Below are 225,831 nucleotides of genomic sequence, written 5' to 3' on the forward strand. Positions count from 1 at the left end.
GGAACCGAAGGTTTCGATTGGCACCATTACGAGCGAGGACTGGACGCTCATCATCGAGCGGTAACCGCTGTCGACCTTTTCGACCTCGCGGGCGATCAGGCCGTAGGCGACGTAACCGAGACCGGCGCCGCCATAATCCGGCGAGATCGTCGGGCCGAGCAGGCCGAGTTCGCCCATTTCGCGGAAGATATCGGGATCGGTCTTTTCATGGCGGAAGGCGTCGAGAACGCGGGGCGCAAGCTTTTCCTGCGCATAGGCGTGGGCGGTGTCCTGCACCATGCGTTCTTCGCTGGTCAGCTGCTCCACCAGGCGGAACGGATCGGCCCAGTCGAAAACCTCGCGCGTATGCTGCATGGCGGCGTCTCCTCACCCTTAGTTCAGGCTTGCCTCACTCAAGTTGGCCATAGACCCGCCAGCCGACCGCGTCAACAGAGAGTCGCCAGCCGAAAAGACAGGCCGCGCCATCTTTTCAAAAGCGTCGGCATGATCCACTTTGCCCACGATCGATTCTGGAACGAGGAGGCGGAAATGTCGTCAAGCGATCTGTTCGTATCGGCCGAAGGCGCCGAATGGGTCAATCCCGAGCCCGGCGTCGTCAGGCGCATCATGACCTATCTGCCCGAGATGATGATGGTGGAAGTGGCCTTCGAAAGCGGCGCGGTGGGTGCGGCTCATTCGCATCCGCACATCCAGGCCAGTTACGTCGCCGAAGGCAGTTTCGAAGTGACGATCGATGGCCGGACCGAGGTGCTGAAACAGGGCGGCAGCTTCATCGTGCCCCCCAATCTGGTCCACGGCGTCAAGGCGCTGGAAAAGGGTCGGCTGATCGATACTTTCACTCCGCATCGGGCCGAATTCCTGAAGTAGTCAGGTTTCCACCTTTGCCCGGCGCGCCGGACCGGCGGCGGTGACATAGGGCGGCACGAAGCGCGCATCCTCGCCGTGCACCGCCTCGCGCAGGAAATCGATGACGGCGCGCACGCGCGGCGCCTGTTTCAGGTCGCGGTGGCAGGTGATCCAGTAATGGCGCTTGAGGTCGATCTCGTCGGGCAGCACGCGTACGAGTTCGGGGTAACGGCTGGCGAAGAAATAGGGCAGGATGCAGAGGCCGAGGCCGTTTCGGGTGGCAGTGAGCTGCGCGAAGATGCTGGAACTCTGGAATTGCGGCTTGATGCGCGGATGCACGTCGCCGAGATAATCCAGGCCCGGCGCGAAGATCATTTCTTCGATATAGCTGACGAAGGGATGCTCAAGGAGGTCGTCCCGGCAGGTGATCGGCGCGGCCTTCGCCAGATAGTCGCGCGAGCCGTAGACCTGCAGGTGGTAGTCGGTCAGCTTCTCGGCGAAATAAGCCCCGCCCTTCGGCTCGTCGAGAACGACGGAAAGATCGGCCTCCTTGCGCGACAGTGACATGATCTGCTGGATCGTCACCAGTTCGAGCGACAGATGCGGATGCTGGGCGGCAAACTGCGGCAGCACGGTTGCGAAGAAGAAATTGGCAAAACCCTCCGGTGCGCTGAGCCGCACCAGGCCGCGCTGCGCCATCGAGCCGGCGGCAAGATCGGCGCGCAGCCGCTCGGTCTCCTGCTCCATCTTCTCGGCCGTCTCGACAAAGCGCGTGCCCATGGCGGTCAAGACGTAGCCGCGCGGATTGCGCTCGAACAGCTTGACCTTGAGGGTGAACTCCAGTCGGTCGATGCGGCGTGAGACGGTGGCATGGCTGGAGCGCAGCTGGCGGGCCGCCGTCGACAGCTGTCCAGTGCGGGCGACGGCTAGAAAAAACTGCAGATCGTCCCAAGTAAACTGCGGTGGATTGTTCATCGCGATCCTCTCTGTTCAAAAACGAACAGATACTGTTTGGAATTAGTTGTAAATCACCCGTTGCCTCAGGGCGGAATTTCCGTGATCGTAAGGTGAGGGTCCGTCGTTCTGAGGAGGACGACTGGCCAAATTTGAACAGATCCGCAATCTGGCCAATCTCTGGGAGGAGAGAATATGCGTAAGAATCTCATTGCATCAGTTGCATTTCTGCTTGCGAGCAGCACTGCGGTGCTCGCGCAGAGCGCGACCGACGGCAAGGTCAAGATCGGTATCCTGAACGATCAGTCGGGCGTCTATGCCGATTTCGGCGGCAAGTCCTCCGTCGAAGCCGCCCAAATGGCAGTCGAGGATTTCGGCGGCAAGGTGCTTGATGTGCCGGTCGAGATCGTCAATGCCGACCATCAGAACAAGGCGGATATCGCCTCCAACATCGCCCGCCAGTGGTACGATACCGAGCAGGTGGATGCGATCATGGAGTTGACGACGTCGTCTGTGGCGCTCGCCGTGCAGGCGATCGGCAAGGAGAAGAAGAAGATCGACATTGTCACCGGTGCGGCGACGACGGATCTCACCGGCAAGGCCTGCTCGCCTTATGGCTTCCATTGGGCCTACGATACGCATGCACTGGCCGTCGGCACCGGCGGCGCGCTCGTCAAGCAGGGCGGCGACAGCTGGTTCTTCCTGACCGCCGACTATGCCTTCGGCTACTCGCTGGAGCAGCAGACCAGCGATTACGTCAAGTCGAGTGGCGGTACGGTCGTCGGCGCCGTCCGCCATCCGCTGTCGAGCCAGGACTTCTCGTCCTTCCTGCTGCAGGCGCAATCATCAGGCGCCAAGGTGATCGGTCTTGCCAATGCCGGCCTCGACACCTCGAACGCCATCAAGCAGGCGGCCGAATTCGGCATCACCCAGGGCGGCCAGCATCTGGCGGCGCTGCTCTTCACGCTCGCCGAAGTGCATGGCCTTGGCCTCGAGGCGGCGCAGGGGCTGACGCTGACGGAAGGCTATTACTGGAACCGCGACGACGAAAGCCGCGCCTTTGCCAAGAAGTTCTTCACCCGTACCGGCAAGATGCCGAACATGGTCCATACCGGCACCTATTCGGCGGTGACGCAATATCTGAAAGCGGTGCAGAAGGCCGGCACCGACGAAACGGAAGCCGTCGCCAAGCAGCTGCATGAAATGCCGGTCGATGACGTCTTCGGCCGCGGCGGCACGGTTGGCGCCAATGGCCGCATGATCCACGACATGTATCTGCTGCAGGTCAAGAAGCCTTCCGAGAGCAAGGAGCCGTGGGATTACTTCAACGTGCTCGCCACCATTCCCGGCAAGGAAGCCTATATCGATCCCGCCAAGAGCGGCTGCAATCTGGTGAAGTAAGCACGATGGCGGTTTCCGCAATTGAAACTCAGGAAAAGCCGCGGGTGGTATTGTCCGCCCGCGGCCTGCGCCGCGATTTCGGCGGCTTCACGGCCGTCAAGAACGTCGATCTTGATGTGCATGACGCAAGCGTGCATGCGCTGATCGGCCCGAACGGCGCCGGCAAGACGACGGTCTTCAACCTGCTAACCAAGTTCCTGCAGCCGACAGCAGGCACGATCACGCTGATGGGCGTAGACATCACGAAAACGCCGCCCGACAAGGTGGCCCGCATGGGGCTGGTCCGCTCCTTCCAGATCTCGGCGGTTTTCCCGCATCTGACCGTGCTCGACAATGTGCGTGTGGCGCTGCAACGGCCGAACAATCTTTCCACACAGTTCTGGCGGCCGCTTTCCGCACTCGACCGACTGAACGAGCGCGCCGAGCAATTGCTCGCCAGCGTCGGGCTGTCCAAGGAGCGCGATCACATCGCCGCCGATCTTTCCTATGGCCGCAAGCGCGTGCTGGAGATCGCCACCACACTGGCGCTCGATCCCAAGGTGCTGCTGCTCGACGAACCGATGGCCGGCATGGGGCAGGAGGATGTCGGCGTCGTCTCCTCGATCATCCGCGAGGTCGCCCGCGACCGCGCCGTATTGATGGTCGAGCACAATCTCTCCGTCGTCGCCAATATCTGCCAGCATGTCACCGTGCTGCAGCGCGGCGAGATCCTCGCTGAGGGCGACTATGCCACTGTCAGCCAGGACGAGCGCGTGCGTGTGGCCTATATGGGCACGGAGGAGCATTGATGGCCACTCTCCTCGAAGTCCAGGGGCTCAATGCCTGGTACGGCGAAAGCCATGTCCTGCACGGCGTCGACATGCGCGTGGCCGAAGGCGAGACGATCACCATTCTCGGCCGTAACGGCGTCGGCAAGACGACGACGCTGCGCACCATCACCGGCATCGTGCGGGCCCGGAAGGGCAAGATCAGTTTTGACGGCAGCGATATGATGCAGGTGCCGCTGCACAAGACGGCGCATCGGGGCATCGGCTTCGTGCCGGAGGAGCGCGGCATCTTCTCGACGCTGACCGTTTCGGAAAACCTGCTGCTGCCGCCTGTCGTGGCAGGGGGCGGCATGACCCTCGACGAGATCTACGAGCTCTTCCCGAACCTTTACGAGCGCCGCGGCAGCCCGGGCACCAAGCTATCCGGCGGCGAGCAGCAGATGCTGGCGATCGCCCGAATCCTGCGCACCGGCGTCAGGCTGCTTATTCTCGACGAACCGACGGAGGGGCTTGCCCCCGTTATCGTCCAGCGTATCGGCGAGGTGCTGCAGACGCTGAAAGGACGCGGCATGACGATCCTGCTCGTCGAGCAGAATTTCCGTTTCGCCAGCCGTATTGCCGATCGCTTCTATCTGATGGATCATGGGCAGATGGTGTCGGAATTCCCGGTCGGTGAACTGCCGCAGCGTATGGATACGCTGCACAAGGTCCTGGGAGTGTGACCAGATGACGATGATCTTCGGCATTCCCCTGCAGGCGCTGTTCGGCCAGCTGCTGATCGGCCTGATCAACGGCTCGTTCTATGCGCTGCTCAGCCTCGGCCTCGCCATCATCTTCGGCCTGCTCCGGGTAATCAACTTCGCCCATGGCGCGCAATATATGCTCGGCGCCTTTGTCGCCTATCTGCTGCTGACTTATGCCGGCATCGGCTACTGGCCGTCATTGATCCTGGCGCCCGTTATCGTCGGCCTTGCCGGTGCAATCATCGAGCGGCTGTTCCTGCGCCGGCTCTACGATCTCGATCCGCTCTACGGCCTGCTCTTCACCTTCGGGCTGGCGCTCTCGGTCGAGGGCACCTTCCGCTATCTCTATGGCTCTTCCGGCCAGCCCTATGCAACGCCGGCGGCCCTTGCCGGCGGGGCCAACCTCGGCTTCATGTTCCTGCCGATCTATCGCGGCTGGGTGGTGGTCGTCTCGCTCGTCGTCTGCCTCGGCACATGGCTACTGATCGAGAAGACCAAGCTCGGCGCCTATCTCAGGGCGGCCACTGAAAACGCCGTGCTGGTGCAGGTCTTCGGCGTCAACGTGCCGGTGCTGTTGACGTTCACCTACGCGCTCGGCGCCGGCCTTGCCGCCTTTGCCGGCGTGCTGGCGGCGCCGATCTACCAGGTCTCGCCGCTGATGGGCTCGAACATGATCATCGTCGTCTTCGCCGTGGTCGTCGTCGGCGGCATGGGATCGATCATGGGCGCTATAATCACCGGTTATGTGCTCGGCATTGCCGAGGGCCTGACCAAGGTCTTCTATCCCGAGGCGTCCAACATCGTGATCTTCGTCATCATGGCGATCGTGCTTCTCATCAGGCCCGCGGGCCTCTTCGGACGGGATGCTTGACATGGCTGACATCACCGAAACCATCCGAACGGACAAAAGCCGGACCGCCCTTTCGGTGCAGGCGGGTTTCCTGCTCGCCGGGCTGCTGCTCCTGCTGCTGGCGCCGTTCTTTTTCTATCCGATCTTCCTGATGAAGCTGCTCTGCTTCGCGCTCTTTGCTTGTGCCTTCAACCTGCTGCTCGGCTATACCGGCCTGCTGTCCTTCGGCCATGCCACCTTCTTCGGCGGAGCTGCCTATTTCACCGCCTATACGGTGAAGGAATGGGGCCTGCCGCCGGAACTCGGCATCCTGATCGGCGTGGCGGGTGCGGCGTTTCTCGGGCTCGTCATGGGCTTCTTCGCCATCCGCCGCCAAGGCATCTATTTCGCGATGATCACGCTGGCGCTGTCGCAGATGTTCTTCTTCTTCTGCCTGCAGGCGGAATTCACCGAAGGCGAGGACGGCATTCAGTCGGTGCCGCGCGGCCACCTCTTCGGCTTCATCGATCTGAACATCTCGATCAACATGTATTATTTCGTGCTGGCCGTCTTTCTCGTCGGCATCCTGATCATCTGGCGCTTTATCAATTCGCCCTTCGGCATGATCCTCAAATCGATCCGCGAGAACGAACAACGGGCGATCTCGCTCGGTTATTCCGTAGCGCGCTACAAGCTCGGCGCCTTCGTCATGTCGGCGGCGCTTGCAGGGCTCGCGGGCGCGGTGAAATCGATCGTTTTCCAGTTCGCGACGCTGACCGACGTTGGCTGGCAGATGTCGGGCGAGGTGATCCTGATGACGCTGCTCGGCGGCATCGGCACGCTGATCGGCCCGCTCTTCGGCGCCGGGCTGGTGGTGGTGCTGGAAAATTACCTCGCCACCTCGGAATTCCCGGTGACGATCATCACCGGCATCGTCTTCATGGTCTGCGTGCTGATCTTCCGCCGCGGCATCATCGGCGAATTCTACGCCTCGCGGCTAGGGCGGAAACTGGGCTTCGTCTATCGCCGCTGAACGGGCGGGCCTCTCTCTTCTCGGGAAAGAAACCCTCTATTCCGGGAAAAGAGACGGGCGGCGGCGCTGCGACTCTTCCTCTCCCCGTGCTGCGGGGAGGGGGAAGCGGCAAGCATCTGGAGTCTCGTGCGGGGCATGGATCGTTACGACTACATCATCATCGGGGCAGGCAGCGCCGGCTGCGTGCTCGCCAACCGGCTGTCTGCCGATGGCCGGAGCCGGGTGCTGCTGCTCGAAGCCGGCGGCAGCGACAACTATCACTGGATCCATATTCCGGTTGGTTATCTCTATTGCATCAACAATCCGCGCACCGACTGGTGCTTCACCACTGCGCCGGAAGCAGGGTTGAACGGCCGGGCGCTGAGCTATCCGCGCGGTAAGGTTCTCGGCGGCTGTTCATCGATCAACGGCATGATCTACATGCGTGGCCAGGCGCGCGATTACGACCTCTGGCGGCAGATGGGCTGCAGCGGCTGGGGCTGGGATGATGTTCTGCCCTTCTTCCGTAAGTCCGAGGACTTTTATCGCGGCGAAGACGAGATGCATGGTGCCGGCGGCGAATGGCGCATCGAGAAGGCGCGCGTGCGCTGGGCGGTGCTCGATGCCTTCCAGCAAGCGGCCCGGGAAGCCGGCATTCCGGAAACCGCGGATTTCAACCGCGGCAGCAACGAGGGCTCCGGCTATTTCGACGTCAACCAGCGCTCCGGCATTCGCTGGAACACGTCGAAGGCCTTCCTGCGGCCGGCGATGAGGCGCTCCAACCTCACCGTGCTCACCAAGGCGCAGGTCCGGCGGCTGCTGGTGGAGGGAGGCGCCGTTGCCGGCGTCGAGTTCCAACATCGTGGCGTGGCAAAACGCGCCTATGCCGCCAAAGAAACCGTCCTATCAGCCGGTTCTATCGGCTCGCCGCATGTCCTGGAACTGTCGGGGATCGGCAAGGGGGAGGTTCTCAGACATGCGGGCGTCGAGGTCGTCACCGAGGTCAAGGGTGTCGGGGAGAACCTGCAAGACCATCTGCAACTGCGTCTGGCCTATAAGGTGACGGGGGTTCCGACGTTGAACGAGAAGGCGACGAAGCTGATCGGCAAGGCGGCGATCGGGCTCGAATATCTCGTCCGCCGCTCCGGACCGATGGCGATGGCGCCGAGCCAACTCGGCATCTTCACCCGATCGGGTCCGGACCGGGAAACGCCCGACCTGCAATATCATGTGCAGCCGGTCTCGCTGGAAAAGTTCGGCGATCCCGTTCATCCTTTTCCGGCGATCACCGCTAGCGTCTGCAATCTCAGGCCGGAAAGCCGCGGTTCGGTGCATCTGTCGAGCCCCGATTTTGCCGCCCAGCCGACGATCAGCCCGAAATACCTCTCGACGCAGCGCGATCGTGACATAGCTGTTCGTTCAATACGGTTGACGCGCAGGATCGTCGCGCAGCCTTCGTTTGCTCGTTACAGGCCGGAGGAATTCAAGCCGGGGCCTGCCTATCAGACGGAGGCCGATCTGGAGCGGGCGGCGGGCGAGATCGGCACGACGATCTTTCATCCCGTCGGCACCTGCCGCATGGGCGCCGACAGGGACAGCGTTGTCGATCCCAGGCTGAGGCTTCGGGCGCTCGGCAAGCTCAGGATCGCTGACGCCTCCGTGATGCCGTCGATCACCTCGGGCAACACCAATTCGCCGACCATCATGATCGCCGAAAAGGCGGCTGCGATGATCCTCGAAGACAATCGATAGGAGAAGATCATGGCAAGGATCGCATTCATCGGCCTCGGCAACATGGGTGGACCGATGGCCGCCAATCTGGTCAAATCAGGTCACGAGATTTTCGGTTTCGACCTCGCGGCTTCGGTGCTGAAGGCTGCCGAGGAGAGCGGCGTCAAGCCGGCAAGCCATGCCAGCCAGGCGGTCAAGGACGCGGAGATCATCATCACCATGCTGCCGCAGGGCAGACACGTGCTGACGGCCTGGACCGATATCCTGCAGTCCGCCGCGCAAGGCACGCTGGTCATCGATTGCTCGACCATCGATGTCGAAAGCAGTCGCAAGGCGCATGAGATGGCCAAGGCCGCCAGCTGCCTGTCGCTCGACGCCCCGGTCTCCGGCGGCACGGGCGGGGCGACCGCGGGCACGCTGACCTTCATGGCCGGCGGCTCGGAAGACGCCTTCGCCAAGGCAAAACCAATCCTCGAGGCTATGGGAAAGAAGATCGTCCATTGCGGCGAGGCCGGCGCCGGCCAGGCAGCGAAGATCTGCAACAACATGATATTAGGCATCTCGATGGTCGGCGTCTGTGAAGCCTTCGTGCTCGCCGAAAAGCTCGGCCTCTCGCATCAGGCGCTGTTCGACGTCGCATCGACCTCGTCGGGCCAGTGCTGGTCGATCAACACCTATTGTCCGGTGCCCGGACCGGTGCCGACCTCGCCGGCGAACAATGACTACAAGCCAGGCTTTGCCGCGGCTCTGATGCTGAAGGATTTGAGGCTTTCACAGGAAGCGGCGCTGGCGAGCGGCGCCTCCACGCCACTCGGCGCGGAAGCAGCGCAGCTTTATGCGCTCTTCGAGAAGCTAGGACATGGGGGGAGGGACTTTTCCGCGATCATCGAGATGTTCCGCGAGAAGGCGTAAGCAGCACGCCGTGAACCGCTCAGCCATCATTGCTGAACCTCCTTTCGCGAAAGCAGCCAGATGAGATAGGGGCCGCCGATCAGCGCCGCGAAGAGGCCGACCGGCACCTGGTAGGGGTAGATGACGACGCGCGACAGCCAGTCCGCCGCCATCAGCACGCCGGCGCCGAAGAGAAGGCTCGCCGCCAGCTGGTGGCCTGGGGCGCGGAAGCCGGCAAGGCGGGCAAGATGCGGCGCAATCAGGCCGGTGAGGCTGAGCGGCCCGACGAGGAAGGAGGCGATCGCCGTCATCAGCGCGGCGAGGATGGCAAGCGCCAGTCGGCTTGCCCCGACATGAAGGCCGGCAGCGCGGCTGGGGCCGGCGCCAAGCGGAAGGATCGTCAGCCAGCGGCTGAGGAAGGGCAGAGGTGCTGTCAGCACGGCGAGCGAGATGATGGCCGTCCAGGCTTCGAAGGCGCCGGCGCGGTTGGTCGAACCGGAAAGCCAGGTGAGCAGGATATAGCCGCGCATATCGCCCTGGGCGAGCACCATCGTCACGATCGCCATGGCAAAGGCGCCGATGCCGACGCCGGCTAGCAGCATGCGTTCCGGCGAGAATTGGGCGCTGGCTGATATGGCGATCATCGCAAGGAAGGCGGCCAGCGCGCCGAGCGCCATGGCAAGCAGCATGATGATGGGCGAGGGGAAGCCGAAGAGGAAGAGCGCCACGGTCAGACCCGCACCGGCACCGCTGCTGACACCCAGGACTTCGGGGCTGGCGATCGGATTGCCGGTGACGCGCTGCATGATGAAGCCGGCTGCCGCCAGCATGGCGCCGGCCCCGGCCGCCACGATCGTTCGCGGCAGTCGGAAGGGCAGGAGATCGGCCAAGAGCGAGCCGGTCGCGGCATGCCAGCCGTCCTCGGCCGGGCCGAGGGTGACGACGACGGCAAAGATCAGGGCGAGGGCAATAAAGAGTGCGCCAACGGCCGGAAGCGGCTTGGCGAGCCTGTTCAGCGCTGCGGTCGACTGAGCGGCAACGGCGGAAACGGAATGCACTCGCGGCAGCAGGAAGAGCAGCAGCGGGCCGCCGAGCAGCGCGGTTGCGGCGCCGGTCGGCGCGAGATCGGTGAAACCGGGGCCGAGGATCTGGGTGAGGCAATCGGTCAGGAAGAGCAGGCCGGCCCCAGTCAGCGGCGCTGTCAGCATCAGCTTGCCGGTGCTGCGCGCGCCGGCAAGCCTTGCGATCGCGGGCGCCGCAAGGCCGAGGAAGCCGATCACGCCGACCTCTGCCGTCACTGAGGCGGCAAGCCAGACGGCGAGCGCGACGATCGCCAGGCGGGTCGAATGCAGGGCAAGGCCGAGGCTCCTGGCACCGCTGTCGTCGAGGGCAAGGATGCGGAGCGGTCGCACCAGGAGAAGAGCGGCGGCAAAACCGAGGATAAGCCGGGGCCCGAGCGAGAGCACGCCGTTCCAATCCTGCTGACTGAGCGAACCGGCGCCCCAGATATGGATCGACATGGCATATTCGCCGCGCGACAGGATCAGCGTGACGCTGAGGGCCGAGGCGATCAGGCTGACGATCAGGCCGGAGAGTGCCACGGTTACCGGATCGAGCCCGCGCCGCCAGCTCAAAGCCAGCACAATGGCGACAGCCGCGAGTCCGCCGCCGAAAGCGGCCATCTCGCGCGAAAATCCGATGAGCAGGGGCGAGAAGCCCATGGCCGCCGTCATTGCCAGTTCCGCCCCGGAGGCAATGCCGAGCGTGGAAGCATCGGCGATCGGATTGCGCAGGACACGCTGCAGCAATGTGCCGGAAAGGCCGAGTGCCGCGCCGGCGATCAATGCCAGCATGGCGCGGGGCATGATGCTGTTCCAGAGCAGCACCCCGTTCAGCATGGCTGCGTCGGCATCGCCGTGCGGAACCTCAGGACGCGTTACGATGAGGAGTGCGAAGGCCGCAATGCAGAGTAGGGGCAGTAATATCGCGAAGACGGGCGCGCCGGCGCTTCCTACGGGCTTGGCGCGGCTAACCATTCCATGCATGTTGAAGCCCCTCCGCCAGAAGATCGGCAAAGCGGCCGGCCGCCGGCAGTGCGCCGTAGGGATTGATCGAACCGAGCATCAGCACGCGTTTTTCGCGCACAGCCGGCAACGCATTCCAGAAGCTGCTGGTCGCGAGCGCGGCGAGTGCATCGGCCGGCTGTGGCGGGATCATCACGATCCAGGCGTCAGGCATCGATGCCAATATCTCGATGCCGACGGGGGCTGCGGCCGAGTAGCTGGTCTGAGCCCGCCAGGCATTGGTGAGGCCGACGCGTTTCAGCACCTCGCCGAACATGCTGTCGGAGCCGAAGACGCGGAAATGCCTGGCATCGCCAAGATTGATCGGGATCACCGGCCGCCCGTCGCCGGCGGCAAGGAGAGCTCGGTAGCGGTCGAGCCTGGCTGCAAGCTCTTCGGTCAACTGTCTGGCAGCGGCAAGCTGCAGACGCTCGCCGATTGCAAGTGTGGCCTGTTCGGCCAGCGCGAAGGGGCTTTCACCGGGTTTGTAGATCGAATGGCTCTCGACCGGTGCGACCCCGCGCATGCGTTCGTCTGCCCAGGCATAGAAGTTCGAATTGAAGATCAGGTCCGGCCGTGCAAACCGCAGCACCTCGAAATTCGGCGTGCCGCGCAGGCCGAGATCGGCGGTCGTAGCGGGCACGTCAGGCGTGACCGCTACCTCGCGGAATTGCCGCAACTCTGTTGCCGCAACGACGTTCGCCCCGATTGCCAGCAGGGTTTCGAGCAGCGCCCAGTCGAGCGTCGCGACGCGCGAGCTCTCCGCCGCCCGCACGCGCGCGCGGTTGGAGAGCGAAGCCGCCGCACTGGCCAGAAACTGCCTGCGGGAGAAGAACGCCAAAAAAGCCATGGCCTACAACAAATAGCTGACCGGCTCGTTTCGAACCGGATGGGGGAAGACGCCCATGCCGACGCCGAAGATCGACTGCAGCGTGTCGGCCTGCATGATCTCGGAGGGCGTGCCCTCGGCAGTGATCCGGCCGCGGTTGAGCGCGATGATCGCGTCGCAATAGCGCGCGGCGAGGTTGATATCGTGCAACACGATGATGACGGTCAGCCCGCGTTCATGGCTGAGTTCCTTGACCAGCGAGAGAACGCTGGCCTGATGGGCGAGGTCGAGAGCCGACGTCGGCTCGTCGAGCAGCAGGCAGCGGGCGTCCTGGGCGAGCATCATGGCGATCCAGGCGCGCTGGCGTTCGCCGCCGGACATGCTGGCGACGAGACGATCGGCAAATTCCTCGAGCTCGGTGCGGACGATCGCCTCCTCGACCATGTTGCGATCCGTTGAGGTGAAGCGGCCAAGCGTGCCGTGCCAGGGAAAACGGCCGAGCGCCACAAGTTCCCGCACGGTCATCCCGTCGGTCGCCGGCGTGAATTGCGGCATGTAGGCGACGTGCCGGGCAAAGGCCCGGCTGCCCCAGTCACCCGCCGGCTTGCCGTCGAAGGAGATGGCGCCGGATTTCGGCGCGACCTGGCGGGCGACGATCTTCAAAAGCGTGCTCTTGCCGGAACCGTTCGGCCCCACCAGTCCGTAAATGCGGCCGCGTTCAAGCGTCAGGTCGATGCCGGACAGGATAGATTTCGGCCCGATGGCATAATCTATCGCCGACAGGGCAAGGAAAGGCGAGGGCATGGTCTGCTCCAGGTTCGGCGCTGCAAACGGGTTCGGGAGGGCAAGCCCTCCCTTTCCCCACAGGTTCCTGCAAAACTAAACTAAGATTGTCAACTTACCACTTCCTGCTGAGCTTGAAGGTGACGGTACGGGCATCGCCGTAACCGCAGACGGTCAGCCCGCCGCAACCCTTGACGTATGCCTTGTCGAAGAGGTTCGCGACATTGAGCGAGGCCCCCCAGTTTTCCTTCTCGTAACGGATCGCAGCGTCGACGAACGTGGCGGCGGGCACCTTCTCGGTATTGGCCTCATCGGCCCAGGACCAGCCCTGATGGCGGACGCCGGCGCCAAGGCTCATGCCCTCGAAAGCCCCTGTCGTCAGCGTGTAGTCGACCCAGAGAGAGGCGGTCATCTTCGGGACGATATAGGGTGAATTGCCGACCAGCGCCGGATTGGCGTCGTTCTCCATCACCTCCATGTCGGTATAGGCGAGCGATGCGAGAACCTTCCAGTTCTCGTTGATATTGACCTTGCCTTCGAGTTCAGCGCCGCGCGAAACCACCTCGCCGAGCTGGCTCTGGGCGAAGGTCAGCGGATTGGTCACCGTGTTGTTGCGCTTGGTGATGTGGAAGACCGAGGCGGTCAGCGAGCCGTCGATGAAGGCCGGCTCATACTTGATGCCGCCTTCGAACTGCTCGCCCTCTTCCGGCTTTAACGCGCCGGAAACACCGGTGCCGACGAGCGGGTTGAAGAAAGTCGCGGCACTGACATAGGGCGTCATGCCGTTGTCGAACTCATAGGCAAGGCCGATGCGGCCGCTGAGCGCGCTGTCGTTGGTACTGTAGGTCGTGCCGATTACGGCGTCCTGGTCGATATCGACATAGTCGTAGCGGCCGTTGAGCGTCAGCAGCCAGCCATCGCCGAAATGGATCCGATCCTGGGCGTAGACACCGATCTGGTTCTTGGTGACGACGCCGTCCGCATAGACGAAATTGGCGCCCTGTGTCGTGCCATAGATGGGATCGGTTGCGCTGATCGAATTGGAGCCGCAGCAGGCCTGCCAATTTTCCAGGCGGTAATAGGTGTAGTCGAGCCCGACGAGAAGATTATGCGTGGCGCCGCCGATTTCGGCCTCGCCTTCGAGCCGGTTGTCGACCGAGAAGCTGTCGACCCCGGAGCGGCCTTCGAAGCCGATGCGCGCCAGCTGGTAGTCCGGACCCGTCGGCACGCCGCCGACCCAGCCGTTCAGGTAGGGGCCGATCTCATGCTTGTCGAGATGGCCGTAGCGCGCATTCTGCGAGAACTTGATGCCATTGTCGAATTCATGCTCGAATTCGTAGCCGATCATCTTCTGCACATAGCTGCCGTCGTCGATGTCGGGCTCACCATAGAAGGCGTCGCGATCGATCTTGCCGAAAGGTGCATCCTCGACAGTGCCGACATAGGGGAAGAAGCCGTTACCGGTATGCACCTGGTCGAGCCCGGCGAGGTAACCCCAGACCGTGAGGCTCGTGCTGTCATCCGGCGAAATGGTGAGCTGCGGCATGATGAAGCCGCGCAGATCCTCGGAAAAGTCCGAATAATTGTCGCCGCCGGCAACCTTGCCGGTGATGCGATAGCTCATCGCTCCGCTGGAGCCGACCTTGTCGGAGACATCGAAGCCGGTGAAGGCGTTGCCGTTGCTGTTGATGCCGATCTCGGTATAGAAGAGCGGCTCGTCGAGCGGGCGCTTGCGGACGAGATTGACGATGCCGCCGGGGTTTGCTCCGCCGTAAAGCACGGAGGCCGGACCCTTCAGCACCTCTACGCGCTCGAGCATGAAGGGATCGAGCTGGAAGCCGCCGAAGCCGTAGCTGAAAAGCGTTAGATTGTCGAAGAAGACGCCGGTCTGGCCGGCGTCGAAGCCGCGAATGTAGAACCAATCCGTATCGCCGTCGCCGCCAAAGGGCTGCGCGGTGACACCAGGCGTATAAAGCAGCGCCTCGTCGATCTTGTTGGTGATGCCCCGATCGTCCATTTCCTGAGTGCCGACGACGGAGACGGATTGCGGGATTTCGTTGAGCGGGGTGTCGCTCTTCGAGCCGGCGGAGGAGCTCTTGGCGACATAGCCTTTGACCGGACTGGTGGCGGTGTCGCCGCCGCCCTGGATGACGATCGGCGCGAGCTCAGTCGAATTCGCTTCCTGTGCCGCGGCCGAGCCCGCGATCAGGCCGGCGATCGCCACTCCTGCCAATAGGATTACCTTGAAATTGAGACCCCTGGTCTGCCCGCGCATATGTCCTATACCCCACTCGTGCCGCGCGATGCTAACGTGCAGCGAAGCCCTGAATAAGATGAGGGATTAACTCAGTTTTACCGGGGTGGATTGTCACGATCGGGGAAAATTGAACGTTTTTGGGCAATTCTCCGCGTTGCAAACAATTGCCCGCCAAGCGTTGCAATCAGGCAACTTGTGCCTTCTTCCAGCTCGCCGGCGTGATGCCGACATGTTTGCGGAAGACGCGGGTAAAATGCGCCTGATCGGCAAAGCCGGTTTCGGCGGCGATTGCGGTCAACGCATTTTCGCTTTCGACAAGCAGGCGCTTCGCCCTGTCGAGCCGGGCATTGGTCTGCCATTGATGCGGAGCAATGCCGGTCGAGGCCTTGAAGGCATGGCTGAAATGCGATTGCGACAGGCCGGTGAGGCCGGCGAGTTCCTCGAGGCGGATATTGCGCAGGCAGTTTTCCTCGATGAATTCGGTGGCGCGGCGAAGCTGCCAGGAGGCCAACCTGCTGCGTTTGCGCGGCATCGCCTTGGCAATCTTCAGGACATCGATGATCAGCGCCAATGCCAAGCCGTCGCCATAGAGATCGTGTAACGGCTCCGGATTGAGGCATTCGGCGGCGACCAGCTGTGCCAGCGACAGCACCCGCTCATCGGAAAACAGAAGTTGCGGACTTTCCAGACGGCGCGGATCGATATCCTCCATCAGCCGGCGGCTGACGGTCTCCGTGTCGAAATGGATGTCGAGGTGGCGCACCGAATGCACGTCGGTCAGATCGGCCCAGACTTCCATGCCGGCCGGCACATAGGAGATCGGCCGTATCTCCGTGTCCTGGACGGTGCCCTGCGCCTTTGGTGTGAGCTTGATACGCGAATTGCCCGGTCCCCGCTTGTCGAGCATGATGAACAGCCGCGGATCGCGCGAGACGTAATAGCCGCCGGCATAGGAGGCGCACTCCACGTCCCAGACGTCGGCGACGATGCCGTTCCACAAGCGGCGATGCACGCCGCCGATGACGGAGAAGCCCTGGATCTTGTTCTGCATCCGCGGTTGAAACGTCATTTCCACTTCCGCCTCCGGCCATGCGCCGAAGTAAACCTTCAATTTGTACTCAAGTTTATTACCGCAGGCGGAACCGGATGGCAATTACCAAATCCGGCACCAAACCGGGGAAAACCAGGGTCAAATCAAGCCTTCGACACCGAGAAGCTGAGCCTGATGTCGCCGAACACGATGTCGATCTCGCCGGGTTCGGTCAGTTCGATCGCGCCGCTCAGCGTGCCCGTCGTGATCAGCGCACCGGCCTTTAGCGATGTCTCGGGGCGCACGCCGTCATTGGCATAATCGACGAGCCAGGTCAGAACGTCGCCTTTCGGATGCTGCGCCGGACTATCATAGATCGTGCGGCCGGCATGGGTGACCTTGAGCGGCGTGCCGGCGGCGGTATCGACGACGGTTTTTTCGACCTCCGGGCCGAGCACATAGCCGCTATTGCCGAGCCGGTCGGCGACGAACAGCAGAAACGAAACGCTGCCGCTTTCCTTAACGGCGCTGACCAGCAGCTCGGCGCCGAGATAGACGGCGGAAATCGCCTCGACCACCTCGGCGCGGCTGTAGGGAATCCCCGCGCGGACCGGCAGGTCGCCGCCGAGACAGACGGCGATCTCGGTCTCGAATTTCAGGCCCGGATACCAGGGAATGTCAGCGCCCGAGACGGCTTTGGCATAAGGATACAACGGAGCGGTGACCGCCTGGCCCTGCGGAGAGACCGTGACTTTCCAGGCATTGCTCGAAATATGGTCTGCAGCAGTGAGCAAATTCTGCGCCTCCATCGCCTGATGGAGATCGGCTGGCAGCGCGAAAGTGTCCGTTGTCTCCTGCCGGCCGGCCTGTCGCAGGCTGTGAAGCCTGGCTGCAAGGGTGCGCGGATCGAATGTCTCTGTCATGCTATCTCCTCGACCTGATTTGCGAGGTGCCACACTAACGAGAAGGCAGGGACGAACAAGGCCGCTTTTGGAAAGACTCCTATTCCATCGCCGCGTGCCAGCGGGTGCGATAGGCGGTCAGTCCGGGGATAGCGGTCGGCGGGACATGCGTTTCGGCACCCGATACCGGCCGGATGCCGGTGAGAAGGGCGGCACCCTGGCTGGTGCCGGTCGAGCCGGGAAGGGCCATGACCTCGCGGCCGGTCAAGGCGGCGAGCAGCTTGAGATAGGTCCCATTCAGCGCAAAAGGCCCTTCGACGATAATAGGACCCTTGGCGCCGACCAGTCCGAGGCAGGCATCGGTCATCAAGGCGAGATAGAGACAGGCAGCGGCGGAGCGCTCCTCGCGGCTTGCCTCTTCGGCGCCGATCCAGCGGCTTGTCTTTCCCGGAAAAGGCCCGGAACCCGGCGCGATATTCGGCAGGAGCATCGTGCCCTTGTCGATGACGAGACCGATTGCCGCCTGAGCGGCTTTTTCGTCGACAGGGCCGATCTCGGCCGACAGGATCTCGAATTCCCGTCCCCCCATGAAACGCGAGGAGGGGACGGCACGGCCATAGGCATCGACATTGGCGAGCGCATCGCGTTTCGGATCGAGATGATCGAGATCGCCGCCGACGCCGAAATTGATGACCCATGTGCCTGTGGAGACGACGGCGAAGGGTGCCTGCCGATGCACCAGATGCGGCAGCAGCGAGGCATTGGAATCGTGAATGCCGCAATAGACCGGCACGGCTGCGGCGAGGCAGAGCTCAGCGGCGATATCAGGAAGAACCGGGCCGAGCGCATCGAAGGCGGAGCGGATCGGCGCCATGAGGTCGCGGATGGCGAGCCTGTCGACGAGCGAGGAATAGCGGCCGGCCCTCGGGTTCCAGAGGTCTGTATGGCAACCGAGCGATGTCAGCTCATTGGCGGCGACACCGGTCAGCCGCGCCGTCCAATATTGCGCATAGGTGAGGATGGTCGCCACCTCGGCGAATTCCTCGGGAAAGGCGATCTTCTGGTAGTGCAGCTGCGCGCCGACGTTGAGGCCCATCGCGAGGCGCGGCGAGAAGGTTTCGTCGAAGGAGGGGCGCAGCCGCGTATAGGCATCGCGAATGTCCTGCGGATATTCGTGTTCATAGTCGATGACAGGCATGGCAAGTGTGCCGTCCCGGGCAAGGAGTGCTGCGGAGGCGCCATGGGTGGTGATCGAAATGGCGTCGAAGCCGGGCTCGCGCGCAAGGCTCTTCAGCGCATCGAGCGCAAAGGACCAGAGAGCCTCCACGTCGTAATGCGGATAGAGGCCGGTTTTGATCGCGATATTCGGCCGTTTCAACATAGCGATCTCGGCGCCCGTCTCGCTGTCGAGCACGACGACCTTGGCATTGGTCTTGCCGATGTCGAGGACGGCGATGCGGCGATAGGAGGTGGCGTTCATGGCATATGGAAGACGGTGACCAGGTCGCTCTGGACCGGTGAATTATCGGGATTGGTCGCCATGATATCGGCCATGTGCGCCCACCACTTTTTCACGACCGGATGGTCCGGCAGGCTCGCCATCGTGTGGTCGGCCGGCCGCGTCAACACACCGAACAGCGTGTTGGTCTCGCGGTCGAGATGGATGGAATAGTCGCTGGCGCCTGACTTGTGCAGGAGATCGACCAATTCCGGCCAGATCTCGTCATGCCGCCGGCGGTATTCGGCTTCCATGCCGGGATTGAGCTGCATTTTGAAGGCGTGTTTTTCTAAAGTCATCGGGAGCTCATGACCTTGATGCGGCGGGCGATGATCGGGATGGCGATGGTGATGATGAGAAGCAGGCCGATGAAGATCGACATGACGATGCCGGGCACGTTCAACAGGCCGAGGCCGAAGGTGACGAGGCCCATGACGAAGGCGGCGATGACGACGCCGACGACCGTGCCGGAACCGCCGAGGATCGAGATGCCGCCGAGCACGACCATGGTGACGACCTCGAGTTCCCAGCCCTGGGCGATCGACGGCCGGGTCGAGCCGAGGCGTGAGGTCAGGCAGACGGCGGCAACGCCGCTCATGACGCCGGTCAACAGGAAGAGGATGAATTTGACGCGTTCGACCGGAATGCCGGAGAAGCGGGCGGCGAAGTCGTTGTTGCCGATCGCATAGACCTGCCGGCCGAAATTCGTCGCATGCAGCAGGATGGCAAAAAGGATCGCCAGCACGATGAAGAGCACGAATTCGAAGGAGAACACCCAGACGACGTAGCCCTGGCCGAAATAGGCGAAATCCGCCGGGTATTTGCCATAGGCCTGGTCGCCGAGCACGATATAGGAAATGCCGCGGAAAAGGCTCATCGTGCCGATGGTGACGACGATCGACGGCAATTTCAGCACCGAGACCAGCACGCCGTTGAAGATGCCGCAGGCAAGGCCGGTGCCGATGCCGATCGCGACCAGGCCCGGTGTGCCGATGCCGACCTGCGCTGCCGCGCCCATCGCCGTCGAGGCGAGCGCGATGATCGCAGCGACAGAGAGGTCGATCTCGCCTGATATGACGAGCAGCGCCATGGCGAAGGCAATCATCGCCTTTTCGGTGAAGTTGAAGGTGGCGTCCGAAAGGTTCCAGGCATCGAGGAAATAGGGCGAGGCCAGCGAATTGAAGATGAAGATCAGGACGGCGACGGCAAAGAGCAGCACTTCCCAGCTCGCGACAACGCGGCGGAAAGGTGTGCCGAGGCGATCGGGGATGACCCGCTTTTCGTGTGTGGACACGGTGCTCATGCTGCGGCCTCCGTTCTGATCTCGGCTGCGGCGCGGTCGCGCAGGATGATGCGGCCGCGGTTGCGCTCACGCCTGGCGTTGAAGGCGACAGCGAGGATGATGACGGTTCCTGAGATCGCCATCTGGGTGAAGGGTGAAATTCCGATCACCGGCAGCGCATTCTTGATGACGCCGAGGAAGAGCGCGCCGAGCACGGTGCCGGCGACCGAGCCGACGCCGCCGGCAATCGAAATGCCGCCGATGACGCAGGCCGCAACGCTGTCGAGCTCGAAGCCGTTGGCGATATCGACATAGGCGACGGCATAACGCGACACCCAGAGATAGCTCGCAAGGCCGGCAAGGGCGCCCGACAGAACGAAGGCCAAAAATTTCGTCCAACCCGTATCGATGCCGGCATAGACGGCCGCCGTCGGATTGCCGCCGGTGGCATAGGCTGAGCGGCCGAACTGGGTATATCTGAGCAGGACATACATCAGAAGGACGATGACGATGCCCACCCAGCCGAGAACCGGCAGGCCGAGGATCGGCGTGCGCGGCACCGACAGGAAGACCGGCGTCATCTGGTGGGCGTTGACCCACGCCCCGCCCGAGAGCACGAAGGCCATGCCCCGATAGATGGTGAGCGTGCCGAGTGTCACGACGATCGGCGGGATTTCGAGCGCCCAGACGAGAAAGCCGTTGATGGCGCCGAGGCAGGCGCCGATGACGATCGCGGCAAGGATCAGCACGACGAGCGGCAGGTCGGGATAGGCGGCATTCATCATCGCGATCGCCATGCCGGTGAAGGCGAGGTTGGCGGCGACCGACAGGTCGATCGATTTCGTCAGGATGACCGTCATCTGCGCGAGCGCCAGGATGATCAGGATGGAGGTATCGTTGAAAATGCCGGCGAGATTCTCCGGCGTTGCGAAATCGGCAGCGCGCGTCGAAAAGATCGCGATCATCACCACAATGATGAGGAACAGCAGGGTTTCGCGTTTTCTGATCAGTCTTGCCATGCTCTTACCTTGCATTGCGGGCCTCATGCATTGCCGGTGGCGGCGCGCACCAGCGCTTCCGGCGACAGCTCGGCGCGTTCGAAAATTCCGGCGGCGAGACCCTCCTTCATCACCAGGACGCGGTCCGACATGCCGATGATCTCGGGCAATTCGGACGAGACCATGATGATCGACAGGCCCTCAGCGGCGAGTTCGCTGATGAAGCCGTGCACGGCCGCCTTCGAGCCGATGTCGATGCCCTTTGTGGGTTCATCGAGGATGATGACCTTCGGCGCCGTCGCCAGCCACTTGCCGATGACGACCTTCTGCTGGTTGCCGCCTGACAGCGTGCCGACCGGGACGGAAAGGGCGGCCGCGCGCAGGTCCAGCCGCTCGGCGTATTTGCGGGCGAGGGCGAATTCTTCTGCCGCCCTGAGGAAGCCCCGGCGCGAGGTGCGGGTAAGCGAAGGCAGCGTCATGTTCTGGAAGATCGGCATCGGCAGCGCCAGCCCGTGGCGGCCGCGCTCTTCCGGTACATAGACGATGCCGGCGCGGATCGCGTCCTGCGGCGAATGGATGGTGATCTCGCGGCCTTCCAGCATCATCTTGCCGGAGAGCGGCCTGGTGATGCCGAAGAGCGATTGTGACAGCTCCGAACGCCCGGCGCCGATCAGGCCGTAGATGCCGAGAATCTCGCCCTGGCGAAGGGTGAAGGAGATGTCGCGGAATTCGGTGCGATGGCTGTAGTTGCGGATCTCGAGAACCGGGCCGCCGATGGCGACGTCGACCTTCGGAAAAGCGTTCTCGACGTCGCGGCCAACCATCATGCGGACGATCTCGTCCTGCGGCGTTTCCTTGAGCCGGCCCTGGCCGACGGCGCGGCCGTCGCGGAAGACGACGAAATCGTCGGCGATCTCGTACACCTCGTCGAACTTGTGGCTGATGAAGAGGATCGCCTTGCCCTTTTCCCTCAGGCCGCGGACGATGCGGAAGAGATCATCGATCTCCTTGCGGGAAAGGGCTGCCGTCGGTTCGTCCATGATGACGATGCGGGCCTCGATCGACAGCGCACGCGCAATCGCCACCAGGTGGCGCTGCGCGATCGAGAGGTCCTTCAGCCGGATCGTCGGATCGATATTGCTTTCGAGCGCAGTCAGCAGCGCCTTGGCGCGGCTGTTCATCGCCTGCCAGTCGATGGTGCGCAGACGCGTGCGCGGCGCGTGGCCGAGGAAGATATTCTCGGCAACCGTCAGCTCGTCGAACAGCACGGTTTCCTGATGGATGGCGGTGACGCCGGCATCGATCGCGGCCTGGGCGCTGGCAAAGGTCACCGGCTGGCCATCGACGAGGATCTGGCCTTCGTTCGGCCTGTAGATGCCGGTCAGGATCTTGACGAGGGTCGATTTGCCGGCGCCGTTTTCGCCGATCAGCGCGGTCACCGTGCCGGGGTGGAGCGCGATGCTGACATTGTCGAGCGCCTTCACGCCCGGAAAGATCTGGGAGATGCCGCGCATTTCCAGAATGGCGGGCGCATCACCGGTTTTGCTGTCCGTGGCGGTTTGTTGAAAGGCGGCGTTCATCGAGCTTCTACCAGTGTCGAATGAGAATCCCGGCGGCCACCAGGCCGCCGGGCTTTTATGCGGTGGCTCCGGATCAGAAGACCTTAGAGAACTGGTCGATATTCGAAGCATTGTAGACGAAGGGATCGGCCATGGCGGCTTCACCGTTGTCGCCGACCTTGATCTTGCCCATGCGGCCGGCCTCGATCTCGCTGCCTGGCTTGCCGTCGGTCTCGCCCTTGACGAGGCGATAGGCGATCTGCGTCGCGGAGTAGCCGAGATCGATCGGGTTCCAGATGGCGAATTCCTTCGTGGCGCCCGACTTGATCGCGCCGGCCATTTCGGACGGCAGGCCGAGACCGGTGACGTAGACCTTGCCGACCAGACCCTTGTCTTCGACGACCTTGGAAGCGGCGAGAACGCCGACCGTCGTCGGAGCGACGATGACCTTGATGTTCGGGTTCGCCTTCAAAAGGCCTTCGGCTTCACGATAGGACTTGTCCGAGAGGTCGTCGCCATAGACTGTGGTGACGAGGTTGAGGCCCGGGAAATCCTTGAGCTGCTTCTTCATCTGGTCGATCCAGATGTTCTGGTTGGTCGAGGTGGTCGTTGCCGACAGGATGGCGAAGTCACCCTTGCCGCCGTCGAGATGGTCCTTGACGAGCGTCAGGCACATCTTGCCGATCAGCTCGTTGGACGACGGGTTGAGCTGGAGGATACGGCCTTCAGGCGCGACGCCCGAATCCCAGGAGATGACCTTGATGCCGCGCTGCGCAGCCTTCTTCAGCGCCGGAACAAGCGCGTCGGGATCGTTGGCCGAAACGGCGATGGCGCTGACGCCCTGGGCGATCAGCGAATTGATGACTTCGATCTGGCCTTCGGCCGTCGTCGTCGTCGGACCGGTATAGATGACCTCGACGCCGCCGAGCTCCTTGGCAGCTTCCTGCGCGCCCTTGTTGGCAGCATCGAAGAAGCCGTTGCCGAGCGACTTGACGACGAGACCGATCTTGATGTCGGCAGCACTTGCCGTGCCGGCCATCATGGCGACGGCAAATGCCACGCCGATTGCGAGTTTCTTTGCGAGTTTCATGCTTTCATCCTCCCACTTGATTGACACTCTTCACACCTCCCCGGCGCCTTATGCGACCGACGAGGAATCCTCCTTGATTGCCTGGGCGGCCGGGCTCGCAACGATGAGCCTGATGCCGGCATTCTCGATCATCCTGACGGCTTCCTCTGGAATGCCGTCATCGGTGATGATCGTAGACACACGCTCGAGCGGGCACAGAATGAGGCTCGACCGGCGATGGAACTTGCTGGAATCGGCCATGACGACCAATTCGTCGGCCTGATGCATCAGCTTCTGTTCGCTTTGAATAATCAGCGCGTCGGCTTCCATGATGCCGAGCGGGCCGATGCCCTGCGCGCCGATGAAGAAGCGGCGGGCGTAGAAGTTGCGGATCGCGTCATTGTCGAAGGGCGAAAGGATCAGGCTCTGCTCGCGATAGATCGCGCCGCCCGGCACCGTCACCGTGTTCTTCGAATGCTTGACCAGATGTTCGGCGATCGCGAAGGAATTGGTCATCACCTGCAGGCGGTGCGCCGCCATGAAATGCACCATCTGGAAGGTGGTCGTGCCGCCATTGATGATGATCGCGTCGCCCGGATCGCAAAGCTCGACCGCCTGGCGTGCGATTGCGCGTTTCTTGTCGATATTGACCGATTCCGAAACGCGGAAAGGGCGCCCGGCGAGATTGCCGAGCTGCGGCGGATGCACCGCCTCGGCGCCGCCGCGCACACGGCGGATCTTGCCCTGGACATGAAGAGCCGCGATGTCGCGCCGGATCGTCGCCTCGGAAGCCTCGGTCAGTTCGGAAATATCCTGAACCGTCACGACGGACTTTTCCTGAACGGCGCTCAGAATGATGCGATGGCGTTCGCGTTCGTGCATGGGCTCCTCCTTCAATCGTTTATTTCCCACATGTGACAATGTGTCAATCAAAAACGATCATAAATCTTCATATTGCGCTGCACAATAATCGAATTTGATCGTTTTCGATTGACAACATCGGTTTTGATGAGCGATACCGTCAGCGAAAAGGGGCGCGAACCGTCGCGGCCCGATGAAGACTTCATATGGGAGGATGACATGGCGGCGAACGTCCGGCTTCTGGAAAACCGGTGGGATGATGCTTACGCGGCAGGCCTCGATGAGCCTGGCAAGCTGCTCTATCGTTCCAACCTGCTCGGCGCCGACAAGCGCATCACCAATTATGGCGGCGGCAACACTTCGGCGAAGGTGCTGGAAACCGATCCGCTGACCGGCGGCAAGGTGAAGGTACTCTGGGTCAAGGGATCGGGCGGCGACGTCGGCACGATCAAGCTCGACGGTTTCGCGACACTCTACCAGGACAAGCTGGAATCGCTGAAGGGCATCTACAAGGGTGTCGAGGACGAGGACCGCATGGTCGGCTTCCTGCCGCACTGCACCTTCAACCTGAACGCCCGCGCCGCCTCGATCGACACGCCGCTGCACGGCTTCGTGCCTTTCACCCATGTCGACCACATGCATCCCGACGCGATCATCGCGATCGCCGCATCGAAGAATTCGAAGGAATTGACGCAGCAGATCTTCGGCGACGAGATCGGCTGGCTGCCCTGGCGCCGTCCGGGCTTTCAGCTCGGCCTCGACCTCGGCGCATTCGTTGCCGCAAACCCAAATGCCAAGGGCGTCGTGCTCGAGAGCCACGGCCTCTTCACCTGGGCTGATGACGCCAAGGCCTGCTACGAACTGACGCTCGATATCATCAACAAGGCGATCGTCTGGTTTGCCGAAAAGACCGAGGGAAAGACAATTTTCGGCGGCGCGGTCACGCAGAGCTTGGCCGTTGCCGAACGCCGCGCCATCGCCGCCCGGCTGATGCCGGAGATCCGCGGCCGCATCGGCAAGCAGGAGCGCAAGCTTGGTCATTTCGACGATCAGGACGCCGTGCTCGAATTCGTCAATTCCAGCGATCTGCGCCCGCTCGGCGCGCTCGGCACCAGCTGCCCCGATCATTTCCTGCGCACCAAGATCCGCCCGCTGATCGTCGATTTCGACCCGGCCAAGCCGGATGTCGAGGCGATCGTCGCCGGTCTCGACAAGGCGCTGGAAGTCTATCGCGCCGACTACGCCCGCTATTACAACGACTGCAAGCATGACAATTCGCCCGCCATGCGCGACGCCAATCCCGTCATCTTCCTGGTGCCCGGCGTCGGCATGCTGTCCTTTGCCCGCGACAAGGCGACGGCCCGCATCGCCAGCGAATTCTACGTCAACGCCATCAACGTCATGCGCGGTGCCTCGACGGTCTCGCAATATCAGGGCCTGCCCGAGCAGGAAGCCTTCGATATCGAATATTGGCTGCTCGAAGAGGCCAAGCTGCAGCGCATGCCGAAGCCGAAGAGCCTTGCCGGCCGCGTCGCCTTCGTCACCGGCGGCGCCGGCGGCATCGGCCGCGCGACGGCCGCACGCCTCGTCGGCGAAGGTGCCTGCGTGGTGCTTGCCGATATCGACCAGGCAGCGCTCGAAGGCGCCGAAGCCGATTTCGTCAAGAAGTTCGGCGCTGACGCCGTGCGCAGCGTCCGGCTCGACGTCACCAAGGAAGATGCGGTGATCGCCTCCTTCGCGGACGCCTGCGTCGAATTTGGCGGCATCGATATCCTCGTCTCGAATGCCGGCATTGCCTCCTCCGCGCCGATCGAACTGACCGAGCTGTCGACGTGGAACCGCAATATCGATATTCTCGCGACCGGTTATTTCCTCGTCTCGCGTGAAGCCTTCCGCCTGTTCCGCCGTCAGGCGCTCGGCGGCAACGTCATCTTCGTCGCTTCGAAAAATGGTCTTGCCGCCTCGCCGAATGCGTCTGCCTATTGCACGGCAAAGGCCGCCGAAATCCATCTTGCCCGCTGCCTGGCGCTGGAGGGCGCGGATGCCAGCATCCGCGTCAACACCGTCAATCCGGATGCGGTCCTGCGCGGTTCGAAGATCTGGAGCGGCGAATGGCGCGAGCAGCGCGCCGCCTCGTCGAAGATCGAGGTGGACGATCTCGAGGAACATTACCGCAAGCGTTCGATGCTGAAACTCAACGTGTTTCCGGAAGATATCGCCGAGGCGATCTATTTCCTCGCATCGGACCTTTCGGCAAAATCGACCGGCAACATCATCAACGTCGATGCCGGCAACGTGCAGAGTTTTACGCGCTAGAGCAATTCCAGCAGCAATGTGCAGCGGTTTTGCGTCCGGGCCTGCGTAAAGCGAACGGATAGAGCTATTTCCGGAGGATCACCCATATTGCGTGGATGATCCCCGGCAGATAGCCGCAGAGTGTCAGCAATATATTGAGCCAGAAATGCAGGCCGATCCCGACCTGCAAAAATACGCCAAGGGGCGGCAGGATGATCGCAAGAAGAATGCGGACAACGTCCATCGTAGCTCCTTCGTTTGAAGACATGTAAGCGTTTGAACGCGAACCGTGCCCTATGGTTCGCGACCAGGGAGGAATAGATGACAGATTCCAGGATTGCGCCAGATCTGGTCGCGACTGAAAACGACAAGCGGGCAACCGCTCTGAAAGCCGATTACGAGGCACTGGGCGCGACGCTCGATCGTCGCGGCGTCGATATCGAGGCGGTCACCCGGAAGGTTGCGGAATTCTTCGTTGCTGTGCCCTCCTGGGGCGTCGGCACCGGCGGCACGCGTTTTGCCCGTTTCCCCGGTACCGGCGAGCCGCGCGGCATCTTCGACAAGCTCGACGATTGCGCCGTCATCAACCAGCTGACGCAGGCGACCCCGAACGTCTCGCTGCATATTCCCTGGGACAAGGCGGATGCCAGCGAATTGAAGGCCAAGGGTAACGCGCTCGGCCTCGGCTTCGATGCGATGAATTCGAACACCTTTTCCGATGCGCCCGGCCAGGCCCATTCCTACAAATACGGCTCGCTCAGCCACACCGACGCGGCGACGCGGGCGCAGGCGGTCGAGCACAATCTCGAATGCATCGAGATCGGCAAGGCGCTCGGCTCCAAGGCGCTGACGGTCTGGATCGGCGACGGCTCGAACTTCCCCGGCCAGAGCCATTTCACCAAGGCTTTCGAGCGTTACCTTGCCTCGATGGCGGATATTTACAAGGCGCTGCCCGACGATTGGAAGCTGTTCTCCGAGCACAAGATGTACGAGCCGGCCTTCTATTCGACCATCGTGCAGGATTGGGGCACCAACTACCTGATCGCCCAGACGCTCGGCCCCAAGGCCTATTGCCTCGTCGATCTCGGCCACCATGCGCCGAACACCAATATCGAGATGATCGTCGCCCGGCTGATCCAGTTCGGCAAGCTTGGCGGTTTCCACTTCAACGATTCGAAATATGGCGATGACGATCTCGACGCCGGCGCGATCGATCCCTACCGGCTGTTCCTCGTCTTCAACGAACTGGTTGACGCCGAGCAGCGCGGCGTCAACGATTTCAACCCGGCCCATATGATCGACCAGTCGCACAATGTCACCGACCCGATCGAAAGCCTGATCAACAGCGCCAACGAAATCCGCCGCGCCTATGCGCAGGCATTGCTCGTCGACCGCAAGGCGCTCTCCGGCTACCAGGACGACAACGACGCGCTGATGGCGTCGGAAACGCTGAAGCGCGCCTATCGCGCCGATGTCGAGCCTATCCTGGCGGAAGCCCGCCGCCGGGCTGGCGGCGCGATCGACCCGATCGCCGTCTACCGCGCCAGCGGTTATCGCAGACAAGTGGCGGCCGAGCGCCCGGCATCCGCTGCCGGCGGCGGCGGCATCATCTGAACGACTGATTGTTTCGCATGGCCTGAAGCCATGTGGACTAGGGATGGTGGTTGCCGGCGGCGCAGGGGGTGACGCGCTGCCGGCAACCTCGCCGTTTACGGCTTCCAGGCGCCGGCGATCTGCCGGGTGGCGATGTTCAGCCGGTTCCAGACATTGATATTGGCGATGGCGATGACCAGTGCTGCAAGGCTCCTGCCGTCATAATGCCGGGTCGCTTCATCCCAGATATCATCAGGCACCGGATCTGCCCGATCGCAAAGGCGGGTGAGGGCCTCCGTGAGCGCAAGGGCGGCGCGTTCGGCATCGCTATAATAGGGAGCGTCACGCCAGCCAGCGACGGCAAATAGCCGCTCATCGGTTTCGCCGTGTTTACGGGCAATGCGCCAATGGCCATCGATGCAGACGCTGCAGCCGTTGATCTGGCTGGAGCGCAGATTGACGAGTTCGAGCAGCTTTGGCGAAAGGCCGGTTTCGGCCGGCACCTTGCTGAGAGCCGCCAGCGCCTGCATGGCCGCGGGAAGGACGAGGGCGGGATTTCCCATTCTCTCCTGCATGATATGTCTCCTTATACGTTTCGTGTTCGACGATCCGCCGGCGCTGTCACATCGGCCGGGTTTCATGCGTCATTGCCTTGACGGAACGCAGCGGAGGAATGTGACACATGGACGAGAAAAAATGGCTGACTGAAGAATTCGAGGCGAACAGAGCGCATCTGAGGGCCGCAGCCTATCGCATGCTCGGCTCGCGCAGCGAGGCGGAAGATGCCGTTCAGGAGGCCTGGCTGCGGCTTGGCCGCACCGATACGACAGGGGTCGGCAATCTCGGCGGTTGGCTGACGACGGTGGTGGCGCGCATCTGCCTCGACATGCTGCGCGCCCGCAAGACCCGGCGCGAGGAGCCGCTGGAGGCGCCTGTTCATGCCCGGATCGCCGATCCGGCGAACGATCCCGAGCGCGAAGCCGCTTTTGCCGATTCGGTCGGTCTGGCATTGCTCGTCGTGCTGCAGACGCTGGCGCCCGCCGAACGCGTCGCCTTCGTGCTGCACGATATGTTCGACCTGCCCTTCGACGAGATCGCGCCGATCATCGGCCGTTCGTCCGGTGCCACCCGCCAGCTCGCAAGCCGCGCCCGCCGTCGGGTGCAGGGGGTGGACGAAGCGCCGGATGTCGATTTCGCGCGTAAGAGGACGATCGCCGAGACCTTTCTTGCCGCCTCCCGCAACGGCGATCTGGAGGCGCTGCTTGCGGTGCTTTCCCCCGATGTCGTCTTCCGCCCGGATGCGACGGCGGCACGATACGGCATTGGCGAAATGCGCGGCTCGACCGATGTGGCTGAAGCCTTCAAGGGTCGGGCGCAGGCGGCGGAGCCCGCTGTTGTCGACGGTGAGCTTGGGTTCGTCGTGCACATCGGAGGCCAGATTCGCATCGCAGTGACGCTGGCGATCGGCGATGGCAAGATCGTCGCGATCGATGCCGTCGCGGATCCGGACCGCCTGCGTCAGATCAACTATTCGATCCTTCAGGACTGAAATCAAACGCGAATTTGTAGATCTCTTGGAGACAGGCGCGCTTCGGGAGGAGCGCGCCTTTACGTTTTCAGAGCGTCGGCGGACATGTCATTTTCCTTGACAGTCGCGTCCTCGGCCTTATTCTACTATAAAATCCTATATAGCATAACTATGGAATTGCGGCGATGCCATGCGCCTGAAGCGCCCTCTCTAACTTCCCCATACCATGATGACCCGCAGACGGATGATCGAGGAGTGATCCCGGTCCGAGACTCGAAAGGAATGCAGATCATGCCCGGCGACCACGTGAAGAAGCCGCTTCTCCTCACCAATGTCAAACCGATTGCCTTCGGTGCCGGCGCAGGCGAGGGTGTTATCGACATTCTCGTCAATGCCGGCGGCAGGATCGCCGAGATCGGTCCGTCGCTTGCGATCTCTGAGGATGTAACGCGCATCGACGGCAAGGGCGCCTTCATTTCGCCGGGCTGGGTCGACCTGCACGTGCATATCTGGCACGGCGGCACCGATATTTCCATCCGCCCGTCCGAATGCGGCGTCGAGCGCGGCGTCACCACGCTGGTCGATGCCGGCTCAGCCGGTGAGGCGAATTTCCATGGCTTTCGGGAATATATCATCGAGCCCTCGCGCGAACGTATCAAGGCCTTCCTCAATCTCGGCTCGATCGGCCTCGTCGCCTGCAACCGGGTGGCGGAATTGCGGGATATCCGCGATATCGATCTCGACCGCATTCTCGAAGTCTATGCCGAAAACAGCGAGCACATCGTCGGCATCAAAGTGCGCGCCAGCCATGTCATCACCGGCTCCTGGGGCGTCACTCCCGTCAAGCTCGGCAAGAAGATCGCCAAGATCTTGAAAGTGCCGATGATGGTGCATGTTGGCGAGCCGCCGGCGCTCTATGACGAGGTGTTGGAGATTCTCGGCCCTGGCGACGTCGTCACCCATTGCTTCAACGGCAAGGCCGGGTCGAGCATAATGGAGGACGAGGACCTCTTCAATCTCGCCGAGCGCTGCGCCTCCGAGGGCATCCGCCTCGACATCGGCCATGGCGGCGCCTCCTTCTCCTTCAAGGTCGCCGAGGCGGCGATCGCGCGCGGGCTTCTGCCGTTCTCGATCTCGACCGATCTGCACGGCCATTCGATGAACTTCCCGGTCTGGGATCTGGCGACGACGATGTCGAAACTGCTCAGCGTCGGCATGCCTTTCGACAAGGTGGTGGAAGCCGTCACCCATGCGCCGGCATCCGTCATCAAGCTGTCGATGGAGAACCGGCTTTCGGTCGGCTCGCAAGCGGAATTCACCATTTTCGATCTGGTCGATTCCGACCTCGAGGCGACGGATTCCAACGGAGACGTTTCGGTCCTCAATAAGCTGTTCGAGCCGCGCTATGCGGTAATGGGCGCCGATGCTTTCGCCGCCAGCCGCTATGTGCCGCGGGCGCGCAAGCTGGTGCGCCACAGCCACGGCTATTCCTACAGGTAGGATCTGCGGGCCGGGCGCAATGCTCAGCGGTTGCGCCAGCCCATCAGCTTTTCGATCCGTTCCGCTGAACTGCGCACATGCGCCGTATAATGGTTCTCGTCGGAAAACGCCTTCTGTTCCGGCAGCACGATGGAAATGGTAGCGACGCACTGGCCGTCGCGATCGCAGATCGGCGAGGCGATGCAGGCAACCGCATAATCCGATTCCCCTGCCTGGATCGACAGCCGCGATTCGAAGGCCTTGCCGGCGGCTTCCGACAGCGTGCCCGGATCGATCTCTGCGCGGCCGGTCGGTGAAGAGCGGGCGCAGCGCTTGAACAGTTCGATGCGCTCCTCCTCGGCCAGGTGGCCGACGAGCAGGCGGCCAGAGGCTGTCCAGTTCAGCGGCACCCTTGTGCCGACGCGGGACGCCACCTGAAAATGGCTCGGGCCGTCGGCCATGGCGAGCACCAGCATATAGTCGCCGTCGCGGCCGCAGACCTGGACGGTTTCGCCGGCTTGGCGGCAGAGATCGTGCATTTCGTGGGTAGCGATGCTCATGAAATCCAGCGACCGGGCATAGGCAAGGCCGTAATGGTAGAGCCGCGCGCCGAGCCAGATCGAGCCGTCGGCCTGGCGTGTCAGCATGTTCTTCTCGACGAGATCGTCGACGATCACGTAAACGGTCGACAGCGGCGCCTTTACCGCCTTGGCGATGGCATAGACGCCGGCGGGTGATCCGGTCTCGTAAAGATGGTCGATCACTTGAAGTGCCCGGTCTATGCCGCTGACGCGTGCGCGCCTCGCCCCCTTGCCAGCAGCCTCGCCGCCAACGCCCTCATCTTCGGAGTAAACCGCAGGGGATGTCTTTCCGTCCAATTCCTCGCACCTCATGAAAAACGCCATTATGTTACATTACTATGGCATAGCCGTCGCTGTGGCAAATGGCAACATTTCGCGGGTTGCTAGTCGGATTGGGCCGACTAGATGAGGCTCTGTTTTCAATAACACCGGAAATTTAGGATGCGGCGGCGGGCGTGAGCGTGCTCAGCGCGAGCGGTTGCTGGAGGAGTCATTCCGCCGCGAGACTTGGAACAACAAGCATCAGGCCGAGTTTGATCTCTGAAACTCAGGAGGTCACGATGCCAAATTATCCCACACCGCCTTTCCCATCCCAGAAGCAGCCGATGCCGGGTTTTACGGCACAGATGGACCCGGTTCCCGACCATGGCGAAAAGAGCTATCGCGGTTCCGAGCGGCTCAAGGGCAAAAGGGCGATCATCACCGGCGGCGATAGCGGCATCGGCCGCGCGGTGGCAATCGCCTATGCCAGGGAGGGTGCCGATCTGCTGCTTTCCTATCTCGACGAGGATGAGGATGCCGATGAGACGAAACGTCTCGTCGAGCAGGCCGGACGCAAGGCTATCCTCGTCAGCGGCGACATCCAGGATCCCGCCCATTGCAGACAGATCGTCGAGACAGCGGTCAAGGAGCTTGGTGGTATCGACATTCTCGTCAACAACGCCGCGCATCAGGCAAGCTTCAAGAGCATTGACGAGATCAGCGACGAGGAGTGGGAACTGACCTTCAAGGTCAACATCCATTCGATGTTCTACCTGACCAAGGCAGCCGTCGCCCATATGAAACCCGGCAGCGCCATCATCAACACGGCCTCGATCAATTCGGACAGTCCGAACCCGACGCTGCTTGCCTATGCGACGACCAAGGGGGCGATTCAGAATTTCACCGCCGGCCTTGCCCAGCTTCTGGCCGAGAAGGGCATTCGCGCCAATGCCGTGGCGCCCGGGCCAATCTGGACGCCGCTCATCCCTTCGACACTGCCTGAAGAAAGCGTCAGCAATTTCGGCAAGCAGGTGCCGATGAAACGGCCGGGACAGCCGGCCGAGCTTGCGACAGCCTACGTGATGCTGGCCGATCCCTTGTCGAGTTATGTCTCCGGCACGACAATCGCGGTTACCGGCGGCAAGCCGATCCTTTAAAGCGGCAAGGGCCGCCGTCTGGTTGTGACGGCAGCCCTTGACGGGGGCAGGGAGAGATCCCCAAGCTGTTTAGGCGGCTTCAGCCGAAGCAGGGCACTGCCGGCAGATTGGCGCGGCTTGCGAGTGCTCCGATCATATTGCCCACCGATGTCGAGCGCGGTTCGCGTTTGCGGGCGGCCGTCTCCAGGAGTTGCTTGAAGTCTTCAAGCTTTACGCCGTCGGCGCGCATCACCATGGCGATCAGGGGGTCGCGAAGGGCTTCGGATATCGTCAGGTCATCTCTGGTCTTCGTCATGGTTGTCCTCCTTTCGTGGGCGGTAGCCCGTGTTCCACTTTCCGCTGCCATGCCCTCGGCATTGACTTTCGCATTTCGTGGTGTTACCGGTAAGTAACAATGCATTTGTTACCGATCGGTCACATTGATGTCAAGGACTATGTCCGCAAAAAAATCAGAAACTTCGAATGAAATCCCCGCAGCCGTTAAAGAAGATCGCATCCCGCCGCGGGAGCGTATCGTCTCGACCGCCTCGGAGCTTTTCCGCGAGCGCGGCATTCGCGGCATCGGCGTCGATGCCATTGCCGACGCGGCTCTGACCAACAAGATGACGCTCTACCGGCATTTCGGCTCAAAGGACGAGCTCGTCTGCGAGACGCTTCGCCGGGCCTCCGAAAAGGCGGGTGCCATCTGGCGCGATCTGGAATCGGCCTATCCCGACAATCCGCGCGCCCAGCTGGACGCCTGGGTGGAGATGCGGGCGCAATGTCTGAACGGCGAGCCCGCCGGCTGCGATCTCGCCAATGCCGCCATCGAGCTGAAGGGTGAGGGCCATCCCGCCCACGAAATGATCGAGCGGCACAAGGCCGAACAGCGTGATCGCCTGGCCGCGCTTTGTTCGGCGGCCGGCGCGCGCGAACCCCAGCTTCTTGCCGATACGTTGACGCTGCTGCTCGAAGGCGCACGCGTCAGCCGCCAGGCCATGGGCGCTGCCGGCTGCTGCGGTCATTTCGCCAAGGCCTGCCACGCGGCGATCGCTTCATTCGCCTGACCACCGCAAGTGTGTGGGAGGGGAACCTTACCGCTTCCATGCCGTTTTCACACTAACCCGAGGGCGATGTGGAGGCAGGGAGATGAACTACGTCTATCTCAAACGCCTGTATGCCAAACGCGCCGAGCTCGAAGCCAAGCTGGAGCTCCATGATGCGCGCTATTGTTTTGGCGAGGAAGAGGTCGATGACGGCACCGACAGCGATCTGCGTCAGCGGTTGAGCGAGATCTCCGAGGAAATTGCTACGCTGGAGAGCAGGCCGGGCCGATAACTGTTTCATTTGGGAACGGGTCCAGATTTCAGGCCGGCCTGGCCTAAAATCAGTCTGTGCTGGCGCTGAGGATTTCCATCGTCCGTTCGTCGAATTTTCCCTGATAGAAATGCTTGATCACCTGGTGGAAGGGCGAACCGTGATCGCTGATCGCGGCAAACAAGGTCATCGATGAGCACAGCTTGAAGTCGTCGGGTGAGCCCAGGATTTCGTGCGCCGATCGGCCGTTCACGGACAGGATCGCCTCGACGCAACGCAGCAGCCGGCTTGAGAGAATGGGATCGGCGAGATAGGCGGTGGCTTCCTCCGCCGAGCGGATCGCATATTTTTCGGCCATCGCCGACGTGCCGAGACCTGATATCTGCGGGAAGATGAACCACATCCAGTGGGAGGTCTTGCGCCCGGCTTTCAGCTCCAGGAGCGCTTGTTCGTAGACGCCGTTCTGGGCGTCGATGAAGCGGTGAAGCTTGTAGTCGATGTCGCCGGCCATGGTCCTTTCCCTTTTCCTGCTGTATGCAGCCTGGGCCAAGGTTTCCACGCCCGGCGATCTACAGCGCCGCGCGTCTTTCAGACGCGCAAAGGACGCTGTAGCACTTTGAATGACTGCATAATTTCATCCTTAAATCGGTTTACGAATTAAGGAATTATGCAGTGGTTTTGCTATCAGCAGACCCTCTCAGCGTAGGGGCTGCTGTCGCGGCAATGGCCGTAGGCCGGATGAGCCGGCATGGTATCGCCGGCCGGGGCGGCAATGGCCGATGTCGTCATCGGGTCCGTATTGCCGGAAGAATATGCGGCAAAACCCGCAAAGCTCAAGAGAACCAGCGCTCCGACCACGACAATGCGCTCGAACGCCGAAAGTTTCTGGGCGCTGACATGATCTACATAATCGCGCTCGCCTAAACCGGCGGTTTCGTCCTCTTTTACATGGAGGGTCACCATATCCTGGCGACGGCTTAAAGTTTCACAATCTGTCATTTTAATTACTCCTGCAACACATGCGGAGCCGGGGTCTCAGAGCAAACTCTCACCCTCGTGCCGAACCGGCTTCGCATGCGAGCAGCATGTGTGTCTTCGATCGTGGCAATTGAAGGGGCGATATTCAAACTCAGTGTTCAAAAAATCGTACCAATAAAAGCAAAATATCGTGAAGCTCTGGTTCACCGGAATGATCCGGGGTAGTCCAGATAGGAACATCTCTCTTCTGGATAGTCCCATGAGCAAATCCTTCGGCGCGATGTCGGTCGCGCAGCTTTCGGTCCTCATTCAAGGTGGCGCGGCCGATCCGGTCGAGGTGGCCGAGACGGTCTTCGATTCCATCGCGAATTATGCCGACAAGGCGGTCTTCACCACATTGCTCGAAAGCCGGGCGATGGAGGAGGCGCGAGCCTCTTCGCGACGTCTGCGGGAAGGGCGCTCGCTTGGATTGCTGGACGGCATTCCGATTGCCTGGAAGGATCTTTTCGACATTGAAGGCCTGCCGACGACGGCAGGTTCCGTCGTTCTGGCAAAGGATATGCCGGCCAAGCGCGATGCGGCTGTCGTCGCTTTGCTGAGACAGGCGGGCATGGTCGCCGTCGGACGCACCAATATGAGCGAGTTCGCCTTTTCCGGCCTCGGCATCAATCCGCATTACGGCACGCCGGTAAATCCGCGCGGCACTGATCTGCCGCGCATTCCGGGCGGCTCATCCTCCGGCGCTGGTGTCGTCGTCGCGGCCGGGCTGGTGCCGGTCGCCATGGGCACCGATACTGGCGGCTCGGTACGTATTCCCGCCGCTTTCAACGGTATCGTCGGCTACAAAGCAACACGCGGCCGCCACGCGATGGCAGGGGTCTATCCGCTGGCAAAGAGCCTGGATTCGCTGGGACCGCTCTGCCGCAGCGTCAGGGACGCGGTCTGGATCGACGCGGCGATGCGCGGCCTGACGGCGCCCGACGTCGTTGAGCGTCCTCTGCAAGGGCTGGAACTCATCGTGCCTGAAAATATCGTCTTCGATGGCGCTGAAGCCGGCGTCGTCGCCGCGTTCGAGGCAGCTCTGGGACGTCTTCAAAAGGCCGGCGCCAAGGTTGCCCGCACCGTCATCCCAGCGTTCGACGAAATATTCCAGCTAATGATGAGATATGGTCCACTGGTCACAGCGGAGGCTTTCGCGCTTCATCAGGAACGCTTGGCGGGAGCGGACGCGGACAGGATGGATCATCGCGTCGTCATGCGCACGCGTCTCGGAAGCAAGACGACGCTGCCGGATTACCTGGCGATCCTCGAGGCGCGCAGTCGCCTGATCGCCGATGTCGAGCGCCTCGTCGGCGACCGGCTGCTCGCCTTTCCGACCGTCGCCCATGTCGCGCCGCCGATCGGGCCGTTGGAGCAGGATGACGAGCTGTTCTTCGCGACGAACAACAAGACGTTGCGCAACACCGCGCTCGGCAATTTCCTCGACTGGTGCGGCGTTTCCATTCCCTGCGGTACGGGCGAGGCTGGCATGCCTGTTGGACTGCTGCTTTCGGCCACCCCCCATCGCGATGAGGCGCTGCTGGGGATTGCCCTTCCGGCCGAGGCGGTCATCCGCGACGATTTTGCCTGAATTGGCAATTGAACCGCCGGGATTTAATTGCCATTGATGGCATGAGGAGATCCCGGAGGAAAGCAAGTGCAGGTTTTGCAAAACGGACGTTTCGCGGTTTCGACCTGGTCGCTGCATCGGCTGCTTGGCGCCGTTCATGCCTATAGTCCCGATCCTGACAAAAGTGCTGCTGCGAAAGAGCCCTATGGCCCCGGCGCCGCGGCGCTGATCGACGTGCCGGCGGCGCTCTCGGCACGCGGCATCAACAGGTTGGAGGTCTGTTCCTTCCATCTGCCGAGCCTCGACGCCGCCTATATAGGCGAATTGCGCGATGCGATGGCGGCCTCGAACGTGCTGTTCCAGACGCTGCTCGTCGAGGATGGTGATCCGAGCCATCCCGAGACGGCTGAACGCGACGTCAAATGGATGGCGCAGTGGATCGACATCGCCGCAGCCCTCGGGGCTGAGAGGATGCGGGTCATTGCCGGCAAGCAGAAACCGACGGAGGAAAACCTTACCCGCGCCGCCCGTCATCTGAACTGGCTGGCCGGGAAGGCTGAAGGCAGCGGCGTGCGCGTCGTCGTCGAGAACTGGTTCGACCTTTTACCGTCGCCGGTCGAAATGAACTGGCTGCTCGACCGGCTGGATGGCAAGGTCGGGCTCAACGGCGATCTCGGCAACTGGTCAGCCCCCGCGAAATATGCGGGTCTGGCCGATATCATGCGGCGGGCGGAAATCTGCCACGCCAAGGCCGATTACAATGCCGGTGGCCTCGATGCGGAGGATTACCGCAAGTGCCTGGAGATGTGCGCAAGGGCCGGTTACGCCGGTCCCTTCACGCTGATCTATGATTCGCCCTTCTTCGCCGACGAATGGGACGGCATCCTGCTGCAAAAGACCTTCATCGAGGATTTCCTGCGCGCGGCGCCGGCCAGCAGGACGGCCTAGAACCGTCTGCTATTCCTGGCGCGGGAACCGCTGGCTTTCCTCCAGCACGTTCAGATCCATGTGGTTGCGCATATAGCGCTCCGATGCTTTCTGCAGCGGCTGATAGTCCCAGGGATAATAGGCGCCGTTGCGTAGCGCCGCGTAGACCACCCAGCGGCGGGCCTGGCTTTCGCGCACGGCCACGTCGAAAGCGGAAAGGTTCCAGCGCCGGCCGGCTTGTTCGACGAGCCGCGCCAGCGTCTCGGCATGCGCCGGATTTCCGGCGAGATCGTCGAGCTCTTGCGGATCGGCCTCGAGATCGAACAGCATCGGCGGGTCCTTCTCGCAGAGCGAGAGCTTGTAGCGCCCGTCCCTGAGGCAGACGAGCGGCGCTTCCGAGCCTTCCGCGGCATATTCCATCGGTACCGGGCCACGGCTGCCGGTGCCCGTCGCGAGGGCTGCAAGATCTTGGCCTTCGGTCCACGGTTTCAATGACGCGATATCGATCCCGGCGAGACCGGCAAGCGTCGGCGTTACGTCAAGGGTAGAGACGGGGTGATCGATGCGCTTCGGCGTCCAGCCGGGGGCTGCGATCATCAGCGGAACCCGCGCCGAACCTTCGAAGAAGTTCATCTTGAACCAGAGGCCGCGATCGCCAAGCATGTCGCCGTGGTCGGACACGAAGAGGATGATGGTGTTCTCCGCCATGCGGCTGCGTTCCAGCACACCGAGAATCTCGCCAATCTTGTCGTCGACATAGGAGATATTGGCGAAATAGCCGCGCCTTGCCCGCCTGATCTGCTCTTGGCTGATGTCGAACGCATCGTGGTCGCAGGCTTTCATCAGGCGCTGAGAATGAGGATCCTGCCGCTCGAAGGGGATCGCAGCGACCGCCGGGTCGAGGGCTAGGCAGTCCTCATAGACATCCCAGAATTTGCGGCGCGCGACATAGGGGTCGTGCGGATGGGTGAAGCTGACGGTCAGGCACCAGGGGCGTTCGTCATGCCCACGCGAGAGGTCGAAGAGCTTGCGGGTGGCGTGATAGGCGACCTCGTCGTCATATTCCATCTGATTGGTGATCTCGGCAATGCCGGCGCCGGTCACTGAACCGAGATTGTGATACCACCAGTCGATGCGCTCGCCGGGCTTGGTGTAATCCGGCGTCCAGCCGAAATCGGCCGGATAGATATCCGTCGTCAGCCGTTCTTCGAAGCCGTGAAGCTGGTCGGGGCCGACGAAATGCATCTTGCCCGACAGCGCCGTCTGGTACCCGGCCGCGCGCAGATGATGCGCGTAGGTCGGAATGTCGGAGGCAAATTCAGCCGCGTTGTCATAGACGCGGGTGCGGCTCGGCAACTGTCCCGACATGAAGGACGCCCGCGCCGGCGCGCAGAGCGGGCTTGCCGTATAGCTATTGGCAAAACGCACGGAGCGGCCTGCCAGTGATTTCAGATGCGGCGCGTGAAGAAAATCGGCGGGGCCATCGGGAAAGAAGGTTCCGTTCAACTGGTCCACCATCAGGATGAGAATGTTCGGGCGCGCCATGTGAATACCTTTTGCTATTTGAAGATTTTATTGAAACGCCTATTATCGCGCCTGTAAAGACAGCTTTTTTCGATGTCTGGCCAAAGGATTTTTTATGTCAGAACGCCCTCCCGAGCTTGGATGGATGCGCCTCTTCGTCGAGGTCGCGCGGCTCGGGAGCTTTTCGGCGGCTGCAACGCTTCTCGGCCTGACCCAGCCGGCCGTCAGCTACCAGATCCGCCGGCTGGAACAGCAGTTCGGCGTCAGCCTGCTGCGCCGCCAGCATCGTGGCGTCGAATTGACCGCGGAAGGCGAGCGGCTTCTGGACATCGCCGCCAAGGCCGTCGGCGATATCGATGCGCTCGTCCGAAGTTTTCGCCTCGAAGCCCAGAGGCCGGTCGTCAGGCTCAGGACCGACTATGCTTTCTCGGCGCTTTGGCTGATCCCGCGCATGGATGGCTTTCGCCTGCTGCACCCGGAGACGGACATACAGATCGTCGCGGCGCAGAGGCTTGCGGTCGGGTTTCGCGACGAGGCCGACGTCGCGGTCGTGTTCGGGACGCGGGCGGAATTCGGTTCCGTGGGCACGCTTCTGCTGCCGGAAAGGGTCGTGCCCGTCTGCACGCGGGGATTCCTCGATCGCAACGGACCCTTCGACGATCCAGGACAATTGGCGGGAGCGAGGCTGATCCATCTCGACGCGCCGCTGCCATCGCCCTGGTTCGACTGGCGCACATATTTTGGCGAATTCTCCGTCCTGCGCGGCGCCCACGCCGACCGCGGTGATATCAGCTTCAACACCTATTCATTGGTCGTTCAGGCGGCGCTGAGCGAGCAGGGCGTGGCGCTCGGCTGGATGGGGCTCGTCGACACGCTCCTTTCAGCGGGCATGCTGCAGGAAGCCGGCCCGTCGCTGGAGGCGCGAGACCGCGGTTACTGGCTGGTGCCTCCGCGAACTCCAAACGTCCACAGCGAGAGGCTCAGCGCTTGGCTGTCGGATGAGGTGGAGAAGAATGATTAGCGGCGGTTGCATTTCTCCTCGGAAGAAGCCTTGTCATCGGCGATGACGATCGACATTGTGGGCCGAATCCATGGCGGAGGTGACTTAAGCATGCGAACCATCGGATATGTCGTCGGCCTGCTTATGGTCGTGTTCGGCCTGATCTGGATCGGGCAGGGAAGTGGCTATTTTCCCTATCCGGCATCGAGTTTCATGATTGCCCAAAAGATCTGGATGGTCTGGGGCGCCATTCTGGCGGCGGCGGGCATCGTCGTGATGGTCAGCATCTCGCGGCTTCGCCGCAGAGGATGAATTGCTGCTGCCGTTTGGCGGCAACCCGGCCGCTGACGGCCTGTCGAATTGAGGAGAATGGCATGAGCGCAGCTGAAATCGACGGCTTTGCGGACCGGATCAGACAGCACCGAGGCGGCATGATCTCCGCCTGGATAGGTATTCCCGACGCCACGCTCGCCAACCACCTGGCACAGGAGGCTTTCGACACCATCGTGCTGGATATGCAGCACGGCATGTGGGATATGCCCTCGGCAGCGAACGCCGTCGCCCAGGTGCGGCTTGCCGGCAAGCCGGCGCTGGCGCGCATACCGGTCGGCGATTTCGCTTCCGGCTCGCGCCTGCTCGATGCCGGAGCCTCCGGCATCATCGCGCCGATGATCAATTCGGCCGAGGACGCGCAAGCCCTCGTCAAGACCACCAAATACCCGCCTCTCGGCGAACGCAGCTGGGGACCGTCGCTGGCGCTGAACCACACAGGCCTGTCGGCCGATGATTATCTGAAGAACGCCAACGCGCTCACCGTCGCCATCGCCATGATCGAAACCCGGGCGGCACTCGAGGCGATCGACGACATTCTCGGCGTTGCCGGCATCGATGGCATCTTCATCGGCCCTTCCGACCTTTCGATCGCGCTGTCGAACGGCGATCAGGTGGCGCCGAACGCCGCCGAGATCGACAGCGCCATGCAGCATGCGGTTTCGCGCTGCCGCGCCCACGGCAAATTCGCCTGCGCCTTCGCCGGCGACGGCGAGCGGGCCGGTGAACTGCTGAAGTTCGGCTTCGATCTGGTCATTGCCGGTGCCGAGACAGCGCAGCTGCGCTCCGGAGCCCGCCGCGCCATCAATGCCGCCCGCAGGATCGCTTCTGCTTGAACGTCATTTCACTGGCTTGACGGCCAGCCAGATGACGTGGCGGGCGCCACCGCGTTTGCCGTTGGCGCGCGTGTTGACCGCGTCGACGGCAAAACCGCAGCCCTTGAGACGTCGCGTGAAATCGGGGTCCGGACCGGACGACCAGACGGCGAGCACGCCGCCGGGGCGCAACGCGTCGCCGGCGGCGCGAAGGCCGGCAAAATCGTAGAGCCGGTCGTTGGATTTGCGGGTCAGGCCATCAGGGCCATTATCGACATCGAGCAGGATGGCGTCATAGGCGCCTTTACCGGAACGGATCGCCTCGCCGACATCGCCCTGGTGGATACCGACGCGCGGGTCGTCGAGACAGCCCTTGAAGACCTCGGCCATCGGCCCGCGTGCCCAGGCGACCACGGCCGGCACCAGCTCCGCGACGGTGACGCCGGCATCTTCCGGGAGGACGGCGAGAGCGGCGCGGAGGGTAAAGCCCATGCCGAGCCCGCCGATCAAGATCCTTGGCTTCGGATGCGTTTTGATCCGATCCCAGGAAAGGGTCGCCAGCGCCTCCTCCGAGCCGCTGAGGCGGCTGTTCATCAGCTCGTTGGCGCCGAGCATGATCGAAAACTCGCTGCCGCGCCGCTTCAGCCGCAATTCGCCGTTTTCACCGGGAATGGTCGCGGAATCGAGCTGGATCCAGGGCAGCATGACGGTATCGCCTCATCTGAAAGAGACCGTCCCCTAGCATGGGGCGCCAGATGAGGCCAGCAAGCCGGCCTCAGATCATCCGCATGAAATGATCCTGCTCGAATTCGACGATGTCGTCCTGCGGCACGGCCGAACGGCGGCGGATGTCCTCCACCTCGTCGGGCCTCAGCCGGGCCTTCGGGTCGTCGAACCGGACTTCGGGATCGGGCACGGCCGAGAGCAGCAGCCTTGTATAGGGATGTAGAGGATTGTCGATCACCTTGACGACGCTGCCCCATTCGACGATCTGGCCGGCATACATCACGGCGATGTCCTCGGCGACATAACGGGCGGTGGCGATGTCATGGGTGATATAGAGCAGGCCGAGATTCATCTCCTGCTTCATCTCGTTCAACAGGTTCAGCACGCCGAGGCGCACGGAGACGTCGAGCATCGAGGTCGGTTCGTCGGCGACGATCACTTCCGGCTTGACGGCCAAGGCGCGCGCGATGTTGATGCGCTGGCGCTGGCCGCCGGAAAGCTCGTGCGGATATTTCGGCGCGACGAGATCGGGATCGAGCCTGACGCGCCGCAGAAGTTCACGGATCGCGGCGTCGATCTCGGCCCCCTTGATCTCCGGGCGGTGCAGTTTGAGTGGCCGCCGGAGATGATGGGCGATGGTGTGGGCCGGGTTCAGCGAGGCGAAGGGATCCTGGAAGATCATCTGCACCGAGCGGCGGTAGCGGGCGATCTCAGCGGATTTCGCCGCCTCGACAGGCCGGCCCTTGTAGAGAATCCGGCCGGATGTCGGCAGATATTCGCGCATCGCCATGCGGGCGCAGGTGGTCTTGCCGCTGCCGGATTCGCCAACCAGCGCCAGCGCCCGGCCGGCATGCAGCGAAAACGAGATGGCGCGCGCCGCATGCACGGCCCCGGAACCATGGCCGAAAGTCTTGGTCACCTGGTCGAGCGCGAGAATAGCGTCTGTCATAGCAGCACTCCTCCATGCAGCGAGGGGAAGGAGGCCCAGAGCTTTTTCGTGTAGTCATGCTTGGGCGTCCTGTAGATCGCCTCGGCGGTGTTCTGCTCCACCAATTGGCCTGATAGCATGATGCCGATGCGGTCGCAGAATTGCACCATCAGCCCGAGATCATGGGTGATGAACAGCACGGAAAAGCCGAAGCTGCGGCGCAATTCGTTGATGCGCTGCAGGATCTCGCGCTGGACGACGACGTCGAGCGCCGTCGTCGGCTCGTCCATGACGACGAGCTTCGGATCGAGCGCCATGCAGATGGCGATGACGATGCGCTGGCGCATGCCGCCGGAGAACTGGTGCGGATAGTCGCGCATGCGATCCGGCGCGATATCGACGAGCGTCAGCATCTCGGCGGTGCGCTCGCGGGCTGCGGCACGGCTCATGTTCTTGTGAGTGCGCAGCATGTCGTAGAATTGCGTTTCGATGCGCAGCACCGGGTTCAGCGAGTTCATGGCGCTCTGGAACACCATGGCGACATCGCGCCAGCGGAATGCGTTGAGCGCCTGCCGGTCGAGGCCGAGCACGTCGCGGCCGTCGAGCAGTATGCGGCTCTCCTTGCGGATCAGCGCCGGCGGCTTGTGCAGGCGGCTGATGGCAAAAGCGATTGTGCTCTTGCCGCAGCCGGATTCGCCGGCAAGGCCGAAGACCTCGCCGGGCGCGACATCGAAGCTGACATCGCTGACGGCGCGGAAATCCTTCTCCTCGCCGATATAGTCGATGGTAAGGTTCCTCACCGAGAGCAGCGGCTGCGTCACAGGCGGCCCTCCCCAGAGCGGACGAGTAGTGACCAGCGCTTCAGATGATTGCCGGTGCGCAGCCGCGGATTGGCGATCTCGTCGACGGCGAAGTTCAAGAGCGACATGCCGATGCCGAGGAAGGCGAGTGCGAAGCAGGGGGTGAGGATATCCCACCAGGCGCCGACCGAAAGGGCCGAGGCCTTCTGAGCATTATAGAGCATGGTGCCCCAGGAAATCGCTCGGGGATCACCGAGGCCGAGGAATTCCAGCGTTGCCTCGGTGATGATCGCGAAGATGACGCTGCCGATGAAATTGATGCCGACGATTGAAATCACGTTGGGAAAGATCTCGAATGTCATGATGCGCCATTGCGGCTCGCCCATCATCTCGGCCGATTTGACGAAATCCTTCTGTTTGACGGAGAGCGTTTCGGCGCGGGTGACGCGTGCGCCCCAGGCCCAGGAGGTGGCGCCGAGGATGAGGGCGATGACGAGGGGGCTTGCCTGGCCGATGAAGGCTGCAAGCACAAGCAGCAGCGGCAGGTTGGGAACGACCAGCACCATATTGGTGAAGAAGCTGATGATCTCGTCGGTCTTGCCGCCGCGATAGCCGGAGATGATGCCGAGTGCGGTGCCGACAAGGGTGATCAGCAGGCCGGCGCCGAAGCCGACGGCAAGCGAAGTACGGGCGCCGTAGATCAGCCGGGCAAAGACATCCTGGCCGATGCGGGTGGTGCCGAGGATATGGTCGAGCGATGGCGGCTGGTGCGGCCGCCCGGTGCGGGCGGCGGGATCGTACTGCGTCAGCAGGGGCGCTGCGATCGCGACGAGGACGATGAAGGCGATGATGACGAGACCGACGAGCGCCTTGCGGTTTCGAAGCAGGGTCCTCATCTCACGCTTCCTTCAGCCGCGGGTCGAGCAGCACATAGCTGACGTCGACGATAAAATTGGCGATCAACATGGTTGCGGTCATGATGAGCAACTGGCCCTGGATGACGGGGTAATCGCGGGCGAGGATCGCCTGGTAGAGAATGTTGCCGAGGCCGGGGTAATTATAGACGACCTCCGTCACCAGCGAGCCGCCGAGGATCGTGCCGATGGCGATGGCAAGGCTGGAGACAGTTGGCAATAGGGCGTTGCGGGCTGCGTACCAGAGCATCACATGCCGGTCGGAAAGGCCCTTGGCGCGGGCCATGACGATATAGTCCTCGCCAAGCAGGTTGATCATGTTGTTGCGCATGGTGACGGTGAAGCCGCCGATCAGCACGGTGCAGAGCGTCACCATCGGCAGGATGCCGTGATAGGCGAGGCTACCTATATATTGCAGGCTGAAGGCCGGATCGAGCGATGGGTCGGCGGCATAACCATTCGGAAACCAGCCGAGCGTGAAGCCGAAGACGAAGAGCACGATCAGCGAGGTGACGACGGCCGGCACCGAGGTCGCGAAGATCGCCCCGACGGAGACGATGACATCGAACTTGCTGCCGCGGCGCCAGGCGGCGACGACGCCGAGGAAGGTGCCGAGCGCGAAGCTCACGATCGTCGCCGTGCCCATCAGGCCGACGGTCCAGACAAGGGCATGGCCGAGCACCGAGGTGACCGGCAGCGGAAAATATTTGATCGAGCGGCCGAGATCGCCGGTGAAGATGCTGCCGAGATAGGTGAGGTACTGCTGCCAGAGCGGACCGTCGACGAAGCCGAAGGTGAGCTTCAGCGCCTGCAGGCTTTCCGGTGGCAATTCGGTGCCGGCACTCGAAAACATGATCTGCACGGGATCGCCCGGCATCAGACGAGGCAGGAAGAAATTGATTGTCGCTGCCGCGATGAAGGCTGCCATGTAGAAGACGAGGCGGCGAAGCAGGAAAGCCATGAGGACTCCGTCGTGACGGAGCGGCGCTTTACGCCGCTCCCGAGGATTGCGATGCTTACTTGACCGGCTCGAGGGCCAGCAGGTTCAGCAGGCGTGCCGGGTTGGTCCGGGAGATCGACGGATTGACGAAGGGGTTTTCCTTGGTCGACCAGCCGGTGAAGCGCTTGGTGTTGTACTGATACCAGTTCGGATTGTTGAACACGGGAATCATCGGCAGGTTTTCAGCGACGATGCGCTGCGCCTTGCTCATCGCGTCCTTCTGCTTGGCAAGATCGGCGGTATGAGTGAACTCGGTGACGAGTTTTTCGACCTCCGGATTGAACCAGCGCTGCGCGGTGAAGCGGGTCTTGCCCTTGTCCGAGGCGCTGAAGGCGCGCTTATAGGGGTAATAGGGCGAAGCCGATGCCGGCAGGCTGTTGATCGCCGCATCGAAGGTGCCGTTGATGAGGTTGCCGGTCCAGACGGCTTCCTCCGGCGTTTCGATCTTGGCGTCGATGCCGACGGCCTGCATGCCTTCCACGGCGATGTTGACTGTGTCGACCCAATCCGTCCAGGAATTCGGGACAATGATGGAGAAGGAGATCTTGCTGCCGTCGGGAGTGTCGCGGAAGCCGTCGCCGTCCTTGTCCTTGTAGCCTGCCTCGTCGAGCAGCGCCTTGGCCGCATCGGCGTCATAGGTTGCGAACTTGCCAAAGTCGGCCTTGACGGACGGGTCCGCCCAGCTCTTGTAGAGCTCGCCCATCAGGCCGGGGTCTTCGTTCAGCGTCGGATAGCCGTAGCCGGCGACGTCGATCATCGTCTTGCGGTCGAGCGCCATGCCGACGGCACGGCGGAATTTCAGGTCGTTGAAGGCCTTCTTGTTGTTCTCGTTCGCCGTTTCCAAGTTGAACAGAAAGGCGACCATGCTGCTTGGCGAATACCAGTAATGGAAGTGCGCCGGATCCTTGGAAACATAGACGTTGTCGATATCGGGAATGAAGGAGACGCCCCAGTCGAGCGTGCCGTCGGCCGTTGCCGTCAGGATCTGGTTGTTGTCGGCAAGCTGCGGGAAGCGCATGCAATCGACCTTCAGATGGGCATTGTCCCAATAGTGCGGGTTGCGGCACTGGTCGTAGGTCTGGCCGGTGAAGCGCGGCACCTCGGTCAGCGGGCCGCTGCCGACCGGATTCTCATTGGCGAAGGTGACGGGATCGGCGACATCCTTCCAGACATGTTCGGGAACGATCGGCAGCTGCGAGATCTGCTCGGCGGCAAGCGAGCTCGGATTGGCGAGGGTGAAGCGCACCGTCTGAGCATCGACGGCTTGTACGTCCGTGACGAAGGTCCAGATGCTGACGAAGTCGAGCGCCGGGAATTTCTTCAGGTAATCATAGGTGAACTTGACGTCGGCCGCCGTCAGCGGCTTACCATCAGACCATTTCAGGTTCGGGCGCAGCTTGAAATCGATGCTCTTCAGATCGTCGGAGAGCTTGAAGCTTTCGGCCAGGCGATAGACCGGCTTGTTGCTGTCGAAGCGGTTGAAGACGACCAGCGGCTCGTAGATGAAATCGAGTGTCGACTGGCGCGCCGAGGTCTGGTTGAACGGGTTGAAGTTGCGAACCCAGGTCGTCGCCGGTTCGATATTCACGGTGAGGACCGTCTGCGCCATGGCGGAACCCGAAAGCAGTGTTAGTGCGGCGGCGGCAAGAAGATATTTTTTCATGTTCTATTCCCCTTTTCTTCTGTGGTGAGAGATGAGGTGCCGGTCAGGAGACCAGCGCGCTTGCAAACATGTCTTCGACTTCTGCGTGGGCGGCGCGGACATCGATCTTGAGATTGCCGAGGCGGGCCTTGCCGGCAGCGATCCGCTGCAGGGCAGCTTCCGTCAGCGGGCGGGCGGCCTTGGCGGCGGCTTCGCTTTCCGGGATGTCGCCATGGCTGTGGAGCGCGATGTCGAAGCCTGCGTCGAGCACCTGTTTGACGCGTTCCGGCAGGGTGCCGGAGAGCGACTCCATGAAGATGCAGTCGGAAATCAGCACGCCGTCATAGCCCATGTCGTTGCGGATCACGTCGTGCATAACAGGCGAGACCGACGCCGGCAGCTCCGCGTCATAGGCCGAATAGACGACATGGGCGACCATCGCCCAGGGCGTATCCTTCAGCTCCACGAAGGGCTTGAAATCGGTGGCGGCGAGCATCTCGCGACTGGCATTGACCACCGGGCGCTCCTTGTGGGAGTCGAGCGTCGCACGGCCATGACCGGGTATGTGCTTTATAACAGGCATGTTTCCGGTCTCGAGCAGGCCATCGACCACCTCGCGGCCGAGGGCAGCGATGAAATCGGGATCAGGGCCGAAGGAGCGAGCGCCGATGACCGCGCTCGTCGTCTCGAAGACGAGGTCGAGAACGGGCGAGCATCCGCTGGAAAGGCCGAGTTCCGTCATCATCGCGCCCATGGCCTGGGAGGAAAGGCGCAGTGCTTTTTTACCGAGATCGAAATCGCGGCGCGCAAGTTCGGCAAACTGGCCGAAACTGCGGAAGAGCGGCCAGGGGCCGGCATCGAGATGCTGAACGCGGCCGCCTTCCTGATCGGTGAAGACAGGCGCGTCGTCGCGGCCGACGGCCTCGCGGAAGCGGTCGATCAGCCGCTTCGTCTGTTCCGGCTCGCGCTGATTGCGCCGGCCGACGAAAAGGCCGAGCGGATTGGTTTCGCGAAAGAGGGCGAATTCATCATCCGAAATAGTGGGATTCGGAAGGCCGACGAAAAGGGCGAGCGGGGTCGAGGACAATTCTGTAGCTCCGGTATCAGATGGTCATTTCGGCGTGCTTCTCAGCATGCCTTCGTAGATGCCCTTGCCGCGGGCATCGGGATCGACGCCGGTCGGGCCGAAGAAGCCGCGCGCGGTCGTGTCATAGCAGGCAAAGCCGAGCAGCTTGCCGCCTTCGACGGCGATCAGGCAGGCAACGGGCTGGCGGGAAAAGGCGACGGCGACTTCGCTCGCCCAGTTCTCGCTGAACCTTTCGCGAACCCAGCTGACGATAAGATGCAGTTCCGGGGGGAGGGCCGGACGGATGGAGACGCCGACATCTTCGGCCTTGCGTTTCAGGTCGGCGAGCTCTGTGGAACATAGGCTCACAAGCAGGTCTGGCACCTGTCACTCCTCCAGTTATTCCTTTATTGCGGAATATACCCCCTTTTAGTGTCATAGACTTGGTCATCTGGCCGGGCTTGTCAACAAGGTTTTTCAAACGGCCAAAGGGACGACCCGCCGCTGTCCCGAGGGTTTCAACACAAAGTACGTGCCGAACGCAAAAACGGCCCGGGAAGGGCCGGGCCGTTTCGATTGGCGGAATATTGGTTGAGCGAGCGTCTATTCGCCGTCTTTCCAGAGCGCATGAAAATGCTGCACCGGGCCGTGGCCGGAACCGACGGTGAGGCGTCCGGCAGCCGCGACCGCGCCGGCGAGGTAATCCTTGGCGATGGCGACGGCCTCCCGCGCCGAGGCGCCCTTGGCGAGCTCGGCCGCCAGCGCGCTGGAGAGCGTGCAGCCGGTGCCGTGGGTATTCTTGGTCGGCACGCGCCGGGCTTCGAACCAGTGCAGGCCGGCGGCAGTGGCAAGCACGTCAGGGCTCTCGTCGCTGTCGAGATGTCCGCCCTTGACCAGCACCGCGGCCGGACCAAGCGCCAGCAGGCGCTCGGCCTGTTCCGCCATCTCAGCACGGTTTGTCGCCACCGGCTGGTGCAGCAGGGCGGCGGCTTCGGGCAGGTTCGGGGTCAGCAGTGTGGCAAGCGGAAGCAGCCGGCGGGTCAGCACGTCGACCGCTTCAGGCGCGAGCAGGGCGGCTCCACCCTTGGCGATCATGACAGGGTCGATGACGATCGGAATGTCGCGGTGCTCAGTCAGCGCACCGGCAACGGCGTCGGCGATGCCCGCATTGGCGATCATGCCGATCTTGACCGCATCGACCCGCACATCGGCAAAGACGGCATTGATCTGGTCGGCGACGAATTGCGGCGGCACCAGATGCACGCCGCTGACACCTTGCGTGTTCTGCGCCGTCAGCGCGGTCAGCACCGCCATGCCGTAGACGCCGCGGGCGGAAAAGGCCTTGAGATCGGCCTGGATGCCTGCGCCGCCCGAGGGATCGGAGCCGGCGATGGAGAGTACATTGCGGATCATGCGCGGGCCTTTCGAATTTCTGCAGCGATGCGGCGCGTGGCCGCTTCGGGGTCGGGCGTGCCGCAGATGGCGGAGACGACGGCAAGCCCCTGGGCGCCGGCGGCGAACACCTGGGCGACATGATCGGCCTTCAGCCCGCCGATCGCGACCGATGGCACCGGCGAGGCCTTTACCAGCATTGCAAGTCCGTCAAAGCCGATCGGCTGCTTGTGATCGGCCTTGGTCGGTGTCGCAAATACCGGGCCGACGCCGGTGTAATCGACGAGATCAGGATCGACGGCGCCGGCAAGCGCCTCGCTCTCGACCGACAGGCCAAGGATCATCTCAGGGCCGATCATCGCCCTCGCTCTCATCGCATCCATGTCCTCCTGGCCGATATGCAGGCCGTCGGCGCCGATGGCGATTGCCGCCTCGACGTCATCGTTGACAATGAGGAGGGCGCCGGTCCCATCCAGCGCCTGTTTCAAGGCGCGGCCGGTCTCGATCATCCTGATGGTGCCGGCATGTTTGTCGCGCAGCTGCACCATGGTCGCGCCGCCGGCAATGGCAAGGCGCGCGGTCTCGACCATGCCGATCTCCGCGCAGAGATCGGCGTCGAGGACGAGATAGAGCGAAAGGTCGAAAGCCTTCATACCACCGATATCCTTGCCCTGGCGTCAAGCGTTTCGGCGTCGAGCGCGGCCAGCGCATCGAGGAAGCGCCAGGAGAAGGAGCCGGGGCCGGCCGCTCCAAGGGCGGCTTCCTCACCGGCGATGGCGAAGGTTGCAAGTGCAGCGACCGTCGCACCAAAGATGTCCTCAGGCGCTGTCGCGGCAAAGGCGCCGACGAGGCAGGTGAGCGAGCAGCCGAGTGCTGTGACCTGAGGCATCAAGGCCGATCCGCCTTCGATGCGCACGGCCTGCTCGCCGTCGGTGACGAAATCGACGGCGCCGGTGACGGCCACGACCGCCCGCTGTCGCTCAGCCAGCCATCGCGCCGAACCTTCCGCCTGCTCGACCGGATCACGGCTGTCGACGCCCTGGCCGCGGCTCTCTCCGCCAGCAAGCGCGATGATCTCGGAAGCGTTGCCGCGGATGATGGTCGGGCGCAGGGCGAGCAGTTCGGCAACCGCATTGCGGCGGAAGGTCGTGGCATAATGGGCGACCGGATCGAGCACCCAGGGTTTGCCGGCGGATGTCGCCGCCTTCGCCGCCGCCTGCATGCCGTCAATCCATTGCGTCGACAGCGTGCCGATATTGATTGTCAGCGCGCTGGCGATCCCGGCGAATTCGCCGGCTTCTTCGGCGGCATGCACCATGGCGGGCGAGGCGCCCGCGGCAAGCAGGACATTCGCGGCGATATTCATGGCGACGTAATTGGTGATGCACTGAACGAGCGGCGGCTTCTCGCGCATCGCCTTCAGCATCGCTCCTGGTGTGGTCCTGGTCTGCATGTGGCCCCTTTCAGGCGGGGGCGGGCACGGGGCGGTTGGTGCGGGCGGTGCCGCGGCCCCGAGCGACTCCCTCCGCCGGCATTATCCGGTTCAGGTTCGAAGGGTGCTTCTCAGCCCGTCTGTCGACGAACGCCCCTGTCTCTCATCGCGCTCTTTTTCGCAGAGAACGGGACTGATGTCATCCTGAAAATGACAATTCCACGACTGACAGCGCCGTGCGTTTTTTTACGAAAGGCGATCAGCCGACGATCTTTGCCAGCAGCCGTCCGACATCCTCGTTGGCGACATTGTTATGGGCATCCGACGCCGCTGTCTTGATGATGTACTTGTCCGCCAGGAAGGTGTTGACCTTGCCGGCCTGCGGCGTGAACACGGCATCCGTATCGTCCTCGACAGCCTGTCCCGCCTTCAGGTGCTGCGGACCGTTCGCCCCCATCGCCCCGAACTCGTCGTTGGCATCGCCGATGCTCTTGGCGATATCGCGCGACAGGCGCGACGCCAGCGCATAGGCAAGCGTGCAGGCGAGATCGTTGTGGGTGTGGGTGATGCAGATCGGGCCTGTCGGTTTGCCAACGACATCGGGAAAGGCGCCGGCAAGGCCCGGCTTGATCTCCTTGGCGAAGCCATTGTGCGAGAAGGCCCCCTGCAGCAGGGTGAGCGAGAAGAATTCCAGCTTCGGGACCGGGGTGAGCCCGTTGGCTGATGCCGCGACCAGCCGGGCGCCGAAGCTGTGGCCGACGAGATGCAGGCGGATCGGCTGTTGCAGCACGAGCTTCGACAGCACGCTTTTCGTCAACGCCTCGCCGACGATGCCGGCGCGCTTCTTCATTTCGTAATAGGTCAGCTGGTTCAAAAACCGCGCCACCGCCGCTCTCGGGCCGGAGATCAGGCCCGAGACGACGTCGCCGAGCCCTTGAGCCTTGCCGACGGAGCTTTCGAGGTTAAATGTCGGCGCCGCGATGAGAGCTTCCATCAGCATTTTGGCGCTGGTGGCATCGTCCGTGGCGAGCGCAATCGGCGCTGAATCCGCTTTGAGTTCGGAATCCGTTCCCGGAGAACCGAGTGCTTCGTTGCCGTTCTTGACGAGGAAAAACGACGTCGTTTCATCGAGCGTCTTCGCTGCCGCCCGCGCCTTTTCGGCCGTTGCGGCGCCATCCGGCCCGAAGAGATCTTCGAAATCCTTCAGCACGTTTTTGAAGGCCGCATCGTCAAGATCCTCAGGGCCTGCCACCGTTCCATCTGCCGCCAGGGTCCCACCGCCGCCTGGCGTCACCAGCGTCTGTTCGTCGAAATCGGTGCGATAGGCCTTGGCGGGCCAGACGACGCCGGCGACGACGGTGTGGCTCGCCTTGTCGGGCGCAAGCTTCTTGCGGGCGTTCGCCCACAGCGTTCCGTAGAGCTTGCGGGCATCGTCCTTGGTATTCTTCCAGCCATGCGACATGACCACCAGATCGGTCGTTCCGGGCTGGTTGAGCAACGCCGCGAGACTTGTCGTCGTCGCGGGATCGATCGCGCCAGTCTTGTCGAATTCGAGCCATAGGAATGGCGAGGGTCCAAGCGAGTCCATATGTCCTCCTTACACAGCCTGTAGCGTTCGCATCAGATCGAGCAGGCCGGCGCCCTGAAACTCCGGCCGCCGCTTGAGATCGGTCGCAGCACTGACGAAGATCTCTTTGACGCGTTCCGGCTGGCCGAGAAATTCACGCCGAACCGAGAGGAACGCGGCGATCGCGCCGGAGACATGCGGCGTCGCCATGCTCGTTCCGGTATCCTCCCGGAACGGCGCTTCGCCTGACTTGGCACCGTTGTAGAGCGCGCATGAGATGATGCGCTCGCCGGGTGCGACGAGATCTGGCTTCATGCGCCCATCCGCGGTCGGTCCCTTGGAGGAAAAATAGGAGACGCCGTAGGTATGCGGCATGTCGCGATGCGTCGAGCCGACAGTGATGGCGAGCGCTGCGTTGCCGGGATCCATGATCGTGCCGCTATGGGCCGCGCGCTCCGGCGCTCCGGAAAGCTGCGTCACCGTGCCATAGCCGGCGTTGCCGGCCGCGACCACGACGCAGACGCCCGAGCGCACCAGCCTGTTGACTTCGACGCAGAGCGGGCTTTGTCCCGCGGCGAACCACACCGGGTTGAACGGATATCCAAGGCTCAGGTTGATGCCGTGAATCTTGATATTGCGTCCATAATCATTCGAGCGCTGGACGTAATTGATCGCAGCCAACAGATTGCTGAGTTTTCCCTGCTTCTCGTTGATCATCACTTTCAGGCTCATCAGCTTACAATACGGCGCCATGCCCGAAATCACGCCCTTATGCTCATCTGTAACCTGCGACTTCGTATCGTCGGCTTTGCGTATTTCGGATGTGACGCAGATCTTCGTTATTCCATCCGTCTTGGGTTCTTCCGATGTGGAAGTGCGGCCTGCGATGACGCCGGCGACATGGGTCCCATGGCCGGCAAGATCGATCAGCGCCGTTTCTGATGCCGACGCCGGATCGGGATTGTCGACGGTAAAGTCCCAGTGACGGAGACCATCTGGCAGTTCGAGCGTTTTCAACGTCAGGAAATGAGGATGGGTCTGGTCGATGCCGGTATCGGCGACGGCCCACACGATGCCTTTTCCACTGGCCGCGAAAGAGGCCTGCGCCGCATCGCATTTGATTGTCCTCACGGATTCATAGACGCAGCGATCAATGTCATGGTCGCGCCAGATCTTGTAAACGAGCGGAATATTCTTCCGCTTGCCGCTGCTCTTTTTGGCCTCGTCCTTAGACTTCACGCCATCGCCTTTTCCGGGCATCGTCCAGGTCGCAAGCCGGCCAATGGTTTTCCGGGTCAGGGTCGCAAAGACGTAGCTATCGGTCCACAGCGATTTGGCGGCGATCCTGTTGCCGCTGGAAAATATCCGCGAGAGGTTACGCTTGCTGACCTCAGAGACATTGGGCATGCCGAGCGGTGGTGACATGCCGAAACGCCGCAGGCTGTTGCTCTGGTCTGTCGCCCCGATCCTGTCGAGGTACAACAGGAATGCTTCGAACAAGAGCTGCCTCGCCGCTGACACGCCGCCGGGAAAGTCGCGGTTGAATTCGATGACGACGTCGAAGTCGGGATTTTCCGGGGTTTTGCTGATATTGCCGGAGTCGTCGGTGTCGCCTTTCAGTAGCCACGAGAGATCCCCTCCGATCCTCGTCTTGACCAGGTTTTCGCGGATATCATCCGCAGACTCTTTCTCTGGCTGTGCTGGCTGCGGCCCTCTCGCCATGCGGTTCTCCTCCCCTTTTCGGAAAGAATAGCAGTGGCAACCATAGGTGCAATATATTTCTGAAATGCAGCTCTATATTTACTGAATATCCGAATGACTTTAAGATTGCCGATCTAAACTCGCTCCGGCAATGCGCTCATCCATGAATCCCTTTCACCCGATAGACCTCCGGATCGGGGATCGGAACCGCGGCGATCAGTGCGCGGGTGTAGTCATCCCTTGGGTTCTCGAAGATATCCCGCCGCGTGCCGGTTTCGATGATGCGGCCGGTGCGCATGACGGCGACGTTGTGCGACATGCGCTCGACCACCGCCATGTCGTGGGAGATGAAGAGATAGGCGAGCCCCATCGTTTCCTGCAGTTCGAGCAGCAGGTCGAGTACCCGGGCGCGGACGGAGACGTCAAGCGCTGCGACGCTTTCGTCGGCGACGATCAGCTTGGGCTCCAGCGCCAGCGCCCGGGCGATGCAGATGCGCTGGCGCTGGCCGCCTGAAAATTCGTGCGGGTAGCGCGTCGCGGCATCGGGTGTCAGGCCGACCCGGCGCAACAGTTCGGCGACGCGATCCTGCCGCTCGGCACTGTTGCCGATACCGTGGATGACCATCGGTTCGGCGATCGCCTTGCCGACGGCCATGCGCGGGTCGAGCGAGGCATAGGGATCCTGGAAGATCATCTGCGCCGAACGGCGCACGGGCCGCATCTCGCGCTGGCTGAGGCCGGCAATGTTGCGGCCGTCGATCAGGACGTTGCCCTTGAAGGGGATGAGGCCGAGAACGGCCTTGCCTGTCGTCGATTTGCCCGAGCCGCTTTCGCCGACGAGACCGAGCGTTTCACCCGGCAGGATATCGAAGGAGACGCCATCGACGGCTGCGACTGGCGGCTTGCCCCGGAAAATCCGGCTTGCGGCATTGCCGTACGTGACGGTGAGGTCGCGCACATTCAGGACCGGCGTGCGGTCCGGATGCAGCGTCTCGACGGCGCGCTGGGTGATGCGCGGCGGACGGTCGGTGCCTGCAAGCGCGCCGAGCCGCGGGACGGCGGCGAGCAATTGCTGCGTATAGGCCTCCTTCGGCCGCTGGAAGATGGCGAGCGCCGTTCCCTGCTCGACGATCCTGCCATTCTGCATGATGACGACGCGGTCGGCCATTTCGGCGACAACGCCCATGTCGTGAGTGATCAGGATGATCGAGGCGCCGAATTCGCGCTTCAACTCGCGCATCAGCCTGAGGATCTGCGCCTGCACGGTGACGTCGAGGGCGGTCGTCGGCTCGTCGGCGATCAGCACCTTCGGCCGGCAGGAGAGCGCCATGGCGATCATCACCCGCTGGCGCATGCCGCCGGACAGCTCATGCGGATATTGCTTCAGCCGCCGGGCCGGCTCGGTGATCTGCACGGCATCGAGCATCTTCAGCCCCACCGCCTCGGCATTGTCGCTGCCCTGGTGCGCGCGGATTGCCTCAGTCAGCTGGTTGCCGACCGACATGACCGGGTTGAGCGAGGTCATCGGCTCCTGGAACACCATGGCGATATCACCGCCGCGCACGCTGCGCATCGCCCGGTCGGAAAGTTTGAGCAGGTCGCGCTCGCCGAGCATGATGCTGCCGGAGGCGACCTTCAGCGAGGCCTTCGGCAAGAGTCCCATGATCGACAGCGAGGTGACCGATTTGCCGGAGCCGGATTCGCCGGCGATGCAGAGCGTTTCGCCGCTTGCAAGCTCGAAGCTGACATCCTGGAGCACCGGCTTGCGGCCTTCGGGCGTGCGGGCATCGACGCTCAGATTGCGAAGGCTGAGCACCGGTGCTGCGACGGGCATGGCTTCGTTCACGCGAACACGATCCTCGGGAAGTAGAAGGAAACCACCCAGTTAGGCTGGTCGACGATCTCGCTGATGCGCAGATCGCCGCAGACCGAGCAGAGCAAATAGGCATCGATGGCGCTCATGCCGTGTTCGGCGCCGAGAAGATCGATCATGCGCATGACGCTTTCACGCGCCCCGGTCATCAGATCAGGGCCGATGCCTGTCGTGACCTCGTAGCCGGCGCCGTCGAGATGGCGGGTCACCGGTTCGGTGGTGGTGAAGCGCGGCGTTTGCAGCCTGGCGTCCTTGACGAGCTCGATCGTCGCTTCGACGTTCATCTGGCTTTCGATCGCCGTGCCGCAGACTTCGCCATCGCCCTGGGCGGCATGGGTATCTCCGATCGAAAACAGCGCGCCGTCGACCTCGACGGGCAGATAGAGCGTCACCCCCGCCGTCAGGTCGCGGATATCCATGTTGCCGCCGACGCGACGCGGGGGAACGACGGAGTGGGTGCCGGGCTCGGCGGGTGCGACGCCGATCGTGCCGGCGAAGGGCTTCAGTGGCACGCGACCGCCCGGACCGTAAAGGGCGGGCACCATGCTGTTGGCGTCATAGGACCAGACGTGCAGTGCCGGATCCTTGAACTGGTCGGCAAGCAGGCCGAAGCCTGGAATATTGGCCGTCCAGCCGACACCCGAGGGAATGAACTTGCGCAGAGTCACCTTCAGCGCATCGCCGGGCTTGGCGCCTTCGATATAGACTGGGCCGGAGACCGGGTTGATCTTGCCGAAATCGAGCGCGTTCAGCGTTTCCAGGGTGGCGTCGCTTCCGAGCTGGCCACCGGATGAATCCATGCATTCGAAGTGGATCGTCTCGCCGGGCTTGGCGACGACCGCGGGGGTGAAATCCTTGTTCCAGCCGAAATTATGCTGGGCGCGGTGGATGGTGTGGGTGCAGGCGATGCACATGTCATGTGTCTCCCTCGATTTTATAACGCCTTCCCGGGCGGGACCGGGAAGGCTTTGTTTCTTCAGGGCTTATTGCTTGACGTAGATCGCGTCGTAATTGATGACGCGGGTCGGATCGATGTAGATGTTGTCAGCACCGCCCATGCGCAGCGACTTGGCGACGACGCGGCGTTCGTTGATGACAGGGATCCACGGCGCATCGGCCATGATATCGGTGAAGATCTTGCCCCAGGCGACGGTGCGCTCGGCGGCCTTTGCCGGATCGGACATCGAGTCGGCGGCAACGGCGCGCTTGTCGAGATCGGCATTGCAATACCACGACCAGTTCCAGCCGCCCGGAACCGCGCCGGCGCAACCGAGGATCGGGCCGTAGAAGTTGGACGGATCCGGGAAGTCGGCGATCCAGGCCATGCCGCCCGACCAGATCATCGGCGCTTCGCCTTCCGTGCCGCCGGCCGCGATGACGTTTGCCTGGGCGAGTGCCCGGACTTCGGCTTTGACGCCGACAGCGGCCAGGTCTTGCTGTATCGCCTGGGCGATACGCGGCTGCGGGTCGGTGTTGGTCGAGTAGAGCACGGTCTCGAAACCATCGGGATAGCCGGCTTCGGCAAGCAGCGCCTTGGCTTTCGCTACGTCATAGGCGTAGCCGGTGAAGGCCTTGTCGTAGCCCGGCATCAGCGGCGGCAGCGGCTGGTTGGCGGGCGTTGCGCGGCCGTTGAGGATGCGGGTGATGCGGTCCTTGTTGATCGCCATGTTCAGCGCCTGGCGAACCTTGACGTTATCGAAGGGCTTCACCTTGGTGTTCAGCGTGATGTAGCCGGTGTGCAGCTGTTCGCCGTCGACGATCAACTGCGCGCCGTCGGCCGAATTCTTGATTTCGAGGAATTTTGCCGGCGGAATGCCGTCGCCGGCTATATCGACCTCGCCCTTCTGCAGGCGCAAGAGCGCCACCAGCGGCTCCTGGCCGACCTCGACCTTGAAGCTGTCGATGTAGGGAACACCCTTAACGAAATAATCTTTGTTGCGCTCGAAAACGAGCTGCTGGCCGATCGTCCAATCCTTGAGGATGAAGGTGCCGGAGCCGACCGGCTTCTTGCCGAAGTCGCCGGCGGCCGCCTCGACGGCTTCCTTCGGCACGACCGAGGCGAAGTTGATGGCGAGCACGTGCAGGAAGGTGGCGTCAGGACGCGAGAGATTGAAGATGACGGTGCTATCGTCCGGCGTCTCGATGCCGGAGAGCGTCGTCGTCTTGCCTCCGGTTTCATCCTCGAAGCCCTTGATGGCGCCGAAGAAACCCGCGCCAGGCCCTTGAGTCTTCGGGTCGACGGCGCGTTCGATCGAATATTTCACGTCGGAGGCGACGACCTCGCGGCCGTTCGAGAACTTTACGCCCTTGTGCAGCTTGAAGGTATAGGTCAAGCCGTCGGGCGAAACGGTGAAGCTTTCGGCAAGCGAGGGAACGGGGTTCGGCGTGCCGGGCGCATAGTCCATCAGGCGGGAATACAGGCTCTTGATCATCGACCAGTTGACCCAGTCGTAGCCGATTGCCGGGTCGAGCGTGGTGATGTCGTCCTTGTAGGTGACGACGATATCGCCACCCTGCTTGGGCGTTTCCTGAGCCATGACGGACAATGGGGCGAGCGCCACCATCGTTGCCATGGTCGTCTGTTGCAGCCAGCGTTTGAACATCTTGGTTCCCCTTCTTTGGTTGCTGTCAGCGTGTGCGGATGCGCGGATCGATGACCGGCGCGACGAGGTCGGCAAGCAGGTTGCCGATGATGATGGCAAGTGCCGAGGTCAGGGTGACGCCCATGATGATCGGGATGTCGACCTGCTGGATCGCCTGCCAGGCGAGCTGGCCGATGCCGGGCCAGCCATAGACCGCCTCGACCACGACCACGCCGCCCATGAACTGGCCGATATCGATGCCGATCATGGCAATGATCGGCAGCACCGCGTTTGGCAGTGCATGGCGCAGGATGACTCGCTTCGAGGAAAGACCCTTGGCGCGCGCCGTGCGGACGTAATCCTGGTTCAGCACGTCGATCATCGACGAGCGCACCATCCGGGCATACCAGCCGGCGCCGCAGATGCCGAGCGTTACGGCAGGCAGGACGAGATGCGAGAAGCTGCCGTAGCCACTCATCGGAAACCAGCCGAGCGTTGCCGCCAGCAGGTAGAGCAGCAGCAGGGCGACGAGGAACTGCGGCGCCGAGGTGCCGACGAAGGAGGCCATCATCACCATACGGTCGACGAAGCCGCCGCGGCGCATGGCGGCGATGGTGCCGAGCGTCAGGCCGAGCACCACCTCGACGAAGATGCCGGCAAGCATCAGCGTCAGCGTCGCCGGCAGGCGGGCGGCGATCAGCGTCCAGACATCGGTTTTCTGTGCATAGGAGCGGCCGAGATTACCGTGCAGCAGATTGCCGAGATAGGTGCCGAACTGGACCAGCAGCGGCTGGTCGAGGCCGAGTTCGTGGCGGATGTTGGCGACCGTCTGGGCCGTTGCACTGCGGCCGGCGATCATGCGGGCCGGATCGGCCGGAAGAGCGTAGAGCAGCACGAAGGTGATTGCCGCGACACCGAGCAGGATGAGAGCCGCCTGCGCCAGCCTGCGGAGCATGAGTGATGCCATCAGCCCCTCCCGCGCTGGGTCGGGTCGAGAATGTCGCGCAGCGCGTCGCCCACCAGATTGAAGGAAAGCGCCGTCAGAAGGATGATCGCGCCCGGGATGAAGACCAGCCAGGGGGCGGCCTGGAAATAGCTTTGGCTCTCGAAGATGATGTTGCCCCAGGAGGGCTGCGGCGGCTGGACGCCGACGCCGAGGAAGGAGAGTGTGGCCTCGAGCAGCACGGTGGTGGCAATGCCGAGCGTTCCCCAGACGATTGCCGTCGGCATAAGGTGCGGCAGGATATGCATGAAGAGCACGCGCATATGGCCAGCGCCGAGCGAGCGCTCCGCCATGATGAAATCGCGCTCCACCAGGCCGCGAGTCTCGGTATAGACGATGCGGGCGACCTGCACCCAGTTGACGAGCGCGATCACCATGGCGACGATCCAGAGGCTCGGCTTCAGCAATGCGGCAAGTACGATGGCGAGCAGCAGCGCCGGAAAGGCCATCATCAGATCGGTGAAGCGCATCAGGATGTTGCCCGGCAGTCCGCGGAGATAACCGGCGACGATGCCGACGAAGAGACCGATCGTCACCGCGATGCCATTGGCGACAAGGCCGATGATCAGCGAGGTGCGGGCGCCGAAGAGCAGGCGCGAGAAGAGGTCGCGGCCGAGCGTGTCGGTGCCTAGCAGATAAGGACCGCCCGGCGGCAGCGGCGCGCCTTCGAGCGAAAGGCCGTCAAACATCTGCTCGTCTGGACTGAACGGCGCGATCCACGGCGCTGCGATGGCGAGTCCGATGACGAGCGTGACGACGATCAGGCCGAAGAGCGCCGTCGGCTGGCGGATCATCTGTTTCAGCACATGCATCAGCCCGCCTCCGGCAGAGGCTCGGCACCCGCCAGAATGAAAGCCGATATCTGCTCCATCGGCAGGCGGCGGCGCATGGCGCAGTTGCGCAAGATTGCGTAAGCGCTCTCCTCGTCGATGCCGTGTGCGGCCCGAAGCTTTTCGACGGCGGCGTGAACGAGCGGCCGCAGCCGGACGCGCTCTTCGAGATATTGCAGCTTTTCAGCGGTCGCCTTGCGCTCCCGATGAATGGAGACGGCCATGACAAGCGCCGGATAGACGGCCGAGGTGGCGATCGGCTTGGCGATGATCGCGCCGGCGCCCTGTCCGAGCGCCCAGGCGATGCGGCCGGGCGCTTCCGAACCAAGCAAGGCGACAACGGGGCAGGCAGGCGTTTCGCCGTTCCAGGGCAGCAGATCGTCCCAGCCCTGATCGGCATCGACGATGACGAGATCAGGCAGTGCCACGGCCGGAAGCGGCGCCCATTGCAGCGTTGCGTAGATGCCGAGCAGGCGAAGCTGGCGGATCAGCCTTTCGGTGTTGCCGTCCTCGCGATGCAGGACCATCGCCTGCCAGCCGGTGAAATTGGGTGTCTCCCTCATGACACCACCCTCAGCCGCGGAAAGGCCTGCCGGTTGCGGCCGGTCAGATAGGGGTCGGCGGCGAGCGGCGGCCGCGAGGCGACGACATCGAAGCCGTTGTCGGCGTTGATCCGGCCGAGATGGAAGGGTAGGGCGGCATGATTGGTCTCGCGGTCGATCGCCAACGCGCCGAACAGGGTCGGCCAGGATCGATTGTGGAGCTCGCGCCGGACGGCGTCGGGCTCGTCACCGCCGGCAGCGACGATCGCGTCGACGCAGAGCCGGACGGCCGTATAGGCGCTGGCAAAGACGCTGGAGACACGTCGCTCTGCGCCGTGACGCTCAGTGACGCTGGCCTTGAAGGCGGCATTCTCGGGGGTCGCGATACTGTCGAAATAGGAAGCGGCGCAAAGCTGGCCGGCAGCAGCTCCGGCGGCGATATCGTCGAGCTCGCATTCCATCAGGTCGCAGCTGACCACCGGGCAGTTTTCCGCGCGAAAGGCCGGGTCGCGATCAGCGAGGGCCTTGATCGCCTCCAGGAAGGCGTAGCTCGAGGGGCCGATCAGATTGTTGAGGATGAAGCTCGGGCGGCGTTGCGCGATCTCGGCGACGATGCGTTCGACGGCGGTCTCCTCGAGCGGAAGATAGCGTTCGCCAAGTACTTCGCCGCCGGCATTGGTAATGAGTTCGCGGGCGAGCCGGTTCATCTCCCAGCCCCAGACATAGTTGGCGCCGACGAGATAGGGCCTTGCGCCGTAACGCGGGATCAGGTGCTCGAACAACGGCAGCAGATGCTGGTTGGGGCAGCCGCCGACATAGATGACGTTCTCGTTGGCCTCGAAGCCTTCATAGGGGCACATATACCAGAGCAGGCCGTCATGTTTTTCGACGAGCGGGATGACTTCCTTGCGTGCCGCAGATGTGATCGTGCCGACGATATGGCGGCAGCCGGCGCGCAGAAGATGGCGCGCACCGTCCAGATAGGCGGCAAGATCGGCATGTGGATCGAAGAAGATGGGCTCGATCGCCAGCCCTTCGACGCCGGCATATTCGGCCATCGCGAAATCGGCGCCGTCGCGCGCGTCGCGGCCCATCGAGCCGTAAGGCCCGGTGGTCGAAAAAAGGATGCCGATTTTCAGCGCGTCATTCATGAAGTGACCACATCAAAAACCCCACGACGCTGGTCCCATCGAGCGATGAGGCGTCATGGGGCGAAACTGCCCGGAGACTATCGGAGTCATGTCAATGCGGCTGGCCTTCTGCCTAATCCGCAGGCCTGAGTAAAATACAGGCAGCTTGTCTTTGTCAAGGGTGCGGCGCTGCACTCGCAGTCATTTGATCTTGTTCTTTCGGTAGAGCAGCCAAAGGTCGCTCTTCTAGCTCAAGTCATGCAGATCGGTGGTAATCGCCGGGCCGATCGAGAATTCGGAAAAGCGGACCGTCAGTCCGCTGCGCTCGGGCGTGCAGGCCGTGGGTCCGACCTCGTAGTGATCGGCAGCCGGGAAGGGGGCGAGCCGCAGCAGCGGCCAGAAGCTGCCGTCGCGCGAAGCCTGGATGCGCATCGCGCCGTTGGCGACGGTGACGCGGATGCGGAAATCTTCCAATTCCTTGAAGGGTTGCGCCACGGACCAGTCGGACTTGCCGTCGGTGACGACGGTGCTGAGGAAGGCTTCGCCGTCTGTGAATTCGACGCCTGTTTTCACCCAGCGTCTCTCGTCGATGCGCACCATCAGGCCGGCCTGGTCGTAGAGCGTGCGGAATTCGCCGCGGACGCGGATCTGTGCGGTGAAGCTGTCGGTGGTGGGAAAGGCGAGGAAGTGGCCGCTGTCACGGGTGAAGCCGTAATGGGTCTCCCGCCAGAAATCGGTCTTCTCATCGGTGGTCAGGGTGAGGCCGGTTTCGGTCGCCTGCCAGTGTGCCGGCTCGTTCAGCCATTTGCCGTCGTTGAAATCGATGCTCATCCTGTTCTCCCGTTCCGTTGAAGCCTCACTGGAGGGCGATTGACACACCTTGGTATAATGCGCGGTCTTGTTGCAGGCGGGCGCAGCCAAAGATTGTGTGTTTTTCGGCGTCTCGGTATCCGCCGAGCGCATAATCCGTCGCTCCTGCTTGACAGGATCGATCCATCTCCTATTCTGTTACAAAAAGATGAATTACATAATTGTGGAACTAAACGGGAGTCCTCACATGAAAACACTGGTCGCATTCCTTCTCGGCACCGCGCTCGTCGCCCTGCCTTCGACGCTCCTTGCCCAGGAAAAGGGCGGCGTCATCAATGTCGCGACGATCGGCGAGCCGCCGACGCTCGATCCGATGTCGTCGACGGCCGATCTGGTCGGCATCGTCACCCAGCACATTTTTGAAACGCTCTACACCTTCGACAAAGGCTGGAACGTCACGCCGCTTCTGGCCGAAAGCCTGCCTGAGATCAGTGCCGATGGCAAAACCTATACGATCAAGCTCAGGACCGGCATCAAGTTTCACGACAATAGCGACATGACCTCGGAAGATGTCGTCGCCTCGCTTGGCCGCTGGATGAAGATCGCCTCGCGCGGCAAGCAGGTGGCCGGCTTCATCGATAAGGTCACCGCCGCCGATCCGGCGACCGTGACGATCACGCTGAAGCAGCCCTATGCGCCGCTGACCTCGCTGCTCGCCTTCAACAATTCGGCCGCGATCATCATTCCGTCCGAAAAGCAGGACGAGCCGATGAAGGACTTCATCGGCACCGGTCCCTATATGCTGAAGGAGCGCAAGGCCGACCAGTATATTCAGCTCGTCCGCTTCGACGGCTACAAGTCACGTGAAGGCGACAGCAATGGTTATGGCGGCGCCCGCCACCAGTATCTCGATGAGATCCGCTTCGTGCCGGTGCCGGATCCGAACACCCGCGTCGAGGCAGCCGTTTCCGGCCAGTACGACTACGTCGACTCAATCCCGGTCGAATCCTACGACAAGCTGAAGGCCTCTACCGCCTCGCAGCCGATCATCCTGAAGCCCTTCGGTTATCCCGTCTTCGTCTTCAATACGAAGGAAGGTATTGCTGGGAATGTCGAGGTCCGCAAGGCGATCCGTCAAGCGCTCAGCATGGAGGATATGCTGGCTGCGGCCTTCGGCAGCACGGATTTCTACGCGCTCGACGGCGCCATCTATCCAAAGACCTTTGCCTGGTCGACGGATGCCGGCGTCGAGGGCGCCTATAACGTCGCCGATCCGGAAGGGGCGGCCGCCGCCGCCAAGAAGGCCGGCTACAATGGTGCGCCGATCCGGATCCTGACCAGCCGCCAGTATGAGTTCCACTACAAGATGGCGCAGGTCGCCGCCGAATATCTGAAGCTTGCCGGCTTCACCGTCGATATGCAGGTTGTCGACTGGGCGACGCTGACGCAGCGCCGTACCGATCCGAAGCTTTGGGATATCTACATCACCCATAGCCCCTTCCTGCCGGAGCCTGCTCTCATCGGCTCGCTCTCGACCAGCTCGCCGGGCTGGTGGGATACGCCGGCCCGCAAGGCCGCCGTCGATTCCTTCACCTCGGAAGTCGATCCGAAGAAGCGCGTGGCGCTCTGGGCCGACGTCCAGAAGGCGATCTATGCCGACGCCCCCTTCATGAAGATCGGCGACTTCAACGCCGTTTCGGCAGAATCGACCAAGCTTGAAGGCGTCGATCCGGCTCCGTGGCCGTATTTCTGGAATGCTTCGATCAAGAAGTAAGCATCGCCACCGATACCGGCCATTCCTGGTCGGTATCGGTCTTCTTTTTTGCAGCATCTGCAAAGGTTTGCCAGGGATTCATGATACGCTACATCCTCCAGCGCCTGTTCGGCATGATCGTCGTGATGTTTCTCGTCGTCACGATCGTCTTCGTCATCGTGCGCGTGACCCCGGGCGATCCGGCCGCCGTCATGCTCGGGCCGGATGCGACACCGCAGGATATTGCCGACCTCAGGTCCCGGCTCGGCCTCGATCAGTCGCTCGGCCTGCAATATGTCTATTATATCGGCCAGATGCTGAGAGGTGATCTCGGCCAGTCTATCTTCCTCAACATGCCTGTCACCTCGGCCTTGCTCGACCGGGCCGAACCGACCTTCTTCCTGACTTTGTTTTCGCTCGCAATCGCCACCATCATCGCCCTGCCGATCGGCATCTATGCCGCTTATCGGCGCGGCTCCTTCGTCGACCAGGCGGCAACGACGCTTGCGATGTTCGCCGCCAGCATTCCGAGCTTCTGGCTCGGCCTGATCCTGATGCAGGTCTTCGCCGTCAGGCTCAACCTCTTCCCGGTCTCGGGTTATGGCGGCCCGGGCTCGACCTTTCTCGATCGGATGTATCATCTGACGCTGCCTGCCTTTGCGCTTGGCATCGTCTCCTCGGCGCTGATCCTGCGTTTCACCCGCGCGTCGATGCTCGACGTGCTCGGCGACGATTATATCCGCACGGCGCGCGCCAAGGGGCTGATCGAGCGCCGGGTCATTCTCAAACACGCGCTGAAGAATGCGCTGATCCCGATCCTGACGGTAATCGGGCTAACGGCAGCGGTGCTGATTTCAGGCGCCGTCGTCACCGAGACGGTCTTCGGCCTGCCGGGTGTCGGCAATCTCGTCGTCTCCGCGGTGCTGCGCCGCGACTATCCCGTCATCCAGGGCGCGCTGCTCGTTATCGCCGCTCTCTACGTGCTGATCAATTTTGCGATCGACATGCTCTATCTGCTGATCGATCCGAGGGTGCGCTACTGATGGCCGACATCGCAATCAAATCAGTCGAAGGCGAGGGCAGCAAATTCGTCAAGCGCCTGCTGAAGCGCAAGACGGTCGCCTTGGGTCTGCTGATCCTGACGATCTTCGTGCTTCTGGCAGTCTTCGCGCCTGTTGTCGCGCCCTATTCGCCGTCGAAGCTTTCCATCGTCAATCGGCTGAAGCCGCCGAGCGGCACCTTTTTCTTTGGCACAGATGAGTTCGGCCGCGACGTCTTCTCGCGAACCATCTTCGCCGGCCGCCTGTCGCTGCTCGTCGGTGTTGCGGTCGTGACCTTGTCGGCCATAATCGGCGTGACGCTCGGCCTGCTTGCCGGCTTCTTCCAGAAGCTCGATACGCCAATCGCCCGGCTGATCGACGCGATGATGGCGTTTCCGGATATTCTGTTGGCGATCGCGCTCGTTGCCGCCCTCGGCCCGTCGTTGACGACGGTCATCATCGCATTGTCGATCGTCTATGCGCCGCGCCTTGCCCGCATCGTCCGCGCTTCGACGCTGGTCATTCGCGAGCTGCCCTATGTCGAGGCGGCGAGGGCGCTCGGCATCTCGACCTTCCATATCATGACGCGGCATGTGCTGCGCAATCTGCTGTCGCCGATCCTCGTGCAGGCCACGTTTCTCTTCGCCAGCGCAATGCTTGCGGAAGCCGGCCTGTCTTTCCTCGGTCTTGGGGTCAGCCCCGAAATCCCGACCTGGGGAACGATGATCGCCGCCGGCCGGCAGTATATCGGCCAGGCCGACTGGATGACGCTATTTCCGGGTGTCGCCATCATCCTCTCCGTGCTGTCGCTGCAGATGGTCGGCGATGGCCTCAGGGACATGCTCGATCCCAGACTGCGTAAGGATCTTTAATCCGCCGACCAAGCGTCGGCCCAATTGAAATTCGCCAAATCGAAAATTGCATGACAGGAGTTTGCGTGAATCAGTTTCCCACCGCGGCCGGCAAGGTCGAGAACTCGCCTTACGAACGGCTTGCCGCCCTCGGCATTGCGCTTCCGCCCCCGCCGCCGCCGATCGCCAATTTCGTCACGCATGTGATCGAAGGCAACATGCTCTATCTCTCCGGCCAGGGGCCGCGCGAGGCTGACGGCTTCATGCATGCCGGCAAGGTCGGCGGTGGGGTCAGTGTCGAGCAGGCCTACGGCCACGCGCGGCTGACCGGCATAAACCTGCTTGCCGTCATGCAGGATGCGCTCGGTGATCTCTCCCGCGTCAGGCGAGTGGTCAAGCTGCTCGGCATGGTCAATGCCGTGCCTGATTTCGAGGATCATCCAAGCGTCATCAACGGCTGTTCGGATCTGCTGATTGAAGTCTTCGGGCCGGCCGGCGAACATGCCCGCTCTGCCGTCGGCTTCGGCTCGCTGCCCGGCAACATCACCGTCGAGATCGAGGCGATCGTCGCCTTGCACGGCTGACGGGAGCTCGACACAGTTGATCGACCGCACCATGTTTCGTTTTTCGACCCAGAATCCTGGAGATCTCCATGTCCACTGATATCCGCCCGTCGCTTGGCCTTCGCCCTGTCATCAATGTATCGGGCACGATGACCAGCCTCGGCGCCTCGATCGTCGTTCCCGAAGCGATCAGCGCGATGGCATCGATCCTGCCGCACTTCGTCGAGATCAACGATCTGCAGCGCAAGGCAAGCGCCGTCATCGCTAGGCTGACCGGCGGCGAGGCGGGCTTCGTCACCGCCTCCTGCTCGGCCGGCATATCGCTTGCCGTCGCCGGCACGATCACCGGCAACAACCTGCTGGCGATCGAGAAGCTGCCGGATGTGGTGCCGGAGAAGAACGAGGTGCTGGTGCAGATGGGCCATGTTGTCAGTTACGGCGCCCCGGTTGACCAGGCAATCCGGCTTGCCGGCGGCAAGGTCGTGCTTGTGGGGCAGGCGACCTCGACGCACCGCTTCCATATGGAAAACGCCATCACCGACAAGACTGCCGCCGCCGTCTATGTCGTCTCCCACCATGTTGTCGACTACGGCCTGCTGAACCTGAAGGAATTCGTCGAGATCGCCCATACCAGGGGCGTGCCCGTCATCGTCGACGCGGCTTCGGAATACGACCTGCGCATCTTCCTGGAGCAGGGAGCCGATATCGCCCTCTACTCCGGCCACAAATTCCTCGGCGGCCCGACCTCGGGCATCGTTGCCGGCAGGAAGGAGCTGGTGCGCCATGCCTTCCTGCAGAATATGGGCATCGGCCGCGGCATGAAGGTCGGCAAGGAGAGCATCTTCGGCGTGATGGCGGCACTCGAAGCCTGGGAAAACCGCGACCATGCCGGCATCCTGGAGCGCGAGACCGGCTATCTCAACCTGTGGAAGCGCACCCTCGACGACCGCCCTGGCGTCACCGCGCTGATCGAGCCCGATCCGACCAACAATCCCCTCGATCGGCTGCGCCTGATCGTCGATCCCGGGCAAGCCCATATCACCGCATGGGATCTGGCCGATGCGCTTGCCAAGGGCAGCCCGCCGATCATCGTGCGCGATCACGAGGTGGAGCACCGCTATTTCTACCTCGACCCTTGCAACCTGCACCCGGGCGAGGAGACGATCGTCGCGGAGCGCCTGGCGCAGGAACTCGACAAGGCGCGCGCCTCCAACGAGATCATCGCAACGCCGATCGAAAACCGCAGCAGGCACCGCTTCGATGGTGCACTGCGCTGGCCGGATTGATCCGCCGCCGCTCATCTGCCGCAAGAGGAACCGCCATGGCCAGCGCCCAAACCCAACCGATCCAGACGACGACCGACGTTCTTGCCGTCGAAAGGCTGACGACATCCTTCCTGGTGGACGGCGTCTGGAAACCGGTCGTGCGCGACGTCTCCTTCACCGTCGCTCCGGCGGAAACGGTGGCGATCGTCGGCGAATCCGGATCAGGCAAGAGCGTCACCTCGCTCTCGATCATGCGGCTGCTGCAGGCCGATACGAGCCGTGTCGAGGGCCGCGTCATGCTCGGCGGACGCGATCTCCTGGCCTTGCCGGAAAATGCCATGCGGCAGGTGCGCGGCAACGAGGTGGCCATGATCTTCCAGGAGCCGATGACATCGCTCAATCCGCTCTTCACCATCGGCGACCAGATTTCCGAGGCGCTGCTCTGCCATTCCGATATGAGCAGGGCCGATGCCAAAGCCGAGACGATCCGGCTGTTGGAAAAGGTCCGCATCCCGTCTGCCGCCTCGCGCTTCGGCGAATATCCGCATCGTTTTTCCGGCGGCATGCGCCAGCGGGTGATGATCGCCATGGCGCTCGCCAGCCGGCCGAAACTGCTGATCGCCGACGAGCCGACGACGGCGCTCGACGTCACCATCCAGGGCCAGATCCTCGATCTCATCAAGATGCTGCAGGACGAGGAGGGGACCTCCGTTCTGTTCATCACCCATGATATGGGTGTCGTCGCCGAGATCGCCGACAGGACGGTAGTGATGTATCGCGGCGAACAGGTGGAAAGCGGCGCCACCGCCGATATTTTTCACCGCGGCAAACATCCCTATACGAGAGCGCTGCTTTCAGCCGTGCCGGTGCTCGGCTCGATGCAGGGCAGGCAAAGGCCGCTGCGCTTTCCCGTGGTCAATACCGCAACGGGTGAATCAGACATTCCCGCCGAGGTCGCCGATACGGTGGCGGCGACACCGGTCCTGCAGGTGAAGAACCTTACCAAGCGCTTCGACATTCATTCCGGCCTGTTCGGCCGGCTGACCAGCCGGGTGCACGCAGTCGAAAATGTCTCCTTCGATCTTCATGCCGGCGAGACGCTGTCGCTCGTCGGCGAATCCGGCTGCGGCAAATCGACGACCGGCCGCGCCATCATGCGGCTGATCGAACCGCAGGCAGGGTCCGTTCTCGTCGAGGGAAGGGAGGTGCTCGGCCTCGACAGGAAGGATCTGCGCGAGATGCGCAAATCCGTGCAGATGATCTTCCAGGATCCTTTTGCCAGCCTCAATCCGCGCATGACGGTTGGTGCTGCGATCGCCGAACCCTATCTCGAACACAAGATGGGCAATTCAAAGCAGGCAAAAGACGTCGTCGCCGATCTTTTGGCGAAGGTCGGCCTATTGCCGGAGATGGCCGCGCGCTATCCGCATGAATTTTCCGGCGGCCAGCGCCAGCGCATCTGCATCGCCCGCGCGCTCGCCCTGCAGCCGAAGGTCATCGTTGCCGATGAAAGCGTCTCGGCGCTCGACGTCTCGATCAAGGCGCAGGTCATCAACCTGATGCTCGACCTGCAGCAGAGCCTCAATCTTGCCTTCCTGTTCATCTCGCACGACATGGCGGTGGTCGAACGCGTCAGCCATCGCGTCGCCGTGATGTATCTCGGCGAGATCGTCGAGATCGGCCCGCGGGCCGCGGTCTTTGAAAATCCGCAGCATCCCTATACGAAGAAACTCATCGCGGCAGTGCCCGTGCCCGATCCGGACCGTCGCCACGAAAAGCGGATGGTGGCGAATGACGAGATCAAGAGCCCGATGCGCCCGGTCGACTATCAGCCTGCAAGCACGTCTTATCGCGAAGTCGGGCCGGGCCACCTGGTCATGGCCGATCGGTAGACTTGCCATCGCGTTTCGGATCTGACGGGCGCTATTCCATCGCCAGAATCATGTTGCGCACGACGGGGTAGATTTCCCCCTCCCAGCGGCGGCCGCTGAAGACGCCGTAATGCCCGACATTGGCCTGAAGATGATGGCGCTTCAGATGCGGGCGCAGTGCACGACAGAGATCGTGCGCGGCCGACGTCTGGCCGAGCGCGCAGATGTCATCGCGGCCGCCCTCAACGGTCAAAAGTGCCGTGTTGCGGATCTGGCCCGGGTCGACCTTGCGGCCATGGTGGGTGAGGTCGCCGGTCGCGAGTTCCGCCTTCTGGAAGACGCGTTCGATGGTTTCGATGTAGAATTCTTCGGTGAGGTCGAGCACGGCGAAATATTCGTCGTAGAACTTCTTGATCTTGCCGGCTTCGGCCGTCTCGCCCTTCGCCAAATGGTCGTAGAGCCTGCGATGGGCGTCCTGGTGGCGCTGCATGTTCATCGACATGAAGGCGACGAGCTGGAGGAAGCCGGGATAGACCCGCCGCCCGGCGCCCCGATAACGCCAGGGAACGCCGGTGATCAGCGAGCTCTCGAACCAGGCGAGCGACTTCGATACGGCAAGTTCGTTGACCTTCGTCGGGCTCTCGCGCGGATCGATCGGCCCGGCCATCAGCGTCATGGTCCGCGGGGTGGCGGGATGCCGCTCTTCCGACATCACGGCAACGGCGGCCAGCGCCTGTACGCAGGGCTGGCAGACGGCGAGGATATGAGCGCCGGGGCCGATTTCCTCCAGGAAATGCATGATATAATCGACATAGTCGTCCATGCCGAAGCGTCCGGCCGACAGCGGCACGTCGCGGGCGTTCGCCCAGTCGGTAATATAGACGTCGTGATCGCGCAGCAGGGTCTGCACTGTGCCGCGCAGGAGCGTCGCGAAATGGCCGGACAGCGGGGCGACGACCAGCACCCGCGGCCGCTTTGCATCGGTGTCCGTTGCAAAGCGCAGCAACGTGCCGAAGGGCATGTCGAGTACGGTCTCGACGGTGACCGGCACCACGCGATTGCCGATCATGACCGAGTCTATGGCGAAATCCGGACGTTGGTGGGTGATCTCGAAGCGTGAGATCATCTCCAGTGCGGCGGCGAAGTGCCGTCCCATTTCGCTGCCGGATCCCCAGAGCGCTGTCGCGGAGAAGATCTGCAGGCGCCGCGCCAGATCGCGGAGCGGCGCGATGAGATCATCCTGGAACTGATAGGCCTGGTAGAGCATGGCCGAAATCTCCCGCACTGCCGCATCGATGCGGCGGTGCAAAAAATGCTAGTGGAATATGTCCTGCCATGCGAGAAGATTATCGAGGAAGAAGCAACATTGTCCGACAAGGATACGAGCCCGATGTCGCAAGCTGCACTGACGATTTCCTCGAAGAACTACTCCTCTTGGTCTCTGCGCGGCTGGTTGCTGTGCCGGATGGCGGGACTGGACTTCGCCGAAGTGCTTGTGGAGATGGATGACGAGGCGCGCCAGGAACTGCTGCTGCTTTCACCATCGGTTCTGGTGCCGAGGCTGACCCATGACGACGTGACGGTCTGGGACACGCTGGCGATCGCCGAATATCTCCACGAAGTGACGCCCGCTGCCGGGCTCTGGCCCGCCGAGCGGGCGGCGCGCGCGCGCTGCCGGTCGGTCTCGGGCGAGATGCATTCGGGTTTCCATAACCTGCGTTCGGCATTGCCGATGAACCTCAAGGCGCGGCATGCGAGCTTCAAGATATTCTCGGGCGCGCGGCCCGATGTCGAGCGCGTCAAGGCGATCTGGACCGAATGCCTCGAGGCAAGCGGCGGGCCGTGGCTTTTCGGGACCGCGCCGACCGTGGCCGATGCGATGTATGCGCCGGTCTGCACCCGCTTCCGCACCTATGCGGTGGAGCTCGAACCGCAGCTCGAAGCCTATGTCGAAACGGTGCTGTCCTGGCCGCTGATGGGCGAGTGGACCGAAGGCGCGATGGTCGAGCCGGACGAGATCGTCGAACTGGAAGTCGAGTTCTGACGGAAACCCGGCCGGGCGGCTCCCCATCGATTTTCACGGGCCGAATTAAGAGTTGCCTGGAAGGTGAGCGGCGCATAAAGCAGATGCAGTGCCACATGCCGCGAAGCCTGGACCGATGAACAGAGATTATTATTCCAAACTCGGCGGATTGCCGCCGCAAACCGAGCTGCTTTCCAGCAAGGCCGTCTTCACCACAGCCTATGCGGTCATCCCGCGCAGCGTCATGACCGACATCGTCACCAGCGTCCTTCCGCATTGGACGGGGACACGGGCATGGGTTCTCTCCCGGCCGCTCTCCGGTTTCTCCGAGACCTTCTCGCAATATGTGATGGAGGTTCAGCCCGGCGGCGGAAGCGATCGGCCGGAGCCCGACAAGCGGGCCGAAGCGGTCCTGTTCGCCGTCGAAGGCGAGATGACGGTGGAGCTCGATGGCGTCAGTCATGCGCTGCGCTCCGGTTCGTTCGCCTATATTCCGGCGGGTTCGGTCTGGCGCCTGAAAAACAGCGGTTCGACGGCGGCAAAATTCCACTGGATTCGAAAGGCCTTTCAGGAGGTCGAGGGGCTGGAGCCGCCGCCGGCGATCCTCACGCATGAGGACCAGCACCCCATCTCGGCAATGCCGGACACAGACGGACGCTGGGGGACCACCCGGTTCATCGATCCGGCCGATGTCCGCTACGACATGCACGTGAATATCGTGACTTTGGAGCCGGGTGCCGTGATCCCCTTCATGGAAACCCATGTCATGGAGCATGGTCTCTATGTGCTGGAGGGCAAGGCCGTCTATCGGCTGAACCAGGATTGGGTCGAGGTCGAGGCCGGAGACTTCATGTGGCTGCGCTCCTTCTGCCCGCAGGCATGTTACGCCGGCGGCCCCGGCCGGTTCCGCTACCTGCTCTACAAGGACGTCAACCGTCATATGACGCTCTGGTAGGATCTATCGCAGAGGGACGATGAGGCTCGAAAGCGAACGTCTGATTTTGAGACCCTGGCGACCGCAAGATCGCAAGCCCTTCGCTGCGATCAATGCCGAGCCCGACGTTGTCAGATATCTCAATCCTCTGACCGACGAACAGTCGGATGCGATGCTCGACCGTATCGACCGGCACTTCGAGGATCATGGCTGGGGGTTTTGGGCGCTGGAGGAGAAGGCAAGCCGCCAGTTGATCGGCATGTGCGGCCTCGCCAAGATTTCACCTGCTTTGTCATTTGCCCCGGCAGTCGAAATCGGTTGGCGGCTTTCAGCCTCTCGGCACGGCGCCGGATATGCGCGCGAGGCCGCGGAACGGTCTCTCGACTTTGCGTTCAACGAGCTGAAGCTTGACCGCGTCGTCAGCTTCACAGTGCCCGCAAACAGCAATTCCTGGGGTTTGATGACGCGACTGGGGATGAGCCGGATCGGGGAGTTCAATCATCCCAATTTCGCCGAGGGGCATCCATTGCGTCATCACGTGCTTTACGAGCTGCGATCACCAAACAGTATTTGAAGCCAGGCGCCTTTCGACATCAACTGCTACGAGCGGCTCACATATTAAAAACTTATAGTTGCAAAAGTGGCGTAATCTATCTTATGGAACTGAGTAGTTGTACAGGCGTACGCGCGATCGGCGAACTGCATTTCTTATACTATGCTTTTCATCGCGATCACGCGACCGTCTGTTCACCGTTGATGACCAGTCACCATCAACCGTAGCGCGGCCTTCTTTGGCTGGTCGGCTGTTATCTGGTTCGAAGCGAGTGTGAATGTCCTGTTCCAGATATTGGCACTGGCAGCGCTCGCTTACGGCGTTCTCACGGCCGCAGCCGTTCTTCAGCGTCGAATGTTCTTCCAGGAACGAGAACCTACCGGTCACGCCACTCGATAAATAGATCGGCGTCCAGATCTGCGGACTTCAATCCTTCGCCGTTTCAGTCACCATTCATGCCAGCGCGCCGCAGTAGAGCCCAGTCGATCAATGCTTCCATCGCCGGACCGAGCGCGACGCCAAGGCTGCTTAAGCTGTACTCTACCCGTGGGGGCACCTCCGGATAGACGGTTCGTACGATTATTCCGTCTTTCTCCAGCTCTTTCAGTTGTTGGATGAGCATTTTCTGGTTCACGCCATTGACCCGCCGTTCCAGCTCAGAAAAGCGGAGGGGACCATGCGCTGCAAAGAGCTGGCAGATGATGACAGTCTTCCACTTGCCCTCGAGAACCCGCAGCGCCTCACTGGTCGCCGCAGCCCATACCTTTCGCTGCTCGGGATCCTGGCAGTTCCAGTCGTGCTCAGTGCGCATACATACCTCAATCGGCAGTAACACACCAAAAGGTGGGTTCTTGCCTGTTTAGCTATCTGCTCCTATTTCCATTAGTACAGAAATACGGAAGGAATAACATATGAAAATCGGCATCTTTGGCACCGGCAATATCGGCGGTACCCTCGCACGCAAGCTCGCCGCCGCAGGGCATGATGTCAGGATCACCAATTCAAAACCCTCCGAAAAGCTCAACGCATTCGCTGCTGACATCGGCGCCACCCCGGTTGATGCACAGGGCGTGGTGGATGGCGCTGATATGATCATCTTGTCGATCCCATTCCCGGCCGTTGCAGAGCTTCCGCAGGATCTATTCGCAAATCTTCCCGCCAACGTCCTGGTCGTAGATACGGGCAACTACTATCCTGGCATGCGCGATCCGCACATTGCCGCGATCGACGACGGATTGCCGGAAAGCGTCTGGGTTTCGAACCAGATTGGCCGCCGCGTTATCAAAGCCTTCAACAATATTCTGGCTGCGACCCTTGCCGATGGCGGGCGTCCGGTCGGTGCACCCGATCGCATTGCAGCTGCCGTTGCGGGCGACGACGAGGCTCAGAAAAGAATCGTAATGGGCATCGTGGACGAGGTCGGTTTCGATCCCGTCGATTCAGGGTCTCTCGATGAGTCCTGGCGCCAGCAGCCGTCGACGCCCGTCTATTGCTGCGACTGGAACGTCGAGAAGACGCGCAAGGCCCTTGCTCAGGCCGTCAAGGGAAAGGCCGCTGCAACGCGGGATAAATTGCCCGAACAATTCGCGGCACTCGGCCCCAATCCAAAGCACGCCGATGTCATCGCCTCCAATCGGGAGAACAATGCCCCGGCGTAAAGGCAATGAACCAACGACACCGCTCATCAGATACCCAGCGTCTCTAATTTAGCGAGCCTACGCGTTAAAGCGCTCACTTTCTTGAGATATTTGTTTGAACGATGTGGTTCTCCGCCTGCAGGATTTTGCCCGAATCCGTTTTGGTCTATCCTATTGCTTGATCAATCAGGCCGAATCTCTCACCACAAGCTTGCCTTTGAAGTTAACCGTCTCCCTCGGCGCTCTTTCCAGAATCATATCTATTGCCGCTTTGACCATCTGGTCGGTGGGTTGCTCGTAGGTTGTAAGGCCGTATGCCGGTGACGCTGCTGGGGCAGCGTTGTCGAAGCCCACAATGGCGAGATCGTTGGGGACACGTAACCCGAACTCGCTCCGGGCAACATCCATCGCTCCGAACGCGAGGGCATCGTTTTCGCACATGAGAACATCGATCCGGTCTTCCGGCGCGACTTTGGACAGATAGTCCCGGGCGGCCTGCGCGCCGGCTTCTGCGCTGTAGCGCTCGGCAGACATCTCGACGAGCTCGACGCGGCGAGCGGTTCGCCAGAACTCCTTAAAGTTTCTCCGTCTGCCAAGCGCTGTAGACAATGTACGCGCCCCGGCCATAAATCCCGGTCTCCGATACCCCCTTTCCAATAGGTGCTTGCCGATCTCGGCAATCGCCACGACCGCATCGCAGGAGATCGCGGGAACACCTTCGATCTGGCTATCTCGAGCGAGAACAAACATCGGAGGCCCAGCGCGTCCCAGCTTATGATCTGTCAACATCTCGTCCCGAAACGCCGTACCAAAGAGCACGATCGCATCAACCTGCCGCTGGTCGGCATTCAATATGGCGTGCACGTGGTTGTAGTGTTGATTGATATTGATCAACATGGTCACGAGCCCCTCCGCCTGCAGGCTGGCGGTCAGTTTTTCAAGAAACGGAAGCTTGTGCGGGTTTGCGAAGTCATCAACTAGAACCGCGACCTGATGTGTGGAATTGGTGGCAAGGCTCCTGGCCAAGAGGTTCGGCCGATAATTGAGCCGCTCTGCCGCCTCCAGCACTTTGGCTTTGCTTGCTTCCGTGATCGATGCACCCGGCGTAAATGCGCGGATGACCGTCCACTTTGAAACGCCGGCCTCCATCGCCACGTTTTGCGCCGTCGCTCGCTTCATAGTCGAACCTCTCCGTTTCGAAACGTTTATTCCATTTCTGCTGGAATGCGAAATGAATGGTTGATTTCTCTTAGCAAGAATCTTATAGCTATGCACGTTTGCTACCGGTAGCAAAAAATATGCACCCGGTAGCAACTTTGGAGGACGCGCCGTCTGAGGCGTTTTTGGTGGTTCTCGCGCTGGGAGGTGCGGGACACCCTTTGGGAGGAGTTTTTATGAAATCGTTTCTTCGTAAAATCGTGCTGGGCGCTGCCATGGTTGGCGCGCTTGGCGCTGCATCTGGCATTGCCATCGCACAGGATATCAACATCATCGCCGTAACGCACGGCCAGGCCAACGACCCCTTCTGGTCTGTTGTCAAGAACGGGGTGAGCGCCGGTGCCAAGGATGCCGGTGTCAGCATCGATTATCGCGCACCGGAAACCTTCGACATGGTGGCCATGAGCCAGCTGATCGACGCAGCCGTCAACCAGAAGCCAGCCGGTCTGATCGTCTCGATCCCGGATTCGTCCGCCTTGGGCCCGTCGATACAAAAGGCTGTCGCCGCCGGCATTCCGGTCATTTCCATCAATTCGGGCTCCGATGTCTCGAAGTCACTCGGAGCGCTTCTCCATGTCGGCCAGGACGAATTCAGCGCCGGCAAGGCAGCGGGTGAAAAGCTCAAGGAAATGGGCGGCAAGGTTGCCATCTGCGTCAACCAGGAAGTCGGCAACGTCTCCCTCGATCAGCGTTGCCAGGGCTTTTCCGATGGTTTTGCGGGTACCGTTACGGTCCTACCCGTCTCCAACGATCCGGCCGACGTTCGGGCCAAGGTGAAGGCGGCGCTCAGCTCGAATCCCGACATCGACACCGTTATGGCGCTTGGCGCAAGCACGGCCGGTGAACCATCGCTGGCAGCCGTTGCCGATGCCGGCATGACCGGCAAGATCAAGGTTGCGACCTTCGACCTTTCGGCGGACTTCTTGAAGGCGGTCGCATCCGGTGAAGCCGCTTTCGCCATCGATCAGCAGCAGTTCCTCCAAGGTTATCTGCCTGTCGTCTTTCTCGCAAACTATGCGAAATACGGCCTGATCCCCGGCGGCAATGTGCCTTCCGGTCCGAACCTGATCACCAAGGAAAAGGCAGCCCAGGTCGTCGAACTATCGGCAAAGGGCATCCGCTAATCCACGACTGCCGAAAGGCTTGATTGTCGAACACCCTCCGCTTTCGAAGGGGGTGTTCGACAGGCGACGTGCGTCGTGAGGAATGCCCTCGGCGCTTCGGCGAATTGCATCTATTGGGAGGTAAGTATCATGGCTCCGATCGAGCAAAAAATAGGAGATGCGTCAAACTCAGACGAGCGCATCAAACAGGTGGGCTTTCTCACACATATGATGCGTCGGCCCGAGCTCGGTGCGGTTGCTGGCCTCATCCTGGTGGTGACGTTCTTCTTTCTTACCGCAGACCGTTCGATGTTTTCGCTTTCAGGTGTGATGACGATCCTGGCCCCGGCCTCACAGCTGGGAATTCTCGCCATTGCGGCAGCTCTGCTGATGATTGGTGGCGAGTTCGATCTCTCGATCGGCTCCATGGTGGCCTTCGCCGGATTGATCTTCGGTGCTGCCCTGACCAATTTCGGCCAACCGCTCTGGATTTCCATTATCATCACGATGCTGCTTGCAGCCGCCGTGGGCGCGGTGAACGGACAGATCGTGATCAGGACACGGCTGCCGTCGTTCATCGTCACGCTTGCCTTCCTCTTTATTCTGCGGGGTTTAACCCTTGTTGGCCTGAAATGGGCGACAGGCGGCTCAACGCAGCTTCGCGGCATCGGTGCGGTCGTCGGCGACGGTCTCTTGAAGCGCTTGTTCTCAGGCGTCGCCTTCCAGGATCTTTTCAGCTGGCTTGCAGCCCAGGGCCTGATCGAGAAGTTCGACAACGGCGTTCCGAAAGTCACGGGCGTGCCGGTGTCCGTGGTCTGGTTCATCGCCATTGCCGGGCTCGCCACCTGGGTTCTTCTGCGCACCCGGATCGGAAACTGGGTCTTTGCCGCCGGCGGCGATCCGAACGCAGCTAGAAACTCCGGCGTACCGGTCGATCGCGTGAAGACAGGGCTCTTCGCGCTCACGGCCTGCGCCGCCGCGCTTGTGGCCATCATCACAGTGTTGGACGCCGGCTCGACGGACGCGCGTCGTGGCTTTCAGAAGGAATTCGAGGCGATCATCGCTGCCGTGATTGGCGGATGTCTGCTGACCGGTGGTTATGGTTCGGCGATCGGCGCCTTCTTTGGCGCCATCATCTTCGGTCTCGTCTCGATCGGCCTGACCTACACGAAGTTCGACTCGGACTGGTTCCAGGTGTTCCTTGGCTCCATGCTGCTGCTGGCCGTTCTCTTCAACAATTTCATTCGCCGCAAAGTGACAGGGGAGCGCTGATCATGACTGGTAACCAATCGGAAACCGCTCCGCCCGTCATTGAAGTCAAGAATATCGTCAAGCACTACGGCTCCGTCATTGCGCTCTCGGGCGTTTCGATGAAGGTGTCGCGGGGCGAGGTGCTCTGCCTGCTTGGCGACAACGGGGCCGGGAAATCCACACTCATCAAGACGCTCTCGGGTGTGGTCCGTCCCTCGGGCGGCGATTTCCTGGTCGAGGGCAAACCTGTCGCATTCACCAGTCCGCGCGATGCACTCGATGCTGGCATCGCGACCGTCTATCAGGATCTGGCGATGATCCCGCTGATGTCGATCACGCGAAACTTCTTCATGGGACGCGAACCCGTAAAGGGCATTCCTCCGTTTCGCCATGTCGATTTCAAGTATTGCAGCGAGGTGACTCGCGAGGAGATGCACAAGATCGGCATCGATATCCGCGACCCGAACCAGGCGGTCGGCACCCTTTCCGGCGGTGAGCGGCAATGTGTGGCGATCGCGCGGGCCGTTTATTTCGGAGCCAAGGTGCTCATCCTCGATGAGCCGACGTCCGCATTGGGTGTCGCCCAGACCTCCATGGTGCTGAAGTACATCCATCAGGTCCAGCAGAAGGGCCTTGGTGTGATCTTCATTACACACAATGTCCGCCACGCCTTTGCTGTCGGTAACCGCTTCACGGTTCTCAATCGTGGAAAGACGCTCGGCACCTTCGACAAGAGCGAGATTTCTCTCGAGGAACTGCAGAACCTCATGGCCGGCGGCAAGGAACTGCAAGTGATTTCTCATGAGCTCGGCGGGACGATCTGAACAATACAAGCATTGGGAAGCAGAAATGACCATGATCCTAAAAACATCGCCTTTCACGCTCGCAATTTGCGCTGAAATGGTGTTTCGCGCCCTGCCCGTCCTTGATCGGCTGAAACGCATCACCGAACTCGGCTTCCAGGCGGAAATCTGGGACTGGACGAAACACGATATCAAGGCGATCGCAAAGTCCGGTGCCACTTTCTCGTCGATGACCGGATACGTGACCGGCACTTTGGCAGACGAGGAAGGTGCGAATGAGCTTCTGCGCACAGCGCGCCTGTCGATCCCCGTCGCCAAGGAATTGAATTGCCCACGCCTCAATCTGCACGGCACGGGGCTCGATGGACAGGGCCTGCCCGTGGTCAAGTCCGAGGTCGTCACCGGCGCCATGTGGCTGAAGGCGGCCGATACGCTAAACCGTATCGCTGATCTCGGCGAGGAGGAAGGCGTCACCTTCGTGCTCGAAAACCTGAACGAGGCCGTCGATCACCCGAAGACGCCATTTGCCAAGGCTGCCGACACGATTGCACTGGTCGCAGCCGTCAACCGACCGTCGCTGAAGCTCAATCTCGACCTCTACCACGCACAGATCGGTGAGGGGAACTTGATCGAGCTTTGCCGCACCGCTCTTCCACATATCGGTGAAATCCAGGTCGCCGACGTTCCCGGCCGCAAGGAGCCGGGCACCGGCGAAATCAACTATCCGGGAATTGCACGCGCACTGAACGAGATGGGCTACCGCGGGACGATCGGCATGGAAGCCTGGCCATCCGGCGATGACGAGCTGGCGCTTTCCCGTTTCCGCGACGCGTTTTCCCTCTGATCCGACAACAGCATTTTCAGGAGCTTTCCATGCCCGCCCACCGTCCCGTCAATCTCGCTCTCATCGGTGCCGGCCGCATCGGTTCGTTCCACGCCGAAAGCGTCGCCCGGCGCCTGGTTGATGCCAATTTGCTCGCCGTCGCCGATCCGGCGCCGGGCGCTGCCGAAAAACTGGCGGCAGCGCTCGATGCACCCAAAGCTTATACCAGCGTGTCGGAGCTCCTCGTCAATCCGGAGATCGATGGCGTCATCATCGCCACGCCGGCGCGTTTCCACACGAGCGTCGTCGTGGAAGCCGCGCGGGCCGGAAAAGCGGTCTTCTGCGAAAAGCCGATGGCGCTGACGCTCGAGGAAGCAGACGAGGCTATCGCTGTCACAAAGTCTGCGAAGGTGCCGCTCCAGGTTGGCTTCAATCGACGTTGGGACCAGGCTTTTTACGAGGGCCGCGCAGCGATCGACGCTGGCAAAGTTGGTTCCGTCCAACTTCTTCGCTCGTTGACGCGAGACCCGGGTCCCTACGACGGCAATCCGGAAAAGACGCCGCTGTGGACGATCTTCTATGAGACGCTGATCCACGACTTCGACACGCTGCTGTGGCTGAACCCGAAAGCAACCCCGATCGAGGTGACGGCGATTGCCGATGCGCTCGTGGTGCCGGACTTTGCCAAAAAGGGTTTTCACGACACCGCCGTCGTCACCATCCGCTTCGACAACGGTTCGATCGCTGTGGCGGAGGCGAATTTCTGCGCCATGTACGGCTACGACATCCGCGGCGAGGTCTTTGGCTCCGGGGGCATGGTGACGATGGGTGACGTGCGCCGTTCCTCGATGACGCTCTACGACAAGAACGGAGTTTCGAACGATACCTGGCGGCGTGACACGGATCACTTTGTCCACGGTTACACCGCCCAGCTCGCCTCCTTCGTCGAGGCCATAAGGACGGGCACCGTCACTGGCCCGACCGGTGAAGATGCCCGCAATGCGCTTGCCATCGCGCTCGCCTGCATCACGTCGGTTACCGAGCGCAGGACGATCCAGCTTTCCGGTCTCTAGGCCGGATCGCAAAAGACGGAGTGTGCCAAGAAATGCCGCAGCATATCCGCAGTCTGAACAGCCCGCCGGCAAGTTTCGAAGAGCTGAAGTCGGCCATCGCTTCCCGCCACGTCACCTTCCCTCTTCGCGTCGAGAATGTGGCGAAGAGGGTCCTGGCCAAACCGGAACTCATGGCCTTTGGTAGCACGACCTCAATCGCGGACGACTGCGGCGTGTCCGTCTCTACGGTCATGCGCTTTGTTGCGCATATCGGCTTCCACGAAATCGCGCAGGCACGCGCAATTTTCAGAAATGAGTTGCGCCGCCGCCTGTCTGTGTTGCCCGGGTCGGGTACGAAAAACGGCAGCGATGGGTAGATGCCTGTCGCCGCTGGCGCATTCATTAGTGCGTTATCTGCCAGCGCAACCCGATCTGTCGGAGTTGCCAGAGATATCGATTATTCTCGGAAGGTTGTCGGTCAGGTCGTTCGTCCAAGGGTGGAAAGTGCGTCCTGCAGTCTGAGCGTCGCCAGCGCCTCGGTTGCCTCATCCGAAGACCATCCCGCTTCCAGCGCCGCAGACAGGACCAGCGATTCCGTTTGCAGCTCAAGCTTCTCATAAAGCGGCTCGATGGCTTCGCGGGCTGTTACAACGTGCTGGTCTGGTGGGGTGATGGGTGTGGCGGCAACCGTAGGCATGAAATGCTCCTCCTATTGAACGCTAAGGTTCGAAACCCGTTAGGGGCATCCTTGTTCCATTCATATCGCCTTTTCGGTCTTTGAGCGGCGATGCGAAAGATGACGACGCCACATATGGCGAAATTTCCTCCATCGCAGGAACGCGCGAATGATGATTGCCGGCGGGATCTTCTTGTGGTCGCCGACAGTCCCCTGCATGGTGATAGATGCGTTCGGGTCGAGCAGAAACGCGACCAACGTGCTTGCACTCTGCGCCTCTACTTCGAGCTTGTCATCCGATAAATGCAGCCCCTGCTCGCCTTCGGCGAACGTCTGCCTATCGACGACAACGGAACCGCTGAAGACGTAGAAATAGAGGTCTCGGCCTTGTTTCTGCGGGAATTCCACCCGTAGGCCTGCGTCCAGCCGCATGTCGAAGAAGTCGATCGCGCTGCGGACATAGAAGGGCGCGCCCTCCCCTTCCGGCCCGACCAGGTGCCGCCAGACGTTTGCCGCGGCAGCCGGCATCGGCCCGTGCTGGATCTTCGGCTCGAGATCGACCGCATAAGGGCGAACGAGGATCTGCAGCATTCGCAGAGGCGGATCGGATGCCAGCGTCTCTTCGGAATGCCAGAAGCCGACCCCGGCATTCATCACCATCAGATGATCGCGGTCGATCACCAGTCGGCCCGCGACCTTGTCGTCGTGACGCATGACGCCTTCGGGCACCCAGGAAATGATCTCATCGTTTCTGTGCTCGTGCATGGCGATCAGGCGGCCAGGATCGAGGATGGATTCAACGACCATGGCGAGAGGGCCGTGGCCGTGATCAGTCGGCTTGCGCCTCAACCAGCCCGGCATGTTGACATGTGCGACGAAGCCTCCCGCATCCCGCACCACGAATGTTCGTGCGCTCTTGAGCAGCATTGCATCCTCCATGCTTGCAAGGCAGTGACGACACCCGGCCATTAGCCATCTGCCGGAAGGGCTCGTCAATGGAAAGGATGTTTGTCGGACCACGATTGACGCCAGGCGGGAAATCCGCTGAGACGTACCGTCCTAATCAGGAACTATGGTCGACGCATTCGTCCAGTCGAGTGCTGCAGCGTCCTTTGCGCGTCCAAAAAGACGCGGCGCTGTAGTGGCAATTTGAAAAATATCGGGCGCAATCGATTCTTTGACAGAGATCTGCAATGACCACCGAAGCACGTAATTCGCATCCCATCTACTTCATCGGAGCCTTTGCCACGGGCGGGCTCCTGACTTTCATGGTGCACCTCAACGGCGAGTTGGCCCGTTATGGCAATCCCCTGTTCTCATCTTGGACCGCGCACGGCACAGGCATCATCGCAGCCGTCATTCTTCTCCTGGTGGTCCACCGCCGGCGCACGCCGTTGGTAGAAAAAGCCCCCAACGCGCCTTTATGGGCTTATCTCGGTGGGATATCCGGTGCGGCAACGGTCATTCTGACCTCGACCGCGGTCAACTCACCGCTCGGGCTCTCCGGCACCTTGGCTTTGGGTTTGGCAGGCCAGGTCGCCTTCAGCGTCGCGGCCGACAGTTGGGGACTGTTCGGTCTGCCAAAGCGGCGCCCAGATAGACGAGACATCGTAGCACTCGGCTTGGTCGTCACGGGGGCTGCGCTCATTATACTGTTTGGGCGAGGTGCGGCGTGACGGTGTTCATTCTCCTCGCCTGCCTGGGCGGTGTGCTCGTCGGCCTCAGTCGTCAGCTCAATGGGCGGTTGAGCATATCGACGACGCCGCTGATCGCATCCTTCTGGAACCATGCCATAGGCTTTGCTGCCCTCACCTGCCTTGGTCTCGTTGTCGGAGGTCTGCTTCCCGCGGGTGCTGCCGAGGCGCCTTGGTATGCCTATCTGGGTGGTCCCATCGGCGTCATCTTCGTGGCGGCGGGCAGTTGGGCGATTGCTCGAATAGGCGCGGTGAATTCGGCTCTGCTGATCATCGGTGGCCAGATGGTAACAGGGGTAGCGTTTGATTATATCAGCGCCGTCCCAGCGTCGTTTTGGGCGAACGCGGCCGGAATTGTTCTCATCGTCGGCGGAATGATGGTCAGCCGGCGACGACGCAAAGCCGGCGGTCCGCAATAACCAAGCGCGCCGTGCTGCGATTCAGGTGCCGCCGACGACCGACAATTTCATCGGCCGGTCGCAAGCCGCGGGGACGGACGGCGGAAACTCACCGCATCTGATCTTTCACTCAGCCGTTAATTGCCGGGCCACATTCATAAGCATCCTGTCGGCGCTCCTTGCGCCGAACAAGGAAAGCGAAACATTTCCCGCGCAATTGACAATGGGGAAAGCCAGTTGTGGGCAACCGCCAAGGCCCGAGAGACACAAAAGCTTGATGCAGGCGGAACGAAATGCGGCAAAGCGTTCCGGTTCTGCATCGCGCCTTGGCGGGTTCATGGCCAAGGTCGGAAGAGCGACAACCATATTTTCGCGGAGTAGCCCGTCGATCTCCGCGGAAAAAAGTTCGCGGATACTGCCTGCCTCGCGCACCTCCTCGTCGTCCAGGCGAGATCCTGACAGAAGACGCGCCGCAATATCGGGCGCAATGGCTTCAGGACTCCGCTCGAAGAGTGTTCTGTTGCTTTCCCAGGCTTCCCTTTGCAGGATGGTGATGAACGCCAGAGCAAGATCGGCGAGGCTGACCGAGGCGATAGCATTGGTCCTGCGAACAGGCATGCCCGCTGATCGAAGGCTGGCGATCATCTCGTCAGCGACCGCGCCGTCAATGGTTGCAAAAATATCCTCAGGAACGAGAATAGATGGTGGTGGGTCATTTGCCGCAGGCATGCCGACGGCGCTCATCAGCGCGGCCATTGGTTCCAGGCTTCTCGTCACGAAGCCCGGCACATCGAAGCTTGGCGCCAGCGGACGCAGCGCCCTGTTGTCGAGGCTTCCATGTGTCGGCCGCCAGCCGATGAGGCCGTTGACGGCGGCGGGCAGCCGGATGGACCCGGACGTATCTGTTCCAAGGCCGATATCCGCGAGGCCAGCGGCAACCGCAACGGCCGAGCCCGACGACGATCCGCCGGGAATGAGGTGGGGATCGCGCGGATTGATCGGCATGCCGAAATGGATGTTGCCGCCGATCAGGGAATAGGCGAGCTCATCCGTATTGGTTTTGCCGACGAAACAGGCGCCGGCATCGAGCAGCGTCTGGACCAGAGGCGCCGTCGATGTCTTGATGCCGGAGGTGGCGAGTAGCGCGGCATTGCCGGCCGCGGTCGGATAGCCAGCAATGTCGAAAAGGTCCTTGACCGCCAGGCGAAAGCCGGAAAGCGGACCGATGGCCGCATGCCCGACATCCGCACCCGGATAGGGCATGAACGCGTTCCATGGGTCTCGCATTTGCTCCCGCTCCCTAGATCTTCAGATGTTGCAGCACCCGGGTGCTGCTATCTGGACCATTGGGGCTTTCGTCTTCGATCGCCCCGAGTTTGAGAATGGCCCAGCGGTCCGCCACCGAAAGGGCAAAATCGAGGTTCTGTTCGACGAGCAGGATGGTCGTGCCGCGCTTTTCGCGATCGTCCCTCAATGCCTTGGCGATGTTCTGGACGACGGAGGGCTGCAGGCCTTCGGAGATTTCGTCGATCAGCAGTAGTTTTGGACGCAGCATCAGCGCCCGCGCCAGGATCAGCATTTTCTGCTCCCCGCCCGATAGCGTGCCGGCCTTCTGCGCCAGCCGGTCCTTCAGGAACGGGAAATAGCCGTAGACCCGTTCCAGGGCGGATGCCAGATCCCGATCACCCTTGAGCGCCAGGCGCAGATTGTCGCGGATGGAGAGATCCTGAAACAACGGCAATTCCTGAGGAGCGTAGCCGATGCCGGAAGCGATCAGCTCCGCAGGTTTCCTGTCGGTGATGACAGCACCGTCCACCTCGATCTTGCCTTTGCCGACACGCAGGAAGCCAAGGATCGTCTTCAGCAGCGTCGTCTTGCCCATGCCATTCTTGCCCATGAGTGCGAAGATCTCGCCCGGCCGGATGGCGAGCGACACGCCATTGACGACATCGACCGCGCCATATCCGCTCGATACGCCGCTGAGCTTGAGTTTGAACGTATCAGCCATGGGCGCCTCCTGCGTAGATGGTGCGAACCGTTTCGGAATTGACCACGTCATTCACCGTCCCGTCGAGAACGAGCTTGCCCTGGTGGAGAACCACGATGCGGCTCGATATGTCACGCACGAAATCCAGATCGTGTTCGACCAAGATGGCGGCGAAACCCATTTCGTCCGTCAGTTTCTTGAGGATGGTTCCGATGGTCATGCGCTCGGTCTTGGTAAGACCCGCAGTCGGCTCGTCGAGAAGAATGATGCGTGGTTCCAGAGCGACGACCATTGCCAGTTCGAGAGCCTGCCTTTGACCGTGCGACAGCAGCGAGACCGGCTTGTCCAGCATGTCGGCCATGCCGGTGAGCGTCAGGATCTCGGCTGCCGCGGCCGGCAGCATGATCTCGCCAAGCGATCGCATCGGGTTGGGTCTCTCGCGGCTGAAACGCGCCATCTTGAGGCATTCGCCGATGGTCATGCTGTCGAAGATGCTGGCAACCTGGAATTTGCGGCCGACACCGAGGGCGACGATCCGTTCGGGTGCACGACCGGCAATATTCGTGCCGATGATATCCACTTGACCTTCGATCTGCTGGGTACCGTCCGACAGACAACGCATCAGCGTGGTCTTGCCGGCGCCGTTGGGGCCGACCAGGCTGACGAGTTCTCCCGCGCCGATTTCAAGGTCGATGCCCTTGAGGACGGAGAAGCTGCCATAGGACTTGCCGAGACCGCGGATCGACAGAAGGCTTTTGCCTGCCAACGCACCATCCTTGGCGACGATGCGCGTCGGCAGGGAATTCAGAGTGCTGCTGGAGTTCGCCGACTGCAGGAAACGCGTCACCAGGGAAGCGAGGCCGCCCGGCAAAAGGATGATCATGGCGACGAAAAGCGCACCGATGATCAGTTGCCACAGGAAGGGCAGATCGCCCGAAAGGCTGGCGCTCAGATAATCGATGCCGATTGCGCCGAACAAGGGTCCGATGATCGTTCCCCGGCCGCCGAGCGCCGTCCAGACGACGAGTTCGGTTCCGAATACGAAGCCGGTATTCTCAGGCGCGACGACCCCCGATGCGTTGGCATAAAGGAAGCCAGCCAGGCCGCATACGCCAGCCAGAACGCCCGTCAGGACGATCTTCAGCCGGGCGGGGTTCATGCCCAGATAGGCAACGCGGGCTTCATTGTCGCGGATTGCGACGAGCAGACGGCCGGCGTCCGACCGGACGAAGACTATTGCAAGAACGGCCAAGGCCAACAGGCACGCGCCCGACAGGCGGAAATAACCGGGAAGCCCGAGCGGGAGGGTTTCGTAACCGACGAGGCCGCTCGAGGAACCAGTCCAGGTGCCGCCCGAAAAGACGAGCTGTGTGACGACGATCGGCACGACGAGCGAGATCACGGTGGCATAGAGCGGTGTCGAGCCGTGATAAAATGACAGCCAGCCGACGGCGAGGCCAAGCACGAGCGGAACGAGCACGGCGGCGACAAGGGCGACGACGAAAAGCGCCGGGCTTGCGCCGATATGGGTGAGAACCATAGCGGTGGCATAGGCGCCGACGCCAAAGAACGCCGCCTGCCCGAAGGTGAGAACACCCGTATAGCCCCACAGCAAGTCGACGGTGATCGCCAGCATGGCGTAGATCATCGAACGCGTCAGTACGTTGAGGCTGAAGCGGCCGAGAAACATCGGTCCGAAGACGATCAGCAGGAGAGCTGTGAGCGCCAGCGCCAGAAGAAGGACAAGCCGGAGTTTTTGTCTGTCACGCACGGGCAAATCCCTTCGGACGTATGCGCAGTGTGATTGCGCAGAGGACGGCCACGGTGATGCCGCCGAGGATTGGGCTGAAATAGGTGCTGACGAGCACCTGAGCGGCCCCGAAGATGAGGCAGGCGGCAGCAAGCGCAGTGAAAGAAGAGCCTGCGACCATCACCAGCATGAAGGCGCCTGTCAGCCAGGCGACGCCCATATTGGGATCGACGCTGGTCAGCGGCGCGAGGAGCACGCCGGCAAGGGCCGCGAGGCCGGTGCCAATCATGAAGGTCGCGAGCCGTACCTTTTCGGTATCGATACCGAGCCCGCGCGCCAGCGTTTCGTTCATGATGACTGCCCGGGCGGAAAGACCAAGTCTTGTCCCATCGAGCAGCAAGGTGAAGCCGAGACCGAGACCGATCGCCGCGACAATGGCGAAAAGACGGTAGGCCGAGTAGCCGGCGCCAAAGAGATCGAAGGTGCCGGGCAGCAGCGCCGGCGTGAACTGCACGTCGCGGCCAAACCAGAGCGTGATCAGCTGCCCGATGACGATGCCAAGGCCCCAGGTTGCAAGAATGGCGTCGAGCGGGCGGCGATAGAGAGGTCGCACGATGAACCGTTCGGCAACGCCGCCCAGGATCGCGCCGACCAGAAACGCGAAGGGAATGGCAAGCCACGGATTGAGGCCGAACCCGCTGACGACGACAGCGCAGTAAGCCCCGATGGTCAGCCATGCGCCATGCGCGAAATTGATGATCTTCAGCACGCCGAAGATCGCAAGTAGCCCGGCGGCAACGATGAAGAGAATGGCCGCAGTGCTGACAATATCGAGGAAGAGCGTCATTTCTAGAACTCCGATGCTGGTGGCGGGGCGCCCTGCCCCGCCACGCTGGTTTCAGAGATTCGGGCACTGATCGCCAGGATCGACGTCCTTGAAGCTATCGACGACTGCAACGCTGCCGTCGTCCTTGACCTGGCCAAGATACATCGTCAGCGGCGCGTGGTGCTGCTTGTTCATGGAGATCTTGCCGCGCGGACCGGTGAAGGATACGTCAGGAAGGGCTTTGAGCACGTCCGCCGTATCCGTGCTGCCGGCCTTTTCGACGGCTGCCTTGTAAAGGTAGATCGCTTCATATTGTGGCACGGAAAGATCGTTCGGCGTGCGCAGTTCCTTGCCGAACTTCTTGTCCATGGCCGAGAGAAAAGCCTTGTTTTCCGGGCTGTCGATGCCGGTGACATAGGATGCGGAGAGGAAGATGTCCTTGGCATCCGCGCCCATGCTCTTGGCGGTGCCTTCGTCGACCGCGAGATTGCCGTAAGGCAGGGTGACGCCAGACGAGCGCAACTGCTTGGTCAAGGTCACGTTCGGTGCGCCGCCGGCCGTCGAGGTGATGATGGCATCGGCGCCGGAGGAGCGGAGCTTGGAGATGATCGCCGTCCAGTCGCTGCCATCCATCGGCAGATATTCCTCGCCGACGATCTGAGCGCCGGCTTTTTCGATATAGCCCTTGGCGAAGGTCAGCATGCCGCGTCCGAAGGCATAATCCGAACCGATCAGGAAGAACTTCTTTGCGCCCTGTTTGCTGATGAAATTGTCGACGACAGGCGGTACCTGCTGTTCTGGAACCCAGGCATCGACGAAAAGATTGGCGTTGCAGGATTTGCCTTCGTAGAAGGACGTGTAGATGTATGGCACATCACCCTTGGAAATGATCGGCAGGCCGGCATTGCGTGCAGCACTCGTCTCCATGGAGATGACCACGTTCACCTCCTTCTGGAAAACCAGGGAATCGAAGGCCTTTTGCGCGCCGGCCGCCCCCGATGCGTCGTCGGCGATCTCAAGCTGCAGAGGCCGCCCGAGCACGCCGCCTTTGGCATTGATCTCTTCGACGGCGAGCTCGGCAGCTTGGACGACGGATGGCGCGACCACGCTGTTTGCGCCTGACAGCCCGACCGGCACGCCGATCTTGATCGGTTCCTCGGCGAAAGCTGCGGTGGCGAATGCCGCAGATGCCAGCGTCAGGATTATGGTTTTCATTTGCATTTTGTTCCCCTTTCTTGAGTGGGTCGTTGTTACCCGTAGACATCGGCTCGGCGGTCGCCGAGCAGATGATTGAAGCTGTTGAGCGTGCGGGTTTCCGTCACGCTCGACAGATCGATTTGCGCAAGGAGGATTTCCTCGCGATCGGCACTGGCCGGACCAGATATCGGCCAGCCTTGCGGGCCGACGATAAGGCTGCGGCCGATGAAGGACTGGCCGCGCTCGATGCCGATCCGGTCGGCGCAGGCAATGTAGAGACCATTGGTGTGGGCGGCCGCCTTGTGGAGGATATTGGCCATCGGTTCGGGAACGCTTTCCGCACCGGCCATCGGGACCCAGTTGGTGGGGACGCAGACCAGTTCGGCGCCGGCCAGCGCCAACTGACGAAACGTTTCCGGAAACCAGCCGTCGTAGCAGATAGCGATGCCGATACGGCCGAAGGACAGATCGAATACCGGCAGGCCGAGATCGCCCTTTCTGAAAAGACGGTTTTCGTTGTTCCACAAATGAAGCTTGCGGTATTTCCCGATATATCCCTCGGGACCGCAGAGAAGAGCGCTGTTATAAAACCGGCCGCCATCCTGCTCGGCAACGCCGCTGACGATGTAAAGGCCAAGCTCCTCGGCGAGGCGACAGAGCGTCTCGGCACTCGGGCCGCCGGGTACCGGGCCGGCCAATGTGGCAACCTCGTCGCCGTCACGGAAGTTATAGCCGCTATCGGCGAGTTCCGGCAGAACGACGATCTCCGCGCCCCTGGTCTTTGCCGACCTCACCAGCCGATCGATAGCCGCAAGATTACCGGCGCGATTACCGACGATCGGTTCGAATTGGACGGTTGCGACGGTTACCGTCCGTGCGGCTGAGGTCTTGACGGTCAATCTTGTCTCCAAACGCAAAAAACCTCTGGCACGGAATTCAATCCGTGAACCAGAGGCTACATAGCCATGATGTGAATGCGGCAGCCCTGCCGCCGAGCAAACCTGCTCGTTGTCTTTAGGCTTGCACGAAAGAATGTGACCGTCAAGCGGCTTTAGCGGGCATTTTCAGCGACGCAAGGGTTGGCGCTTAAGGTTGAGTTTTTGTGCCGATGGAAAGTCCGAGGCTTTTCATGGTGTCTTGCGCGGCAATGATGGATTCGGCGATCGTCGCCATCGGAACGCGCTTTGACGTCGCCTGATCGCGCAAGAGCTTATAGGCCGCCTCCTCGTCGAGACCATTCATCACCCGCAACGCCGAAACGGCTTTTTCGACCAGTCGGCGACTTTTCAAGGTTTCCTCGAGTTTCTGCACCTTGCCGGCGAGCCGTTTTTCGTAGCCATGCCGATAACGTGCAAGCGCAAATTGCGTCAGGATGCCGAGCGGCCGCAACGGTTTGCTGATCACGCCGTGGGCATTGAGATCGATGATCGCCTGGAGAGCGGTCGGGCTCTCATATGTCACGATGGCGATGATCGCCGTCTGCTGGAGGTCGATAATCTGCAGCGCGTGCTCGACGTGCACATCCTCGACATGCAGGAAGACGGTGTCTACGTCAGGAGGCAAGGCTGGCGGAAGCGGCCAGGTCGCCCGGACCTCGCAGCCAAGGCGCTTGAGGTGAGCGATCAGTACGTCGCCGTCCTCGTCGCGTGGATGGACGACCAGAACGCGTGCGCGCCGTAGATCCTGAACGATCCTGCTCGGTCCCGCCATCTCAGGCCTCCAACCAAACGTCTTCGAACCGCGAAGCCGTCAGGTAGGGATCCGGCCGGATCGGGCCAGGCGCCTGCCAGGCAATATCAAACAGTCCATCGGCGCGCGCCACGCCAATGCGGGGATGCAGCCAGAGGTGGCGGGTATCGGCATCGAAATTGATCCGGCCTTCCGGAGCAAGAAAATCTTCCAGGAGAATTTCTTCGGAAATGCGATGGGTCTCGAGCGAGCCGGCCCGGGCAAGCGCGCGGGCAAAAAGGTGAACCTGCGCATAGGCCGGCTGCGACCAGACGCTGGTGGTGAAGTCCTGGCCGAAACGGGCTTTGAATGCCCCTACGAAGCGCTCATTCGCCTCGTTCTCAACCGTCTGGAAATAAGTCGCCGAGAGAATATGGCCGGTGCAGGCGTCGGCTCCGATTTCGCGAATCTCGCTCTCGGCCATGGTCAGACTGGCAATCGGAACCCGCCTGCGATCGATGCCGGTCTCGGCATACATGCGGTAAAAACGCTGCGCCGGCCGGCCGATGATCGTCGAGAAAATGGCATCGGGCTTGAGACGGACAATATCGGAAATAACCGAACGCAAGGTTTGTTCGTCGGCATGAAGAGGAAGGTATCGCTCGCTGACGACTTCACCGCCCTTTGCCTCTACCACGTCCCGCATCACCCGATTGGATTCGCGCGGATAAATATAATCCGCACCGACAAAGAGGATCCGGCGTCCATGGTGGCGGAGAAGGTATTCCGCGAGCGCGAAAGTATTCTGATTGAGGGTGGCGCCGGTATAGACCACATTCTCCGAATATTCGAAACCTTCATACATCGACGGATAAAACAGCAGTCCGTTGTGCCGCTCGACGATCGGCAGCACCGCCTTTCGGCTTGCCGACATCGACGCACCGAAGATGATGTTGACGTCGTCATCGGCCAGAAGGCGCCGTGCCAGATTGCGATAGGCGGTCTGATCTCCACCCGGATCATAGGCGATCGGAACGATGGGCTTGCCAAGCACGCCGCCCGCCGCATTGACTTCCTCAATCGCAAGCGCGGTGCCAAGAAAGTGCTCGGTTTCCGTAATTTCGCTAATTCCGCTTCTGGAAAACAGCACTCCCACCCGCCATTCGGAGCTTGTCATCTTTGCCTTTTCCGAGGTGTTTGAGGTTCGAAAGCGGTGAAATGCCTCAGTTCCGCGCTTTCGACTTCCATACCCTTAGTGCTTTTTCATGGGATCCTGCAAGCGGGTGCGATGCAGGTCGCTGTCACAATAGACGGAGACGGGAACTACCGGCTGTGAACCGATGCAGGCATCACATCGTCGGGTATCGGGCACACATAGGCCTTGCCGCTGGTCTTTTCCCGCCACTCGGCCTTCGCGGCTGCCAGGAGGTCGGATGACCGCATCAGGGCGAAGCCCGTCGCGGCAAGCGTTTTGGCCGCATGCGCCATGGCCTTGTGCGCGGCCGAACTTTTTCCCTGCGCGACGACCTGCCAGGTATGGGGATTGGTGCCGATCGCCCAGGCTGGCGCCCAGCATTGCGCGGTCGGCGTCACCCAGCTGACATCGCCGACATCGGTCGATCCGGCCCGGAAATGCGATTGTCCTTCGAAATCGCGCAGACCGGTGTGCAACGGCGTCGAGCCATCGACCTTGGCGTTGGAGAACACATCGCCCTTGATCTGATAGAGACGGATGCTGCTCCTGATCGCTTCCTGCGTGAAGGTATCCTGGATTTTCCTGGCAAAGGCGATGTCGGCCTCGTCGAAGGCTATCGGCCCGAGTGCGACCATGTTCTCGTGCATTGCCGTTTCCAGCGTGATATTGGGAAGAAGGTTCGTCGAAGCCGTGTCGAACACGATCTCGACCTCGGTTTCGGTCATCATCGCCGCACCTCGTGCAACTTTCTCGACGCGCCCGGCAAGCTCAAGTGCCTGCGGCATGTCAGGCGCCCTGATCAGATAGAGAACCTCGGCGCTGGCCTGCACGACATTGGCGGCTCTGCCGCCGGTGTCGGTGATCGCGTAGTGAACGCGGCAATCCTGCGGCATGTGTTCGCGCAGGAAATTGACGCCGACATTCATGAGTTCGACCGCGTCGAGCGCCGAGCGGCCGAGATGAGCGCTGTTGGCAGCATGTGCCGCGACACCCCTGAAACGATAGTAATATTCGAGAACGGCAAGATTGTTCGTCGAGCGAACACCGTTGAACGGAGCCGGATGCCAGGTCAGGGCGGCATCGACGTCATCGAATGCGCCGGCGCGAACCATGAAGGTCTTGCCGGAACCGCCCTCCTCTCCCGGGCAGCCGTAATAGCGCACCGTCCCGGGCAGGTTGTTCTCCTTGAGGTGGCGGGCAAGCGCAACCGCCGCCATCAGCGATCCGACGCCAAGCAGATTGTGCCCGCAGCCGTGGCCGGTTGCTCCCGCCGCCTCGGGAAGAGGCTCGGCCAGGTCGGCGGTCTGGCTCATTCCGGCCAGGGCATCGAATTCGCCGAGGAAAGCAATCACTGGCTTGCCGCTGCCGGATTGGCCGATGAAGGCCGTTTCCATGTTTGCCACGCCGCGGCGCACGGCAAAGCCGTTTTCCTCGAGCGTCCTTGCCAGCAATTGCGACGAGCGCCGCTCCTCGAATTTCAACTCCGCGAAGTCCCAGATACTGTCGCTGAGAGCGATATAATCCGGCTTCATCTTTTCGACCGTCGCGGCAATGGAGCTGATCGCGTCAAGATTCATGGTATTCCTCGCTGTCTGCCCTGCCGCCACAGGGACGTGTTGCACCGGACCCGGCAGGACTGCCTGCCGGATCTCCTGTTGACTGTCGAAACGGGATGGCGGCGCCCGACCTCATCGGGCGCGGCAGTTCAGGCTCAATTGTCGAGCGAAACTTCCCAAAGACGGGCATTCGATTGCCAGACGGGCTGGCCCTTCAGCTTCTTGGTGGCACCCCAGACATCCACCATGTCATAGAGGAAGATGCCCGGCATTTGCTTGAGCATCAGCGTGTGAAACTCGTCGAAGATCGCCTGACGCTTCGTCTGGTCGGGTTCCGCATAGGCGGCCTTCATCAACTCGACGGCCTTCGGATCATCCCACATCAATGACGCATTCTTGTCCTTGTTGCCGACATAAAAGCCGTACATCAGCGCCGGGTCGAGCCGCGGCGCGACCGATTGCGAGATAATCTGGTAGTTGCCGGACCGGCGGCGATCGACCTGCGTCGCATAGTCGAGCACCTCGATCTGCACATTGAGACCTGCCTGCTGCATCATGGCCTGCGCCATCACCGCGGCCGGGAAGCTTGGCACGTTGCTGCGCTTGTTGGCGATGATGGTAATCGGCTCGCCCTTATAGCCGGCCGTCGCAAGCTCTTTCTTCGCGGCCTCGATGTCGTAAGGCAGACGATCCTTCTGGACATCGTCGAAATAGAGCGAGTCTTGCGAGACCATCGAACCGTTGGCTGCGCCGGTGCCATTGGAGGCGGCCTCGACGAGCTGATCGAGATCGAGTGCCATCGCCATGGCGCGGCGCACGCCGGGATTGCTCAGAACCTTGTCGCGCGTCTGGATGTAGAAGAGGTTTTTGCCGTTGTTGCGAGCCACGATCAGCTGCATCGTGTCGCTCGTCTTGAATTCGGGAATGAGATCCGGCGAAATCTCCGCGGTATCGAGCACGCCGGACTGAAGGCCGGCCTTTACGGTCGAAGCGTCGGGAATGACCATGAACTTGATGCCATCGACGAGAGGGCGCTTGGAGCCGACCATGCCGTCGGGCTTGCCGTCGTTCTCCGGCGAGACATAATCGTCGAACTTGGCGAGATGGATATACTCGCCCTTCTTCCATTCATCCCATTTGAAGGGACCGGTGCCGATCGGCTTGACGAAGCTTCCGTCCGCGCCGACCGATTCCGGGGAGATCATCCCGGTGTAGCCGCATTCGGGGCGCGACATCAGGCCAAGGAAAACCGCGGATGGCTTTTCCAGCGTGATGGTGACGGTCGAAGCATCGACTGCCTTGATCCCGGTAACATGGACGCTGCCGCTGCCGTCGAAATCAGGAAGGCAGGTCCATTTCGTTTCGGGCTTGAGATAACGGTTCCAGTTCCACACGACGTCATCGGCGGTTAATGTCTTGCCGTTGTGGAATTTGACGTCGTCACGCAGTTTGAAGCTGTAGGTCAGCCCATCCGCCGAGACTTCGAAGCTCTTTGCCAGCAGCGGCTTGACCTCGCCGTTGTTGGCATAGCCGACGAGCCCTTCGACGATATGCAGGATGACGCCATCGGTATTGCCGTCGCGATTGACGCCCGGATTGTTGCTGCGCAGATCGGAACTTTGAGCCACGACGATGTCGCGGGCGTCGACCACGCCGGTCATCGCCATCAACATGGTGCCTGCAAGAAGAAGCTTGTGCATTGTTCTACCCTCTTTTTATGATCGTTAGGATTGGAATTCATCCCAGCAGGCGCGTGAAAGCCTGCCGATGGTTTCAAGCGCGACCGTGTAGCCGGGGGTGCCGTCCGGCACCTCCTGCGGCACGTCGTCGGTATAGGCGGCGATGATGTAGAAGGGGGAACCGTCGCGATAGACGATACCGGCATTCATGCGGCCGCGCTTTCCCGTGCCGCCCTTGTGGGCGACGAGCACCCCGAAGGGCAGCCGGGAGGGAATGGCATAACGCAGGATCTGGTTCTTCAGGGTTTGAAGCGCGTAGGCGCTGAGCGCCTGCGAGCAGCCGAGCCGGTCCGCGGCTTCCTGCGAATCCTGCGCATCCAGGATGGTCTGCAGCAGATAGACCTGATCCCGCGCCGTCGTCGTGGTGACGGCTTTCAAAGAATGATCGGGCGACAGCGCCAAGGGAGGGATGAGGAAGCGATGGTTGGTGCCTGACATGCCGATCGACTTGCAATAGCTGTCGACCTCTTCGAGCGTCAGCCTTTCGAAGACCATCTTGGTGCAGACATTGTCGCTCAGCACCATCATGCCGGTGATGGCATCGCGCAGCGATATGACGATACCCGGCGTCAGATAGCGGAACATCCCGCTCGCCACTTCCTCGGCGAAACGTTTTTCGTAGATGATCGGTTCGTCCAGATCCAGGCGGCCTTCATGGGCGGCCTTCAGGGCGGCCATCATGATCGAGGTCTTTCGGGTGCTGGCGGAAGGGGTTTCCTCGTCCGCGCCTCTGCCGATCGTTTCGCCGCTGCCAAGCGCACGCACCATGAAGCGCGTCACGAACGGCTGGGCATCGCAGATCGCGTTCAATCGCTCGACGAGCTTTCCGGATTCAATCATCGTCGTCATATCAGTTCTCCAGGCGCCATTTGAGGATCACGCCGCCCTGAGCATTGTGGTCCAGAGCGGGGATGGCCGAGAGAAGCCGTTGCGTATAGGCCTCCTTCGGGCTGTCGAAGACCGTATCGCGGTCGCCTTCCTCGATGATCCGGCCGTCTTGCATGACGACGACGCGATCGGCCACCTGTTCGACCACGCCGAGATCGTGGCTGATGAACAGGCAGGAAAAGCCGTAGCGTTTTTGCAGATCGGACAGGAGTTCGAGCACCTGCGCCCGGACCGTCACGTCAAGCGCCGATACCGGTTCATCGGCGATCAGGAATTTCGGCCGGCGCGCAATGGCGCGGGCAATCGCCACGCGCTGCCGCTGGCCGCCCGAAAGTTCATGCGGGTAGCGCCCGGCATAGTCGGACCCAAGGCCGACTTCCTCCAGCGTCTCCAGGGCGCGCTTGCGCTTGGCCATGGCGTCGAGATCGGGAACGAGCCGCAGCGCTTCTTCCACAAGCGCGAGGATGGTCATGCGCGGATCGAGCGAGGAATAAGGATCCTGAAACACCATCTGGCAATTCAGCCGATAATCCATCCAATCGTCGTCGCGGCTGCGTCCCTTGAACCGGATATCGCCTTCGCTCTCCCGGACCAGTCCGGCAATGGTGCGCCCGAGCGTGGTCTTGCCGGAACCCGAACCGCCGACCAGCGCCACGACTTCACCCTCGTGGATATCGATGCTGACGCCATGCAGCGCCCGCTTCGGCGTTGCCTTCTTCATCAGCGACCGCCGGCCCGGATAGTCGACGACGATATCCCGCGCCGAGACCATCGGCGCCCTGGTCTTGTCGATCGTGCGCGTCTCTCCGCGGAACGGCAGGGAGGAAAGCAGTTTCTTCGTATAGGCGCGCTGCGGTGCATGGAGCAGATCGGCGGTGCGTCCTTCTTCGACGATCACGCCCTTTTCCATGACGACGATGCGGTTCGTGTAGCGCGCAACCATCGGCAGATCGTGACTGATCAGCAGCACGGCGGTGCCTTCCGCCTGTGTCAGTTCCACCATCAATTCCATGACATCGCGCTGGATCACGGCATCGAGCGCCGTCGTCGGCTCGTCGGCGATCAAGAGTGCCGGCTTCAGCAGCATCACCGATGCCAGCATGATGCGCTGGCGCATGCCGCCTGAGAATTCATGCGGATAGGACGTGAGCGCCCCGGCGGGATCGCGGATCCCGACCCGGTTCAGCATGTCGAGGATCCGGCTGCGCCGTTCTTCCTTCGAAAGTTTCGTATGCAGCTGCAAGCCTTCTTCGAGTTGGCGGCCGACGGTCATCGAGGGATTGAGCGAGGTCATCGGCTCCTGGAAGACGACACCGATTTCCGCACCACGCAATTGGCGTAATTGCGCGCCGTTCATGGAAAGCACGTCGCGTCCCTTGTAGGCAACGGAGCCGCCGATCACCTTGATGGGTGCCGGCAGCAGCGAGATCAGGGCGCGTGTTGCCAGCGTCTTGCCCGATCCGCTTTCCCCGACGATGCCGAAGATCTCGCCTGGAGCGATGTCGAAGCTGACCTCCTTGACGACCTCCACACCGGTCCCGGTGACCTGAAGGGACAGGTTGCGGACATTCAAAAGCGTTCTATTGGTCATTTCAGCCCCCTCATCCGCGGATCAAGCTTGTCCCGAAGAGCGTCGCCCAGAAGATTGATGCCGAGAAGCGTCAGGGCGATCGCCAGGCCCGGGAAGAGACCCAGCCAGACCGCCTGCTCGATGAATGGTCGGCCGGCAGCCAGCATGTTGCCCCAGGTCGGCGCCGGTGGCGGAACGCCGAGGCCGAGAAAGCTGAGCGCGCTTTCCGAAAGGATCGCCCAGCCGAACATCGAGGTCGCAAGCACGGTGATCGGCGCGATGCAATTGGGCAGGATATGGCGGAACATGGTGTAGAGCTCGCCATTGCCCATCACCTTGGAGGCCTCGATGAATTCCCGCTCGCGCAGCGACAGGACGGCGCCCCGGACAACGCGGGCCATGGATGGAGAATAGGCAATGCCCAGCGCGAAGATGATGCCATATTGATTGGCGCCGAAGACGGCGAGCAATCCCAGCGCCAGAAGGATGCCTGGAAAGGCGAGAAGCGCATTGTTGACGGCCATGATGACGGCATCGATCCAGCCGCGGGCGTAACCGCTGACGAGACCGATCAGCGTGCCGCAGACCGTTGCGAATGTGACCGTCAAGGTGCCGATCCAGACGCTCGCCCGGGCGCCGACGATCAGGCGGCTGAGCACATCGCGGCCGAATTCGTCGGTTCCGAGCCAGTGAGCGCTGCTTGGCGCCGCCAGCCGCGCCGTGAAGCCGAGCTTCATCGGATCATAGGGGGTCCAGAAAAGCCCGATCGCAGCGGAGATCAGCAATGCGGCGATCAGAATGCTGCCGATGAAGCCGTTGAACGTGACGTTTTTCATTCGGCGACTACCCGCGGATCGAACAAGGGATAGAGCAGGTCGACGACCAAATTGACCAGCACATAGGAAAGCGAGACGAACAGCAGGCAACCCTGGATCACGGGGTAATCGCGAGCAAAAATGCTGTCGACCATCAGTCGCCCGAGCCCCGGAATGGTGAAGACCGTCTCGATGACGGCAATGCCGCCGAGCAGATTGCCGAGGATCAGACCGATGACTGTCCAGGTCGGGCCGAAGGAATTCTTGAAGGCGTGCCGCCAGAGGACGGCGCTCTCGGAAAGCCCCTTGGCCCGGGCATGGGTGATATAGTCGAGACGCAGCACCTCAAGCGTCGAGGCGCGTGCCATGCGGATCAACACACCCATCTCGTGAATAACCAGGGTCATGATCGGCAGCACGAGGTAGAGCAGGCCGCCGGTGAGGTTGCTGCCGATCGAGACATAGCCGAGGACCGGTAGCCAGCTGAGTTTCAAGCCGAAGAAAAGCAGAAGCAGGAGGCCGAGCCAGAATGTCGGGATCGACAGCAGGATCGTGGCCGTGCCGACCAGCGCCAGGTCCGTCAGACTGTTCTGCCGCCACGCGGCGATGACACCCGCCGGCACGGCGATGAGGCTCGCCAGAAGCACGGCGACGACGACGATTTCGGCACTGACCAGAAATCGTGATGCGACGAGCGGCAGAACCGCCTCGTCATTGACGATCGAGCGGCCGAAATCACCCTGGACAACATTGGCGGTCCAGATCAGGAACTGTTCCGGCAGCGATTTGTCGAGGCCGAGTTCCGAGCGCATCGCCGCGATCTGCTCCGGCTCGGCCATATCACCCAGCATCAGCGCCGCCGGATCGCCGGGTATGAAGCGGATCAGCGTGAAGACGGTCACCGAAACGAGGACGATCGTCGGCAATGCCATCAACAGGCGGTTCAGAACGAATTTCAGCATTTTTGTTCCCCGCGATGGGCGACGGACAGTGCCCGGCGCCATCGGTTTCATTGCCACGGACTATGATCGAATGAAGAAATATCCGCAATATTATGCGATTCTGTCATAAGTCTATGCGGAATGCGACCGCAACCAAAGCGACTGCGTTGGCGTAAAGGCTCAGGCTAAAAATTTGATTTCAAATATCTTTTTGCGAAAGCTGGATCTGTCGCTTCAAGGCATCGCTCAGAGCGTGGGCGGCAATCGAGAGTGGTGTCCCAACCGCCCTCGCCAATCCGAATTCCTGGGTCGCGCGTGGCACGAAAGGACGGTGAACCACCGGCAGGTGGCGATAGAGATTCGCATAGAAGCTGCTGATGATCGTGACCCCAAGGCCATGCGCGACGTAGGAGCAGGCCGAACTGTTGGTATGCGTCTCGATCTTGACGATCTGCTTGACGCCGGCCCGCCGGAAGCTCTGGTCGAGTGCCATGCGGTTCGGCCGTTGACGGCCAATCAGAATGAGGGGCACGTCCCGCAAATTCCTGACCGTGATTTCCTCCAGTTTCGCAAGAGGATGATCCTTCGGAACGACGCAGACGCTTTCGCCGGTGGCGACGCGCTCGACCTCGATGCCCGGTCCGCTCTCGCCCTCCATGCGCAGAAAGCCGAAATCGATCACCCTCTGCTCGACGAGCTTGTTGATCGCGGTCGTCGTCTCGAAGAAGGTTTCGATCCGCACACCGGGGAAATCGCTGATGTAATCGGCCAGCATGGCCGGCGCGAAGTGCTCCCACATGCTGCTCGGCAGGCCGATGCGGACGATCTCCGGGCCGGCGGCGCCGCTTCTTAAGTCCTCCGCGTGGCCCGACATCCGATCGACCGCCAGCAAGATGTTCTCGGCATCGCGGGCAAGAAGCAGGGCCTCGGGGGTGGGGATGAGACGGCCTTTATCGCGCACGAAAAGCGACATCGAAAGGTCCGCCTCGAGCTGCTGGAGAAGGCGGCTGACGCCGGACTGACTGAGCCCCATCGTCTTTGCCGTGGCAATCGTCGACCCCGTCGCCAGAAGCGTGCGCAGGACTTCCAGTTGCTTGATATTCATGCGTTTGCGATCCCCCGGGACGGTTCAGGCACCGTCATCATGACCAGTCCGAAATGCTATGAAGGAAGAGGCTGGCGGCCTTGGGCATCGGAAATTTCTCTCCGCTGATCAGCGCGTAGGCAACCGGCAGTTCCGGTTCGAGCGGAATGAACTGCAGCGGCAGCGTCGCATATTCGCGGGCGATGATCTCGCCGACCAGCGCAATGCCGAGCCCCTGCGCGGCGAGCGCGCAGGCGCTCGCCACCGAATGCGCTTCGAGCAGGGGGCGTTGGCGGATTCCTGATTTGTAGAACAACGCCTCAAGCTCATGGCGAACGGGTCGCTCCCTGTTCAGCACGATCAGATCCTGCCCCTTCAGGTCGGCGACCGACAATTGGCGGCTGCCGGCTTTCGGATGATCGTTGTGCAGGGCGCAAATGACCCGCGACGACAGGATCTTCTCCTGTTTCAACCCCGGGCTCATCAGCGGCAGACGCGCGAAGCCGAGATCGGCCTCGCCGTCGGCCACCATCCGCTCAATTGCAAGATAGCTGCCGGATGCGACTTCGACGCGCATTGGACCATTCGCGGCGAGAAAGTTCTTCAGCAGCTTCGGAATGCGCGTCGAGGAAAGACTGGAGGGAAAGGCGAGCCGCAGCATGATCTCGCGCGATCGGCCGCTCTCGAGCTCCATCGCAGCCGTTTTCAAGGCGCGCAGCCGGTCGGAAATGGCACGGATTTCCGGGCCGAGCTGCAGCCCCTCGCGGGTCGGTTGCAGCCGGTTCTTTTCCCGGTCGAAAAGCCGGACGCCGAGATAGTCTTCCAATTGCTGCAACAAGCGACTGGCGTTCGATTGCGAGATCCCAAGCTCGACGGAAGCGGCGATCGTCGAGCCCGTCGCGGCGATCGCGTCATAGGCCTCGATATGCTTCAGGCTGATCGCCGCACTCGTGTCTCGCGCCATTCTGTCTCCAATGTCGATAGCCCTACCCGCAAACCGCATAAGATTGCGGAGCTGCGGAAAGTTGAACATTTTCCGCTGAGAACCAAACTCACGGAAAGACTTTCGTCAATGGCCACCATTCTCCGGAAGATCGCAGAACAGGTCCTATCGCGAACGACGTTCTCAGACCTCGCCATGGACCGGGCAAGAGATGCTGCGGTGGACACCATCGGCTGTATGATTGCAGGCAGCGGCGATGAAAGCGTCGCCGCGCTCACCCGCGCCTTCGACGGGGAAATCGCCGGAGGCGGCGCAGCGCGGCTCGTCACCGGCGGCTCCGCTTCGCCCTCTTTCGCCGCGCTCATCAACGCAACGGCGGCTCATGCGCTCGATTTCGATGACAATTTCCATCCGGCAAGGGCGCATGCTTCCGCGGTACTGCTGCCGGCGCTGCTGGCGGTTCTGACGCGCGGCAAGGTGACAAGCGGAAGACGGTTTCTCGAAGCCTATCTGGCTGGGCTGGAAGCGCAGGCGGCGATCGGCTTCGGCGTCAATCCCTCTCACTACAACAGGGGCTGGCACGCAACGGCGACGGTCGGCAGCATCGGGGCTGCGGCTGGCGTGGCTCGGCTTCTCGGCGCCGACGAAGAAAGCCTGGTCGCGGCGATGAGCCTCGCGACGAGCTTCGCCTGCGGCCCGAAAGGGCAATTCGGCACGACCGCCAAACCGCTTCATGCCGGCATTGCCGCGCGCAATGCCGTGGACGCGGCGCGCATGGCGCTGGCGGGCATGAGCGGGCGGCCGGATATCCTCGAACGGCCGCAAGGCTTCCTCGATCTTTTCGGGGGCGATGATGCCAAGGGCTGGGAAGACCTGACATTCGACGAGGACCATATCATCGAAAGCCGGGGCGTGGTGACCAAGCGCCATCCCTGCTGCGCCTCGACCCATCGCGCGATCGATGCGCTTCTGGATCTGAGGCAGGAGCATGGGCTTTTGGCGGACGACATTGTCACGATCGAGACGAAAGTCGGCATATCCGCTGCCCGCAACCTCGCTTATCCCGAGCCTACCGACGAGATGCAGGCCCGCTTCTCAATGCAATATTGCCTGGCGACAGCTTTGCTCAAAGGCTCCCTTAGCCTTTCGGACTTTACACGGCAGGAGATTGGGCGAGCGGAAATCCGGGAATTCATGCCGCGCATCGAAATGCAGTCCTATTCGGCTGATGAGGAAAAAGGCGTGGAGCGCCTCCCGCATGTCGTCACGGTCACGATGCGCGACGGGCGCATTTTGAACAAGTCTCGCTTGCATGCGAAGGGATCGCTTGAAGCGCCGATGAGCGTTCATGAACGTGAAGTCAAATTCATGGACTGCTTGCGCTGGGGAAATCGGAATGTGTCCGGCGCCTCTTTCCTGCAGCTTCGCGGGCTTGCCGATTCTGAAAACCTGTCCGGCGACGATCCCTTCTGGAGCCTGATCGCGGACCGTCAGTCGCCTTGACAAGCCGCGGGACGGAAAAGCGGCGGAAATGGCTCCCCGCCGCAGCTCGTTCAAGTCCGGCCTTCTCAGGCGAGGTATTTCGTAAACCAGTCGACCGTCCGCTGCCAGGCGAGCTTGGCTGCCGCTTCGTCGTAGCGGGGCGTGGAATCATTGTGAAAGCCGTGATTGACGTCGGGATAGATGTAGGCCTCGAATGTTTTTCCGGCGGACTTCAGGGCAGCTTCATAGGCCGGCCAGCCTTCGTTGATCCCCTTGTCCAGACCGGCATAGTGGAGAAGCAATGGCGCCTTGATCTTCGGCACGTCTTCGGCGCGCGGCTGCCGGCCGTAGAACGGCACGGCTGCGGCAAGCTCCGGATAGGCCACCGCCGCAGCGTTGGCGACGCCGCCGCCATAGCAGAAGCCGGTGATGCCGACCTTGCCTGTGGTGAGATCGTTGTTCATCAAAAATTCGACCGCCGCGAAGAAGTCGTTCATCAGCTTTTCCGGGTCGACTTTCTGCTGGAGTTCGCGTCCCTTTTCGTCGTTGCCGGGATAGCCTCCGACCGAAGTGAGGCCATCCGGCGCAAGAGCGATGAACCCCGCCTTTGCCACGCGCCGCGCCACATCTTCGATATAGGGGTTCAGACCTCTGTTCTCGTGCACGACCACCACAGCCGCAACTTTGCCGGTCGCGTTTTTGGGACGGACGAGATAGCCGCGGACATCGCCATTTCCCTTTGGCGAGGGATAGGTGATGTATTCGGCCGATATATCGGGATCGGTGAACTCGACTTGGGTCGCCAGCGCATAGTCGGGGCTCAGCGATGAAAGAATGGCGGCTGCCGTAACGCCGCCGACGGCGAATTTGCCGGCCCGGTCGAGAAACTCGCGTTTGGTAATTTTCCCGTGCGCGTAGTAATCGTAGAGTTCGAGAAGTTCCTGAGGGAAATCCTTGGCTGTCATACGGGTCATGATGGCTCCTCCGTGCCTTCGGGTCTCGCATCATCCTACACACGTAAACTCACGAGTCTTTTCAACATTTCGCGAGTCCCGCGTGTGCTTGCCGGACCGATCGTCGGCTGCGCCAACAGTCGCTGAATTCGCTGCCTCGGCGTCAAGAGATGCGCCCTCTTCCCTTTGGCAATCGGCATCCGGTCGGTTGCAGGCAGCAATCGGCCGCCGGCTATCGATCTATGAAAATTAATTTCATGCTCGCGCTTCCATGCCCGTTTTCTATTGACGCCTCCCGATTTTTGTCCCAACTTAAAGAAAATAAATTACTAAATGGGAACCTGATCGGCATGAAAGTGGGAATCATCGGGCTAGGATTCCGGCTCGGCTATCTCGGCTATGTTTTCAAGGCAATCGATAGCAGCTTCGACATTGTCGGCTATGTGGATCCGGAACCCGCCGGACTTCCCGGATTGACGGAAAAGGGTATTTCAGTCGGCAAGGCCTATGGTTCGCCGGAAGAGCTCCTCGCCTCCGAAAAGCTCGATCTGTTGATGATCGGCTCTCCCAATCACCTGCATCTCGATCATATCAGGCTCGGGCTTCAAGCCGGTCTCAAGGTCTTCTGCGAAAAGCCGATCGTCACGACGATCGCCGAAAGCATCGAACTTGCGCATCTGATGGCAAAATTCGGCCATGAGCGACTGATGGTCGGTCTCGTGCTGCGCTATTCTCCTCTTTACAAGGATCTCCGCGCCATCCAGGCCGAGGGCAAGCTTGGTCAGATCGTGTCGATCGAGGCTTCCGAACATATCGAGCCTTATCACGGCGCCTTCTTCATGCGCGACTGGCGCCGCTATGAGCGCTATTCCGGCAGCTTCATGCTGGAGAAATGCTGCCACGACCTCGATCTTTACAATGGCGTCGCAGGCGCACGGCCGGAACGCGTCGCAAGTTTCGGCGGCCGCAAGAGCTTCATTCCGGCCAACGACCCGGCACGTGAGGGCATCAACGACCTCGAGCTTTTCCACCGCAAGCCGAGCGGATGGATGGGATCGGACAAGGTCTTCGACAGCGATGCCGATATCATCGACTATCAGGTGGCGATCGTCGAATATGCCAATGGCGTCGGCATGAACTTTCACACCAATCTGAACGTGCCCGACCAGTTCCGCCGTTTCGCCATCATGGGTTCGCGCGGCATGGCCGAAGGCGATTTCGTCCGCGGCTATCTCGACGTTCACGAACAGCTGACCGGCAACAAGGTGGTCGAAAACAAATATGCCGCCACCGAGCTCTCCCAGCACTACGGCGCCGATGAACAGATGGCGAGCGACCTGCTTGAAAGCGTACGCACCGGGCTCGAACTTCCTGTTTCCACGCTGAACGCGCTCGAAGCCGGCATCCTCGCCTTGGCGATGGACGAAGCGAGGATGAAGAAAACAGTCGTCGACCTCAGACCCGTCTGGGACCGCTTCGACGAAGCCCTTCACGCGAGAGCGGCTTGAGGAGGGCGGCAAGATGAGTGTTCAAAGAAGCACCTTCATCTTCGCTTGCATCCTTCTTCTTCCGGCTGTGCTCTATGTTCTAGCGATCGTCGCCTATCCGCTGGTCGATACGTTCATTCTCTCTTTCACCGACGCGTCGCTCAGGAAGACCACCAACTGGGTCGGCTGGGCCAATTACGAGAAGATCTTCAACGAGCGGTTTGCGGAAGTGATCATCCGCACCTTCGTCTGGACCTTCTTCTCCGTTGCCCTGAAAATGGTTATCGGCACATTCGGCGCATGCATGCTGAATGCCGCGGTCCCCGGCCGCTCGCTGTTCCGGCTTTTGACCATGCCGCCGTGGATCGTGCCGATGGCGATCGGCATCTTCATGTGGGGCTGGATGTATAATGGCCAGTTCGGGATGATATCGGGCCTGTTGCAGCGCTTCGGTCTCGTCGACGGACCGGTCGCCTTCCTTGCCTACGGAAGTACCGCCTTCTGGGCAACGATCATCACCGACGTTTGGATCGGCGTGCCACTGGTGACGATCTACTTCCTGGCAGCGATCCAATCCATTCCGAAGGATCTCTACGAGGCCGCCTGGACCGACGGCGCCGGCCGCTGGTACCGCTTCCGCCGCATCACGCTGCCGCTGATGGTTCCGGCGATCATCACCATGTCGATGCTCTCGCTGATCGCCACCTTCAACTCGTTCGACATCATCTGGATCCTGACGCAGGGCGGACCGAGCGGCGAGACGACGACGATGATCATCGATACCTATCAGACCGCGATCGGCTCGAAGAAATACGGTGAAGGTGCAGCGCGCGCCGTTTTGATCTGCATCTTCCTGTCGCTCTTCTGCTTCGCCTATTTCCGCGTCACCCGCCGCCTCAATCCGGAGAAGCGCGCATGAGCAACGCAGCCATGATCGACCGTTACCGCTGGTGGGAAATCATCCTGATCTATTGCGGCATCGCGCTGTTTCTTTTCTTCGTGCTGTCGCCCTTCGTCGAAGGTTTCCTGGTTTCGCTGAAGCCGCTCAGCCAACTCTTCTCCTCGCCCTATCGCTTCTGGCCGGAGAACGGCTCGTTTGAAGCCTACCGGACGATGTGGATCAGCGTGCCGGGCTTCGGGCGCTATATCTTCAACTCGTTCTTCATCTCGATCATCGTCACGCTGATCGTGCTCTGCCTCGTCATTCCAGCGGCTTATGCCTTTGCGAAGTTCGAATTCAGGGGCATGGGCATCCTGCTCGGTGCCTTCCTGACGGTGAACATGTTTTCCGGTGCCGTGCTGTTGATCCCGCTCTTCCGGCTGATGCGCAGCATCGGCGTGCTCAACACCTATCTCGCCATGATCGTGCCGGGCGTCGCCTTCCTGATCCCCTCGGCGATCTGGCTGCTGCGTACCTACATGATCCGTATCCCGCAGGAACTCAACGAAGCGGCCTACATGGATGGCGCCAGCCATTTCTACACGCTGCGCCGGGTCATCCTGCCCATTGCGATGCCGGGGATTATCGTCGTCGCCATCACCACCTTCATCGGCGCTTACGCCCAGCAATTCATCTTCGCGCTGACGTTCAACTCGAAGACCGAATACATGCCCTTGCCGGTGGGGCTCTTTGCTTACTTCGGCAAGCAGGAGGTCATCTGGAACGAACTGATGGCGGCTTCCTTCGTCGGTATCGCGCCGGCGATGGTCGTCATCTTCTTCCTTCAGCGCTACCTTGTCGGCGGGCTGACCGCCGGTGCGGTGAAACAATAAGACCAAAAAACGAGTGAACAGCTAACACAAGAATGGGAGTCACGACGTGAGCATATCAATCAAGACAGGCCTTATGGCGCTCGCCCTGCTCGGTTCGACGGCACTGACCGCCGTCACTGCCCAGGCCGCCGACAAGGAAATCAGCTGGATCTATTGCGGCGACACGATCGACCCGGTCCACACCAAATACATCAAGCAATGGGAAGAAAAGAACGCGGGCTGGAAGGTCGCCCCCGAGGTCGTCGGATGGGCGCAGTGCCAGGACAAGGCAACGACGCTTGCTGCCGCCGGCACGCCGGTGGCGATGGCCTATGTCGGCTCGCGCACGCTGAAGGAATTTGCGCAGAACGACCTGATCGTTCCGGTGCCGATGACGGACGACGAGAAGAAGACCTACTATCCGAACATCGTCAACACTGTGACCTTCGAGGGCACGCAGTGGGGCGTTCCGATCGCTTTCTCCACCAAGGCGCTTTACTGGAACAAAGATCTTTTCAAGCAGGCCGGCCTCGATCCCGAGACGCCGCCGAAGACTTGGGCTGAAGAAATCGAGATGGCGAAGACCATCAAGGAAAAGACCGGCATTCCGGGCTTCGGTCTCTCCGCCAAGACCTTCGACAACACGATGCACCAGTTCATGCATTGGGTTTACACCAACAACGGCACGGTGATCGATGCGGACGGTAAAGTTACGCTCGACAGCCCGCAGATTCTCGCCGCGCTGAAGGCCTACAAGGATATCGTCCCCTACTCCGAAGAAGGCCCGACGGCCTACGAGCAGAACGAAGTCCGCGCCATCTTCCTCGACGGCAAGGTGGCGATGATCCAGGCCGGCTCGGGTGCAGCCGACCGCCTGAAGGCGACGAAGATCAGCTGGGGCATTACCACGCTGCCGCTCGGCCCCGACGCCAAGGGTCCCGGCACGCTGCTGATCACCGACAGCTTGGCGATCTTCAAGGGCTCGGGTGTAGAGGACAAGGCGACGGAATTTGCCAAGTTCATCACGTCGCCGGATGTGCAGTCCGAATATGAACTGCAGGGCGGCGCCGGCCTCACACCGCTGCGTCCGTCGCCCAAGGTCGATGAATTCGTCGCCAAGGATCCGCACTGGAAGCCTTTGATCGAAGGCATCAGCTACGGCGGCCCGGAGCCGCTCTTCACCGACTATAAAGGCTTCCAGAACTCGATGATCGAGATGATCCAATCCGTCGTGACGGGCAAGGCCGAACCGGAAGCCGCGCTCAAGAAGGCGGCGGGCGAAATCGAAGCCTTCAAATAAACCCCTCGAGCTCTCTGGGATCGCGGGATGTGACATCCGCGATCCCTTCCCTGACGATGAACGCGCGACCAAGGCTGCCGGTGGAGATAGATTTTTGGGACAACTCCTTCTCAACAAAGTTCAGAAATTCTATGGCGATTACGAAGTTCTGAAGGGCGTGCAGCTCGAGGTGCGGAACGGCGAGTTCGTCGTTTTCGTCGGACCGTCGGGCTGCGGCAAGTCCACGCTCTTGCGCATGATCGCAGGTCTCGACGCGACGACCGCCGGCGACATCGTCATTAATGGCGTCAGGGTCAACGATCTGCCGCCGGTCAAGCGCGGCATCGCCATGGTGTTCCAGTCCTACGCGCTTTATCCACACATGACTGTTTTCGAGAACATCGCCTTCCCGCTTCGGGTCGAAAGGATGGAAGAGGAAAAGCTCAAGGCCAAGGTGGAGAACGCGGCGCGCATCCTTCACCTCGAACAGCGGCTGCAGCAGAAACCCGGCATGCTGTCCGGCGGCCAGCGCCAGCGCGTCGCGATCGGCCGCGCCATCGTGCGCGAGCCAAAGATATTCCTGTTCGATGAGCCGCTGTCCAACCTCGACGCTGCGCTGCGCGCCGACATGCGTATCGAGCTTGCCAAGCTGCACAGGCAGTTGAAGGCGACGATGATCTATGTGACGCACGACCAGGTCGAGGCGATGACCATGGCCGACCGTATCGTCGTGCTGGATTCCGGCGACATCTCCCAGACGGGCGCGCCGCTGGAGCTTTATCACAAGCCCGCAAACCAGTTTGTCGCCGGCTTCATCGGCAATCCGAAAATGAATTTCCTGCCCGTAATCTGCAAGGGCGTCAGCGCCAATGGCGTCGAGGTGGATTATCAAGGCCAGACAGCCGTTCTGCCGGTGACGCCGCGCGACGGCATGGCCGGCAAGGCTTTAACGCTCGGCATCCGGCCGGAGCATATCCAGCTTGGCGGCGGCGATATCGTCTTTACCGTGACCCCGACAGTCATCGAGCGCCTCGGGGCAAATACGGTCGCTTACGCCTCGCTCAACGGAGAGTCCGAGAATTTCTGCGCCATGCTGCCGGGCAGCGTTGGCATCCGTGCGGACGCGCCGGTCGCGACCGGCATCAATGCCGCAGATTGCCACCTCTTCGACGAGGCGGGCATAGCTTTCGAGCGCCGCGTTGAGCTGACCGAAATCGATATGAACGTGATCAACCCGACGGCGGCTTGAACCGACTGGCTCCGTTTCAGCGGTTCGGGCGTCGGCGGTATGGCGGCGTTGCGCCTCTCGTTCAGCGATTTCTGGGGCGACATGTTACGAACTTAGGAAAGGCCAGCCGCGCCCCGAAGCATTCGGACCGTTTCGCGTGACTGTCATCAACCGAGCCGCGCCCGGCGACGAGCGCTTTAGTCCGCAACCCGCGCGCGTAGGCGGGGCAAGATCCAATCGAGGAAGCAGCGCACCTTCAGCGACAGCGGATCGGCTGGTCCATGCATCACGTTCACAGGTAGCGGTTCCGGCGCGAACTCCGTCAGCAATTCCTGCAGAGCGCCGGAGCGCAGCTGATCGGAAATCTGGTAAGACAGTACGCGGATAATGCCGATACCGGCCATTGCAGCCTGAATGGCCGCCTCCGTCGTGTTGACCGCGAGTTTGGGGTGCGGCTCGATGGCGAAGGCCGGACCGTCGCGGCGGTAGCGCCATTCCGGCGCGGTCGCAAAGCCCTGGAAGCTTATACCGTCATGTCGTGCGAGGTCTTCCGGCTGACGCGGCACGCCTCGCCGGGCCAGATATTCGGGGCTGGCGCAGATCACCCGGCGGACACTGCCGACGCGTGTTGTGATCAGGGCACTGTCCGTCAGGTGGCCAATTCTAAGAGCCACGTCAACCTGCTCGTCCGCCAGATTGATCTGCCGATCGACCAGCGTCAGGCGCAGGTTGATATTGGGTTGCTCCTTCAAGAATTGCAGCGAGATTGGCAGCAGATGACGCTCGCCGAAGGCAACAGGTGCGGTCACATGGAGCCCGCCACGCAGCGCCCCATGGTCGCCGCTCGCCTGCCGCTCCGCCGCGTCCAGCTCCTCAAGGATACGGCGTGAGGCGGCGACAAAGGTGCGCCCCTCTTCGGTCAGCGACAGGCCCCGGCGAGTGCGCAGCACCAAGGGCACGCCGAGGTGCTTTTCAAGATCGGCGACCTTGCGGCTGACCGTGGCAAGGGGGGCACGCAGTTGCCGCGCCCCGGCAGAAAGGCTGCCGGCATCGACCACCGCCAGCAGTACCGACATCGCGTCAAAACGATCCATGCAATCCTTCCGCTATCTGAGAGGAATGTTCTCAAAATGGCAGGATACCCTACTGTTTGTGGATATCATAGCTTCACGTCGTTCACCGGCGCTGTTCGGTTTCCCGTATTGCCAATGATCAGGAAGGACGTCATGCCCACACTTTCGCGCCGTGCCTTTGCAAGCGCTCTCCCAATCGGCTTGCTTGGGGGAAGCCTTTTCGGCGGAGGAATGATTGAAGGCGCGTCCGCGCTTGCCGCGACACCGGCTACGGCCAAAGCGCCGGTCAGCGTTACGCCGCTCGCGCAGATCCGCATCGGTCGTTTCACGGTAACGGCGTTGACGGACGGCTATGCGGATATGCCCTATGATTATTTTCCGGGGCGAACCGCGGCGGAGGTCGAACAGGCGGCAGTCGCGCAGTTCACCGCCCGCGCGGGCGGGGTGCGGTTCCTGTTCAACCAGTATCTCGTCGAGGATGGCGAACGCCGCATCCTGATCGATGCCGGTGCGGCAGGCTCGATCGGCCAGACCGGCCAACTGCCGCAGGCGCTCGCCGCGCTCGGCCTGCAGCCCGACCAGATCGACGCGGTGATCGTGACGCATATGCATCAGGACCACATGGGCGGTCTGATCCTCGGAGGCAAGAACAACTATCCCAAGGCGGAACTCTATATAGATCGCCGCGACGTCGCGCATTGGACTGATCCGGCCAAGCGCAGCGGCGCACCCGATTATCTGCAGACCAGCTTCAAGATGGCCGACGAGGTCGTGCGCCTCTATCCGAGACTTCAGGCGATCGACGGAGAGCGAGAAATCGTGCCGGGCGTCTCAATTGTCGACCTGACCGGCCATACACCCGGCCATATCGGCGTGCGGGTCCAAGATGGCGGACAGAGCCTCATCATGGTCTCGGATATGATCTTTCCCGTCGTTCATCCTGGGGCGACCGACGTGTTCTTCCTGTTCGAGCAGGATCCTGCCGCGGCCAAAGCCATGCGCGACCGGTTCTTTCCTCGCGCCGCTTCCGAAGGCGCCCTCATCGCCGCCACGCACATGCCCTTTCCAGGGCTCGGCCGTGTCGTTGCCGACCATGGGCAGATGCGTTGGCAGGTAGCGGATTGGGCCCTGCAGAACTGAGGTCTGCTTGGCGGTCGCAAGAGTAGTGATCGCCATGACCCCTTCCGCGGGGCTGCACCGCGATGAAGCCATCCCCGCGGGGCCGCGACATCCTCGACGCAGCACTTCGCGCCGACATGCGTATCGAGCTTGCCAAGCTGCACAGGCAGTTGAAGGCGACGATGATCTATGTGACGCACGACCAGGTCGAGGCGATGACCATGGCCGACCGTATCGTCGTGCTGGATTCCGGCGACATCTCCCAGACGGGCGCGCCGCTGGAGCTTTAATCACAAGCCCGCAAACCAGTTTGTCGCCGGCTTCATCGGCAATCCGAAAATGAATTTTCTGCCCGTAACCTGCAAGGGCGTCAGCGCCAGTGGCGTCGAAGTGGATTATCAAGGCCAGACAGCCGTTCTGCCCGTGACGCCGCGCGACGGTATGGCCGGCAAGGCTTTGACGCTCGGCATCCGGCCGGAGCATATCCAGCTTGGCGGCGGCGATATCGTCTTTACCGTGACCCCGACAGTCGTCGAGCGCCTCGGGGCAAATACGGTCGCCTACGCCTCGCTGAATGGAGAGTCCGAGAATTTCTGCGCCATGCTGCCGGGCAGCGTTGGCATCCGTGCGGACGCGCCGGTCGCGACCGGCATCAATGCCGCAGATTGCCACCTCTTCGACGAGGCGGGCATAGCCTTCGAGCGGCGCGTTGAGCTGACCGAAATCGATATGAACGTGATCAACCCGACGGCGGCTTGAACCGACTGGCTCCGTTTCAGCGGTTCGTCCTGCCAGGTCGGTTCCGGGCAGGAAGTGACACGCGAGGTGATTGCAAACAACGGTTTGAGGGAACAATGACCAAAAGCTGCCGTTAGGGGCACAAAGCTAGCGGAGGTAGTTGTGATCCACCATGTCTCGGTTGGGACGAATGATGTTGCGCGTTCGAAGCGCTTCTACGACGCCGTTTTGCCCATCGTCGGCATTGTGCCGATGGCCGAGGACGAGGGTGGACTTGGCTACGGCACTGGTACGTTTCATTTCAGCGTCCAGGTTCCGATTGATGGAAAACCAGCGACCGTGGGCAATGGCACTCATATCGCCTTTGCTGTCGAGGACCGTTCGATGGTCAATCGATTTTACGCAGCAGCACTGAAATATGGCGGCAGTGACGATGGCGCTCCCGGGCTGCGGCCGAACTATGATGCGCACTATTATGGAGCGTTCGTCCGCGATCCGGACGGTCACAAGATCGAGGCCGTGACCTACTCCGCAAAATGACTCGCTAACGGAGGCGCGCATGCCGACCCTTCCCTATGCAATTCTCGAAGCCCCCTCCACGCTGGGCTTGGCGACCGACGGTGTGGAGCGCTTGCCCGACCGACTACTGGATCTCGGCCTTGCAGAGCGCATCCATGCGCACCGAGCCGAGCGGCTGGCGGTGCCTCCGAAGGACCCTATGCCCGATCCCGAGACCGGTATCCTCAATGCCAGGGCAATCGCGGCGTGGTCGCCCCGGCTTGCCGACGCGGTGGAAGCGGTGCTTGACGCGGGCGAATTTCCGGTTGTACTCGGCGGCGATTGCACGATCCTGATGGGCTCGATGCTCGCGTTTCGACGGCGCGGCCGCTACGGCCTGTTCTTCATCGACGGCAACGCCGATTTCTTTCAGCCCGAGGCGGAACCCAATGGTGAGGGCGCCTCGATGGATCTTGCCTTGGTCACCGGCCACGGCCCGTCGCTCCTGACCGACATTGAAGGTCGCGGTCCTTTGGTCCGTCCCGAAGACGCCGTCGCCTTCGCATATCGCGATCATAAGGATCAGGAGGAGTACGGAAGCCACCCGCTTCCCAAAGAGCTCAAGGCGATTGACCTTCCCGCCGTGCGCGCGATGGGCATCGAGGCCGCCGCGCGCGAAGCGGTCGACCACCTGACGCGGGAGGAATTGGACGGCTTCTTCATCCATCTCGACGCCGATTGCCTCGACGACGGCATCATGCCGGCTGTCGATTTCCGCGTGCCGGGCGGGTTATCATGGGACGAGCTAGAAACCGCGCTTCGGGTTTCCTTGGCGAGCGGCAAGGCAGTCGGTATCGAGATCACCATCTACAATCCGCGCCTTGATGAGGACGGCAGCGCCGGGCGCGGCCTGGCCGACGTACTAGCCGCAGCGCTCGGAACAGCAGCGCAGTGAACACGGCGAGCACGTCTGTTTTCCGCCGCGGAGACACTCCGAACGAGTTATGCTGGAAAGCACTTCATCGAGCTGTTCCAGTTTCTCCGGCAACGCGGCCGCCCCGACGGCGTCCACAAACAACCGCATGCGTGGTGATCCAGCAACGCGTTAGTGCGCCCGGCAGTCGTAGTGCAAGGCTGCTATATCCGAGCCTGAGAGCTTGCGCTGGCCCAGCAGCTTGAACGGTGCACTCAAGCCAGGCTCGAATGTACGCACGCCCTCACCCAACACGACGTTGCCCACCAGAAGGTGAAACTCGTCGACAAAGCCATGCGCAAGCAAGTTATTGAAGAGAGTGCGGCTGCCAAAGATCAGCAGGTCGTCACCGGCCTGAGCCTTGAGTTCAGCGATCCGCGCATGTACGCGTGTCCTGCTCACCACCTCGGCGCCGGCCCAAGGGGACGTTTTTGCCAGAGCCAGCGTGTCGCTGGCGACGAGCTTGCGTGCAGCGTCGACACGCTCGGCGATCTCGCTTTGCACCGGGTCGTTGGTCGGACTGCGATCGACATTCGGCCAATAGGCCTCGAACATGGGGAACGTGACTGCACCGAAGAGCAGCGTGCCCGCGTTGCGCAAGAGTTCAAGATTGTGGGCGTCGAACGTCTCCCCCATTGGCAGCATGTCAAGCCGGCCATCCGGGCCGGCGCAGTAGTTGTCGAGGGAACTCAGAATGCTGACGACGAGCTTGGCCATCGCGAATGTCCTTCTGCTGAACGAGTGTTGCAGTCCCGAACCTTTCGGGCCTGTCGTTCCCTTAGAGACATAGCGATGCGGAAACTCATCGCTCCGTGGCGAAAAAATCCTAGTGAAACTCGTCGCGCATTCCGAACCGGCTGCAGACTGCAGGGTCAAGAAAGCTGTCGATGGCGGCAATGTGGCCGTCGTACACGCTCAGCAGCACGACGCCACCCGGCCGGAAGCGGTCGTCACCAGCTTGCTTCAGATAGCAGGCGAATCCGGGCTGGCCGTTGCCGCGTAAAGAGTGGAGCCGCCAGGGAGTCTCGAACACGCGTTCTGCGAAGAATTTTCCGACAAACTCGCGACCACTGAACCATGCCGGCAGCGGCGGCATTGTGAAGCGGACATCATCGGCTAGTAGGTTCACCATTGCTGTAACGTCGCGACTTTCCCAAGCGGATACGAAGGCATGCAGCAGGAGTTCGAGCCCCTGCGCATCAACTTGCAGCATCTCGCTAGACTGCACGGTTGCGGGTTTCTTCGCCCTCACCGTTTGTCGAGAGCGCTGCAGCGCACTGTTGACCGAGGCCACGGTGGTTCCAAGGATGTCGGCGGTCTCGTTGGCCGAGTACCCAAGCACCTCGCGTAGCAGGAGTACGGCGCGCTGCGTGCCGGGCAAGTGCTGTAACATGGCAACGAATGCAAGTCCTATGTATTCGCGACGCAGCAGTATCGCTGCTGGATCTTCGTTGGGCGCACCCCCGTACAGCAGTTCGCTATCCGGCATTGGTTCCAGCCACACAGGCCCCTGCACCGGCTCGCCCAGTTCGGCTGTGGACCGAAGCGGCGGGGCGAGATCCCCTGACGCTAGACGCCGAGGGCGTCTCGAAATCATGCGAAGGCAAATGCGGGTGGCGATGCTGTTGAGCCACGTGCCGAGCGAACTGCGTGCCTCGAAAGACCCTAGGCCACGCCATGCACCGAGTAGTGTCTCCTGTAGAGCATCGTCGGCATCAAAGGGCGAGCCGAGCATGCGATAGCAATGCGTGTGTAGCAGCTTGCGGTAGGGCTTCATGAGCTGGTCGAATGCCGATGTGTCACCAGCTCTTGCTTGCTGCAGCCACTCGCTTTCAGCTGGATCGACCGCTTTCTTTACCACCACCTGTCGCACCGTGTGCTGTGACATGTCGAAAACCATGGGTTGGGCGCGCTATGGCCAGAGTGTTCGCTCGCCGAGGGGCACCTTAGTCTGGGCGTTCGCTTTCGAGAAGGTACGTATCTTACCGCTGCGAGCTTCCCCGACTGGCACATGACGTCACGCTTGTCGCTATTTGGACGCCAGGAGCCGCCTGATCGCGAGCGATCCACCGGCAACTGCGGCCTTCGGTGATCAAGGCCATTTCGCCCCCAACCGCAACCGCCTCCTACCAGACGAGACCGCGGGCCGCGACATCCTCGACGCGGGTGACGATGCCGCCCCGATGGAAGACCATCGTATCGAACAGGTTGGACACCACGCAGGTGTGGTTCGGGATGATGAAGAGCTTCTGGCCGATCTGCGGCCGGGGGCCGGTGCAATTCGACAGGTCGATCACGCCGTGTTCTTCCGAGAGGCTGCTGATCCGCGCCTCGGGATAACCGACAATCAACCCGTAATCGCTAAAACCCTGAAGATCCGATGTCAGCGCCTTCGACCCGGCATCGATGACGACGCGGTCGGCGTTTGGCCGCGACACGACGGTCGCCAGCACGTGCATCGCGCAATCGTCCTCGGTGCAATGGCCCATGCGCACCATCTGGCGATCATTATAAATATAGGTGCCGGCGCGGTGTTCCGTGGCTGAGGTGACGAGATGCGCCTCGAAGAGGCTTGGCGTTCCGCCATTGCTGACGATCGGGCAGGTTATGCCTTCCGTTTTCAGCTGTTTCAGCGTTTCGGCGATGAAGGCTTCCACGGCGGCGGCCGATTGCGGCTTCGGATAGGTCACGATGCCGCCGAAGGTGAGGCCGTCGGCAGCGGCGATGCGCCTGGCGAGCGAGGCCGCCTCACCCGGTGTCTGCACGCCGCAGCGGCCGCCGCCGGTATCGCATTCGACCAGCACGTTCAGCGGCTTGTGGCCGGAGAAATGCGCCGCGAGTCCGTCGACCGTCACTTCGCTGTCGGCGACGACCTTGAGGGCCGAAATTCTCTCGTTCAACTTGGCCAGCCGCTCGAGCTTCTGCGGTCCGAGGATATTGAAGGTGATGAGGATGTCCTCGAAGCCGGCTTCGGCAAAGACTTCGGCTTCCGTCACCTTCTGGCAATTGATGCCCTTGGCGCCTGCGGCAACCTGCGCGACGGCGAGGGCCGGGATCTTGTGCGTCTTGATATGCGGGCGGAAGTTCAGCGCGTGCTGATCCATATAGGATTGAACGCGGGCGATATTGGCGGCCAGTCGGTCTTCGTCGATCACGGGGCGCGGCGTCGAGAGATCGGCGATCCGGTCTCCTGCCCTGGCGACGACGGCAAAGCTGCGATCAGGCATTCAGGCGGCTCCGCGTTTTAACCCATGTGGATCGGCCACGATCGGCCAAATCGTCTTCGGCGCCCACCGATACGGCGTCGTCGCCGGATTATTGGGATAGGGCGTTCCGGCGGAGCAGTAAAGGATTTCCGCGGCGATCTTCGAAAAGGAGGCGAAGAAATGATTGGTGGATTTGATGACCAGGATCTTCTGCTTCGTCGGATCGATGCCCATCACCGAAAACAGGCTCGGATCGAAGCTCTGGGCGCGCGTCGAATTGAGGATGATGTCTATGCCATCGAGCACGATATGGGCGGCGTCGCCGAAGGGGGCCAGGCTCTCGCCGAACTGCATCTCGGCATTCCTGACCAGCCTGACGACTTTCACCATGCCGTCGATCGGATTGCCGGTGCCGGGCGCCGACTTGGCGCCGAAGCGCAGCGGAATTTCCGCCCCCTCGCCCGCCGCAAAACAGATCTGGACGGCCACAGGATCCCAGATGGTGCCGATCGCAGCACTCGTGACGCCGCGGGCGATCAGCTCTCCGAGGATAACAGTCGCATCTCCTGCGGTGCCGCCGCCGGGATTATCCCAGACATCGGCAATGACAACAGGGCATGTGGTGGCGGCCATCGCGCGCGCGACGGCTTCCTTCTCGTCGATCTGCGGGACCATGAAGGTGCCGCGCTTCGAAAACAGTTCGAGGCCGAGTTCGCGCGCCCAAGCCGCGCCCTTCTCCGGCTTATTATCAGTCACGACAAGCAGCTTCGTTCCCATTTCGGGAACGTCGCCCACCATGAAGCCGTGGATCACCGAGATCGACAGGATCTCGGGGTCGTCCTTTTCGATCCGCATGATCTTGTCGACGAAGGAACGCATGGGCTCGCGCGATGTCGGGAAGACGTCGATCATCTTGCAGTCGAACACCGACATATCAGGCTTGATCCGCCCTTCGAGCGTTTCGACCGCAATGCGCCAGAGATCCTCGGCGCGGTCGACGAAGTCCGTGTGCGGAAACTCCTTGAAATAGACGGCGAAATCGAGAGCGGCGACACGTTGTGCCGTGAGATGGCTGTGCGGATCGAGTTCGGCGCAGATGAGGACATCAGGCCCGACGATCTCGCGGATGCGCGACAGAAGATCGCCTTCGGTATCCTCGTATCCGGCGGCCACCATGGCGCCGTGCAGGCCCATGACAACGGCGTCGACCGGCATTGCCGCGCGGAGCTGCCCGAGGATTTCGTCACGCAATTCCTCGTAGGTCGTCCGGTTGACGAGGCCTGCGGGATCGGCCCAGGTGGCGGTTCCCTCAATCAGTTCCCAACCCTTTTCCCGGGTGACGCGCCTTCCCACGGTGATCGGCGCAGTGCACAGCGTCGGCGTTTCTGGATGTTGACCGGGGGGCGCATAAAGCGAGGCTTCGAATGCGCGGCGATCCACGCAGATCGGGGAAAAGGTGTTGGTCTCGGTCGCCAGTGCCGCCGTGAAAATGCGCAAGTAAGTCGCCTTCGTGTTGTCGGCTCTGCTTTACCCCATCGGGTTCGGCAGGTAGCCGGTGAAACCTGAGATTTTCCAGCGCCCTTGGTGAAGCCTGCAGTAATAGAGCGTCTGCCATTGCAGGACGTCCCGGGTATCGTCGCTCTTGGTAATGCCGCCGTCGAATTTCTTGCGGACGAGGGCCATTTCGCCCTCGATTTCGATATCCTCAAGCGTCGTCGTGGTGAAGATCGCCGTGCGCGCGTCTTCTGCGAAACTCTGCTCGGCGAAATCCTTTGCCTGCCTCAGCCATTCCTGGCGATAGGCCGACAGCGTCGGAAATGCCAGACGCCACCTGTCGGGGCTGACCTGCTTCTGGGCATCGATACCGATGAAGCCCTCTTCGACGAAGTCATGCTCCACCATCGACCAATCGGCCGCCAGAAACGCATCGATATCGCGCAGAACGAGCATTTCCCAGATTGCATGCCGGGCGCTGTCTGACGGGAAAGGATTCTGGAAAGGATCGCGCATATCAGCCCCGGATTGAAATTCTTTTCATAAACGGTGTTTTTCACTGGCCAAATTCTGCTTTCTATGGTCACTTGTCAACTTATCAAGAAAATAATTTGCAAGGACCTCAGCATGCCGATCAAGCGCTATGGCACTGTTCAAACGGGCGCCGGCGGCAAAGCGCTGCCTTTCGCACGTGCGGTCGAAGCCGACGGATGGCTGTATGTTTCCGGACAGGTTGCGATGGAAAATGGCGAAATCATCGACGGCAATATCATCGCCCAGACCCACAAGACGATCGCCAATGTCCTTTCGATCCTCGATGAGGCCGGATATGGCGTCGAGGATGTGGTCCGCGTCGGCGTCTGGCTCGACGATCCACGCGACTTCTGGACCTTCAACAAAATCTATGAGGGGTATTTCGGCGAACATCCGCCGGCACGCGCCTGTGTGCAATCGTCGATGATGGTTGATTGTAAGGTTGAGATCGACTGCGTGGCCTATAAGAAGAAGGATAGATAGAAAACTATCGGGGGGGACGGGCTTGGATATCTTTTCAACGCTGCAGGAAGACAAGAGCAGGCTCTCTCCCTCCGAGAGCCGCATCGCGGAGATTATCGTCAACGACTTCGAGTTTGCCGTGAATGCCTCGATCATCGAGCTGGCGGAACGGGCCGAGGTATCGCCGCCGACCGTCACGCGCTTTTGCCGGCGGCTCGGTTGCGAGAGTTTCTCCGACTTCAAGGTGCAGCTTGCCCGCACCGCCCATATCGGCGTTCGTTACCTGAAACCGGAATCGAAAAGCACCGATCCGGCCGATGTCGCCCAGGATATCATCACCAAGGCCCAGAACGCGCTCTTTCTCCTGCATCGGTCGCTCGATCTTGCTGCGATCGAAGCCGCCGTTTCGCATATCGCCAAGGCCGATATGATCTATGCGTTCGGGTCGGGCGGCAATTCGTCGATGATCGCCGACGAGCTTCAGAACCGGCTCTTCCGTCTCGGGCTTCGCATCACGGCAAGTTCCGACCACAGCATGCAGCTGATGATGGCTGCCGCGGCAAGGCCCGGCGACGTGTTGATCGGCTCGTCCTTCTCAGGGCGCAATACGGAGCTGGTGCGCGCCTTCGAGCTTGCCCGCCAGACCAAGGTGAAGACGATCGCGCTGACCCAGACGGCCAGCCCCGTTGCCAAGGCCGCCGAAATCGTCGTGGCTATCGACCTTCCCGAGGGCCACAATATCTATCGCCCGACCTCGACGCGCATCGCCTACATCGCGACGATCGATATCCTGTCGAGCCTGGTCGCCTATGCCGTTCAGCCGAAGGCGACGACCACGCTTCGGCGTATCAAGCAGCAGCTTGTCATTCACCGTGACGGCGACGACCGGCAATTGCTTGGAGATTGAGGTTCATGAACGGGAGCTACGGAAAATGACGCAGTCGATAGCCATCGTTACCGGCGCTGCAGGCGATATCGGCGCGGCGATCGCCGCACGGCTCGCCGATGACCACGACGTCGTGTTGCTCGCCGATATCGATGCGGAGGCCGCGGCTGCCGTGGCATTGAAGCTCGGGCCGGACAATCGCTTCGTCGCCATCCAAAGCGATGTCACCAGTGAGACGAGCATTGCCGAATTGGCAAGACGCGCCGCCGACGTCGGTGTGGTTCGAACCCTGGTCAACAATGCCGGTGCCGCCCGCGCGACCAGCCTGCATGAGACGACGCCTGAGATCTGGCGGGCGGACAATGCGCTTAATCTCGAAGCGGCATTCTTATGTTTCCGCGCGTTCGAGCCCATGCTGAAGGCCTCGAGGGGTTCGGTCGTCAACATCGCCTCGGTCAACGGCATGCATGTCTTCGGACACCCGGCCTATAGCGTCGCCAAGGCAGGCCTTCTGCATTTTACCCGACTGGTCGCCGTGGAATACGGCAAGTTCGGCATCCGGTCCAACGCCGTCGCACCCGGCACTGTGAAGACGCAGGCCTGGGAAGTACGCGCGGCAGCCAATCCGAATGTTTTCGAGGAAGCACGCCGCTGGTATCCGCTGCAGCGCGTCGTCGATCCAAAAGATGTCGCCAATGCCGTGGCCTTCCTCGCCGGTCCCCTGGCCGCAGCGATATCAGGCGTCTGCCTGCCTGTCGATTGCGGCCTCACGGCCGGCCAGGCCGAACTCGCGCGGACCTTCTCACAATCGGAACATTACTGAAACCCTGAGGAAGACAAGAGGGGCAGGTTGTGAAGCCGGCTTACGTCTGATCGATGATCGCATGAGCCGACTTTTTCCCGACGTCTTCCGCAATCCGGCGATCCGCGCCTGCATGATTGCCATTTTCACCTTCGGGATGGCGGGAGCGATGACCGCACCTTACCGCTCGATCATCGGCATCCGCGAATTGGGCTTGAGCGACGGCCTCTATTCTTTCCTGAGTTTCATCTCGGCGGCGGTGAACGTCGTCATCAGCATTCTGCTCGGCAATCTCACCGACCGGCTGGGTGAGTACCGATCGACGATGATCGGCGCCTGCCTGTTCGGCATCGTCGGCTACGGCATGGTCTACGCCTTTCCGACTGCAGCCATCTTCGTTATCAGCGGGTTGCTGCCCCTGCCGATCTACGGCGCGCTGAACTCGCTGCTGTTTGCCAATGCGCGTGCGGCGATGCACGGCATGAGCCGAAGCGACATGGTGACGGCCAACTCCGGCGTGCGCGCCATGATCTCGCTGTCCTGGGTGCTGATCCCCGGCATCACCGGCCTGCTGCTGTCTGGCGCATCGAGCATGCTGCCGGCCTACCTCTTTGCCGCCATCTCATGTCTGCTCTGCCAGGGCATCATCCTGTTCGCCTTGCCGAAGCGGGCGGCGACGGAGATGGCAGCAGTTCATCATCTCACCTATCTCGGTGCGCTTCGCCAGGTGGTTTCTCCGCGAATATCCGCGCATATTTGGGGGGTGGCGCTGATCACCAGCACGCTGCATCTCAATGACGCCCTGCTGCCATTGATTGTCACCGGTGCCGCGCATGGCAGGCTCAGCGATGTCGGCATTCTGGTCGGCATCGTCGCATTGCTGGAGGTCGTCTTCATCATCATCTGGTCGCGGATCGCCCGGAAAACCGGCCAAATGACGGCGCTTGCGGCCGGCACCATCATCTACGCCGTCTTCCTCAGCCTTCTCGGTCTTGCCTCTGAGCCGTGGCATCTCTATGCGCTCACCTTGCTCGCCGGCATCGGAGCGGCGGCGATCATCAGCTTTCCGATCACCTATCTGCAGGATCTGATTGCCGACCGACCGGGGCTCGGCAGTGCGCTGATCTCCGTCAACATCTTCGCCAGCGCCGGGATCGGCGCGCTGGTTTTTGCCGCCGGCACCTATGTGACCGGCTATTCTGGAACCGCCATCCTCAGCGCCGTCACCGGATTGTCCGGGATAGCGATCATTGGCCTCTTGCACAGACGCGGTGCCCGTTGAGCAAATAGACGTTCCGAAGAATGGAGCTTTCATCGGTGTTCGTCTTGTGACAAGGGTGACGCACCATTTTGTTGAAGGCGACATGAAGGCGATATCCGGCACGAATCTCGAACAGGCCAAGTCTCACAACCGGCGTGTGGTGATCGAGGCTGTCCGCACGAACGGCCCCTTGTCGCGCGCTGCGATCGCCCGGATGACGGCGCTGACTGCTCAGACTGTTTCGAATATCGTCGAGGAATTGGAGAGATCGCACCTTCTCGTTCCGTCCGAGGCGCAGAAGCTGGCGCGCGGCCAACCGATCATCCCTTACACCATCAATCCGCGCGGCGCCTATTCGATAGGCCTCGAACTTGGCCGCCAGCGCGCAAGCGGGGTCCTGACGGATCTCTCCGGCGCCGTTTGCGCGCGCATCGAACGCCACGTCGAACATCCCGATCCGCAAAGGGCGATGCCGGCTCTCCAGTCCATCGTCGAGGATCTTCAGCAGGCCTTCACATTCGACCGGAACAGGCTGCTCGGCGTCGGGATGGCCCTGCCCGGCCGCTATGCCGATGGCGGCACCACATCGCTCAGCCCGCTGAACCTGCCCGGCTGGCAGGGTTTTCCCGTCGGGCATGAATTGGAACAACGGGTAAAGGTGCCGGTGCTGGTCGAAAACGATGCGACGGCAGCAGCGATCGGCGAGCGTCTTCATGGCGTCGCCCGCGGTTTGGGCAGCTTCGTCTATCTGTTTCTCGCAGGCGGCGGTGGCATCGGCGCCGGAATGTTCCTTGACGGCCACCTCTACAAGGGCAGCCGCAACAATGCCGGCGAGATCGGGCATGTCATCGTCGAGCCGCATGGCAAGCTCTGCAGCTGCGGCAAGCGCGGCTGTCTTGATCGCTACGTGTCTCCGACCGTCGCCTATGAATTCATGGGCATTGCCAATGCCGAGGAGATGTCGCCCGACGATCTCGATGCGCTGATCGCCAAGGGCGGCGAAGGTCTCGACGCCTGGCTGGATCAGGCCGTCCAGCCGCTGCGGCAGACCGTCGATTTTCTGGAACTGGCCTTTGATCCTCAGACCATCGTGCTCGGCGGCAGCATATCGACATCGCTGATGCTTCGGCTTGCAGAGCGGCTGGAGCCGCTGCACACGCCGATCGACCCCAATCAAAAGCGGACCATTCCCCGCGTAATGATCGGCATGACCGGCAAGGATACGGCAATCCTCGGCGCCGCTGCCCTGCCGATCTTTTCCGAAACCAATCCGCGCTTCGACGTCCTGCAAAAGCCGCTCGGCTAGCCATCTCGGTCCGGGAGATTGCCGACGCCGGCCTCTCATCCGCCTGCCGGCAGTCTCGCATCTGACGGCAGCGGCCGACGGGCCAGAGGTCGCGCAAAAATGACCACGTTGCCGAGAAGCGTCAGCGCCAGGCCGATCAGGCCCAGACCGCTCCAGTGGTAGCCCTCGAAGACCGTCGACAACGACAGGGCGACGATCGGGAACAGGACGGTGGCATAGGCAGCGCGTGAGGAGCCGATGCGGGACACCAGCATGAGGTAGGTGGTGAAGCCGATCACCGATCCGATTGCCGCGAGATAGAGCATGGCGGCAAGATAGGTGATGTCAGGCGGCGCGACGATCGGCGTTTGCGTCACGGTAATCAGGAAGAGGAGGACGATCGCGCCATAGGTCATGCCCCAGGCATTGGCGGTCAGCGGTGAGATTCCGACCGCGCTGTTTCGACGCGATGCCATATTGCCCAGCGAGAAGAACAGCGTGCCAAGCGCAGCGAGCCCGATCCCTTTCAACGTGCCCATATCGAAATCGACGACAACGTCCTGTCCGAAAAGGAGGAGAAGGCCGGTTGCTCCGAGCGCCGCTGCGAGAAGTGTGCGGCCGGTAATGCGGTCGCCGAAGAAGAGGCGCGCATTGACGGCATTGTAGATCGTTGCGAGCGAGAAGATCACGGAGATTAGGCCGGACGGGATAGAGGCGGCGGCGTTGTAGAAACAGATGAAATTGAGGCTGAACAGGCAGAGCGCTTGCGCAAGGATGAAAGGTTGATCGCGCAATGCAGGGAGCTTGAGCCGCCGCATGGCAGCCAGGATGGCGACGAGGATCACTGCTGCGACCGCAAATCTGTAAAAGACCGAGACCAAGACCGGCACGGGACCGACCTGCATCGCAATGGCGATCCAAGTCGTCCCCCATATGAGGACGGTCGCGATGAAGAGAGCGGCATTTGCCATGGAGTGATCCTCGTTTCCCCGACCAATATGCGAGCCGTGAGCAGGTCTCTTGCAGATTCTTGCTATGAAATCGATTTGCCCGGACTTCCGGCTCGCCATGCGGGTCGTCCGCCGGTAATGTTCGCGCGGCATGGTCATGTGTGGGGAAGAATTGGTGAAATATAGTCACCCCTCGGTTTTCAGGTTTTTGTCCGCATCTCCCACTGCACGGATGTCACAGTCCATCGATTTGGGTTTCGGGCGATCAGCCGCTATCTGGAGCAATGCACAAGACAGGATGAGCTATCAGCGGCCGAACGGTCATACGTTCAGTCTTTATCTGAGAGGCGGCGCCGGAACGCGTCGTCTGGATGGCAGCCCAGGCGCGCGCGGCCGTCCGGGGGTCCTGTGCATCATGCCACAGGAGCACTCGTCCGAATGGGAAATCACCGACTTCTCCGAATTCGTCCATCTGTATGTTCCCGACGATCAGATGCGCCGGATGTTTGCCGAGACGTTTGACCGCGATGCGCGGCTCATGGCTCTTCCCGAATTAACATTCGCGGATGCACCCGCCTTGGCGCGCACACTTCGGCAGATGACGAAAGCGATGTTGGCGGGCGGTCATCTGCTGGCTGAAGAAGCGATGACGCAGGCGATCAACGATTTCTTCGTTGATCCGCGTTATGGAGGGATGCGCCCCTGCGCGATCAGCGGCGGGCTCGCTCCTCATGTCCGGCGCCGGAGTCTGGAGTATATCGAGGCCCATCTCGGTGAGACAATCCGCTTGCAGGATCTGGCGGCGATCGGGCAGCTCAGCGCTTTTCATTTTCAGCGGATGTTCCGGGCAAGCTATGGTGTGTCCCCGCATGGCTGGGTGGCTCACCGGCGTGTCGAGCGCGCCAAATCGATGTTATCAGCCATGGACCCAATCGCACAGATCGCTTCGGCCTGCGGCTTCAGCAGCCAGAGCCACATGACACGGGCATTTAAGTTGGGCACAGGCGTCACGCCCTCTGCCTACCGGCAACGACAGTGAAGCCCCTTCGCTCGAGCGCACTTCTCTTTCGAAACCAATCCGCGCTTCGGCATTCTGCAAAAGCCGCTCGGCTAAGCCGAGGACTCATCGGATTTCCAGACCTCACTTCACCGCGATCACGACCTTGCCCTTGACGCGTCCCGTTTCGACATAGTCCAGCGCCTCGTTGGTCTTCTCGAACGGGAAGGCCCGGTCAATGACGGGACGGATGGCGCCCGCCTCGATCAGCGCGGTGATCTTGCCGAGCTGCGCGCCGTTTGCCTGCATGAAGAGAAAGGAATAGCCGATCCCCCGGCGTTTCGATTTCCACCTGATGCCGAAACTCAAGAAGCGCATGACCTGCTGCAGCAGCCAGCCGAAGCCGTTTTCCCTGGCGAAATCGGGATCGGGCGGACCTGATATCGAGATCAGCTTGCCGCCCGGCTTCAAGACGCTGAGCGATTTCTCCAGCGTCTCCTTGCCGAGGCTGTTCAGTACGACGTCATAGCCCTTCAGCACCGTCTCGAAATCGTCCTTCTTGTAATCGACCACCACGTCGGCGCCGAGGCTTTTCACCAGAGCTGTGTTCGCGGTGCTGGCGGTCGTCGCCACATGGGCGCCGAGATGCTTGGCAAGCTGGATGGCGATGGTGCCGACGCCGCCGGAGCCCGCATGGATCAATACCTTTTGGCCTTTCTGCAGCTTGGCGCGCTCGACCAGCGCCTGCCATGCAGTCAGCGCCACAAGCGGAATGGATGCGGCCTCTTCCATGCTGAGATTGGCAGGCTTCAGCGCAACATCGGCAGCGTCGATGGCGATGTACTCGGCGAAGGTGCCTATGCGATCCTGGTCAGGACGCGCATAGACCTCGTCACCGGGTTTGAACTGCCTGACATTGGCCCCAACCCGGACCACGACACCGGCGACATCGTTGCCAAGCACCAGCGGAAGCCGGTAAGGCAGGACGAGCTTGAACTCTCCGTCCCGGATCTTGGCATCCAGCGGATTCACGCTGACGGCATGGATTTCGACCATGACGTCGTTCTTGCGGAGCTGCGGTTCAGGGCTCTGGCCGAGCCTGAGGGCGCCGCCTTTCTTGTAGCGGTCGATCAGGAATGCTTTCATGGGGGCGAACTTTCATTTTCTGCGAGAGCCGACAATGCGGCAAGCCAGGATCAACCGGGAAGTTTGTTGAATTTCCGGAGGCTCTTGTCGACGAAGGACTCCGGCAGGAAGCGGCGGATGAAACGGATCTGCCCTGCGGCCCTTCCGGCCGTGTACCGCCTCTTGGGCGATGGCGCATTGGCGGCCTTGACGACGGTTGCGGCGACCACTTCGGGCGCATCGCCCTTCGAAACGATTTCGCGCATCAGCTTCTCGGCATCGGTGCGCACTGTATCATAAACGGCGAGCGGCCGGTCCGGCCGTGTGATGTTCTCTTCGAATGAGGTGCGCGTGACGCCCGGTTCGACGAGCACGACGCGGATGCCCTGCGTGCGCACTTCATGGTCGAGGGATTCCGAATAACCTTCGATCGCGTGTTTGGTCGCTGCGTAAAGCGCGTTGAAGGGCGCCGGGATCAGCCCGAGGATCGAGCTCAGGTTGATGATCCGGCCGCTGCGCTGCCGCCGCATCACCGGCAGCACCGCATTGGTCATGCGCATCGTGCCGAAGACGTTGACGTCGAAAACGGCTTTGGCCTGTGCCGTCGTCGATTCCTCGGCGCCGCCGAGCAGGCCGATCCCGGCATTGTTGACGAGAAGATCGATCCGTCCCGTGCGTTTCAGAACCTCGTCGACGACGCCCTGCACGGATTGATCGTCGATGACGTCGCAGACCAGCATTGTGATACCGTCGACGATGTCGGCCATCGGCTTTCGGCTGGTGCCGAACACCTGGTAACCGTCGCGCAGCAAGGCCTGCGCCGTCACCAGCCCGATGCCGGAAGAAGCCCCTGTGACCAGGGCAATGCCGCGTTCTCTTTTGCTCATCGACGTCTGCCTTCATTTTGTCGTGGAATGTTCATGGGCATTCTGTTACTATCAATTTGATAGCAAGTCACTACTAAAAAGATATCGACATGAAGAATCTTTCGAACCAGCCCTGCCTGATCGCCCGCAGCCTGGCGCTCGTCGGCGATGCGTGGAGCATGTTGATCATGCGCGACGCCCATGCGGGGCTGACCCGCTTCGATGAATTTCGCAAAAGCCTCGGCATCGTCCCGACAATGCTGACGGGGCGGCTGTCATCGCTGACCGAGGAAGGATTGCTGGAAAAGCGTCGCTATTCCGAGCGTCCGCCGCGCGATGAATATGTGCTGACGGAAGCCGGCCGCGACTTTTTGCCGGTGCTGTTTGCGATCGGCGCCTGGGGCCGCAAGCATCGCAGCGGCGGCGCAGTCACCCGTTTCTTCGACGCTGAGGCCGGAACGGAGATCGATCCCCTCACCATCGACCGCGCGACAGGCGCGGAGATTGGAACCCGTCCTATTCGTATCGCCGCACCCGAATGCGAGCTGCCCGCGGCGCCTGACAAATCCCCTTGAAAGCGATGTCGGTATCCTTGCCATCACCGCCTCCGGCAATGGCAAGGCTGATCCTCAAATCAAAACCCGCGGCCAATCGGAGCGCTACGACTGTTGCAGCCCGTAGAGCAGCGGCATCAGTCCTGCGAGCGCCCTGAAACGCTCCCACGACTTGGATGACGGCTTCGTCCAGCCCGTTTCGGCAAGCGCGGAAAGGCGCGGAAAGACGAGGCGGTCGAAAACGGCGCGATCGGTCATCGGCTCGGACCAGATGCAGGCCTGAATGCCGAGGAGTTTCTGTTTCTGGCTCGCCGTCCAGCCGCCGATGGGATCGAAATTGTAGAGCTTCTCCGCGTCCGAAGTCCCCGCCCAACTGGCGCCGGGCTCATCCCAGTCGGGCCTCAGCGCCATGTCGAGGTAATAGACCTGTCCGGGGCAGACGACCATTTCATAGCCGCGCTCGGCGAGTTCGGCCGAGACCTCGACATTGCGCCAGCTGCAGAGATAGCTCTTCGATTTGTCGATGACATCGCCGTGGGCTGCCTCTTCCCAGCCGCCGGTGATGCAGCCCTTGCTCGCAAGGAAGCGCTGGACGCGGCTCAGGAACTCCGCCTGCAGGATGGCGGCGCCCGAGCCGTGGATGTCGTCGGCACCGTGGGTATTGGTCACCACGTTCAGCCGCTTGGTATGCGCATCGGCAACCTCGTCGCCCGCCACGCTACGCAGGCGTTCGAGCGCTTCCGGCGAACCGGACCACGCGCCAAGAGGAACTTCGTCGGCGCCGAGATGGATGGTCTTGAACGGGAAAAGCTCGATGAGTTCCGAAAGGATCGTCTCGACGATCTCATAGGTCCTTTCGCGGGCCGGATTGATGCAATTATTGGGAAAGCCCTGAACTGAATAGTAGCTGCCGACCTCGGCCGGATCGCGCAATTCCGGTATTGCCTGCAACATGGCGTAGCAATGGCCGGGGACATCGATCTCCGGCACGATCTCCACGCCGAAACTCTTGGCATGGGCGACGATCTCGCGGATCGCAGCCTTGGTGTAGTAACCGCCCGTGCGGGCCGGGCTCGAACCGAGCAGCGGCGGAACGGCGAGACCGTGGCCGCGCCAGGCGCCGACCGCGGTCAAATCAGGATAGGCGTCGATCTCAACGCGCCAGGCCTCGTCGTCGGAAAGGTGCCAGTGGAAACGGTTGAGCTTGTTCCAGGCAAGAACCGCCAGCAGCTTTTTGACCTCGGCTGCGCCATAGAACTGGCGGGCGACGTCGAGATGCAGGCCGCGCCAGCCCATCGACGGCTCATCGACGATCTCGCCTGATGCCGGAAACTGGAAGACCTCGGGATGCAGCCTTGCACCGCGCCAGATCTGGCCGAGCGTGACGAGGCCGTAGAGGAAGCCGGTCTGGCTGCTGGCCTCGATCGTGATCGTCTCACCCTCGAAGCTCAGCCGGTAGGCCTCTGGCCCGAGCCCGGCGGCATCCTTCAAGGCAACCGGATCCGCGCCTTCCGCCTCGCTTCGCACGATGCCTTCGACGGCGAAGAGATGCTCGACCAGCGCTGCGAAACTTCTTGCTGCTGCCTCCCCTTCAGTGCTCTGCGCCTGCGGCGCAAAACCGGCCGGCAGCGGCCGGCGGGAAGTGACTGAAATATGGTTCGGCCAGGGGATGATCGACACCTGAACAGGCGCATTGACGGGCACCGGATAGATCTCGGCGCCACGCTTCAATGGGGCGTTGCTGACCGAAGATCGCGTCGGCTCTATCGTGAGCACGATCGTGCTGCCATCGGAAAGCGCGAGATAGCCGCTCGTCGCGCCGTCCGTCCAGTGACGGAACTGCCAGCTTAGCGCGTAGACCGAGATCGTCCACGTCTCGCCGGCGCCGAGAACGAAATTGGCTGGCGGCTGGAATTCGGTGAAATTCGAGAGCCGCTGCGAAACCGTGGCGCCTTCGACACGACCGGCCGGATCGACACGGCCTGGGCCGCTGACGCAGAGGGAGAAATTCGAAAGCGGCTCGGTGCCGAGGTTCTTGAGACGCAGGACGTAGGAGAACTCCTTACCGTCAGCAGGCGGGTTCCAAAGGGTTTCAAGCCGCAGGGCTTTCGGTCGCGATGTGGACATGGTCACTCTTTCTTCTTGGAGATCGGATCATAAGCATTCCGGCGCACTACCGAGAGCGGAACGATTGCTGCCGCAAAGCCGGCTCCGATGGAAGGAGCGGGGGCATAGTTGATCAAAGTAACCTCACCCACGCGATCCCGTCGTTCTTGAAGTCAATCAAATTGATTTAAGATTGATAGTCAGTTTCCAGCCAGCACGTCAATTGCCGATTTGAAATTTCTGCGGCGCTCCGGAGCAGCTCTCAGCGACGCGCACCGAACTGCAGGAAGACCTCTTCGGGCGTGGGACGGCTGGTCGCGTTGGTGACGTATTTGTGTTGGCAGATCCCTATCGCTTCCGTCCTCATCCGAACTATGGTGTCGGCATCGGCGGAATTGCGCTCCACGTCTTTGATTGCGGCATACCGTCGACCGTCTCGATCTTAAACAGGATCAGCCTTAGTCTTCGCACCTTGGGCGGAGAATGCAGCGCGCGGGATCATCGCATGTCGGAACGACTTGAATCTGCCCGCCCTGATGAAACACCCGCCATCGTCTGGCTCGGCTTCATGGCGATGTGCGTCGGCATGTTCATGGCGATCCTCGACGTCCAGGTGGTGGCGACATCGCTGCCGACCATCCAGTCGGCGCTGGATATCGATCCGGATCAGATGAGCTGGATACAGACGGCCTATCTCATCGCCGAAGTGGTGGCGATCCCGCTCACCGGCTTCTTCACGCGGCTTCTGACGATGCGATGGCTGTTCGTTACCGCCATCAGCCTGTTCGTCGCAGCCTCCGCCGGCTGTGCAATGAGCGGCAGCTTCGGTGAGCTGGTCGCCTGGCGGGTGCTTCAGGGTTTTTCCGGCGGAACCCTGATCCCCTCGGTGTTTTCGGCCGTGTTCATTCTCTTTCGGAACGAGCGCCAGGCGCTTGCGACGACGATCGCCGGCGTTCTCGCGGTTTTGGCCCCGACCGTCGGACCGATCGTCGGCGGATGGCTGACAGAGACCTATTCCTGGCACTGGCTGTTCCTGATCAACATCCTTCCAGGCATTGCCTCGGCAATCCTGGCGGCACGGTCCCTGCCGAGGCAGGCGACCGATCCGTCCGAACTCAGGCATCTCGACGGCCTGTCGCTTCTGCTGATGGCAACCGCGCTGACGAGCCTGGAACTCAGCCTGAAAGAGGCGCCGACGAGCGGCTGGATCTCGGCCTATGTCCTAAGTCTGCTGGCGGTCTGCCTTGCGTCGGGAGGTGTCTTCATCTGGCGAACGCTGCGCAGAGACCGGCCGATCGTCGATCTCGGAAATTTCGGCGATCGAAACTTTCTCGTCGGTTCGGTTCTGAGCTTCGTGCTCGGCATCGGCCTCTTCGGCTCGGTCTATCTCATGCCGGTCTTCCTCGCTTTCGTCAGAGGACACGACGCCCTCCAAATCGGCATGACGATGCTGGTCACCGGCGTCGCGCAATTGATCACGGCGCCGATCGCGGTCGCGCTGGAGAAGCGGATGGACGCGCGCGTGCTGTCGGCCGCCGGTTTCGCGCTCTTTGCGATCGGTGTCGGGATGAGCGCTTTTCAGGACCCTCGTTCGGATTATGACGCGATGTTCTGGCCGCAGGTCGTGCGCGGCGTCGCCATCATGTTTTGCCTGCTGCCACCGACGCGACTGGCGCTCGGCACTCTGCCGCCAGACCGCATTCCCGACGCGAGCGGACTTTTCAACCTGATGCGCAATCTCGGCGGGGCCATCGGCATCGCGCTGATCGACACCATCATCTACACGCGCTCGGAGCCGCTGGGACAGGGTCTCTGGACCCGCCTTCACGCCGGCGACGTCGAGGCCGCGACATTCGTCGGCGCGCCTCTTCAGACGATATCCGGGCATAGCGGCAGCTTCGACGCGGATACCACGGCGCTGCTTGATCCGCTGATCCAGACCGCGGCAAGCGTCCAGGCGATCAACGAAGCCTGGATGGTGATTGCCGTCCTGACCGGCTGCGCCCTGCTCTCAGTGCCCTTTGCCAGGCGGCCAACGTCAACGTGAAAACCAGGTTGACGAAACCGCTTTAAGGGAATCAATTAAGCTGTTGAAAAACGTGGAGACGAGACTGCAATGGCGCCGCCAGCTGTCAGTCTTCGCCACAAAAATTTATTCTGCGACAAGGTCGGAACCCTACCCTCCGCCATCCTGAGATGGAGGCCACCGCATCGGTCAACCGCTTCTAGGCCAGCGTAGCACTGCGTGTCTCTGCATCGATGAAATAGGCTGCGGCACCTGCCAACAGCAGCAGGGCAGCGAAAATCCCGATGACCAGGCCGAAATCTTTAGTCACAAAAAGACCGATCAACGATGGCGCAAGCAGCCCTCCAAGCCGAGCCATAGCACCGGCGGCACCCATCCCGGTTGCCCTGGACGCAGTAGGATAAAGCTCTGGCGTATAGGCGTAGAGTGCACCCCACGTACCAAGTAGCGCGAAACTCATGATTAGCAGTGACGACGCTACCAAGAGTGCGGATGAGCCGACGACGAACAAAATGGATCCCATCGCGGAAAGGATGCAAAATGCCACAAGCGTTGGACGCCGCCCCCACTTTTCGACTCCGTAGGCAGCGAGCGCATACCCGGGGATCTGGGCAAGCGCGATCAGCACAAGAAAACCGTAGCCTCGAACGAAGCCAAAGCCGTCCCCGGCAAGTTTCGGAGGCATCCAGGTGAAGACACCATAGTAAGAAATGGATACCAGAAACCAAACCGCGAGGATCAGAATGGTTCGACGCCGCAGAGCGTGGGAGAATATTCCGACACTACGCGTCGGTGTCGCAGGCGCTATGTCAACCTCTTCTCCCAGGGCACGGCGGCCATTCACCAGGATCATCCGGTCGATGATCGCCTTTGCTTCTCCACCCCTTCCCTTGCGCAGAAGATAGAGCGGCGATTCCGGCACGAAAAACCGCAGACCGAAACCGATAATCGCCGGGACCGCTGTAACGGCAAAGATAAACCGCCAGGCTTCGGCCACGTTCCATAGACTGAGCAGCCAGGCTGCAATTGCGACGACCAGGGTTCCGACGGCCCAGAAACCCTCCAGCAGCACCAGCCACCTGCCTCGGTTCTTCGCCGGCAGGAATTCGGCCATCATCGCATAGTCCACCGGCAACGTCCCGCCGACCGCTGCTCCGGTCAGGAAGCGCATGAACAGGAGGAAGGTGAAGTCTGGCGCGAATATCGACAGCGTGCCAAAGACGGCATCACAGGAGACAGTCGCGATCAGAACGCCGCGGCGGCCGATCCGGTCGGCAAGCCTGCCAAACCCCATTGCGCCCAAAAACATGCCTAGGAAAAACACCGTGCCCGTCTGAAGCGCCTGCGGCACCGTTAGTTCGAAGCTCGTGGCGATCGAAGCCGCTGTGAAGCCCACCGCGATGACCTGCATGGCGTCAGCTGCCCAGACCAAGCCGAAGATGGCCATCAGCCGTCGCTGATATCGTCCTGCTCCCGCGTGGTTGAGTGCATCGTCGATGGTGATTGTGGTCATTTGTTTTCCATACCCGGCTGCCGTGGTCCGCTCATAGCGCATTCAGCCCGAAAGATCACAGCCGCAAGCCGCGATGGCCGTTTTCCAGTTTTACCTGGGCGTTTCATGACATTCTGCAAGGTGATCCGTTCGTACATCTGATCTGAAGCTTAGGGCCGGAGCCTGAGAGGCCGCTGCTAAGGTTGGGCGGAGCTCCTCGTTGTTTAAGCTCCCGAAGATGAACGGTTAACTTGGCGAGTGGTTGAATTCATCAGCTGTGCCGCTCCATGGTCCTATCGCGTAATGGCAGCAAATCTAACCTACGATTTCGGCTTAAAGAACCTATCGGCTTCCTTCATCGCATTCTGCGCCGCGCCATATAGCGTGCTTACGGCATCGCGCATTTCGGCAAACGCCTGCATGGTTCGTGGCGAAATGTAATCGCCTCTTGCTTCAGCATTGAGCCGCAAAGCTCTCTCGCAGTCGGCGGCAATTCTATCCAGCTCCGGGGAAACCCGATAGAGCCGTTCCAAGATAGCGTCGATGTCACCCTTGGCGCGTTCAGACATTCGTTCTGCCATCAAACCCTCACCGCTGTGTCGCTTTCTCTGCAGGAGCCGAACTCCTAAAGCAGTGTCCCCTGCTTGGCTTCGTCGGCCACTTTTACGTCCGCGTCGCCACGGCGTGGCTCGCATATCGCTCCGGTCTCAAAAAACTCTATTGATGACTGAATTACGGTTATAGGACCAAAGCCAGCGCCTGGGAATTGGATGCCGGTCGATCAACCCCGGCGGCAACGCGTGATTTTCGCAGACAAAAAAAGTGGGCCGACGGAAAACCGTGGCCCATTAGTTGTGAAGGTATAAACCTCCAGAGGGGAACAGCTGAAACGACGGAACTGGGAGGAAAGCCGTCGTGTTGCATCAGCTACATTCACCATGCTCCTTTTTTGACCAGTTGGAAAACATTTTTTGTGCAATGCAGCTATGCAGCGGCGGATCATCCAGCCGAAGGAGCCGTGGAGGATGGCATCTTGAAGGCTGCTGCCGCGCCCTGGATCTAGAACTTTTTAGATGGCGTCGATCCGGCGCCGAACTAGGCCGCGATGAAACGAGCCATCCTATGGAGAAGAGGCCATGCGTGAGGACGCAATGCCTTTGATCGGGTTCGACGATTTCGCTTGATTTTACTCGGCGTCGTCGTTCGCCTTTGGGAACAGTTGCAGCACATTCGACCCACTCGGGTGCGCGAGAGCGCGCGCCTTTGGGTGCCGCGAGTTGTTTTCTCCAGCCTTTTGGATAGCTGAAACGAGACCTTCCCGCTGGCGATAATAATCTGGCTTGGCAGGCAGGGTGAGGTCAAACTCTTCGAGCATACGCTCAATAATGTCCATCGCTTCAGCCGCCAGCCCAGCATAACCTTCTTGGCGTCGCTCGAAGAAGCCATCGTATCCGGGCTTGGAAAGGTCGAGACTATCCAACGCATAAGAAAGGGTCTTCACTCGGTTCGACAACCACAAAATTTCTTCTGAAAGCTCGGTACTAAAAAGTCCCCAGTTTGCGTCGTGCGGAAGTGCAAGGGTTGGATCGCGAACATGAAACGCGAATTCGCCTTCATCCATGGGATTGAACTCGGGCATGTCGTGAACGGCCGCGTAGCTGGCTCCGACAAAATCATCTAGGGCCAGCACCGTCAGCATCGCTAGGTTTCTAACCTCGGCTTTCGGGCGCCGGTTGATCCCAGACTTCGCAAGTCGAATGACGATGGGAAGCAGGGAGCCAGCGGCTAAACCGCCAGCGCCAATGAATGCTCCCATTACCATGATCCCTTGAGTGGTTTCGAAGAACTGCGTCAATAGTCACCTCGTTGAATGGGAGCCGCGAGTTGCGTCAAGTAGCACGCACAGACGGAATCAGCGCTTTCCGTCCCAGTTTGCCTTGAACTTAAACGATAGGGAACTCCGTTCCCGCCGTGTGGCGCCATTGAGCAACCGCACGGCATCATCATCACCGGCGACCTCAGTTCCTTTGACGCTTGGCAATGACCTCTCGGTGCAACTTTTCGAATTGAACATCAAGTGATATCGGCTGGCCTGTCTTTCAAGGACCTAATCGAGAACCGGCGATAGTAGTAAGATTTCTCTCAACCATTTTGCGTCATCCTCAAGTTCCCTTCTGAAGCCAATCGACGAGATCTCAATGGCCACGGACCTTGACCGCAGTTTTCAAATGCCCCGACGCGATGAGCTTGGTCTCTTCACGATCAGCAACGGTTCCGGCCTGTCGATATCGGCCTTGCCGAACGGCACCCTGTTTGCCATCGAATACGCCGACGACAAGGGATCAGTGCAGATCAACCAGATCCAGGGCTCGCCGCTTACCGGCGGCGTCAGTCGCCTTTATCTGCGCGTCGGCGGGGCTGCGCCTGATGTCGTCGAGCTTGTTGGGTCTCGCGCCGACGGCAGCTTCGGGCACGATGCGACGAGCCTCTCCTGGAGCGGCAAGAGAGGCGATATCGGCTACACCGTCCGCCTCGAACTTCATCCCGCCGAAACGGCCTGGTTCTGGCGTGTCTCCATCCGGCATCTGAAGGACGGAACGCTGCCGGTCGATCTGGTGCTGATCCAGGACGTCGGTCTCGGCGATCGCGGCTTCCTGATGAATAGCGAAGCCTATGCCTCTCAATATGTCGATCATCATATCGCCGGTCACGAGACCTTCGGCCCTGTCGTGATGAACCGGCAAAATCTCAAGCAGTCGGGCGCCCGCAACCCCTGGCTCGCGCAGGGCTGCCTCGATGGCGCGGCTGCCTATGCCACCGATGCGATCCAGCTGGTGCAGGCGAGCGACCGCCTCGACGACCTGCTGGTCGGCCCCTTCGGCACCAACCTGCCGAGCAAACGGCGGCAGCAGGAGACGGCGTGCCCCGCCATTCAGTCGAAATCGCTCTCCGTGTCGGCAAGTGGCGCGACCGCGACCTTCTTTGCTGTGTTCGCCGCCGATCATCCTGAGGCGTCGAGCGATGCCGACCTTTCACGGCTTGACGAGCTCGCGGCGACAGACAGTGCGGCCGCCGATATCGAGGAGGGAGCACCGGTCCGCAGCCTGCTCCAGGATGCTGCCCTGCTGAAGGCCGAGGCACTGGACAAAAAGGCGATCGGCAAGCTCTATCCGGAGCGGAGCCTGGAAGAGCGCGTCGATGGAAAGCTTCTCTCGTTTTTCGTGCCGGACGGCGTTTTGAACCGCCATGTGGTCCTGCGCGACAAGGAGCTCATGGTGGCGCGCCGTCACGGCGCGATCGTCAGAAGCGGTGAAAACATGCTGCTCGACGATGCGACGCTTGCCGCGACCTGCTGGATGCAGGGCATTTTCGCCGCCCAGCTGACGATCGGCAATACGTCCTTTCACAAGCTCTTTTCCGTCTCCCGCGACCCCTACAATCTGACCCGCGCCAGCGGGCTACGCATCATGGCGGATGTCGGCGCCGGCTGGCAGCTTCTGGCGGTGCCGTCGGCTTTCGAAATGGGGCTCAGCGATTGCCGCTGGATCTATCGCCTCCCCGAACGCACGATCATCGTGTCGGCGGTCGCCTCCGGCGAGGATGCGGCGATGCAGTGGACTGTCTCCGTCGAGGGCAAGCCGTGTCGCTTCCTGGTGTTTGGTCATGTCGTGCTCGGCGAGCGCGAATATGACGCGGGCGGGCAGATCGAATTCGATCCGTCGGGCAAACGCATCCTTTTCCGGCCGGACCCGGCCTGGCTCTGGGGCGAGCGCTATCCCGATGCCGGCTATTGGCTGGTGAGTTCGACGCCCGATGCCATCGAAGAAATCGGCGGCGACGAACTGCTCTACAGTGATGGGGTAACGCGCAACGGCGCTTTCGTCGCACTCAGATCCCGGCCGACGCAGGCGCTCTCTTTCGCTGTCGTCGGCTCGATGACCGATGCGGCGGAAGCCGAGCGGCTGGCGCAACGTTATGAGGCCGGCGTTACCGATGAAGCCATGCTTGCACCGGCATCAAAATTCTGGCGGAACACCGTGCGCGGCCTGACGATCGGCAGCACGGCGCCCGACCTTGCCGCGCAGACGACCCTCCTGCCCTGGCTCGCGCATGATGCGATCGTGCATCTGAGCGTACCACACGGCCTCGAGCAATATACCGGTGCGGCCTGGGGCACACGCGACGCATGCCAGGGCCCGATCGAATTCCTGCTTGCCTATGAGCATGACCGCGAAGCCAAGGAGGTGCTGAAAACCGTCTTTAGCGAACAATACTTGGAAAAAGGCGACTGGCCGCAATGGTTCATGCTGGAGCCCTATGCCAACATCCGGGCGGGCGATAGTCACGGCGACATCGTCGTCTGGCCGCTAAAGGCGCTCTGCGACTATATCGAAGCGACGGGCGATCTCGCCATCCTCGACGAGAAAGTCTCCTGGCGCGACGAAAAGACGATGGCCCGGGCGCCGGAGCTCGACAGCATCGCGATCCATGTCGAGAAGCTGCTCGAGACCGTTCGCGAAGCTTTCATTCCCGGAACGCATCTGATCCGCTATGGCGAGGGAGACTGGAACGATTCACTGCAGCCGGCCGATCCGCATCTGCGCGACTGGATGGTCAGCAGCTGGACCGTTGCCCTGCTCTACGAGCAGATCGTCCGTTATTCGGCGATCCTGCGCCGCCTCGGCCATGGCAACAAGGCCAAGGGCTTGAGGAAGATCGCAACGGCGATGCGCCGGGATTTCAACCGCCATCTCGTGCGTGGCGGCGTCGTTGCCGGCTATGGCATCTTCGATCCCAGCCATGACGGCGTTGAATTGCTGCTGCATCCAAGCGACCGGCGCACCGGCCTGTATTTTTCGCTGATCTCGATGACGCAGGCGATGCTCGGCGGCCTCTTCACGCCGGTTCAAAGACGCAATCATATGAAGCTGATCGAAGAGCATCTGCTCTTCCCCGACGGGGTGCGGCTGATGGAAAAGCCCGCGACCTATGCCGGCGGGGCCGAGACGCTGTTTCGCCGGGCCGAATCCTCCTCCTTCTTCGGCCGCGAGATCGGGCTGATGTATGTGCATGCGCATCTGCGCTACTGCGAGACGTTGGCGCTCGATGCCGAGACGGAGGACCTCTGGAAGGCGATCGCCGTCGTCAATCCGATTTCTGTCACATCAGCGCTGCCGCATGCATCGCTGCGCCAGCGCAACACCTATTTCAGCAGCAGCGACGCGGCTTTCCATGACCGTTATCAGGCAGCGGCCGAATGGGAACGCGTCAAGGCGGGAGAGATCGCCGTCGACGGCGGATGGCGGATCTATTCAAGCGGCCCCGGGCTCTACACCAGGAGCTTCGTCGAAAATATCCTCGGCTTCAAACGGCGCTTCGGCCGGCGCAAACGCAAACCGCTTCTGCCCGCGATCCACGCTTCTGCTGATCTGCAAACCGACCACGCCGCCTGGCGGCGGCTGATGAAGTTGAAGCCTGAGGTGTGAAGCGGGGGCGCCATGCACTGCGGTATTATGCGGTAGCGTCGCGCAACTCTTCGAAGCGCGCGGCACTTTTCGACAGGTGGCTTCGGATGGCGCGGCGCGCGGCGGATTCGTCGCAGTCGCGGATCGCCGCGAATATGGCGTGGTGTTCCCTGCGCATGCGCGCCGCATGACGCTTGCGCTCGGCTGATGTCATCTTGTCCAAGCGCGCCCATTGCCGCGGCACCATGATGTTGCCGAACGTGTCGAAGAGGCGGCCGTAATAGGAGTTGTGCGTCGCGACCAGAATGGATCTGTGGAAGGCGTAGTCCTCCTGCGCGCCGTATCCACCCTCCTCGAGCGCCTTGTCGAGGGCGTCGAGACGATCCTGCATACGCTCGATATCCTCCTGCGTGCGCCGCAACGCGGCAAGACCCGCGGCTTCGTATTCGACCCCCATGCGCAGCTCCAGCACGCGCAGAACCTCGTCGATCGACTGCAGGTCGTTGGGAATGATGGAGAAAGATCGGGGCGTCGGATCGTTCGAGACAAAAGCCCCAAGGCCTTGCCGCGTGGTGATCAGCCCCTTCGCGCGCAGCGCGGCGAGCGCTTCGCGAACGATCGTCCGGCTGACGCCGGTCGCCGTCATGATCGCCTGTTCGGTCGGCAGGCGCTGGCCGGGCTTCAGGTCACCGGACTCGATCTGCGCCGTCAACATGTCGGCAAGATTGCTGCGCAGGTTCGGCGCCTGCTGAATGGTATTGAAGACCGCGTTGTCCTTGTCTGCCATCCTGTTTCGAAATCCTGGTGTCGAGGCGGCTGTGCCGACCCCGTTTCCTGTTCGCATTCCGCATCCACGCCAATGCGGTGGGCAGCGGTGCTAAAGCGCGTCGCGATCTTTCAGATTAGCTCCCCGCGCTTTAGGTCTTTGTTTTTACACATGTCGTTACCGCAAAACCGCATCACACTTTTGCGCGACATGCTTCAGGCCTGATCGGTTGGTGAGACCGATCAGCGCGCCAGCCAACCGCCATCGACGGGTAGCACCGTTCCATGCACGTAGTCGGATGCCGACGATGCCAGGAATACGGCCGCACCACCGAGTTCGGACGGCGTTCCCCAGCGCCCGGCCGGGATCCGGGCAAGGATGGCGGCATTGCGGTCGGCATCTTCGCGCAGCGCCGTGGTGTTGTTGGTCACGAAGTAGCCGGGGGCGATGGCGTTGACGTTGACGCCCTTGCCGGCCCATTCGCAGGCAAGCAACTTGGTCAGTCCGGCGAGGCCGCTTTTCGAGGCGGTATAAGATGGGATGCGGATGCCGCCCTGGAAGGAGAGCAGCGAGGCGATGTTGATGATCTTGCCCCTGCCCTTGGCGACCATATGGCGGCCGGCCGCCTGAGACAGGAAGAAGGCAGTCTTCAGATTGACGTCGATCACCGCGTCCCAGTCTTCCTCGGTGAAGTCAAGTGCATCGGCGCGGCGGATAATGCCGGCATTGTTGACGAGGATGTCGAGGCCGCCGAAGGTCTGGATGGTCTCAGTGACAATCCCCTTGACCGGTTCGATGCTGGCAAGATCGGCCTTGATGACATGGAAGCGGCTTCCCGCTTCCTGCACTAGCGCCTCGGTTTCGTCCATCGAGGAGCGCCCGACCGCGACGATCGATGCACCGGCCTGCGCCAACGCTGCCGCGATGGCCTGGCCGAGCCCTGTATTGGCGCCGGTGACGACGGCAACCCGGCCGGAAAGGTCGAAGGGATTTGCCACGATGCTCACCTCAGATCTGCAATGGCGATATGGTCCATGTCGGTGAAGCTCTTATTGTCGCCGGCCATCGCCCAGATGAAGCTGTAGTTCTTGGTGCCGGCACCCGAATGGATCGACCAGGGCGGCGAGATGACTGCCTGTTCGTTGGCGACAAGCATATGCCGGGTCTGCTGCGGCTCGCCCATGAAGTGGAAGACACGCTGCTCCGCTTCGAGATCGAAATAGAGATAGGCTTCCATGCGGCGGTCATGCGTATGGGCCGGCATGGTGTTCCAGACGCTGCCCGGCTCGATCATGGTGAAGCCCAGGGTGAGTTGGCAGGACTGGCAGACCTCCGGATGGATGAACTGGTAGATCGACCGCTTATTGGCCGTCGCGGCTTCGCCCGGCGTCAGGTGACGGGCCCTTTCGCGGGTGAGCAACACGGTCGGGTGCGTTTGATGCGCTGGCGTCGAGACCAGATAGAATTTCGCCGGATTGGCAGCATCCGCGCTCTCGAAGCTGATGTCCTTGGCACCCTTGCCGACATAGAGGCAATCATATTTGGCAAGATCGTAGTTCGTGCCGTCGACGATGATGCGGCCGGCACCGCCGATGTTCAGGGCGCCGAGTTCACGTTCGGCAAGGAAGGTTTCCTGTCCGATCGCCGTCGGTGCCGTCAGCGTCAGCCCGGGGCCGAGCGGCGTCGCGCCGCCGATGACCATCCGGTCGTAATGCGAATAGGTGAGGCGGATCTCGCCGCTCGCGAAGACGGTTTCCACCAGAAAATGACGCCGCAGCGTCTCCGTGTCGAAATTGCGCACGGCCTCGGGATGGGAGGCGTGCCTCACGTCGATCTGCATGTCAATTTTCCTTCCGCTTCATTGTCGCCACGGGTCGTCGCTGTCGCGGGAGCCGGTCTTGTCCGGCCGGTTCCGCCGCGGCGGTATCCATCCGGTTACATAGTTGTACGACAAGTTTGGAGTCAACAGGTTTGTCCGTGCGCGCTTGAGGAGACGTAAGGCCCGCAAGAGCACGAAACGAATTTGGAGATGATGACGCCATCATCCAAGCAATGGATCGCAAGCGGTCGTTCTTGGCGCGATCCGGCAGTGCTATCGGCCAAAACGAAAAAAGCCTGCCGCGGGAGGAGGTGCGGCAGGCTTTCGTAAAAAACCGAACGACAGCTGGGAGGAGGAGTGCTGTCATTCCACAGACGACCCTGGGAGGAGGATGGGGCGCCTGTACATCGAAGGGACGCGGGAGGAGGTGCATCGCTTCGATAGAAATAATCATACTTATTTCTTGCTCAGTTGATAGGCATTTCTTTGCAGGGCAGCTATGCGTTATGCGAAAAGCGGGAGGCTCGATTACCCTTGTCCATTCGCTGGAAGCACAAAAGCAAAGCGCCCGCTCGGGAGGAAGCAGGCGCTGGCATAGTCTTTGAAGATGCTTGGTCTAAGCTGCCATTAGCGGGCGATGGCTGCGCGGGCGACGTTGCGGATGTCGCCGCGGCCGATGCCGAGGTCGTCCAGTTCGCGTGCGGACATACGACCCAGTTCAGCGACCGTCTGACGGTACTTGCGCCAGTTATTGAAAGAGCGTGCTACGTTCATGATGATCCCCTTTCGTGGGCTTTCGAAGCTTAGCTGCCAGTCCTTGGCGCTTCGTTCGCTTCGATGAGTTGTATATAGTATGAGACTGCTGATTATTGCAGCGCCAATGCATCACTGCACCTATGCGGCGCTTGCATGGGTCGCCATATCTAGTAGTCAATCAGGATCCGAACCGCTTCGCGGTCAGAGTTTGAAGCGATCGAAGGCCGTCAGCCGCACGATCGGCGGCTCCGCCTCGGCCCAGCGGTAAATATCCGAGCGCAGATAGGAGAGCTCATCGCCGAGATCCTCTTCGCCGACTTCGATCCACCAGGACTTCAAGCGACCGTCGCTGCCGTCCGACCAGCGGTAACCCCTCGCCTTCAGATGATCCTTCATCTCGAACGGGCTGTGTTCGGCAAAGATACGGATGCGCGAGCGCTGGCTGGCGCGGTAAAGCTCGGTGAACGGGCTTTCACCGTCGCGCTGCTCCCGATCTAGGATTTCCAGGAGGGCGTGGCAGTCGTCCACGGCGCGATGGCCTTCGTGAAAATAACCGGCTTGGCCGACGAGATAACCGAGCTTCGTGCCCTCGAAGCCGCGGGCGCTCCAATCGATCTCTGAAACCGAGCATGCCCAGGCCTTGCCGGTGAAAATCTTCGAGAAGGCCTCGCAGAACGGCCGGTCGAAACCGGCATTGTGGGCAATGATCAGATCCGCCGGCTCGATCAGAGTTCTCAGCGATTGGATATCGATGAGCTGTCCTTCGACCATCGCATCGGTGATACCAGTCAGCCGGGTGATCTCGGGCGGGATCGGCCGGGACGGCTGTTGCAGGCCGCCGTAAATGCCGACGATATCGCCGATCGCGCCGTCATCGTCGAAGGTGAAGGCGACGGCGCCGATTTCGATGATCTCGTCGCTGCGATGGTTGAGACCTGTGGTCTCCGTATCGAGAATGACGCCGAGGCGCGAAAACCCCGGCTGTCTGACTGACGCAATCGGCCGGGCGGCCAGTTTTCTCAAGATGCGATAGTTGCCGCTCTCTTCGAGCGCCCGCACCATGTCTTCATTGGAGTGGACGACCGGCTGCGATGGCCGCCGGTGCGATGGACCGCGTGCCTTGGCCGTCGCGGGCGATGCCTTGGCAAACATGTCGAGTTGCGAATCTCTGTGCACGCTCATCGAATCTATATGTCACGGAGACGCGATTTAATCCATCGCATGACAACGCCGCGCGTCTTTTCGCGAGGCGCAAGGAACGCTGTAGCACCTTGAATTATGCAGTCGCCAGGCGCGGTGGCATGTCAGCGTCTGCCGTTTTGTCCGGCGGGAAGCTCAGCCGGCAGACCGCGCCGGGACTGCGATTGTCGATCGTCACCTCGCCGCCGTGCATGCGCAGGATGTCGCGAACGAGATTGAGGCCGAGGCCGGCGCCGCGTCCGTCGTGATGGCGCTTGAAGAACGGCTCGAATATGCGATCCCGCATATCGGCGGGGATGCCCGGTCCCTCGTCCCTGACTTCGATCCAGTTGCAGCCTGAAGTCAGCGAGATGGTGCCTTTCCTGCCGCCGTGGTTGATCGCGTTCTGCAGGATGTTCATCAGGGCGCGCTGCAGCGCCAGAGGATCGCCCTCGATCTCGCCGGCGCCGTCGACATCGAACTGCACCATATAGCCCGCGGCAAAGGCCAGCGGCGCCATCTCGATGATGACCTTCCTCGCCAGCTGGCCGAGATCGACCTTGCAGAACTGGGCCTTGCCCTGTTTCAGTCGCTGAAGATCGAGCATCTGCTCGGTGAGAACGGCGAGCCTTGCGGCATCTTCCAAGAGATCGGTCTTGATCGAACTGTGCGGCAGGGATCCAATTCTCGTATTCAGAATGGCGATCGGCGTGCGCAGCTCATGGGCGGCGTCGGTCAGAAACCGCTCTTGGCGCTCATAACCCTCGTCGAGACGGCCGAGCGCGCGATTGACGGCGTGCACCAGCGGCGCGATCTCTTCGGGAATATCGTTTTCCGACAGCCGGCCGCCACGCTGGTCGATATCGATCGTATCGGCCTGGAGCGCGGCCTGGTCGATCCCGACCAACGACCTTCGCACGACGAGCGGCGTCGCGATCAACGCACCCAACGCCATCACTGCGACGATGGGAATAACAATTTTCGCAAGGACTAGCGAAAGCTTGAGCAGGATGAAGGTGGACGAGTTGGGGCCGTCGGTGCCCGTCAGAAACTGCACCTGTCCCCAATCCGTCGCTACCCACTTCATCAGCGCAGCCGGACGATCGTGGTCGCCGAGATTCAAGCCGAACTTGGCTTGGCCGACATGATCGAGTGTGTTGCCGATTGTGGCATATTCTTCCGGGATCCGGCCTTCGGTCAAAACATGTCCCTGCATGTCGCGAACAGTGTACCAGAGATCGGGCGCGTCGTTGCGCAGCTGTCGCAGATCCTCGGTCTCCCTCAGGCTCAGCTCTCCGGTGGGCTGGCGGAAGACGGCCTGGCGCAGGATCTCGATCGTGCCCTCCGTCGACCTGAATTCGGATATCTTGCCAACCGAAATCAGCACGATCATCACCAGGAGGAGCACGACCGATTGCACGACAAGAAGCCGCCAGAACAGGCGCTTGCGCAGCGAATAGGAGCATCGTTTGCTCATGATCCTTCACGCAGGAGATAACCCACGCCCCGGATAACGTTGATGACCACGCCTGCCTGCGATGCTGCCAGCTTGCGCCGCAGCCGCGATATATGGGAATCGAGCGCGTTCGACTGGATCTCGTCGTCGAAGCCGAAGACCGCTTCCATCAAGGCCGGTCGCGGCACCATACGACCGGCACGGCGCATGAGGCATTCGAGCACCAGCGCCTCCCGGCGCGGCATTTCCAGACGCAGGCCGGAGACGTTGATGTCGCAATAGGTCGGATCGAACGAAAGACGGCCGATCGAGATCAGCGCCGGGCGCAAGGTTTCGGAGCGGCGCATCACGGCACGCAGCCGCGCCAGAAGTTCGTCGAAGACGAAGGGCTTGGCAAGGTAATCGTCGGCGCCGGTCTCAAGGCCGGTGATCCTGTCTGGAACCTCTCCCTTGGCGGTGATGACGATGATTGGCAGCGTCAGCCCCCTTTTGCGGATCTTCGGAATGAGTTCGAGGCCGTCGCCGTCGGGCAGTTGCCGATCCAGGAGGACGGCGTCGTAAGCGCCGTCGCCGATCACCAGTTCGGCGTCGCGGAGGGTCGAAACATGATCCATCACCATGTCGTGCCTGGTCAGGGCGCCCCGGAGCGCCACGGCCATTTGAGGTTCATCCTCGATCAGTAATATGCGCATCTCACATTCCTAACGGGGCCGTCGATCCACAGGAAGAGACCATATCACCTCAGCCACGCCTGCAGCAGCAGTAGCGCATCGAACGCCGGATTGCCCCTCGAACAAGGATACTATCTCTCATTATGCACGGCGCTGCTCGATCAGGGCCATTGGCTGGTACCGGCGACTGATGCGGTAGACTGCGGCTGGCGGGATATTGCGCAACGTCCAGCCGATCCTCTTTGAGACAAGACCGAGGGTGTCGAGGACTTCGACGGGCACCGGGCATTTCGGCCCGTAGGTGAATTGATAGAAGGCACCATGCGGTCTGAGGTTGGAAAAGCAGCCCTCGAGCAGCGCCTTCGCATCGTCCGGCCGCATGGCAAGAAGCGGAAGCCCGCTGACGACACCACCGAAAAAGCTTCTGGAAAGCGCCGTCTTCCACATCTCCCGCACGTCCAGATGCAGCACCCTGGCATCGGGAAAGCGATCTTGAAGCAGCGTGGCGAAATCCCGTTCGTATTCGATCAGAGTCAGATCGCGCTCTGCAATGCCGCGTTCCAAAAGGGCGGCGGTGAAAACGCCGGTGCCTGGGCCGAGTTCGAGAACCGGCCCGGTTAACGTAGAAATTTCTTTGGTCATCAGGCCCGCAAGGCGGGGGCCTGATGGTGTGATCGAGGCGATGCGCAGCGGCGCACGAAGCCAGGCAAGAAGAAAGCGTCGTCGATCGAAACGTGGCATGGGACCTTCACGGTGGCTGATTGATCCCCCTATGAACCGGCTCAACATTGCAACAGTCTGTCGTGTCGCAGCCACGGTGACGCAGACGCAGATTTTTATGCCTGAGACGCGACCTTCCGCTGAGCTGCTCTCAGCCCCCTCCTGTCGATCCAGCTTTTGATTTCGGCGGCAATCGCCTCGGGCTGGTCCTCGGGGGCAATATGGCGTGCCGGCCCACAACCCTTGATCTCCAGGCCGGCGACGTTGTCGCGGCACCACGAAATCATCTCGCTGCCGATCAACAGCGTTTCGGAGGGACCGTCGAAGGTCAGCAGCAGCTTGGGAACCTCGGGACTGGCGGAAAGCCAGCGGTCATAGGCCTCGATCCTGCCGACTACATCGGCTGGCTCGCCGTTGATCGGCATGGCGCGCGGCCATTCCAGCAGCGGGCGCCGGCTGTTACGGTCCGGATAGGGTGCGCGGTAGACATCCCAGTCGGCATCGCTGAGCCCTTTCAGCACGGTCGCGCGCAAGGCCTGTTCGATGAAGAAATTTTCGTCGAGGACCTCGGCCTCGCCGGTTCCCGCACCGCGTAACAGTTCATAACGCGCCTTTCCGCCGCCTGGCAGATCCTCCCACCTCATCGGCCGCAGGATGGTTTCCATGAAGGCGATGCCGCGCACTCGCTCGGCGTGGCGCGAGGCCCAGTCGAATGCCAGCGCGCCGCCCCAGTCGTGGCCGACGAGCACGACGCCGTCGAGGTCAAGCGCATCGAACCAGGCGTCGAGATAGGCGATGTGATCGCCATAGCGATAGCCGATGTCGGGTTTGTCGGAGCGCCCCATGCCGATGAGATCGGGCGCCAGGCAGCGGCCAGGCCCGATACCGGGCATGATGTTCCGCCAGAGATGCGATGAGGTGGGATTGCCGTGAAGGAAGACGATCGGGTCGCCCTCCCCCAGTTCCTCGTAGGAGATGAACGAGGTGAGGATATCGATGGTCGGCATATGGAGCTCCACGCTTTCGTGCTGTATAGGCAGGTGACTGTCCATTTATCATATAGACAGTTACCTGTCTATATCGCTGCGCGGGGTTTCATGTCGTCCTCTTCCCTTGGCCTGTTGTTGCGTCTGGTCCATCAGCATTGGACACAGGCAGTCGAAGCGGCACTCGATGAGGCCGGCTACGGCGATATCCGCCCGCCGCATGCCAACGTCTTCACCTTCGCGCGGCCGGAGGGCATCCAGGTCAGCGAGCTGACCAAGCTCGCCCGTGTTCGCAAGCAGACGATGACGCAGGCCGTGGAAGAGCTCGAGCGCCTGGGTTATGTCGAGCGCCGGCCCGATCCGAACGATCGGCGTGGCCGGCTGGTGTTTCTAACGGAAAAAGGCCAGGGGGTCAGGCCGATAGCGATGGCGGCGGGCCGGCGCGTCGATGAAAGCTGGGCGGCCTTGACCAGCCTGCAGCAGATGGACGATCTGCGGACAGCACTCCGGCGGCTGCTGGAACAGCTGCAATAGCGAAGCGGGGCTTGCTTGAGACGACCCTTTCCACTTTAACCGTCGGACGACCGAAGGAAAATACATGCCGGGTGACAACAGCAAGGGCGCCGAAGAGGATGTCGTCATCATCGGCGCCGGTGCCGCCGGCATCGCCGCCGCCCGCCGCCTGCAGGCAATTCGCCCGGATCTTTCCATCCTCCTGCTTGAAGCCGGCGATCGTCTCGGCGGTCGCGCCTGGACGGTCGCACTACTTGAGGCCGCTGATATCGGGCTCGATCTCGGCTGCGGCTGGCTGCATGGCGCGCGGACCAATGCCTGGACTGCGATCGCCGGCGAGGTCGGACTGACGGTCGACCGCACGCCTGCGCCCTGGAACGATGGCGGACGGCGGCTTCAGCGCGATGACGCGGAGGCGCGTGCCGCAAGGCAGGCGATCGGCGCCTACTTCGAGCGCCTCGAGAGCCACGCGGGGAATGACGCAGCCATGGCCGATATGCTCGAGCCCGGCAATCCCTGGAACGGCCAGATCCGGGCGGTCGGCACCTATATCACCGGCGCCGAACTGGAGCGGTCGTCGGTCGTCGATTACAACAGATACGATCCGGCCCTGGTCCTGACTGGCGGGTGCGCGAGGGCTATGGAACGTTGGTCTCGCTTTACGGCAAGCCGGTTCGGGCAAGGCTCGGCACCGAGGTCACGCGTATCGACCATCATCATGCCGGCCGCATCGGCATCGAGACGAACCAGGGCGTGCTCAGTGCCCGCGTGGTGCTGGTGACCGTTTCGACCAATGTGCTTGCCGGCGGCAAAATAGTCTTCGACCCGCCTTTGCCCGACAAGATCGAGGCAGCGGCCGGATTACCGCTCGGGCTCGCCGACAAACTCTTCTTGAGGCTCGCGAATCAGGAGGCGCTGCCGGCGGACACGCATATGCTCGGCTCTACCCGTCGCGGCGCGACCGGTACCTATCAGCTCCGGCCGTTCGGCGCGCCCGTCGTCGAGGCCTATTTCGCCGGCGACCTCGCGCATGACCTGGAGGAGCAAGGCAGAGAGGCTGCCTTGTCCTTCGCTGGAGATGAACTGGCGGCACATTTCGGCGCGGACATCCGGAAGGGGCTGTCAGTCGCCGCGATGTCGGCCTGGGCAGCGGCGCCCCATATCGGCGGCTCCTATTCCTACGCCGAACCCGGCGCCTCCGATCAACGCGGCCGTCTCGCCGCGCCGCATGACGAGCGGATCTTCTTTGCCGGCGAAGCCTGTTCGACGTCGCGTTATTCGACGGCGCACGGCGCATACGAGACCGGCGTCGCCGCCGCCGATCTGATCGCCGGCTGGTTTTCGTGAATTTCATGCCTTCGCCGGCTGCGGCGGCAGGCAGGAATATTTTTTTCTCACTTGGTAGCGTGGGCGGGATTGGTTATGCTGCCCTCGCCTCTGTGCTCCCAGCCCAGGGCGCTATACGTCATCCGGCGGCAAGCGGCCGCCTCAAGCACAATATTGTCATTGTCATTGATTGCAGGAGCCCCGGCTTCTACCCCGACGTTTGCACGTCGGCTGCGGGTATCCGCATGAGGAGGAAGAAATGGATTATCGCAAGCTCGGTCCCAGCGGGACCGTCGTCACCGCCTATTGCCTCGGCACCATGACCTTCGGCGCGGAGGCCGATGAGGCCGCCTCGCACAAGCTGCTCGACGATTATTTCGCCTGGGGTGGCAATTTCATCGATACCGCCGATGTCTATAGCGCAGGCAAGTCGGAAGAGATCATCGGACGCTGGCTGAAGGCGCGCCCGACCGAGGCCCGCCAGGCGATCGTCGCCACCAAGGGGCGCTTTCCGATGGGCAACGGCCCCAACGATATCGGCCTGTCGCGCCGGCATCTTAGCCAGGCGCTCGACGATTCGCTCCGCCGCCTCGACCTCGAGCAGATCGACCTTTACCAGATGCATGCCTGGGACGCGCTGACGCCGATCGAGGAGACGCTGCGTTTCCTTGACGATGCGGTTTCATCCGGCAAGATCGGCTATTACGGCTTCTCCAACTATGTCGGCTGGCACATCGCCAAGGCCTCGGAGATCGCCAAGGCGCGCGGCTATACCCGTCCGGTGACGCTGCAGCCGCAATATAACCTGCTGGTGCGCGACATCGAACTCGAGATCGTCGCGGCCTGCCAGGATGCCGGCATGGGTCTGTTGCCGTGGTCGCCGCTCGGCGGCGGCTGGCTGACCGGCAAATACAAGCGCGACGAGATGCCGACGGGTGCCACACGCCTCGGCGAAAACCCCAATCGCGGCGGCGAATCCTATGCGCCGCGCAATGCGCTGGAACGAACCTGGGCGATCATCGCTGTTGTCGAGGAGATCGCCAAGGCGCATGGCGTCAGCATGGCGCAGGTGGCGCTCGCCTGGACGGCGGCGCAGCCGGCGATCACCTCAGTCATCCTCGGCGCCCGCACGCCCGAACAGCTCGCCGACAATCTCGGCGCCATGAAGCTCAAACTCTCCGACGACGACATGGCGCGGCTCAACGAGGTGAGTGCGCCCCAGCCTTTCGACTACCCCTACGGCAAGGGCGGCATTAACCAGCGCCATCGCAAGATCGAGGGCGGCCGCTGAGCCTTCTGTCTGCAACCGGATGAGTCGTCTCGCCCGGTCCGCAACCACCAATGAAAAAGCCGCCATGTTTCCATGGCGGCTTAGCGGCCTTTCTGCTTGGGAGGCGATTTTAGGCCGGAAGCTGGAAGATCACGTTGGCGATCAGGACGATCGCCAGGCCGCCGGCGAGCGCGAGATAGGGCAGGATGCCGGCTTTCTTGACGCCGAGATCCTGGCCGACGAGGCCAAGATCCTCCATCGCGCCGGCCGGGAATTTACCGCCGTCGCGCACATAGTGGCGATAGGCGAAGACCGGCAGGATCAGGGCGGCGAAGATGAAGCCGACCCAGAGCGCATTGGAATAACCCCAGACCTTGGCACCGGCGCCGAGAAACAGCGCGTTGACGAAGGCCAGCACGGTATTGAGGCCGATCAGCCAGGTCGGCGCCTTCCAGGGGCGTTCGATATGGCCGGAATCCATCCGGTGGATCCAGCCGGAATTAAGATTCAGGAAGTTGAAGATGATGTAACCGACATTCGAGACGGCGAGCACGAAGAAATAGCCGCCGACATCCGAGGCAATCGCCAGCAGGAAGAGATTGAAGGCGAAATCGGTCCACATCGCCCGGGTCGGCGCGCCGTGTTCGTTGACGTGGTCGAGATATTTCGGCAGCCAGCCATCCTTCGAACCCTGGTAGAGCGTGCGCGAGGAACCGGCCATCGCCGTCATGATGGCGAGGAAGAGCGCCATGATCATCAGTACGACGAGCAGCTGTGTAACGACGCGGCCGGCGCCGATCAGGCCGCCGAGCGCTTCGGCAACACCGGTGCCATCGACGATCCCGGGGGCCAGCATGCCTGCATGGCCGAGAACGCCCTGGAAGGCGAAGGGCACGAGGAAGAAAAACAGGCAGCAGGCAAGGCCGGAATAGAAGATCGCCTTGAAGGTGTCGGTCTTCGGGTTCTTGAGTTCGCGGGTGTAGCAGACCGCCGTCTCGAAGCCGTATGTCGACCAGGCGGCGATATAGAGGCCGCCGAGGAAGAGCGTCCAGCCGCCGTTGCTCCAGGTGCCGTCGGCAGCGGAATAGGCGGCTGTCGGCGGCACGAGGCCGGTGACGTTGGTGGCAAGGATCTGGCCGCTGACGATTGGGTAGAGGCCGATGATGAGCAGCGGCACCAGCACGATGATGGCCAGCCACTTCTGCACGCTTGCCGTTTCCGAAATGCCGCGATGCTGGATGGCGAAGATGATCAGCATCAGGATGCCGCCGATGAAGAAGGTGGCATTGATATTGGCGGTGGCAAGGAAGGGAATGCTGAAGCTGAAGAGCGACCAGCTGCGGATCGCCGGCGTGAGCGCCGCGACGCCATCGGTGCCGAGCAATGCCTTGACGGCGTCATCGGGCGTCGTGCCGGCATGGGCTGCGATATATTCGGCGACGCGGGGGCTGTCGGCCGTGACGGAAGCGGCATGCGCTGAGATCCAGTCGAGGACCATTTGCGAATCCGCCGCGGGAATCGGGAAGAAGGCATTGAGGATGTAACCGGCGGCGATGGCGCAGCCGAGCGACAGCACCGGCGACCAGGCAAACCAGTTGCACCAGACGGAGAGCGGCGCGATGAATTTCGAGTAACGCAGCCAGGCGGTGGCGCCATAGACCGAGGCGCCGCCGGACTTGTTGGCGAACATACCGGCGATCTCGGCATAGGTGAAGGATTGCAGGAAACCCATCACCATCGAGATGATCCAGACGACGAAGGCGAGTTTGCCCGTCGTGCCTGCGATGCCGCCAATGGAGAAAAGAACGAGCGGCGGCACGCCCGCAGCCACCCAGAAAGCGCCCTTCCAGTCGAGCGCGCGTACAAGCTTACCTTCGGTGCCGGATGCAATCCCGGCCTCCACAACGTCTGTCATCGGTGAAATTCCCCATTCTATTTGTTCCGGACGTATCTTTGTACGTCTCCCTGAACGTGTCTCCCTGACAGTCTCAAGCCCGCCCGGATGATTTTGGCGATCCGTGTTCCCGACGGATTCCCGAGTCTCAACTCTTTATGCATAGTGAAGATATTTTCTTTTTAGTCAACATCACTTTACTTTCCCGGGGCATTTTGTAACCTGCATGGGTGGGTGTCCGAGGACGCCCGATCCTCCCATGAGGGCAGTATGCGAGAACTTCATCCTGCTATGACAGGCCTGCGGCCGGCGGCTGCGAGCCTCGTGCATTATCCCGGCATTCCCACCCTGCCGGAGGGAACCGAGCGCTACAGGGCAAAGGGCGGCGGATCGGTCGTTATGCGCGTCGAGCCGGGCGACCGGGTCAGCGTCATCGACAGCGAGGGCGGTCAGCTCTGCGAGATCTCCTTCCTCGATGAGAAAGGGCGCTTCCTGGCGGCCGGTCTCGGAACGGCATTCAACAATTCGGCCGGCGGTTTGAAGGCCATTCTTCAGGCGGAGGATGAGAGTGCTGCCCGTACGCGTGCCGCACTTCAGCGTCGCGGCGCCGATCTGGCGGCGGCCGGCGCGCTCAGCATCTTCGGGGCCGGATCGACGCCGGGCAGCGTGGCGGATTTCACGATCTCCATGAAGGGCCTGCTGATCGTCGCAGCACCCGCCAGCGCCATGTCGCCGGAGACGCAGGATACGGCGACGCCGATCGAGATCAGGATCAAGCGCAGCCTGCTGATCCGCGATTATGCCTCCGCCCTGCCGGAACCGGCCGCCGATCCGGTCGAGGACATCCGCATCCGGGCGGCGACAGCCGCAGCCTATTTCGTGCGGGCCGGCGAATTCATCCAGATCATCGACGTCTATGGACGCCAGTGCACGGATTTCCAGGCTTTTGCCGTCCGCAAGGTCGACAAGGGTCTCGACCTCGCGCTCGATTCCACCGTCACCCGCACGCTGCTCGGCCGCAGCTATCCGATGCCGGGTCTGCCCTCCAAAGCCTTCGACCGCGACTTCGAGCCGCTGGTCGAAATCGTCCAGGATACGGTCGGCCGCCACGATGCTTTCGCGACCGCCTGCAATTCGCGCTATTACGACGACATGGGTTATCCCGGCCATGTCAACTGCACGGATAATTTCAATGCGGCGCTGGCGCCCTACGGCATTGCCGGCCGCAAGGGCTGGGAAGCGCTGAACTATTTCTACAACACCAATATCGACCACAACAACCAGCTCTATCTCGACGAGCCTTGGTCGCGCCCCGGCGATTACGTGCTGATGCGGGCGCTGACCGACCTCGTCTGCGTCTCCTCGTCCTGCCCTGACGATATCGACGCGGCGAACGGCTGGGACCCGACGGATATCCACGTCCGCACCTTTTCCGGAAAAGAGAAATTCTCACGAGCGGTAGCCTATCGCATGACCCCAGATGCCGACGCCGAACTGACGCGCGAAACCGCCTTCCATCCCCGCCTCTCCGCGTTGACGCGGGACTACACCGAATATCGGGGCTATTGGCTGCCTAACCGCTTTTCCAGCGAAGGGCCGGTCCAGGAATACTGGGCCTGCCGCGAGCGCGCCGCCGTCATCGACCTCTCGCCCTTGCGGAAATTCGAGGTGACGGGGCCGGATGCCGAGGAGCTGCTGCAATATTGCCTGACGCGCGACGTGCGCAAACTGTCGACCGGCCAGGTCGTCTATTCGGCCATGTGCTACGAAAACGGCGGCATGATCGACGATGGCACGCTGTTCCGGCTCGGTGACAAGAACTTCCGCTGGATCGGCGGCGATGATTTCAGCGGCATATGGCTGCGCCAGCAGGCCGAGAAGAAAGGCTTCAAGGCCTGGGTCCGCTCCTCGACCGATCAGATGCACAATATCGCCCTGCAGGGTCCGAAGAGCCGCGATATCCTGAAGGAGATCATCTGGACGGCGCCGCGCCAGCCTGATATCGGCGAGCTCGAATGGTTCCGTTTCACCGTCGGCCGCATCGGCGGCTTCGAGGGTGCCCCAATCGTCGTCTCGCGCACGGGTTACACCGGCGAACTCGGCTACGAGATCTTCTGTCACCCGAAGGACGCGCTGACGGTGTTCGACGCCGTCTGGGAGGCCGGCCAGCCGCACGGGTTGAAGCCGATGGGGCTGGAGGCGCTCGACATGGTCCGCATCGAGGCGGGTCTGATCTTCGCTCACCATGAATTCACCGATCAGACCGACCCGTTCGAGGCCGGCATCGGCTTCACGGTGCCGCTGAAATCCAAGCAGGACGATTTCATCGGCCGCGAGGCGCTGATCCGACGCAAGGAGCATCCGCGCCATCTGCTCGTCGGGCTGGACATCAAGGCGAACGAAGCGGTCGGCCATGGCGATTGCATCCATATCGGCCGCGCCCAGGTGGGCGTCGTCACCAGCGCCACGCGCTCGCCGGTCCTCGGCAAGATGATCGCGCTCGCCCGCATCGACGTGATGCATGCGAGCCCCGGCACCGAGGTCGAAATCGGTAAGCTCGACGGCCATCAGAAGCGCCTTCCGGCGACGATCGTGCCCCTTTCGCATTACGATCCGCAGAAGACGCGGCCGCGCTCGTAATGCCTGCTTTTGAGGTCGGGAGACGGCGATCGGCTTCTTGCGCTGTTGATGAAGCCGCACGTTTTAGCGGCGGCATGCAAGGTGACCGAGATGCAACCTTATATTGAGTGCATGACCCTGAAAAACTAAAAGTTGACAAATTTGGATTGAATGACTATATCTCGGTTGTCGATATTGCTTGTTTGACTTTTGTTATCGCGCGCTGGCAACGTGCCCTGGACGAACTTCCCTCTTCAAAATCGAGATCATCATCCGTCGTGCTTCCGCACGTGCGGTCGTTCAATTGCTATGAAAGGGTTTGTTATGACCACTGGCACAGTTAAATGGTTCAATTCCACCAAGGGCTTCGGCTTCATTCAGCCTGATGACGGCGGCGCTGACGCCTTCGTCCACATCTCTGCCGTCGAACGCGCTGGAATGCGTGAAATCGTCGAAGGCCAGAAGATTGGCTATGAGCTTGAGCGCGATAACAAGTCGGGCAAAATGTCCGCTTGCAATCTCCAAGCTGCTTAAACTGAAATCTGCTTTCCTTTGACCGCGGATGTACCGGCACTGTCGAAAGTATGATACTATCAAGGTCAGGCAAGTTGCCTGGCCTTTTTGCTGCTTTCGCCAAGCGGGCTCATAAATCCAGGATTAATATGACAGAGTCACACAGCAAATCACGCAAGCAGGCGGAGATTGCCTTCGGGAACGCGCAATCGCAGTTCCTGGCGAGAAGCCGCGCGGTCGAAGAGATCGATTCGACCGTACGTGCCCGCGAGGAAAAAACCTTGCGATTACGCGAAGCGCGTGAGGCCAAGGAATTGCAGGATCGCTTGACAGGGGTTACTGCTCCCGGCGCGAAGCGAAAAAAGAAAATCTGACACTACTGCATAATTCCTTAAATCGGATTCGATTTCAGGATAAACCATGCGGCAGTTCAAAGTATTGCAGCGCCCTTCGCGCGTCTGATGGCGCGCGGCGCCCTGGAACAGGATGATTTTAGGCCGGATCGGCCTAGACACTGAATCTGTTCTAATTAAAGAGTAGAGCATGATGTGGTCCGAAAACCGCGCACGATTTTCGACATCATGCTCTCGGGTCGAAGTCAAACAGTCAGGAAACAGATTTGAAAAACGCCAAAAACAACGAGCTTTCCGATCGCCGCAGCGCCGCTGCCGAAGCCAAGGCGGCTCTCCTCAATGCGTATCGTAGCGCCAAGGATTCAGCTGAACCCACAAGGCTGGCAAAGCAGGCGGAGCGTCAAGCCATTGCCGCGGCCAGGGAAGAACGTCGCGCTCAGCGGGAACGCGTCAAGCTCGAGGAACTGGAGCGGGCTCAGGCCGCCGAGGCCGAACGTCAGGCTGCCGCCGAGGCCGCAGCACGCGCCGATGCCGACGCGCGCGAAGCGGCTGACAAAGACCGGATCGCCCGCGTGATTGCCGATGAAGCCGCCCGAAAGGCCGAACGCGACCTGCGTTACGCCAATCGCAAAGCCAGGAAGTCCTGATCGTCAGCGCCGCCTGTTGTCGTAACAGGCAGCGCTCTCTTTCAAGCGGCCTGTACCGCTGCATTCAGCGGGATTTCGACGTCGATCTCAAGGGTCGAGACGTACTCGTTGCGATCGATCGTCACCTGCACCTTGTCGTGGTCAAGCTGCACATGCTTTGCGATCACCGCCAGGATTTCCTCGCGCAGCAGGGAGACCAGGTCCGACCCCGCCGAGGAACGTTCATGGGCGAGAAGGACCTGCAGCCGTTCGCGGGCGGCCGGTGCGGTTCTCTGCTTGTTGAAAAGACGGAAAATATTCATGCCGCCCTCCGTCCGAAGATCTTGCCGAAAATATTCCTCTTTTCCTCTGGGATGGCGATCGGCACCGTCTCGCCGGCGAGCCGGCGAGCGGCGTCAAAATAGGCCATCGCAGCCGCGCTGCGGCTGTCTGCCAGCGTGACCGGCGCACCGATGTTGGATGCACGCAGAACATCCATGCTTTCGGGTATGATGCCGAGCAGCGGGATGGACAGGATTTCCAGGACGTCGTCGACCTTGAGCATGTCGCCGCGTTCGGCGCGGTTGGCGTCGTAGCGGGTGAGCAGCAGGTGCTTTTCCATCCGTTCGCCGCGTTCGGCCTTGGCGGTCTTGGCATCCAGCAGGCCGATGATGCGATCCGAATCGCGCACCGACGAGACCTCGGGATTGGTGACGACCACGGCAACATCGGCGTGGCGCATGGCAAGCGTTGCGCCGCGCTCGATCCCGGCGGGGCTGTCGCAGATGATCCAGTCGAAATAGCGCTTCAGGTCGTTGATCACGCGCTCGACGCCCTCGGCCGTCAGATTGTCCTTGTCGCGCGTCTGCGAGGCCGGCAGCAGGAACAGCGTTTCCAGCCGCTTGTCGCGGATCAGCGCCTGGGTAAGCTTGGCGTCGCCCTGGATGACATTGATCAGGTCGTAGACGACCCTGCGCTCGGCGCCCATGACGAGGTCGAGATTGCGCAGGCCGACGTCGAAATCGACGACGACGACCTTTTCATTGCGTTGCGCCAGCGCCGCTCCCAATGCGGCGGTCGAGGTCGTTTTGCCAACCCCGCCCTTGCCTGACGTGACGACGATCACTTTCCCCATCATTGTCTCTCCTTTGCCGTGGCCCCAGTAATTCAAAGTGTTAAAGCGTCCTTTGCGGCTCACGAAGAGGCGCGTGGCGCTGTCGTCAGATCAGTTTCTCTGCCATGATCGCGTCGTCTTCGAGCCAGAGCTGAACAGCCTGTCCGCGAAGATTGGGCGCCATGTCTTCCGCCATTTTGTAGATGCCGTCGATTGCAACCAGCTCGGCCTCGAGCTTGCGGCAAAAGATCCGCGCCGATGCGTTTCCGATGGATCCCGCCATGGCTCGGCCACGCAAGGCGCCGTAGATATGGACGGACCCGCCGGCGATGACCTCGGCACCCGAGGCGACCGATCCTATGACGGTGACGTCGCCTTCCGGGAAGATCACCGATTGCCCCGAGCGCACCGGCTCCCTGATGACGATCGATTGCATGGCCGGGCGGGTCTCCGCCACTGCCGGTTTGCCGGGCGGATCGGCGGGCTCCTTTGCCTGAACCTCGATATCGGAAACCGAACGACCGCCTTTGAGTGCCGGCGGCATGCCGGATCCGAGGATCGAAGGCCGCGCGCCCTCGATGCCCATGATGCTGACATTGCGCTTGGCAAGTTCGGCGATCAGGTCCTTCAGCTGCGGTCGGTCGATTTGCAGGTCCGTCAGATCGAGCACGACAGGCCGTCCCAGGAAGAAGCCGGCCGAACGCGCGGCCAGATCGTCCAGCCGGATCAACCAATCATCGATCGGAAGATCCGGAGACAGCATGACCGCGAGGAATGAGCGGCCCTTGATGCGGATGGAGCGAGCGTCTGTTAGCACTTTGGTCATCTATGTGAAGAAATGGTTGACCATGTCTACCGCTGCTATGGTTAACAAAAAGTTAACGCAGCCTTAACATTAGCCATAATCACAGCAGATTCTTCAAGCGCAGGATTACCGCAAGTCATTGGAAAAACATTGGAATCTGCGGAGGCTCCGAACGGTTAATAATGGGGCTTTGAACATGAGCCGCAAATCCGCCGCTGCTTGGGTAAAGCTCAGCCTTCCGCCTTGCGTTGTGCGTTGGAAATGGCGCGTGCGGCCTCTTCCGAGGAGTTGGCAAGCGTGCGCATCTCGGCGGCCAGCACGGCAAAACCCGATCCGGCCGTGCCGGCGCGGGCGGCCTCGATGCCGGCATTGACGGCGAGCAGCTTCAGGTAACGCAGCGATTGCAGGATCTCATTGGTCTTCGAAGCGGTGACGCGCATGTCGGCGGTCTGGTCATCGATTCGCTGGTAGAGTGATTCGATGTTGATGATGCTGCCTTCGAGATAGAGAAGCTCGCTCTTTTCGTCCCAGATGCCGCCGCCCGTCTCGGTCACCCAGATGAGATGGCCCATGGCGTGACGGATGCGATATTCCATCGTCCAGTCTGTGCGCCTCTCCAGCGCCCGCCCGACGATCTCGTCCATCAGTGGCACGTCTTCCTCGTACATGATCGAGGTGAAGGTCCGCGTGCGGTTGCCGATGATTTCGTCGGCTGGATAACCGAAGATGCGCTCGATGCCGTTAGTCATCTCAAGCATCGTATAGTTTTCGTCGGCACGGCAGCGATAGAGAAAACCGCTCATGCGCCCGAGAATGCTCGTTTGAAAATCCATGAAGGCGACATCCGAAGAGAAGAGTTGCAGTCGTCTCGCTCAAAGGCGCGGCTCACAATATGCCGGAGGAGGAGAGTGCCCGCACACCCTCCTCCGGCAGTGTAGGCCCGCCTCATCAGTTGCGCAGATATTCCTCCATGGAATCGTCGAGCGCCTCGACCCAGGGCGTGTGGTGCGTCGGCGACATATTGCCGGTCATCAGCGATCGGTAGGCATGGTCGCGGAAGCCCATGATGTTGTGGGCCTTGTGATGCTCCCACTCCATGAAGGTCTGGTTGGTGCCCTCGATGTCGAAGTTGGGATAATCGGTTTCGGCGAGCAGTTCCTTCACATAGTCGCCCTGATACCAGATCATCTGCTCGGCATCCTCGAGCGTTTCCTCACGGGCGCGCCACATGTCGAAATTGGCTTTCAGCTCCTCTTCGGATGGCAGGGTGATGCGACCCATCATCACGTCGCGTGCCCACCAGGCCTGCACGTCGAACATGTTGAAGGTGTAGAACTGGTCCTGCATGCCGATATAGAAAAGCTGCGGGTTCTTGTCGAAGATCACCCCCTTGTAGAGGCTGTCGGCCCAGAGGCGGTTGGCCGTCTTCAGCCGGAGATCGTCCGGCAGGAAGGGGAAATGGTGCTGGTATCCGGTGCAGAGGATCACGGCATCTACCTCCTTGGTCGAGCCGTCGAGGAAATGCGCCGTGCGGTTTTCGAGCTTCACCAGCAGCGGCCGCTCCTCGAAATTCTCCGGCCATTTGAAGCCCATCGGCTTCGAGCGATAGCTTGTCGTGACCGATTTTGCGCCGTATTTCCAGCATTGCGAGCCGATGTCTTCGGCCGAATAGCTGCGGCCGACGATAAGGATGTCCTTGCCCTTGAACTCCAGCGCGTCGCGAAAGTCATGGGCATGCAGCACGCGGCCATTGAAGGTCTTCACACCCTCGAAATAGGGCACGTTCGGCGTCGAGAAATGACCTGATGCCACGACGACATAGTCGAATTCCTCGTCATACATCCGGTCCTCGATGCGGTTATGCGCCGTCACCGTGAATTTCTTCGTCTCATCGTCGAAGCGAACCATGCGCACCGGCGTGCTGAAGCGCACCCAGTGGCGGACATTGGCCTTCTCGACGCGGCCTTTGATATAATCCCAGAGCACGGCGCGCGGCGGATAGGAGGCGATCGGCTTGCCGAAATGCTCCTCGAAGGAGTAATCGGCGAATTCGAGGCATTCCTTCGGGCCGTTCGACCAGAGGTAACGATACATGCTGCCGTGGACCGGCTCGCCATATTCGTCGAGGCCGGTGCGCCAGGTATAGTTCCAGAGCCCGCCCCAATCCGACTGCTTTTCGAAGCAGACGATCTCCGGGATTTCGGCGCCCTTCTGGGCAGCCGATTGAAAGGCGCGCAGCTGCGCCAGCCCGGAAGGACCGGCACCGATGACGGCTACTCTTGTCATGAAGCATTCCCCTCTTGATTATATCGCATTATCTCGCACACTCGCTGCGCCTCAGTCCGGATAGATGCCGGGGCTGGTCGGCGCCCCGTCGTCATATTTGGAAAGCCAGTCGATCGTCGTCTCGCGGAAGCGGGTGAGGCCCTTGTAGTCGATGAGCTCCGGCGGCAGCGTCTTCAGCACGCGCGAAAAGCGGCGCGCCCATTTCGGCACGGTAACGAGCTCTTCCATGTTCATCAGGTAGCAGCGGATGACGAAGAGGATGGCGTTGGAGCGCGGCAGGCGCCAGAGGCTCTGCAGCTCGACGCGCAGATGCACCTTCTCGCCGACATTCTCCTGCGTCACCGTGGTGCGGTCTGGACCCCATTTGTGGTAATTCTCCGGGCTGGTGTCGAGGCGCGGATTGATCGTCATCGTCCAGTTGAAGCGCCGTGTCGGCTTGCCCTGCTGCAGGTTCAGCAGGAATTTCAGCGCCCGGTCGAAGACGCCGATCTGGTGGGCGAGCGGCACCGGCCCGTGCCATTCCATGAAGTTCATGCCGATATCAAAATCGAGCGACCAGTCGGCCTGCGTCGTCACCATGCCGGCGTCCATCCAGAGATTGCTGTCGCGCTGGTCGACGATGCAGAAATCGCCCTGCGCCTGCCGAGTGATATATTCGAAGGGCTCATAGGGCAGCGTCGAAGCATCACCGAAGGTGAAGCTGTCGTCGATACCGAGCGGGCGGTTGATCCAGCGCCACTGGTCGCCGTCGCGGATCAGGGTGAAATGGTCGGGGTAACCCGCCGCCTGCTCTTCCATCAAAAGTTCGAGCGTATCCCATTGCGCGCTCATCATGTGCGGCAGGGCCTGATAGCGCAGCGGATCTTCCTTCAGGACCAACGCCCGGTCGTGCATCTCGGCGACATAATGCTCGTCGACGTCGATCAGGCTTTCGTAGACGGTTCCCGCCCGGCCGTGCACATGCGGCTCCATATTGACCGAATACATGTATTCATCGCGGTCGAACGGAAACGGGAAACGCCGGATGTTCTCGGGGCTGTTCCGATAGCTGAAATCGTTCCGGAAGGTTTCCTGCTTGAAGACGATTGCCATGTCCCGGTCTCCTTATTCCGCTTCCGATGCCGCTAGAGATCAAGATGCAGCGTGTTTCCCTCGAAGCGGGAAACGCAGATCATCACCTTGCGGCCGGATGCTTTTTCTTCGTTCGTCAGATAGACGTCATGGTGCAGCAGCTTGCCGTCGCAGGTGACGACCCCGGTCTCGCATTGACCGCAGGCGCCGCCGCGACAGAGGAAGGGTGCGTCGACGCCCGCCGCCTCGATCGCCTCCAGCATGCTTTCGTGATGGCCGACCTTCACTGTCTTGCCGGAACGGAGCAGTTCCATCGTGAAGGGCTTGCCTGGCAGAGACGATAGGAACCGTTCCGAATGCAGGTTCTGCTCCGGCCAGCCGGCGTCGAGTCCCGCCTTCAGCACGCTGTCGATCATGCCGGACGGGCCGCAGACATAAAGATGCGTGCCGAGCGGCTGGGTGCCGAGCAGGCGCGTCAGGGGGATGGCGCCGCCTTCGGCGTCGCAATAGATCTTGATGCGATGTCCGCCATAGCGCTCGACGAGTTGGTGCCAATAGGCGCCGCGGTCGCGCGTGCGGATGGCATAATGCAGCTCGAAATTGGCGCCCTCGCGGGAAAACTGCTCCATCATCGCAATGAAGGGGGTAATGCCGATGCCGCCGGCGATCAGAAGATGCTTGCGCCCGCGCCAGTCCGGCTGGAACAGGTTGACGGGATAGCTGACCTTCAGCTCGTCGCCTTCGCTGAGCTTCTCATGCATGAAGGTGGAGCCGCCGCGCGAATCGTCGACGTGCAGCACACTGATCTCATAGGCTGCGCAATCATGCGGCGGCGACATCAGCGAATAGGCGTTGCGGCGCATATGGCCGCCATCATTCATCAAAACGATGACGTGGGCGCCGCCGGAGAAATACGGCATAGGCTTGCCGTCAAGGCGCTCGAAACGGAAGCGCTTGACGCGATCGGCGATCGGCGTGATCCGCGTCACGCGGACAGGAATTTCAGTGCCACCGCTCAAAGGAACAACTCCTCCGGATCAGGCGCGCTGCCCGGTTCTTCCGCATCGATATTGACGCCCTGGAAGGCGGCGAGCCGACGCGAATAATGGTCGCGCACCAGAAGCGGCAGCCCGCAATGGCTACAAGTGAAGGGGCTGGTGGTGACGTCGTCGGTGATGCCCTTGCAATGGACGCATTGCACGCGCCGGGCCAGCGAGCCGCGATGCTCGGTGATGACGGAGGCATGGTCCATGCCGTAATCGAGCGCCACCAGCATTGCCTGGCCGATGAAGCCTTCCGTGCCCGAGAGATAAAGCCGCGTGCCCATATGGGCGGTGGCAAGCGAACCCTTCAATCGGAAGAGCAGCGTCGCGATCGTCGGGGCGGTGAAGAACATGTCGGCGCCGAGGCGGCGCAGCGTCTCGTCCAGGCCGGTGCCTTGCGAGCCGCGGGCGACATAGAGGATTTCGCTGCGGGAAAGCGCCGTTTCGTCAAGCGCCGGCTGCTGATCGAGGAGCGCCTTGGCACCCTCCCCTTCGAGCGCGAAAATGTGCCGCCGGGCGTTGGGCTGGATGGTCAAGCCTGTGTAGACTGGTCGGCTCTTGATGCCTGCAACGAGCATTGGCGTGCTCCTTAACCTACGGCGGTCCTCTTCTTCTTCTCCGGATCGTCGAAAGGAAGCGTGTGGGCGGTGGCGCCTGCCTTCACGGTCTTGCCGCGGACTTCGAGTTTCGTCCCATGCACCGCCTTGTCAACGTCCAGACGGGCAATCGCCATGGATTTCTTCGTCAGCGACGAATAGCTCGGGCAGGTAATGACGCCGACCTTTTTGCCGTCGGCAAAGACTTCGTCGCCGAGATCGGCCGGTCCGTCGGCATCGATCAGCATGCCGAAGATCTTGAAACGTTCCTTACCCTTGAGGCGCGCATGTTCCTCGGCGCCACGGAAGCCTGTCTTGCCGGGGCTGACGGTAAAGTCGAGGCCGAGTTCCCAGAGGCTGTCGCCGGGCGGCTGATCGGCGAAGGGATACATCTGCGAATTGTCGTAAGGGTAGAAGAGCAGGTAGCTTTCGACCCGCAGCATGTCGAGAACGGAGAAGCAGCAGGGGATGATGCCCATCTCCTTGCCTTCCTCGACGATCCGGTCCCAGACCATGACGGCGTCCTGGCCGCGCACGAAGATCTCGTAGCCGCGTTCGCCGGTATAGCCGGTGCGCGAGATCATCACCGGCGCGCCGAACAGCGTCGTCTGCATGTGGTGGAAATATTTGAGGTCGCGGATGCCGGGCACATATTTGGCGAGATAGTCGACCGCGATCGGACCCTGCAGCGACAGGTCGTGCAGGTCGTCGTCGAAGAGCACGGCGCAATTGCGGCCCGCAGCCTGCTTGACGAGTTCCTCGTGGCCGGAGCCGGAGCCATGCACCAGCATCCAGGAATTCGGGCCGGTGCGATAGACGATGCAGTCGTCGGTGAAGTGGCCGCGCTCGTTCAGCATGGTCGCATAGACCGACCGGCCGGGGTAGATCTTCGTCAGGTCGCGGGTGGTGATGGAGTCGAGCACGGCGATGGCGTGCGGGCCGACCAGGTGCACCTTCTTCAGGCCCGAGACATCCATGATGCCGGCCTTGGTGCGGACGGCGACATGCTCTTCCGACATGTCCTTGTCGTAGGTCCAGGCGGTGCCCATGCCGCTCCAGTCCTCGAGCTTCGATCCCAGAGCGCGATGCCGATCCGCCAAGACGGAGAAACGCCATGATAAAGCCATTGTCCGTTCCCTTTTGTTTCCTCTACGGAATATTTATTTCCTGACTATATTCGTCTTTCGCGCCGTGGCAACCCCGCCCGACATGCATTTCCCAAAACTTTCGGCGCCCTTGCTGCACCCCTCACCGAATGAATGAGGGATGCGGCTACGCTTTTGCCGTCCCTGAACCCTTCTCTAACCCATGCGTTCGGAGGCGTAGCTGCCGGGGCTTGCCGGAAAGACCACGGTGCGGTTGCCGTTGATGAAGGTGCGGTGATGGATATGGGCGTGGATGGCGCGCGCCAGCACCTGGCTTTCGACGTCGCGGCCGATCGAGACATAGTCGTCGGGCGACTGCGCATGGGTGATGCGCGCCGTGTCCTGCTCGATGATCGGGCCTTCGTCGAGATCGGCGGTGACGTAATGCGCCGTCGCCCCGATCAGCTTCACGCCGCGGCCATAGGCCTGCTTGTAAGGGTTGGCGCCCTTGAAGCTCGGCAGGAAGGAATGGTGGATATTGATGATCTTCCCGGACATTTTCTGGCACATCTCGTCCGACAGGATCTGCATGTAGCGGGCGAGCACGATCAGCTCCGTGCCGGTCTGCTCGGCCACTTCCATGATATGGGCCTCGGCCTGCGCCTTGTTGGCCTTGGTGACCGGAATATGGTGGAAGGGAATGTCGTGGTTGACCACGACCTTCTGGTAGTCGAAATGGTTGGAGACGACGCCGACGATATCGATCGGCAGCGCGCCGATCTTCCAGCGGTAAAGCAGGTCGTTCAGACAATGGCCGAAGCGCGACACCATCAAGAGCACTTTCATGCGCATCTCGCTGTCGTGAAAATCGTAATCCATCGCGAAGGGCGCGGCGACGGCTGCAAAACCGGCGTCGATATCGGCGCCCGAAAGCCCCTCTTCCGAAATGAAGCTGACGCGCATGAAGAACTTGCCGGTATCGAGATCGTCGAACTGCGAGCTGTCGATGATGTTGCAGCCCCTGTCCGCCAGATAGCTCGAAATCGCCGCGACGATGCCGCGCGTCGACTTGCAGGATACGGTGAGTACGAAGTTCTTCATGCTGTCTCTTTCTTCGCTATCCCAATGCAGAGGGGCAGATCACGCCGGAGCTTGTTCGCCCCGGTGCGTTAGCCTGTCATTGGACGCGTCCAGGCCACTCAGATATCGAGCGTGCTGTCGCGTTCCCACTGGGTGAAATGCGAGCAGTAGGCATTCCATTCCTGATGCTTGAGCTTGAGATAGGCGGCGGAAAACTCGGCCCCGATCGCCTGCTTCAAGCCCTCGTCGGCATCATAGGCGCGCAGCGCGTCGAGCAGATTGAGCGGCAGGCGCGGCGCGTCCTTCACCAGATACCCCTCGGCATACATGTCGATATCGTAGTGCCGGCCGGGATCGGCTTGGCTGCGGATGCCGTCGAGGCCGGCCGCGATGATGATCGCCTGCAGCAGGTATGGGTTGACCGCACCATCAGGCAGGCGCAGCTCGAAGCGGCCCGGCCCAGGCACGCGCACCATGTGGGTGCGGTTGTTGCCCGTCCAGGTGACGGTGTTCGGCGCCCAGGTCGCGCCCGATGTGGTGCGCGGCGCGTTGATGCGCTTATAGGAATTGACCGTCGGATTGGTGATCGCGGCAAGCGCGGAGGCGTGCTTCATGATGCCGCCGAGGAAGGTCTTACCCTGAGCGGAGAGCCCAAAGGCCATTTCCTTGTCGGCGAAGGCGTTGACCTTGCCATCGACGTCCCAGACCGAGATGTGGGCATGGCATCCGTTGCCGGTCAGGCCCTTGAAGGGCTTCGGCATGAACGTAGCGCGAAGGCCGTGCTTTTCGGCGACCGACTTGACCATGAACTTGAAGAAGGAGTGCTTGTCCGCCGTCTGAAGCGCGTCGTCATACTCCCAGTTCATCTCGAACTGGCCGTTCGCGTCCTCGTGGTCGTTCTGATAGGGCTTCCAGCCGAGCTCGAGCATGTAGTCGCAAATCTCGGCGATGACATCATAGCGACGCATCACGGCCTGCTGATCGTAGCAAGGCTTTTCGGCTGTATCGAACTGGTCTGAAATCACTGAGCCGTCCGCAGAGATCAGAAAGAACTCGGGCTCCACGCCCGTTTTCACCCGGAGCCCTTCTTTCGCAGCTTCAGCGACCAGTCTTTTCAGCACCACACGCGGTGCCTGTTCGACAGGCTGATCGTCCATGACGCAGTCGGCAGCAACCCATGCGACGTCTTTCTTCCAGGGTAATTGGATGACGGAGGAAGCATCGGGAAGCGCGAACAGGTCGGGATGAGCCGGCGTCAGATCGAGCCAGGTTGCAAAGCCCGCAAAGCCGGCGCCATCTTTCTGCATATCGGCGATGGCTTCTGCGGGGACCAGCTTGGCGCGTTGGCCGCCGAACAGGTCGGTATAGCTGATCATGAAATATTTGATGCCTTTGTCTCTGGCAAAAGCAGCAAGATCCAGTGTCATTCTCGTTCCCCTTTGGATTTCTTCGAGACACTTTGCTTATGGATGCGAGACGGCCGGGACGTTTGCCCGGCCGGTAGTAGAAATCAGTAGCCTCCCTTGCCGGGATACCAGTTTGTGCCGGCGAGCGGGATCTGGGCCATGGCGGCCGCCTCCATCGTCAGCGCGCAAAGATCTTCCGGTTCCAGGTTATGAAGGTGGTTCTTGCCGCAGGCGCGCGCGATGGTCTGGGCTTCCAGCGTCATGACCTTCAGATAGTTGGCAAGACGGCGGCCGGCGGCGATCGGATCAAGCCGCTTCATCAGTTCCGGGTCCTGCGTCGTGATGCCAGCCGGGTCTTTGCCCTCGTGCCAGTCGTCATAGGCGCCGGCCGTCGTGCCGAGCTTCTGGTATTCTTCTTCCCAATGCGGATCGTTGTCGCCGATCGCAACGAGCGCCGCCGTGCCGATGGCAACGGCATCGGCACCCAGCGCCAGTGCTTTTGCCACGTCGGCGCCCGAACGGATGCCGCCCGAGATGATCAGTTGCACCTTGCGATGCATGCCGAGATCCTGCAGCGCCTGGACAGCGGGGCGGATGCAGGCGAGCGTCGGCATGCCGACATTCTCGATGAAGACATCCTGCGTCGCCGCGGTTCCGCCCTGCATGCCATCGAGCACCACCACGTCGGCGCCGGCCTTCACGGCGAGCGCTGTATCGTAATAGGGACGTGCGCCGCCGACCTTCACATAGATCGGCTTTTCCCAGTCGGTGATCTCGCGCAGTTCCAGGATCTTGATTTCGAGGTCGTCGGGGCCAGTCCAATCCGGATGGCGGCACGCCGAGCGCTGGTCGATGCCCTTCGGCAGGTTGCGCATATTGGCGACGCGATCGGAGATCTTCTGGCCGAGCAGCATGCCGCCGCCGCCGGGCTTGGCACCTTGACCGACAACCACTTCGATCGCATCGGCGCGACGCAGGTCCTTGGGATTCATGCCGTATCGCGACGGCAGATACTGGTAGACCAACGTCTGCGAATGGCCGCGCTCTTCATCGGTCATCCCGCCGTCGCCTGTCGTGGTGGAGGTTCCGGCAATCGTCGCGCCGCGTCCGAGCGCTTCCTTGGCATTGCCGGACAGCGCGCCGAAGCTCATGCCGGCAATGGTGATCGGCGTCTTCAGGTGAATGGGTTTTTTGGCGAAGCGCGCGCCGAGGACGACTGACGTGTCGCACTTCTCACGGTACCCTTCGAGCGGATAGCGCGAGATCGATGCGCCGAGAAACAGCAGGTCATCGAAATGCGGAACCTTCCGTTTGGTGCCGGCGCCACGGATGTCGTAAATGCCGGTCGCCGCCGCACGGCGGATTTCCGCCAGCGTGTAATCGTCGAAGGTCGCGGACTTGCGCGGCGGGGTATAGGGGTTGTGATAGCTCATGATGATCCCTCGCCTTAATATGCGTCAGCGTTGTCGATATTGAAATTGTAAAGCTTGCGGGCGGAGCCGTAACGCTTGAATTCCTCGGGCCTCACTTCGGTCACGCCCGCCTTTTCGAGAAGTTCGGCCAGCTTCGTCAGATGCTCGGGACGCAGCTCCTTTTCGATGCAATCGGCACCCAGGCTCTTGACCGAACCGCGCACGAAGAGCTTCGCCTCGTAGAGTGAATCCCCAAGCGCATCGCCGGCATCGCCGAGCACCACGAGGTGGCCGGACTGGCCCATGAAGGCGGACATGTGGCCGATGTTGCCATGAACGACGATGTCGATGCCCTTCATCGAGATGCCGCAGCGTGACGCCGCATTACCCTTGATGACAAGGAGGCCGCCGCGGCCGGTTGCGCCGGCATACTGGCTGGCATCGCCCTCGATGACGACGGTTCCAGACATCATGTTTTCCGCAACACCCGGACCTGCCGAACCGTAAACTGTGACGGTCCCGCCGTCGTTCATCCCGGCGCAGTAATAGCCGACCGATCCCTTCACATCGACCGTGACCGGCGCATCGATGCCGACGGCAACCGAATGGCTGCCACGCGGATTGACGACTTCGAAGGAAAGATCGTTCGAACCGTTCTGGATGTTGTGCAGGGCACTGTTGAGTTCACGCAACGGTGTAGTGGCAAGATCAATGACAGGCATGTTTCGATAACCCTTGGAGAATACGCATGAGGCGCCGGTCAAGCGACCTTCTGGTGATCCCAGAAATAGACGGTTGCAGGCTCCGGCTCCCAGACCCGGGCATTCTCGATGCCGGGCAGATTGACGAGCGCTCGGTATTCCGAACCGAAGGCGACATACTGGTCCGTTTCGGCCATGACAGCGGGCTTGCAGGCAATCGCATCGCGCACGACGCCGAAGCCGGATTTCGTGCCGACGACGAAGGTGAAGAAGCCGTCGAGGTCGTCCACCGCGCCTTCCAGCGCCTGGCCGAGATTCTTGCCCTTGGCCATCTCCGCCGTCAGATAGGCGGCGGCGACCTCGGTGTCGTTTTCCGTTTCGAAGGTCATGCCTTCGCGCTTCAGCTCGCGGCGGAGATTGTTGTGGTTCGACAGCGAGCCATTATGCACCAGGCATTGGTCGGAGCCGGTGGAGAAAGGATGGGCGCCGAGCGTCGTGACGGCCGATTCCGTCGCCATGCGGGTATGGCCGATGCCGTGGGTGCCGGCCATCGAATTGACCGCGAAGCGCGAGACGACATCCTTCGGCAGGCCGGTTTCCTTGTAGATCTCGATGGCGTCGCCGCTGCTCATGATGCGGACGTTCGGGCGCAATTCCACAACGGCTGCCTTGCCTGCGTCGAGCAGATCCTTCGCAAGCGTGATGACGGCATGCGTGCTCTTCACCTGGATGGCGACCGATGCGCCAACCGCCTGGCCAAGTTCGGACTGGAGGCCGGCGAAATCCTTCTTCGGATTGGCCGACTGGATGGTGATCTTGGCATTGTTGCCGCTGGCGTCGCCATAGATCGCGATGCCGGCGCTGTCCGGCCCCCGATCCGTCATCGTCACCAGCATCGAGGACAGCAGTGCCCCGAGCTCCGGTTCGAGACTTTTATCCTTGAGGAAGAGACCCACAATTCCGCACATGACCAGACCTCCGTTCGTGTTGAGAAAGGACTAGCAGGTCTGTTTCGGGTTTTCAACTCGGAAGAAAGATTTTTTCTTTTAAGGCAAGTCAGCTTTTCGAGCTCTGCTGTGGATAGCTGATGATCGAGAGGTATTTGCTCGGCAGTTTCACCAGCTGCTCCGGCCCATGCGGCGCATCGGCGTCGAAGAACAGACTATCACCCGGCTGCATCTGGAAAAGCTGGTCGCCGTGGCGGTAGACCACCTCGCCCTCGAGCATATAGAGAAATTCCATCCCCTCGTGCTGGAAGGTCGGGAAGATGTCGGAGTCGGTCGTCAGGGTGATGAGGTAGGGCTCGACGATGACGCCGCTGGTATTGTTGTCGATATGACCGAGCACATTATATTGATGCCCGGCGCGCGTGCCGCGCCGTTCGAGTTCGATGCCCTGGCCTGCCTTGACGAAGACGGCGTTGCGCGGTTCCTCGAAACGGCGGAAGAAGGCCGTCAGCGGCACGCCGAGCGCCCGCGACAGCGATTGCAGCGTCGTCAGCGATGGCGAGATGTTGCCGTTCTCGATCTTCGACAGCATGCCGAGCGAAATGCCGGTCGCCGCCGCCAGATCTGTGACCGTAATGCCGAGTTTCTTGCGATAGGCGCGCACCTCATGGCCGATCGCCATTTCGAGGTTGTTTTCCTTCGGCTCGCGGACGGCGTGCGGGTCCTGGGAAAAGGGAGCGCGTCCACTATGCGCCTGTTCCGGTTGCTCTGCCGTTGCACGCTTGGATTTCATGGGTTTTCTATCGCCGCCTTCTCTTTTGTCCAAAGGCAACCCTATCGTCATAGTGAAAATTCCTCAATCGTGAAGAAAACCTATTCCCGCCGCGCCGCGCGCGGGGCGATGCCGTAGACGGCACGGAACATGCGGGAAAAATGGCTTAGGCTGGAAAAGCCGGTGGCCACCGCGATTTCCGAGACGGAAAGCGGGCTCTGCTTCAGCAGCCGATGGGCATGCTGCAGCCTGATCCTGCGGTACTGCTCGAGGAAGGTACTGCCGAGGTGAGCCGAAAAGAGCCGATCGAGATGGCGGGTGGTGACGCCGGCAATGCGCGCCATGGCGGCGCGCTCCAGCGGCATCTCGATCGTCTCCTCCATCCGTTCGAGAACGCTGAGCAGGCCGGGATGATAGACGCCGTAACGCTGCGCCAGCGAGGCGCGCTGGGGTGCAGCGGGTTCGTTGACCTCTGTATGAAGGTACCAGTCGCTGACCCGGCGGGCGAAATCCAGCCCCATGCGCTCGGCGATCAGCACATGCATCATGTCGAGCGGCGCAATGCCACCGCCGCAGGTAATCCTGTTGCCGTCGATCAGGAAGCGCGCCTGGCGCGGCGTGAGCTCCGGGAAGGCTTCGAGAAGGGCGGCCGCATGCTCCCAGTGGATGGTGAAGTCGCGGCCGCCGAGCAGTCCGGCAGCGGCCATCAGATAGGGCCCGCCCGAGATGCCGCCGATCCTCACCCCTTCGCGCGACAGTTGCCGCAAGCAGGACAGCACGCCGGGATACCGCCAGTCGCGGGGCAAACCGCCGGCGCAGACGAAGGCCGTTCCGAGACCCGAGCCCCTGACCGGGAGAGGTTCGGCGGCGACGCTGACGCCCGAGGAGGAGAGTGCCGACGCGCCATCCGGCGAGAAGATCCGCAGCCGATAGATCTCGCGTCCGGCCAGAAGATTTGCCGCCCTCAGCGGTTCCGTCGCCGAGGCATAGGACATCAGCGCAAATCCCGGGATAAGGATGAAGCCGATCGTCTGCACATTTCTGCTATCAAGCGAGGACATGTCTCTTTCTTAGCGAATTATGTCCCTTCTGTGCAAGTCAGTCCCCCTCTTTCTGGCATCATGCACCTGTTCTTTCCGGGGTGACCCATGCGCTATTCCGCTCTTTCGATTTTTCTGAACGGCCTTCGCGGCAACAAAGGCTGGGCGCCGGCCTGGCGCGATCCGGCGCCGAAGCCGCATTACGACGTCATCATCGTTGGCGGCGGCGGCCATGGCCTTGCCACCGCCTATTATCTTGCCAAGGAATTCGGCGTCACCAATGTCGCCGTCCTCGAAAAGGGCTATCTCGGCTCCGGCAATATCGGCAGGAACACGACGATCATCCGGTCGAACTACCTGCTGCCGGGCAACAATCCCTTCTACGAGCTGTCGATGAAGCTCTGGGAAGGGCTGGAGCAGGATTTCAACTTCAACGCCATGGTCTCGCAGCGCGGCGTGCTCAACCTCTTCCATTCCGACGCTCAGCGCGACGCCTATACGCGCCGCGGCAATGCCATGCGGCTGCACGGTGTCGACGCCGAGCTTCTCGACCGGCAGGCGGTGCGCAAGAAATTGCCCTTCCTCGATTTCGACAATGCCCGTTTCCCCGTCATGGGCGGTCTGTTCCAGCCGCGCGGCGGCACCGTGCGCCACGATGCGGTCGCCTGGGGTTATGCGCGCGGCGCAGACGGCCGCGGCGTCGACATCATTACCCAGTGCGAAGTGACCGGCATTCGCACCGAGAACGGCCAGGTGACCGGCGTCGAGACCAGCAAGGGCTTCATCGGCTGTGGCAAGCTGGCGCTGGCTGCCGCCGGCAACTCTACCGTCGTTGCCGATATGGCCGGTCTTCGCCTACCGATCGAAAGCCATGTGCTGCAAGCCTTCGTTTCGGAAGGGCTGAAGCCGTTCATCGGCACGGTCGTCACATTCGGCGCCGGGCATTTCTACGCGTCCCAGTCGGACAAGGGCGGCCTCGTCTTCGGCGGCGATATCGACGGCTACAATTCCTATGCCCAGCGCGGCAATCTCGCTTCGGTCGAGCATGTCGCCGAAGCCGGGGTGGCGCTGATCCCGTCGCTGTCGCGCGTGCGATATCTGCGCTCCTGGGGCGGCGTCATGGATATGAGCATGGATGGCTCGCCGATCATCGACCGCACCCATATCGACAATCTCTATCTCAACACCGGCTGGTGTTACGGCGGCTTCAAGGCCACACCGGCCTCTGGCTTCTGCTATGCCCATCTGATCGCCCGCAACGCGCCGCATCAGACTGCCCGCGCCTTCCGGCTCGATCGTTTCGCGCGCGGCTACCCGATCGACGAAAAGGGCGTCGGCGCCCAGCCCAATCTGCACTGAGGACATTTAAGATGGCAAGCCTGATCTCCTGTCCTCATTGCGGCGCCCGACCGAAGGAGGAATTCTCGATCCGCGGGGATGCGGGCCTTGTCAGGCCGGCGCCAGATGCCGGTGCGGAGGCTTGGTTCGATTATGTCTATCTTCGCGACAATCCGAGGGGCCGACACAGTGAATACTGGCACCACTCCTCTGGATGCCGGCGCTGGCTGATTGTCGAACGCGATACCGTCACCCATGCGGTCCACGGCGTCAGGGATGCCGCCCTCTCCAAGCTCGGCGGAGAACCGGCATGACGAGCTTCCGTCTTTCCTCCGGCGGCCGCATCGACCGCACCACGACACTCGGCTTCACCTTCGACGGCAGGCCTCTGGAGGGCCATCCGGGCGACACACTCGCCTCGGCGCTGCTTGCCAACGGCGTCCAGCTCGTCGGCCGCAGTTTCAAATATCACCGCCCGCGCGGCATCCTGACAGCGGGTGCTGCCGAACCGAACGCGCTGGTGACGACAGGCAGCGGCGGGCGCACCGAACCGAATACGCGCGCAACGATGATCGAGCTTTACCAGGGGCTGACGGCAAAGAGCCAGAACCGCTGGCCTTCGCTCGGCTTCGATGTCGGCGCGGTCAACGGGCTGCTGTCGCCCTTCCTCAGCGCCGGTTTCTACTACAAGACCTTCATGTGGCCGGCCGCCCTCTGGGAAAAGCTCTACGAGCCGGTGATCCGCAAGGCGGCAGGCCTTGGCAGGGCCTCCTACGAGGCCGATCCCGACACTTACGAGAAATGCTGGGCGCATTGCGATCTGCTGGTGATCGGCGCCGGCCCCGCCGGTCTTGCCGCAGCGCTCAGTGCCGGCCGTGCCGGTGCGCGCGTCATCCTCGCCGACGAGGGATCCGAACTCGGCGGCAGCCTGCTTTCCGACAGCGGCACCATTGACGGCAAGCCGGCGGACGCGCTTCTCGGCGAGCTGCTTGCCGAGTTGGAGGGACTTCCGAATGTGCGCCGTCTGCCGCGGATGACGGTGTTCGGCTGGTACGACGACAATGTCTTCGGCGCGGTCGAACGGGTGCAGAAGCACGTGGCGATACCCGACCCGGAACGCCCCGTCGAACGGTTGTGGCGCATCGTCGCCCGCCAGGCGATCCTTGCGACCGGCGCCGAGGAGCGTCCGCTCGTCTTCGGCGGCAACGATATTCCCGGTGTGATGATGGCAGGCGCCATGCGCAGCTATCTCAATCGGCAGGCGGTCGCACCGGGCAGAAGCACTGTCATCTTCACCACCAACGACTCCGGATATCGCACCGCCGCCGATCTCGAGGCCGCCGGCCTCGCGGTCGCGGCGATCGTCGACAGCCGCGGGGATGGAGGTGGGAATTGGCAAGGCCGCGCCGAAGTGCTGGAGGGCGCCAGGGTCATCGATGCGTTTGGCGGCAAGAGCCTGCGCGGCGTCAACGTCAAGACCGCAGACGGCACCAGCCGGATCAAAGCGGATGCGATTGCCATGTCGGGCGGCTGGAGCCCGATCATTCATCTTGCCTGTCATCGCGGCGCGAAGCCGCAATGGTCGCACGAGGCCTCGGCGTTTCTGGCGCCCGCCCAGCAGGAAGGTCTTGCCGTTGCCGGCTCGGCCGCCGGCCTTGCGAAGACGGCGACCTGCCTTGGGGATGGCGCCGCAAAGGCAGCTGCCGCATTGAAGATGATCGGCTTTGCAGCGGCGGAACCGGCCTTTGCCGCGGCCTCCGAGACAACCGCACAGGCAAAGCCGCTCTGGTCGGTGAAGGGTTCGAAAGGCAAGGCCTTCGTCGATTATCAGAACGACGTGCATCTCAAGGATCTGGGCCTCGCCGTCCGTGAAGGCTACGGCCATGTCGAGCTCGCCAAGCGTTACACCACATCAGGCATGGCGACCGACCAGGGCAAGCTTTCCAATATCAACGCCATCGGCATCCTTGCCGAGGCGCGCGGCGTGTCACCCGCCGAAGTGGGAACGACGACCTTCCGGCCCTTCTATACGCCGGTCTCCTTCGGCGCCTTGACCGGGGCATCGCGCGGCAAACATTTCCAGCCGGCGCGCAAATCGCCGCTGCATGGCTGGGCCGAGAAGAACGGCGCGGTCTTCGTCGAAACCGGCCTCTGGTACCGTTCCTCCTGGTTTCCGCGCGCCGGAGAGGCGACATGGCGCGAAAGCGTCGACCGCGAGGTGCTGAACATCCGTAGGAACGCCGGCCTTTGCGATGTCTCGACCCTCGGCAAGATCGAAATCTTTGGCAAGGATGCCGCGACCTTCCTCGATCGCATCTATTGCAACGGCTTCGCCAAGCTCGCCGTCGGCAAGGCGCGTTACGGCATCATGCTGCGTGAGGACGGCTTCATCTATGACGACGGCACCACCAGCCGGTTCAGTGACGACCATTTCTTCATGACGACGACGACCGCACTTGCCGCCGGTGTGCTCACCCATCTCGAATTCTGCGCCCAGACGCTCTGGCCGGAACTCGACGTCTGCTTCGCCTCCTCGACCGATCAATGGGCGCAGATGGCCGTCGCCGGGCCGAAGTCGCGTATCATTCTCCAAGAGATCGTCGACGAGGATTTGTCGGATGCGGCCTTCCCCTTCATGAGCGCCCGCAAGGTCTCCCTCTTCAGCGGCCGCCTCGAAGGCCGGCTCTTTCGGATCTCCTTCTCCGGCGAACTTGCCTACGAGCTGGCAGTACCCGCCGGCTACGGCGAAGGCGTTGCCGATGCGGTCATGGCGGCGGGCGAGAGATATGGCATCTGCGCCTACGGCGCCGAAGCGCTCGGTGTCATGCGGATCGAAAAAGGTCATGTAACCCATGCCGAGATCAACGGCACGGTGACGCCCGGCGATCTCGGTTTCGGCCGCATGGTTTCCTCAACCAAGCCGGATTTCATCGGCAAGGCAATGCTTGCCCGCGAAGGGCTGCAGGATCCCGAGCGGCCCCGCCTCGTCGGCGTCAAGCCGCTTAATCCGGCGACCGGCTTCCGCACCGGCTCGCATATTCTTGCCGAGGGTGCTGCGGCGACGCTCGAGAACGACCAGGGCTACGTCACCTCAAGCGCGTTTTCGCCGGGGCTCGGCCATACGATCGGCCTGGCGCTCGTCAGGCGCGGGCCGGAGCGCATCGGTGAAAAGGTGACGGTCTGGAACGGCCTGCGCAACGAATTTACCGATGCGGTGCTCTGCCATCCCGTCTTCATCGATCCCGAAAACGAGAAGCTCCATGCGTCATCTTCCGCAACATAAACCGGTTCTAGCCGGCATGGCATATAATGGCATCTCAGGGGCCGGCCTCCGGCTGGAAGCCTTGCCGGAGGGCCATCTCCTGCATGTGCTCGGCGCGATCGAGCCCACCGCGCTCGCCACGGAATTGGTGAAAGCAGGCTTTGCGAAAAGTTCGATCCGCCAGGCAGGCTTCCGGCAATGGTTCGTCGCCGGCGACGAACCGCTCGTGCCCGCCAGCCTCGATGCTCTCGTTGCAGCGCTTGCGGGAAAGGCCTCCGTCATGGATCAGAGCCACGGGCGCGTGCGTATCGGCGTTTCCGGCCGTTCTTCGCGGGCGCTTCTCTCAAGGGGGACCGCCGTCGATCTCGATCCTTCCGTCTTTCCGGAAGGCCATTCGGCCATGACAATGGTCGGTCATCTCTCGGTGCAGATCGTCCGCACCGGCGATGACAGCTTCGAACTCACGGTCCTGCGCAGTTTTGCCGAAAGCCTCTGGGACGATCTCGTGCATATGGCGGCGAGCGCCGAAAAGGATAGCGTTTAGAGGTCGTCGGTACTCGCAACATCAAGAACGATGTTAACGGGACGGGATGACCGCGCTCCCTCGTCAAAATAGCCAATGAGCGCTCTATCCTATCCGGGTTTCTTGATGTCCTCGAATCTGAGACTGAAGCGCGCGAGATATTTACTCAGGCGATCGGCGTCGTTGCTGCTCTTTTTCTCCAATCGCGAGATCGCGAACAAGGCTCTGCCCGCCGCGCTTGCCGTGGCATGTTGACGGCAGGTATGAAGAACAGTGGCAAGCTGTGCTGCGTCAAAGCGATCGAGGCTAGCAGCAGTCTCTGCACCCAGCACTTCTTCAATAATCAGATCTACCCTGCCGTCGTCACTCGAGCTGCGCCAAAACGCATTCAGCCGCCGGACTTCATCGTCAACGACGTCACTCGTGATGCGCCCATGCGGCGAGAGGGTCGCCATGCGGGTAACCGAAGCCGACAGGTCGCGAAAGTTGGCACTCCAGACGGCTTGCGGGCCAGTTGCGAAGGTAAGATAGCGTTCGCGTGCTTCCTTGTTGAAAGTAACATTTTCGCCCTCGCGTTCCAGATAGCGCCTGAGCTCGAAGTCGAGATTGGGCTCTATGTCCTCCTTGCGCTCGCGCAGGGCCGGCAGCTGGAAAGTCCAGAGGTTCAGGCGGGCATAGAGATCTTCGCGGAACCTGCCTTTGCGGACATCCTCGCCAAGATCGCGATTGGTGCCGGCGAGCAGTTGAAAGTCTGCGGACGCCTCCCGATCAGCCCCCACGGGCAGGAACTTCTTTTCCTCGATCGCGCGCAGGCACATGGCCTGTTCGTCAAGGCCGAGTTCGCCAATCTCGTCGAGAAACAGCACGCCTTTGTCGGCGGACTTGAGCAAGCCGGCACGCTCCCCGGCAGCGCCGGTAAACGCTCCTTTCACATGGCCGAATAGGGTGGACATGGCCTGGTCGCCGCGTAGGGTCGCGCAGTTGACCTCGATGAACGGACCACTGACCTTGCGCTGGCTCTTCTTCAACTCGTAGATCCTGCGGGCGAGTTGCGACTTGCCAGCGCCGGTTGGCCCGGTCAGGAGAACAGGCGCGGTCGATCGGATCACCACCCTCTCGATCTCGTCGATCATTCTGTTGAAGGCGGCGCTGCGGGTCGAAATCCCCGATTTCAGGAAAGAGGCGGCGTCTGCGCGCTCGGAGGCGAAGCGCTTGGCGATCTCGTCATAGCGGGAAAGGTCGAGGTCGATGATCCGATGCGTGCCGGCAAAATCCTGCTCCGCTTCCCGGTCGCGCGGTGGCGAGAGCTGCAACAACTGGCCGGGAATGATGCGGGCTTCGGCCAGCAAAAACCAGCAGATCTGTGCGACATGAGTGCCGGTCGTGATGTTGACGAGATAATCTTCCGTGTCAGGGTCGAAGTTGTAGTTGCGGGCAAAGTCCCTGAGGTTCGTGTAGACCTCCGAAAAATCCCAGGGATCTCGAAAGTTGATGATGTTGCTCCGCACCCCCGTTGCAGGCGCCACGGTTTCGATGTCGGCAACGATACGATGACAGAGAGCTTGCGAGTGGTTGTCGTGGATCAGTTCCAGCCGGTCGATAAACAGGCCCGGTTGCTGGCAGAGCGCCACATTGGGCCGCCAGCGGCTCCAGCGATTTTCCCATTTACCTGCATCCAAGGTGGTTCCCAATATGCTGATGGCCACTCGGCGCTTCATGTCTTATCCAAAATTATAAAACGGTATAATTCGCGATAATATAATCGGGCTACGATTTTCGCAATTCATGATTGAGTCCGACGTGGCAGAAAAATTTTTCCTTTTAAAAACAGGTGGATGCACGAAAATTATTGCGTATCTCTCGCTCCTTTCTCCAAACTGGCACGCGTCTTGAAGTGTATCTGGCACGATAAGAAAGCCCTGGCGAATGCCGCCGGTGACTACAGGGACCGCATGGCGCCATGATTATGGAATGCGCGCGGCGGGATAGATCTCCGGCAACGCTCGTCGCCCAGGTGGTGTGAAGAGAAGTAACTGAACAAGAAGGACTGCAGACGCAGAAAAGACAATGATAACGATAATGAGCGGACAGGATTTGATCGATGCCGGCATGAGCCAGGGGAAATGGTTTCGCCCGGCTCTCGATGCGGCCAATGCGGTTTTGAGCAGGGGTGGCTCGGTGACAGATGCGCTGGAGGCGGCAAGGAGCTTCCAGCCAGGTCCGACGCTTGCCTTGAGGGCTGACAACGATGTCGAGATCTATTCCAATATCCGCGCCGAGAACGCCTTCGAACAGGACAATGTAGAGAAGGTCAATGCGACGATGCGGGCGCTGGTGCGTACGCCAGTTGTCCATTCCGCGGCGATCATGCCGGACGCTTGCCCGGCGGGTCCGATCGGAACGATCCCGGTCGGCGGCGTAGTCGCGTCCGAAGCAATCCATCCCGGCATGCATTCGGCCGATATCTGCTGTTCCATGGCGATCTCGATCTTTCCCGGCACAGATCCGAAGTCGCTTCTGGATGCCGTGCATGCCGTGACGCATTTCGGTCCCGGCGGCCGGCCGCGCGGCGCGCAGATCAGACCTTCCGAGGCGACGCTTTCGGCCTTCGAGCAGAATCCTTATCTGCGCGACGGTGCGCTGAGCGCTGGCATCGAGCATTTCGCCACGCAGGGCGACGGCAATCATTTCGCCTATGTCGGGACGATGAAGTCGACCGGTGAAACCGCGCTTGTGACCCACCATGGATCGCGGGCACCGGGCGCTCGGCTGTACGACAAGGGCATGAAGGTCGCCAACCGGTTTCGGGAGCGCATTTCGCCCGAGACGCATAGGGAAAATGCCTGGATTCCGGCGGATACCGAGGAAGGTGACTGCTACTGGTCGGCGCTGCAGACGATCCGCCAGTGGACGAAGGAAAACCACTATGTCCTTCACGACATGGCGGCGGAAAGACTCTCGGCCAAGGTCGCGGACCGCTTCTGGAACGAGCATAACTTCGTCTTCCGGAAGTCGGACGGGCTGTTCTACCACGGAAAGGGTGCCACCCCTGCCTTCGACAACTGGGCGCATGACGCGACCGATCTGACCATCATTCCGCTCAATATGGCGGAACCGATCCTGATCGTTCGTGGCTCGAACGCTGCCCATGGCCTCGGCTTCTCGCCGCATGGCGCTGGCCGCAACTTTTCGCGCAGCGCGCATATGAGGCAGCTGTCTGCGGAGTATGGGGCGGATTCGCGAGGTCTGAGCCCGAACAACATCGCGGCTATTCTGGAGAAGGAAACAAGCGGTCTCGACGCGCGGTTCTTCTCTGGTTTCGCCGATGTGTCGGAACTGCCGAGTGCCTACAAGAGCGCTGCGAACGTCCGGGCGCAGATCGAGCACTACGGTCTCGCCGAAGTGGTCGACGAGGTAGTCCCCTTCGGGAGCATCATGGCCGGCGACTGGCAGAAGAACGCGCCCTGGCGCAAAAAGCGCCAGTAAACACCGGGGAAGGCAACTAGGCTTGCCTTCCCTCGAATGCACCATGCCTATAAAGGTGCGGTAAGTTTAAAGCTCGGGGCCTTGACTGCAATGGGGTCTTAGCCGATCACAATATATCGCTCGATGATAGGAACGCGGCAGTGCGGGTTTCGTGCGATGCTTCGAGAGTCGGGCAGCCAGGCCCAGGTAGCTTTCGCCAATAGGTTTCAAGCTGTATGCAGCGCGGCGGCGCCGACCCATTCGGGGCGCTCGGCGCCTTGCAGTTCTTCCACCGCATCGGCGGCAAAGCTCGGCACGACACCGGTCCACAGCAGTGCGCCATCGGGATTGGAATGGCCGTCGCCCTCGAGCTTGTAGATGCTTTCGACGATATACTGGCCGTCATTGTTCAGGCCCTTGATCTCGGAGATCTCGATCACCCGGCGCCGGCCGGTGCGCTTGAAGCGGGCGATCTGCACGACGACGTCGACCGCCGAGGCGATCTGGGCGCGCAGCGGCCGCAGCGGCATGTCGATATCAGACATCAGCGCCAGCGTCTCCAGCCGGTGCAGGGAGTCATAAGGCGTGTTCGCATGCACCGTCGAAAGGCTGCCGCTGTGGCCTGACGTCATTGCCTGAATCATATCGAGAGCCTCGCCGCCGCGGCACTCGCCGACGATGACCCGGTCGGGCCGCATGCGCAACGACGAACGGAACAGGTCGCGGATGCTGGCGCCGCCGCGGCCGAAGCGGTCGGGCTTCGTCACTTCGAGATAGACCACGTGTTCCTTGCGGATCTGCAGTTCGGACGTGTCCTCGATGACGATGATGCGCTCGTGGTCGGCAAAGGCTTCCGACAGTGCGTTCAGCATCGTCGTCTTGCCGGTGCCGGTGCCGCCGGAGATGATGACGTTTTTCTGCAGCCCGACGGCCGCCTGCAGCAGCGTCAGCGACTGGTCGGTCAGGCTGCCCTGGGTGACGAGATCGCGGATGCTGCGATGTTCCTTCAAAAAGCGGCGAATGGAAATGCAAAGCCCGGTGCGGGAGGCGGGCGGCTGGATCATCTGCACGCGCGAACCATCCGGCAAACGCGCCTCGACGCTCGGCTCCTCCGGCGTCAACCGCTTGCCGGAGAACTGCGCGATGCTGCGCGCGGCCGATTCCAGATCTTCGCGGCTGGCGAAGCGCGTATCGGCCCGTTCGAGCTTGCCTCGTCTTTCGACGAAGATGTCGGATGTGCCGTTGATCAGGATTTCGGACACGCTCGGATCGTCGAGGAGAAAACGGATCGGCCCGAGCAGCTTGTCCAGCGCCCGGGTCAGGACCTGGAAGGTCGCCTGTTCGGCGGCGTCGTCGGAAACGGCCTTCATCAGAGCGGCATCCCGACCAGGACCGTGCTCATGCCGAACAGCGTCGCCATCATCTGAACCGCGGTCGGAAAGAACATCATTAATGGAATGAGGACCAATGCAAGTATCAAGATGCTGCTCATCGTTTCCATCGTTTTCTCTCCGGATCGACTGGCGGGCGATACCCGCCATTTGAGGAAAGCTTAATCCAGATCCCCAAATAACGCCATGGTTGGGCTCGGCGAAGACGGCCATTATGCGCGCAGCGCGCCGTTTCTTCTATCGCTTTGAAAGAATTGACCAATTATGGAGCAGTAGACGAAGCTCCAAAATGCCGTCCAAAACTTCGTCTCTTCAGGTAAAACTGCAGCTTGTTCAATCAGTTAGTTGAAAGAATCCGACGTCAACTGCGGTTTTGCAGCCGATGCCTCCAAGACAATTGGAACCCTTCGTTTCGTTTGCTTGACGGAGGGCTGGCCTTGGGCGCACTCTTGGGTCTTAATGGTGTTGTTCAACAAACGTTGGCCGCCGGGGAAGATAAGCTGAAGCAGAAAATATCATTGGATCGAGCAACATGCTCGTTCGGATCGATGGCGTATGCTTGGTCCATCTTCACCACGGCTTCGAACCGAAACAAACCTGGGAATGAGGAGTAATCACATGTTTGGTAAACTCAAGACTCTCGCAATTGCACTTCACAAGGACGAACGCGGCGACATGGCCCAGATCGTCCTGGCCGTCGCCCTGATCGTCATTCCGCTGATGCTGATCCTGCTCGCATTCGGCAAACAGATCGGCGAATGGTTCAACGAAAAGAACACGGCGCTCTCGGATGCCGAGAGAATTCCCGAGCCCGGTCAATAAGCGGATCGGGATCATGGATACGACTTATGATCTGACCCTGATGCCTGCGGCGGCGGCTCTTGCCGTCGCCTGCACCATGACCGCGGCGGTGCTCGACCATCGCCACGGTCATATTCCGAACGCCGTCACCTACCCCTGCCTGCTTGGCGGGTTCATGTTGGCGGCAATCAGCGGCGGTCTCGCAGGAATAGGGCTTGCCTTCGCAGGCCTCCTTGCAGCCGGCCTGATCTTCATCATCGCCTTCGCAGCCGGAAGCTGCGGCGGCGGCGACGTCAAGCTGATGGCGGCGCTCGGCGCCATTCTCGGCCTCTGGCCCGCCATCGACGTCACCCTTGCATCGCTGATGGCCGGCGGCGTGATCGCCGTTTTCTCCATGGCGCGGCGTGTTCAGTGGAGCGTGCTGGCCCGAACGGTCGGACTGTTTGCGCTTCTCCTGCCTGCCGGTTTCCGCGATGCCGCGTCGGTGCTGAAGCCGCGCGAGACACATCATACCGTCCGCTTCGGCGTTGCCGCTGCTCTCGGACTTCTCTGGTGCCTTTTCATGCCCGATTTCACCCCTCTTTCACTCGTGAGGTAACGGCAATGCGCGCGGAACTCGAACGCCCCATCTTCGACGGTGCCTTCTGGAGTTCGATCCTGCACTCGCGGACCTTCTGGGTCCCTCAGGATCACGGCGCGCTCCTCGGTACCTTTGCGATCGCCATGATGCTGCTTGCCTCGATGCTGCTGCTGCCGCGGCTTTCCGCCCACCGGCGCCGGATATCGGAGCTGCACGGCGATACCTCCGGCAGCACGACGATGATGGATTTCGTGCTTGTGACACCGGTCTTCGTCTTCTTCATGTTCGTGGTCTTCCAGTTCACGATCCTGGCCAAGAACCACCTCTTCACCCACTATGCCGCCTATGCGGCGGCGCGCAGCGCCCGTGTCTATTTCTGTCCGGCCCTGCCGATCACCATCCGGAGCTTGATCGACGCCAGGACCTGCGACGACGATGCTGCCGCCGGCAAGGCAGATCTTGCCGCCCGCCTGGCGCTGATCCCGGCAGCACCCTACGACCAGCTGAAATGCGTCGGCGCCTGCCAGCCGCCGGAAGATGCGCTGAAAAGCCTTGCCGATGCTTCGGGTCTTTCGAAGAACTGGCGCGCGATGCGCAACCAAGCCCGCTACATGTTCGACCCGCAGAACGTCACCGTGACCGTCGACCGCGCGCCGATGGCGATCTATGCCGCCATCAACCGTTCGCCGCATGTGCCGGTCACCGCCAAGGTGGAAGCGCGCTTCCTGCTGCTCGAATATGCAGGCTGGGTCTTTGCCCGCGGCCAGAGGAAGGACGGCCGCTACTACACGATTTCGACGGCGGAGGTGAACCTGCTATGACCCCGACCCTTATCAAGCGCCTGCACCGCGACGAACGCGGCTTCCTGTCGCCGATCATTCTCTACATGACGATTGCGCTCGCCCTGATGATCGTCTGGATCCTGAATACCGGACAGATGATCTACGACAAGCAGCGCACGCAAGACACGGCGGATGCCGCAGCACTCGTCCACGCCGATTGGGAAGCCCGCTATCTCAACATCATGGCGATGAACAACGTCGCCTCCTCGCAGGCAACCGTCGTCATGGCGACGTCAGTCGCCTTCCAGCTGACGACGGCGGAGCTTGCCCTGCGCTCTACCGCCATTCTGGCAAAACTCGCCCAGTATTCTTTCACCGAAGGCTTCGGGCCGGCATCCCTTTTGCCGCCGATGCCGCCGATGCCCTATTGCCCGGGCTGGCAGAAGGTCCCGATCGTCGGCGGCATCATCTACGGTGCTTGCCTGGCGTTCCAGGGGGTCCGGGCGATAGGAGCCACCAAAGCGCTTGCATATGTGGGCATCGCTCAACACAAATATGATCCATGGGATCTCATCAATAAGTCCAGCGACATCATTGATGCCATGAACGATCTCAACGACTACCTCGTCGAGAGTTTTCCGCAGCGGGTCGGCAACGAAGCCCTGCATCTGGTGCGCCTGAACAAGTCGGATCATGTCGTCTTCCACCCGCCGTGCGAATCCTGCAACGACGCCGGAGAGGGCGCCGGCGGCAACCTCCCGGTCGATCGCGACGGCATCAATCCCGCTGCGGCCTATGCTGAAATGTGCCTGGCGATGAGCAAGGGCACGCAAGGGCAGGACCCGCTCCTCATGCGCGGCGAGTTTGCCAAGCGTGGCTTCCCCAACGGCAAGGGCCCGTTGACCGCAGGCGGCGTCGACGGCAGCCATATCCGCGACTGGGTCAACCACGAGAGCGGCATCGATGATGCTTTAGTGGACTTCTACATCTTTTATGAAGCCTTCGGCCCGGCCTATCTGAGCAAGGTCCCGTTCAAGGCAATCATCGAGCAATTTGGCGATCTCAGCTGGTGGCAGGAATTGCTGCTCGATGGCAGCTTCTATATCGCCGAGGAACTCTTCGGCATCGAGTTCGGCATCGTGAACCCCTTCCAGCTGCCGATCGACGTACCGCCGCGCTATTCCGACAAGCAGACAAAAGACGAGAACGATTTCACCCGCAAGTTCGACATGATCTGGAATCAGGTCTGCGGCCCAGCCGGTGGCGCGATTTCCGTGGCGGGTGCTCCCCTGCCTGTCATCTCCTTCCCGAAGCCTTACTGGCTGAAAGGACGCATACCGTTTAACTTCACGCCCTTCGGCGGCGAGCAGCTCGACGACTACCAGACGCTGGCGATCGTTTCCCGCGCCCCGCGCGCCAGGCTGCAGATCCGCATCTTCAAGGACAAGACACCGTCCGCCTACGCCTTGGCGCAGAGCTGGGTCCACAATTACACGGCCTTCGACCTCTACACGCAGGACTGGCTGGCATCACTTGCCCCCGCGACACTCGCCGACGATACCGGCGCGGTTTCCAACACCATCAAGCAGAGCCCGGCGGCCGATAGTTTCACCGGCCTGACCCGCGTCTTCGACCGAGGAGGAGCCAATGCCTGGGCTGCCGTCAACACACACTGAGCGAATGAGCGGTCCTCCCGGCCGCGGGCTGCTGATGCGGCTGCACCGCGACAGGCGCGGCCTCGCCTCGATTGAATTCGTGCTCGCCGCGCCGGTCATCCTGCTGATCGTGATTTTCGTCATCCACGCGAACAAGATTTCCACCAAGAAGGTCGGAACCATGGTGGCGATGCGCAACGCCGCCTTCGCCGAGGCGAATGGGCTGGACTGCACGTCGGATTTCTCGAACGCCTTCCCGATCCCGGCTTTGCCGGCACTGCCCGGACGCGACGCCATGAGCTGCTCGCGCACGCCATCGCATGAAGGCGGCGGCGACCCTCAGCGCAGCTTTGTCTGGGACGACGTGCAGAATACCCTCGAGAGCGATGGCCGCCAGTTCGGCGATATGGTCGGCGACCTCGCCAATGAAAAGCCGCAGCTCGTCACAGCGACGGCCGACCGGGTCTACAAGTTCAGGGATTCCGACGATCTCGATACGATCAGGAGCATCCGTTGGAAGGACGCGTTCACGGTCGACGATTCCACGCTGTTTGCCTCGCACAACAACGATACCACGCGCCGCGGCTACGATCCGACGCTGCGCCGGGAGATTCGCGGCGTGGCTAGCGATTCCGGCGATCTGTTCGACGGCGTCTTTCCCGGAGCGAAATAAGATGAGACAGGGTTCACGCATCTCCTTTCGTCTCGTCGGCCATCTCGCTGGTTTGGTGCTCGTCTTCGGGCTCGCCGCCGCCATGGCAACACCTGTTCGCGCCGAGATCTACAAGGATTTGAGGGTGACGCTGAATTCGATGCTGGCCAGTATCGTCGGCGCGCCGGAACGCGCGCCGCGCGATCTCGTCATCAACGGCCAACCGCTTGAATTCACGCCCTATCAGAGCGATCGCAGCATTTCCGATATCACCGACGAGTGGCTGCGGGTACTGGCCGTCAATACAAGGCCTGCCCTGCCGAAAAGCAACGACAAGGAAGAACTGACCGCCGTCATTGCCGCCAACATGCTGATCGTCCCGAAGACGAGCCGCATCCGCGACGATCTCGCCGTGGTGGTGCGGTTCTTCGACGGCGACGGCGAGGCTGCCCTCGATTATCTCAGACGGCAGGACCCTGCAAATTCTTCGGCGAGAGCGCCCATCCCGGGCGTCACGATCATGATCCGCAGGCCGGCCGATGCGCCGATGACCGAGGTGCTGATGAGCCGCTTCGACGATGTTGCCTCAACGCTGCCTGCCTTTGCAGCACCTGCCGATGTCGGCAAGCTGCCGATGTCGCTGCGTCCGCCGGCCGGTGTCGAGGTGCTGAGCGATATCGGCGATCGCGACAAGGGCCACACGTCACGCACGGTCGTGTCGAAAGGCACGCTGTCGGCCGTGCGCTGGTCCGATCAGCGCGCCGATCTGCTTTCGCGCGACGGCTTCACCATCGAGACTCCGCCGGCACAGCGCGGCGGGGTCACTGCCCTTTATGGCCGGCGCGGCAGCGTCGAGGCCAATGTTCTTTACACTCGCAGCAAAACCGACGGCCGAACCGTCGAGGTCATCCAAATCAGGCAACCCTTTGTAGGGGGAATAACACCATGAACTGGAAGCTCATCGCGGCCGTCATCGTCGGGCTCATCACCGGCGTTCTGCTCTACTTCTGGACCGAGAGCGTCAAGAACGAGCAGACGGCCTATGCCTTCATGCGGCTCCAGGCCGACAGGAAGGTCACGCGAGGACAGGCGATCACGCCCGACATGCTTGCCGAGCCGGTGATGCTGCCGGAAAGCTTCGGACCGCTCGCCAAGCTCGCGGTGCCTGCCGCCAGCGCCTATCAGGAATGGCTGAAGGACAGGACGGCGGCGAGCGATATTCCGGCCGGCTCCGTGCTGCTCTTCCAGTATTTCGACGATACCGATGGCGGACGCCTGACGACGATGATCGCGCCCGGCAAGCGGGCGCTGACCCTTCCGGTCAACGCGGCCGCGGCCGTTGGCCATTTCGTCGAGCCGGGCAGCTATGTCGATATCCTCGGCACGGTCGACGAACCGGTCGAGCCCGTGGCGCCGGCCGCAGCGACCCAGCCGGGAGCGCCCGGCCAGCCCGCTGCCGTGCCAGCCCAGCCTGCCGTCCCTGGTCAGGCGCCGGCCACAGCAGGACAGCCGCAGGCTCCAGCCCAGCCGCAGTCGCCCGTCGAGCAGATGCTGAAGAACTATCTCACCCAGTATCCGGGCGCCGACGAGAACGATGTCAACGCCTACCGCAAACAGGCGCAGGATTATAAACTCGGCATCAGCTCGCGCACCCGCGTCGTCACCCGCACCTTCCTGCAGAATGTCAAGGTTCTAGCCGTCGGCGCGGCGACGACGGCGGAGGGCGCGGTCACCAAGGCCAACAGCACCTACAACAATGTGACCGTCGAAGTGACGCCGTCGGAAGCTGAAATGCTGATTTTTGCCATGGGCCAGTCGAACGGCAGCCTGAACCTCGTGCTGCGCAATCCGGCCGACAATACCGTCGAGGACCTGCCGAGCATCAACTGGACGCGCATGTGACCGCCGCGGGGGAATGAGCCATGCTGTTGAAGATTTCCTATGAGGACGGCAGTGGTCGGGAGGTCATCCCGCTCTCGGCGAACGAAACCTATTTCGTCGGCGAAAGCAGCACGCTGACGCTGCCCGCCGGTGCGGGCGTCGTGCGGCTGCGCGGGAGCCACGTCTCTTCGCCGCAATTCGTGCTGCGAAAGTCCGGCCAAGGCTGGTCGGTGCAGCATCACGGCCGCAACCCGACGCGCGTCGACGATCAGCCGCTTCGGGCCGGCACGCCGGTCGCGGTCTCGGCCGGCATGTCGATCTGGGTGCCGAACGTCACGATCGAGCTCGTCGAGCCGGCCGCGGCCGCCGAAGTGGTCACACAATTTCCCGATCAGGAACGTGTGCTCGCCCTGCAGATGGAAATCCACGAGCGCCTGCTGAAGGACACGCAATATGACCGGCTGGTGAAATCCGCCGATTTCGGCCGCGAGGAGACGCGCGGCCGCATCCGCGAACGCCTCGACATGTTCATCAAGGAGGCGCTCGACGCAGCACAGCAGGATCTCGTCATCCTCGTCATCAAGAACGCCGTCTATCGCTGGCTGGCCAAACGCATTGCCCGTACGGGGCGTCGTGACGGCTCGTCGAATGCCGCAAGCCTGTCGCGCGAAGAGCAGGACAATCGCCGCCTCTTCGACGTCGGCAAGGCTCTGATTTCGGCGCTGCAGCTCAAGCTCAACTTCGAATCCACCCGCTCGGACTTCGCCCAGCTCGATACCCGGTTCAGCGCCGCCTTCCAATCCCGGCAGGCTCTTTTCAACGCCGGCGACCGCTATGAGATCGCCCATATGCACCTGCGCTCCAGCATCGAGGAGCTGATGTATCGCTGGGGGACGATCTCCGAGCTGATGGATCTCGACGTCATCTCGGAAATCATGGTGACGCGCTACGACGAGATCTACGTCGAAAAATTCGGCCTGCTTGAACGTTATCCCTTCGCCTTCGCCAATGAACGGCAGCTGATGAAGGTGATCGAGCGCATCGCCGTCGATTCCAACCGCTCGATCAACGAGAGCGAGGCGATGGCCGACTTCCGCATGCCGGATGGCTCGCGCGTGAACGCCGTCATTCCGCCGCTGGCGGTCAAGGGCGCCTGCCTGACCATCCGCAAGTTCGGCGGCAAGTCGCGGCTCGATATCAGCAAGCTGGTCACCGCCGGCGCGCTCAGCGAGCCGATGCGCGCCTTCCTCGAGGCGGCCGTCCGTTCCCGCAAGAACATCGTTGTCTCAGGCGGCACCGGCTCCGGCAAGACGACGCTCTTGAACAGCCTGTCGCAGTTCATTCCGGTCGGCGAGCGCGTCGTTGCCGTTGAGGACACGTCCGAACTGCAGCTCGACGGCATCCATGTCGTCTATCTGCAATCGCGGCCGAAGACAGCGGAATCCGAGACCAGCGTCACCATCCGCGACCTTGTGCGTAACGCGCTGCGCATGCGACCCGACCGCATCATCGTCGGCGAGTGCCGCGGCGCCGAAGCGATCGACATGCTGCAGGCGATGAACACCGGCCATGCCGGCTCGATGACGACGGCGCATGCCAACACGCCGCAGGACATGATGACCCGCCTGGAGGTGATGGTGCTGCAGGGCCAGAGTTCACTGCCGGTCATGGCGATCCGCCAGCAGATCGTTGCCGCCGTCGAGCTCGTCGTGCAGCTGAACCGCCTGGCAAACGGGCGGCGTGCCGTCACCGAGATATCGGAGGTGATCGGCATCGATCCGGACACCGGCCTGATCATCGTCGAGCCGATCTTCAATCTCGTCGGCCGCGCCGGCGGCCAGGCCGTGCATGCTTTCACCGGCTACCTGCCGAGCTTCGTCGCCGAACTCGTCGAGTTCAACGACGACGGTGAAATCGAAAAACTGGACATGTTCGTCTGAGGGCAAAGCGATGAATATCAGCATTCTGCAGATTTTTACGGTCGCCCTCGGCGCTATAACGGCGGGGCTGCTCGTCTGGGGCGCCCCGGTGCGCTGGCCGGCGCCGCTGCTGCGCGCCACCGAGCGTGACATTGCGCTCGCCAGCGAGGCGGCGCAGGTCTTCGGGCGTGATGCCGTTCCGCCCTATACGATGATCCTTGCCTACGGTATCACGGCTATCATCGTCTTCATCGTGATCTCGCTGATCTTCGGGCCGATCTTCGGCTTCGTCATCGCAATCCCGGTCGCCATCTTCCTGCCCAAGGGCGTGATCCGTTATTATCTGCAGCGCCGCTGGCTGCAGATCGAATCGCAGCTTCCCTATGCCGTCGACCAGATCGTCTCGGCGGTGCGCACCGGCAAGCCGCTCGCCATCGCCGTCAATGCGGTGGCCGATACCGGCCAGATGCCCGCCTCGCGCGAATTCGAGCGCATCGCCCGCGAACAGAAGCTTGGCATCGGCCTGGTCGAGGCGCTCGACCGCCACGGCCGCAACGTGCCGAGCCTGCATTTCAAGATGGTTGACGCAGCCCTCGGTCTCTTTGCTCGGCAGGGCGGCGACATTTCCGAGCCGCTGACGGAAATGTCGAAATCCTTCAAGGAAATCTGGAAGCTCGATCAGAAGATCACGACCTCGTCGTCGCAGGCGCGCATGAACTTTCGCGTCGTCAATGGCGGCGCGCTGTTCATGATGCTGATGATCTTCTTCGGTCAGCCGGAACTGATCGACAAGGTGTTCGGCAACGCCATCGGCATCGTCATCGCGATCGTCGGCGCCATCCTTTATGCCACCGGTTTCTTCTGGATGCGCTCGATGATGAAGGTGTCGGTATGATGTCTCAGATACCTCTCGCCCCCATCGCCATCGCCTTTGCCGGGATCACCGCTGCGCTGTTCGTCTGGTGGATCGGCGATATGCTCGGCAGCATTCAGGTGGTGCGCCGGACCGCGGGCGGCGATGGTCCGCCGCCGAACATCGTTGACAGCATCGGCATGCGCACGCCGGTTGAATTCGTGCTGACGCATTTCGAGCCGCTGCTGGCCGATTACGGCGCGCAGCTCGAGCAGAAGCTGATCTATGGCGGCCGGCCTTTCGGCGGCGTGACGGGACGGGAATATATCGCGCTTCTCGTGGTTCTCAGTCTCTTCGGTTTCATCGTGCTCGGCCTGCTGTTCGGCATCGCCAGCGGCAGCGTGATCGGCGGGCTTGTGGCCGGCCTGATCCTCGGCCTGATCCCCGCCATCTATTTCTGGGTCGTCGCCGACGACAAGGCGCAGGACCGCAAGGAACGCATCTCGCGCGAATTTCCCTACTTTCTCGATCTCGTCGTCATGACGCAGCAGGCGCAGGCGACGCTGCCGGAAAGCCTGAGGCTTTATGCCGAGGCCGCACCCGGCACCGTCATGAGCGAGGAGATCGAACAGACGCTCAAGGATGTGGCGCTCGGCACCGGCATGATCGAGGCGCTGCAGCGGCTGGAGCGCCGCATGACCGCCGAGGAGGTCATCCGCGTCATCCGCGCCGTGATCCAGGGCGAAGTCGAAGGCAGCAACCGCGTCGAGCTGTTGCGCGAACATGCGCGCGACCTGCGCTTCCGCCGCTGGGAAAAGGCCGACAGGGCCAGTGAAAAGCTGAAAGCCAAGATCGTCATGCCGGCGATGATGATCGTCGTATCGATCCTGCTTCTGGTGCTGGCGCCTGCAATTGTCGAGATGATGTCGAGTGGGATGTTCTGATCATGGTCTTTTCCTTCTTTCGCGGAAACAAGCCTAGCCTTCTGCAGACCGGTCCCGGTGGCCAGAGCCGCAGCCATGTGCTCGACCGGCCGGAAATGTCGATTGGCCGGGCTGCTAATGCCGATATCGTCGTCGACGATCCGTTCCTGGCGCCGATCCATGCGCGCATCGAGCGGCAGAGCGACGGCGGCTTCATCATTCGCCGCATGGGGCTGAACCCGATCATGCTGCGCGGCGAAGCGCTGTTGCAGACGGCCTCGCTGAAAGCCGGCGACAGCTTTCGTCTCGGCAAGGACGTCGAATTCCAATTCGTCGTCAAAGCTGCTGCCAAGGAGGCGCCGAAGAAGGAGGCATCCAAGGCAAGTGACGACAAGCCGAAAAAGTCGCTCCTCAAGCAGCCGGCCTTCCTCGCCGGCATGGGTGTCGCCTATCTCGCCATCGTCGGCATCATCGGCTACCTGATCCTCTCCGACAGCGGCAGCGCGGAGGGTGGCCCGACGGCCGAACGCATCAATGCGGAGGCCGCCCGCATTCCGACATGCATCAAGAATGCCCGGCGCATGCGCCAGGTTTCGGAAGCAAGCTTCAACGGCGCCGTCGGCGGCCGCGTCGGCAGGGACGGCGACGCAACCTATGCCGCTCTTTCGCTGGCAGCCGAACCGTCTGACGACGCCGCGCTGGTCAAGGCCGCCGAGCCGATCGTCGAGGCCTACAAACGCACGGCGCTCGCAGCCCTTGCCTCGGAAAACCGCGGCAACAATACGCTGGCGCAGACCCTCTACCAGCAGACCTACGATCTCGTTCCCGACGTCAACTGCTCGGCCGCGCGCTTCGCGCTGCAGCGGCGGGCCGCGGTGAAGCCGGTCGCGCGCCGCTGATCCTGGATGCTTCGCACGCTGTAAAGGCACAGATCAGAAAAATTCCACACTCTGACCATCAGCTTCGCTGCCCACGGGAGGAAAAAAAACGGAATGGACGACTGGAAAGGCAAGAAAGTCAGGATCATGGTTTACAAGAAAGTGTCGGAGCCGAGGCCGGGCTCGGCGGACTTATCCACGATCTACGCGAAATGGTGATCTAGGATAAGGCAAGTCCGAAGGAGGCGGCCGATGTCGAAGTATTCGAGGTTCAACGAAAACGTTCTGGGTGAAGACGTTTTGGACGAAATCCTGAATTGGGACGAATGACGGCCGTGGTCCGACAGTAGCCATGCGCTTCGTCCGCTTTGCGCCACTTTCGGACCTTTTCTGGTGATGACGCGAGGGCGCGTCTCGACCAAAGCAGCCTTGCAGTCGATCCTCAATATCGACGCTTACCTTGAACTCGGCGATTCGACGGCTATGGACTCTTCTTTTGCAAAGGCGCAATTTTGAAATAGGAGACGCAAGCTAGAAAACCGTCCGGCGCTGCATGTTTGAATGCGCAGCTGACGCTTGACCTCGCTCCGAAAATTTCCGGGTGAGGTAAGACATTGTGCGCATATCCGTGCCCCGCTGCGGCCGATGGCGCGCTGCAGTTCGTTCCGGATGCATCTGGAGGGAAAACCATGCCTGTTCTTCAACGCAGAGAATTCATCGTTCAGGGAAGCGCGGTTCTCGCCGGAATCGCGGGTCTTTATTCGTCGCTGGCCCACGCTTTTCCGACGCGGCCGGGCGAGAAAGTCATTCCATGGCTCGATCAGCCGACGGAAAGTCCCGATCCGGTAGGGATTCAAACCCAGCTTGTCTGGGAGGATTTGGATGCCTTCATAACTCCGAATGACAGGTTTTTCAGCATCTCGCATTTCGATCGACCGACGATTGACGACAAGTCCTGGTCCCTCGACATCGGAGGGCTGGTCAATAAGCCCTTGAAACTGACGCTCGCCGACATCAAGGCGCGGCCGCGGCAGGAGGTAGTTTTCACCGTGGAATGCTCCGGCAACCACGGCTTCCCCTTCTTCACCGGCGGTATCGGCAATGCCCGCTGGGCAGGCACGCCGCTTGCCCCGATCCTCCAGGAAGCCGGGGTCCTTGAAAAGGGCATTGAGGTCGTCTTCTTCGGTACCGACAAAGGCGAGGTCACAATTCGCGACATCAAGATGCAACAGAACTTCGCTCGCAGCATGTCGCTCGCCGACGCGATGAACCCCGACAATCTGCTCTGCTACGAAATGAACGGCGCAACCCTGCCGGTGGCCAACGGTTTCCCGCTGCGGCTGATATCTCCGGGCTGGTACGGGATCGCCAACGTCAAGTGGCTGAAGGGCATCGAGGTTCGCGACACCCGCTTCATGAGCCTGCTGATGGGCCGCGACTATGTCACCATCCGGGAGGAAGAGCACAACGGCGAGACCGTGTGGGCCGAAACCTCGGTCGGCCGGGCCTTGCTGAAATCCGCGCCCGCGAAGGTCACGCGCAAGGACTCCGGTCACCGGATCGTCGGCGCAGCCTGGGGTGCACCGATCGACCGGGTCGAAGTGAAAATCGATCAAGGGCCTTGGATGCCGGCAGTCATCGATCACAGCGAGGAGGCCGAATACGCCTGGAAGATTTGGTCACTGGATTGGCCAGATCCCTCGCCTGGAGAACACACGGTTACCTCGCGCGCGATCAGTACCGCAGGGCAAATCCAACCGGCAATGGACGATCCGCTGATCGCCAAGAAGCACACATACTGGGAAAGCAATGGCCAGGTGACGCGCCGCATCCGCATCGTTTGAGAAACGTTGCTGCCTCGCACGTCGGCTGCTGAGTGAACGGAACGTTCCACCGAGAACCCCTCACTTGGGACTGCGACATTTCAGGAGAAAGCCGCCGGCGGTCATCCGCTGGCGGCCCTTCCGCTAGTCTGCCCCGTCTTTTTTTGCCCGCTCGATGAATTTCCCGGCGACCGCTTTGCCAAGTGCGGCACCGGCCCGGTTGTCCATTTCATAGTGGATGCCGGCCCAGATGCGGGAATCGCCCGCTTCCTTGCCGACCGTTCGGATGAACTCCGCCTGGTCGGGGAACAGATAGGCAAGCACCTCGCATCGGGCAGTCGACAACGTGGAGTGGTTCGACGGATAACTGGGATGGGCCGGCACTGCGAACAGGGGAGTGATGCTCGGGTCAAGCATGTTGGGCCGCAGGTACCAATAAGCGTATTTCCCGTCGTTGCTTGCAATGTAGGCGTCGTAGTAGACCGTTGCGAGCATCGCGTAAGCCCGCGCGGCGCGCGGCGGGTTCGAATCCGTCTTGTCCTCGAACATCCACTTGCTGGCATAGTCATACCAGTCGGTGAACAGGCCGGATGGGCTTTGCCAGTAGAACGCCTTGTAGCTGTTGGGGAATTTTCGCTCAAACTGCCGGACTGCATCCGTCTCGGCCTTCACGGCCGCAGACTTGCAGTCGGGCGGAGTCGGTGGCCTGAATTCATCGGCTGCCTCGAGCAGGATCGGCTTCCAGTTTGGCATGGTTGCATTGGCGGGTTTGGCTCCGACCCACATGCACGGCCCGGTCGGCACGGTGCCGGTCCAGACGGCATCGGAGCCGTCGGCCTTTGCCCGCGCAATCACTTGCTCTGCCACGCGTTGCCCCAATTCCAGGCCAGCGGATGAATCGCTTGGGAACTGGACACCGGCAAGGACACGCGACTGCGCGGCTTCTTCGGCCATCGCCTGGAACGACAACGCCTCGTCCGGAAAGAAATAGGCAAGGACGGTCGCGGCGGCTCCAGCGGCTGCCGCGTGTTCGGATGGATAAGCGGGACTCTGAGGCGTAGGCAGCGCAGTCGGCAGTGTCGTATCCACCTGGCTCGGGCGCGGGCGATTGTAGAAGTATTTCGACTCCCAAGCCGCGACGGTGGCGTCGTAGACCGCCATCGTCAAATAGGTGTAGACGCGATGCGCATTGGGGATCGTCTGGTTTGCGAGAAGACGGTTGTTGACCAAGTCGATCCATCGATAGCCGGGCGAGCCAGCGTCCCAGAATGTGATCTTGGCGGCGACCTGCGCATCGTTCTTTGCGACAAGTTCGCGGACCTGCTCCAACTCGGTTTCGGAAGTATCCGGAGGGGGCGCCACTCGGAAGTCTTTGCCCGACGTGATTACCCACGTCTTCCACGTTCCAGCGTTTGGCTCTATCTGATCCGATTGGGCGAAAGCGAAGTTCCCTGACAAAAGGATCAGCGCGCAGGCCCTGCTAAAGCCGCTAAGCATGTTCGACCCCCAGTTGATCCCGGCCCAAAGACGGAAGGTTTCTGCTTTGACGGCCGTTCTATTTTCTATTTTAGCCCGCTCTAATTATACCGCGAAGCGCTGCTAAGTGAAAGGATCAAAAATGAGAGCAGGTTGCGGTATGAAAGGTCAGGTCCGAAGGCCGCTGTCTTCCTGACTTGCACCCCGCAGGGTCGCTGTGACGACGCTCAGCAGTCAAGCCATCGGCGGCCCCTCCCCGCGTACCGATGGAATCGGTTGCTGCGGGTCAAAAGCGGACCTTCGAGCCGCTGATGAACGAATGTCAGCTTTCAGCGCCTGCTCCCGAAAGCAGTCCGCCGGCCAACGGCCCCAAATCTGTCGTTCCTTCACGCCGAGCGCAACGACTGCTCCTGGCGCAAACGTGGCGGCGAAAGGCGAGTAGCTCTTCGAAATTCGGACTATCTTTGCGCGCTTGATGGCAGGTCCGGCCGTCGCTCTCCAACTCCCTGCCGGACGAGCGACAGAGCAGCGATGCCCGCCTCATCGGCCGCGCGCAGAAGCGCTTCCCGGAATTGTTCCGGGGCAATCTTCCCGCTCAATGCGTCGACGCAGGCTTTGACGGCAGCCACATATTCCTCGCCGTCATCGCAAGGCCAGTCGTTGATCAGGAGACGCGCCGCGTCGCCCAGCGTCCATACGATCTTGCGAGATGCCGGGCCTCGCAAAGCAAAGCCAACCGGCGTGAATGCTGATGATGTGTTCCAGCACATTGTCCTCGACCCCTCAAGGCACGGATACTGCAGTCCCCAGTTCAATATACGCGCGTATTTTGTAATTTGGAATTGAAATTTGTCGAATAATACGGCTTGAACGCGAGCTGTCGAATGAAGCAGAAACGGCGCACGCGCTCCCCTATTCTATCCCCAGTTTCGCCGCGCTCACCGCAATTCGGCGGTGACGCGAAAGATGCCGCCGGCCGACGCATCCGAGCAGACGACGAAGGTCGAGCCCTCCTGCGCCATGAAGGCGACATTGCCGCCGGCTTCGCAGGGGGTGGCGCTCCATTGCAGGATGATATCACCGTTATCGGGCAGTTTTTCCGGCGTGATCTTTGCCGCACTTGCCATCCATTCCGTCGCTGACGGGAGGTGGACGGGCGCGTTCAGCTGCTTCGACAGCCAGGCCGTATAGTTCTGCGCCACGGCAAGCGGCACGTCGTCGGCCGGCTGCTCAGGATTGTCGGCATAGGCCTGTGCGGCGGCGGGATCGGAATTGGCGGTGTAATATTCCGCCATCTCCGCCCTGGTGACCGCCTTCGTCTGCATGCAGAAGGACTTGTCGATCTTCACGGCGCCATTGGCAACGCCGAGCATGCCGCCGAGTTCCTGCATCGACGAGGTCATCAGCCGGACATTGTCAAGTGAATAGCTTCCGGCCGGCACGGTCTCGAAGGCAAGCGTCTGCGAAACGGGGCAGAAGCCTCGCGCCGACAGCGCCTCGAGATCGGCAAGGATCGGCTGGTAGGCAACGATGGCGAGCTTATAAGCCTCCGCAGTGTAGCGGCCGTCGGCCTCGCCGATCTTCGGGGCGAGTGCGGCAAGCGTCGGATCGGCAGCACCTGCGCGGGTTGCAATGGAGGCGCTGAGATCGGTGACTTTCTGCTTCAGCGCCGTCGCCTCGTCCTTCGCCGCCATGACGTCGGCGATGACGGCATCGAACAGTTTAGCGGCGTCGCCATAGCCTGTGGTCGCGGCCGGCACCTGCCATTGCTCGGCCTTGGCCTTGGCATCCGTCATCAGCCCGCTCGCCTTGGCGACATCGGGGCTATCGCCGGCGCCGATGCGATTGACGGTTTCGCGCTTTGCCGCCGCGTCCTTTTCGGCGGCCGTCAACGCGGTGAGCGCCTTGGCGAGATCGTCAAACGTCGTTTTCGACTCGTCGTAGGCGCCGACCGCAGCGTGCATCTGCTTTGCGGTGGCGGCATCGGCAGCAGTCTTCATCTTGGCGTCGGCCTCGGCAAAACCTGGCGCCTTGTCGCCGCCGGCGGCTGAAGCGGCAGCCTTCGCCTTCTCGGCACTTTCTTTGGAGATACCGATCAGCGCATTGCCGAGATTGATGGCTGCCGTCTGGAAGCCCGGAAGGGCCTTTTCGTAATCTTCGTCCTTGAGCAGGGCATCGGCCGATGTCAGCGCCGCGGCGCCGGTGTCATAGGAGAGTTTCGCTTGGTCACTGGCCGGGCGCTCCGGCGCCTTGGCGGCAATCGCCTTCTGCTTGCGGCTTTCGGCCTCCTTCTTCCAGGTGCCGACATCGGCGACGAGTTTTGGATCTGGGGCCAGCAGCTTCGGGATGGTGACGACGCCGACGCCGATGCAGATCAGGAGCAGCGCACCGATCATGGACAGCTTCGCAAGCGTCCATTTTTTCGGCTTCGGCGCGTCCTGCTGCTGTTGCATGCTGCCGCGCGGATCCCACGACATAGGCTGGATGCCCGTCGTGACGCGTGCGAATTCGCCCAACGCATCGGCGCCCGTTCGCGGTCGCGCGCTCGGATCGCGGCTCAGCATCCTTTCCACTAGGCTTGCAAGACCCTCGGGAAAGCCCGGGATCAGCACGTCGAGGCGGGGAAAGATATTGGAAGGATCGAGATGGATGTTCTTCCAGCTCTGCTCCCGCTGGTGTTCGTCTTCCCAGACCATGACGCTGTCGAAGACGCTGGCATAGGTCTGCCGCGGCAGGAACAGCTTGTAGGCGATCATGCCCATGGCGTAGATGTCGAGCGCCGCGGAGGCGGAAAAAGTACCGCTGGCATAGATTTCCGGCGCGCCGAATTCCGGCACATAGGGCGGGATGATGTGTTCGCCGATCTTCGAGATCAGGTGCAGGTTACCGATCCGCACCGACAGGCCGGAATAATCCTCGGAGACGTAGATGCACTGGTCCGTCAGCGCATTGTGGGCGTAACCGGCGCCATGCAGCGTCGCCAGGCCCTCGAGGATGTGGCGGCCGATCTCGACGGCGCGCTCGTAAGCCACCATTTCCGTTTCGTCGAGATATTGGTGCAGCGTTTTCGACGGCCGCTTCTCGACGATGTAGAAATTGTCGTCTTCCGGCGACGGCGGAATGAGGTCCTCGATTTCGACGAAGCGCCGGGCCGTCAGCGATTTGGCCTCGTTGATGGAGGTCCAGACGCGCTCGAAACGAGCCTTGTCCAGTTTCAGCGCCATATCGGGCGCGACGATGAAGACCGCATGGTCCATCCGCTTGTCCTGGGCCGGATAGACGATGAACTCGTTCTCATAGACCGGCTCGCCGATCGTGTAGCGGGCGATCAGATCACTTCTCATGCACTTGTCCCCCTGCATTCATTGCATTCATGAAACGGAATTCTATTCGCCTGCCAGTAATGGATCGCCGATCAGGCCCGCGGCCAGCAGCAGGCCGGTTCTTGTATCGCGAAGCGCGAAGGCAAAACGGGCATCTGCCACGACGCGGACAAGCTTCGGATCGATGCTGCGTTCTGTGATAACAGCCGTGGCTGCCGCCGCCTCCGTGCCGTTTTCGTCAACCTTGATCATCGTCTTCTGAAGGACGCGCGCCAGGCTGATGTTTTCCTTGGTGAAACCCGGGAAACCCGCATCCTTGGCCTTCTCCGGCGCCACTCCCATCGCATTGAGTATCGGCATCAAATCACGCCCGTCGTTCAGGGAAAAGCGGGGCAGGAAGATTTCGCCCTTGGTGGCCTCGAATTTTTCCCCTTGCAGCCAGGAAGCGAGCGCCTTCAGGTCAGAGCCGGTCACACCCTTGCCGGAGCGCGCCGCCACCACGACCATGCTGTAGCTCTCGCCGGCATAGGCAAGGTCGACGGCGGTGAATTTCTCGTCGGAGCGGAATTTCTGCCCATCGCCGGCAAGATGCATCATCGGCACCGAAATCGTCGAGCCATCCGGCCGCTGAAAGGGGCTTGCCGGGCTCTCCCTATCGAAGGAGGTTTTCCAACGCGCCTTGAAGGAAAGCGCGCCGAGGCTGACGAAGCCGCCGCCCGGCGGTGCGTCCAGGATGACAGGAATGGCTCCCCGCGTCGCCTGTTTGACCCAGCCGTTGATGTGCTCGACCGATTTCGGTCCGTCGAGATCCTCGATCGAGGGCTTGATCCGGTGGCCGGCGAGCATGGAGAGCGCATCGGGGACGAGCACCAGCTTGTCGTCGAAGACGATCGCGACCGCCGTCGTCAACGGCGCATCCGCCGCTGCCGGCTTTTCCTGATACATCGCGTCGAGCACCGTCTCCGGTCCCTTCACCTCGCCGCCGAAGCCGAGGCCCTTGGCGATCGAGGCCTTGCCTTGCTCGGAGGCGCCGAGGGCGGCAAGACCAAGTGCTGCGGCAAGGCTTGCCGGCGACACCATGATATTGGCAGCACCCTCCTTTGCCAGCGTCCGGTCGATCAGTTCGGCGGCGAGCCCGGCTTGCGCTGTAAGCATCGCCTTGCTGTCGCCGGCATGAGCCGAAGCAAGCGCCATCAGGGAAGCGGCAAGACCCGCCAGCAGAGTGGATTTCGGCATGGTTCGCTCCTGTTCAGCGGACGCGATAGAATTTGGAATCGAACGACCATTTGCCTTGGGCGCCGGTTTCGTCGTCGCCGACGATCCTGAGGCTTCGGGCGAGATCGTAGACATAGTTGAAGGCGGCGCGCTGGCCGACGAGAGGCGTCGGCACATCGGGCAGGTCGAGCACTTCGATCGGCTTGTCGCTGAGGATGGCAACGACCATGCCGACGCCGGCCGGGCCCTCCACCACATATTCGAAGCCGGTATAGGGATTGCGCGCATCGGGCACGACGACCGGCCGGGCCGGATCGAGCCGGTTGTCGCCGCTTTTGGCGGTCGGCTTCAAGCCCATCGAGCGTTTGTTCGGGTAAAGCTGCGTCAGCTTGCCGGAGGCGTCGATATCGACCAGGATCAGGTAACCGGACTTTTTGGTGGAGACACGCATCGCCACCTTGTCGCCAATGCTGACCGCGGTACCGGGCAGCACGTCGACGGCGACGCCCGCTTCGTTGTCGCTCTTCAGCGTGTTTTCGACGGCGGCGACCGGCGTCTTCGCCTCTTCGCCGGTGATGACATCCCGGCCGAGCGCATCCGGCTGACCATAAAATTGTGGAACCGGCGTGAAGCGGCAATCCTCAGCATGCGTCCGGCAATATTCGTCCGATTTGCGCCGGACATAATCGAGAAGCGCGGCATTGCTGACATTCGGCTTGTCGGCCGCGCGCGCCACGCCATCCTGCACGCCTTCGATGAAGCGGCGGGTGAAGACGCCGACCGCCGGCTTGGCCTCGCGGTCGACGAGCGCCCATTGCCCCGCGTTAACGGCCGACCAGACCATGGCGTTTTCGCCGCCGAAGGAGAATTTGGCTTCCTTGCCTGATTTGTTCGGCGGTTCGAGCGCTGCCAGCGCCGGGCCGAGGCAACGCACGGTGCCGGAGGGCGCTGCCACCGCGCTGCGGCTGCCGGGCCCGACATGGCAGGCATCGATCAGCAGCGTGACGCGGCGGTCCTTGAGGCTGTTCAGCCGCGCGGCGATCTCGGTTTCGCGGATCTGGTTGGTGACCGTCACTTTGCCGGCCTCGCGGACCAGCTTGGCATCGGCGGCCACCAGCGTCGGGCTGGTCGTCGCGTCGGCGCCCATTTCCTCCGAGCCCTGGCCGCTGAAATAGAGGAAGACGCGGCTTCCCGGCGTCGACTGACGCACCAGCCAGTCGTCGATCTCGGCAAGGATCGCCTCGCGGGTCGCCTTGCGGTTGGTCAGCGTGTGGATCTGTTCCGGGCGGTAGGCGAGCGTCTTGGCGAGGAAGACCTGCATCGCCTTCACATCGGTGGCGGAGCCGGTCAGTTTCGCCTCGCGCATCTCGTAATCGTCGATGCCGATCAACAGCGCGCGGTCGCCGGGCGAGCTTTCGATCACCGGTGTCTGGACGACCGATGGCTGAACGGCGGGTTCGTCAGCGACGGGTTTGTCAGCCGGCGGAGTATCGCCGGTGGGCGCGCCAGGTGTTTCGGTCGTGGCGGCTGGCGCGGTATCGCCGGCGGGCGGGGTCGTGATGACGAGATTGGTCTCTTCCTGTCCGGACTTCCTCTGCTTCGTCCCGCCACCGGTCGTGGTGGATGCGACCTGATCGCTGGCAGAAGGCCCTTCAACATTCGGCACGTCGCCATCGGTCTTGGCCGCGATCCAGTCGCGGAAGGCGGCCACACGGGTATAGACGCCGTAATGCTCCGCCTCGGCGCAGCCGGCGCCCCAGCTGACGATGCCGAGCTGGATCCAGCGCTTGTCGGGACGCTGGGCGACGAGCGGCCCGCCGCTATCGCCCTGGCAGGCATCCTTGCCACCCTCGGCGTAGCCGGCGCAGACATTGCGCTCGTCGATCGGGTTCATGCGCATCGAGCTGTCGCGGTAGGCGGCCCGGCAGTCCTCGCGCGGGACGATCGGCAGTTCCACTTCCTGCAGTTCGGTCGGCAGGTATTTGTCGTCCCAGCCGTGATCGGCCTTGGTGTAACCCCAGCCGGTGACGACGGCCGAGTGGCCCGCGGCCTCCACCTCGTCATCGGAGGCCGAGGCAAGGATCGCCGGCTTCGATTTAGCCGGCTCGCTCAGCTTGATGAGGGCGATGTCGTTGGCGAAGACCTTGCGGTCGAAATCCTCGTGAATGATCACCTCTTCGACGGCAAGACCCGGCTTGTCGGGGCCGTCGACCGCGATCACCTTGTCGATCTTCGACTTGCCCTCGACGATCAGCAGGTCGCGGGCGAAGAGATCCTGCTTGCCGGAGCGGCCGCTGGTGACGCAATGGGCGGCCGTCAATATCCAGCGCGGCGAGATCAACGAGCCGCCGCAATGGCCGCCGAAGCGGCCGCGCTGTTCGGGATCGGGCGCCAGGATCTTCACCTGCCAGGGCCATTCGCCCTTCTTGGCCGCCTGGCCGCCAATGACACGCCCGCCATCCTCGCCGGCGAAATCCGTGTCCTGCTGCGCAAGAGCCGGAGAGCCGAGCAGCAGCATGACGGACGCAATATTGAGGATCCTGCTGATCGACGTGCTCATAGCTTGGCTCCGGCGGAGGTATAGAGGACCGTAAATCCGACGCGCGCGCCCTCGGGCAGGAATTCGCCGAGGCGCTTGGCGATGTTGCCAGCGGTGCGGCGTCTGTCGTTCTGCTTCAGGAATTCAATAAGTTCGGGCATCGGGGTTTCAGAGGTGACGGCAACGAGCAGGTCCGTGCCGAAAGGTGCGACGACGGAAAGGTCGAGATCGAAGGTCTGAGACATCTCGGCATCGACCTCCCTTTCGCCCGGATAGAGGAACTGCACGGTTCCATCGCCGGTGACGTCGAAGAGCACGAGCTTGCGGGCTGATATATCCGAAACCGTGACGCCGACGCGCTCACCTTCGCGATGGACGGTGTCGGAAGGCGTCACGCGCACGGTCTGCGGGTTGGTCTCGGAGAGCCGCTTCAGCGCATCGAGCGCGGCCATCCGGTCGACGACGAATGGCATGTCACCGGCGCCGACGCCGGAGGCGACGACATCGCCGCCGGCAATCGCCTCGTGTTTTTCGGGATCGAAGACGAGTTCGGCATCAGCCCCCTCCGCCAGCTTGAACGGCGTGACGGCTGATACAATCCCCTGCAGCACCGGCTCGGAGCCGAGGGCGGCAACGCTGATCGGCGCGGGCTCGGGGGGCAGCGGAGTGTTTGATTTCTCCGCCGCCGCCTGGGCCCCCGCCCCTTCGTAATGATAGACGACCGCGCGATCGAGATCGGTTCCGGGCGGGCTTTCGGTAAAGATGTTCTGCCGCTGGTTGGTGAACTGATAGACCGCCTGGCGCACATATTCGAACAGTTCGCGGCGGCTGACGGCGCCGTCGCCGTTGCGGTCCGCGGCCCCTTCGAAGGCGCGGGCGGTGGCATAGCTCAGGGCGCCGCGTTTCTGCGGAATGCCTGGAATGGTGATTTCGGGCGACTTGGTGTTTTCGTCGACGGCGGCGAGAAAGGTCAGCCGCTTGAAATCGAAGCCGGTGGACAGCGCATCTGCCGTGGTCGAAATCGGCGCGAGATCGTCCTCCTCGATCGTATAGGAAGGCGCCTGACGCCAGGTGATCTCGGCGCCGCGCGGATCGACGTCGCGGGTCATGCCGCCGGCATGGCAGGTATCGGCGATGAAGACGACATCGGCGCCCTTGGCCTCGAGCTTGCGGATCAGCGTCTTGAATTCGTCGCCGAAGATGCGCTCGCGCGATCCCGGCAGCCGGGTATCGAAGCCAGCCAGAATATAGACCTCGTCGCGGCCGCTCCGTTTGGAACCCTTGACGCGTTCAGGCTCGCTCGACCCATGACCGGCGATGCCAAGCACGATCAGGTCTCCGGACCCTGCGCGTTCCGTCACGGCCTCGATCGCATGGAAAATACCCTCGCGGTCGGCAGCGCCGTTCTTCAGGAGCGTCATGTCCTCGACGCCGACCGAGCGCAGCGAAAGCGAAAGGTCGTCGGCGTCGGCGACGGCGCCGTGCAGCGGCGGAACGTTGCGGTAGAGGTCGATGCCGATCAGAACGGCCCTGACCGCACCACGCTCGGGCGCCTCGATCACCTTTGCCAGGCTGTCGGTGGCCGCCATGGTGAGGAGGGCAAGTGCTGCGGCCATGGAAACGAATGCGGTCATGGCCAGTTCCCCCTCGCCCGGCCTATTCGCGGCGCCATTCGACGCGGCGGTTCAGCGCATCGACATCGTCTTCGGTGAGGTTTGCGGTTGCCGTAACGTCCACCGGTTCGGATGCTCCGCGGCCTTCGGCGTCGATCGTCGCGTCGAGGCCGTTGCTCTTCAGGAAGTCGGCGACGGCCTGGGCGCGGCGTTCGGAAAGCTTCTGATTATAGTCGTCGCCGCCGCGCCGGTCGGTATGGCCGACGAGGATGATGCGGCCGGGCTTCTGCTCCTTCAGCGCCTCCAGCAATTCCTGGGCGGCCTCGGTGCCGATCGAGGTGAAGCTCGACTTGTTGAAGTCGAAGGTGATCGGAACCGGAACGGAGACCGGCACGATGCCGCGCACATTCTCGGAATAGATACCGCCGAGCACGCCGCTTCGGTGGTCCTTCTCGGCCGGCACGAAGCTGCCCTCAGGATTGTCGCTCGTCGGGTTGGCGGCAAGGATGCGGGCCTGGGCGGCGCGCTGGATGAGATCGGAGATCGTCTCGGCGGGCGGTGCTTTCGGCGTGCGGGTCTCGTTCTTGATGATCTCGATCGCCTGCTGGTAGTCGGCGGCGGCATCGGCGAAGCGGCGTGCGGAGAAATAGATCTCGCCGAGCGTGGCGGAGGCCTGCCAGAGCACCTGCGGGCTGTCGGCGGCGACAAGCAGCGGCTCGTAATCGGCGACCGGCTGGTTGGCGGCCATCATCTCCTGAGCTGCGGAAAGCCTGAGGGCCGCGACGCGGCGCTGGGCATTCACCTGGAACTGGCCGCAATCGGCGCTGACGGCGATCGCATCGGCCTCAGCCGCGGCAGCGCTGATATCCTTGGCGGCAACAGCGGTGTTCAGCTTGTCGAGAAGGGCAGTACAAACAGGCGTATCGGCGTTCGCTACCTCGATCTCCTCCCCGGCCTGGCCAGGTTCGGCCGAGCGGCCGAGGTTTAGCTGCGGCATCTTGATGCTGAACCCGCCGGGAAGTTTGAATTGCGGCATCTTGATCTGCGGCATTGGCAGTTTTGGCATCTTCGTCTGCGAAGACTGGCTCGGCTGCTTGTACTGCGTGGGCTGTTTATATTGGGTCGGCCGGGTGGATGAGGTGGTGTCGGCCGGACCGATCAGCTCCAGTTCGTCGGCTGCAAGCTCCTGGCCGGGCGCCAGGTTGGTGACGATCTTGTATTTCTTCGGCGGCTGTTGTGTTGCCTGCTCGACAGGCTTCGGCGCGACCTTTTTCGGGGCAGCCGGCTTCGGTTTTTCGACCACCGTTTCCGGCTTCTTGGCGACTTCCTGTTTCGTTACCGGCTTCGGCTTCGGCGCGGCCGCAGGTTTCGGCGCAACGGGCGGCTTTGCAGCCTGCTCGACCGGTTTCGCCGCGGGGGCGGCTGCGACGGGCGGGATGGCAGCCGGACTATCGACCGTCGTCAGCATCAGCGTCTTGCTGCTGATCTTGGTGCCGAGGCTGCGGGCTTCTTCAAGGCTGCGGGAAACGGCATCCATGCCGCCATCGATCGAGCGGAACATGCCGCCGCCGCTGCCGCCGAGATCGGCGAAGATGGTCAGCGGCTTGGAGGAATAGAAGACCTTGATCTGTTCCTGGCCGACCGGGCCTGAAACCTGCAGCTTGGCGCCGCTTGCGGGATCCGGCACCTGCACGCGCTTTCCGGCGCCGACAAGGGCGTCGGTCTGATACTTGTTCGGGAAAAGCTTCACGACCGCGCCGTTCGGCGAGACGTTCAGCACCGTGACATAGGCGTTCTCGGTCGACTGGATGAAGAGGCCGACCACTTCGCCGATGGCGTATTTGGCTTCAGCGCGATCGAAGGTGATGGTGACAGGCCCGGTCTGCGCCGGCGCTTCGGTCAATGTGCGTTCGTTCTGCGCCTCGACGGCGGGAACCACCGAAAAGAACGAAAGAAAGGTGGCTGCAGCCAGGATGGCTTTGCGGTTCGGCATTGAAAAACCTCCTCTTCGAACATCTCACACTGTGTTGAAGATGAGAATAGCACTGACTGGCGAAATTGGGATGGCTTCGCCTGTCTTGCTTGAGGGAGGGTTACAAATTATTTGGAGCCGGGAAGAATCCGCCAAGGCAAAGACGTGAGCAAGACTCACGCTCGGCAATATCCGGTGCCTTTTATAGTCCCGTTCGACTGCGAGGTGACGGTTAGTTCTTGGGTTTTTGCCCGGCTGATTTCAAAATCGAGATCAGGTCGCTCATTCCCTCGGGAGAGGAATTGTAGAGCCAGAGAATATCCGGATTGTCGACCGTGAATTCCTTGCCAGGGCCCGAGCCCATGTCGCGGCCGGGCGAGGTCGCATCGGGCAGCTTCGCCTCGCCGGGCGCCAGCCCCTTGGCGCGCTCGTGTTCGGCGATGATCGCAGTCGCCGCAGCAAAGGCCTTTTCGTCATGCTGCCGTAGCGCCGCAAGCGAAGGGTTTCGCGCCGCAAGGGCGTCTTCGGCCGGGCCGGAATAGGCGAGCCCAGGTATCTGCAGCGCCAGCAGAAGGCTGATCGACAAGGTTATGAGCCAGGATTTCGTCATCGTCGTCAAATCCGTTATCAACCTGATGCGCAATAGGGCAAGCAGCACGACAATAGGGAGAGGCCGGAAGGAAGGCAACGGCGCTTAGTTCCAATCGATTGGGAGGGTTGAAATCGGCTGGAGATCAGAGGATCTTCAATTGCTGCAGGCCAAGGCGCAGATCGCGCAGCATTTCGCCGAAGATCTCCTCGATCATTCCCGTCGACCAGACGACCATGGTGCCATAGGGCGAGCGCTTGCGCTGCATGAAGCCCGCCGTCTCGAAATCGATCAGCGTCTTGCGGCAGGTCTCGCTCGACATCACCGCGACAAGGAAACGGGCGAGATTGGACTGGTCGATCGCGCCCGCTTTTTCTGCCCAGTTCTGGATCAGCCGCGGCTTGGTGTCGGCGGTGAACATCGAGGCGAGCGCACGGTCCTGCGAGAGCCCCAGGCGCTGCAGCTTGGCGGGATCGCGGGTGAGGGAAACCACGTAATCATTGTGCAGATCGGCGAAGCGTTCGATATCTTCGGCGGTGCTGATGCCGAAGACCTTCATTGAATAGAGGAACTCGGCCATCAGATAGGTCGGCTCCGAGCGCAACTGCGCCAGATGCTTGTCGTCCTTGCTGGCCGAGGCGGCGCAGACACGGTCTGAGAAGTTTATCCGTGCCGCGCGAACCTGTTCCAGCAAGCTTATGTCGAGCGCCAGTTCGTCACCGTTCCATTCCAGCATAAGCATTTCCTGCCGATAAATCTTCGAGACGATGATCTTGTACTATCGCCGACGCAGATCTCCAAATCGTTTGGAAAGCAACGGCTTGCTGAGAAGTCATATCTAGCCTACCATTTTTGAAAGACGTGACGGTAACAGAGCATCATGCCGAAAAGTGTGATCGGTTTTCGGAAGACATAATGCTCTAACCTTAATTGAGAACAGGATTCAGAATTTGGGCTGGGTCGGCCTAAAATCATCCTGCTCTGGGGGTCGAGGCAATGCGTAGTTTTGGGTCGCATATTTTGTTTGCCGCGGCACTTGCGGTCGCCTCGCCGGGTTTCGCCAAAGACACGACGATCATCGAGCTTCGCAGCGGCGATGGTGCGCGTTCGGTCGGCATCATCTCTTCCAACGAGGAAGCGGAGGCATCCGGGCCGGCGGCGATCACCGTCGGCGATGACGGTACCATCTACATCCTCGACCAGAACAACGGCCGCGTGCTCGCAGTCGACGCCGAACGCTCGCAGGCCGAGCCTGAGATCCTGCCGCTGCCGGAAAATGCCACGCCGGAGGATCTCGCCGTCGTTCACAACGAACTCTACCTCTGGTCCGACGGCGTCGTGCCGCTCGAGCGCTCCACCGATGCCGACGGCCGGTCGCAGACGCTGCGTGCCGTCGACGGCGGTGGTGATGCCGACGACTACACCCGCTCGGTCTTCGCCTCCATGGGCTCGGTATCGCCGGGTCCGCTGAACAGCATCATCGACGAGATCGGCCGCAGCACCAGCCGGCCCGAGGCTCGCCCGCCGGTCATTCAATACGTGCCGAGCCGCGGGCTCGGCGATATCGTTGCCGAGGTCTCGGCTGCTGCAAACGACAAGGCGGAGATCCTGCTGCGGCGCAGCAGCTCGGAGGAGAATTTCCTTTCGCTGCAGCTCGCCTCGGAAGGACGGATCGGCACCGTCGAACTTCTCGACATCGACACGACAGGTAGGCCCTACGCGCTGGTCGAGCTCGTACCGGCCGACCGGCCCGAGCGCACCGGCATGCTGGTGGTGCGCTTCACGCCGAATGGCGCGATGGACCGGGTCTACGACCTGCCGATCGAACCCGGCACGGTATTTTCGAGGCGCTTCGTGGCGATCGGCCCGCGCGGCGACGTGCTCTATTTGAGATCGCTGGAAAGCCGGGCGCAGGTGCTCCGGCTCGACGGCAGGGAGCCCGGCCGCAAGCTTGCCGTCGCTCGGCCCGCCAAACAGCCGACTGCCGGCAAGCCTGGCAAGAGGCCGAAGGTGGCGATCGTGCCGAAATCGCGCAGCGACGTCATCGAGCGGGCAATCGGCTTCGAGACGCTAAATTGGCTGGTGACGCCAACTGCCTACGGTAGGGATCCGGGACCTGGCTGCATCAACATGAATCGGCTGCGCCGCCCGATCTACCTGATCGGCAAGCGCGGCCAGACGGTCAAGGGTGTTCCCTACTGCTGGGGCTGCAAGACGCCGCTCGAGAATTTCATCGGCGGCGTCGAAAAGGGCCAGACCGCCGGCAATGTCTGCACCAAGAGCGCGCCGCAATCCAACATCCTCGGCGTCGACTGCTCCGGCTTCGTCAGCGACGCCTGGGGCCTGAAGATGCACGTTTCGACGCGCGCCATCCCCGGTATCACCAAGCGCCTTTCCGACCCCTGGTCGATGCGGCCGGGCGACGCGCTGAACAAGCCGGGCTCGCATGTGCTGTTGTTCATGCGCTTCACGGCCGACAAGAAGGTGGAGGTGATGGAAGCCTCGCCGAATGCCTGCAAGGGCCGCGTCTGCCGCAATACCTATTCGCTCGGCAGCCTGTTGATGCGCGGCTACCAGCCGGTGCGCTTCAAGGGGCTCGACGGTTGAACGGTCGGAGTCTCACGCCGCAAGCAAATCAATGTGTTACAGCGTCCTTTGCGCGTCTTTTCAGACGCGCGGCGCTGTCGGCGCCAGCCGCCGCTTCGCCATCGCCAGAAGTCCATGCGCCGCGACGCGCTCGGCATAGGCCCGATAGGCGGGATCGCGGCTCAGCATGCGCTCCTCCGCCCGTGCCCTCAGCAGGTAGATGAGACTGACGATTGCCAGCATGCCGGTCCGGGCAAGCCCTTCCGCAAGGCCGCTAGCGAGGAATCCTGGGATCGCAACCAGCCACCAGGCGATGTTCTTCGAGACATAGGCCGGATGCTTCATGAAGCGATAGGGGCCTGATGTGATGATGCCGCGATGCGTGAGATTTGAAAATCGTGGCCCGAAAGCGACGGTCGCCCAGACATAGATGACGGTGCAGAACAGCGTCGCGAAGCTCCAGAGGATGAAGACCGCCGACCCTTCCCGGATCACGGTCTCCCAGCCCGGCCCTTCGCCATAGGGCACGAAGGCATGCGAGATCGCGGGGAAGAACGGTTCGTAACAGATGAGGCAGACGAGCCAGCCGAGTGCCGTCGTCTCCGTTGCCCTGACATGCCATCCGAAAAGCTTGAAAGTGGCGATATAGCCGCCCGCGGCAAGCACGACGTCGATAAGAAAGGCAAGCCGCAACAGACCTTCGAACCAGGCCGCCGAGAGCGGCGGAAACACCCAGGCCGGCTTCTCGGCAAGATTGGAAAAAGCCGCCATGCCGCCCGAGAACATCAGGACGAGAAAGAAGCATTTGATCGCGAGCAGGCGCAATGCGAACAGCACGTCCTCCTCGCGAAAATCCTGCATCAACACCGCGCGCCCGACCTGATTGAGATAATCGTCGGGTTCTTCAGCGACCAGATCGGTGACGACTACATAGAGAATGGTGGCGCCGGCAAGTGTGATGGAAATCGGAATAGTGGTGTGCCCAGCCTCGATGATCCATCGGACCGCCGACGACTGCGTGAAAAACGGAAAGACCGAACAGGCAATGACGACCACGCCAAGGAGCGCGGCTAGGCCCACAAGCTTCGTTCCGACGCGACGCCAGAAGATGGCGGGAGCCTCGTCTCGTCTCTTTCGCGATACCCAGGTCGAACGAGCAGCGAATGTGCCGTCGACGGCGATCCACACCAGGAGAAGGCAGAACCCGGCAAGCGCCATTGCCTTGCCGGGTTCAAGCTGCAGATAGGTCGAAAGCGCGATGCCGATCAGGACTCCAGCAAGGGTCGCAGCCTGGCTGACGAGAGGGCTCCCGGTCACGGCATCCCTGTCCTGCGGTATCAGCACGCGCTCGGCTTCCTTGATTACATTGCCGCCTGAACGAAAGGTTGTCGAACGGAGCCCGGAGAGCGTATCCGTGCCGCCCGCGTCGCAAGCGCAATTGCGGCTTCGGCCGTCAAGCCGGACGCATCCTCCGGCAGCGAGACCATCGCAATATCTAGCTTGTCGTAATCGACCATGTAGTAACCCGATGCGGTTTCGATGACTGCCTCAGGCCTGATCGCCAACAGATCCTGCGCCATCGTGCCGACGAACAGCGGGCCGCCCCAAATGTAGCGGAAGGCATAGACCGGTATGCCTTGGGCCGAGGTGCCGAGCCGACGGATATCGATCTTCAGACGGCGATCGGACCAACCCCCGCTTGAACTCGATGAACTGCTAGAGCTCGATGAACTGCTCGAACCAGAAGAACCGCTAGAGCCAGAAGAACCGCTAGAGCCAGAAGAACCGCTAGAGCCAGAGCCGCCACCCATACCGCCGCCGCCGGAATTCCCGCTGGAACTGTTCTCGGAGCGGGCGAAAGCCGGTTGATTGCTCGTTGTGGGCACTCTTCTGACGGTAGACGTGGTTCTCCTGGTCGGCGTCGCGCTCCTGGCCGCCGGCTCTTCGCTGGCAAACAGCGTCCTGGCGCCAGGATCGAAGATGCAACTCTGCAGGATTGCACCGGAACCTGCGATGAATGTCGAGCACAATAGCATACGGATGATGAGCTTACTGTTCATGTAGGGCGCCCCCAGACCGCCGTTTCAGAAGAGATCGTACCTCGGATTTCGCTTGACCCAGGTCGCTTTGGCGAGTTTGACGAGCCTGTCATCCAGCGACTTGGTTTTCGGAATTGCCTTTTTTTCCTGAGCGGTCAGCTCGGCGGCAAAGGCGGCCTCCGCCTTTTTCTTCGCAGCGCCAGGCATCCGCTTGAGTTCTGCCAGCGCCTGGTTTTTCGGATCGCCGCTGCCCGGCATGTTGATGGCGGTCGCCAGCGCGAAATAACGGGACGCGATCGCAAGGCTGTCAGCGTCCGCACCCTCTTCCTTCGCGAGCATCGCGCGGTCGAGCGCACCCCAATAGTCGCCGCGTTCCGCGCCCATCTCCAGCCACTTCACCGCTTCCGCCTTGTCCGCGGCGACGCCGACGCCGTCCCGATACATGCGCCCGAGGTTTGTCGGGGCATAGGGCTGACCGCCCTCTGCTGCCCGCGTGAAAAGGTCGAGCGCTTTCGGGAGATCCTCGGGAGCGCCTTTTCCGAAACGGTAGACGAGCGCAAGATTGTTCAGCGAATAGATGTCGTTGCGCTGGACGCCGGCCTCGTAGAATCGGATAGCCCGCTCCGGATCGGCCGGAACGTTAACGCCGTTCAGGAAGATATAGCCGAGCTCGTTCATCGCATAGGTATGGCCGAGATCGGCGGCCTGCAGCATCAGGCGCAACCCCAGCTGCTGATCGGCCTTGGTGCCGCGGCCGTAGTAGAGGGCCTTGCCGTAGCTATGCAGGGCAAAGGGATCGCCCTTGGCCGCACCACCCTTGGCGATCTGGCTTGCCTTGGCTGCGTCGCGCGGGACGGAGGCGCCGAACTCGTAAAAGCTCGACAGTTCATAGATTGCCCGGACATGCCCGGCATCCATCGCCTTGTTGATCGTCGCGAACGCCGTCTTGGCGTCGCGGTTGGCAAGCTGGGCACGGCCAAGTTGATAGACGAAGCGCGCCACCTCGGGATAGGCCTTTATCGCCTCCGTGCAGGCCGGCAGTGCTTCATCGGTGTCGATCTCGTTCGGCAGCTTGCCTGCTGTCACGCCCTGCAGGTCGAGCGGAGCTGCGGCTGCTGTGTCGCAGGCGTCGAGCACCGGCTTGAAAGTGACGGTCGCCGGCGGCAAGTCGTCGTTGGCGGCCTGCAGCGACAAGGCGAAGGGCTGGTTTTCGGTGCCGATCTGCGGCTCATATGAAAGAGCGGGAATATCGGCTGCTTCGAGCACGTGACCGAGCCCAATCACCCGATCTCCTGCGCGCAGCGTGCCTTTGTCGGGTAGGGCCGCGACCTTGAAGGTCATTTCCGCGGCCGATGCCGGGACGACCGGCAGGCTGGCTTCTACAGGGCCGACGCCGATCGTCGTGTCCACGTCGCGCGGCAGCGTCTTCAGATAGGCGTCGGCATCGGTCAACCGCACCTGCTTTTGCTGTTCGAGTTGGGCGAGCTTGGCGCCGGCGTCCGCCGAGACGGTGATCGCGATGACACCTTGCGTCGCCTGACCGTAAGGGTCGCTCACGGTATAGCCGATCAGGCCGACGGTTCCGGCGGCAACACCTGATGAGTCATAGGTCAGCGCCGTCAGTGCCGCGGCTGGCATCTTCGCGCCCTGCTCGACCGGCTTGCCGTCGAAGCTGAGCTTGCCGGTCCTGGGAAGCTGGTTGAGGGTGACGAGCAGCGCCGAGCCGGTCTCGTCATGCGGTGGGGCGATCGGCAATCTGGTCGTGGCCGCACCCTCCGGCACGCTCACCTGCTGCATTGATTCGACGCTCGGCGGTGGCGGCGCCGGGATGAAATAGAAGCTGTCCATCAGCGAGGAATTTTCCCAGGGGACCTGCTTGCCGCCGGTCATGGCGATCACGTCGCGGCGCACATCTGTCAGAACCTGGCGGATTTCCTTGTTGGGTTCGCTCGCCCGCTTGATGAAGGATTCGGAATAGGGGCTGAGCGCCCCGGTGCCATCGAGCGCCACCTGGCCGGGTTCTGTGGAAAAGGCGATCAGGCTGCCGAGATCGCTGTCGATGCGTGCAAGCCCGCGTGTGGCGCCGACGGGTTCCAGTTTTTCCGCCATCCAGAATTTCTGGGCATTGAAGGGATTGTTGCGGCAGGCGTCGAGGAAGATCAGCTGTACCCGCGAATTCTGCTTGAGATGGTTCAGGATGAGGTCGAGCGGCATGGTCTGCGTCTCGACGTCATAGGGTGTCTCCAGCGTCGCATCGACCGGCACGATGAAATTCTGGCCGCCCACCTGGATACCGTGGCCCGAATAGTAGATGAGGCCGGCCTCGGCATTGCTGGTCGAACGCAGGAAGCGGCGCACCGTATCTTCGAGCCCGATGCGGTCGACATTGACGCCGATCGTCACATCGAAACCGGCCGCGCGCAACGTGGTCGCGACCTCTTCGACATCATTGGCAGGATTGGGAAGCGAGGGCAGTGTCTTGTAGACCGAGTTGCCGATGACGAGGGCGACGCGGCGTCCGCTCTCCTCGGTGATGGCTGCATGTACCGTGCCGGTCGATAGCAGCATTGCCGCGATGATCAGCAGATAAGCGCACAGTCTCTTGACGTGGTGAAACTTGGGCATGGCTCGATCGCAAACATTCTATTGTCTAAGTTCAATAAAATTTGCTGGCCTGCTGGTGCTGGGCCCCCTCCGCATTCACAATTCAAAACTATTCCTCGGCGCTCTAAAAAGCAAGCTTCGCCGCCTCCAAGTCAATTGGAGCAGTCCCGTCAGATTGGAAGCCCATCGGCGGCAGGAAAGACTGTCGATATCAGGAATTCAACATGCGGCCGGCGAAATTTCCTCAGCCTCGAAACGTATAGTTGCTGATCGAGGCCGGTTTCATCTCGATGGAGAAGCCCGGCAGGGTGGGCGGCATGTAGGCGGCGTTCTCGATCAGGCAGGGGTCGAGGAAGTGCTCGTGCAGGTGATCGACATATTCGATGACGCGGCCTTCTTTCGTCCCCGACACCGCGATGTAATCGATCATCGACAGATGCTGCACATATTCGCAAAGGCCGACGCCGCCCGCATGCGGCCAGACCGGCAGGTCGAACTTGGCGGCGATCAGCAGCACGGAGAGAACCTCGTTCAGCCCGCCCATGCGGCAGGAATCGATCTGCACGATGTCGATCGCGCCCTCGGCGATGAACTGCTTGAACATGATGCGGTTCTGGCACATCTCGCCGGTCGCGACCTTCACCGGGCCGATCGCCTGGCGGATCTTGCGGTGGCCGGCGACATCGTCGGGGCTTGTCGGTTCCTCGATGAAGAAGGGCTTGGCGAAGGAAAGCGCCTTTACCCAGTCGATCGCCTGGCCGACGTCCCAGACCTGGTTGGCGTCGATCATCAGGTAGCGGTCGGGGCCGATCACCTCGCGGGCGATCCTGAGGCGGCGGATATCGTCTTCCAGGTCGCGGCCGACCTTCATCTTGATATGGTTGAAACCGGCATCGATCGCCTCCTGGCAGAGGCGGCGCAGCTTTTCGTCGCCGTAGCCGAGCCAGCCGGCCGAGGTCGTGTAGCAGGCATAGCCTTCCTTTTCGAGGATGGCGATGCGTTCCGCCTTGCCCGCCTCGGCACGCTTCAGGATCTCGACCGCCTCCTCGCGCGTCAGCACATCGGTGAGATAGCGGTAATCGACGATATCGGCGATCTCTTCCGGCGACATCTCGGCGACGAGCCGCCAGACCGGTTTGCCGGCCTGTTTGGCGAGCAGATCCCAGACGGCATTGACGACAGCGCCGGTCGCCAGGTGAATGGCGCCCTTTTCCGGCCCGATCCAGCGCAGCTGGCTATCGCTCGTCAGATGCCGCCAGAAGGCGCCGGGATGGGCAAGAACCTCCGTGAGGTCGGCGCCGACCACGAGGTGGCGCATCGCTTCGATCGCCATGCAGCAAATGTCGTTGCCGCGGCCGATGGTGAAGGTCAGGCCGTGGCCGGCAAGATCAGGCGCATCCGTATCGAGAATGACGTAGGCCGCCGAATAATCCGGGTCGGGGTTCATCGCATCGGATCCATCTAGGCTTTGCGACGTGGGAAAGCGGAGATCGAAGACGCGAAGGTCGGTGATGCGGGTCATGGTGTTTTTCTCCCGATTATATGGGCCGATTATAGAGAGCCGATTGCAGTGGCCGGGCCGGACGGCAAGACTGCCGCGCCGGCCGCATCGCTGAAATCAGATCGTCCAGCCGCCATCGATGGCAATCGCCTGGCCCGACGTGTAGGTCGCGCCGGCGAGATAGACGGCGAGATCGGCGATCTCTTCCGGCGAGCCGAGCCGACCCATCGGCTGGCGGGCGATGAAGGCGGCGCGCGCCGCGTCGTAATCGCCCTGCGCCCGCATACGGTCCTGCAGCGACGGGCTTTCCACCGTGCCGGGGCAGATGGCGTTGCAGCGGATGCCCTGACCGACATAATCGGCGGCGACGGCTTTGGTGAGCCCGATCACCGCCGCCTTGGTGACGCCATAGGCGAAGCGGTTCGGCACGCCTTTGATGCTGGAGGCGACGGAGGCCATGTTGATGATCGCCCCGTCCTTGCGCTCGATCATGCCGGGCAGCACGGCGCGGATGGTGCGGATCATCGCCTTGACGTTGAGGTCGAAGGCGAATTCGAGATCGGAATCCTTCATCTCGAGGATCGAGCCGGCATGGACGAAGCCGGCGCAGTTGAACAGCACGTCGACAGCGCCGATCTCGGCGACCAGAGCCTTGACCGCGTCCTCTTCGAGCACGTTCAGCTTATGGGTGGAGACGCCGGTTTCGGCGGCAAGTGTCGCCAGCGCCTCGGTGTTGATGTCGGTCGCGTGGACCTTGGCGCCGATCGCGGCAAAGGCTGCCGCCGTCGCCCGGCCGATGCCCTGACCGGCGGCGGTGATGAGAACGGTCTTGCCGGAAAGTCTGTTTGTCATAATCACGGGCCTTTTCTGGAATGTCTACGCTGGACGATGGAGTGTGGTTAATGTCTTGGCGAAGCTCGGTCGTGATGGAACGCCTCGTCCATCATCGTCCGCCATTCGCCCTCTTTGCGCGTTTCGACCGGGTTCTGGCAAGATGCGCGCGGCTCTCTGTCTTAAATGGAGGAGTTGCCACTGTTGCAAAGGCAGACCAGCGTCGGATCCTGTCGTCGGCTGCACGCGAACGCTGACTTCGTCGGCTGCAGGGCCGACGACCATCCCCATGCGTTGCATGGTCTTCCTCTCTATCTCCGGCCGTTCTTCAGCAATGATTTGTCTGTTTATAGACAAACAGACGATTGGCCAAGGGTCAAGTGCGAAGTTTTCCTTTTCCGGATGCGGTTCTGCGTATATGCAGAGTGATATTCACAGGGGGAAGGAATGGAGACCGACGAGTCCGACCGCTACCGCGCTCCTGCCCTCGACAAGGGCCTCGATATCCTGGAGCTGCTCGCCGGCGTCGACAGCGGTCTCACCCAGGCCGATATCGCGAAGCGGCTCGACCGCAGCCCCAACGAATTCTACCGCATGCTCGATCGCTTAGTGCGCCGTGGTTACGTCACCCGGCTGGATGGCGACCGCTACTCGCTAACGCTGAAACTCTTCGGCCTTGCGCAGTTGCACGCGCCGGTGCGCCGGCTCGCCTCTTACGCCACGCCGCTGATGCGCGATCTTGCCCAGCGCACGCGCCAGGCCAATCATCTTGCTGTCTTCGACCGGGGTGCTGCCGTCGTCATCGCCCAGCAGGAGGCGCCGGACTATTGGGGATTTTCGATCCGCATCGGCGCCCATATCAGCCTCTTCGACACCGGGTCGGGGCACGTGTTGCTCGCCTTCCGCAGCGAGGAGGAGCGGGAGATGATGATATCGGAACACGTGCGCAGTCGCGCGGACGTCGAACTCGGGCCAGAATTCTACGATCGTCTCGACCAGATCCGCGAGCGCGGCTACGAGATGATGGCGAGCGCCCAGACTTCAGGCGTCTACAATCTTTCGGCTCCCGTTCTCGGCCCGGACCGCCGCTGCATCGCCGCCCTCACCTGCCCCTTCATCGCGCTCGTCAACGCGCCGTCGGCTCCCGATATCACCCAGGCGATCACGCTGGTGCAGAAGGCGGCGGCCCAGCTTTCGCTGCTGGCCGGCGCCGATGTCGTCAACCCGGCCTGAGGCCTAAATTTCTATTTGAACAATCCATTCACCGGGAATAGGTTTGCCGCAACCAATCTGGGAGGAGAAGAGCGTGTTCATCGACACCCATCTGCATATCATCGATCGGTCGGCGCTGCCCTATCCCTGGCTCTCGGGCGCGCCTGATCTCGATCATGATTTCCTCTACGAGGCCTATGCGACGGAGGCCCGGCGCTGCGGCATCACCACGGTGCTGCATATGGAGGTCGACGTCGATCCTGCCGCTATACAGGCAGAGACCGATCACGTCGCCAGCCTCGCCAAAAAGGAAGGCAGTCTGATTGCCGGCGCCATCGTTTCCTGCCGGCCGGAAGAGCAAGGCTTCGCCGCCTATCTCGAGCGGCAAAAGGCCGATCCCTTCGTCAAGGGGTTCCGCCGCGTGCTCCATGTCGTGCCCGATGATGTCTCCGAAGGCGCCCTGTTCCGCGAAAACATCAGGCGCATCAGCGGCAGCGGCCTTACCTTCGACCTTTGCACATTGCCGCATCAGGCGGACCGTGTGACCGCCCTCGTCGATCTTGCGCCTGATGTGCAGTTCGTGCTCGACCATTGCGGCGTGCCGGACATCCGCTCGGATGCCTTTGAGCCCTGGAAGGCCGGTATATCAGAGATTGCCCGGCGGCCGAACGTCGTCTGCAAGGTCTCCGGCGTGGTCGCCTATGCCGATGCCAAGACATGGACGGCGCAAACGCTGCAGCCCTACATCGAACATGTGATCGCAAGTTTCGGCTGGGACCGCGTCGTCTGGGGCAGCGACTGGCCCGTCTGCACGCTCGGTGGCGGCCTCTCTACCTGGGTTGCGGCGACCTACTCCATGCTTTCCGGCGTGAGCGAGACAGAGCGCTCGAAGCTGCTTTTCGCCAATGCACAGCGCCTCTGGTCGCTCTGACGTCACAAAATAAAGCGACCGGTCTCCTGGGCGTGCCATTTCGGCATGTTTTTTGTACCATTCCGGGACAAAAAGGGACCGATTTTCGAGTTTAACTCTATCTACATGCAAGCAATTGCTAGCCTTATTTATCTCGGCTAAAAGTTGTTGACACGGATATGGCGAATAACCCCTTGTCCGCTGCCTTCAGAAGGGAAATGAGATGAAAGAAGAACCGCATTCCGTCGACGTTCACGTCGGAAAGACGATCCGCATCCAGCGTCTATTGAGGAAAGTTTCTCAAACGGAACTGGGCGATCGTGTGGGCGTAACGTTCCAGCAGATCCAGAAATACGAAAAGGGCTCCAACCGCGTTTCCGCCAGTATGCTGGTCGAAATCGCCGGCGCGTTGAAGGTTGATGTCAGGACGTTTTTCGACGACCTGTCGACCCCTGATAATGCCAACGACAACCCCGCTCCCAGCGAGGAATTCGTTATTTCGCGCGAAGGCGTCCTTCTCAATGCGGCGTTCTTTTCGATCAAGAACGAGGCGCTTCGTAAGAAGATCCTGAAGCTCGTCCAGGCGATTGCCAACACCGAACAGTTGGATACTGAAGCGGCCGAATAGACCGGTTGTCTTTCACGTGATCCCAACGGACCGAATGAGGGTCAATCAGGATCGATCGGATCAATGGCGATCGATCGAGATCAATAGCAATCGATCGAGATCAATGGCGATCGATCAGGATTAGATTCTCGCTGGCATCCTTCATTGCGATCTTGGCTTTGCTGCCAACCAGCTTTTCGAGATTGACGTCAAGCTCCCTATCGGGATCTATGCCGTCCCAATCGATGACGACCTGCAGCAGCGCCATGTTCGTCAGGTGCATCAAATTGCGCAGCTGAAGCTTTTCAGCCTCCTCCTTGGCTGCCGACAGCAGCCGGAAGATCCTTGCGTATTCGCTGCCGGTACCTTCGTGGTGTTGTTCAAACATCGTTCCCGCCCTCTTTGGTCGTGGAACCCTACGATTCCATCATTACTGCATCTTCCGCCGCGACCGTTATTCAAGCGTTACAGGAACCGCATTGCGCGTGACTTCCGCGTGCAGGAGTTCCCAGTGCGAGGTCGCGGCAAAGCGCCAGTCACGGTTGACAGGGCGGAATTTGTCCCGGCGCAGCCATTCCAGCACCAGTAACGCGTCGCCGCGCTTGCGCTCGACGCGGTTCCCGCGGATGGCGGCGAGGATGTGGTCGCGGCGCGGCTTGCGGAAATGGCACTCGTCGGCCACCTTCGCATAGGTGCGCTCGGAGAAATGCAGGAAACGGCCGGCCAGCAGCAGCTTCTTGCGTTCGCCGGGCGAGATTTCGCCGTTGGCGTAAAGCGCATCGATGGTCGGTTCGAAATCGACCCAGGGTACGGAAAGCGGCAGCCAGCCGAGCTCCTGCGGCGCATGCACCAGCGCGACGGCCTCATCGTCGAGCAGCCGCCCGGACTCATAATCTTCGAAGATCGAGCCGAGCCCGACCATGCCGAAGGGCGCGCATTCGGCTGCCCGCAACGCGCCCATGCTGGCGCCGCCGGCAACGGCGACATCGTGTTCGAGTGCGTACAGGATTTCCTTGTGCCAGACCGAAGGCAGATCGCCGAAATAGCCGTCGACCAGGCCGATCGCGGTGGCGCCGTCCTGAACGGCTTTCAGGATGTCGCCGGCGGCGGCGGGCGGCCGGAAATCGATGCGGGGAGACATGGCTCTTGCCGCGGCAAGATCGCTGCCAAGGCTCGGGCCGACGAACAGCACCTTCATGATTCTGCTCCTCTCATGGTGTTGACTGCGCGGATGCCGAGCTGGACGTATTGGCCTGAAATATCGACCTCCAGCCCCGGCACGATCACCCTGACGACGGAGACCGGCAGGGCCGGGTGCGGAAACGGAACGACGATGATCTGCTCGATGCCGGTCGCCGCCAGCCGGTCGGCAATATGGCCAATGGTGTCCTGGATCGTCGCCGGGCGGCGATCGCGGGCCTGGAACGAGCGCATCCGGCCGCTATCCTGGCAGAGTTCGACCACCTGTTGCATCGCCGCACTCCTGTCGAGCCGCTGATAGATGCGCGGCGAGAAATCGTCGCGGCTGCCGGCAATCGCGGTCAGCCGGCTCTGCGCCGCTTCGGTGATGGCGCGCAGCGCGGCGCGCACGGGATCGGGGTGGCAGCCGCAGCCACCGCAGACATGTGACCAGCGCGCGTCGACACGGTCGGAAAGATTGCCTGGCATGATGACGGCCAGAAAAGCGGGAACGCCGATATCCGTCGTCATGTCGAGCAGCAGCAGTTTCATGCCGGCGCGGGTGATCCGGTCGGTCATGACGTCGATGACCGCATCGCCGAAGGAGGCGGGGTCGATGCGGCTCTCCTTCAGGCGCTCGGGCGATTTCAGCTGGGTCAAGGCCCAGGCGTCGCGCTCCACCAGCTCGCAAAGCCCATGCAGGACTGCTTCGGACGGCGTGTTGCCGGAGGCAAGCCCATCGCTCGACTGCTCGAAGCCCGGCGGCCTCTCGCCGCGATGGTCGAGACCGATGAGCCACCAGGGCACGAAGACGCTGCTGCCGGAAAGAATGTCGAGCCCGGAGCACCACGGGATGGGATTGCTGCCGATTTCGTCGGGCGCGCAGCGTGCGACATTGTCGAGATCGATCATCGCGGCACGCTCCGCCCGCATGCTCTCGACCGTCGCCTGCGTCAGGTCGGCGGGGGTAATTTCGGCGATCCGCGTCTCGACCGCCTCCATCGCCGCCGAGGCCATGGCGGCATCGTTGTCGATACCCTTGCCCTGAAAGACCGACAGCGTATGACTGTTCGGCCTCGTTGCGAAGGCGACGGGGATGTTCAGAACGTCGAGCGCGGTCAGCAGACCGACGCGCGTGATGCCGAATTCGCGCAGATGCGGCCTGATGGCTGCGAGGGTCTGAGCCGGCGGGACCGCGCGGTCATGATAATCGCTGACACCGGCCGATGATCGTTTAAGGTCACCGGCAAGCGTTTCAAGGTCGGTGAAAGCGGACATACCGATCTGTTCCTTAGCGGAACCTCAGCGCATGCGTCAGGCTCTCGAGCGCATTGGCGGAAACGTTGAGTTCGTCCTGCTTCAGGGCCGCTCTGGCGGCTGCAGAGAAGCGCATTGACTGTGTCTGAGCTGCAGTGGTGTCAGCATTGGTCTTCATGTTTCATCTCCGATTGGTCAGGCAGCGCCTTGCTGCCGTTAACCATCGGAAAGAAACATTGCCTGCGTCATTTAAGCGTTACAGGCTTCGTTAAAAGGCCGTGCAATCAGGGAAGACCGGCAAGTTGCAGGCCCTGTATCAGCGGTTCCGTATAGGCGGGATCGCGATCGGGGACGAAATGGCGGATGTCCTCACTGCGGAAATCGGGGAAGTTTTCCAGCACCATCCTGGCGTAGTTCCTGGCCTTGCCGGTGTCGCCTGCCATGGCATGCGAGGCGGCGAGCAGGCGGGCCGTCGCCTGCTTCGTCTTCACCGGTTCCAGCGCCTCGATCGCCATTTCATACTCTTCGCGCATGAAGTGGATGCCGCCGAGGTTCCAGTAATAATAGTCCGGCGGCAGCGGATTGAGTTTGAAGGCAGCGCGGCTGAGCTCCAGCGCTCGATCGAAATCGCCATCATGGGAAAGCGCATCGGCATAGTCGGCCAGGATGTCGGCATCGTTGGGATTGAGATCCTGGGCTTGCTGAAAATATTCCAGGCTTTCGTCGAAGCGGCGCCGATAAAGCGCCACGAAGCCGAGCTCGCGATAGGCCCGGCCGCTGTTCGGGTCGGACTGCTGCGCCTGCCGGGCAGCACCGTTCGCCTCGTCGAGCAGTTCCTTGTCCCGCATGCCGCGGATCAGCCATTCCATGCCGAGCGCGCGTGACATGCCGGCATGGGCGGCGGAGAAATGTTCATAACGATTGAGCGAGGATTTGAACCATTTGCGCGCCTGGCGCAGATGCTGCAGATCGGTCTGGGCAATCAGCCGCTTGCCTTCCAGGTAGAGACGGTAGGCGGACGGCGGCGCGTCGCCGATCGGTATCGCCAGTTCGTGACGCTCGATCGTGTCGGCGAGCGACGAGACGATCCGCCGCGTCAGATGCGCGAAGGATTCGCTGATCTTCTGCATGACCAGCGGCAGTTCGATGGCCCAGATCACCTCCGATGTCGTCGTCCGCGTCAGCCGGCAGGTCGCATAGACATCCTCGTCGCGGCCCTGGATGGTCACGTAGACCGCATAGTCGAAGCTGAGGTCGAGCGGACCGGGCACGGCACGCGACGGATCGATCGAACGGCTGAGGATTTCCAGGCTCGTATGCGCCGCGATCACCTTGAAGCCACGCTGCTGGCTGAGGCCGATGGTGACGTCTTCGAGAAGGGCCCTGCCGACGCGCTCCATCAGCGGATCGGTGAAGATGCTTTCCGGCGGCAGGATGATGATACGCGGCTG

General features: G+C 61.7%; 208 protein-coding genes, 3 pseudogenes and 1 riboswitch (2 of these 212 running past the window's edge). Of the genes and pseudogenes, 85 read left to right on the plus strand and 126 right to left on the minus strand.

Annotated elements, in window-relative coordinates; genetic code table 11:
* Positions 1-354, minus strand: the 5' end (the start) of a protein-coding gene (locus RlegSU303_RS30265; protein ID WP_017958004.1) for an acyl-CoA dehydrogenase. Its footprint begins 834 nt before the window's first position; 354 of the gene's 1,188 nt are visible here — the first part of the coding sequence; its start codon is at positions 352-354; its stop codon lies beyond the left edge, outside the window.
* Positions 355-528: 174 nt separating this feature from the next.
* Here RlegSU303_RS30265 and RlegSU303_RS30270 point away from each other — a divergent pair, with 174 nt between their 5' ends.
* Entirely contained in the window at positions 529-867 is a 339-nt protein-coding gene (locus tag RlegSU303_RS30270) for a cupin domain-containing protein (protein WP_026158390.1), read from the plus strand.
* Here the strand turns inward: RlegSU303_RS30270 and RlegSU303_RS30275 are convergent, their stop codons facing one another.
* Positions 868-1,821 (minus strand): LysR family transcriptional regulator, encoded by a 954-nt coding sequence (locus RlegSU303_RS30275; RefSeq protein ID WP_017958006.1) that lies wholly within the window; start codon positions 1,819-1,821, stop codon positions 868-870.
* Positions 1,822-1,995: 174 nt separating this feature from the next.
* On the opposite strand from RlegSU303_RS30275, the gene RlegSU303_RS30280 reads away from it, so the two are divergent.
* The 7 genes from RlegSU303_RS30280 (at position 1,996) to mmsB (ending at position 9,195) form a co-directional block, all read left to right on the plus strand.
* Positions 1,996-3,201 carry an ABC transporter substrate-binding protein gene (locus RlegSU303_RS30280; RefSeq protein ID WP_077980144.1) on the plus strand — a complete coding sequence of 402 codons (1,206 nt, stop codon included), beginning with the start codon at positions 1,996-1,998 and terminating at the stop codon, positions 3,199-3,201.
* A 5-nt stretch (positions 3,202-3,206) separates the two neighbouring features.
* On the plus strand, positions 3,207-3,989 hold the full coding sequence (locus tag RlegSU303_RS30285) for an ABC transporter ATP-binding protein (RefSeq protein ID WP_017958008.1): 783 nt from the start codon (positions 3,207-3,209) through the stop codon (positions 3,987-3,989).
* On the plus strand, positions 3,989-4,690 hold the full coding sequence (locus RlegSU303_RS30290; protein ID WP_065283788.1) for an ABC transporter ATP-binding protein: 702 nt from the start codon (positions 3,989-3,991) through the stop codon (positions 4,688-4,690). The genes RlegSU303_RS30285 and RlegSU303_RS30290 overlap by 1 nt, the downstream gene beginning before the upstream one ends.
* 4 nt (positions 4,691-4,694) lie before the next feature.
* On the plus strand, positions 4,695-5,582 hold the full coding sequence (locus RlegSU303_RS30295) for a branched-chain amino acid ABC transporter permease (RefSeq protein ID WP_017958010.1): 888 nt from the start codon (positions 4,695-4,697) through the stop codon (positions 5,580-5,582).
* 1 nt (position 5,583) lies between these two features.
* Complete coding sequence (locus RlegSU303_RS30300; protein ID WP_017958011.1) at positions 5,584-6,573, plus strand: branched-chain amino acid ABC transporter permease; 990 nt, start codon at positions 5,584-5,586, stop codon at positions 6,571-6,573.
* 135 nt (positions 6,574-6,708) lie between these two features.
* Positions 6,709-8,304, plus strand: a complete 1,596-nt coding sequence (locus tag RlegSU303_RS30305; RefSeq protein WP_131623196.1) for a GMC family oxidoreductase — start codon at positions 6,709-6,711, stop codon at positions 8,302-8,304.
* A 9-nt stretch (positions 8,305-8,313) separates the two neighbouring features.
* Positions 8,314-9,195 (plus strand): 3-hydroxyisobutyrate dehydrogenase, encoded by an 882-nt coding sequence (gene mmsB, locus RlegSU303_RS30310; protein ID WP_094088668.1) that lies wholly within the window; start codon positions 8,314-8,316, stop codon positions 9,193-9,195.
* A gap of 26 nt (positions 9,196-9,221) precedes the next feature.
* Here mmsB and fhuB read toward each other — a convergent pair whose 3' ends face one another.
* From fhuB to RlegSU303_RS30375, 13 genes are all read right to left on the minus strand, one after another.
* A complete protein-coding gene (gene fhuB, locus RlegSU303_RS30315) occupies positions 9,222-11,210 on the minus strand; it encodes a Fe(3+)-hydroxamate ABC transporter permease FhuB (protein ID WP_231284022.1) in 1,989 nt (662 codons plus the stop codon).
* Entirely contained in the window at positions 11,203-12,087 is an 885-nt protein-coding gene (locus tag RlegSU303_RS30320) for an ABC transporter substrate-binding protein (RefSeq protein ID WP_231283911.1), read from the minus strand. Before RlegSU303_RS30320 ends, fhuB begins: the two co-directional genes overlap by 8 nt.
* 3 nt (positions 12,088-12,090) lie before the next feature.
* Positions 12,091-12,870: an ABC transporter ATP-binding protein gene (locus tag RlegSU303_RS30325; RefSeq protein ID WP_151519685.1), complete on the minus strand. Its 780-nt coding sequence runs from the start codon at positions 12,868-12,870 to the stop codon at positions 12,091-12,093.
* Positions 12,871-12,964: 94 nt separating this feature from the next.
* Positions 12,965-15,124: a TonB-dependent siderophore receptor gene (locus RlegSU303_RS30330; RefSeq protein ID WP_168289752.1), complete on the minus strand. Its 2,160-nt coding sequence runs from the start codon at positions 15,122-15,124 to the stop codon at positions 12,965-12,967.
* 166 nt (positions 15,125-15,290) lie between these two features.
* On the minus strand, positions 15,291-16,175 hold the full coding sequence (locus RlegSU303_RS30335) for a helix-turn-helix domain-containing protein (protein ID WP_065284155.1): 885 nt from the start codon (positions 16,173-16,175) through the stop codon (positions 15,291-15,293).
* 125 nt (positions 16,176-16,300) lie between these two features.
* Positions 16,301-17,059 carry a fumarylacetoacetate hydrolase family protein gene (locus RlegSU303_RS30340; RefSeq protein WP_094088663.1) on the minus strand — a complete coding sequence of 253 codons (759 nt, stop codon included), beginning with the start codon at positions 17,057-17,059 and terminating at the stop codon, positions 16,301-16,303.
* A gap of 79 nt (positions 17,060-17,138) precedes the next feature.
* A complete protein-coding gene (locus RlegSU303_RS30345; protein WP_231283912.1) occupies positions 17,139-18,518 on the minus strand; it encodes an FGGY-family carbohydrate kinase in 1,380 nt (459 codons plus the stop codon).
* Complete coding sequence (rhaM, locus tag RlegSU303_RS30350; protein WP_003553870.1) at positions 18,515-18,835, minus strand: L-rhamnose mutarotase; 321 nt, start codon at positions 18,833-18,835, stop codon at positions 18,515-18,517. Before rhaM ends, RlegSU303_RS30345 begins: the two co-directional genes overlap by 4 nt.
* Positions 18,832-19,839, minus strand: coding sequence for an ABC transporter permease (locus RlegSU303_RS30355; RefSeq protein ID WP_231283913.1), 1,008 nt, complete (start codon positions 19,837-19,839; stop codon positions 18,832-18,834). Before RlegSU303_RS30355 ends, rhaM begins: the two co-directional genes overlap by 4 nt.
* Positions 19,836-20,837, minus strand: coding sequence for an ABC transporter permease (locus RlegSU303_RS30360; RefSeq protein ID WP_003553868.1), 1,002 nt, complete (start codon positions 20,835-20,837; stop codon positions 19,836-19,838). The genes RlegSU303_RS30355 and RlegSU303_RS30360 overlap by 4 nt, the downstream gene beginning before the upstream one ends.
* A 23-nt stretch (positions 20,838-20,860) precedes the next feature.
* On the minus strand, positions 20,861-22,396 hold the full coding sequence (locus RlegSU303_RS30365; RefSeq protein ID WP_131623653.1) for a sugar ABC transporter ATP-binding protein: 1,536 nt from the start codon (positions 22,394-22,396) through the stop codon (positions 20,861-20,863).
* Positions 22,397-22,469: 73 nt separating this feature from the next.
* Positions 22,470-23,465, minus strand: a complete 996-nt coding sequence (gene rhaS / locus RlegSU303_RS30370) for a rhamnose ABC transporter substrate-binding protein (protein WP_026265566.1) — start codon at positions 23,463-23,465, stop codon at positions 22,470-22,472.
* A gap of 48 nt (positions 23,466-23,513) precedes the next feature.
* Positions 23,514-24,326, minus strand: a complete 813-nt coding sequence (locus RlegSU303_RS30375) for a DeoR/GlpR family DNA-binding transcription regulator (RefSeq protein ID WP_003547829.1) — start codon at positions 24,324-24,326, stop codon at positions 23,514-23,516.
* A 198-nt stretch (positions 24,327-24,524) separates the two neighbouring features.
* Here RlegSU303_RS30375 and RlegSU303_RS30380 point away from each other — a divergent pair, with 198 nt between their 5' ends.
* Positions 24,525-26,621, plus strand: coding sequence for a bifunctional rhamnulose-1-phosphate aldolase/short-chain dehydrogenase (locus RlegSU303_RS30380; protein ID WP_231283914.1), 2,097 nt, complete (start codon positions 24,525-24,527; stop codon positions 26,619-26,621).
* 64 nt (positions 26,622-26,685) lie between these two features.
* Here the strand turns inward: RlegSU303_RS30380 and RlegSU303_RS30385 are convergent, their stop codons facing one another.
* Positions 26,686-26,844 carry a YqaE/Pmp3 family membrane protein gene (locus tag RlegSU303_RS30385; protein WP_017958027.1) on the minus strand — a complete coding sequence of 53 codons (159 nt, stop codon included), beginning with the start codon at positions 26,842-26,844 and terminating at the stop codon, positions 26,686-26,688.
* Between the two features lie 77 nt (positions 26,845-26,921).
* On the opposite strand from RlegSU303_RS30385, the gene rhaI reads away from it, so the two are divergent.
* Complete coding sequence (gene rhaI / locus RlegSU303_RS30390; protein WP_151519691.1) at positions 26,922-28,214, plus strand: L-rhamnose catabolism isomerase; 1,293 nt, start codon at positions 26,922-26,924, stop codon at positions 28,212-28,214.
* Positions 28,215-28,309: 95 nt separating this feature from the next.
* On the opposite strand, the gene RlegSU303_RS30395 is transcribed toward rhaI, so the two are convergent.
* Entirely contained in the window at positions 28,310-28,768 is a 459-nt protein-coding gene (locus tag RlegSU303_RS30395; protein WP_131623647.1) for a carboxymuconolactone decarboxylase family protein, read from the minus strand.
* 107 nt (positions 28,769-28,875) lie between these two features.
* Here RlegSU303_RS30395 and RlegSU303_RS30400 point away from each other — a divergent pair, with 107 nt between their 5' ends.
* Positions 28,876-29,742: a sigma-70 family RNA polymerase sigma factor gene (locus RlegSU303_RS30400; RefSeq protein WP_231283915.1), complete on the plus strand. Its 867-nt coding sequence runs from the start codon at positions 28,876-28,878 to the stop codon at positions 29,740-29,742.
* A gap of 261 nt (positions 29,743-30,003) precedes the next feature.
* Entirely contained in the window at positions 30,004-31,221 is a 1,218-nt protein-coding gene (locus tag RlegSU303_RS30405) for an amidohydrolase/deacetylase family metallohydrolase (protein WP_181018287.1), read from the plus strand.
* A 23-nt stretch (positions 31,222-31,244) separates the two neighbouring features.
* On the opposite strand, the gene RlegSU303_RS30410 is transcribed toward RlegSU303_RS30405, so the two are convergent.
* Positions 31,245-32,093 (minus strand): IclR family transcriptional regulator, encoded by an 849-nt coding sequence (locus RlegSU303_RS30410; protein WP_131623640.1) that lies wholly within the window; start codon positions 32,091-32,093, stop codon positions 31,245-31,247.
* A 248-nt stretch (positions 32,094-32,341) separates the two neighbouring features.
* Here RlegSU303_RS30410 and RlegSU303_RS30415 point away from each other — a divergent pair, with 248 nt between their 5' ends.
* Positions 32,342-33,199 (plus strand): SDR family oxidoreductase, encoded by an 858-nt coding sequence (locus RlegSU303_RS30415; RefSeq protein WP_131623638.1) that lies wholly within the window; start codon positions 32,342-32,344, stop codon positions 33,197-33,199.
* Positions 33,200-33,278: 79 nt separating this feature from the next.
* On the opposite strand, the gene RlegSU303_RS30420 is transcribed toward RlegSU303_RS30415, so the two are convergent.
* The gene (locus RlegSU303_RS30420; protein WP_131623636.1) at positions 33,279-33,494 is read right to left on the minus strand and encodes a hypothetical protein; all 216 of its coding nucleotides are present in this window, start codon (positions 33,492-33,494) and stop codon (positions 33,279-33,281) included.
* Positions 33,495-33,621: 127 nt separating this feature from the next.
* On the opposite strand from RlegSU303_RS30420, the gene RlegSU303_RS30425 reads away from it, so the two are divergent.
* Positions 33,622-34,245 (plus strand): TetR/AcrR family transcriptional regulator, encoded by a 624-nt coding sequence (locus RlegSU303_RS30425; RefSeq protein WP_131623634.1) that lies wholly within the window; start codon positions 33,622-33,624, stop codon positions 34,243-34,245.
* Between the two features lie 82 nt (positions 34,246-34,327).
* The gene (locus RlegSU303_RS30430; RefSeq protein ID WP_003547852.1) at positions 34,328-34,516 is read left to right on the plus strand and encodes a hypothetical protein; all 189 of its coding nucleotides are present in this window, start codon (positions 34,328-34,330) and stop codon (positions 34,514-34,516) included.
* Positions 34,517-34,565: 49 nt separating this feature from the next.
* On the opposite strand, the gene RlegSU303_RS30435 is transcribed toward RlegSU303_RS30430, so the two are convergent.
* Both RlegSU303_RS30435 and RlegSU303_RS30440 read right to left on the minus strand, forming a co-directional pair.
* Positions 34,566-35,006: a DUF1810 domain-containing protein gene (locus RlegSU303_RS30435; RefSeq protein ID WP_131623632.1), complete on the minus strand. Its 441-nt coding sequence runs from the start codon at positions 35,004-35,006 to the stop codon at positions 34,566-34,568.
* Positions 35,007-35,179: 173 nt separating this feature from the next.
* A complete protein-coding gene (locus tag RlegSU303_RS30440; RefSeq protein WP_017958038.1) occupies positions 35,180-35,458 on the minus strand; it encodes a hypothetical protein in 279 nt (92 codons plus the stop codon).
* Between the two features lie 274 nt (positions 35,459-35,732).
* Here RlegSU303_RS30440 and RlegSU303_RS30445 point away from each other — a divergent pair, with 274 nt between their 5' ends.
* On the plus strand, positions 35,733-37,103 hold the full coding sequence (locus tag RlegSU303_RS30445; RefSeq protein WP_231283916.1) for an amidase: 1,371 nt from the start codon (positions 35,733-35,735) through the stop codon (positions 37,101-37,103).
* A 66-nt stretch (positions 37,104-37,169) separates the two neighbouring features.
* A complete protein-coding gene (locus tag RlegSU303_RS30450) occupies positions 37,170-38,030 on the plus strand; it encodes a sugar phosphate isomerase/epimerase family protein (protein ID WP_231283917.1) in 861 nt (286 codons plus the stop codon).
* A 9-nt stretch (positions 38,031-38,039) separates the two neighbouring features.
* Here RlegSU303_RS30450 and betC read toward each other — a convergent pair whose 3' ends face one another.
* Positions 38,040-39,554, minus strand: coding sequence for a choline-sulfatase (gene betC, locus RlegSU303_RS30455; protein WP_231283918.1), 1,515 nt, complete (start codon positions 39,552-39,554; stop codon positions 38,040-38,042).
* Positions 39,555-39,648: 94 nt separating this feature from the next.
* Between betC and RlegSU303_RS30460 the strand changes: the two genes are divergently transcribed.
* From RlegSU303_RS30460 to RlegSU303_RS30470, 3 genes are all read left to right on the plus strand, one after another.
* Positions 39,649-40,554: a choline sulfate utilization transcriptional regulator gene (locus RlegSU303_RS30460; RefSeq protein WP_222397751.1), complete on the plus strand. Its 906-nt coding sequence runs from the start codon at positions 39,649-39,651 to the stop codon at positions 40,552-40,554.
* 90 nt (positions 40,555-40,644) lie between these two features.
* Positions 40,645-40,845, plus strand: coding sequence for a hypothetical protein (locus tag RlegSU303_RS30465; RefSeq protein ID WP_017958043.1), 201 nt, complete (start codon positions 40,645-40,647; stop codon positions 40,843-40,845).
* 62 nt (positions 40,846-40,907) lie between these two features.
* Positions 40,908-41,699: an HpcH/HpaI aldolase family protein gene (locus tag RlegSU303_RS30470; protein WP_151517918.1), complete on the plus strand. Its 792-nt coding sequence runs from the start codon at positions 40,908-40,910 to the stop codon at positions 41,697-41,699.
* Between the two features lie 3 nt (positions 41,700-41,702).
* Here the strand turns inward: RlegSU303_RS30470 and RlegSU303_RS30475 are convergent, their stop codons facing one another.
* The 21 genes and pseudogenes from RlegSU303_RS30475 to RlegSU303_RS30575 all read right to left on the minus strand — a co-directional run bounded on the left by RlegSU303_RS30475 (position 41,703) and on the right by RlegSU303_RS30575 (position 63,637).
* On the minus strand, positions 41,703-42,383 hold the full coding sequence (locus RlegSU303_RS30475; protein ID WP_151517919.1) for a spermidine synthase: 681 nt from the start codon (positions 42,381-42,383) through the stop codon (positions 41,703-41,705).
* Between the two features lie 70 nt (positions 42,384-42,453).
* Entirely contained in the window at positions 42,454-43,353 is a 900-nt protein-coding gene (locus RlegSU303_RS30480; protein WP_151517920.1) for an ABC transporter ATP-binding protein, read from the minus strand.
* Positions 43,350-44,153, minus strand: coding sequence for an ABC transporter ATP-binding protein (locus RlegSU303_RS30485; protein WP_151517921.1), 804 nt, complete (start codon positions 44,151-44,153; stop codon positions 43,350-43,352). Before RlegSU303_RS30485 ends, RlegSU303_RS30480 begins: the two co-directional genes overlap by 4 nt.
* Complete coding sequence (locus RlegSU303_RS30490) at positions 44,150-45,028, minus strand: ABC transporter permease (RefSeq protein ID WP_017958048.1); 879 nt, start codon at positions 45,026-45,028, stop codon at positions 44,150-44,152. The genes RlegSU303_RS30485 and RlegSU303_RS30490 overlap by 4 nt, the downstream gene beginning before the upstream one ends.
* Before the next feature lies 1 nt (position 45,029).
* The gene (locus tag RlegSU303_RS30495; protein WP_151517922.1) at positions 45,030-46,007 is read right to left on the minus strand and encodes an ABC transporter permease; all 978 of its coding nucleotides are present in this window, start codon (positions 46,005-46,007) and stop codon (positions 45,030-45,032) included.
* Positions 46,008-46,062: 55 nt separating this feature from the next.
* Positions 46,063-47,709 (minus strand): ABC transporter substrate-binding protein, encoded by a 1,647-nt coding sequence (locus RlegSU303_RS30500; protein ID WP_222397750.1) that lies wholly within the window; start codon positions 47,707-47,709, stop codon positions 46,063-46,065.
* Positions 47,710-47,752: 43 nt separating this feature from the next.
* Positions 47,753-48,775, minus strand: coding sequence for a glycoside hydrolase family 3 N-terminal domain-containing protein (locus RlegSU303_RS30505; RefSeq protein WP_131628837.1), 1,023 nt, complete (start codon positions 48,773-48,775; stop codon positions 47,753-47,755).
* Positions 48,776-48,832: 57 nt separating this feature from the next.
* Positions 48,833-49,138 (minus strand): annotated as a pseudogene (locus RlegSU303_RS30510) (GNAT family N-acetyltransferase); the annotation flags it as partial.
* A 219-nt stretch (positions 49,139-49,357) separates the two neighbouring features.
* A complete protein-coding gene (thiD, locus tag RlegSU303_RS30515; RefSeq protein WP_222275035.1) occupies positions 49,358-50,167 on the minus strand; it encodes a bifunctional hydroxymethylpyrimidine kinase/phosphomethylpyrimidine kinase in 810 nt (269 codons plus the stop codon).
* Complete coding sequence (gene thiE, locus RlegSU303_RS30520; RefSeq protein WP_222353738.1) at positions 50,164-50,799, minus strand: thiamine phosphate synthase; 636 nt, start codon at positions 50,797-50,799, stop codon at positions 50,164-50,166. The genes thiD and thiE overlap by 4 nt, the downstream gene beginning before the upstream one ends.
* Positions 50,796-51,599 (minus strand): hydroxyethylthiazole kinase, encoded by an 804-nt coding sequence (gene thiM / locus RlegSU303_RS30525; protein ID WP_168278820.1) that lies wholly within the window; start codon positions 51,597-51,599, stop codon positions 50,796-50,798. Before thiM ends, thiE begins: the two co-directional genes overlap by 4 nt.
* A 50-nt stretch (positions 51,600-51,649) precedes the next feature.
* Positions 51,650-51,746: riboswitch (TPP riboswitch) on the minus strand.
* A gap of 91 nt (positions 51,747-51,837) precedes the next feature.
* A complete protein-coding gene (locus RlegSU303_RS30530) occupies positions 51,838-53,166 on the minus strand; it encodes a hypothetical protein (RefSeq protein WP_231283919.1) in 1,329 nt (442 codons plus the stop codon).
* A 9-nt stretch (positions 53,167-53,175) separates the two neighbouring features.
* Positions 53,176-54,867 (minus strand): S8 family peptidase, encoded by a 1,692-nt coding sequence (locus RlegSU303_RS30535; protein ID WP_231283920.1) that lies wholly within the window; start codon positions 54,865-54,867, stop codon positions 53,176-53,178.
* A 136-nt stretch (positions 54,868-55,003) separates the two neighbouring features.
* Complete coding sequence (locus RlegSU303_RS30540; RefSeq protein ID WP_231283921.1) at positions 55,004-56,692, minus strand: ABC transporter ATP-binding protein; 1,689 nt, start codon at positions 56,690-56,692, stop codon at positions 55,004-55,006.
* Positions 56,689-57,633 carry an acetamidase/formamidase family protein gene (locus RlegSU303_RS30545; RefSeq protein ID WP_094088635.1) on the minus strand — a complete coding sequence of 315 codons (945 nt, stop codon included), beginning with the start codon at positions 57,631-57,633 and terminating at the stop codon, positions 56,689-56,691. Before RlegSU303_RS30545 ends, RlegSU303_RS30540 begins: the two co-directional genes overlap by 4 nt.
* A 69-nt stretch (positions 57,634-57,702) precedes the next feature.
* Positions 57,703-59,322, minus strand: coding sequence for an ABC transporter substrate-binding protein (locus RlegSU303_RS30550; protein ID WP_231283922.1), 1,620 nt, complete (start codon positions 59,320-59,322; stop codon positions 57,703-57,705).
* Between the two features lie 25 nt (positions 59,323-59,347).
* Positions 59,348-60,268, minus strand: coding sequence for an ABC transporter permease (locus RlegSU303_RS30555; protein WP_094088633.1), 921 nt, complete (start codon positions 60,266-60,268; stop codon positions 59,348-59,350).
* The gene (locus RlegSU303_RS30560) at positions 60,268-61,116 is read right to left on the minus strand and encodes an ABC transporter permease (protein ID WP_011655186.1); all 849 of its coding nucleotides are present in this window, start codon (positions 61,114-61,116) and stop codon (positions 60,268-60,270) included. Before RlegSU303_RS30560 ends, RlegSU303_RS30555 begins: the two co-directional genes overlap by 1 nt.
* Complete coding sequence (locus RlegSU303_RS30565) at positions 61,116-61,697, minus strand: ANTAR domain-containing response regulator (protein WP_094088632.1); 582 nt, start codon at positions 61,695-61,697, stop codon at positions 61,116-61,118. Before RlegSU303_RS30565 ends, RlegSU303_RS30560 begins: the two co-directional genes overlap by 1 nt.
* On the minus strand, positions 61,694-62,827 hold the full coding sequence (locus RlegSU303_RS30570; RefSeq protein ID WP_094088631.1) for a transporter substrate-binding protein: 1,134 nt from the start codon (positions 62,825-62,827) through the stop codon (positions 61,694-61,696). The genes RlegSU303_RS30565 and RlegSU303_RS30570 overlap by 4 nt, the downstream gene beginning before the upstream one ends.
* A 225-nt stretch (positions 62,828-63,052) precedes the next feature.
* Entirely contained in the window at positions 63,053-63,637 is a 585-nt protein-coding gene (locus tag RlegSU303_RS30575; protein WP_017958074.1) for a DUF1349 domain-containing protein, read from the minus strand.
* A gap of 226 nt (positions 63,638-63,863) precedes the next feature.
* Between RlegSU303_RS30575 and RlegSU303_RS30580 the strand changes: the two genes are divergently transcribed.
* The 6 genes from RlegSU303_RS30580 to RlegSU303_RS30605 all read left to right on the plus strand — a co-directional run bounded on the left by RlegSU303_RS30580 (position 63,864) and on the right by RlegSU303_RS30605 (position 70,980).
* The gene (locus RlegSU303_RS30580; RefSeq protein WP_094088630.1) at positions 63,864-65,390 is read left to right on the plus strand and encodes an ABC transporter substrate-binding protein; all 1,527 of its coding nucleotides are present in this window, start codon (positions 63,864-63,866) and stop codon (positions 65,388-65,390) included.
* Between the two features lie 80 nt (positions 65,391-65,470).
* Positions 65,471-66,412: an ABC transporter permease gene (locus RlegSU303_RS30585; RefSeq protein WP_172426377.1), complete on the plus strand. Its 942-nt coding sequence runs from the start codon at positions 65,471-65,473 to the stop codon at positions 66,410-66,412.
* On the plus strand, positions 66,412-67,281 hold the full coding sequence (locus RlegSU303_RS30590) for an ABC transporter permease (RefSeq protein ID WP_094088629.1): 870 nt from the start codon (positions 66,412-66,414) through the stop codon (positions 67,279-67,281). Before RlegSU303_RS30585 ends, RlegSU303_RS30590 begins: the two co-directional genes overlap by 1 nt.
* Before the next feature lie 50 nt (positions 67,282-67,331).
* Positions 67,332-67,844, plus strand: a complete 513-nt coding sequence (locus RlegSU303_RS30595) for a RidA family protein (protein ID WP_231283923.1) — start codon at positions 67,332-67,334, stop codon at positions 67,842-67,844.
* 68 nt (positions 67,845-67,912) lie between these two features.
* Entirely contained in the window at positions 67,913-69,109 is a 1,197-nt protein-coding gene (locus tag RlegSU303_RS30600; RefSeq protein ID WP_131628852.1) for an aminotransferase class V-fold PLP-dependent enzyme, read from the plus strand.
* 35 nt (positions 69,110-69,144) lie between these two features.
* Positions 69,145-70,980, plus strand: coding sequence for an ABC transporter ATP-binding protein (locus RlegSU303_RS30605; protein WP_231283924.1), 1,836 nt, complete (start codon positions 69,145-69,147; stop codon positions 70,978-70,980).
* Positions 70,981-71,011: 31 nt separating this feature from the next.
* On the opposite strand, the gene RlegSU303_RS30610 is transcribed toward RlegSU303_RS30605, so the two are convergent.
* Positions 71,012-72,226, minus strand: a complete 1,215-nt coding sequence (locus RlegSU303_RS30610) for a polyhydroxyalkanoate depolymerase (RefSeq protein WP_131628921.1) — start codon at positions 72,224-72,226, stop codon at positions 71,012-71,014.
* A gap of 123 nt (positions 72,227-72,349) precedes the next feature.
* Here RlegSU303_RS30610 and RlegSU303_RS30615 point away from each other — a divergent pair, with 123 nt between their 5' ends.
* The 3 genes from RlegSU303_RS30615 to RlegSU303_RS30625 all read left to right on the plus strand — a co-directional run bounded on the left by RlegSU303_RS30615 (position 72,350) and on the right by RlegSU303_RS30625 (position 74,490).
* Positions 72,350-73,003: a glutathione S-transferase gene (locus RlegSU303_RS30615; RefSeq protein WP_026158397.1), complete on the plus strand. Its 654-nt coding sequence runs from the start codon at positions 72,350-72,352 to the stop codon at positions 73,001-73,003.
* A 115-nt stretch (positions 73,004-73,118) separates the two neighbouring features.
* On the plus strand, positions 73,119-73,937 hold the full coding sequence (locus RlegSU303_RS30620) for a bifunctional allantoicase/(S)-ureidoglycine aminohydrolase (protein ID WP_017958082.1): 819 nt from the start codon (positions 73,119-73,121) through the stop codon (positions 73,935-73,937).
* 19 nt (positions 73,938-73,956) lie between these two features.
* The gene (locus RlegSU303_RS30625) at positions 73,957-74,490 is read left to right on the plus strand and encodes a GNAT family N-acetyltransferase (RefSeq protein WP_017958083.1); all 534 of its coding nucleotides are present in this window, start codon (positions 73,957-73,959) and stop codon (positions 74,488-74,490) included.
* 421 nt (positions 74,491-74,911) lie between these two features.
* Here RlegSU303_RS30625 and RlegSU303_RS30630 read toward each other — a convergent pair whose 3' ends face one another.
* Positions 74,912-75,280 carry a winged helix-turn-helix transcriptional regulator gene (locus RlegSU303_RS30630; RefSeq protein WP_168278805.1) on the minus strand — a complete coding sequence of 123 codons (369 nt, stop codon included), beginning with the start codon at positions 75,278-75,280 and terminating at the stop codon, positions 74,912-74,914.
* Positions 75,281-75,380: 100 nt separating this feature from the next.
* On the opposite strand from RlegSU303_RS30630, the gene RlegSU303_RS30635 reads away from it, so the two are divergent.
* Positions 75,381-76,127, plus strand: a complete 747-nt coding sequence (locus RlegSU303_RS30635; protein WP_168278803.1) for an NADPH-dependent F420 reductase — start codon at positions 75,381-75,383, stop codon at positions 76,125-76,127.
* A 165-nt stretch (positions 76,128-76,292) separates the two neighbouring features.
* Here RlegSU303_RS30635 and RlegSU303_RS30640 read toward each other — a convergent pair whose 3' ends face one another.
* Entirely contained in the window at positions 76,293-77,285 is a 993-nt protein-coding gene (locus tag RlegSU303_RS30640) for a LacI family DNA-binding transcriptional regulator (RefSeq protein ID WP_222373069.1), read from the minus strand.
* Positions 77,286-77,539: 254 nt separating this feature from the next.
* On the opposite strand from RlegSU303_RS30640, the gene RlegSU303_RS30645 reads away from it, so the two are divergent.
* The 6 genes from RlegSU303_RS30645 (at position 77,540) to RlegSU303_RS30670 (ending at position 82,733) form a co-directional block, all read left to right on the plus strand.
* Positions 77,540-78,448, plus strand: a complete 909-nt coding sequence (locus tag RlegSU303_RS30645; RefSeq protein WP_409999626.1) for a sugar ABC transporter substrate-binding protein — start codon at positions 77,540-77,542, stop codon at positions 78,446-78,448.
* A gap of 129 nt (positions 78,449-78,577) precedes the next feature.
* Positions 78,578-79,699, plus strand: coding sequence for an ABC transporter permease (locus RlegSU303_RS30650; protein ID WP_131628858.1), 1,122 nt, complete (start codon positions 78,578-78,580; stop codon positions 79,697-79,699).
* Positions 79,700-79,701: 2 nt separating this feature from the next.
* Positions 79,702-80,502, plus strand: a complete 801-nt coding sequence (locus RlegSU303_RS30655; RefSeq protein WP_072641721.1) for an ATP-binding cassette domain-containing protein — start codon at positions 79,702-79,704, stop codon at positions 80,500-80,502.
* Positions 80,503-80,527: 25 nt separating this feature from the next.
* Positions 80,528-81,325, plus strand: a complete 798-nt coding sequence (locus tag RlegSU303_RS30660) for a TIM barrel protein (RefSeq protein WP_131623572.1) — start codon at positions 80,528-80,530, stop codon at positions 81,323-81,325.
* A gap of 29 nt (positions 81,326-81,354) precedes the next feature.
* Positions 81,355-82,377, plus strand: a complete 1,023-nt coding sequence (locus tag RlegSU303_RS30665) for a Gfo/Idh/MocA family oxidoreductase (RefSeq protein ID WP_131623570.1) — start codon at positions 81,355-81,357, stop codon at positions 82,375-82,377.
* A gap of 32 nt (positions 82,378-82,409) precedes the next feature.
* Positions 82,410-82,733 (plus strand): RpiR family transcriptional regulator, encoded by a 324-nt coding sequence (locus RlegSU303_RS30670; protein ID WP_131623568.1) that lies wholly within the window; start codon positions 82,410-82,412, stop codon positions 82,731-82,733.
* Between the two features lie 101 nt (positions 82,734-82,834).
* Here RlegSU303_RS30670 and RlegSU303_RS30675 read toward each other — a convergent pair whose 3' ends face one another.
* Positions 82,835-83,053, minus strand: coding sequence for a hypothetical protein (locus RlegSU303_RS30675; RefSeq protein WP_131623566.1), 219 nt, complete (start codon positions 83,051-83,053; stop codon positions 82,835-82,837).
* 60 nt (positions 83,054-83,113) lie between these two features.
* Positions 83,114-83,959: a pirin family protein gene (locus RlegSU303_RS30680; RefSeq protein WP_222373068.1), complete on the minus strand. Its 846-nt coding sequence runs from the start codon at positions 83,957-83,959 to the stop codon at positions 83,114-83,116.
* 266 nt (positions 83,960-84,225) lie between these two features.
* Between RlegSU303_RS30680 and RlegSU303_RS30685 the strand changes: the two genes are divergently transcribed.
* On the plus strand, positions 84,226-84,708 hold the full coding sequence (locus RlegSU303_RS30685; protein ID WP_017958095.1) for a DMT family transporter: 483 nt from the start codon (positions 84,226-84,228) through the stop codon (positions 84,706-84,708).
* Complete coding sequence (locus RlegSU303_RS30690; RefSeq protein ID WP_222373067.1) at positions 84,705-85,145, plus strand: DMT family transporter; 441 nt, start codon at positions 84,705-84,707, stop codon at positions 85,143-85,145. Before RlegSU303_RS30685 ends, RlegSU303_RS30690 begins: the two co-directional genes overlap by 4 nt.
* Positions 85,146-85,250: 105 nt before the next feature.
* On the opposite strand, the gene RlegSU303_RS30695 is transcribed toward RlegSU303_RS30690, so the two are convergent.
* From RlegSU303_RS30695 to RlegSU303_RS30770, 16 genes are all read right to left on the minus strand, one after another.
* Positions 85,251-86,411 carry an amidase family protein gene (locus tag RlegSU303_RS30695; RefSeq protein ID WP_222373064.1) on the minus strand — a complete coding sequence of 387 codons (1,161 nt, stop codon included), beginning with the start codon at positions 86,409-86,411 and terminating at the stop codon, positions 85,251-85,253.
* A 13-nt stretch (positions 86,412-86,424) separates the two neighbouring features.
* The gene (locus RlegSU303_RS30700) at positions 86,425-87,132 is read right to left on the minus strand and encodes an ABC transporter ATP-binding protein (protein WP_222373063.1); all 708 of its coding nucleotides are present in this window, start codon (positions 87,130-87,132) and stop codon (positions 86,425-86,427) included.
* The gene (locus RlegSU303_RS30705) at positions 87,125-88,882 is read right to left on the minus strand and encodes a branched-chain amino acid ABC transporter ATP-binding protein/permease (RefSeq protein ID WP_231283925.1); all 1,758 of its coding nucleotides are present in this window, start codon (positions 88,880-88,882) and stop codon (positions 87,125-87,127) included. Before RlegSU303_RS30705 ends, RlegSU303_RS30700 begins: the two co-directional genes overlap by 8 nt.
* The gene (locus RlegSU303_RS30710) at positions 88,875-89,708 is read right to left on the minus strand and encodes a branched-chain amino acid ABC transporter permease (protein ID WP_222373060.1); all 834 of its coding nucleotides are present in this window, start codon (positions 89,706-89,708) and stop codon (positions 88,875-88,877) included. The genes RlegSU303_RS30705 and RlegSU303_RS30710 overlap by 8 nt, the downstream gene beginning before the upstream one ends.
* Positions 89,709-89,759: 51 nt before the next feature.
* Positions 89,760-90,908 (minus strand): substrate-binding protein, encoded by a 1,149-nt coding sequence (locus tag RlegSU303_RS30715; RefSeq protein ID WP_222373058.1) that lies wholly within the window; start codon positions 90,906-90,908, stop codon positions 89,760-89,762.
* A 29-nt stretch (positions 90,909-90,937) separates the two neighbouring features.
* Positions 90,938-91,783, minus strand: a complete 846-nt coding sequence (locus RlegSU303_RS30720) for a nitrilase family protein (protein WP_222373056.1) — start codon at positions 91,781-91,783, stop codon at positions 90,938-90,940.
* 187 nt (positions 91,784-91,970) lie between these two features.
* On the minus strand, positions 91,971-92,594 hold the full coding sequence (locus RlegSU303_RS30725; RefSeq protein WP_222373054.1) for an ANTAR domain-containing response regulator: 624 nt from the start codon (positions 92,592-92,594) through the stop codon (positions 91,971-91,973).
* Between the two features lies 1 nt (position 92,595).
* Positions 92,596-93,729 carry a transporter substrate-binding domain-containing protein gene (locus RlegSU303_RS30730; RefSeq protein WP_003553142.1) on the minus strand — a complete coding sequence of 378 codons (1,134 nt, stop codon included), beginning with the start codon at positions 93,727-93,729 and terminating at the stop codon, positions 92,596-92,598.
* Between the two features lie 146 nt (positions 93,730-93,875).
* Positions 93,876-95,324, minus strand: a complete 1,449-nt coding sequence (locus tag RlegSU303_RS30735; RefSeq protein WP_222403297.1) for a M20 family metallopeptidase — start codon at positions 95,322-95,324, stop codon at positions 93,876-93,878.
* 134 nt (positions 95,325-95,458) lie between these two features.
* On the minus strand, positions 95,459-97,003 hold the full coding sequence (locus RlegSU303_RS30740) for an ABC transporter substrate-binding protein (RefSeq protein ID WP_222373051.1): 1,545 nt from the start codon (positions 97,001-97,003) through the stop codon (positions 95,459-95,461).
* A 24-nt stretch (positions 97,004-97,027) separates the two neighbouring features.
* The gene (locus RlegSU303_RS30745; protein ID WP_231283926.1) at positions 97,028-97,891 is read right to left on the minus strand and encodes a class A beta-lactamase-related serine hydrolase; all 864 of its coding nucleotides are present in this window, start codon (positions 97,889-97,891) and stop codon (positions 97,028-97,030) included.
* Position 97,892: 1 nt separating this feature from the next.
* The gene (locus RlegSU303_RS30750; RefSeq protein ID WP_222373049.1) at positions 97,893-99,521 is read right to left on the minus strand and encodes an ABC transporter ATP-binding protein; all 1,629 of its coding nucleotides are present in this window, start codon (positions 99,519-99,521) and stop codon (positions 97,893-97,895) included.
* Positions 99,518-100,336: an ABC transporter permease gene (locus tag RlegSU303_RS30755; protein ID WP_017992060.1), complete on the minus strand. Its 819-nt coding sequence runs from the start codon at positions 100,334-100,336 to the stop codon at positions 99,518-99,520. Before RlegSU303_RS30755 ends, RlegSU303_RS30750 begins: the two co-directional genes overlap by 4 nt.
* Complete coding sequence (locus tag RlegSU303_RS30760) at positions 100,333-101,277, minus strand: ABC transporter permease (protein WP_222373048.1); 945 nt, start codon at positions 101,275-101,277, stop codon at positions 100,333-100,335. The genes RlegSU303_RS30755 and RlegSU303_RS30760 overlap by 4 nt, the downstream gene beginning before the upstream one ends.
* A gap of 178 nt (positions 101,278-101,455) precedes the next feature.
* The gene (locus RlegSU303_RS30765; protein WP_017958110.1) at positions 101,456-102,361 is read right to left on the minus strand and encodes a LysR family transcriptional regulator; all 906 of its coding nucleotides are present in this window, start codon (positions 102,359-102,361) and stop codon (positions 101,456-101,458) included.
* Positions 102,362-102,398: 37 nt separating this feature from the next.
* A complete protein-coding gene (locus tag RlegSU303_RS30770) occupies positions 102,399-103,373 on the minus strand; it encodes a LysR family transcriptional regulator (RefSeq protein WP_017958111.1) in 975 nt (324 codons plus the stop codon).
* Between the two features lie 39 nt (positions 103,374-103,412).
* On the opposite strand from RlegSU303_RS30770, the gene RlegSU303_RS30775 reads away from it, so the two are divergent.
* Positions 103,413-104,786 carry an MmgE/PrpD family protein gene (locus tag RlegSU303_RS30775; protein WP_222373047.1) on the plus strand — a complete coding sequence of 458 codons (1,374 nt, stop codon included), beginning with the start codon at positions 103,413-103,415 and terminating at the stop codon, positions 104,784-104,786.
* A 65-nt stretch (positions 104,787-104,851) separates the two neighbouring features.
* On the opposite strand, the gene yghX is transcribed toward RlegSU303_RS30775, so the two are convergent.
* Positions 104,852-105,739: a YghX family hydrolase gene (gene yghX / locus RlegSU303_RS30780; protein ID WP_017958113.1), complete on the minus strand. Its 888-nt coding sequence runs from the start codon at positions 105,737-105,739 to the stop codon at positions 104,852-104,854.
* Between the two features lie 329 nt (positions 105,740-106,068).
* On the opposite strand from yghX, the gene RlegSU303_RS30785 reads away from it, so the two are divergent.
* The 5 genes from RlegSU303_RS30785 to RlegSU303_RS30805 all read left to right on the plus strand — a co-directional run bounded on the left by RlegSU303_RS30785 (position 106,069) and on the right by RlegSU303_RS30805 (position 111,485).
* Positions 106,069-107,226, plus strand: coding sequence for a Gfo/Idh/MocA family protein (locus RlegSU303_RS30785; protein ID WP_017958114.1), 1,158 nt, complete (start codon positions 106,069-106,071; stop codon positions 107,224-107,226).
* 13 nt (positions 107,227-107,239) lie between these two features.
* Positions 107,240-108,124 carry a carbohydrate ABC transporter permease gene (locus RlegSU303_RS30790; protein WP_017958115.1) on the plus strand — a complete coding sequence of 295 codons (885 nt, stop codon included), beginning with the start codon at positions 107,240-107,242 and terminating at the stop codon, positions 108,122-108,124.
* Positions 108,121-108,978, plus strand: a complete 858-nt coding sequence (locus RlegSU303_RS30795; RefSeq protein WP_003553169.1) for a carbohydrate ABC transporter permease — start codon at positions 108,121-108,123, stop codon at positions 108,976-108,978. The genes RlegSU303_RS30790 and RlegSU303_RS30795 overlap by 4 nt, the downstream gene beginning before the upstream one ends.
* Positions 108,979-109,051: 73 nt before the next feature.
* Positions 109,052-110,257, plus strand: coding sequence for an ABC transporter substrate-binding protein (locus tag RlegSU303_RS30800; RefSeq protein ID WP_017958116.1), 1,206 nt, complete (start codon positions 109,052-109,054; stop codon positions 110,255-110,257).
* A gap of 94 nt (positions 110,258-110,351) precedes the next feature.
* Positions 110,352-111,485 carry an ABC transporter ATP-binding protein gene (locus RlegSU303_RS30805; RefSeq protein ID WP_131628878.1) on the plus strand — a complete coding sequence of 378 codons (1,134 nt, stop codon included), beginning with the start codon at positions 110,352-110,354 and terminating at the stop codon, positions 111,483-111,485.
* Between the two features lie 176 nt (positions 111,486-111,661).
* Here the strand turns inward: RlegSU303_RS30805 and RlegSU303_RS30810 are convergent, their stop codons facing one another.
* The gene (locus tag RlegSU303_RS30810) at positions 111,662-112,558 is read right to left on the minus strand and encodes a LysR family transcriptional regulator (protein ID WP_017957661.1); all 897 of its coding nucleotides are present in this window, start codon (positions 112,556-112,558) and stop codon (positions 111,662-111,664) included.
* A 132-nt stretch (positions 112,559-112,690) separates the two neighbouring features.
* Here RlegSU303_RS30810 and RlegSU303_RS30815 point away from each other — a divergent pair, with 132 nt between their 5' ends.
* The 4 genes and pseudogenes from RlegSU303_RS30815 (at position 112,691) to RlegSU303_RS30830 (ending at position 115,847) form a co-directional block, all read left to right on the plus strand.
* On the plus strand, positions 112,691-113,677 hold the full coding sequence (locus tag RlegSU303_RS30815) for an MBL fold metallo-hydrolase (protein WP_017957662.1): 987 nt from the start codon (positions 112,691-112,693) through the stop codon (positions 113,675-113,677).
* 92 nt (positions 113,678-113,769) lie between these two features.
* A pseudogene (locus RlegSU303_RS30820) lies at positions 113,770-114,415 on the plus strand (ABC transporter ATP-binding protein); the annotation flags it as partial.
* A 141-nt stretch (positions 114,416-114,556) separates the two neighbouring features.
* Positions 114,557-114,934 (plus strand): VOC family protein, encoded by a 378-nt coding sequence (locus RlegSU303_RS30825; RefSeq protein ID WP_017957663.1) that lies wholly within the window; start codon positions 114,557-114,559, stop codon positions 114,932-114,934.
* 19 nt (positions 114,935-114,953) lie between these two features.
* Positions 114,954-115,847, plus strand: a complete 894-nt coding sequence (locus tag RlegSU303_RS30830; RefSeq protein ID WP_017957664.1) for an arginase family protein — start codon at positions 114,954-114,956, stop codon at positions 115,845-115,847.
* A 150-nt stretch (positions 115,848-115,997) separates the two neighbouring features.
* On the opposite strand, the gene RlegSU303_RS30835 is transcribed toward RlegSU303_RS30830, so the two are convergent.
* The 5 genes from RlegSU303_RS30835 to RlegSU303_RS30855 all read right to left on the minus strand — a co-directional run bounded on the left by RlegSU303_RS30835 (position 115,998) and on the right by RlegSU303_RS30855 (position 121,081).
* Positions 115,998-116,582: a dihydrofolate reductase family protein gene (locus RlegSU303_RS30835; protein WP_017957665.1), complete on the minus strand. Its 585-nt coding sequence runs from the start codon at positions 116,580-116,582 to the stop codon at positions 115,998-116,000.
* A gap of 109 nt (positions 116,583-116,691) precedes the next feature.
* On the minus strand, positions 116,692-117,765 hold the full coding sequence (locus tag RlegSU303_RS30840; RefSeq protein ID WP_017957666.1) for an RNA polymerase subunit sigma-70: 1,074 nt from the start codon (positions 117,763-117,765) through the stop codon (positions 116,692-116,694).
* Between the two features lie 226 nt (positions 117,766-117,991).
* Positions 117,992-119,092, minus strand: a complete 1,101-nt coding sequence (locus RlegSU303_RS30845) for a D-TA family PLP-dependent enzyme (protein WP_222373046.1) — start codon at positions 119,090-119,092, stop codon at positions 117,992-117,994.
* On the minus strand, positions 119,093-120,568 hold the full coding sequence (locus tag RlegSU303_RS30850) for a M81 family metallopeptidase (RefSeq protein ID WP_017957668.1): 1,476 nt from the start codon (positions 120,566-120,568) through the stop codon (positions 119,093-119,095).
* 30 nt (positions 120,569-120,598) lie between these two features.
* Positions 120,599-121,081 (minus strand): hypothetical protein, encoded by a 483-nt coding sequence (locus RlegSU303_RS30855; RefSeq protein WP_017957669.1) that lies wholly within the window; start codon positions 121,079-121,081, stop codon positions 120,599-120,601.
* A gap of 111 nt (positions 121,082-121,192) precedes the next feature.
* On the opposite strand from RlegSU303_RS30855, the gene RlegSU303_RS30860 reads away from it, so the two are divergent.
* The 5 genes from RlegSU303_RS30860 (at position 121,193) to RlegSU303_RS30880 (ending at position 125,816) form a co-directional block, all read left to right on the plus strand.
* Entirely contained in the window at positions 121,193-121,582 is a 390-nt protein-coding gene (locus RlegSU303_RS30860) for a RidA family protein (protein ID WP_017957670.1), read from the plus strand.
* Between the two features lie 22 nt (positions 121,583-121,604).
* A complete protein-coding gene (locus RlegSU303_RS30865) occupies positions 121,605-122,468 on the plus strand; it encodes a MurR/RpiR family transcriptional regulator (RefSeq protein WP_017957671.1) in 864 nt (287 codons plus the stop codon).
* A 25-nt stretch (positions 122,469-122,493) separates the two neighbouring features.
* On the plus strand, positions 122,494-123,270 hold the full coding sequence (locus RlegSU303_RS30870; protein WP_222283457.1) for an SDR family oxidoreductase: 777 nt from the start codon (positions 122,494-122,496) through the stop codon (positions 123,268-123,270).
* Between the two features lie 61 nt (positions 123,271-123,331).
* Complete coding sequence (locus tag RlegSU303_RS30875) at positions 123,332-124,531, plus strand: MFS transporter (protein ID WP_017957673.1); 1,200 nt, start codon at positions 123,332-123,334, stop codon at positions 124,529-124,531.
* Between the two features lie 82 nt (positions 124,532-124,613).
* Positions 124,614-125,816: an ROK family transcriptional regulator gene (locus RlegSU303_RS30880; protein ID WP_017957674.1), complete on the plus strand. Its 1,203-nt coding sequence runs from the start codon at positions 124,614-124,616 to the stop codon at positions 125,814-125,816.
* Between the two features lie 35 nt (positions 125,817-125,851).
* Here RlegSU303_RS30880 and RlegSU303_RS30885 read toward each other — a convergent pair whose 3' ends face one another.
* Entirely contained in the window at positions 125,852-126,766 is a 915-nt protein-coding gene (locus RlegSU303_RS30885) for a DMT family transporter (RefSeq protein WP_017957675.1), read from the minus strand.
* Between the two features lie 277 nt (positions 126,767-127,043).
* Between RlegSU303_RS30885 and RlegSU303_RS30890 the strand changes: the two genes are divergently transcribed.
* Positions 127,044-127,784 (plus strand): helix-turn-helix domain-containing protein, encoded by a 741-nt coding sequence (locus tag RlegSU303_RS30890; RefSeq protein WP_017957676.1) that lies wholly within the window; start codon positions 127,044-127,046, stop codon positions 127,782-127,784.
* 102 nt (positions 127,785-127,886) lie between these two features.
* Here RlegSU303_RS30890 and RlegSU303_RS30895 read toward each other — a convergent pair whose 3' ends face one another.
* Positions 127,887-128,888: an NADP-dependent oxidoreductase gene (locus RlegSU303_RS30895; protein ID WP_131621261.1), complete on the minus strand. Its 1,002-nt coding sequence runs from the start codon at positions 128,886-128,888 to the stop codon at positions 127,887-127,889.
* Between the two features lie 50 nt (positions 128,889-128,938).
* Positions 128,939-129,754, minus strand: coding sequence for an oxidoreductase (locus tag RlegSU303_RS30900; protein WP_017957678.1), 816 nt, complete (start codon positions 129,752-129,754; stop codon positions 128,939-128,941).
* Positions 129,755-129,843: 89 nt separating this feature from the next.
* Here RlegSU303_RS30900 and RlegSU303_RS30905 point away from each other — a divergent pair, with 89 nt between their 5' ends.
* Entirely contained in the window at positions 129,844-130,308 is a 465-nt protein-coding gene (locus RlegSU303_RS30905; RefSeq protein WP_017957679.1) for a winged helix-turn-helix transcriptional regulator, read from the plus strand.
* Between the two features lie 84 nt (positions 130,309-130,392).
* Here the strand turns inward: RlegSU303_RS30905 and RlegSU303_RS30910 are convergent, their stop codons facing one another.
* Entirely contained in the window at positions 130,393-132,414 is a 2,022-nt protein-coding gene (locus tag RlegSU303_RS30910) for a beta-N-acetylhexosaminidase (RefSeq protein WP_222373036.1), read from the minus strand.
* Between the two features lie 484 nt (positions 132,415-132,898).
* On the opposite strand from RlegSU303_RS30910, the gene RlegSU303_RS30915 reads away from it, so the two are divergent.
* The gene (locus RlegSU303_RS30915) at positions 132,899-134,440 is read left to right on the plus strand and encodes a DHA2 family efflux MFS transporter permease subunit (protein ID WP_231283927.1); all 1,542 of its coding nucleotides are present in this window, start codon (positions 132,899-132,901) and stop codon (positions 134,438-134,440) included.
* A gap of 178 nt (positions 134,441-134,618) precedes the next feature.
* On the opposite strand, the gene RlegSU303_RS30920 is transcribed toward RlegSU303_RS30915, so the two are convergent.
* The 3 genes from RlegSU303_RS30920 to RlegSU303_RS30930 form a co-directional block, all read right to left on the minus strand.
* Positions 134,619-135,932 (minus strand): MFS transporter, encoded by a 1,314-nt coding sequence (locus tag RlegSU303_RS30920; RefSeq protein ID WP_131720064.1) that lies wholly within the window; start codon positions 135,930-135,932, stop codon positions 134,619-134,621.
* A 299-nt stretch (positions 135,933-136,231) separates the two neighbouring features.
* Complete coding sequence (locus RlegSU303_RS30925) at positions 136,232-136,492, minus strand: hypothetical protein (RefSeq protein WP_131720063.1); 261 nt, start codon at positions 136,490-136,492, stop codon at positions 136,232-136,234.
* Between the two features lie 605 nt (positions 136,493-137,097).
* Positions 137,098-137,766: a hypothetical protein gene (locus tag RlegSU303_RS30930; RefSeq protein ID WP_017957686.1), complete on the minus strand. Its 669-nt coding sequence runs from the start codon at positions 137,764-137,766 to the stop codon at positions 137,098-137,100.
* A 343-nt stretch (positions 137,767-138,109) separates the two neighbouring features.
* Here RlegSU303_RS30930 and RlegSU303_RS30935 point away from each other — a divergent pair, with 343 nt between their 5' ends.
* On the plus strand, positions 138,110-141,397 hold the full coding sequence (locus RlegSU303_RS30935) for a GH36-type glycosyl hydrolase domain-containing protein (protein WP_231283928.1): 3,288 nt from the start codon (positions 138,110-138,112) through the stop codon (positions 141,395-141,397).
* A gap of 25 nt (positions 141,398-141,422) precedes the next feature.
* Here the strand turns inward: RlegSU303_RS30935 and RlegSU303_RS30940 are convergent, their stop codons facing one another.
* The 9 genes from RlegSU303_RS30940 to RlegSU303_RS30980 all read right to left on the minus strand — a co-directional run bounded on the left by RlegSU303_RS30940 (position 141,423) and on the right by RlegSU303_RS30980 (position 149,750).
* On the minus strand, positions 141,423-142,163 hold the full coding sequence (locus RlegSU303_RS30940; RefSeq protein WP_017957688.1) for a FadR/GntR family transcriptional regulator: 741 nt from the start codon (positions 142,161-142,163) through the stop codon (positions 141,423-141,425).
* Between the two features lie 221 nt (positions 142,164-142,384).
* Positions 142,385-143,149: a 2-dehydro-3-deoxy-D-gluconate 5-dehydrogenase KduD gene (kduD, locus tag RlegSU303_RS30945; RefSeq protein ID WP_269207228.1), complete on the minus strand. Its 765-nt coding sequence runs from the start codon at positions 143,147-143,149 to the stop codon at positions 142,385-142,387.
* Entirely contained in the window at positions 143,146-143,982 is an 837-nt protein-coding gene (gene kduI / locus RlegSU303_RS30950; RefSeq protein WP_131720059.1) for a 5-dehydro-4-deoxy-D-glucuronate isomerase, read from the minus strand. Before kduI ends, kduD begins: the two co-directional genes overlap by 4 nt.
* Before the next feature lie 606 nt (positions 143,983-144,588).
* The gene (locus tag RlegSU303_RS30955; protein WP_003594835.1) at positions 144,589-144,735 is read right to left on the minus strand and encodes a DUF1127 domain-containing protein; all 147 of its coding nucleotides are present in this window, start codon (positions 144,733-144,735) and stop codon (positions 144,589-144,591) included.
* A gap of 183 nt (positions 144,736-144,918) precedes the next feature.
* Complete coding sequence (locus tag RlegSU303_RS30960; RefSeq protein WP_131720058.1) at positions 144,919-145,899, minus strand: 3'-5' exonuclease; 981 nt, start codon at positions 145,897-145,899, stop codon at positions 144,919-144,921.
* A 94-nt stretch (positions 145,900-145,993) separates the two neighbouring features.
* Positions 145,994-147,373: an ATP-binding protein gene (locus RlegSU303_RS30965; RefSeq protein WP_131720057.1), complete on the minus strand. Its 1,380-nt coding sequence runs from the start codon at positions 147,371-147,373 to the stop codon at positions 145,994-145,996.
* Entirely contained in the window at positions 147,370-148,044 is a 675-nt protein-coding gene (locus tag RlegSU303_RS30970) for a response regulator transcription factor (protein ID WP_131628906.1), read from the minus strand. Before RlegSU303_RS30970 ends, RlegSU303_RS30965 begins: the two co-directional genes overlap by 4 nt.
* Before the next feature lie 120 nt (positions 148,045-148,164).
* Entirely contained in the window at positions 148,165-148,764 is a 600-nt protein-coding gene (locus RlegSU303_RS30975) for a class I SAM-dependent methyltransferase (RefSeq protein ID WP_131720056.1), read from the minus strand.
* Positions 148,765-148,859: 95 nt separating this feature from the next.
* Positions 148,860-149,750, minus strand: coding sequence for a haloalkane dehalogenase (locus tag RlegSU303_RS30980; RefSeq protein WP_231283929.1), 891 nt, complete (start codon positions 149,748-149,750; stop codon positions 148,860-148,862).
* On the opposite strand from RlegSU303_RS30980, the gene RlegSU303_RS30985 reads away from it, so the two are divergent.
* The 3 genes and pseudogenes from RlegSU303_RS30985 to RlegSU303_RS30995 all read left to right on the plus strand — a co-directional run bounded on the left by RlegSU303_RS30985 (position 149,751) and on the right by RlegSU303_RS30995 (position 152,859).
* On the plus strand, positions 149,751-150,263 hold the full coding sequence (locus RlegSU303_RS30985; protein WP_131720054.1) for a MarR family winged helix-turn-helix transcriptional regulator: 513 nt from the start codon (positions 149,751-149,753) through the stop codon (positions 150,261-150,263).
* Between the two features lie 64 nt (positions 150,264-150,327).
* Positions 150,328-151,589 (plus strand): annotated as a pseudogene (locus tag RlegSU303_RS30990) (flavin monoamine oxidase family protein).
* Between the two features lie 238 nt (positions 151,590-151,827).
* The gene (locus RlegSU303_RS30995) at positions 151,828-152,859 is read left to right on the plus strand and encodes an aldo/keto reductase (RefSeq protein WP_131720052.1); all 1,032 of its coding nucleotides are present in this window, start codon (positions 151,828-151,830) and stop codon (positions 152,857-152,859) included.
* A 109-nt stretch (positions 152,860-152,968) separates the two neighbouring features.
* Here RlegSU303_RS30995 and RlegSU303_RS31000 read toward each other — a convergent pair whose 3' ends face one another.
* The gene (locus RlegSU303_RS31000; protein WP_094088564.1) at positions 152,969-154,753 is read right to left on the minus strand and encodes an APC family permease; all 1,785 of its coding nucleotides are present in this window, start codon (positions 154,751-154,753) and stop codon (positions 152,969-152,971) included.
* A 249-nt stretch (positions 154,754-155,002) separates the two neighbouring features.
* On the opposite strand from RlegSU303_RS31000, the gene RlegSU303_RS31005 reads away from it, so the two are divergent.
* From RlegSU303_RS31005 to RlegSU303_RS31020, 4 genes are all read left to right on the plus strand, one after another.
* Positions 155,003-157,372, plus strand: coding sequence for a DUF1989 domain-containing protein (locus RlegSU303_RS31005; RefSeq protein ID WP_222373026.1), 2,370 nt, complete (start codon positions 155,003-155,005; stop codon positions 157,370-157,372).
* A gap of 303 nt (positions 157,373-157,675) precedes the next feature.
* Entirely contained in the window at positions 157,676-157,885 is a 210-nt protein-coding gene (locus RlegSU303_RS31010; protein WP_003548109.1) for a cold-shock protein, read from the plus strand.
* Positions 157,886-158,013: 128 nt separating this feature from the next.
* Positions 158,014-158,238 carry a hypothetical protein gene (locus tag RlegSU303_RS31015; protein WP_003548112.1) on the plus strand — a complete coding sequence of 75 codons (225 nt, stop codon included), beginning with the start codon at positions 158,014-158,016 and terminating at the stop codon, positions 158,236-158,238.
* 245 nt (positions 158,239-158,483) lie between these two features.
* Entirely contained in the window at positions 158,484-158,864 is a 381-nt protein-coding gene (locus RlegSU303_RS31020; protein WP_017957701.1) for a DUF6481 family protein, read from the plus strand.
* A 41-nt stretch (positions 158,865-158,905) separates the two neighbouring features.
* Here RlegSU303_RS31020 and minE read toward each other — a convergent pair whose 3' ends face one another.
* The 16 genes from minE to RlegSU303_RS31105 form a co-directional block, all read right to left on the minus strand.
* Complete coding sequence (minE, locus tag RlegSU303_RS31025; protein WP_003574994.1) at positions 158,906-159,166, minus strand: cell division topological specificity factor MinE; 261 nt, start codon at positions 159,164-159,166, stop codon at positions 158,906-158,908.
* Positions 159,163-159,978: a septum site-determining protein MinD gene (minD, locus tag RlegSU303_RS31030; protein ID WP_018448670.1), complete on the minus strand. Its 816-nt coding sequence runs from the start codon at positions 159,976-159,978 to the stop codon at positions 159,163-159,165. The genes minE and minD overlap by 4 nt, the downstream gene beginning before the upstream one ends.
* Positions 159,979-160,063: 85 nt before the next feature.
* Positions 160,064-160,783 carry a septum site-determining protein MinC gene (gene minC, locus RlegSU303_RS31035; protein WP_025397601.1) on the minus strand — a complete coding sequence of 240 codons (720 nt, stop codon included), beginning with the start codon at positions 160,781-160,783 and terminating at the stop codon, positions 160,064-160,066.
* Positions 160,784-160,992: 209 nt separating this feature from the next.
* A complete protein-coding gene (locus RlegSU303_RS34280) occupies positions 160,993-161,595 on the minus strand; it encodes a methyl-accepting chemotaxis protein (RefSeq protein WP_222373024.1) in 603 nt (200 codons plus the stop codon).
* 115 nt (positions 161,596-161,710) lie between these two features.
* Positions 161,711-163,048, minus strand: a complete 1,338-nt coding sequence (locus RlegSU303_RS31050; protein WP_131628611.1) for an NAD(P)-binding domain-containing protein — start codon at positions 163,046-163,048, stop codon at positions 161,711-161,713.
* A 51-nt stretch (positions 163,049-163,099) separates the two neighbouring features.
* Complete coding sequence (locus tag RlegSU303_RS31055) at positions 163,100-164,140, minus strand: heme-dependent oxidative N-demethylase family protein (protein WP_131628612.1); 1,041 nt, start codon at positions 164,138-164,140, stop codon at positions 163,100-163,102.
* Positions 164,141-164,172: 32 nt separating this feature from the next.
* Entirely contained in the window at positions 164,173-165,138 is a 966-nt protein-coding gene (locus tag RlegSU303_RS31060; protein ID WP_131628613.1) for a PDR/VanB family oxidoreductase, read from the minus strand.
* A complete protein-coding gene (locus RlegSU303_RS31065; protein WP_131628614.1) occupies positions 165,135-165,740 on the minus strand; it encodes a dimethylamine monooxygenase subunit DmmA family protein in 606 nt (201 codons plus the stop codon). Before RlegSU303_RS31065 ends, RlegSU303_RS31060 begins: the two co-directional genes overlap by 4 nt.
* Before the next feature lie 11 nt (positions 165,741-165,751).
* Positions 165,752-166,885, minus strand: a complete 1,134-nt coding sequence (locus RlegSU303_RS31070; protein WP_131643755.1) for an aminomethyltransferase family protein — start codon at positions 166,883-166,885, stop codon at positions 165,752-165,754.
* Between the two features lie 174 nt (positions 166,886-167,059).
* The gene (purU, locus tag RlegSU303_RS31075; RefSeq protein ID WP_017957709.1) at positions 167,060-167,944 is read right to left on the minus strand and encodes a formyltetrahydrofolate deformylase; all 885 of its coding nucleotides are present in this window, start codon (positions 167,942-167,944) and stop codon (positions 167,060-167,062) included.
* Positions 167,945-168,042: 98 nt separating this feature from the next.
* Positions 168,043-169,350, minus strand: coding sequence for a type III glutamate--ammonia ligase (glnT, locus tag RlegSU303_RS31080; protein WP_017957710.1), 1,308 nt, complete (start codon positions 169,348-169,350; stop codon positions 168,043-168,045).
* An 83-nt stretch (positions 169,351-169,433) separates the two neighbouring features.
* Positions 169,434-170,762: an FMN-binding glutamate synthase family protein gene (locus RlegSU303_RS31085; RefSeq protein ID WP_003548137.1), complete on the minus strand. Its 1,329-nt coding sequence runs from the start codon at positions 170,760-170,762 to the stop codon at positions 169,434-169,436.
* Positions 170,763-170,776: 14 nt separating this feature from the next.
* The gene (locus tag RlegSU303_RS31090; protein WP_026158350.1) at positions 170,777-171,463 is read right to left on the minus strand and encodes a GltB/FmdC/FwdC-like GXGXG domain-containing protein; all 687 of its coding nucleotides are present in this window, start codon (positions 171,461-171,463) and stop codon (positions 170,777-170,779) included.
* 38 nt (positions 171,464-171,501) lie between these two features.
* Entirely contained in the window at positions 171,502-172,410 is a 909-nt protein-coding gene (locus tag RlegSU303_RS31095; protein WP_017957712.1) for a class II glutamine amidotransferase, read from the minus strand.
* An 88-nt stretch (positions 172,411-172,498) separates the two neighbouring features.
* Positions 172,499-173,182, minus strand: a complete 684-nt coding sequence (locus tag RlegSU303_RS31100) for a helix-turn-helix domain-containing protein (RefSeq protein WP_026158351.1) — start codon at positions 173,180-173,182, stop codon at positions 172,499-172,501.
* An 80-nt stretch (positions 173,183-173,262) separates the two neighbouring features.
* Positions 173,263-174,222 carry a GlxA family transcriptional regulator gene (locus tag RlegSU303_RS31105; RefSeq protein ID WP_017957714.1) on the minus strand — a complete coding sequence of 320 codons (960 nt, stop codon included), beginning with the start codon at positions 174,220-174,222 and terminating at the stop codon, positions 173,263-173,265.
* 87 nt (positions 174,223-174,309) lie between these two features.
* Between RlegSU303_RS31105 and RlegSU303_RS31110 the strand changes: the two genes are divergently transcribed.
* The 4 genes from RlegSU303_RS31110 to RlegSU303_RS31125 are packed head-to-tail and all read left to right on the plus strand — an operon-like array spanning position 174,310 to position 179,345.
* The gene (locus tag RlegSU303_RS31110) at positions 174,310-175,560 is read left to right on the plus strand and encodes a sarcosine oxidase subunit beta family protein (protein ID WP_017957715.1); all 1,251 of its coding nucleotides are present in this window, start codon (positions 174,310-174,312) and stop codon (positions 175,558-175,560) included.
* 11 nt (positions 175,561-175,571) lie between these two features.
* Positions 175,572-175,853, plus strand: a complete 282-nt coding sequence (locus tag RlegSU303_RS31115) for a sarcosine oxidase subunit delta (protein WP_017957716.1) — start codon at positions 175,572-175,574, stop codon at positions 175,851-175,853.
* Positions 175,850-178,822 carry a sarcosine oxidase subunit alpha family protein gene (locus tag RlegSU303_RS31120; protein ID WP_222373014.1) on the plus strand — a complete coding sequence of 991 codons (2,973 nt, stop codon included), beginning with the start codon at positions 175,850-175,852 and terminating at the stop codon, positions 178,820-178,822. Before RlegSU303_RS31115 ends, RlegSU303_RS31120 begins: the two co-directional genes overlap by 4 nt.
* On the plus strand, positions 178,800-179,345 hold the full coding sequence (locus tag RlegSU303_RS31125; RefSeq protein ID WP_017957718.1) for a sarcosine oxidase subunit gamma: 546 nt from the start codon (positions 178,800-178,802) through the stop codon (positions 179,343-179,345). Before RlegSU303_RS31120 ends, RlegSU303_RS31125 begins: the two co-directional genes overlap by 23 nt.
* A gap of 89 nt (positions 179,346-179,434) precedes the next feature.
* Here RlegSU303_RS31125 and rtcR read toward each other — a convergent pair whose 3' ends face one another.
* On the minus strand, positions 179,435-181,042 hold the full coding sequence (gene rtcR, locus RlegSU303_RS31130) for an RNA repair transcriptional activator RtcR (protein WP_020485924.1): 1,608 nt from the start codon (positions 181,040-181,042) through the stop codon (positions 179,435-179,437).
* Between the two features lie 361 nt (positions 181,043-181,403).
* On the opposite strand from rtcR, the gene RlegSU303_RS31135 reads away from it, so the two are divergent.
* Positions 181,404-182,810: an RtcB family protein gene (locus tag RlegSU303_RS31135; protein ID WP_231283930.1), complete on the plus strand. Its 1,407-nt coding sequence runs from the start codon at positions 181,404-181,406 to the stop codon at positions 182,808-182,810.
* Between the two features lie 206 nt (positions 182,811-183,016).
* On the opposite strand, the gene RlegSU303_RS31140 is transcribed toward RlegSU303_RS31135, so the two are convergent.
* Together RlegSU303_RS31140 and RlegSU303_RS34285 are read right to left on the minus strand one after the other, a co-directional pair.
* A complete protein-coding gene (locus RlegSU303_RS31140) occupies positions 183,017-184,159 on the minus strand; it encodes a CpaF family protein (protein ID WP_017957721.1) in 1,143 nt (380 codons plus the stop codon).
* Positions 184,159-184,290 (minus strand): hypothetical protein, encoded by a 132-nt coding sequence (locus tag RlegSU303_RS34285; protein ID WP_003594894.1) that lies wholly within the window; start codon positions 184,288-184,290, stop codon positions 184,159-184,161. The genes RlegSU303_RS31140 and RlegSU303_RS34285 overlap by 1 nt, the downstream gene beginning before the upstream one ends.
* A gap of 508 nt (positions 184,291-184,798) precedes the next feature.
* On the opposite strand from RlegSU303_RS34285, the gene RlegSU303_RS31145 reads away from it, so the two are divergent.
* The 12 genes from RlegSU303_RS31145 (at position 184,799) to RlegSU303_RS31200 (ending at position 196,948) form a co-directional block, all read left to right on the plus strand.
* Positions 184,799-185,002, plus strand: coding sequence for a hypothetical protein (locus RlegSU303_RS31145; protein ID WP_003548168.1), 204 nt, complete (start codon positions 184,799-184,801; stop codon positions 185,000-185,002).
* Positions 185,003-185,015: 13 nt separating this feature from the next.
* Positions 185,016-185,579: an A24 family peptidase gene (locus RlegSU303_RS31150; RefSeq protein WP_017957723.1), complete on the plus strand. Its 564-nt coding sequence runs from the start codon at positions 185,016-185,018 to the stop codon at positions 185,577-185,579.
* 5 nt (positions 185,580-185,584) lie between these two features.
* Complete coding sequence (locus RlegSU303_RS31155; protein WP_017957724.1) at positions 185,585-186,382, plus strand: TadE/TadG family type IV pilus assembly protein; 798 nt, start codon at positions 185,585-185,587, stop codon at positions 186,380-186,382.
* Entirely contained in the window at positions 186,379-188,019 is a 1,641-nt protein-coding gene (locus tag RlegSU303_RS31160) for a TadE/TadG family type IV pilus assembly protein (RefSeq protein ID WP_017957725.1), read from the plus strand. Before RlegSU303_RS31155 ends, RlegSU303_RS31160 begins: the two co-directional genes overlap by 4 nt.
* Positions 187,991-188,671, plus strand: a complete 681-nt coding sequence (locus RlegSU303_RS31165; protein WP_017957726.1) for a TadE/TadG family type IV pilus assembly protein — start codon at positions 187,991-187,993, stop codon at positions 188,669-188,671. Before RlegSU303_RS31160 ends, RlegSU303_RS31165 begins: the two co-directional genes overlap by 29 nt.
* A gap of 1 nt (position 188,672) precedes the next feature.
* Positions 188,673-189,599: a hypothetical protein gene (locus RlegSU303_RS31170; RefSeq protein ID WP_017957727.1), complete on the plus strand. Its 927-nt coding sequence runs from the start codon at positions 188,673-188,675 to the stop codon at positions 189,597-189,599.
* Entirely contained in the window at positions 189,596-190,552 is a 957-nt protein-coding gene (gene cpaB / locus RlegSU303_RS31175) for a Flp pilus assembly protein CpaB (protein WP_231283931.1), read from the plus strand. Before RlegSU303_RS31170 ends, cpaB begins: the two co-directional genes overlap by 4 nt.
* Before the next feature lie 20 nt (positions 190,553-190,572).
* On the plus strand, positions 190,573-192,471 hold the full coding sequence (locus RlegSU303_RS31180) for an ATPase, T2SS/T4P/T4SS family (RefSeq protein WP_017957729.1): 1,899 nt from the start codon (positions 190,573-190,575) through the stop codon (positions 192,469-192,471).
* Positions 192,472-192,481: 10 nt separating this feature from the next.
* Positions 192,482-193,345 carry a type II secretion system F family protein gene (locus tag RlegSU303_RS31185; protein WP_017957730.1) on the plus strand — a complete coding sequence of 288 codons (864 nt, stop codon included), beginning with the start codon at positions 192,482-192,484 and terminating at the stop codon, positions 193,343-193,345.
* Complete coding sequence (locus RlegSU303_RS31190) at positions 193,342-194,247, plus strand: type II secretion system F family protein (protein ID WP_017957731.1); 906 nt, start codon at positions 193,342-193,344, stop codon at positions 194,245-194,247. Before RlegSU303_RS31185 ends, RlegSU303_RS31190 begins: the two co-directional genes overlap by 4 nt.
* 2 nt (positions 194,248-194,249) lie before the next feature.
* Positions 194,250-195,125, plus strand: a complete 876-nt coding sequence (locus tag RlegSU303_RS31195; protein ID WP_017957732.1) for an FHA domain-containing protein — start codon at positions 194,250-194,252, stop codon at positions 195,123-195,125.
* Positions 195,126-195,793: 668 nt separating this feature from the next.
* Complete coding sequence (locus RlegSU303_RS31200) at positions 195,794-196,948, plus strand: sulfite oxidase (RefSeq protein ID WP_017957735.1); 1,155 nt, start codon at positions 195,794-195,796, stop codon at positions 196,946-196,948.
* A gap of 123 nt (positions 196,949-197,071) precedes the next feature.
* On the opposite strand, the gene RlegSU303_RS31205 is transcribed toward RlegSU303_RS31200, so the two are convergent.
* The 9 genes from RlegSU303_RS31205 to RlegSU303_RS31245 all read right to left on the minus strand — a co-directional run bounded on the left by RlegSU303_RS31205 (position 197,072) and on the right by RlegSU303_RS31245 (position 210,390).
* Complete coding sequence (locus RlegSU303_RS31205; RefSeq protein WP_017957736.1) at positions 197,072-198,256, minus strand: phosphatase PAP2 family protein; 1,185 nt, start codon at positions 198,254-198,256, stop codon at positions 197,072-197,074.
* A 605-nt stretch (positions 198,257-198,861) separates the two neighbouring features.
* Complete coding sequence (locus RlegSU303_RS31210; protein WP_011655309.1) at positions 198,862-199,173, minus strand: DUF982 domain-containing protein; 312 nt, start codon at positions 199,171-199,173, stop codon at positions 198,862-198,864.
* Between the two features lie 168 nt (positions 199,174-199,341).
* A complete protein-coding gene (locus RlegSU303_RS31215) occupies positions 199,342-201,747 on the minus strand; it encodes a protein kinase domain-containing protein (RefSeq protein WP_017957737.1) in 2,406 nt (801 codons plus the stop codon).
* 42 nt (positions 201,748-201,789) lie between these two features.
* The gene (locus RlegSU303_RS31220; RefSeq protein ID WP_017957738.1) at positions 201,790-202,962 is read right to left on the minus strand and encodes a serpin family protein; all 1,173 of its coding nucleotides are present in this window, start codon (positions 202,960-202,962) and stop codon (positions 201,790-201,792) included.
* A 13-nt stretch (positions 202,963-202,975) separates the two neighbouring features.
* Positions 202,976-205,501, minus strand: coding sequence for a trypsin-like serine protease (locus tag RlegSU303_RS31225; RefSeq protein WP_131621273.1), 2,526 nt, complete (start codon positions 205,499-205,501; stop codon positions 202,976-202,978).
* Positions 205,498-207,114, minus strand: coding sequence for a caspase family protein (locus RlegSU303_RS31230; RefSeq protein ID WP_017957740.1), 1,617 nt, complete (start codon positions 207,112-207,114; stop codon positions 205,498-205,500). Before RlegSU303_RS31230 ends, RlegSU303_RS31225 begins: the two co-directional genes overlap by 4 nt.
* 22 nt (positions 207,115-207,136) lie before the next feature.
* Positions 207,137-209,086 (minus strand): DUF4384 domain-containing protein, encoded by a 1,950-nt coding sequence (locus tag RlegSU303_RS31235; RefSeq protein WP_131621275.1) that lies wholly within the window; start codon positions 209,084-209,086, stop codon positions 207,137-207,139.
* Between the two features lie 211 nt (positions 209,087-209,297).
* Complete coding sequence (locus RlegSU303_RS31240; protein WP_131621277.1) at positions 209,298-209,675, minus strand: hypothetical protein; 378 nt, start codon at positions 209,673-209,675, stop codon at positions 209,298-209,300.
* Positions 209,676-209,799: 124 nt separating this feature from the next.
* A complete protein-coding gene (locus tag RlegSU303_RS31245; RefSeq protein ID WP_025397640.1) occupies positions 209,800-210,390 on the minus strand; it encodes a hypothetical protein in 591 nt (196 codons plus the stop codon).
* 260 nt (positions 210,391-210,650) lie between these two features.
* Here RlegSU303_RS31245 and RlegSU303_RS31250 point away from each other — a divergent pair, with 260 nt between their 5' ends.
* Positions 210,651-212,261 (plus strand): hypothetical protein, encoded by a 1,611-nt coding sequence (locus RlegSU303_RS31250; RefSeq protein WP_094088539.1) that lies wholly within the window; start codon positions 210,651-210,653, stop codon positions 212,259-212,261.
* Between the two features lie 60 nt (positions 212,262-212,321).
* On the opposite strand, the gene RlegSU303_RS31255 is transcribed toward RlegSU303_RS31250, so the two are convergent.
* The 5 genes from RlegSU303_RS31255 to RlegSU303_RS31275 all read right to left on the minus strand — a co-directional run bounded on the left by RlegSU303_RS31255 (position 212,322) and on the right by RlegSU303_RS31275 (position 219,236).
* Entirely contained in the window at positions 212,322-213,584 is a 1,263-nt protein-coding gene (locus tag RlegSU303_RS31255; RefSeq protein WP_131621279.1) for a methyltransferase family protein, read from the minus strand.
* Between the two features lie 17 nt (positions 213,585-213,601).
* Positions 213,602-214,300 (minus strand): tail fiber domain-containing protein, encoded by a 699-nt coding sequence (locus RlegSU303_RS31260; protein WP_231283932.1) that lies wholly within the window; start codon positions 214,298-214,300, stop codon positions 213,602-213,604.
* Positions 214,301-214,324: 24 nt separating this feature from the next.
* Complete coding sequence (locus RlegSU303_RS31265) at positions 214,325-216,904, minus strand: caspase family protein (protein ID WP_131621281.1); 2,580 nt, start codon at positions 216,902-216,904, stop codon at positions 214,325-214,327.
* Between the two features lie 223 nt (positions 216,905-217,127).
* Positions 217,128-218,405 carry an L-fuconate dehydratase gene (locus RlegSU303_RS31270; RefSeq protein WP_131621283.1) on the minus strand — a complete coding sequence of 426 codons (1,278 nt, stop codon included), beginning with the start codon at positions 218,403-218,405 and terminating at the stop codon, positions 217,128-217,130.
* 96 nt (positions 218,406-218,501) lie between these two features.
* Positions 218,502-219,236, minus strand: coding sequence for an SDR family oxidoreductase (locus RlegSU303_RS31275; protein WP_003553379.1), 735 nt, complete (start codon positions 219,234-219,236; stop codon positions 218,502-218,504).
* Positions 219,237-219,662: 426 nt separating this feature from the next.
* On the opposite strand from RlegSU303_RS31275, the gene RlegSU303_RS31280 reads away from it, so the two are divergent.
* The 3 genes from RlegSU303_RS31280 to RlegSU303_RS31290 all read left to right on the plus strand — a co-directional run bounded on the left by RlegSU303_RS31280 (position 219,663) and on the right by RlegSU303_RS31290 (position 221,965).
* On the plus strand, positions 219,663-220,448 hold the full coding sequence (locus tag RlegSU303_RS31280; RefSeq protein ID WP_231283933.1) for an IclR family transcriptional regulator: 786 nt from the start codon (positions 219,663-219,665) through the stop codon (positions 220,446-220,448).
* 73 nt (positions 220,449-220,521) lie between these two features.
* Positions 220,522-221,358 (plus strand): amidohydrolase family protein, encoded by an 837-nt coding sequence (locus tag RlegSU303_RS31285; RefSeq protein ID WP_094088532.1) that lies wholly within the window; start codon positions 220,522-220,524, stop codon positions 221,356-221,358.
* 202 nt (positions 221,359-221,560) lie between these two features.
* Complete coding sequence (locus RlegSU303_RS31290) at positions 221,561-221,965, plus strand: helix-turn-helix domain-containing protein (RefSeq protein ID WP_012763606.1); 405 nt, start codon at positions 221,561-221,563, stop codon at positions 221,963-221,965.
* A 100-nt stretch (positions 221,966-222,065) separates the two neighbouring features.
* Here RlegSU303_RS31290 and RlegSU303_RS31295 read toward each other — a convergent pair whose 3' ends face one another.
* The 5 genes from RlegSU303_RS31295 to RlegSU303_RS31315 all read right to left on the minus strand — a co-directional run.
* Positions 222,066-222,332 carry a hypothetical protein gene (locus RlegSU303_RS31295; RefSeq protein ID WP_003548229.1) on the minus strand — a complete coding sequence of 89 codons (267 nt, stop codon included), beginning with the start codon at positions 222,330-222,332 and terminating at the stop codon, positions 222,066-222,068.
* Positions 222,333-222,398: 66 nt separating this feature from the next.
* Positions 222,399-223,142, minus strand: a complete 744-nt coding sequence (locus tag RlegSU303_RS31300; RefSeq protein ID WP_094088531.1) for a TfuA-like protein — start codon at positions 223,140-223,142, stop codon at positions 222,399-222,401.
* The gene (locus tag RlegSU303_RS31305; protein WP_231283934.1) at positions 223,139-224,401 is read right to left on the minus strand and encodes a YcaO-like family protein; all 1,263 of its coding nucleotides are present in this window, start codon (positions 224,399-224,401) and stop codon (positions 223,139-223,141) included. Before RlegSU303_RS31305 ends, RlegSU303_RS31300 begins: the two co-directional genes overlap by 4 nt.
* Before the next feature lie 13 nt (positions 224,402-224,414).
* Entirely contained in the window at positions 224,415-224,558 is a 144-nt protein-coding gene (locus tag RlegSU303_RS31310; protein ID WP_231283935.1) for a hypothetical protein, read from the minus strand.
* A 106-nt stretch (positions 224,559-224,664) separates the two neighbouring features.
* Positions 224,665-225,831 carry the 3' portion of a BTAD domain-containing putative transcriptional regulator gene (locus RlegSU303_RS31315; protein WP_231283936.1) on the minus strand. It continues 825 nt past the right edge of the window, so only the last 1,167 of its 1,992 coding nucleotides appear in the window; the start codon falls outside the window, past its right edge; its stop codon occupies positions 224,665-224,667.

Origin of the sequence: Rhizobium sp. SU303 (assembly GCF_021052345.1) — a bacterium.
GTDB classification, from domain to species: Bacteria; Pseudomonadota; Alphaproteobacteria; order Rhizobiales; family Rhizobiaceae; genus Rhizobium; species Rhizobium laguerreae.

Bases quoted from the DNA above. Each gene is read 5' to 3' on its own strand.
- RlegSU303_RS31105 (WP_017957714.1), bottom strand. From the start codon at position 174,222: ATGTCCTCGCTTGATAGCAGAAATGTGCAGACGATCGGCTTCATCCTT.
- RlegSU303_RS30925 (WP_131720063.1), bottom strand. From the start codon at position 136,492: ATGGCAGAACGAATGTCTGAACGCGCCAAGGGTGACATCGACGCTATC.
- RlegSU303_RS31270 (WP_131621283.1), bottom strand. From the start codon at position 218,405: ATGACCCGCATCACCGACCTTCGCGTCTTCGATCTCCGCTTTCCCACG.
- RlegSU303_RS30460 (WP_222397751.1), top strand. From the start codon at position 39,649: ATGTCAGAACGCCCTCCCGAGCTTGGATGGATGCGCCTCTTCGTCGAG.
- RlegSU303_RS30365 (WP_131623653.1), bottom strand. From the start codon at position 22,396: ATGAACGCCGCCTTTCAACAAACCGCCACGGACAGCAAAACCGGTGAT.
- RlegSU303_RS31100 (WP_026158351.1), bottom strand. From the start codon at position 173,182: ATGAAATCCAAGCGTGCAACGGCAGAGCAACCGGAACAGGCGCATAGT.
- RlegSU303_RS30570 (WP_094088631.1), bottom strand. From the start codon at position 62,827: ATGAATGACGCGCTGAAAATCGGCATCCTTTTTTCGACCACCGGGCCT.
- RlegSU303_RS31155 (WP_017957724.1), top strand. From the start codon at position 185,585: ATGCGCGCGGAACTCGAACGCCCCATCTTCGACGGTGCCTTCTGGAGT.
- RlegSU303_RS30715 (WP_222373058.1), bottom strand. From the start codon at position 90,908: ATGCAAATGAAAACCATAATCCTGACGCTGGCATCTGCGGCATTCGCC.
- RlegSU303_RS30415 (WP_131623638.1), top strand. From the start codon at position 32,342: ATGCCAAATTATCCCACACCGCCTTTCCCATCCCAGAAGCAGCCGATG.
- RlegSU303_RS30320 (WP_231283911.1), bottom strand. From the start codon at position 12,087: ATGGCTTTTTTGGCGTTCTTCTCCCGCAGGCAGTTTCTGGCCAGTGCG.
- RlegSU303_RS30590 (WP_094088629.1), top strand. From the start codon at position 66,412: ATGGCCGACATCGCAATCAAATCAGTCGAAGGCGAGGGCAGCAAATTC.
- RlegSU303_RS30745 (WP_231283926.1), bottom strand. From the start codon at position 97,891: ATGACGACGATGATTGAATCCGGAAAGCTCGTCGAGCGATTGAACGCG.
- RlegSU303_RS31220 (WP_017957738.1), bottom strand. From the start codon at position 202,962: ATGCCGAAATCCACTCTGCTGGCGGGTCTTGCCGCTTCCCTGATGGCG.
- RlegSU303_RS30375 (WP_003547829.1), bottom strand. From the start codon at position 24,326: ATGCACGAACGCGAACGCCATCGCATCATTCTGAGCGCCGTTCAGGAA.
- RlegSU303_RS30625 (WP_017958083.1), top strand. From the start codon at position 73,957: ATGAGGCTCGAAAGCGAACGTCTGATTTTGAGACCCTGGCGACCGCAA.
- RlegSU303_RS30870 (WP_222283457.1), top strand. From the start codon at position 122,494: ATGACGCAGTCGATAGCCATCGTTACCGGCGCTGCAGGCGATATCGGC.
- RlegSU303_RS30775 (WP_222373047.1), top strand. From the start codon at position 103,413: ATGGCCACCATTCTCCGGAAGATCGCAGAACAGGTCCTATCGCGAACG.
- RlegSU303_RS30355 (WP_231283913.1), bottom strand. From the start codon at position 19,839: ATGAGCACCGTGTCCACACACGAAAAGCGGGTCATCCCCGATCGCCTC.
- glnT (WP_017957710.1), bottom strand. From the start codon at position 169,350: ATGACACTGGATCTTGCTGCTTTTGCCAGAGACAAAGGCATCAAATAT.
- RlegSU303_RS31180 (WP_017957729.1), top strand. From the start codon at position 190,573: ATGCTGTTGAAGATTTCCTATGAGGACGGCAGTGGTCGGGAGGTCATC.
- purU (WP_017957709.1), bottom strand. From the start codon at position 167,944: ATGAAGAACTTCGTACTCACCGTATCCTGCAAGTCGACGCGCGGCATC.
- RlegSU303_RS30440 (WP_017958038.1), bottom strand. From the start codon at position 35,458: ATGGTGACCCTCCATGTAAAAGAGGACGAAACCGCCGGTTTAGGCGAG.
- thiE (WP_222353738.1), bottom strand. From the start codon at position 50,799: ATGAAGGCTTTCGACCTTTCGCTCTATCTCGTCCTCGACGCCGATCTC.
- RlegSU303_RS30760 (WP_222373048.1), bottom strand. From the start codon at position 101,277: ATGCTGAAATTCGTTCTGAACCGCCTGTTGATGGCATTGCCGACGATC.
- RlegSU303_RS31135 (WP_231283930.1), top strand. From the start codon at position 181,404: ATGAGCGGACAGGATTTGATCGATGCCGGCATGAGCCAGGGGAAATGG.
- RlegSU303_RS30710 (WP_222373060.1), bottom strand. From the start codon at position 89,708: ATGACGCTCTTCCTCGATATTGTCAGCACTGCGGCCATTCTCTTCATC.
- RlegSU303_RS30465 (WP_017958043.1), top strand. From the start codon at position 40,645: ATGCGAACCATCGGATATGTCGTCGGCCTGCTTATGGTCGTGTTCGGC.
- RlegSU303_RS30565 (WP_094088632.1), bottom strand. From the start codon at position 61,697: ATGAGGGAGACACCCAATTTCACCGGCTGGCAGGCGATGGTCCTGCAT.
- RlegSU303_RS30335 (WP_065284155.1), bottom strand. From the start codon at position 16,175: ATGACGTTTCAACCGCGGATGCAGAACAAGATCCAGGGCTTCTCCGTC.
- RlegSU303_RS31305 (WP_231283934.1), bottom strand. From the start codon at position 224,401: ATGTCCGCTTTCACCGACCTTGAAACGCTTGCCGGTGACCTTAAACGA.
- RlegSU303_RS30275 (WP_017958006.1), bottom strand. From the start codon at position 1,821: ATGAACAATCCACCGCAGTTTACTTGGGACGATCTGCAGTTTTTTCTA.
- RlegSU303_RS30600 (WP_131628852.1), top strand. From the start codon at position 67,913: ATGTCCACTGATATCCGCCCGTCGCTTGGCCTTCGCCCTGTCATCAAT.
- RlegSU303_RS31250 (WP_094088539.1), top strand. From the start codon at position 210,651: ATGCGTAGTTTTGGGTCGCATATTTTGTTTGCCGCGGCACTTGCGGTC.
- RlegSU303_RS30410 (WP_131623640.1), bottom strand. From the start codon at position 32,093: ATGAGGTGCGAGGAATTGGACGGAAAGACATCCCCTGCGGTTTACTCC.
- RlegSU303_RS31265 (WP_131621281.1), bottom strand. From the start codon at position 216,904: ATGCCCAAGTTTCACCACGTCAAGAGACTGTGCGCTTATCTGCTGATC.
- RlegSU303_RS30400 (WP_231283915.1), top strand. From the start codon at position 28,876: ATGGACGAGAAAAAATGGCTGACTGAAGAATTCGAGGCGAACAGAGCG.
- RlegSU303_RS31235 (WP_131621275.1), bottom strand. From the start codon at position 209,086: ATGCCGAACCGCAAAGCCATCCTGGCTGCAGCCACCTTTCTTTCGTTC.
- RlegSU303_RS34280 (WP_222373024.1), bottom strand. From the start codon at position 161,595: ATGGATTTTCAAACGAGCATTCTCGGGCGCATGAGCGGTTTTCTCTAT.
- RlegSU303_RS30915 (WP_231283927.1), top strand. From the start codon at position 132,899: ATGTCGGAACGACTTGAATCTGCCCGCCCTGATGAAACACCCGCCATC.
- RlegSU303_RS30430 (WP_003547852.1), top strand. From the start codon at position 34,328: ATGAACTACGTCTATCTCAAACGCCTGTATGCCAAACGCGCCGAGCTC.
- RlegSU303_RS30920 (WP_131720064.1), bottom strand. From the start codon at position 135,932: ATGACCACAATCACCATCGACGATGCACTCAACCACGCGGGAGCAGGA.
- RlegSU303_RS30880 (WP_017957674.1), top strand. From the start codon at position 124,614: ATGAAGGCGATATCCGGCACGAATCTCGAACAGGCCAAGTCTCACAAC.
- RlegSU303_RS30420 (WP_131623636.1), bottom strand. From the start codon at position 33,494: ATGACGAAGACCAGAGATGACCTGACGATATCCGAAGCCCTTCGCGAC.
- RlegSU303_RS30790 (WP_017958115.1), top strand. From the start codon at position 107,240: ATGAGTGTTCAAAGAAGCACCTTCATCTTCGCTTGCATCCTTCTTCTT.
- RlegSU303_RS30650 (WP_131628858.1), top strand. From the start codon at position 78,578: ATGGCTCCGATCGAGCAAAAAATAGGAGATGCGTCAAACTCAGACGAG.
- RlegSU303_RS30970 (WP_131628906.1), bottom strand. From the start codon at position 148,044: ATGCGCATATTACTGATCGAGGATGAACCTCAAATGGCCGTGGCGCTC.
- RlegSU303_RS31010 (WP_003548109.1), top strand. From the start codon at position 157,676: ATGACCACTGGCACAGTTAAATGGTTCAATTCCACCAAGGGCTTCGGC.
- RlegSU303_RS30360 (WP_003553868.1), bottom strand. From the start codon at position 20,837: ATGGCAAGACTGATCAGAAAACGCGAAACCCTGCTGTTCCTCATCATT.
- RlegSU303_RS31190 (WP_017957731.1), top strand. From the start codon at position 193,342: ATGATGTCTCAGATACCTCTCGCCCCCATCGCCATCGCCTTTGCCGGG.
- RlegSU303_RS30610 (WP_131628921.1), bottom strand. From the start codon at position 72,226: ATGCTCTACCAGGCCTATCAGTTCCAGGATGATCTCATCGCGCCGCTC.
- RlegSU303_RS30670 (WP_131623568.1), top strand. From the start codon at position 82,410: ATGCCGCAGCATATCCGCAGTCTGAACAGCCCGCCGGCAAGTTTCGAA.
- RlegSU303_RS30770 (WP_017958111.1), bottom strand. From the start codon at position 103,373: ATGTTCAACTTTCCGCAGCTCCGCAATCTTATGCGGTTTGCGGGTAGG.
- RlegSU303_RS30615 (WP_026158397.1), top strand. From the start codon at position 72,350: ATGTCGCAAGCTGCACTGACGATTTCCTCGAAGAACTACTCCTCTTGG.
- RlegSU303_RS31145 (WP_003548168.1), top strand. From the start codon at position 184,799: ATGTTTGGTAAACTCAAGACTCTCGCAATTGCACTTCACAAGGACGAA.
- RlegSU303_RS31055 (WP_131628612.1), bottom strand. From the start codon at position 164,140: ATGGCAATCGTCTTCAAGCAGGAAACCTTCCGGAACGATTTCAGCTAT.
- RlegSU303_RS30325 (WP_151519685.1), bottom strand. From the start codon at position 12,870: ATGCCCTCGCCTTTCCTTGCCCTGTCGGCGATAGATTATGCCATCGGG.
- RlegSU303_RS30490 (WP_017958048.1), bottom strand. From the start codon at position 45,028: ATGAGGACCCTGCTTCGAAACCGCAAGGCGCTCGTCGGTCTCGTCATC.
- RlegSU303_RS31260 (WP_231283932.1), bottom strand. From the start codon at position 214,300: ATGAACAGTAAGCTCATCATCCGTATGCTATTGTGCTCGACATTCATC.
- RlegSU303_RS31185 (WP_017957730.1), top strand. From the start codon at position 192,482: ATGAATATCAGCATTCTGCAGATTTTTACGGTCGCCCTCGGCGCTATA.
- rhaS (WP_026265566.1), bottom strand. From the start codon at position 23,465: ATGAAACTCGCAAAGAAACTCGCAATCGGCGTGGCATTTGCCGTCGCC.
- RlegSU303_RS30560 (WP_011655186.1), bottom strand. From the start codon at position 61,116: ATGCATGTGCTGAAACAGATGATCCGCCAGCCGACGGCGCTCTTCGGC.
- RlegSU303_RS30975 (WP_131720056.1), bottom strand. From the start codon at position 148,764: ATGCCACGTTTCGATCGACGACGCTTTCTTCTTGCCTGGCTTCGTGCG.
- RlegSU303_RS30575 (WP_017958074.1), bottom strand. From the start codon at position 63,637: ATGAGCATCGATTTCAACGACGGCAAATGGCTGAACGAGCCGGCACAC.
- RlegSU303_RS30295 (WP_017958010.1), top strand. From the start codon at position 4,695: ATGACGATGATCTTCGGCATTCCCCTGCAGGCGCTGTTCGGCCAGCTG.
- RlegSU303_RS30345 (WP_231283912.1), bottom strand. From the start codon at position 18,518: ATGAACGCCACCTCCTATCGCCGCATCGCCGTCCTCGACATCGGCAAG.
- rhaM (WP_003553870.1), bottom strand. From the start codon at position 18,835: ATGACTTTAGAAAAACACGCCTTCAAAATGCAGCTCAATCCCGGCATG.
- RlegSU303_RS30665 (WP_131623570.1), top strand. From the start codon at position 81,355: ATGCCCGCCCACCGTCCCGTCAATCTCGCTCTCATCGGTGCCGGCCGC.
- RlegSU303_RS30655 (WP_072641721.1), top strand. From the start codon at position 79,702: ATGACTGGTAACCAATCGGAAACCGCTCCGCCCGTCATTGAAGTCAAG.
- RlegSU303_RS31015 (WP_003548112.1), top strand. From the start codon at position 158,014: ATGACAGAGTCACACAGCAAATCACGCAAGCAGGCGGAGATTGCCTTC.
- RlegSU303_RS30700 (WP_222373063.1), bottom strand. From the start codon at position 87,132: ATGGCTGATACGTTCAAACTCAAGCTCAGCGGCGTATCGAGCGGATAT.
- RlegSU303_RS31275 (WP_003553379.1), bottom strand. From the start codon at position 219,236: ATGACAAACAGACTTTCCGGCAAGACCGTTCTCATCACCGCCGCCGGT.
- RlegSU303_RS30470 (WP_151517918.1), top strand. From the start codon at position 40,908: ATGAGCGCAGCTGAAATCGACGGCTTTGCGGACCGGATCAGACAGCAC.
- RlegSU303_RS30810 (WP_017957661.1), bottom strand. From the start codon at position 112,558: ATGGATCGTTTTGACGCGATGTCGGTACTGCTGGCGGTGGTCGATGCC.
- RlegSU303_RS30785 (WP_017958114.1), top strand. From the start codon at position 106,069: ATGAAAGTGGGAATCATCGGGCTAGGATTCCGGCTCGGCTATCTCGGC.
- RlegSU303_RS31095 (WP_017957712.1), bottom strand. From the start codon at position 172,410: ATGTGCGGAATTGTGGGTCTCTTCCTCAAGGATAAAAGTCTCGAACCG.
- rtcR (WP_020485924.1), bottom strand. From the start codon at position 181,042: ATGAAGCGCCGAGTGGCCATCAGCATATTGGGAACCACCTTGGATGCA.
- betC (WP_231283918.1), bottom strand. From the start codon at position 39,554: ATGGCGCGCCCGAACATTCTCATCCTGATGGTGGACCAGTTGAACGGA.
- RlegSU303_RS30495 (WP_151517922.1), bottom strand. From the start codon at position 46,007: ATGGCTTTCCTGCTTCGCCGCCTCGTCTTCTACATGGCAGCCTTCATC.
- RlegSU303_RS30800 (WP_017958116.1), top strand. From the start codon at position 109,052: ATGGCGCTCGCCCTGCTCGGTTCGACGGCACTGACCGCCGTCACTGCC.
- RlegSU303_RS30585 (WP_172426377.1), top strand. From the start codon at position 65,471: ATGATACGCTACATCCTCCAGCGCCTGTTCGGCATGATCGTCGTGATG.
- RlegSU303_RS30580 (WP_094088630.1), top strand. From the start codon at position 63,864: ATGAAAACACTGGTCGCATTCCTTCTCGGCACCGCGCTCGTCGCCCTG.
- RlegSU303_RS30385 (WP_017958027.1), bottom strand. From the start codon at position 26,844: ATGGACGTTGTCCGCATTCTTCTTGCGATCATCCTGCCGCCCCTTGGC.
- RlegSU303_RS31215 (WP_017957737.1), bottom strand. From the start codon at position 201,747: ATGAGAAGTGATCTGATCGCCCGCTACACGATCGGCGAGCCGGTCTAT.
- thiD (WP_222275035.1), bottom strand. From the start codon at position 50,167: ATGATCCGCAATGTACTCTCCATCGCCGGCTCCGATCCCTCGGGCGGC.
- RlegSU303_RS31085 (WP_003548137.1), bottom strand. From the start codon at position 170,762: ATGAGCTATCACAACCCCTATACCCCGCCGCGCAAGTCCGCGACCTTC.
- RlegSU303_RS31170 (WP_017957727.1), top strand. From the start codon at position 188,673: ATGAGACAGGGTTCACGCATCTCCTTTCGTCTCGTCGGCCATCTCGCT.
- yghX (WP_017958113.1), bottom strand. From the start codon at position 105,739: ATGACCCGTATGACAGCCAAGGATTTCCCTCAGGAACTTCTCGAACTC.
- RlegSU303_RS31070 (WP_131643755.1), bottom strand. From the start codon at position 166,885: ATGGCTTTATCATGGCGTTTCTCCGTCTTGGCGGATCGGCATCGCGCT.
- RlegSU303_RS31120 (WP_222373014.1), top strand. From the start codon at position 175,850: ATGACGAGCTTCCGTCTTTCCTCCGGCGGCCGCATCGACCGCACCACG.
- RlegSU303_RS30675 (WP_131623566.1), bottom strand. From the start codon at position 83,053: ATGCCTACGGTTGCCGCCACACCCATCACCCCACCAGACCAGCACGTT.
- RlegSU303_RS30435 (WP_131623632.1), bottom strand. From the start codon at position 35,006: ATGGCCGGCGACATCGACTACAAGCTTCACCGCTTCATCGACGCCCAG.
- RlegSU303_RS31210 (WP_011655309.1), bottom strand. From the start codon at position 199,173: ATGTGCTGGAACACATCATCAGCATTCACGCCGGTTGGCTTTGCTTTG.
- RlegSU303_RS31245 (WP_025397640.1), bottom strand. From the start codon at position 210,390: ATGCTGGAATGGAACGGTGACGAACTGGCGCTCGACATAAGCTTGCTG.
- RlegSU303_RS31295 (WP_003548229.1), bottom strand. From the start codon at position 222,332: ATGTTTGAACAACACCACGAAGGTACCGGCAGCGAATACGCAAGGATC.
- minD (WP_018448670.1), bottom strand. From the start codon at position 159,978: ATGGGGAAAGTGATCGTCGTCACGTCAGGCAAGGGCGGGGTTGGCAAA.
- RlegSU303_RS30340 (WP_094088663.1), bottom strand. From the start codon at position 17,059: ATGACAGAGACATTCGATCCGCGCACCCTTGCAGCCAGGCTTCACAGC.
- RlegSU303_RS31150 (WP_017957723.1), top strand. From the start codon at position 185,016: ATGGATACGACTTATGATCTGACCCTGATGCCTGCGGCGGCGGCTCTT.
- fhuB (WP_231284022.1), bottom strand. From the start codon at position 11,210: ATGGTTAGCCGCGCCAAGCCCGTAGGAAGCGCCGGCGCGCCCGTCTTC.
- RlegSU303_RS30695 (WP_222373064.1), bottom strand. From the start codon at position 86,411: ATGCGAGACCCATGGAACGCGTTCATGCCCTATCCGGGTGCGGATGTC.
- RlegSU303_RS31160 (WP_017957725.1), top strand. From the start codon at position 186,379: ATGACCCCGACCCTTATCAAGCGCCTGCACCGCGACGAACGCGGCTTC.
- RlegSU303_RS30755 (WP_017992060.1), bottom strand. From the start codon at position 100,336: ATGAAAAACGTCACGTTCAACGGCTTCATCGGCAGCATTCTGATCGCC.
- RlegSU303_RS30840 (WP_017957666.1), bottom strand. From the start codon at position 117,765: ATGGTTTTCGACATGTCACAGCACACGGTGCGACAGGTGGTGGTAAAG.
- RlegSU303_RS30550 (WP_231283922.1), bottom strand. From the start codon at position 59,322: ATGTTCAAACGCTGGCTGCAACAGACGACCATGGCAACGATGGTGGCG.
- RlegSU303_RS30830 (WP_017957664.1), top strand. From the start codon at position 114,954: ATGCCGACCCTTCCCTATGCAATTCTCGAAGCCCCCTCCACGCTGGGC.
- RlegSU303_RS31000 (WP_094088564.1), bottom strand. From the start codon at position 154,753: ATGACAGACGTTGTGGAGGCCGGGATTGCATCCGGCACCGAAGGTAAG.
- RlegSU303_RS30995 (WP_131720052.1), top strand. From the start codon at position 151,828: ATGGATTATCGCAAGCTCGGTCCCAGCGGGACCGTCGTCACCGCCTAT.
- RlegSU303_RS30620 (WP_017958082.1), top strand. From the start codon at position 73,119: ATGAACAGAGATTATTATTCCAAACTCGGCGGATTGCCGCCGCAAACC.
- RlegSU303_RS30445 (WP_231283916.1), top strand. From the start codon at position 35,733: ATGAGCAAATCCTTCGGCGCGATGTCGGTCGCGCAGCTTTCGGTCCTC.
- RlegSU303_RS30280 (WP_077980144.1), top strand. From the start codon at position 1,996: ATGCGTAAGAATCTCATTGCATCAGTTGCATTTCTGCTTGCGAGCAGC.
- RlegSU303_RS31140 (WP_017957721.1), bottom strand. From the start codon at position 184,159: ATGAAGGCCGTTTCCGACGACGCCGCCGAACAGGCGACCTTCCAGGTC.
- RlegSU303_RS30750 (WP_222373049.1), bottom strand. From the start codon at position 99,521: ATGACCAATAGAACGCTTTTGAATGTCCGCAACCTGTCCCTTCAGGTC.
- RlegSU303_RS30955 (WP_003594835.1), bottom strand. From the start codon at position 144,735: ATGAACGTAGCACGCTCTTTCAATAACTGGCGCAAGTACCGTCAGACG.
- RlegSU303_RS31290 (WP_012763606.1), top strand. From the start codon at position 221,561: ATGAAAGAAGAACCGCATTCCGTCGACGTTCACGTCGGAAAGACGATC.
- RlegSU303_RS31050 (WP_131628611.1), bottom strand. From the start codon at position 163,048: ATGACAAGAGTAGCCGTCATCGGTGCCGGTCCTTCCGGGCTGGCGCAG.
- RlegSU303_RS30380 (WP_231283914.1), top strand. From the start codon at position 24,525: ATGGCGGCGAACGTCCGGCTTCTGGAAAACCGGTGGGATGATGCTTAC.
- RlegSU303_RS30985 (WP_131720054.1), top strand. From the start codon at position 149,751: ATGGAGCTCCACGCTTTCGTGCTGTATAGGCAGGTGACTGTCCATTTA.
- RlegSU303_RS31005 (WP_222373026.1), top strand. From the start codon at position 155,003: ATGCGAGAACTTCATCCTGCTATGACAGGCCTGCGGCCGGCGGCTGCG.
- RlegSU303_RS30795 (WP_003553169.1), top strand. From the start codon at position 108,121: ATGAGCAACGCAGCCATGATCGACCGTTACCGCTGGTGGGAAATCATC.
- RlegSU303_RS30305 (WP_131623196.1), top strand. From the start codon at position 6,709: ATGGATCGTTACGACTACATCATCATCGGGGCAGGCAGCGCCGGCTGC.
- RlegSU303_RS30685 (WP_017958095.1), top strand. From the start codon at position 84,226: ATGACCACCGAAGCACGTAATTCGCATCCCATCTACTTCATCGGAGCC.
- RlegSU303_RS30885 (WP_017957675.1), bottom strand. From the start codon at position 126,766: ATGGCAAATGCCGCTCTCTTCATCGCGACCGTCCTCATATGGGGGACG.
- RlegSU303_RS31165 (WP_017957726.1), top strand. From the start codon at position 187,991: ATGCCTGGGCTGCCGTCAACACACACTGAGCGAATGAGCGGTCCTCCC.
- RlegSU303_RS31115 (WP_017957716.1), top strand. From the start codon at position 175,572: ATGGCAAGCCTGATCTCCTGTCCTCATTGCGGCGCCCGACCGAAGGAG.
- RlegSU303_RS30875 (WP_017957673.1), top strand. From the start codon at position 123,332: ATGAGCCGACTTTTTCCCGACGTCTTCCGCAATCCGGCGATCCGCGCC.
- RlegSU303_RS31280 (WP_231283933.1), top strand. From the start codon at position 219,663: ATGGAGACCGACGAGTCCGACCGCTACCGCGCTCCTGCCCTCGACAAG.
- RlegSU303_RS31090 (WP_026158350.1), bottom strand. From the start codon at position 171,463: ATGCCTGTCATTGATCTTGCCACTACACCGTTGCGTGAACTCAACAGT.
- RlegSU303_RS30425 (WP_131623634.1), top strand. From the start codon at position 33,622: ATGTCAAGGACTATGTCCGCAAAAAAATCAGAAACTTCGAATGAAATC.
- RlegSU303_RS30895 (WP_131621261.1), bottom strand. From the start codon at position 128,888: ATGAAAGCATTCCTGATCGACCGCTACAAGAAAGGCGGCGCCCTCAGG.
- RlegSU303_RS30630 (WP_168278805.1), bottom strand. From the start codon at position 75,280: ATGCGCACTGAGCACGACTGGAACTGCCAGGATCCCGAGCAGCGAAAG.
- rhaI (WP_151519691.1), top strand. From the start codon at position 26,922: ATGACAGATTCCAGGATTGCGCCAGATCTGGTCGCGACTGAAAACGAC.
- RlegSU303_RS30740 (WP_222373051.1), bottom strand. From the start codon at position 97,003: ATGCACAAGCTTCTTCTTGCAGGCACCATGTTGATGGCGATGACCGGC.
- RlegSU303_RS30475 (WP_151517919.1), bottom strand. From the start codon at position 42,383: ATGCTGCCCTGGATCCAGCTCGATTCCGCGACCATTCCCGGTGAAAAC.
- RlegSU303_RS30935 (WP_231283928.1), top strand. From the start codon at position 138,110: ATGGCCACGGACCTTGACCGCAGTTTTCAAATGCCCCGACGCGATGAG.
- RlegSU303_RS30735 (WP_222403297.1), bottom strand. From the start codon at position 95,324: ATGAATCTTGACGCGATCAGCTCCATTGCCGCGACGGTCGAAAAGATG.
- RlegSU303_RS30730 (WP_003553142.1), bottom strand. From the start codon at position 93,729: ATGACAAGCTCCGAATGGCGGGTGGGAGTGCTGTTTTCCAGAAGCGGA.
- minE (WP_003574994.1), bottom strand. From the start codon at position 159,166: ATGAATATTTTCCGTCTTTTCAACAAGCAGAGAACCGCACCGGCCGCC.
- RlegSU303_RS30910 (WP_222373036.1), bottom strand. From the start codon at position 132,414: ATGTCCACATCGCGACCGAAAGCCCTGCGGCTTGAAACCCTTTGGAAC.
- RlegSU303_RS30640 (WP_222373069.1), bottom strand. From the start codon at position 77,285: ATGAAGCGAGCGACGGCGCAAAACGTGGCGATGGAGGCCGGCGTTTCA.
- RlegSU303_RS30285 (WP_017958008.1), top strand. From the start codon at position 3,207: ATGGCGGTTTCCGCAATTGAAACTCAGGAAAAGCCGCGGGTGGTATTG.
- RlegSU303_RS31310 (WP_231283935.1), bottom strand. From the start codon at position 224,558: ATGAAGACCAATGCTGACACCACTGCAGCTCAGACACAGTCAATGCGC.
- RlegSU303_RS30270 (WP_026158390.1), top strand. From the start codon at position 529: ATGTCGTCAAGCGATCTGTTCGTATCGGCCGAAGGCGCCGAATGGGTC.
- RlegSU303_RS30300 (WP_017958011.1), top strand. From the start codon at position 5,584: ATGGCTGACATCACCGAAACCATCCGAACGGACAAAAGCCGGACCGCC.
- RlegSU303_RS30940 (WP_017957688.1), bottom strand. From the start codon at position 142,163: ATGGCAGACAAGGACAACGCGGTCTTCAATACCATTCAGCAGGCGCCG.
- RlegSU303_RS30980 (WP_231283929.1), bottom strand. From the start codon at position 149,750: ATGCCGACCATCGATATCCTCACCTCGTTCATCTCCTACGAGGAACTG.
- RlegSU303_RS31240 (WP_131621277.1), bottom strand. From the start codon at position 209,675: ATGACGAAATCCTGGCTCATAACCTTGTCGATCAGCCTTCTGCTGGCG.
- RlegSU303_RS30860 (WP_017957670.1), top strand. From the start codon at position 121,193: ATGCCGATCAAGCGCTATGGCACTGTTCAAACGGGCGCCGGCGGCAAA.
- RlegSU303_RS30480 (WP_151517920.1), bottom strand. From the start codon at position 43,353: ATGACAGACGCTATTCTCGCGCTCGACCAGGTGACCAAGACTTTCGGC.
- cpaB (WP_231283931.1), top strand. From the start codon at position 189,596: ATGAACTGGAAGCTCATCGCGGCCGTCATCGTCGGGCTCATCACCGGC.
- RlegSU303_RS30890 (WP_017957676.1), top strand. From the start codon at position 127,044: ATGAGCTATCAGCGGCCGAACGGTCATACGTTCAGTCTTTATCTGAGA.
- RlegSU303_RS31110 (WP_017957715.1), top strand. From the start codon at position 174,310: ATGCGCTATTCCGCTCTTTCGATTTTTCTGAACGGCCTTCGCGGCAAC.
- RlegSU303_RS30815 (WP_017957662.1), top strand. From the start codon at position 112,691: ATGCCCACACTTTCGCGCCGTGCCTTTGCAAGCGCTCTCCCAATCGGC.
- RlegSU303_RS30660 (WP_131623572.1), top strand. From the start codon at position 80,528: ATGACCATGATCCTAAAAACATCGCCTTTCACGCTCGCAATTTGCGCT.
- RlegSU303_RS31065 (WP_131628614.1), bottom strand. From the start codon at position 165,740: ATGCTCGTTGCAGGCATCAAGAGCCGACCAGTCTACACAGGCTTGACC.
- RlegSU303_RS30765 (WP_017958110.1), bottom strand. From the start codon at position 102,361: ATGAATATCAAGCAACTGGAAGTCCTGCGCACGCTTCTGGCGACGGGG.
- RlegSU303_RS30605 (WP_231283924.1), top strand. From the start codon at position 69,145: ATGGCCAGCGCCCAAACCCAACCGATCCAGACGACGACCGACGTTCTT.
- RlegSU303_RS30330 (WP_168289752.1), bottom strand. From the start codon at position 15,124: ATGCGCGGGCAGACCAGGGGTCTCAATTTCAAGGTAATCCTATTGGCA.
- minC (WP_025397601.1), bottom strand. From the start codon at position 160,783: ATGACCAAAGTGCTAACAGACGCTCGCTCCATCCGCATCAAGGGCCGC.
- RlegSU303_RS30595 (WP_231283923.1), top strand. From the start codon at position 67,332: ATGACAGGAGTTTGCGTGAATCAGTTTCCCACCGCGGCCGGCAAGGTC.
- RlegSU303_RS31225 (WP_131621273.1), bottom strand. From the start codon at position 205,501: ATGAGCACGTCGATCAGCAGGATCCTCAATATTGCGTCCGTCATGCTG.
- RlegSU303_RS34285 (WP_003594894.1), bottom strand. From the start codon at position 184,290: ATGGAAACGATGAGCAGCATCTTGATACTTGCATTGGTCCTCATTCCA.
- mmsB (WP_094088668.1), top strand. From the start codon at position 8,314: ATGGCAAGGATCGCATTCATCGGCCTCGGCAACATGGGTGGACCGATG.
- RlegSU303_RS30855 (WP_017957669.1), bottom strand. From the start codon at position 121,081: ATGCGCGATCCTTTCCAGAATCCTTTCCCGTCAGACAGCGCCCGGCAT.
- RlegSU303_RS30965 (WP_131720057.1), bottom strand. From the start codon at position 147,373: ATGAGCAAACGATGCTCCTATTCGCTGCGCAAGCGCCTGTTCTGGCGG.
- RlegSU303_RS31200 (WP_017957735.1), top strand. From the start codon at position 195,794: ATGCCTGTTCTTCAACGCAGAGAATTCATCGTTCAGGGAAGCGCGGTT.
- RlegSU303_RS30545 (WP_094088635.1), bottom strand. From the start codon at position 57,633: ATGTGCATCGCCTGCACCCACACCATCCACCGCGCCCAGCATAATTTC.
- RlegSU303_RS30500 (WP_222397750.1), bottom strand. From the start codon at position 47,709: ATGAAAAAATATCTTCTTGCCGCCGCCGCACTAACACTGCTTTCGGGT.
- RlegSU303_RS30530 (WP_231283919.1), bottom strand. From the start codon at position 53,166: ATGGACTCGCTTGGACCCTCGCCATTCCTATGGCTCGAATTCGACAAG.
- RlegSU303_RS30395 (WP_131623647.1), bottom strand. From the start codon at position 28,768: ATGCAGGAGAGAATGGGAAATCCCGCCCTCGTCCTTCCCGCGGCCATG.
- RlegSU303_RS30405 (WP_181018287.1), top strand. From the start codon at position 30,004: ATGCAGATCATGCCCGGCGACCACGTGAAGAAGCCGCTTCTCCTCACC.
- RlegSU303_RS30725 (WP_222373054.1), bottom strand. From the start codon at position 92,594: ATGGCGGGACCGAGCAGGATCGTTCAGGATCTACGGCGCGCACGCGTT.
- RlegSU303_RS30835 (WP_017957665.1), bottom strand. From the start codon at position 116,582: ATGGCCAAGCTCGTCGTCAGCATTCTGAGTTCCCTCGACAACTACTGC.
- RlegSU303_RS30645 (WP_409999626.1), top strand. From the start codon at position 77,540: ATGGTTGGCGCGCTTGGCGCTGCATCTGGCATTGCCATCGCACAGGAT.
- RlegSU303_RS31125 (WP_017957718.1), top strand. From the start codon at position 178,800: ATGCGTCATCTTCCGCAACATAAACCGGTTCTAGCCGGCATGGCATAT.
- RlegSU303_RS31195 (WP_017957732.1), top strand. From the start codon at position 194,250: ATGGTCTTTTCCTTCTTTCGCGGAAACAAGCCTAGCCTTCTGCAGACC.
- RlegSU303_RS30900 (WP_017957678.1), bottom strand. From the start codon at position 129,754: ATGAGCAAAAGAGAACGCGGCATTGCCCTGGTCACAGGGGCTTCTTCC.
- RlegSU303_RS30680 (WP_222373068.1), bottom strand. From the start codon at position 83,959: ATGCTGCTCAAGAGCGCACGAACATTCGTGGTGCGGGATGCGGGAGGC.
- RlegSU303_RS31300 (WP_094088531.1), bottom strand. From the start codon at position 223,142: ATGAAGGTGCTGTTCGTCGGCCCGAGCCTTGGCAGCGATCTTGCCGCG.
- thiM (WP_168278820.1), bottom strand. From the start codon at position 51,599: ATGCAGACCAGGACCACACCAGGAGCGATGCTGAAGGCGATGCGCGAG.
- RlegSU303_RS30960 (WP_131720058.1), bottom strand. From the start codon at position 145,899: ATGAGCGTGCACAGAGATTCGCAACTCGACATGTTTGCCAAGGCATCG.
- RlegSU303_RS30845 (WP_222373046.1), bottom strand. From the start codon at position 119,092: ATGCCTGATCGCAGCTTTGCCGTCGTCGCCAGGGCAGGAGACCGGATC.
- RlegSU303_RS30555 (WP_094088633.1), bottom strand. From the start codon at position 60,268: ATGGCATCACTCATGCTCCGCAGGCTGGCGCAGGCGGCTCTCATCCTG.
- RlegSU303_RS30635 (WP_168278803.1), top strand. From the start codon at position 75,381: ATGAAAATCGGCATCTTTGGCACCGGCAATATCGGCGGTACCCTCGCA.
- RlegSU303_RS30290 (WP_065283788.1), top strand. From the start codon at position 3,989: ATGGCCACTCTCCTCGAAGTCCAGGGGCTCAATGCCTGGTACGGCGAA.
- RlegSU303_RS31230 (WP_017957740.1), bottom strand. From the start codon at position 207,114: ATGACCGCATTCGTTTCCATGGCCGCAGCACTTGCCCTCCTCACCATG.
- kduI (WP_131720059.1), bottom strand. From the start codon at position 143,982: ATGCAGATCGACGTGAGGCACGCCTCCCATCCCGAGGCCGTGCGCAAT.
- RlegSU303_RS30905 (WP_017957679.1), top strand. From the start codon at position 129,844: ATGAAGAATCTTTCGAACCAGCCCTGCCTGATCGCCCGCAGCCTGGCG.
- RlegSU303_RS30535 (WP_231283920.1), bottom strand. From the start codon at position 54,867: ATGGCGAGAGGGCCGCAGCCAGCACAGCCAGAGAAAGAGTCTGCGGAT.